Annotated in this window: 165 protein-coding genes, 4 tRNA genes, 2 pseudogenes and 2 riboswitches (1 of these 173 running past the window's edge); of the genes and pseudogenes, 92 read left to right on the plus strand and 79 right to left on the minus strand. The window is 65.3% G+C overall.

Annotated features, from left to right (window positions below):
* Both J1M86_RS18520 and J1M86_RS18525 read right to left on the minus strand, forming a co-directional pair.
* Window positions 1-538: the 5' portion of a uroporphyrinogen-III synthase gene (locus tag J1M86_RS18520; RefSeq protein ID WP_075837330.1), read on the minus strand. It extends 284 nt beyond the left edge of the window; only the first 538 of its 822 coding nucleotides appear in the window; its start codon is at window positions 536-538; its stop codon lies off the left edge, out of view.
* A 35-nt stretch (window positions 539-573) separates the two neighbouring features.
* Entirely contained in the window at window positions 574-1,422 is an 849-nt protein-coding gene (locus J1M86_RS18525; protein ID WP_206510900.1) for an aldo/keto reductase, read from the minus strand.
* A gap of 59 nt (window positions 1,423-1,481) precedes the next feature.
* On the opposite strand from J1M86_RS18525, the gene J1M86_RS18530 reads away from it, so the two are divergent.
* On the plus strand, window positions 1,482-3,116 hold the full coding sequence (locus J1M86_RS18530; protein WP_206510901.1) for an ABC-F family ATP-binding cassette domain-containing protein: 1,635 nt from the start codon (window positions 1,482-1,484) through the stop codon (window positions 3,114-3,116).
* Window positions 3,117-3,190: 74 nt separating this feature from the next.
* Here J1M86_RS18530 and J1M86_RS18535 read toward each other — a convergent pair whose 3' ends face one another.
* A complete protein-coding gene (locus J1M86_RS18535) occupies window positions 3,191-4,021 on the minus strand; it encodes an alpha/beta hydrolase (protein ID WP_206510902.1) in 831 nt (276 codons plus the stop codon).
* Window positions 4,022-4,102: 81 nt separating this feature from the next.
* Between J1M86_RS18535 and J1M86_RS18540 the strand changes: the two genes are divergently transcribed.
* The 9 genes from J1M86_RS18540 to J1M86_RS18580 all read left to right on the plus strand — a co-directional run bounded on the left by J1M86_RS18540 (window position 4,103) and on the right by J1M86_RS18580 (window position 12,504).
* Window positions 4,103-4,570, plus strand: coding sequence for a MarR family winged helix-turn-helix transcriptional regulator (locus J1M86_RS18540; RefSeq protein ID WP_075837332.1), 468 nt, complete (start codon window positions 4,103-4,105; stop codon window positions 4,568-4,570).
* A 63-nt stretch (window positions 4,571-4,633) separates the two neighbouring features.
* A complete protein-coding gene (locus J1M86_RS18545; protein WP_075837333.1) occupies window positions 4,634-4,906 on the plus strand; it encodes a helix-turn-helix transcriptional regulator in 273 nt (90 codons plus the stop codon).
* Entirely contained in the window at window positions 4,903-5,451 is a 549-nt protein-coding gene (locus tag J1M86_RS18550; RefSeq protein WP_206510903.1) for a hypothetical protein, read from the plus strand. Before J1M86_RS18545 ends, J1M86_RS18550 begins: the two co-directional genes overlap by 4 nt.
* The gene (locus tag J1M86_RS18555) at window positions 5,448-5,981 is read left to right on the plus strand and encodes a hypothetical protein (RefSeq protein WP_206510904.1); all 534 of its coding nucleotides are present in this window, start codon (window positions 5,448-5,450) and stop codon (window positions 5,979-5,981) included. Before J1M86_RS18550 ends, J1M86_RS18555 begins: the two co-directional genes overlap by 4 nt.
* Before the next feature lie 37 nt (window positions 5,982-6,018).
* A complete protein-coding gene (locus J1M86_RS18560) occupies window positions 6,019-6,912 on the plus strand; it encodes an ABC transporter ATP-binding protein (RefSeq protein ID WP_206510905.1) in 894 nt (297 codons plus the stop codon).
* A complete protein-coding gene (locus J1M86_RS18565) occupies window positions 6,909-8,102 on the plus strand; it encodes an ABC transporter permease (RefSeq protein WP_206510906.1) in 1,194 nt (397 codons plus the stop codon). Before J1M86_RS18560 ends, J1M86_RS18565 begins: the two co-directional genes overlap by 4 nt.
* Window positions 8,103-8,111: 9 nt before the next feature.
* Complete coding sequence (locus J1M86_RS18570) at window positions 8,112-9,617, plus strand: carboxyl transferase domain-containing protein (RefSeq protein WP_206510907.1); 1,506 nt, start codon at window positions 8,112-8,114, stop codon at window positions 9,615-9,617.
* Between the two features lie 51 nt (window positions 9,618-9,668).
* Complete coding sequence (locus J1M86_RS18575) at window positions 9,669-11,528, plus strand: propionyl-CoA synthetase (protein ID WP_075837338.1); 1,860 nt, start codon at window positions 9,669-9,671, stop codon at window positions 11,526-11,528.
* A gap of 73 nt (window positions 11,529-11,601) precedes the next feature.
* On the plus strand, window positions 11,602-12,504 hold the full coding sequence (locus tag J1M86_RS18580) for a DMT family transporter (protein WP_075837339.1): 903 nt from the start codon (window positions 11,602-11,604) through the stop codon (window positions 12,502-12,504).
* On the opposite strand, the gene J1M86_RS18585 is transcribed toward J1M86_RS18580, so the two are convergent.
* On the minus strand, window positions 12,501-13,832 hold the full coding sequence (locus J1M86_RS18585) for a deoxyribodipyrimidine photo-lyase (RefSeq protein ID WP_206510908.1): 1,332 nt from the start codon (window positions 13,830-13,832) through the stop codon (window positions 12,501-12,503). The two genes, J1M86_RS18580 and J1M86_RS18585, sit on opposite strands and share 4 nt — an antisense overlap.
* 84 nt (window positions 13,833-13,916) lie before the next feature.
* Here J1M86_RS18585 and J1M86_RS18590 point away from each other — a divergent pair, with 84 nt between their 5' ends.
* The 3 genes from J1M86_RS18590 to J1M86_RS18600 are packed head-to-tail and all read left to right on the plus strand — an operon-like array spanning window position 13,917 to window position 16,173.
* Window positions 13,917-14,129, plus strand: coding sequence for a hypothetical protein (locus J1M86_RS18590; protein WP_206510909.1), 213 nt, complete (start codon window positions 13,917-13,919; stop codon window positions 14,127-14,129).
* An 8-nt stretch (window positions 14,130-14,137) separates the two neighbouring features.
* A complete protein-coding gene (locus tag J1M86_RS18595) occupies window positions 14,138-14,842 on the plus strand; it encodes a response regulator transcription factor (protein WP_206510910.1) in 705 nt (234 codons plus the stop codon).
* Between the two features lie 32 nt (window positions 14,843-14,874).
* Window positions 14,875-16,173 carry a sensor histidine kinase KdpD gene (locus tag J1M86_RS18600; protein WP_206511122.1) on the plus strand — a complete coding sequence of 433 codons (1,299 nt, stop codon included), beginning with the start codon at window positions 14,875-14,877 and terminating at the stop codon, window positions 16,171-16,173.
* Here the strand turns inward: J1M86_RS18600 and J1M86_RS18605 are convergent.
* Together J1M86_RS18605 and J1M86_RS18610 are read right to left on the minus strand one after the other, a co-directional pair.
* Window positions 16,146-16,511 (minus strand): hypothetical protein, encoded by a 366-nt coding sequence (locus J1M86_RS18605; protein WP_206510911.1) that lies wholly within the window; start codon window positions 16,509-16,511, stop codon window positions 16,146-16,148. The genes J1M86_RS18600 and J1M86_RS18605 overlap by 28 nt on opposite strands.
* 28 nt (window positions 16,512-16,539) lie before the next feature.
* Complete coding sequence (locus tag J1M86_RS18610; protein WP_075837390.1) at window positions 16,540-16,899, minus strand: FKBP-type peptidyl-prolyl cis-trans isomerase; 360 nt, start codon at window positions 16,897-16,899, stop codon at window positions 16,540-16,542.
* Between the two features lie 121 nt (window positions 16,900-17,020).
* Between J1M86_RS18610 and J1M86_RS18615 the strand changes: the two genes are divergently transcribed.
* Entirely contained in the window at window positions 17,021-17,845 is an 825-nt protein-coding gene (locus J1M86_RS18615) for a carbon-nitrogen hydrolase family protein (RefSeq protein ID WP_230557394.1), read from the plus strand.
* Between the two features lie 145 nt (window positions 17,846-17,990).
* Here the strand turns inward: J1M86_RS18615 and J1M86_RS18620 are convergent, their stop codons facing one another.
* From J1M86_RS18620 to pdxH, 4 genes are read right to left on the minus strand one after another with little or no spacing between them, the layout of a single operon-like run.
* A complete protein-coding gene (locus tag J1M86_RS18620) occupies window positions 17,991-19,289 on the minus strand; it encodes a citrate synthase (RefSeq protein ID WP_206510912.1) in 1,299 nt (432 codons plus the stop codon).
* 54 nt (window positions 19,290-19,343) lie between these two features.
* Window positions 19,344-20,282, minus strand: coding sequence for a carbohydrate kinase (locus tag J1M86_RS18625; RefSeq protein WP_206510913.1), 939 nt, complete (start codon window positions 20,280-20,282; stop codon window positions 19,344-19,346).
* A complete protein-coding gene (locus tag J1M86_RS18630; RefSeq protein ID WP_206510914.1) occupies window positions 20,279-21,211 on the minus strand; it encodes an aldose 1-epimerase family protein in 933 nt (310 codons plus the stop codon). The genes J1M86_RS18625 and J1M86_RS18630 overlap by 4 nt, the downstream gene beginning before the upstream one ends.
* 26 nt (window positions 21,212-21,237) lie before the next feature.
* On the minus strand, window positions 21,238-21,885 hold the full coding sequence (pdxH, locus tag J1M86_RS18635) for a pyridoxamine 5'-phosphate oxidase (RefSeq protein ID WP_294637363.1): 648 nt from the start codon (window positions 21,883-21,885) through the stop codon (window positions 21,238-21,240).
* Window positions 21,886-22,007: 122 nt separating this feature from the next.
* Here pdxH and J1M86_RS18640 point away from each other — a divergent pair, with 122 nt between their 5' ends.
* From J1M86_RS18640 to J1M86_RS18660, 5 genes are all read left to right on the plus strand, one after another.
* Window positions 22,008-23,126, plus strand: a complete 1,119-nt coding sequence (locus J1M86_RS18640) for a citrate synthase 2 (protein ID WP_206510915.1) — start codon at window positions 22,008-22,010, stop codon at window positions 23,124-23,126.
* A 250-nt stretch (window positions 23,127-23,376) separates the two neighbouring features.
* On the plus strand, window positions 23,377-24,339 hold the full coding sequence (locus J1M86_RS18645; RefSeq protein WP_206510916.1) for a hypothetical protein: 963 nt from the start codon (window positions 23,377-23,379) through the stop codon (window positions 24,337-24,339).
* Window positions 24,340-24,530: 191 nt separating this feature from the next.
* Complete coding sequence (gene serC / locus J1M86_RS18650; RefSeq protein ID WP_075837348.1) at window positions 24,531-25,652, plus strand: phosphoserine transaminase; 1,122 nt, start codon at window positions 24,531-24,533, stop codon at window positions 25,650-25,652.
* Window positions 25,653-25,904: 252 nt separating this feature from the next.
* Entirely contained in the window at window positions 25,905-26,828 is a 924-nt protein-coding gene (sepH, locus tag J1M86_RS18655) for a septation protein SepH (protein WP_206510917.1), read from the plus strand.
* Between the two features lie 39 nt (window positions 26,829-26,867).
* A complete protein-coding gene (locus J1M86_RS18660; protein WP_206510918.1) occupies window positions 26,868-27,620 on the plus strand; it encodes a hypothetical protein in 753 nt (250 codons plus the stop codon).
* Here the strand turns inward: J1M86_RS18660 and J1M86_RS18665 are convergent.
* Window positions 27,577-27,849 carry a DUF2537 domain-containing protein gene (locus J1M86_RS18665; RefSeq protein WP_307786675.1) on the minus strand — a complete coding sequence of 91 codons (273 nt, stop codon included), beginning with the start codon at window positions 27,847-27,849 and terminating at the stop codon, window positions 27,577-27,579. The two genes, J1M86_RS18660 and J1M86_RS18665, sit on opposite strands and share 44 nt — an antisense overlap.
* 68 nt (window positions 27,850-27,917) lie before the next feature.
* Window positions 27,918-28,739 carry an RNA methyltransferase gene (locus J1M86_RS18670; RefSeq protein WP_206510920.1) on the minus strand — a complete coding sequence of 274 codons (822 nt, stop codon included), beginning with the start codon at window positions 28,737-28,739 and terminating at the stop codon, window positions 27,918-27,920.
* A gap of 55 nt (window positions 28,740-28,794) precedes the next feature.
* Here J1M86_RS18670 and J1M86_RS18675 point away from each other — a divergent pair, with 55 nt between their 5' ends.
* The 6 genes from J1M86_RS18675 (at window position 28,795) to J1M86_RS18700 (ending at window position 33,806) form a co-directional block, all read left to right on the plus strand.
* The gene (locus J1M86_RS18675) at window positions 28,795-29,994 is read left to right on the plus strand and encodes a GNAT family N-acetyltransferase (RefSeq protein ID WP_206510921.1); all 1,200 of its coding nucleotides are present in this window, start codon (window positions 28,795-28,797) and stop codon (window positions 29,992-29,994) included.
* A gap of 103 nt (window positions 29,995-30,097) precedes the next feature.
* On the plus strand, window positions 30,098-30,322 hold the full coding sequence (locus J1M86_RS18680) for a hypothetical protein (RefSeq protein WP_083667173.1): 225 nt from the start codon (window positions 30,098-30,100) through the stop codon (window positions 30,320-30,322).
* Window positions 30,319-31,272, plus strand: coding sequence for an ABC transporter ATP-binding protein (locus J1M86_RS18685; protein WP_206510922.1), 954 nt, complete (start codon window positions 30,319-30,321; stop codon window positions 31,270-31,272). The genes J1M86_RS18680 and J1M86_RS18685 overlap by 4 nt, the downstream gene beginning before the upstream one ends.
* Window positions 31,269-32,039: an ABC transporter permease gene (locus tag J1M86_RS18690; RefSeq protein ID WP_206510923.1), complete on the plus strand. Its 771-nt coding sequence runs from the start codon at window positions 31,269-31,271 to the stop codon at window positions 32,037-32,039. The genes J1M86_RS18685 and J1M86_RS18690 overlap by 4 nt, the downstream gene beginning before the upstream one ends.
* A 49-nt stretch (window positions 32,040-32,088) precedes the next feature.
* Entirely contained in the window at window positions 32,089-33,204 is a 1,116-nt protein-coding gene (locus J1M86_RS18695) for a sensor histidine kinase (RefSeq protein ID WP_206510924.1), read from the plus strand.
* Window positions 33,201-33,806, plus strand: a complete 606-nt coding sequence (locus J1M86_RS18700) for a response regulator transcription factor (RefSeq protein ID WP_206510925.1) — start codon at window positions 33,201-33,203, stop codon at window positions 33,804-33,806. The genes J1M86_RS18695 and J1M86_RS18700 overlap by 4 nt, the downstream gene beginning before the upstream one ends.
* Here J1M86_RS18700 and J1M86_RS18705 read toward each other — a convergent pair.
* Genes J1M86_RS18705 through J1M86_RS18715 form a run of 3 tightly spaced genes read right to left on the minus strand, consistent with a single transcriptional unit; the run spans window position 33,791 to window position 37,031 of the window.
* Window positions 33,791-35,056, minus strand: a complete 1,266-nt coding sequence (locus J1M86_RS18705; protein ID WP_206511125.1) for an MFS transporter — start codon at window positions 35,054-35,056, stop codon at window positions 33,791-33,793. The genes J1M86_RS18700 and J1M86_RS18705 overlap by 16 nt on opposite strands.
* 39 nt (window positions 35,057-35,095) lie before the next feature.
* The gene (locus J1M86_RS18710) at window positions 35,096-35,542 is read right to left on the minus strand and encodes a MarR family winged helix-turn-helix transcriptional regulator (protein WP_206510926.1); all 447 of its coding nucleotides are present in this window, start codon (window positions 35,540-35,542) and stop codon (window positions 35,096-35,098) included.
* A gap of 34 nt (window positions 35,543-35,576) precedes the next feature.
* Window positions 35,577-37,031, minus strand: a complete 1,455-nt coding sequence (locus J1M86_RS18715) for an NCS2 family permease (protein ID WP_206510927.1) — start codon at window positions 37,029-37,031, stop codon at window positions 35,577-35,579.
* Between the two features lie 17 nt (window positions 37,032-37,048).
* Here J1M86_RS18715 and J1M86_RS18720 point away from each other — a divergent pair, with 17 nt between their 5' ends.
* Entirely contained in the window at window positions 37,049-37,297 is a 249-nt protein-coding gene (locus J1M86_RS18720; RefSeq protein WP_075837355.1) for a DUF2530 domain-containing protein, read from the plus strand.
* Window positions 37,298-37,547: 250 nt separating this feature from the next.
* Here the strand turns inward: J1M86_RS18720 and J1M86_RS18725 are convergent, their stop codons facing one another.
* Genes J1M86_RS18725 through J1M86_RS18735 form a run of 3 tightly spaced genes read right to left on the minus strand, consistent with a single transcriptional unit; the run spans window position 37,548 to window position 41,728 of the window.
* Window positions 37,548-38,126, minus strand: coding sequence for a phosphatase PAP2 family protein (locus tag J1M86_RS18725; protein ID WP_206510928.1), 579 nt, complete (start codon window positions 38,124-38,126; stop codon window positions 37,548-37,550).
* Entirely contained in the window at window positions 38,127-40,880 is a 2,754-nt protein-coding gene (locus tag J1M86_RS18730) for a sacsin N-terminal ATP-binding-like domain-containing protein (protein WP_206511126.1), read from the minus strand. It abuts the gene before it with no gap.
* Complete coding sequence (locus J1M86_RS18735) at window positions 40,877-41,728, minus strand: DUF3027 domain-containing protein (RefSeq protein WP_083667175.1); 852 nt, start codon at window positions 41,726-41,728, stop codon at window positions 40,877-40,879. The genes J1M86_RS18730 and J1M86_RS18735 overlap by 4 nt, the downstream gene beginning before the upstream one ends.
* Window positions 41,729-41,768: 40 nt before the next feature.
* On the opposite strand from J1M86_RS18735, the gene J1M86_RS18740 reads away from it, so the two are divergent.
* From J1M86_RS18740 to J1M86_RS18750, 3 genes are read left to right on the plus strand one after another with little or no spacing between them, the layout of a single operon-like run.
* Window positions 41,769-42,650 (plus strand): glutaminyl-peptide cyclotransferase, encoded by an 882-nt coding sequence (locus J1M86_RS18740; RefSeq protein WP_206510929.1) that lies wholly within the window; start codon window positions 41,769-41,771, stop codon window positions 42,648-42,650.
* Between the two features lie 48 nt (window positions 42,651-42,698).
* The gene (locus J1M86_RS18745; RefSeq protein WP_206510930.1) at window positions 42,699-44,354 is read left to right on the plus strand and encodes an MFS transporter; all 1,656 of its coding nucleotides are present in this window, start codon (window positions 42,699-42,701) and stop codon (window positions 44,352-44,354) included.
* Window positions 44,355-44,882, plus strand: a complete 528-nt coding sequence (locus J1M86_RS18750; protein WP_206510931.1) for a DUF2771 family protein — start codon at window positions 44,355-44,357, stop codon at window positions 44,880-44,882. It abuts the gene before it with no gap.
* On the opposite strand, the gene J1M86_RS26720 is transcribed toward J1M86_RS18750, so the two are convergent.
* Window positions 44,883-45,296, minus strand: a complete 414-nt coding sequence (locus J1M86_RS26720) for a cold-shock protein (protein WP_075837394.1) — start codon at window positions 45,294-45,296, stop codon at window positions 44,883-44,885. It lies immediately after the preceding gene.
* Between the two features lie 145 nt (window positions 45,297-45,441).
* Here J1M86_RS26720 and J1M86_RS18760 point away from each other — a divergent pair, with 145 nt between their 5' ends.
* From J1M86_RS18760 to J1M86_RS18790, 7 genes are all read left to right on the plus strand, one after another.
* Window positions 45,442-45,660: a hypothetical protein gene (locus J1M86_RS18760; protein ID WP_206510932.1), complete on the plus strand. Its 219-nt coding sequence runs from the start codon at window positions 45,442-45,444 to the stop codon at window positions 45,658-45,660.
* 15 nt (window positions 45,661-45,675) lie between these two features.
* A complete protein-coding gene (locus J1M86_RS18765; RefSeq protein WP_206510933.1) occupies window positions 45,676-46,047 on the plus strand; it encodes a YccF domain-containing protein in 372 nt (123 codons plus the stop codon).
* 207 nt (window positions 46,048-46,254) lie between these two features.
* Entirely contained in the window at window positions 46,255-48,177 is a 1,923-nt protein-coding gene (locus J1M86_RS18770) for an Hsp70 family protein (RefSeq protein ID WP_206510934.1), read from the plus strand.
* Between the two features lie 230 nt (window positions 48,178-48,407).
* Window positions 48,408-49,376 (plus strand): VCBS repeat-containing protein, encoded by a 969-nt coding sequence (locus J1M86_RS18775; RefSeq protein ID WP_241260204.1) that lies wholly within the window; start codon window positions 48,408-48,410, stop codon window positions 49,374-49,376.
* Between the two features lie 34 nt (window positions 49,377-49,410).
* Window positions 49,411-50,325 carry a C39 family peptidase gene (locus J1M86_RS18780; protein WP_206510935.1) on the plus strand — a complete coding sequence of 305 codons (915 nt, stop codon included), beginning with the start codon at window positions 49,411-49,413 and terminating at the stop codon, window positions 50,323-50,325.
* Window positions 50,326-50,411: 86 nt separating this feature from the next.
* Complete coding sequence (locus tag J1M86_RS18785; RefSeq protein ID WP_206510936.1) at window positions 50,412-50,807, plus strand: hypothetical protein; 396 nt, start codon at window positions 50,412-50,414, stop codon at window positions 50,805-50,807.
* Between the two features lie 148 nt (window positions 50,808-50,955).
* Window positions 50,956-51,504 (plus strand): RNA polymerase sigma factor, encoded by a 549-nt coding sequence (locus J1M86_RS18790; protein WP_075841069.1) that lies wholly within the window; start codon window positions 50,956-50,958, stop codon window positions 51,502-51,504.
* Window positions 51,505-51,612: 108 nt separating this feature from the next.
* Here the strand turns inward: J1M86_RS18790 and J1M86_RS18795 are convergent, their stop codons facing one another.
* Complete coding sequence (locus J1M86_RS18795) at window positions 51,613-52,893, minus strand: hypothetical protein (RefSeq protein WP_206510937.1); 1,281 nt, start codon at window positions 52,891-52,893, stop codon at window positions 51,613-51,615.
* 258 nt (window positions 52,894-53,151) lie between these two features.
* On the opposite strand from J1M86_RS18795, the gene J1M86_RS18800 reads away from it, so the two are divergent.
* The 3 genes from J1M86_RS18800 to J1M86_RS18810 all read left to right on the plus strand — a co-directional run bounded on the left by J1M86_RS18800 (window position 53,152) and on the right by J1M86_RS18810 (window position 57,528).
* The gene (locus tag J1M86_RS18800) at window positions 53,152-54,978 is read left to right on the plus strand and encodes a dynamin family protein (RefSeq protein ID WP_307786676.1); all 1,827 of its coding nucleotides are present in this window, start codon (window positions 53,152-53,154) and stop codon (window positions 54,976-54,978) included.
* Window positions 54,975-56,393, plus strand: coding sequence for a GTPase (locus tag J1M86_RS18805; RefSeq protein WP_206510938.1), 1,419 nt, complete (start codon window positions 54,975-54,977; stop codon window positions 56,391-56,393). Before J1M86_RS18800 ends, J1M86_RS18805 begins: the two co-directional genes overlap by 4 nt.
* A 283-nt stretch (window positions 56,394-56,676) precedes the next feature.
* Window positions 56,677-56,897: riboswitch (cyclic di-AMP (ydaO/yuaA leader) on the plus strand.
* A gap of 7 nt (window positions 56,898-56,904) precedes the next feature.
* Entirely contained in the window at window positions 56,905-57,528 is a 624-nt protein-coding gene (locus J1M86_RS18810) for a transglycosylase family protein (protein ID WP_075841068.1), read from the plus strand.
* Window positions 57,529-57,595: 67 nt separating this feature from the next.
* On the opposite strand, the gene J1M86_RS18815 is transcribed toward J1M86_RS18810, so the two are convergent.
* Entirely contained in the window at window positions 57,596-57,784 is a 189-nt protein-coding gene (locus J1M86_RS18815) for a hypothetical protein (RefSeq protein WP_206510939.1), read from the minus strand.
* Between the two features lie 61 nt (window positions 57,785-57,845).
* Here J1M86_RS18815 and J1M86_RS18820 point away from each other — a divergent pair, with 61 nt between their 5' ends.
* The 3 genes from J1M86_RS18820 (at window position 57,846) to J1M86_RS18830 (ending at window position 62,618) form a co-directional block, all read left to right on the plus strand.
* Window positions 57,846-60,113, plus strand: a complete 2,268-nt coding sequence (locus J1M86_RS18820; RefSeq protein WP_206510940.1) for a helicase-associated domain-containing protein — start codon at window positions 57,846-57,848, stop codon at window positions 60,111-60,113.
* A 136-nt stretch (window positions 60,114-60,249) separates the two neighbouring features.
* Window positions 60,250-61,905 (plus strand): DNA repair helicase XPB, encoded by a 1,656-nt coding sequence (locus tag J1M86_RS18825; RefSeq protein WP_075841067.1) that lies wholly within the window; start codon window positions 60,250-60,252, stop codon window positions 61,903-61,905.
* 44 nt (window positions 61,906-61,949) lie between these two features.
* Window positions 61,950-62,618: a DUF3239 domain-containing protein gene (locus J1M86_RS18830; protein ID WP_206510941.1), complete on the plus strand. Its 669-nt coding sequence runs from the start codon at window positions 61,950-61,952 to the stop codon at window positions 62,616-62,618.
* 1 nt (window position 62,619) lies between these two features.
* On the opposite strand, the gene J1M86_RS18835 is transcribed toward J1M86_RS18830, so the two are convergent.
* Entirely contained in the window at window positions 62,620-63,606 is a 987-nt protein-coding gene (locus tag J1M86_RS18835) for an LLM class F420-dependent oxidoreductase (RefSeq protein WP_206510942.1), read from the minus strand.
* A gap of 50 nt (window positions 63,607-63,656) precedes the next feature.
* On the opposite strand from J1M86_RS18835, the gene J1M86_RS18840 reads away from it, so the two are divergent.
* Window positions 63,657-64,595 carry a sigma-70 family RNA polymerase sigma factor gene (locus tag J1M86_RS18840; protein ID WP_206510943.1) on the plus strand — a complete coding sequence of 313 codons (939 nt, stop codon included), beginning with the start codon at window positions 63,657-63,659 and terminating at the stop codon, window positions 64,593-64,595.
* Here the strand turns inward: J1M86_RS18840 and J1M86_RS18845 are convergent.
* Entirely contained in the window at window positions 64,555-65,124 is a 570-nt protein-coding gene (locus J1M86_RS18845) for a carboxymuconolactone decarboxylase family protein (protein WP_075841065.1), read from the minus strand. The genes J1M86_RS18840 and J1M86_RS18845 overlap by 41 nt on opposite strands.
* Before the next feature lie 84 nt (window positions 65,125-65,208).
* Between J1M86_RS18845 and J1M86_RS18850 the strand changes: the two genes are divergently transcribed.
* On the plus strand, window positions 65,209-66,411 hold the full coding sequence (locus tag J1M86_RS18850) for a pyridoxal phosphate-dependent aminotransferase (RefSeq protein ID WP_206510944.1): 1,203 nt from the start codon (window positions 65,209-65,211) through the stop codon (window positions 66,409-66,411).
* A 7-nt stretch (window positions 66,412-66,418) separates the two neighbouring features.
* Complete coding sequence (locus J1M86_RS18855; RefSeq protein ID WP_206510945.1) at window positions 66,419-67,435, plus strand: AraC family transcriptional regulator; 1,017 nt, start codon at window positions 66,419-66,421, stop codon at window positions 67,433-67,435.
* Here J1M86_RS18855 and J1M86_RS18860 read toward each other — a convergent pair.
* Window positions 67,432-67,857, minus strand: a complete 426-nt coding sequence (locus tag J1M86_RS18860; protein ID WP_075841064.1) for a VOC family protein — start codon at window positions 67,855-67,857, stop codon at window positions 67,432-67,434. The two genes, J1M86_RS18855 and J1M86_RS18860, sit on opposite strands and share 4 nt — an antisense overlap.
* Before the next feature lie 79 nt (window positions 67,858-67,936).
* Between J1M86_RS18860 and J1M86_RS18865 the strand changes: the two genes are divergently transcribed.
* Window positions 67,937-68,560, plus strand: a complete 624-nt coding sequence (locus J1M86_RS18865) for an alpha-ketoglutarate-dependent dioxygenase AlkB (RefSeq protein WP_206510946.1) — start codon at window positions 67,937-67,939, stop codon at window positions 68,558-68,560.
* Here the strand turns inward: J1M86_RS18865 and J1M86_RS18870 are convergent.
* A complete protein-coding gene (locus J1M86_RS18870) occupies window positions 68,557-69,651 on the minus strand; it encodes a 3-deoxy-7-phosphoheptulonate synthase (RefSeq protein WP_206510947.1) in 1,095 nt (364 codons plus the stop codon). The two genes, J1M86_RS18865 and J1M86_RS18870, sit on opposite strands and share 4 nt — an antisense overlap.
* A 292-nt stretch (window positions 69,652-69,943) precedes the next feature.
* Here J1M86_RS18870 and J1M86_RS18875 point away from each other — a divergent pair, with 292 nt between their 5' ends.
* The 5 genes from J1M86_RS18875 to J1M86_RS18895 all read left to right on the plus strand — a co-directional run bounded on the left by J1M86_RS18875 (window position 69,944) and on the right by J1M86_RS18895 (window position 73,945).
* Window positions 69,944-70,981 carry an iron-siderophore ABC transporter substrate-binding protein gene (locus J1M86_RS18875; RefSeq protein WP_307786677.1) on the plus strand — a complete coding sequence of 346 codons (1,038 nt, stop codon included), beginning with the start codon at window positions 69,944-69,946 and terminating at the stop codon, window positions 70,979-70,981.
* 58 nt (window positions 70,982-71,039) lie between these two features.
* Window positions 71,040-71,516, plus strand: coding sequence for a MarR family winged helix-turn-helix transcriptional regulator (locus J1M86_RS18880; RefSeq protein ID WP_206510948.1), 477 nt, complete (start codon window positions 71,040-71,042; stop codon window positions 71,514-71,516).
* On the plus strand, window positions 71,513-71,935 hold the full coding sequence (locus J1M86_RS18885) for an organic hydroperoxide resistance protein (RefSeq protein ID WP_206510949.1): 423 nt from the start codon (window positions 71,513-71,515) through the stop codon (window positions 71,933-71,935). Before J1M86_RS18880 ends, J1M86_RS18885 begins: the two co-directional genes overlap by 4 nt.
* A 13-nt stretch (window positions 71,936-71,948) precedes the next feature.
* On the plus strand, window positions 71,949-72,944 hold the full coding sequence (locus J1M86_RS18890) for an NADP-dependent oxidoreductase (RefSeq protein ID WP_206510950.1): 996 nt from the start codon (window positions 71,949-71,951) through the stop codon (window positions 72,942-72,944).
* A 92-nt stretch (window positions 72,945-73,036) separates the two neighbouring features.
* Complete coding sequence (locus J1M86_RS18895) at window positions 73,037-73,945, plus strand: pseudouridine synthase (protein WP_241260205.1); 909 nt, start codon at window positions 73,037-73,039, stop codon at window positions 73,943-73,945.
* On the opposite strand, the gene J1M86_RS18900 is transcribed toward J1M86_RS18895, so the two are convergent.
* Complete coding sequence (locus tag J1M86_RS18900) at window positions 73,932-75,035, minus strand: hypothetical protein (protein WP_206510951.1); 1,104 nt, start codon at window positions 75,033-75,035, stop codon at window positions 73,932-73,934. The two genes, J1M86_RS18895 and J1M86_RS18900, sit on opposite strands and share 14 nt — an antisense overlap.
* Window positions 75,036-75,168: 133 nt before the next feature.
* On the opposite strand from J1M86_RS18900, the gene J1M86_RS18905 reads away from it, so the two are divergent.
* Together J1M86_RS18905 and J1M86_RS18910 are read left to right on the plus strand one after the other, a co-directional pair.
* Complete coding sequence (locus J1M86_RS18905; RefSeq protein ID WP_206510952.1) at window positions 75,169-75,756, plus strand: helix-turn-helix domain-containing protein; 588 nt, start codon at window positions 75,169-75,171, stop codon at window positions 75,754-75,756.
* A gap of 105 nt (window positions 75,757-75,861) precedes the next feature.
* Window positions 75,862-76,173 (plus strand): ANTAR domain-containing protein, encoded by a 312-nt coding sequence (locus J1M86_RS18910; RefSeq protein WP_206510953.1) that lies wholly within the window; start codon window positions 75,862-75,864, stop codon window positions 76,171-76,173.
* Here the strand turns inward: J1M86_RS18910 and J1M86_RS18915 are convergent.
* The 6 genes from J1M86_RS18915 to J1M86_RS18940 form a co-directional block, all read right to left on the minus strand.
* A complete protein-coding gene (locus tag J1M86_RS18915; RefSeq protein ID WP_206510954.1) occupies window positions 76,144-76,515 on the minus strand; it encodes a hypothetical protein in 372 nt (123 codons plus the stop codon). The two genes, J1M86_RS18910 and J1M86_RS18915, sit on opposite strands and share 30 nt — an antisense overlap.
* A gap of 5 nt (window positions 76,516-76,520) precedes the next feature.
* Window positions 76,521-77,075 (minus strand): DUF6584 family protein, encoded by a 555-nt coding sequence (locus J1M86_RS18920; protein ID WP_206510955.1) that lies wholly within the window; start codon window positions 77,073-77,075, stop codon window positions 76,521-76,523.
* A 73-nt stretch (window positions 77,076-77,148) separates the two neighbouring features.
* Window positions 77,149-77,225, minus strand: a tRNA-Phe gene (locus tag J1M86_RS18925).
* Between the two features lie 86 nt (window positions 77,226-77,311).
* Window positions 77,312-77,385, minus strand: a tRNA-Asp gene (locus tag J1M86_RS18930).
* A gap of 133 nt (window positions 77,386-77,518) precedes the next feature.
* A tRNA-Glu gene (locus J1M86_RS18935) sits at window positions 77,519-77,591 on the minus strand.
* A 79-nt stretch (window positions 77,592-77,670) separates the two neighbouring features.
* Window positions 77,671-78,339 carry a TetR/AcrR family transcriptional regulator gene (locus tag J1M86_RS18940; protein ID WP_075841105.1) on the minus strand — a complete coding sequence of 223 codons (669 nt, stop codon included), beginning with the start codon at window positions 78,337-78,339 and terminating at the stop codon, window positions 77,671-77,673.
* Between the two features lie 718 nt (window positions 78,340-79,057).
* Between J1M86_RS18940 and J1M86_RS18945 the strand changes: the two genes are divergently transcribed.
* From J1M86_RS18945 to phoU, 6 genes are all read left to right on the plus strand, one after another.
* On the plus strand, window positions 79,058-80,347 hold the full coding sequence (locus tag J1M86_RS18945; protein WP_075841055.1) for a lipase family protein: 1,290 nt from the start codon (window positions 79,058-79,060) through the stop codon (window positions 80,345-80,347).
* Between the two features lie 78 nt (window positions 80,348-80,425).
* Window positions 80,426-80,501: transfer RNA gene (locus J1M86_RS18950), tRNA-Lys, on the plus strand.
* A gap of 243 nt (window positions 80,502-80,744) precedes the next feature.
* Window positions 80,745-81,701 (plus strand): acyl-ACP desaturase, encoded by a 957-nt coding sequence (locus J1M86_RS18955; RefSeq protein ID WP_075841054.1) that lies wholly within the window; start codon window positions 80,745-80,747, stop codon window positions 81,699-81,701.
* A gap of 103 nt (window positions 81,702-81,804) precedes the next feature.
* Complete coding sequence (dusB, locus tag J1M86_RS18960; protein ID WP_206510956.1) at window positions 81,805-82,962, plus strand: tRNA dihydrouridine synthase DusB; 1,158 nt, start codon at window positions 81,805-81,807, stop codon at window positions 82,960-82,962.
* A 147-nt stretch (window positions 82,963-83,109) separates the two neighbouring features.
* Window positions 83,110-84,864, plus strand: a complete 1,755-nt coding sequence (locus J1M86_RS18965; protein ID WP_206511131.1) for an LCP family protein — start codon at window positions 83,110-83,112, stop codon at window positions 84,862-84,864.
* 72 nt (window positions 84,865-84,936) lie between these two features.
* On the plus strand, window positions 84,937-85,611 hold the full coding sequence (phoU, locus tag J1M86_RS18970; RefSeq protein ID WP_206510957.1) for a phosphate signaling complex protein PhoU: 675 nt from the start codon (window positions 84,937-84,939) through the stop codon (window positions 85,609-85,611).
* 97 nt (window positions 85,612-85,708) lie between these two features.
* On the opposite strand, the gene mshD is transcribed toward phoU, so the two are convergent.
* Window positions 85,709-86,623: a mycothiol synthase gene (gene mshD, locus J1M86_RS18975; protein ID WP_206510958.1), complete on the minus strand. Its 915-nt coding sequence runs from the start codon at window positions 86,621-86,623 to the stop codon at window positions 85,709-85,711.
* A 4-nt stretch (window positions 86,624-86,627) separates the two neighbouring features.
* Window positions 86,628-87,410: a response regulator transcription factor gene (locus J1M86_RS18980; protein ID WP_075841052.1), complete on the minus strand. Its 783-nt coding sequence runs from the start codon at window positions 87,408-87,410 to the stop codon at window positions 86,628-86,630.
* Window positions 87,411-87,594: 184 nt separating this feature from the next.
* On the opposite strand from J1M86_RS18980, the gene J1M86_RS18985 reads away from it, so the two are divergent.
* The 5 genes from J1M86_RS18985 (at window position 87,595) to J1M86_RS19005 (ending at window position 90,755) form a co-directional block, all read left to right on the plus strand.
* Window positions 87,595-88,377, plus strand: a complete 783-nt coding sequence (locus J1M86_RS18985; protein WP_075841104.1) for an LmeA family phospholipid-binding protein — start codon at window positions 87,595-87,597, stop codon at window positions 88,375-88,377.
* Window positions 88,374-88,787 carry a thioredoxin family protein gene (locus J1M86_RS18990; RefSeq protein ID WP_206510959.1) on the plus strand — a complete coding sequence of 138 codons (414 nt, stop codon included), beginning with the start codon at window positions 88,374-88,376 and terminating at the stop codon, window positions 88,785-88,787. Before J1M86_RS18985 ends, J1M86_RS18990 begins: the two co-directional genes overlap by 4 nt.
* A 261-nt stretch (window positions 88,788-89,048) precedes the next feature.
* Entirely contained in the window at window positions 89,049-89,561 is a 513-nt protein-coding gene (locus J1M86_RS18995; protein WP_206510960.1) for a DUF4395 domain-containing protein, read from the plus strand.
* 50 nt (window positions 89,562-89,611) lie between these two features.
* Window positions 89,612-90,448, plus strand: a complete 837-nt coding sequence (locus J1M86_RS19000; protein WP_206510961.1) for a sulfurtransferase — start codon at window positions 89,612-89,614, stop codon at window positions 90,446-90,448.
* Window position 90,449: 1 nt separating this feature from the next.
* Window positions 90,450-90,755, plus strand: a complete 306-nt coding sequence (locus tag J1M86_RS19005) for a DUF1416 domain-containing protein (protein WP_075841050.1) — start codon at window positions 90,450-90,452, stop codon at window positions 90,753-90,755.
* An 85-nt stretch (window positions 90,756-90,840) separates the two neighbouring features.
* Here the strand turns inward: J1M86_RS19005 and J1M86_RS19010 are convergent, their stop codons facing one another.
* Window positions 90,841-92,394, minus strand: a complete 1,554-nt coding sequence (locus J1M86_RS19010; RefSeq protein WP_206510962.1) for a cutinase family protein — start codon at window positions 92,392-92,394, stop codon at window positions 90,841-90,843.
* 317 nt (window positions 92,395-92,711) lie between these two features.
* On the opposite strand from J1M86_RS19010, the gene J1M86_RS19015 reads away from it, so the two are divergent.
* Complete coding sequence (locus J1M86_RS19015) at window positions 92,712-93,386, plus strand: FABP family protein (RefSeq protein WP_075841048.1); 675 nt, start codon at window positions 92,712-92,714, stop codon at window positions 93,384-93,386.
* Between the two features lie 168 nt (window positions 93,387-93,554).
* Here the strand turns inward: J1M86_RS19015 and cydC are convergent, their stop codons facing one another.
* From cydC to J1M86_RS19040, 5 genes are all read right to left on the minus strand, one after another.
* Complete coding sequence (gene cydC / locus J1M86_RS19020) at window positions 93,555-95,228, minus strand: thiol reductant ABC exporter subunit CydC (RefSeq protein WP_206510963.1); 1,674 nt, start codon at window positions 95,226-95,228, stop codon at window positions 93,555-93,557.
* Window positions 95,218-96,891: a thiol reductant ABC exporter subunit CydD gene (gene cydD, locus J1M86_RS19025; RefSeq protein WP_307786678.1), complete on the minus strand. Its 1,674-nt coding sequence runs from the start codon at window positions 96,889-96,891 to the stop codon at window positions 95,218-95,220. The genes cydC and cydD overlap by 11 nt, the downstream gene beginning before the upstream one ends.
* Window positions 96,888-97,931: a cytochrome d ubiquinol oxidase subunit II gene (cydB, locus tag J1M86_RS19030; protein WP_075841047.1), complete on the minus strand. Its 1,044-nt coding sequence runs from the start codon at window positions 97,929-97,931 to the stop codon at window positions 96,888-96,890. Before cydB ends, cydD begins: the two co-directional genes overlap by 4 nt.
* Window positions 97,932-97,943: 12 nt before the next feature.
* The gene (locus tag J1M86_RS19035; RefSeq protein WP_206510964.1) at window positions 97,944-99,410 is read right to left on the minus strand and encodes a cytochrome ubiquinol oxidase subunit I; all 1,467 of its coding nucleotides are present in this window, start codon (window positions 99,408-99,410) and stop codon (window positions 97,944-97,946) included.
* 103 nt (window positions 99,411-99,513) lie between these two features.
* Window positions 99,514-100,392, minus strand: coding sequence for an aminodeoxychorismate lyase (locus J1M86_RS19040; RefSeq protein ID WP_206510965.1), 879 nt, complete (start codon window positions 100,390-100,392; stop codon window positions 99,514-99,516).
* Window positions 100,393-100,451: 59 nt separating this feature from the next.
* Between J1M86_RS19040 and J1M86_RS19045 the strand changes: the two genes are divergently transcribed.
* The 3 genes from J1M86_RS19045 (at window position 100,452) to J1M86_RS19055 (ending at window position 102,656) form a co-directional block, all read left to right on the plus strand.
* The gene (locus tag J1M86_RS19045) at window positions 100,452-101,597 is read left to right on the plus strand and encodes a folate-binding protein YgfZ (protein WP_206510966.1); all 1,146 of its coding nucleotides are present in this window, start codon (window positions 100,452-100,454) and stop codon (window positions 101,595-101,597) included.
* Window positions 101,594-102,238 carry an MOSC domain-containing protein gene (locus J1M86_RS19050; RefSeq protein WP_206510967.1) on the plus strand — a complete coding sequence of 215 codons (645 nt, stop codon included), beginning with the start codon at window positions 101,594-101,596 and terminating at the stop codon, window positions 102,236-102,238. The genes J1M86_RS19045 and J1M86_RS19050 overlap by 4 nt, the downstream gene beginning before the upstream one ends.
* 202 nt (window positions 102,239-102,440) lie before the next feature.
* A complete protein-coding gene (locus J1M86_RS19055; RefSeq protein ID WP_075841045.1) occupies window positions 102,441-102,656 on the plus strand; it encodes a DUF3073 domain-containing protein in 216 nt (71 codons plus the stop codon).
* A gap of 62 nt (window positions 102,657-102,718) precedes the next feature.
* On the opposite strand, the gene purM is transcribed toward J1M86_RS19055, so the two are convergent.
* The 7 genes from purM to J1M86_RS19090 all read right to left on the minus strand — a co-directional run bounded on the left by purM (window position 102,719) and on the right by J1M86_RS19090 (window position 112,131).
* Complete coding sequence (gene purM, locus J1M86_RS19060) at window positions 102,719-103,819, minus strand: phosphoribosylformylglycinamidine cyclo-ligase (protein ID WP_206510968.1); 1,101 nt, start codon at window positions 103,817-103,819, stop codon at window positions 102,719-102,721.
* Between the two features lie 165 nt (window positions 103,820-103,984).
* Complete coding sequence (purF, locus tag J1M86_RS19065) at window positions 103,985-105,550, minus strand: amidophosphoribosyltransferase (RefSeq protein ID WP_307786679.1); 1,566 nt, start codon at window positions 105,548-105,550, stop codon at window positions 103,985-103,987.
* A 123-nt stretch (window positions 105,551-105,673) separates the two neighbouring features.
* Window positions 105,674-106,060, minus strand: a complete 387-nt coding sequence (locus J1M86_RS19070; RefSeq protein WP_206510970.1) for a sterol carrier family protein — start codon at window positions 106,058-106,060, stop codon at window positions 105,674-105,676.
* Between the two features lie 10 nt (window positions 106,061-106,070).
* The gene (locus tag J1M86_RS19075; RefSeq protein ID WP_206510971.1) at window positions 106,071-106,667 is read right to left on the minus strand and encodes a CPBP family intramembrane glutamic endopeptidase; all 597 of its coding nucleotides are present in this window, start codon (window positions 106,665-106,667) and stop codon (window positions 106,071-106,073) included.
* Window positions 106,664-108,340 (minus strand): alpha/beta-hydrolase family protein, encoded by a 1,677-nt coding sequence (locus tag J1M86_RS19080; RefSeq protein WP_206511133.1) that lies wholly within the window; start codon window positions 108,338-108,340, stop codon window positions 106,664-106,666. The genes J1M86_RS19075 and J1M86_RS19080 overlap by 4 nt, the downstream gene beginning before the upstream one ends.
* 118 nt (window positions 108,341-108,458) lie before the next feature.
* On the minus strand, window positions 108,459-110,750 hold the full coding sequence (purL, locus tag J1M86_RS19085; RefSeq protein WP_206510972.1) for a phosphoribosylformylglycinamidine synthase subunit PurL: 2,292 nt from the start codon (window positions 110,748-110,750) through the stop codon (window positions 108,459-108,461).
* 76 nt (window positions 110,751-110,826) lie between these two features.
* Window positions 110,827-112,131 carry a M18 family aminopeptidase gene (locus tag J1M86_RS19090; protein ID WP_206510973.1) on the minus strand — a complete coding sequence of 435 codons (1,305 nt, stop codon included), beginning with the start codon at window positions 112,129-112,131 and terminating at the stop codon, window positions 110,827-110,829.
* Window positions 112,132-112,199: 68 nt separating this feature from the next.
* Between J1M86_RS19090 and J1M86_RS19095 the strand changes: the two genes are divergently transcribed.
* On the plus strand, window positions 112,200-113,090 hold the full coding sequence (locus J1M86_RS19095; RefSeq protein WP_075841044.1) for a hypothetical protein: 891 nt from the start codon (window positions 112,200-112,202) through the stop codon (window positions 113,088-113,090).
* A 4-nt stretch (window positions 113,091-113,094) separates the two neighbouring features.
* Here J1M86_RS19095 and J1M86_RS19100 read toward each other — a convergent pair whose 3' ends face one another.
* The 3 genes from J1M86_RS19100 to purS are packed head-to-tail and all read right to left on the minus strand — an operon-like array spanning window position 113,095 to window position 114,411.
* Window positions 113,095-113,445, minus strand: coding sequence for a VOC family protein (locus J1M86_RS19100; protein ID WP_075841043.1), 351 nt, complete (start codon window positions 113,443-113,445; stop codon window positions 113,095-113,097).
* 40 nt (window positions 113,446-113,485) lie between these two features.
* A complete protein-coding gene (purQ, locus tag J1M86_RS19105) occupies window positions 113,486-114,178 on the minus strand; it encodes a phosphoribosylformylglycinamidine synthase subunit PurQ (protein ID WP_206510974.1) in 693 nt (230 codons plus the stop codon).
* Window positions 114,175-114,411, minus strand: coding sequence for a phosphoribosylformylglycinamidine synthase subunit PurS (gene purS / locus J1M86_RS19110; protein WP_068370576.1), 237 nt, complete (start codon window positions 114,409-114,411; stop codon window positions 114,175-114,177). The genes purQ and purS overlap by 4 nt, the downstream gene beginning before the upstream one ends.
* 89 nt (window positions 114,412-114,500) lie before the next feature.
* Between purS and J1M86_RS19115 the strand changes: the two genes are divergently transcribed.
* The gene (locus J1M86_RS19115) at window positions 114,501-115,145 is read left to right on the plus strand and encodes an MBL fold metallo-hydrolase (protein WP_075841042.1); all 645 of its coding nucleotides are present in this window, start codon (window positions 114,501-114,503) and stop codon (window positions 115,143-115,145) included.
* Between the two features lie 398 nt (window positions 115,146-115,543).
* On the opposite strand, the gene J1M86_RS19120 is transcribed toward J1M86_RS19115, so the two are convergent.
* The 3 genes from J1M86_RS19120 to J1M86_RS19130 form a co-directional block, all read right to left on the minus strand.
* On the minus strand, window positions 115,544-116,242 hold the full coding sequence (locus J1M86_RS19120; RefSeq protein ID WP_206510975.1) for a DUF2334 domain-containing protein: 699 nt from the start codon (window positions 116,240-116,242) through the stop codon (window positions 115,544-115,546).
* A 55-nt stretch (window positions 116,243-116,297) separates the two neighbouring features.
* Window positions 116,298-116,807, minus strand: coding sequence for a glutathione peroxidase (locus J1M86_RS19125; RefSeq protein ID WP_269417429.1), 510 nt, complete (start codon window positions 116,805-116,807; stop codon window positions 116,298-116,300).
* Window positions 116,808-116,945: 138 nt separating this feature from the next.
* Window positions 116,946-118,364 (minus strand): cation:dicarboxylase symporter family transporter, encoded by a 1,419-nt coding sequence (locus J1M86_RS19130; protein WP_206510976.1) that lies wholly within the window; start codon window positions 118,362-118,364, stop codon window positions 116,946-116,948.
* A gap of 195 nt (window positions 118,365-118,559) precedes the next feature.
* Between J1M86_RS19130 and J1M86_RS19135 the strand changes: the two genes are divergently transcribed.
* Together J1M86_RS19135 and J1M86_RS19140 are read left to right on the plus strand one after the other, a co-directional pair.
* The gene (locus tag J1M86_RS19135; RefSeq protein ID WP_241260373.1) at window positions 118,560-120,059 is read left to right on the plus strand and encodes a sensor histidine kinase; all 1,500 of its coding nucleotides are present in this window, start codon (window positions 118,560-118,562) and stop codon (window positions 120,057-120,059) included.
* The gene (locus J1M86_RS19140) at window positions 120,056-120,736 is read left to right on the plus strand and encodes a response regulator (RefSeq protein WP_075841039.1); all 681 of its coding nucleotides are present in this window, start codon (window positions 120,056-120,058) and stop codon (window positions 120,734-120,736) included. Before J1M86_RS19135 ends, J1M86_RS19140 begins: the two co-directional genes overlap by 4 nt.
* A 60-nt stretch (window positions 120,737-120,796) precedes the next feature.
* Here the strand turns inward: J1M86_RS19140 and J1M86_RS19145 are convergent, their stop codons facing one another.
* The gene (locus J1M86_RS19145; protein WP_206510978.1) at window positions 120,797-122,923 is read right to left on the minus strand and encodes a S9 family peptidase; all 2,127 of its coding nucleotides are present in this window, start codon (window positions 122,921-122,923) and stop codon (window positions 120,797-120,799) included.
* On the minus strand, window positions 122,920-123,804 hold the full coding sequence (locus J1M86_RS19150) for a phosphoribosylaminoimidazolesuccinocarboxamide synthase (protein WP_206510979.1): 885 nt from the start codon (window positions 123,802-123,804) through the stop codon (window positions 122,920-122,922). Before J1M86_RS19150 ends, J1M86_RS19145 begins: the two co-directional genes overlap by 4 nt.
* Window positions 123,805-123,867: 63 nt before the next feature.
* On the opposite strand from J1M86_RS19150, the pseudogene J1M86_RS19155 reads away from it, so the two are divergent.
* Window positions 123,868-125,294 (plus strand): annotated as a pseudogene (locus J1M86_RS19155) (MDR family MFS transporter).
* Window positions 125,295-125,339: 45 nt separating this feature from the next.
* On the opposite strand, the gene J1M86_RS19160 reads toward J1M86_RS19155, so the two are convergent.
* The 10 genes from J1M86_RS19160 to J1M86_RS19205 all read right to left on the minus strand — a co-directional run bounded on the left by J1M86_RS19160 (window position 125,340) and on the right by J1M86_RS19205 (window position 149,039).
* A complete protein-coding gene (locus tag J1M86_RS19160; protein ID WP_206510980.1) occupies window positions 125,340-126,230 on the minus strand; it encodes a siderophore-interacting protein in 891 nt (296 codons plus the stop codon).
* An 85-nt stretch (window positions 126,231-126,315) separates the two neighbouring features.
* Window positions 126,316-128,139: a siderophore-interacting protein gene (locus tag J1M86_RS19165; RefSeq protein WP_206510981.1), complete on the minus strand. Its 1,824-nt coding sequence runs from the start codon at window positions 128,137-128,139 to the stop codon at window positions 126,316-126,318.
* 27 nt (window positions 128,140-128,166) lie between these two features.
* Window positions 128,167-128,394 carry a phosphopantetheine-binding protein gene (locus J1M86_RS26725; protein WP_075841035.1) on the minus strand — a complete coding sequence of 76 codons (228 nt, stop codon included), beginning with the start codon at window positions 128,392-128,394 and terminating at the stop codon, window positions 128,167-128,169.
* A 38-nt stretch (window positions 128,395-128,432) separates the two neighbouring features.
* Window positions 128,433-129,449, minus strand: a complete 1,017-nt coding sequence (locus tag J1M86_RS19175; protein WP_307786680.1) for an ABC transporter substrate-binding protein — start codon at window positions 129,447-129,449, stop codon at window positions 128,433-128,435.
* A 97-nt stretch (window positions 129,450-129,546) separates the two neighbouring features.
* Entirely contained in the window at window positions 129,547-141,966 is a 12,420-nt protein-coding gene (locus J1M86_RS19180; protein WP_206510983.1) for a non-ribosomal peptide synthetase, read from the minus strand.
* On the minus strand, window positions 141,963-143,579 hold the full coding sequence (locus tag J1M86_RS19185) for a (2,3-dihydroxybenzoyl)adenylate synthase (RefSeq protein ID WP_206510984.1): 1,617 nt from the start codon (window positions 143,577-143,579) through the stop codon (window positions 141,963-141,965). Before J1M86_RS19185 ends, J1M86_RS19180 begins: the two co-directional genes overlap by 4 nt.
* Window positions 143,576-144,238, minus strand: a complete 663-nt coding sequence (locus tag J1M86_RS19190; protein WP_075841026.1) for an isochorismatase family protein — start codon at window positions 144,236-144,238, stop codon at window positions 143,576-143,578. Before J1M86_RS19190 ends, J1M86_RS19185 begins: the two co-directional genes overlap by 4 nt.
* A 75-nt stretch (window positions 144,239-144,313) precedes the next feature.
* Window positions 144,314-146,068: an ABC transporter ATP-binding protein gene (locus J1M86_RS19195; RefSeq protein ID WP_206510985.1), complete on the minus strand. Its 1,755-nt coding sequence runs from the start codon at window positions 146,066-146,068 to the stop codon at window positions 144,314-144,316.
* On the minus strand, window positions 146,065-147,720 hold the full coding sequence (locus J1M86_RS19200) for an ABC transporter ATP-binding protein (protein ID WP_206510986.1): 1,656 nt from the start codon (window positions 147,718-147,720) through the stop codon (window positions 146,065-146,067). The genes J1M86_RS19195 and J1M86_RS19200 overlap by 4 nt, the downstream gene beginning before the upstream one ends.
* 2 nt (window positions 147,721-147,722) lie before the next feature.
* The gene (locus J1M86_RS19205; RefSeq protein WP_075841024.1) at window positions 147,723-149,039 is read right to left on the minus strand and encodes a lysine N(6)-hydroxylase/L-ornithine N(5)-oxygenase family protein; all 1,317 of its coding nucleotides are present in this window, start codon (window positions 149,037-149,039) and stop codon (window positions 147,723-147,725) included.
* A gap of 118 nt (window positions 149,040-149,157) precedes the next feature.
* Here J1M86_RS19205 and J1M86_RS19210 point away from each other — a divergent pair, with 118 nt between their 5' ends.
* Both J1M86_RS19210 and J1M86_RS19215 read left to right on the plus strand, forming a co-directional pair.
* Entirely contained in the window at window positions 149,158-150,297 is a 1,140-nt protein-coding gene (locus J1M86_RS19210; RefSeq protein WP_206510987.1) for an isochorismate synthase MenF, read from the plus strand.
* Complete coding sequence (locus J1M86_RS19215; RefSeq protein ID WP_075841023.1) at window positions 150,294-151,055, plus strand: 2,3-dihydro-2,3-dihydroxybenzoate dehydrogenase; 762 nt, start codon at window positions 150,294-150,296, stop codon at window positions 151,053-151,055. Before J1M86_RS19210 ends, J1M86_RS19215 begins: the two co-directional genes overlap by 4 nt.
* Here the strand turns inward: J1M86_RS19215 and J1M86_RS19220 are convergent.
* On the minus strand, window positions 151,044-151,478 hold the full coding sequence (locus tag J1M86_RS19220) for an HIT family protein (RefSeq protein WP_075841022.1): 435 nt from the start codon (window positions 151,476-151,478) through the stop codon (window positions 151,044-151,046). The genes J1M86_RS19215 and J1M86_RS19220 overlap by 12 nt on opposite strands.
* A gap of 57 nt (window positions 151,479-151,535) precedes the next feature.
* Between J1M86_RS19220 and J1M86_RS19225 the strand changes: the two genes are divergently transcribed.
* Window positions 151,536-152,336 carry an HAD-IIA family hydrolase gene (locus J1M86_RS19225; protein ID WP_075841021.1) on the plus strand — a complete coding sequence of 267 codons (801 nt, stop codon included), beginning with the start codon at window positions 151,536-151,538 and terminating at the stop codon, window positions 152,334-152,336.
* On the opposite strand, the gene purB is transcribed toward J1M86_RS19225, so the two are convergent.
* Together purB and J1M86_RS19235 are read right to left on the minus strand one after the other, a co-directional pair.
* Complete coding sequence (gene purB / locus J1M86_RS19230; protein WP_075841020.1) at window positions 152,322-153,740, minus strand: adenylosuccinate lyase; 1,419 nt, start codon at window positions 153,738-153,740, stop codon at window positions 152,322-152,324. The genes J1M86_RS19225 and purB overlap by 15 nt on opposite strands.
* 11 nt (window positions 153,741-153,751) lie before the next feature.
* Window positions 153,752-154,399: a TetR/AcrR family transcriptional regulator gene (locus J1M86_RS19235; RefSeq protein ID WP_075841019.1), complete on the minus strand. Its 648-nt coding sequence runs from the start codon at window positions 154,397-154,399 to the stop codon at window positions 153,752-153,754.
* A 74-nt stretch (window positions 154,400-154,473) separates the two neighbouring features.
* Here J1M86_RS19235 and J1M86_RS19240 point away from each other — a divergent pair, with 74 nt between their 5' ends.
* Window positions 154,474-155,466, plus strand: a complete 993-nt coding sequence (locus J1M86_RS19240) for a low specificity L-threonine aldolase (protein WP_206510988.1) — start codon at window positions 154,474-154,476, stop codon at window positions 155,464-155,466.
* Here J1M86_RS19240 and J1M86_RS19245 read toward each other — a convergent pair.
* Window positions 155,463-156,620 (minus strand): pyridoxal phosphate-dependent aminotransferase, encoded by a 1,158-nt coding sequence (locus tag J1M86_RS19245; protein ID WP_139318342.1) that lies wholly within the window; start codon window positions 156,618-156,620, stop codon window positions 155,463-155,465. The two genes, J1M86_RS19240 and J1M86_RS19245, sit on opposite strands and share 4 nt — an antisense overlap.
* A gap of 36 nt (window positions 156,621-156,656) precedes the next feature.
* Between J1M86_RS19245 and thiM the strand changes: the two genes are divergently transcribed.
* Window positions 156,657-157,499 carry a hydroxyethylthiazole kinase gene (gene thiM, locus J1M86_RS19250; RefSeq protein ID WP_206510989.1) on the plus strand — a complete coding sequence of 281 codons (843 nt, stop codon included), beginning with the start codon at window positions 156,657-156,659 and terminating at the stop codon, window positions 157,497-157,499.
* Window positions 157,500-157,584: 85 nt separating this feature from the next.
* Entirely contained in the window at window positions 157,585-158,421 is an 837-nt protein-coding gene (locus tag J1M86_RS19255) for a type IV toxin-antitoxin system AbiEi family antitoxin domain-containing protein (protein ID WP_206510990.1), read from the plus strand.
* Window positions 158,422-158,491: 70 nt separating this feature from the next.
* Here the strand turns inward: J1M86_RS19255 and purD are convergent, their stop codons facing one another.
* Together purD and J1M86_RS19265 are read right to left on the minus strand one after the other, a co-directional pair.
* Complete coding sequence (gene purD, locus J1M86_RS19260) at window positions 158,492-159,742, minus strand: phosphoribosylamine--glycine ligase (protein WP_206510991.1); 1,251 nt, start codon at window positions 159,740-159,742, stop codon at window positions 158,492-158,494.
* Between the two features lie 106 nt (window positions 159,743-159,848).
* Window positions 159,849-160,472, minus strand: a complete 624-nt coding sequence (locus J1M86_RS19265) for an FMN-dependent NADH-azoreductase (RefSeq protein ID WP_206510992.1) — start codon at window positions 160,470-160,472, stop codon at window positions 159,849-159,851.
* A 174-nt stretch (window positions 160,473-160,646) separates the two neighbouring features.
* Between J1M86_RS19265 and J1M86_RS19270 the strand changes: the two genes are divergently transcribed.
* Complete coding sequence (locus J1M86_RS19270) at window positions 160,647-161,081, plus strand: helix-turn-helix domain-containing protein (RefSeq protein ID WP_206511134.1); 435 nt, start codon at window positions 160,647-160,649, stop codon at window positions 161,079-161,081.
* Here the strand turns inward: J1M86_RS19270 and J1M86_RS19275 are convergent, their stop codons facing one another.
* Window positions 161,082-163,115, minus strand: a complete 2,034-nt coding sequence (locus J1M86_RS19275; RefSeq protein ID WP_206510993.1) for a glycosyltransferase family 39 protein — start codon at window positions 163,113-163,115, stop codon at window positions 161,082-161,084.
* The gene (locus J1M86_RS19280; protein WP_206510994.1) at window positions 163,112-164,323 is read right to left on the minus strand and encodes a bifunctional glycosyltransferase family 2/GtrA family protein; all 1,212 of its coding nucleotides are present in this window, start codon (window positions 164,321-164,323) and stop codon (window positions 163,112-163,114) included. The genes J1M86_RS19275 and J1M86_RS19280 overlap by 4 nt, the downstream gene beginning before the upstream one ends.
* A 97-nt stretch (window positions 164,324-164,420) precedes the next feature.
* Between J1M86_RS19280 and J1M86_RS19285 the strand changes: the two genes are divergently transcribed.
* Window positions 164,421-164,846, plus strand: coding sequence for an HIT family protein (locus J1M86_RS19285; protein ID WP_206510995.1), 426 nt, complete (start codon window positions 164,421-164,423; stop codon window positions 164,844-164,846).
* Window positions 164,847-164,876: 30 nt separating this feature from the next.
* Window positions 164,877-166,280: an MFS transporter gene (locus tag J1M86_RS19290; protein WP_206510996.1), complete on the plus strand. Its 1,404-nt coding sequence runs from the start codon at window positions 164,877-164,879 to the stop codon at window positions 166,278-166,280.
* Here J1M86_RS19290 and J1M86_RS19295 read toward each other — a convergent pair.
* Together J1M86_RS19295 and J1M86_RS19300 are read right to left on the minus strand one after the other, a co-directional pair.
* Window positions 166,246-167,616 (minus strand): cell wall metabolism sensor histidine kinase WalK, encoded by a 1,371-nt coding sequence (locus tag J1M86_RS19295; protein ID WP_206511135.1) that lies wholly within the window; start codon window positions 167,614-167,616, stop codon window positions 166,246-166,248. The two genes, J1M86_RS19290 and J1M86_RS19295, sit on opposite strands and share 35 nt — an antisense overlap.
* A 35-nt stretch (window positions 167,617-167,651) precedes the next feature.
* On the minus strand, window positions 167,652-168,356 hold the full coding sequence (locus J1M86_RS19300; RefSeq protein WP_206511136.1) for a response regulator transcription factor: 705 nt from the start codon (window positions 168,354-168,356) through the stop codon (window positions 167,652-167,654).
* Between the two features lie 84 nt (window positions 168,357-168,440).
* On the opposite strand from J1M86_RS19300, the gene J1M86_RS19305 reads away from it, so the two are divergent.
* The 4 genes from J1M86_RS19305 to J1M86_RS19320 all read left to right on the plus strand — a co-directional run bounded on the left by J1M86_RS19305 (window position 168,441) and on the right by J1M86_RS19320 (window position 171,397).
* The gene (locus tag J1M86_RS19305) at window positions 168,441-169,442 is read left to right on the plus strand and encodes a permease (protein ID WP_206511137.1); all 1,002 of its coding nucleotides are present in this window, start codon (window positions 168,441-168,443) and stop codon (window positions 169,440-169,442) included.
* Window positions 169,439-170,131, plus strand: coding sequence for a TIGR03943 family protein (locus tag J1M86_RS19310; RefSeq protein WP_206510997.1), 693 nt, complete (start codon window positions 169,439-169,441; stop codon window positions 170,129-170,131). The genes J1M86_RS19305 and J1M86_RS19310 overlap by 4 nt, the downstream gene beginning before the upstream one ends.
* A gap of 13 nt (window positions 170,132-170,144) precedes the next feature.
* A riboswitch (guanidine-III (ykkC-III) riboswitch) is annotated at window positions 170,145-170,215 on the plus strand.
* A 12-nt stretch (window positions 170,216-170,227) separates the two neighbouring features.
* Complete coding sequence (locus J1M86_RS19315) at window positions 170,228-170,542, plus strand: multidrug efflux SMR transporter (protein ID WP_083668176.1); 315 nt, start codon at window positions 170,228-170,230, stop codon at window positions 170,540-170,542.
* Window positions 170,543-170,596: 54 nt separating this feature from the next.
* The gene (locus tag J1M86_RS19320; protein WP_206510998.1) at window positions 170,597-171,397 is read left to right on the plus strand and encodes an ABC transporter; all 801 of its coding nucleotides are present in this window, start codon (window positions 170,597-170,599) and stop codon (window positions 171,395-171,397) included.
* On the opposite strand, the gene J1M86_RS19325 is transcribed toward J1M86_RS19320, so the two are convergent.
* Together J1M86_RS19325 and J1M86_RS19330 are read right to left on the minus strand one after the other, a co-directional pair.
* Window positions 171,398-172,090 carry a dienelactone hydrolase family protein gene (locus J1M86_RS19325; protein WP_075841013.1) on the minus strand — a complete coding sequence of 231 codons (693 nt, stop codon included), beginning with the start codon at window positions 172,088-172,090 and terminating at the stop codon, window positions 171,398-171,400.
* A complete protein-coding gene (locus tag J1M86_RS19330; protein ID WP_206510999.1) occupies window positions 172,087-173,226 on the minus strand; it encodes an acyl-CoA dehydrogenase family protein in 1,140 nt (379 codons plus the stop codon). Before J1M86_RS19330 ends, J1M86_RS19325 begins: the two co-directional genes overlap by 4 nt.
* A gap of 62 nt (window positions 173,227-173,288) precedes the next feature.
* Between J1M86_RS19330 and J1M86_RS19335 the strand changes: the two genes are divergently transcribed.
* On the plus strand, window positions 173,289-173,927 hold the full coding sequence (locus J1M86_RS19335) for a TetR/AcrR family transcriptional regulator (RefSeq protein WP_206511000.1): 639 nt from the start codon (window positions 173,289-173,291) through the stop codon (window positions 173,925-173,927).
* Here the strand turns inward: J1M86_RS19335 and J1M86_RS19340 are convergent.
* Window positions 173,869-175,464: a helix-turn-helix domain-containing protein gene (locus tag J1M86_RS19340; protein ID WP_307786681.1), complete on the minus strand. Its 1,596-nt coding sequence runs from the start codon at window positions 175,462-175,464 to the stop codon at window positions 173,869-173,871. The genes J1M86_RS19335 and J1M86_RS19340 overlap by 59 nt on opposite strands.
* Window positions 175,465-175,564: 100 nt before the next feature.
* Here J1M86_RS19340 and pruA point away from each other — a divergent pair, with 100 nt between their 5' ends.
* The 5 genes and pseudogenes from pruA (at window position 175,565) to J1M86_RS19365 (ending at window position 181,759) form a co-directional block, all read left to right on the plus strand.
* Window positions 175,565-177,205, plus strand: a complete 1,641-nt coding sequence (gene pruA / locus J1M86_RS19345; RefSeq protein ID WP_206511001.1) for an L-glutamate gamma-semialdehyde dehydrogenase — start codon at window positions 175,565-175,567, stop codon at window positions 177,203-177,205.
* On the plus strand, window positions 177,202-178,146 hold the full coding sequence (locus tag J1M86_RS19350; protein WP_075841011.1) for a proline dehydrogenase family protein: 945 nt from the start codon (window positions 177,202-177,204) through the stop codon (window positions 178,144-178,146). Before pruA ends, J1M86_RS19350 begins: the two co-directional genes overlap by 4 nt.
* A 90-nt stretch (window positions 178,147-178,236) precedes the next feature.
* Window positions 178,237-179,481 (plus strand): annotated as a pseudogene (locus tag J1M86_RS19355) (alanine/glycine:cation symporter family protein); the annotation flags it as partial.
* 254 nt (window positions 179,482-179,735) lie between these two features.
* The gene (locus J1M86_RS19360; RefSeq protein ID WP_206511002.1) at window positions 179,736-180,176 is read left to right on the plus strand and encodes an SRPBCC family protein; all 441 of its coding nucleotides are present in this window, start codon (window positions 179,736-179,738) and stop codon (window positions 180,174-180,176) included.
* The gene (locus J1M86_RS19365; protein WP_206511003.1) at window positions 180,173-181,759 is read left to right on the plus strand and encodes an NAD(P)/FAD-dependent oxidoreductase; all 1,587 of its coding nucleotides are present in this window, start codon (window positions 180,173-180,175) and stop codon (window positions 181,757-181,759) included. The genes J1M86_RS19360 and J1M86_RS19365 overlap by 4 nt, the downstream gene beginning before the upstream one ends.
* Window positions 181,760-181,785: 26 nt before the next feature.
* Here J1M86_RS19365 and J1M86_RS19370 read toward each other — a convergent pair whose 3' ends face one another.
* Window positions 181,786-182,223: an STAS domain-containing protein gene (locus tag J1M86_RS19370; RefSeq protein WP_241260209.1), complete on the minus strand. Its 438-nt coding sequence runs from the start codon at window positions 182,221-182,223 to the stop codon at window positions 181,786-181,788.
* Window positions 182,224-182,380: the final 157 nt, after the last annotated feature.

The raw sequence follows: 182,380 nt of genomic DNA on the forward strand, positions 1-182,380 counted from the left end.
ACGGACGGATCCATCGGTACACAGGGATTTCCCGGACGTCGGCGCCGAGGTGGGCCAGCGATTGTGCCAGGTGGATCGTCGGCTCCCACTCGGTGATGGTGCCGTGCAGCTGCACGGCCACGTCTACGCCCACGATTCCCTCGGCTTCGAGATGATCGGCGACTTCCTGGGACGCTTCGGTGGCGGGGGACCACACTTCTCGTAGCCCCGATCCACGGATCGCTCCCCGCGCCTTGGGGCCCCGCGCAATGATGCGCGAGGCCCCGAGGGCAGCGAGGAGTTCCGTTCGGTTGCCCCACCCTTCTGCGGCGTCGAGCCAGCCCCGGAAGCCGACGCCGGTGCTGATCACCACCAGCTCCGGGGGCTCGTCGATGATGCCGGCGGTCTTTTCCTGCAACACCGAATCATCGAGCAGCGGTAGGACGTGAATGGCGGGCACGTGAATCGTCTCGGCGCCGCGGCGCTCGAGCAGCGTCGCGAACTCCTCCGCACGTCGCTCGGCGGTCAGCGCTATCGTCTTGCCCGTCAGCGGTCCCATGCGGCTCAGACTAGTGCTAGTGGGACTTTTCGGGCCTAGCTGCTGAACTTGTCCGGATCCGGGCCGGTTCGGCCGTCCGGGGTGTCCAGTGCGTTGATCTGCTGGATCTCGTCATTGCTGAGCGCGAAGCCGAAGACATCGAAGTTGCTCGCGATGCGCTCAGGCGTGACGGACTTCGGGATCACGACGTTGCCGAGTTGAATGTGCCACCGCAGAATCACCTGAGCAGGCGTCACACCGTGGGCCTCGGCGATCGGCGCGAAAGCCGGATCGTCGAGCACGGTGCCGGAACCGAGTGGGCTCCACGCCTCGGTGGCGATCGCGTGCGCGGTGTGAAAGGCCCGCAGTTCCTCCTGGATGAGGCGCGGATGCAGCTCGATCTGATTCACCGCGGGGGTCTCACCGACCGCATCGATCAGCTTCTCGAGCGTCGGGATGGTGAAGTTGGAGACGCCGATGGAGCCGATGCGGCCGTCGGACTTCAGCTTCTGGAACGCCTTGAATGTGTCGATGTACTTGCCGCGGTCGAGCTGCTGCCAGTGGATGAGGTACAGATCGAGGTAGTCGAGGCCGAGTCGTTCCATGCTGGCGTCGAACGCCTTCAAGGTCGAGTCGTAGCCCTGGTCGTCATTCCATAGCTTGGTGGTGATGAACAGCTCGTCGCGCGCGATGCCCGACTCGGCGATCGCCTTGCCGGTGCCGGTCTCGTTCTCGTACACCTTCGCGGTGTCGATGCTGCGGTAGCCGACTTTGAGCGCCTCGGACACTGCGGCCTGGGCGCCGTCGTCGGGAACCTGCCACACACCGAATCCGAGCTGGGGAATCGCGTGCCCGTCGTTGAGCACGATTGTCGGAACAGTACTGGTCTCGGCTGAAAACGTCATACACATTGCAACTGCCGGGCGGGCGGCTGTGTTCCCGACCTGTCTTGGATACTTCAGAGGTGACTGCGACGCTCCGAATCGACGACCTTGCTGCATTTCACGGCGATCGCACCCTGTTCTCCGGGCTCGACCTCACTGTCACGGAAGGTGACGTGATCGGTCTCGTCGGCGCCAACGGCGCGGGAAAATCGACGCTGCTGACGCTGCTGGCCGGAGTGGGGACTGCAGATTGGGAGGGTGAGATCCGCACCAGCCCACCCGACGCCACCGTCGGCTATCTCGCGCAGGAACCCGAGCGGCTGGCCGGGGAATCGGTTCTCGCGTTCGTCGGCCGACGAACCGGAGTCACCGCCGCGGAACAGGCGATGAACGAGGCGGCCGAGGCACTGGGCGGCGAGGACGGTGAGGACCGCTACACCCCTGCCCTCGAACGCTGGCTCGCACTCGGCGGGGCCGATCTTCAGGAGCGGACCGCGAAAGTGCTGGCCGAGCTGGGCTTGGATGTCGACGGCAGTGCTTTGATGTCGACGCTGTCCGGAGGACAGGCCGCGCGCGCAGGCTTGGCGGCCATTTTGCTCGCCCGGTACGACATCCTGCTGCTCGACGAGCCCACCAACGATCTCGATCTCGCGGGCCTGGAGCAGCTGGAACGGTTCGTCGTCGATACCCGTGCCGCCATCGTGGTGGTGAGCCACGACCGCGAGTTCCTGGCTCGGACGGTCACCGGCATCGTCGAGTTGGATCGCGCACAGCATCGGATCGACGTGTACGACGGCAGCTACGAGTCGTACCTCGCCGAGCGTGAGATCGCTCGCGAGCATGCCCGCGAGAAATACGACGAGTTCGCCGATACCAAGGCCTCGCTGGAATCGCGTGCGCAGATGCAGCGAAACTGGATGGAATCCGGTGTCCGCAATGCTCGCCGCAAGGCGACCGACAACGACAAGATCGCCCGCAAGACCCGCGCCGAATCGACCGAGAAGCAGGCCGCGAAGGCCCGTCAGACCCAGCGCCGGATCGAACGCCTCGAGGTGGTCGAGGAGCCGCGCAAGGAGTGGGAGCTGCGGATGGAGATCGCTGCCGCGCCGCGCAGTGGAACGGTCGTCGCGACGGCGAGCGGCGCCGTGGTTCGGCGCGAGGGCTTCACCTTCGGCCCCGTCACCACGGCGATCGAGTGGGGCGATCGCATTCTGATCACCGGTCCGAACGGATCCGGCAAGACGACGTTGCTCTCGGTATTGCTGGGCAGGCTCAGCCCGGACGAGGGATCGGCCTCACTGGGATCCGGGGTCTCCGTCGGTGAAATCGACCAGGCCCGCGGGCTCTTCGTGGGCTCGGACACCGTATCGGAGGCGCTCGGTGCCGCGGTGCCCGAGTGGCCCGACGCCGAGGTGCGCACGCTGCTCGCGAAGTTCGGGTTGCGCGGGGACGATGCGCTGCGCCCCGCGTCGTCCCTCTCACCCGGCGAGCGGACCCGCGCAGCGCTGGCATTGCTTCAGGCTCGCGGCGTGAACCTCCTCGTACTGGACGAGCCGACCAACCACCTCGATCTGCCCGCGATCGAGCAACTCGAGCGGGCGATGGAGAACTTCGAGGGCACCCTGTTGCTGGTGACGCACGATCGCCGAATGCTCGACACGGTCCGAAGCACGAGGCACTGGACGATGGCGGATGGGCAACTGAGCGAGCTGTGAGACGCAGTGAAATCGGGTGCAGCCAGCCGCGCCAGGCGCGGTCAGCTGCACCCGATTCGCTTCGAATTCTTGGTTCAGCCCAGCAGAATCTCGTCTACCTCAGCGGAAGGGTGCATCGGTAGTCCGTGATGCGTGGCGTCGTCGAGGATCACCGTTCTCGCTGTCGGCAGAACGGTGCGCACTGCCGACGCGATGCGAGCGGCGTTGTGCACCTTGCCCTTACCTGCCAGCACCACTGTGGTTTCGACACCGAAGTTCTCGAATACAGCGGGCTTGGGCCGCGCGGGAACGACGGTCTTCGCCGTCGGGACATCTGCGGCTCCGAGCGCGAGCACGTCGAGCCAGTCGGGATCCAATGCCAGGCCACCGGTCTCCCACCGTACGAATCGTCGTTGCCGTTTGTCGTTGGGAAAGAGCAGAACCGGGATGGCGTGCAGCAGGTACCGCGGACTCATGGAGCCGAAGCAAGCATTGGGATCGAGCAGCGTGAGCGCGTCGACGCGACCTGGATTGCGAAGCGCGTAGGCCAGGGCGATCATCGCGCCGTAGGAATGCCCGCACAGCGCCGCCGTGAACACATGCAACCCATCCAGCACGGCCGTCACCCAGTTCAGCAACTCGTCCAGGGAGTCGATGGACCGCACACCGGGAACGCTGCGTCCGACGTCGCCCATCGGATCGACCGCGTACACCCGATAGCGCTGTGAGAGCGCGGCCACGTTGGCGAACCACACGGTGGACGTCGCACCGGCCCCCGGCAGTAGCACCAGCGCGGGGGCATCGACGGGTCCACAGGCGTTGATCCGGGTGGTCCCGTGCACCGTGTTCACGTCGATGGCCTCGACATCTGCCGGCCACTTCTGCAGCACTCGGTCGTAGGCAGAGAAGAACTCGTCGAGCGTCATCGCATCCCCCAATTCTCTCGATGATCGAGATAGTAGACAATAGAGAGACCGTACGTCCAGCATCGCCCGAGGAATCGACACATGACCGAACCTGACTCCACCGAACTCGTCGCTGTGCATCGATTGCGCGCACTGACCGTCGAGCTCGATCTGCTCGGCGCAGACTTCGCCCAGAAGCACTCGCTTCACCCGACAGACATTCGCGCGCTGATCTGCCTACTGGACGCCGACCGAGCTGGAAAGCGCGCCACGCCGGGCTGGCTCGGCGGACAGCTGGGTCTGGAATCCGCGTCGGTCACGGCACTGATAGATCGCATGACCAAGCGAGACTTGGTATCACGCGAACACGACCCAACCGATCGCCGACGAGTACTCCTACGCGTCACCGCACATGCAGCCGAACTCGGTACCACATTCTTCGGCCCCGTCATCGACCGCGCCGTCAACGAACTCGCGCGTTTCACACCCGAGCAGCGCGCCACGATCGACGAATTCCTGACGGCCATGCATGCAGTGGTCGCGGCGACTCGCGAACAACAGAACCCCTAGACGCATCGACAATTCTGTTACTACCGGTTGACACATCGTTGGGTTTATACAACACTTCGTTCCATGAGCCCCGTCAAGCGTGGCAACACGCTCCCGATCTACAACCGGGTGGGAGTTCTGCGAGCCGAACGAAAAATGAGCCGCGCGCAACTGGCCGAACTGATCGAGGTGAACCCACAGACAGTGGGCGCACTGGAACGAGGCGACCACTACCCCAGCCTCGACCTTGCGATGCGAATCTGCGACGTCTTCGACCTCCCCGTCGAGGCAGTGTTCTCGCGACAAGAACTCGGACCACTCTCCGCCGAACTCTTCCGAAGGGAGAAGAACGCATGAACACCTCCGACTCGAACGTTCTCACCCGATACCAGGCCTACCGAACCCGGCGCTTCATCGAGAACGACGCGAAAACCCGCCACTGGCTTCCGAAATGGCGTACGCAGCGCCGAAGACGCGCACTCGCGCTGGGCCTCGTCACCCTGTTCGCGATTTCCATCGTGGCTGCAGTGGCAGCACAGTGGTCCGAGGCGGCGGTCATCACCTGGGTGGCCACACTGCTGCTGTTCATCCCCCTGTGGACGATGGTGCAAATCGTGTCCAATCGCGGAGCCGACGCCCCGGTCGACGTCCTCGACGAATGGGAAATCAAGCGCCGCAACGAGGCTCGATCGGTCGGCTTGACGATAACCCAGGCATTGGGAATCGCCGCGGCCTTCTACCTGCTCTTCGGATCCAACATCTTCGACGGCAGTGACTTCGCATTCTCGGGCGGAGCACTCGTGTTCACGTTCGTGATGCTCGGTGGGTGTAGTCCCGCCATGACCCTCGCGTGGACCACACCCGACCCCGACGCCGATGACCTGACGGAGATCGCATCATGACCACCTCCGACTCGAACGTTCTCACCCGATACCAGGCCTACCGAACCCGGCGCTTCATCGAGAACGACGCGAAAACCCGCCACTGGCTTCCGAAATGGCGTACGCAGCGCCGAAGACGCATGCTTGCTATCGCAGTGGCGGCCACCCTGATCATCCTGTTGATCATTTCGATCTGTTCCTTGTTTCTCGAATGGGTACCGATTGCTTGGCTTCCGGCCACCGCACTGTTTCTTGTTCTGTGGACGATGCTGCAGACGGTGTCCGGGCGACACAGCGATGCTCCGACGGGAGCCCTGGACGAGTGGGAAGTGCAGCAGCGCAACGAGGCTCGATCCATCGGGCTCACCATCACACAGGGAACGGTGCTGGCCGCGATTGTCCCGTTGATCTTTCTGTCGACGACGATCGACAACGAGAACCTCGCCTATGCGGGAGCGTCCTGGACTCTCACGGCGCTGCTGGCCGGAATCTGCTCACCCGCAATAATTCTCGCTTGGATCACCCCCGACCCCGATCCCGAAGACCTCTGACGCTCGAAGAACTCTGACACTCGAAGAGAAGGGCACCATGAGCACTCTCACGATCGACAACATCTCCAAGAGATACGGCGACACCATCGCCCTCGACTCGCTCAGTTTCGATGTACGGCCCGGTGAACTGTTCGGCTTCGTCGGCAGCAACGGAGCCGGCAAGACCACCACCATGCGCATCACCCTCGGAGTGCTGTCGGCCGACTCGGGCCAGGTACTGCTCGGCGGCAAACCCGTCGACCTCGATGTGCGCCGCACCATCGGCTACATGCCGGAGGAACGCGGCCTCTACCCCAAGATGAAGGTCGGACCCCAGCTGGAATACCTGGCGCAGTTGCACGGCCTGTCCAAGTCCGACTCCGAATCCGCGGTACAGCGATGGACCGAAAGGCTCGGCATCTCCGCCAGACTGAACGACACCGTCGACGCATTGAGCCTGGGCAATCAGCAGCGTGTGCAGCTTGCGGCAGCACTCGTGCACGACCCGGCCGTGCTGGTGCTCGACGAACCCTTCTCCGGCCTCGACCCGGTCGCCGTCGACGTGATGAGCGAGGTGCTGCGCGAGAAGGCCGCCTCCGGTGTCCCCGTCATCTTCTCGAGCCACCAACTGGATCTGGTGCAGCGACTGTGCGACCGCGTCGGCATCATCGCCGCCGGTTCGATGAAGGCAGTCGGAACCGTCGACGAACTGCGCGGCAGCGGGAATGCGCAGCTCGAAGTACACGCGCCGGCTGCCACACCGGGATGGGCCGACGGTATCCCCGGAGTCGAGACGGTCGACCACTCACACGGCACAACCCTCCTCAGCATCAAGCCGGGCACCGACGACCAGGCCATTCTCCACGCCGCTCTGGCAACCGGACCGGTCCACGAATTCTCGACGCACAAACCATCCTTGAGCGATCTGTTCCGAGAGGCGGTCGAAGCATGAACCACAACGTCAGCTCCAGCAGAGCCATCGGATTGATCGCCCGACGCGAGTTCACCGTGCAGGTGATGAAGAAGAGCTTCGTCATCAGCAACATCATCATCCTGGCCGCCATCATCGGCGGAATCGTCGCCTACTCCATCTTCTCCGGCGGCGGCGAGGACCGCGACGCCATCGGAGTCGTGGGCGATCAGTCCATCGCCGCCGTACTGCAGGCGAACGGAGACGCCATCGGCTATCCCGTGGAGGTCCGCGAGATCGCGGACGCGGCGGCCGCACGCGCGGACGTCGAATCCGGTGATCTCGCAGTAGCTCTCGTACCAGGTGGTTCAGGCGCCTACACCGCCATCACCGACTCCGAACTGATCGGAGCCCTGCGGGCCGTTGTCGAGGGCAGTGTGCAAACGCAGGCCACCGACGGCGCACTCGCCGCCCAAGACGTCGACCAGGCAGCTCTGGCGGCGGCAACGGCGAACGCGACAGTCACCGTCACCGCGATCGATCCGCCGGATCCGGAGGCCGGCCAGCGCGTTGCACTGTCCCTGGCCGCGGTGTTCATTCTCTACGCCCAGATCATCGGCTTCGGCATGTATGTCGCCATGGGTGTCGTGGAGGAGAAGTCCTCGCGCGTCGTCGAACTGCTGCTCTCGACGGTTCGGCCGCTGCAACTGCTATGGGGCAAGATTCTCGGCATCGGGGCGGTCGGCATCCTGCAACTCGCACTGTACGGCGTGGCCGGTGTCGGGGCCGGCTTGGCGACCGGAGTCCTGACCGTCACCGGTACTGCCATCAGCGTGTTCGTCGGCACCCTCGGTTGGTTCGTGCTCGGCTTCGCATTCTTCGCGGTGCTCTACGCCGCCGGCGGGTCGATGGTTTCCCGCCAGGAGGACGTCAACTCGACGACGATGCCGCTGCTTGTGTTGATCATGGCGATGTTCTTCGCGGCGTTCTACTCGGTCGGCGATCCGGAGAGCACCCTGAGCAACGTGCTCAGCTGGATACCCCCGTTCTCCGCCGTCATGATGCCGTTGCGCATCGCAGCGGGAGTGGCACCGCTCTACCAGATCGTGGGGACCGTCCTGATCATGGCCGCGACCACCGCAGCGCTCGCCGTCGTCGCAGCGAAGATCTACCAACGCTCCATCCTGAGGATCGGTAAGACCGTCACGTGGAAGGAAGCGTTTGCTCGCTAAGCTCTCCCCATGAACACACGGACATCCGCCGCCGAGATCCTCGATGCGATTCTCGACGGCGGATCGTTCGTCTCCTGGGACAGCACGCCGATCGACGTCGCGCCCAACGCCTCGTACGCTGCAGACCTGACCAAGGCGCGGGAGAAGAGCGGCGTCGACGAGGCCGTCCTCACCGGGCAGGGCCTGATCGACGGCCGGGTCGTGGCCGTCATCGCATGCGAGTTCTCCTTCCTCGCCGGCTCGATCGGAGTGGCTGCCGCGGAACGGATCGCCTCGGCCGTCGAGCGGGCCACCGCCGAGAAGTTACCGCTGATCGCCTCCCCCACCTCCGGCGGAACTCGGATGCAGGAAGGCACACTCGCCTTCGTGCAGATGGTGAAGATCGCCGGCGCGGTCACTCTGCACAAACAGGCCGGTCTGCCATATCTGGTTTACCTGCGCAATCCCACGACGGGTGGCGTGTTCGCATCCTGGGGATCGCTGGCGCACGTGACATTCGCCGAGCCCTTTGCACTCATCGGATTCCTCGGCCCACGCGTCTATCAGGCGCTGTACGACAAGCCATTTCCCGAGGGCGTCCAGACTGCCGAGAATCTCTACCACCACGGTGTCATCGACGGTGTGGTGCCCGTCCCGAACCTTCGGCACCTGCTGGTCCGGGCCCTCCGCGTGGTCAGCGGGGACACCGACCTCCCGCACGAACTCGCGCCCGCACCTGCCGTCGCCGATATCCCGGAACACTCGGCCTGGCATTCGGTCATGTCATCGCGAAACCCCGACCGCCCAGGGGTGCGGCAGTTGCTCGAACACGCCGCCACCGAGCAGGTACCGCTCAGCGGCACCGGCCAGGGTGAATCCGACACCACTATCCTGCTGTCGCTGTGCCGTTTTCGTGGGATCTCGTGTGTGGTGTTCGGCAACGACCGCAGCGGTCACAGCGTCACCGCCACCATGAGCCCAGGAGCTCTACGCGAAGCGCGCCGCGGGATGAAGCTGGCCGAGGAACTCGGCATCCCACTCGTCCTCGTCATCGACACCTTCGGGGCCGCACTGTCCAAGGAGGCGGAGGAGGGCGGGTTGGCACCGGAAATCGCCCGCTGCATCAGCGATCTCGTCACCGTCGACACCCCGACCGTGTCGGTGCTGCTGGGCCAGGGCACCGGCGGCGGGGCGTTGGCGTTGCTTCCGGCCGACCGGACGCTGTGCGCTCAAAATGCCTGGCTGGCCCCGCTGCCGCCGGAGGGCGCGAGCGCAATCGTGCACCGAGACACCGCACACGCCGCAGAGATGGCGGAATCACAGGGAATACGGTCGGTGGATCTGCTTCGCGACGGCATCGTCGACGCGATCGTTCCCGAGCACCCGGACGCCGCCGAGGAGCCCGTCGAGTTCTCGTTGCGCGTTGCCGGCGCCATCGCACGCGAACTCCGAGTCATCGCCCAAGCCGACTCCGACAGCCGCCTCGAGATGCGTATGTCGCGATACCGCAGGCTGGGGGTTCGTAACCTCGGGTGAGTCGGGCCTGGTTCCGAACCTGGCTGCACGGTTCGCCACTAGGCTGCATCCATGAGTGGTGAATACCGGACCGCATTCGACCGCAGCGTCTCCGACCGCGAAGGGTTCTGGCTCGACGCTGCCCGCGACATCGACTGGGAGAGCCCTCCCACCACTGCCTACGGCGAGGGCCGGTGGTTCCCCGACGGCCGACTCAACACGTGCGTCAACGCCCTCGACCGCCACGTCGACGCAGGTCATGGCGACCGAACGGCGTTGATCTACGACTCTGCGATGATCGGGGTCCAGCGCAGCTACACCTACTCCGAACTCCTCGACCACGTCGCGCGGTTCGCCGGAGTCCTCGCAGCGAACGGCGTCACCACCGGCGATCGCGTGGTGCTGTACCTGCCGATGATTCCGGAGGCGGTCATCGCGATGCTCGCCTGTGCGCGCATCGGCGCAGTGCATTCGGTCGTGTTCGGCGGCTTCGCGGCCAAGGAACTCGCGGCCCGCATCGACGACGCCGAACCCGTACTCCTCGTCACCGCAAGTGGCGGTTTCGAGCCGGGCAGGGTCGTCGAATACCTGCCGATCGTGGAGAAAGCGCTGGCCATGGCCACTGGCACGCCTCCGCAGGTCATCGTCAAGTCACGCGAGGGCATCGCAGGCGAACACTCCTGGCTCGATTGGGACGAACAGTTCTCCGACGCAACCGCAGCCGACCCGGTCACGGTGCAGGCAACCGATCCGCTCTACATCCTGTACACCTCCGGAACCACCGGAAAGCCCAAGGGCGTGGTGCGCGACAACGGAGGCCACGCCGTTGCACTGACGTGGTCCATGCGCAACATCTACGACGTCGGCGCCGGTCAGGTCATGTGGACGGCATCCGACGTCGGCTGGGTGGTGGGCCACTCCTACATCGTCTACGGCCCGCTGTTCGCCGGCGCCACAACCGTCCTGTACGAGGGCAAACCCGTGGGGACTCCCGACGCCGGTGCGTTCTGGCGCGTCATCTCCGATCACGGCGTCCGCGCGCTCTTCACCGCACCCACTGCGCTCCGGGCGATCCGCAAGGTGGACCCGCATGCCGCCGAACTCGAGAAATACGACATCAGCACTCTGGCAACACTCTTCGTTGCCGGTGAGCGCCTCGATCCCGACACGTACGAGTGGAGTTCACGCACCCTGGACCGGCCCGTCGTCGACCACTGGTGGCAAACCGAAACGGGCTGGGCGATCTGCGCCAACCTGCGCGGCCTGGAACCGCTTCCGATCAAATCAGGCTCGCCGACGGTGGCCGTGCCCGGATTCCGCGTCGCCATCCTCGACGCTTCGGGCAACGCGGTGGACGCCGGCGCCGAGGGCAACATCGTCATCGAACTGCCGTTGCCGCCGGGCACACTCGTCGGATTGTGGAACGACGAGAACCGGTACCAGCGTTCCTATCTCGACACCTTCCCCGGCTACTACCTGACCGGCGATTCCGGCTACATCGACGCCGACGGCTATGTCTATGTCCTCGGCCGCAGCGACGACGTGATCAACGTTGCCGGACATCGACTTTCGACAGGTTCGATGGAGGCCGTGGTGGCGGGCCACCCCGCCGTCGCCGAATGCGCCGTCATCGGAATTCACGACGATCTCAAGGGCCAGCGTCCGAGCGGATACGTGGTGCTCAAATCCGGAGAGACCATCACCGAGGATCAGTTGCGTGACGAGCTCGTCGCGATGGTTCGCGATCAGATCGGCGCGCTCGCAACCTTCCGTGACGTCACGATCGTCGGTGCGTTGCCCAAGACGCGATCCGGAAAGATTCTCCGCAAGACGATGCGGCAGATCGTCGCCGGTGAGGAATACGGCGTGCCGTCGACCATCGAGGATCCGGCGGTACTCGATGCGTTGGAGAAGCTGCTGCGACACCAGTAACGGCAGTAATCCACGCAACGTTGTCCGAAATCCGCGCGCGCACAACCACGAGCCCGCAGTAGCGTCGTATCCCATGACAGACCTCGATACCGAACCGAAAACGGATTGGCTCGCCCTCGGCGCCGTCGCTGTGACGGTGTTGTCCTGGGCATCGGCGTTCGTCGCCATCCGAGGCATCGGGGAGTCGTTCGGCGCGGGCCCGCTCGCGCTCGGCCGGCTGCTGATCGGCAGCCTCGTCCTGGGCGCACTCGTGCTCTCGCGGGGCCGATGGGTCAAACCCAACCGTGCGCAGTGGATTCAGATCTTCAGCGTCGGGGTGTTCTGGTTCGCGATCTACAACGTCGCGCTCAACGCCGCCGAACAGCGCGTCGACGCGGGGACGACGTCGATGCTCATCCAGATCGGCCCCATACTCGTCGCTGTCTTCGCCGGAATTCTGCTCGGTGAGGGCTTTCCACGCTGGTTGCTGATCGGCGCTGCCATAGCTTTCGCGGGGGCTGTGATGGTCGGTGTCGTCAGTGCCGTCACCACCACCGACACCACTCGCACCGATCCGGGCTTCCTCGGTATCGCACTATGCCTGGTAGCTGCGGCCACCTATGCCATCGGAGTGCTCAGTCAGAAGCCCGTGCTCAGATCCATTCCGGGGCTGCAGGTCACGTGGATGGCCTGCGCGATCGGCGCAGTGTGCACGCTTCCGTTCGCGCCGGGTTTGATCGACGACCTTCGAGATGCGTCACCGGCCGCCACCGGCGGTCTGATCTATCTGGGACTCGTCCCGACCGCGATCGCATTCAGCACCTGGGCCTACGCGTTGACGCGAATGGATGCCGGCCGGCTCGGCATCACCACCTATGTCATCCCACCGCTGACCATCCTGCTCGGCTGGGTTCTGCTCGGCGAGATCCCGCACTACCTGGCGGTCGTCGGCGGAATGATCTGCCTGGTGGGCGTCGGATTGTCCCGCAAACGCTAGAGGGACTTGAAACGCGCAATCGCCACTTCCCGCTCGTGTTTGTGGTCCACGATCGGCTCCGGATAGCCCTTGGGGCGACCGAACTTCAAGGTGTGCACCGATTTTCCCTCCTCGCCGCGCAGTTCCGGCACCCAGCGTCGCACGTAATCGCCGGTGGGGTCGAACTTCTCGCCCTGCGTGATGGGGTTGAACACCCGAAAGTACGGGGACGCGTCGGTACCCGTCCCGGCGGTCCACTGCCAGCCGTGCTGATTGTTCGCCAGGTCACCGTCGACGAGTTGCGCCATGAAGTAGCGCGCCCCCCACCACCACGGCAGATGCAGATCCTTGACGAGGAATGACGCGACGATCATGCGGACACGGTTGTGCATCCACTTCTCGGAGTCGAGCTGGCGCATTCCGGCGTCCACGATCGGGAATCCGGTCCGGCCCTCTTTCCAGATGTCGAAGAGCTCGTAGGCGTGTTCGCTGGTGTCGAGTTCGATCTTGTCGAATTTCTTGTCGTAGTTCTCCCTGGCACTGTCGGGTCGCTGAAACAATATGTCCGCGTAGAAATCTCGCCAGGCGAGCTGCTTTCGATAGCCCGCAGCCCCCTCGCCGCGGAGCTTACCCAGGTCCGCGAGCATCGTGCGCGGGTGAATGTTCCCGTACTTGAGGTACACCGACATTCGGCTGGTCGAGTCGAGATCCGGACGGTTGCGTTCATCCTCGTACGCCGAAACACGCTCGAGAAACTCCTTCCAGTTCGCCAACGCTGCAGTCTCCCCGGCCTCCACCGTCGACCCGTCCTTTTCCTCGGGGATCGCGGCACGGCGCGGCAACCCCGAGACCTGCGATGGATCGAGCCACTCCACGGTGTCCGCCGACGTCGCGGCGGGCCCTCGCCAGCCATGCTCCATCCACTGGCGGAAGTACGGGGTGAACACCTTGTACGGATCACCGTCGTTCTTGGTCACCCGTCCAGGCGCGATGGCGAACGGCGACCCCGTTGCGACGAGGTCGACGTGCTTGCCGACGCGTTCGTCGCGATCACGTCCGTACGGCCCGTAATCGGCACTGACATGCACCTCGGCGGTATCGAGCGCCTGAGCGACTTTCGGAACGACCTCCTCCGGATCACCCTTGACCACCAGAAGTCGACCACCGAGCTGATCGTCGAGTGCCTGCAGGCTCCGATACAGGAAATCGCGTCGCGGCCCGCCCGAGGTTTTCAGCAGTTTCTCGTCGAGCACGAACAATCCGAGAACGGGACCGGCGCCGTCCGCGGCAGCGGTCAGGGTCGGGAGATCACCTGTTCGCAGGTCACGTCGAAACCACACAACAGTCATGCATCCAGTCTTACCGGAGGAATCTCATAGATCTCCCATACTTGCCTCACTCGCTGCCCAAAATTGGGTTCTACCTTGGGAAACATGACAAACACAGCAACCCCGATCTTCCCCGGAGCGGCGTCGCTGGTGAACAGCACCTGCACGTTCGACGCGTTCTACGCCAAGCTCTACGCCAACGCGCCCGCAGTAGCGTGGACGCTCGACGCCGATCGCGACCGCCGCACCGCACTCGATGAGTTCTTCGCCAAAACGCCCGAGGAGCGAGCCATAGCCATCGACAGTTGGGCTGCATAATTGCGGGTGTGCCCGACACTGCCACCGTCCTCATCGTCGACGACGACGCGGACGTGCTCTCTTCCCTCCAGCGTGGACTGCGCCTGTCCGGATTCACCGTCATCACTGCCGTGGACGGTGCCCAGGCGCTGAGCGTGGTCAGCCAGCGCGCACCCGATGTGGTGGTTCTCGACATCAACATGCCCGTCCTCGACGGGGCCAGCGTCGTCAAGGCGCTACGCGCCATGGGCAACGACGTCCCCATCTGTGTGCTGAGCGCGCGCAGTTCGGTGGACGACCGCATCTCGGGCCTCGAATCCGGCGCCGACGACTACCTCACCAAACCATTCGTCCTCGCCGAACTGGTCGCCCGCATCCGCGCGATGCTGCGCCGCCGCGCAGCAGCCCCGGCTGCAACCCCGGACGCCGACTCGGCCGTGGTGATCGGCGACCTCCGCGTCGACATTCCCGGATACCGAGCTCATGTGAAGGATCGAGAGCTCGACCTGACGAAACGCGAGTTCGAACTCCTCGCCGTGCTCGCCCGCAACTCCGGTGTGGTCCTCACCCGCGAAAGACTGCTCGAGCTCGTGTGGGGATACGACTTCGTCGCCGATACCAACGTCGTCGACGTCTTCGTCGGATATCTACGACGCAAGATCGAGGTCGACGGTCAATCGCGCGTGCTGCACACCGTCCGCGGCGTCGGCTTCGTCCTGCGCGCAGCATCGTGAACAGATCGAGTGGGTTCTCGCTGCGTGCCCGAGTGGCAGCTGCGACGGCACTCGGCGCAACCATCGTCGTCGCAACGCTCGGAGTGGTCACCTCCGTCGCCATCTCCCGAAACAACGTCAACAATCTCGACGACCGCCTCACGACGGCCTCGCAAGTGCTGATTCCGAGTGCGGCCAGCCTCGAGCTGTTCCTGGACCAGCTCGCCAGCACCGGCGCGTTCGCCGTCACCATCAGAACCGGCGGATTGGTGGTCGCCTCGACGCCGACGCAGCTGCCCGATCTCGATGAGGGCTCCCAGACGGTCGACGTCGACGGCGACCGGTTCCGCGTCTACACCTCGCGTGCGGTCTCTGCCACCGACATCGTCATCTCCATCGGTGTGCCGGCGATCGAGGCCCAGCGCGTCACCGACGACCAGCAACGCTGGGTGATCCTCGGCGGCCTCGCTGCCATCGCCGCATCCACCGGACTCGGCTGGGTGTTCGGTGGCCGCGCGGTGAAACCGCTGGTGACCCTGACCGAACAGGTCAGTGCGCGGCCGCCCCAACCACCCCAGACCCGAACAGGCGTCCGCGAGGCCGACGAGTTGGCCATCGCCATCGCCGACATGCTGCAGCGACTCAACGACGCGCAGGCCCGCACCAACGACGCACTCGGCACCGCCCGCGACTTCGCGGCTGTGTCCGCACACGAGCTTCGGACGCCGTTGACGGCCATGCGGACAGACATCGAGGTCCTACGCACCCTCGAACTCGAACCGCCGCAACGCTCGGAGATACTCGACGACCTCCAACGCACCCAGGGGCGCGTAGAAGCCACCCTCTCTGCGTTGGAAAGACTCGCATCGGGTGAACTGTCCAGCGAGAACGACCGCGTGAACGTCGACGTCGTGGAGATCTGCGATGTCGCAGCGCAGGACGCCATGCGGCAGAACCCGGAACTAGATGTGCGGATCGAATCCGACACGACCGAGTACATGCGTGCACTGCCGGCCGGTCTGCGGCTCGCGCTCGACAACGCGATCATCAACGCGGTCCGACACGGCGGCGCCACACAGGTGAGGATCACCGTTGCTCGCGAGGACGCCTGCGTCAGCATCACCATCGATGACAACGGAAGCGGAATCCCGGCGTCGGAGCGCACGTCGGTGTTCGAGCGGTTCTACCGCGGAGCGTCCGCAACGAAGGGCGGCTCAGGCCTCGGTTTGGCCCTCGTCGAGCAACAGGCCGAAATACACGGCGGCCGGGCGTACTTCGCCGACAGTCCACTCGGCGGGGCCCGGCTGGTGTTGGAACTTGCCGATCACGAGGTTCCCAGCGACACTGCCTGACTGCCGGCAAAGGCCGCGACCTCGATGGCCACCGCGGCGACGAGCAACGACATCGCGAAGCCCGGCAGCACTGAGGCGACGAGACCGATTGCGGCCGCCGCAACAATGTTGGCCGACATCACCGTCCACAGCATGGGCCGAAGAGCGAACCGCCTCGACCCGAACCACAGAAACGCTGCCCAGGCCGCGACCACGGACGCCACGGCAACCAACGCGATGGGGCTTACTTCGAGAATCGGGGCGAGCAGCGGAGTGAACCCCGCGACCAGCACTGCCGTCGCCGCGCAATACACCGCGTCCAAGCGGAGCGATACCGAGCCGATACGTCGACCGTCCACGAGTCCCCCTAAGCGTCGGCAGCAGCGGCTACTTGACGTCGAGCAGGTCGATCACGAACACGAGCGTCTTGCCCGACAGCTGGTGACCGTGACCGGCAGGTCCGTATGCCAGCTCCGGCGGAATGGTGAGCTGACGACGCCCACCGACCTTCATACCGGGAATGCCGTCCTGCCACCCTTGAATCAGGCCCTGCAGGGGGAACTTGATCGACTCGCCGCGGTTCCACGAGGAGTCGAATTCCTCGCCCGACTCGAACTCGACGCCGACGTAATGGACCTCGACGTTGCAGCCGGCAACCGCTTCTGCGCCGTCGCCTTCGACCAGATCCACCACCACTAGGTCGGTGGGCGGAGGGCCGGCTTGAAACTCGATAATTGGCTTCGTCACGACGTCCACCCTACGGCGCGGCCGTCAGACTTTCGGAGCAGGTGCAGATAACGACGGCTTTCCCCAGCTAGAGGTGCTGACGGATGCTCCGGCGGTCAGCGAAGCCATAGGCTGAAAGTCTATGGCCGAAGAAACGAACCAGGAGGATCAGATGGGCACCACCCTCCGCATCAGCCTCGCGCAGGTCACGAGTGGCACCGAGCCGTCCGACAACCTGAAGATCATCGACAGTCACGCGCACGCAGCCAAGGAGGCCGGGTCATCCCTGGTCGTCTTTCCGGAGGCGATGATGCGGTGCTTCGGCGGACCGATCCGCGGCGTCGCCGAGCCCATCGACGGCCCTTGGGCGGATGCGGTTCGCGAGATCGCGCAACGTATCGGCATCACCGTCGTCGCCGGAATGTTCACGCCCGCCGACGAGGGACGGGTGAGCAACACCCTGCTCGTCACCGGGCCGGGCACAGACGCCCACTACGACAAGATTCACCTGTTCGACGCGTTCGGATTCGCCGAATCCGACACCGTCGCACCGGGTTCGGAGCCACTGACCATCGACATCGGCGGGGTCACGATCGGCTTCGCGACCTGCTACGACATCCGCTTCCCCGCGTTGTTCCAGAAGCTCGGCGACCTCGGCGCCGAACTGATCGTCGTCCCAGCCTCCTGGGGCAGCGGTCCCGGCAAGGTCGAGCAGTGGTCGCTGTTGGCGCGCGCCCGCGCATTGGACTGCACCGCATTCGTCGCCGCCTGCGATCAGGCCGAACCTGCCGACGCCGAGGGGGCCGCGCCGCGGGGCGTCGGACACAGCATCGTCAGCTCACCCGTCGGCGAGATTCTGGGCGAACTCGACGCGACGCCGGGCCTGCTGACGGTCGACATCGACACCGGGCTCGTCGAGTCGGTTCGCAAGACACTGCCGGTCCTGGGCAATCGCCGACAGTTCTGAGCCGTACTCCCCTGACCCCCCGCCGAAATCGAGGTTGTGTACCGAAAACCGCCGAAATGCGTACACAACCTCGATCTCGGCGGGAGGGGTGGGGACGACAAAGCCGCCGGCCCCAAATGGGACCGGCGGCTTCACGTACAGGTACTCAGCGCGAGCTGACGTCCTTGTAGTCGCGCTCGGTGTAACCGGTGTAGATCTGACGGGGACGGCCGATCTTGCCGCTGGCGTCCTCGTGCATCTCGCGCCAGTGCGCAATCCAACCCGGCAGACGGCCCATGGCGAAAAGAACCGTGAACATACGCGGCGGGAAGCCCATCGCGCGGTAGATCAGGCCGGTGTAGAAGTCGACGTTCGGGTACAGCTTGCGCTCGACGAAGTAGTCGTCGGTGAGCGCGGTCTCCTCGAGCTTGAGTGCGATCTCGAGGAGCTCGTCACCCTTGCCCAGCTTGTCGAGGATGGTGTGCGCGGTCTCCTTGACGAGCGTGGCGCGCGGATCGAAGTTCTTGTAGACGCGGTGTCCGAAGCCCATGAGCTTGACGCCGTCTTCTTTGTTCTTCACCCGGCGCAGGAATGCGGAAGCATCACCGCCGTCGGCCTTGATCTGGTCGAGCATCTCGAGTACGGCCTGGTTGGCGCCGCCGTGCAGCGGGCCCCACAGTGCGTTGATACCGCCGGAGATGGACGTGAACAGGTTGGCGTTGGACGAACCGACCAGCCGAACCGTCGAGGTCGAACAATTCTGCTCGTGATCGGCATGCAGGATGAGCAGCATGTCGAGGGCCTTGACGATCTCGGGATCGATCTCGTACGGCTCCGCCGGGAACCCGAAAGTCATCCGCAGGAAGTTCTCGACGAGGCTCTTCGAGTTGTCCGGGTACAGGAACGGCTGACCGACCGACTTCTTGTACGCGTAGGCCGCGATGGTCGGCAGCTTCGCGAGGAGCCGGATGGTCGAGAGCTCGACCTGCTCGGGATCGTTGGGGTCCAGAGAATCCTGGTAGTACGCAGACAGCGCATTGACTGCACTGGACAGCACCGGCATCGGGTGAGCGTTGCGCGGAAAGCCGTCGAAGAACCGCTTGAGGTCCTCGTGCAGCAGCGTGTGTCGACGAATCTTGTCGGTGAACCTGTCGAGCTGGTCCTCGCTGGGGAGCTCACCGTAGATCAGCAGAAAGCTGACCTCGATGAACGAGGACTTACCGGCAAGTTGTTCGATCGGGTACCCGCGGTAGCGCAGGATGCCTTCGGCGCCGTCGATGTAGGTGATCGCAGACTTCGTCGACGCGGTGTTGACGAACCCACCGTCGAGAGTCGTGTAGCCGGTCTCGGCCAGCAACTTCCCCAGCTCGATACCGTCGTTGCCGTCGGTAGCCTTGGCAATGGACATGATGTGTTCGCCACCGGGGTAGGTGAGGGTGGCTTTTGCGTCATTCTCAGCGGGCACGAATGGTCCCTCTCGAACTCATGTAACGGACAATTTCTTATCTCGATAGTGAAACTAGTCTCTCGGCGCCTCGGACGCCCACGGAGGGTCTGCACCCGGACGCGAAACCGTGACGGCTGCGGCCCGTGCGGCGAACCTCAATGCTCGTTCCCAATCTTCCCTGTCCATCTCACCCAGCGTGCCGGATGTGACAATGCTCTCTCTGACGAGAAAACTGAGCAGGGCGCCGTGCACGGTGTCACCTGCACCGATGGTGTCGACGACGTCGACGGGGACACCGGGGACCGAGTACTCGCCGGTGGCCGTGAAGACCGAGATACCGTCGCCGCCACGTGTCATGACGACAGCCGTCACCCCTTGCTCGAGCCAGTCGTCGACCGTCGTACCTTCTTCACCCAATCCCAGCCAGTGAGAATCGTCCTCCGACACCTTCAGAATGTCGACGGCCGGCAGCCACGTTCTGAAACGAAGCCGGAATCCGTCGGCGGTGATGTCGCCACTGGTGCTGTCGATCGCCGCCGGACGAATGTTCGGATCGACCATCGTCAACTTGCCCGCCGCGTGGGCGCGGTGAAGCAGCGCCGCATACATCGAAACACCGGGCTCGTACAGCAACGACAACGTCCCGAAGGACAGCACGTCGATCTCGTCGGGCAGAGCCCCGGGATCACGCACGAGACGATCCGCGGTGCCGTCGGCGTAGAACGAGTATTGGGCGCTGCCGTCCTCGGCGAGCGTGGTCATCGCCAGCGTCGTCGGTTCCTTGCCGCGTTGGATCCACGACGTGTCGACGCCCGCATCCTGCAGACTCGCGAGAATCTGCTCGCCGAACGGGTCGGTTGACACTCGCGACAGGAACGCCACCGACGACCCCAGTCGCCCGAGCGATACGGCGACGTTGAACGGCCCGCCGCCGAGCTTCGGAGCGAGCAGCGGCCCGTCGTGCACAGGCACTAGATCCACCAGGGCCTCGCCGCACACCAGAATCGTCATGCTGCGCGGTACTCCATTCCCCACGTGCCGGTCCAGGACTTGCCCGGCCCGAGGACCAACAGATCGATCTCCGAATTGAATGCGTCCGGCGGACACGTCATCGGCTCGATCGCCAACGCTCGGCCGCGATCGGGATAGGCCTGATCGTTCTTCGGGTCAGCAGTGAAGATCTGGACCCAGTCGAACTCGCGATCGGTCCACAGAGCAGTCGCGGTGCCGTCCGGGCCACGCAGTACGTGGTAAGCGCGGCCGGTCTCGTCGGGCAACTCTGCACTGAAGGGAGTGTCGAGCCAGACGCCCTCGAGCAGCTTCGGCGCCCGGAAGTCGAAGTCGGAGTCCGCGATGGCCACCGAGGGCGGGATCGGCAGGCTGCGCTTCGGATCGATCGGCATGCGCGTGCCCGCCGAAAATTCGAGCGTGCACTCGTCCAGGGGAACGTCCCCGACCCGGACGAAGGAGTGAAATCCCATTCCGTAGGGCGCATCGACGTCGCCGGTGTTGGTCGCGGACGCGGTCACGACGAGTCCGCCGGCGGTGAGCTCGTGCACCACGTTCACCGTTATCTCGAACGGCCAGCCCTGATGGACACCGATACCCACCGACTGTTCGACGCGGGAAGCCCCGTGATCGACCAGGGTCCAGTCCACGCGCCGCACGAATCCGTGGCTGGCGTTGTTCTTGGCGGGTTCGGTGATCTCGAGCTGATACTCGGCGCGGTCGAAGGTGAATTTCCCGTCGGCGACCCGGTTCGGCCACGGCGCCAGCACGAGACCAGCCGAAAGTGGCGGCTTGGTGCCCGCCTCCCACGTCTCGGTCAACGGCGAGCCGTCGTACTCGAGTTTGCGCAGGCCAGCGCCTGTCGACACCACGTCGGCCCGATACTTGCCGTGCGTCAACTCATAGGTCTGTGCGTCCGCCATGGCTGCCATTGTCCACCCCCGGGACAAGAAACCGGTCAAGGCTGAAGACGCGTCACCGTCGAGGTTGCCACCGTGAAACGGATCCGGTTGTGCAGGCGATTGCTGCGGCCCTGCCAGAATTCGACAGTCTCCGGTCGCACGACGTACCCACCCCAGTTCGGCGGCACCGGCACCACCTGGTCGGCGAACCGAGCCGTGACATCGGCCAGGGCGGCTTCGAGGTCCGCTCGGGAGTCGATCGGACGTGATTGGTTCGACGCCCATGCCCCCAACTGCGATCCGCGCGGCCGGGTGGCGAAGTACTCCGCGGTCGTCTCCGCGGAGACCTTCTCAGCGATACCCCGAATCGTCAGCTGATGCGCGATACCGATCCACGGGAACGTCACCGACGCGTACGGGGTACGCGAGAGATGCGTGCCCTTGTCGGAGCCGTAGTTGGTGAAGAAGACGACGCCTTCCGCACCGAGCTCCTTGCACAGGACGGTTCGTGTCGCAGGACGGCCGTCGGCATCGACCGTCGCCAGTACCAGCGCGTTCGGTTCGGGAATCTGCGCGGCGACGGCGTCGGCGAGCCACTCCTGGGCAAGTGGCAGCCAGCCGTCGCGGAGCCGGTCGACGTCGAGATCGGCGTCTTCTCCGTAATCGACGCGCATGTCGGCGAGATGTCGTTTTTCGTTCCGCACGAACCCAGACGCTACTCCCGAGTACGACCGGCTAAAGTTCTGGTCGGACAAGCCCGGACGGTCCCGCGCGCGTGCATCACGGCTGGGTCGGGCAGCACGGCTACGAGGAGAGTCCCCACGCAATGGCTGGTCAACAGGTACCCGAAGATTTCGTCAGCGGCCTCGAAGGCGTCGTAGCTTTCACCACCGACATCGCCGAACCCGACAAGGACGGCGGCGCACTGCGCTACCGCGGCGTCGACATCGAAGATCTCGTCGCCAAGAAGGTCACCTTCGGCAATGTGTGGGCGCTGCTCGTCGACGGCCGCTTCGGCCCCGGGCTGCCGCCCGCCGAGCCGTTCCCCCTCCCGATCCACACCGGTGACGTCCGCGTCGACGTTCAGGCCGGTCTGGCGATGCTTGCTCCGATCTGGGGATACCAGCCGCTGCTCGACATCGACGACGCCACGGCCCGCGATCAGCTCGCCCGTGCCTCGGTGATGGCGCTGTCCTACGTCGCGCAGTCCGCTCGCGGGATCTATCAGCCCGCGGTGCCGCAGAAGAAAATCGATCAGTGCGAGACCGTCACCGCACGCTTCATGACGCGATGGAAGGGCGACCCCGACCCCGCGCACACCGAGGCCATCGACGCGTACTGGGTCTCCGCCGCCGAGCACGGCATGAATGCCTCCACCTTCACCGCACGCGTCATCGCCTCCACCGGCGCCGACGTCGCCGCGTCGCTGTCCGGGGCCATCGGCGCGATGTCCGGTCCACTGCACGGCGGTGCACCGGCACGCGTACTTCCGATGATCGAAGAGGTCGAGAAGACCGATGACCCCCGCGGACTCGTCAAGGGCATCCTCGACCGCAAAGAAAAGCTCATGGGCTTCGGGCACCGCGTCTACCGCGCCGAGGACCCGCGTGCCCGCGTGCTGCGTGCGACGGCGAAGCGACTGAATGCGCCTCGCTACGAGGTCGCCGCTGCGCTCGAGCAATCCGCGCTGGCCGAACTGCGCGAGCGTCGCCCCGATCGCGCCATCGAGACCAACGTCGAATTCTGGGCCGCGGTCATCCTCGACTTCGCCGAGGTTCCCACCCGGATGATGCCCGCGATGTTCACCTGCGGCCGCACCGCCGGATGGTGTGCGCACATCCTCGAGCAGAAGCGACTCGGCAAGCTCGTCCGCCCGGCCGCGATCTACACCGGACCGGCCCCGCGCAAGCCCGAGTCCGTCGACGGGTGGGGCCAGATCATCTGATCCCCTCCCTCCCGACCGCCGCTACCGTCCAACGGTGGCGGCGGTGTGCGTTTGGGGGTTGTATTCGCGGACGCTTGATTCGCGCACCTTGCAGCCAACCGCGCACGCTGCAACCCGCGCGAACAACCGTAAAGCGCGCGAATGATGCACGCCGGCTGAGGAATCGCGGCATCGTACCGGAAATTCACTTATCCACAGCTTCGTTATCCACAGCTATCGCAGCGGCCCGTCGAGCTTCAGCATTGTCGGCATGAACCTCGACGACGATCCGTTACTACTGCGTAGCCAGCTCGTACGTTCCGGATCGACCGACGGTGACATTCGATCCGCTACGAACAGCGGCTCCATCGAACGCCTACGCCGAGGTGCCTTCGCTCCGACCGCCCAGCTGAACTCCATGAGTCCTGACGACCGCCACCGACTGCACATTCGCGCACACGCCGCAGCCGCCCGCAGCGAGTTGGTGGTGAGCCACCAGTCGGCCGCCCTCTTGCATGGAATCCCGTTGTGGTCGCCGGACTTGCAGCGCGTTCACTTCACGGTGGACCGGCCGGGCGGTGGCCGCAAATCAGCTTCACGTCATCTCCACCCGGCGTTTCTGAGTTCCAAGGATGTCGTGAGCATTCAGGGAATTGCGGTGACCTCACCAGAACGGACAGTTGCAGATCTGTGCAAGACGTTGTCGTTCGAAGCTGCCGTGTGTGCGGCAGATGCAGCGCTCAATCGACGCCTGCTCACCGTCATCGGTGTAGCCGAAGCGTTGGGTCGCAGCGGAAAGAAGAGTGTGGTCAAGGCTCGCCGTGTACTCGATTTCTGCAGCGACCTCAGCGAAAGTGTCGGTGAATCACGCAGCCGAGTGCGCATGCACTACGCGGGGCTTCCCCGTCCAGCGATGCAAGTGAACCTGTACAGCGAGTCCGGCCTCTTCATCGCCAGGGTCGACTTCTTGTTCACCGACCTCGGCGTGATCGGCGAGTTCGACGGGAGGGTCAAGTACTCGAAGTACTTGCGACCAGGACAGTCTGCAAGTGATGCCGTGGTGGCAGAGAAGAAGCGCGAGGATGCTTTGCGCTCACACGGGTGGATCGTCGTGCGCTGGACCTGGGCAGATCTCGAACACCCCGAACGGCTCGTGGAGAAGCTGAAGCGCGCCATCGAACTCGCCGCGACCCTTCCGACGCCGCGCACCACCTTCGGACCGCCCGAGGCTTGATTCGCGCACCTTGCAGCCAACCGCGCACGTTGCAACCCGCGCGAACAACCGCAAAGCGCGCGAATGATGGGCGGGCGGCCCACGCGCGCGACGCGACCGCCACCATCCGCCGAAACCTGCGCGAAACTTGTCAACCAGCAGCGACTACCCTGTAGGGGCCATATTCCCTCGACGCTAGGATGCGCTGTTCAATGGCCGATACGCCGATCATTCCCGCTGATCTTCTGCCCGCCGACGGACGCTTCGGCTGCGGACCGTCCAAGGTCCGCCCCGAGCAGTTGCAGTCCCTGGTCGACGTGGGTGCATCCGTGTTCGGTACCAGCCATCGCCAGAAGCCGGTCAAGGACGTCGTCGCTCGGGTGCGCGGTGGCCTGCGAGACCTGTTCTCCCTCCCGGACGGATACGAGGTCGTGCTCGGCAACGGCGGCACCACGGCGTTCTGGGATGCTGCGGCATTCGGTTTGATTCGCGAGAAGTCGCTGCACCTGACCAACGGTGAGTTCAGCTCGAAGTTCGCCTCGGTTGCCAAGAACAATCCGTTCATCGGCGATCCCATCGTCGTCAAGGCCGATCCGGGCAGCGCGCCCGAGCCCACGTCGGATCCGTCGGTGGACCTCATCGGGTGGGCACACAACGAGACCTCGACGGGTGTGGCCATTCCGGTCAGCCGCCCGGCCGGTTCGGAGAATGCTCTCATCGCGATCGATGCGACTTCGGGTGCCGGTGGTCTTCCGGTGAACATCGCCGATTCCGATGTGTACTACTTCGCACCGCAGAAGTGCTTCGCCGCCGACGGCGGGCTGTGGGTTGCGTTGATGAGCCCAGCGGCACTCGAGCGCGTCAGCGAGATCGCGTCCACGGGCCGGTGGGTTCCGGACTTCCTGTCGCTGCCGATTGCCATCGACAACAGCAGCAAGGACCAGACATACAACACTCCGGCGGTGGCGACGCTGCTGATGTTCGCCGATCAGATCGAGTGGCTGAACCGCAACGGCGGCTTGGACTGGGCCACCTCGCGCACGGCCGAGTCCTCGTCGCGCCTGTACGACTGGGCCACCGCGAGCGAGTTCGCCACCCCGTTCGTCACGAACCCGGCGCATCGCAGCCAGGTCGTGGGCACCATCGACATCGACGACAAGATCGACGCCGCGCAGGTCGCGAAGATCCTGCGGGCCAATGGCATCGTCGACACCGAGCCGTACCGCAAGCTGGGACGCAATCAGCTTCGCGTAGGTATGTTCCCGGCCATCGAGCCGGACGACATCACCGCGCTCACCAAGAGCATCGATTGGGTCGTCTCCAACCTCGGTTGATCCGAGCGAACGACACGCGCCCCCGTTCGCTGAGCGCACCAATTGGTGCGCTCAGCGGGCGGGGGCGTCTGCGTTCGGTAAGCCTTTGGAGCGCAACGAAGTTGAGAGGGACAGCAGCGATCGTGTGCAACGGGCGAGAACGATGACTAGTGTTCGACTGGGCAGGATGCGTGTCGGACACGCGGCACAGATCACAGGTGGATTACTGTCGAGCAGGACGATATCGCGAGCCGGCGCGATGAGGAGGTCAAGGTGCGAGATCTACGCGTGATCGGTCTCGAACCGGACGGGCAATACGTGATCTGTACAGATCCCAAGACCGGCGACAAATTCCGGCTTCCGGCCGACGACAAGCTCCGCGCGGCCTCACGCGGCGACATCGCTCGACTAGGACAGATTGAGATCGAAATGGACAGTTTGCTCAGGCCCAAAGAGATACAGGCTCGAATCCGTGCAGGCGCCACCGTCGAACAGGTTGCGGCCGATTCCGGGATGGCATTGAGCCGAGTCGAGGTCTTCGCGCATCCGGTTCTGCTCGAACGGTCACAGGCCGCATCGATGGCTCAGGCCGGCCATCCGCTGCGCTCCGACGGCCCGGCGGTGCAGACTCTCGCAGAGATCGTCGCCCTTGCCTTCCGTGGCCGCGGCCACCACCTCGACGACGCCACGTGGGACGCCTGGCGCGACGAGGACAACAAGTGGGTCGCGCAGCTGAAGTGGCAGGCCGGACGCACCACGAACAAAGCGCACTGGCAGTTCCTGCCGGACGGTCACGGCGGCACCATCACCCCGCTCGACGACGCCGCCTCGGAACTGGTCGACCCCGACTTCGGTCGTCAGCTTCGCGGACTCGCACCGGTTCGCGCACTCGAAGTTGCACCGGGGGACTCCGCTTCGGGACAGGAAGACTCGCAGCAGCAGTCCTTCGACGAGTACTACGGGACCACGGCGGACAGCGAGATCGACGGCGAGCTCGAGTCCCACAGCAGTGAGTCCCACAGCAGTGAGTCCAGCAGCAGTGACTCCCCCAGCAACGAGTCTCCGAGTGCCGAATCCGCCCGCTCCGAACCCCGGCACGAGAGCGCTCCGGCGCCGAAACGCGACAAGAAGGGCAAGCCCGCGATGCCGTCGTGGGAAGATGTGCTGCTGGGTGTCCGCAGCAGCGGCCACAGCTGAACATGGTCGATTGCACGTCGATCAAGAAGGGTGCCGGGAGTGGGGGTCAAAGCATCAACCATCTGGTATGTCGACGCACCTGATTCGATGTCGCTGCTGCGGCATGTGACGTCATCCGACCAGGGGGCCGCGAGGGCGCTCGTCGAGAGTCTCTTCCCGGAATACACAGTGGTTCCGTCGAGTGAGACGTCGATCGTGGATGCCACCCATGCATCCCCCGACGCGGTCTTCGTCGGGTGCTATCCGGGCGTGACCGTGGTGTGCGGGCCGAATTTGTCCCTGGCCAAACCGTCGTCGTTGCCCGATCCGTGGACGCGACCCTTGGCCTCGGACCGTACGTATCTCGTATCCACCGACCCGGAGACGGCCTGGGGGGCGTTCGCATACTGGGAGCGCGGGGCGTTGCGCCGCTCGTTCAGCGCCACACCCATCTACATCTACGAGGACACCGGGCTCCCGCTGGTGTGGGAGCGTCCGTTCTGGGCAGGTGAGCATCCGCTGATGTACCCACCGGGTGTCATGCCGGACCCGCAGTCACTGCCGTTCCATCCGCAGGAGTTCGCGGAAGCGGCCAACGCCGAGTGGCTCGGTTTCCGCTACACCGAAGCGCCCCGCGGCGAGGAACTCGACCCTCATTCGCTGCCGGTGAGCGGGTTCACCCTGTATGCGCCCGGGCAGTTGCCGCCGAATCAGCAGCCACCGTCGGTGACCGATTCGACGCCGCCGAAGCAGCCCCGACCTCGGTCCATCACACGGTGGTGGCGACGGAAATCCCCAGAGCCACGAAGCTGATCACGGCCCCGACGCAGACGCCGTAGACCGGCCATCGCCACACCGGGATCTTTCGCCATCGGAGCACGGTCGGCGCGCCGCCGCCGACGACGATCAAGTTGATCCCGATCGCGAGCAGGACGTTGATGTCGGCGAGTGCGCTTCCAAAGGCGGTGAGCGCGATGGCGGCGAGAATCGCCACCAGCACCGAGATGGGGACACCGGTGAAATAGACGTCCCGGCCAGTCACGGGAGTGGAGCCTGCAGGAACGACCCGGCCAGTCACGGGAGTGGAGCCTGCAGGAACGACCCGGCCAGTCATGCGAGTGATCCAGGTGCCTGTACGCGCACTCGTTCGTAGAATGCCATCGCGGCGGCGGTGGCGACGTTGAGCGAGTCCGTTCCCGGTGCCATCGGGATGCGTGCTCGCACGTCGGTGGCGCGCATCGCGTGTTCGGTCAGCCCAGGTCCCTCGGCGCCGAGTAACAACGCGACCTTGTCACCGGTCATTGCCTCCGCGAGGGTCACTGCTGTCGGATTCGGCGTCAGCGAGATCGTCTGAAAGCCGCGTTCGCGCAGGATGGACAGTCCGCGCGGCCAGTCGGGTACGCGCGCGAACGGCACCCTGAGCACATGTCCCATCGAGACGCGGACCGCGCGGCGATACAGCGGATCGGCGCAGGCGGCGCCGAACAGTACGGCGTCCGCGCCGAGTCCGGCAGCGTTGCGGAACATCGAACCGAGATTCTCGTGGTCGTTGACGCCTTCGAGCACTACGACGGTGCGCGCGTTGTCGAGTACGTCGGTGAGCTCGAGTTCCGGTGGCCGGTGTGCGGCGGCCAGTACGCCCCGGTTGAGGTGGAATCCGATGGCTGCGGCCATGACCTCTGCGCTGGCCCGGTAGAACGGCACGTCGACCCTGTCGAGTCGTTCCCCGAGTTCCTGCAATCGACGATCGACACCGAGGAGGCTGATCGGCGTGAATCTGGAATCGAGCAGACGCTCCGCGACGAGCACCCCTTCTGCGATCACCAAACCTTTCCCTTCGGGTAGATCGGGCCGCCGGTCGGAGGAGTTCAGATCGCGAAAGTCGTCGAGCCGTGGATCGGCTGGATCGTCGATGTCGATTACGTGTGCCACAGGTACATCTTGGCATTGGTGAGAATTGCGGCTTGTTGTGTAAAGCTGGATGGCGATGACTACCGACGAAACGATCACGATCAGAACCGCCACCGACGACGACTGGGATGCGGTCCGGCTGCTCGACGCCCATGCCTTCGGTGAGCACCAGAACTCCGAGGACCTGGCGGAGACGCAGATCCTCACGAGTTCGAAGCACGTGGTGATGGCCTGGGACGGGGACACCCCGGTCGGTGTCGCGATGCACTTCCCCATGTCGGTGACCGTTCCCGGCGGTGCCCAGGTCGAGGTGTCAGGCGTGTCGTGGGTGTCGGTTGCGCCGACGCACCGCAGGCGCGGGATTCTGCGTCGGATGTTCACCGAGCAGCACCGCAAGCTCGACGCCGCGGGCGCGCCGCTGTCGTTGCTGACGGCCAGCGAGGCAACCATTTACGGACGCTTCGGATACGGCCCCGCCACCGAGGAGCACACCGTCGTGCTCGATCGCCGTTTTTCGCAGTTCCACGCGGAGGTCCCTCCCGTCACCGGGGTCCGCCTCATCGAATCCGCCGAGGCGTCGAGGCTGCTTCCGGAGATCTACCATCGCTGGCAGCGAGTGACCCCGGGCGCACAGCCCAAGCCGCCGATTCGCTGGGAACGGTTCTTCGCGGACAGGGAGAACCGCCGGCAGGGGTTGACCGAGCTGTTCTTCATCGCCCACGCCGACGGTTACGTGGCCTATCGCCGCAGCGCCACCGAGAGCAAGATCGTCGTGCAGGAATTCATCGCTGTCACCGATCAGGCGTACGCCGAGTTGTGGCAGGTCCTGGCCGGGGTCGACCTCGTCGACACGATCGAGGTCAATCAGGCGCCCGACGAGGCGTTGCCGTTTCTGCTGACCAGTAATCGGTTGCCCAAGATCACCGGCCACTTCGACGCCCTGTGGTGCCGAATCATGGACGTCAAGACCGCCCTCGAGGCCCGCACGTACGGCGTCGACGCGCAGTTCGTCATCGAGGTGGAGGACCCGTTCCTCGACGCCGGTGGCAACTTCGACGTCACCATCTCCGGCGGTCGGGCGACGGTGACGCCCACCGAGGCGGCTCCGGACGCGAGGATGAAGCTCGACGTGCTCTCGGCCATGTACTTCGGCACGCACCGCGCAACCAGATTTGCTGCGGCCTCGCGCCTGTGGAGCAGGACGCCGGAAGCGTTGCACACCGTGGACATCGCATTCGCGACGGACCGTGCCGCGGTGCTGGGTTGGGCTTTCTAGGGAGCTCACCTGACATTTGTCATGGGCGCACCATGACTCCGTCATCGGAGTCGATGATGCCGTGCACTACTGGGAGAGCAGGGTTGTCGGCAAACTTCGAGGTATGAAACAACCGGACGAAGGAAACCTGTTCACCGATCTCGTGGAGTTCGGACCGGCGCCGACGATGGCGCGTGAGATCGTCGTCATCGTCATCTCCCTGGCTGTGCTGGGAGCCTTGTTCGCGATCGTGGGACCGACGCCACTCGTGTGGGCCATCTTCGGCGTCTCGCTCGTGCTGTTGGCCGGACGATTCGCAGTGGGTCTGCGCGGCTGGAGCAAGTCATGAGCACCCGCGGCGACGGAATCATCGAGGTCACCGGTATGACGCGGCGATACGGCAGCGGCCGAGGCGCTTTCGAGGCCGTGAGTGATCTGAGTCTGTCCGTCGAGGAGGGCGAGCTGTTCGGGCTGCTCGGCACCAACGGCGCCGGCAAGACCTCGACGCTCGAAGTGATCCAGGGGCTTTCACGTCCCAGCCAGGGCACGGTCTCCATCGTGGGTATGGATCCGATCGCGCAGCGCCGCGAGGTGCGGCCGACTCTCGGGATCATGCTGCAGAAGGGCGGTCTGCCGTCCGACCTGACCACACTCGAAAGTGTGGAGATGTGGGCGGGAACCTGCAGCAATCCACTGCCTGCGCGCGATGTGCTTGCCCGCGTGGATCTGGCCGATCGTGCCGACACTCGGGTGAAATTTCTCTCCGGGGGCGAGCAGCGTCGCCTGGATCTGGCCTGCGCCATCATCGGTCAGCCCCGCGTGCTGTTCCTCGACGAGCCGACGACAGGACTCGATCCCGAAAGCCGCCGCAACACCTGGAGGTTGATCGAGGAACTCCGCGCCTCCGGAGTGACGATCATGTTGACCACCCACTACCTCGACGAGGCCGAACGGCTCTGCGATCGACTCGCCATCATGCACCGGGGACGAGTTGTCCGCAGCGGCACCGTCGCCGATGTGGTGGCCGGTCACCCGGCACGGATCCGACTCGATCTTCCCGACGTACGGCTACCCGAGCTGGCCGGCGCGAGCGTGGACATCGAGGACGGACGTCTCGTCATCGACACATCCTCCTTGCAGGACACGCTCACCGAGCTTCTGCTGTGGGCGCAGCGCAGCGGGGTACGCATCGACGGTCTGGACGCGCGCGCCGCCTCGCTCGAAACCGTGTTCCTGTCCATTGCCGACGAATTCGACGGACGCAACCAGTTCGAAAACAGCAAGGAGGTCGCAGCATGAGTACCTCGACCACTCTCGCTCGCGCGGAATTCACTCTGCTCGTTCGCAATCGGGTACTGCTGTTCAATGCACTGGTCATGCCACTGTTGTTCCCGGTGGCCTTCCTGTTCATCGGACGCGAGGACGGCAGCCTGCCCGACGCCACCGTGTCCTCGGCTCTCGAGGTTTTCGCGCTGTTCCTGCTCGTGTTCCTGGTCTACTACAACCTGCTCTCGGCGTACGCGACGAGGCGGGACGAGTTGGTACTCAAGCGACTTCGGACCGGTGAGGCGACCGACAATGAGATTCTCCTGGGCCCTGCGATACCGTCGTTCGCGCTCACCACGGTGCTCACCATCGTCGTCGCCGCATTCGTCATCGCCCTCGGCGGTAGCCTGCCGGTGAACCCGCTACTGCTCGTCGCGGCCTTGGGTGGGGGCGCAGCGATGTTCGCGGCACTGGCCTTGATCACCTCCACGTTCACCAGAAACGCTGAAGCTGCTCAGATCACGAGTATGCCCATCATCCTGCTTGCGATGGCCGGCACGTCGTTCATGCGGAGCATTGCACCCGATTCGCTAGGCACCGTGATCGAGCTGACTCCGTTTGCGGCCGTGCTCGATCTCGTCGATCTCGGGTGGATCGGCAGGACGGACCCGGCAGCAACTCCCCTCTCCTTCGCCGAGACTTTCTCCGAATCCACCACGCCGTTGCTCGTCATGACCGCCTGGATCGTCGGTTCGATCGTCATCGCGAAGACTCACTTTCGCTGGGAGCCGCGTGCGTAGGACACGGTCGAGGGATTGAAAGACGGTGGAATCTGGAATGGTGGACCGTATGCAGCTGCGGCAGTACCTCGACCCCCGCCTCGCTTGGAAGGGCAGCTCCGAGGTGGACAAGGTGCGCCTGTACACGCGTCAATCGTTCGTCGGAATCTGTGTGCTCATCGCGATCGCCGCGGTAACCGACTCGATCGGCACGAATGCGTGGATCGTCGCGGCGGCGCTGACGGTGTGTTGCGCGGCAGCGGTCGTAGTACTGCTGCGACTGCCGCGAATCGGCGGCACTGCTGGTGGAGGAATCCGGTGGCCGTTGGCAGCGTGTGTCGCGGGGGCGCTGGTCGCTGCATTCGCCGGGCCCTCGCAGGTGGCGCTGTGGGCCCTGCTGATCGCCTCGGTTCCGGTGACGGCGGTGATCTCCTTGCGGTGGTCGTTCGTCCTCGCAGTCGTGGTCGCAGCGGGGGCGTTCTTCACCGGTTACGGCCCCGTCGGCGCCGGTGCGACGTTCTTCATCGTGGTGCTGATGGCCTTCACCGTGCAAATATCGATGTGGCAGCTGCACATCGTCACCGAGCTCGACTCATCGCGTGACGCAGCAGCTGCCCTGTCCGTTGCGGAGGAGCGCCTGCGATTCTCGCGGGACCTGCACGATGTCGTCGGACGTTCGCTGTCCGCCATCGCCGTCAAAAGCGAATTGGCGGCTGCACTTTCACGGCGCGGCGACGACCGCGCCGCGGACCAGATGGACGAGGTCCGCGATTTGGCGCAGCAATCGATGACCGAGGCCAGGCAGCTGGTGCGCGGATACCGGTCGATAGATCTTCGGGCCGAGATCGAGGGGGCGTCCTCGCTGCTGACCGCGGCCGGAATCGATACCGAGGTGATCGGCAGCCCCGATGCGGTGCAGGCGGAGTTTGCCGAGGCCGCAGCGTGGATCGTGCGCGAAGGTGCGACGAACATCCTGCGCCACTCCGATGCAACGCACTGCCGAATCGAGGTGACGGCCCACTCGGTACGCATCGTCAACGACAGGCCGCGTATCCGCTCGAGCAGCGACGGATCGGGCATCGCAGGTCTGCGTGAGCGACTCGCTACCGTGGGAGGGTCCGTCGAGTCCGTCCGCGATGACGATCGCTTCACGCTGATCGCCACATTCGGAAATGAGGCCGGATGATTCGCGTGCTCCTGGCCGACGACGAAAACCTCATTCGCACTGCGCTGGCGACGATACTCGCGCTCGAGGACGACATCGAAATCGTCGCGCAAGCGGAGTCGGGCGAGGCAGCGGTCGTTGCCGCCGAGAAGTTCGGGCCTGACATCGCCGTGCTCGACCTCCAGATGGGCGGCATCGACGGCATCGAGACGGCCGCCCTCATCTCCCGTTCGGTACCGACCTGCGCGGCGATCATCGTCACCAGCCACGGCCGACCGGGTTATCTCAAGAAGGCCCTCGCTGCAGGTGTCCGCGGATTTCTCCCCAAGACGACCTCGGCCGCGACGCTCGCCGAGGTAGTTCGCACCGTCCACTCGGGCGGACGCTACGTCGACCCGACGCTTGCTGCCGAGGCGATCGGTGCGGGCGACTCACCTTTGACGCCGCGGGAAGCCGATGTCCTCGAGTTCGCGGCCGATGGTGCGTCCGTCGCCGAGATCGCCGCACGTGCGCACCTGACACAGGGCACCACGCGCAACTACCTGTCCTCGGCCGCCGCAAAGCTGGGGGCGGCCAACCGGCACGAGGCAGCCGCGGTGGCGCGCCGTCACGGTTGGATCTGAAGCACGTCCAGTACGGGAATGCGGTGTCCCGCCGCAGGCCTGCTGAGCGAGAGTCTCAGGTTGTTGTGCCGAAGCAGATACACCGCAGCGAACAGACCAGTGGCAAGCGAGACGACCCCACCGATCAGCAGTGGCGCGCGCGGGTCGAGCACGTCGGCCAGCAACCCCAGGACCGGACTCCCGAGTGGCGCGCCACCGAGGAAGCAGAGCATGTAGATGCCCATGACGCGGCCACGCATGTCCGAGGGCACCGACATCTGCAGGATGTTCATCGCCGATGTGGTGAACGTCAGCGTCAGAGCGCCGGTCGGGACGAGCAGGATCGCGACGAGAACATAGTTCGGCATGAGGCCGACGAGTATTTCGAACACACCGAACACGATGACCGCGCCGAGGAACAGCCGCAGCCGAGGCGCCTTCGCCCGCCTCGCGGCGAGCGTCGCACCGGCGAGAGTGCCCACCGCGAGGGCGGTCGAGAGCAGCCCGTATGTGGCGGCGCCGCTCCCGAAGGTGTTGCGCACGAGCACCGCCAGGGCAAGGGGAAAGTTCAGCCCGAATGTGGCGACCATGAAGACCGTCGCGAGCAGCACCCGTAGATCGGGCCTGGACAGCACATAGGCGAACCCCGCGCGCACCTGTCCCTTTGCGCGCGGGGCCCTTTCGACCTCGAAGAGGTCCCTCACGCGCATCGCCAGCAACGCCGCGAACACTGCGGTGAAGGAGGCTGCGTTGATGAGAAAGACCCAGCCGGTACCGATCACGGTGATGAGCACACCCGAGATGGCCGGTCCGATGACGCGCGCCATGTTGAACGTCATCGAGTTCAGCGCGATCGCGTTGGACAGCTTCTCCTGGCCGACCATCTCGATGGTGAACGACTGGCGGACCGGGGCATCGATGGCCGAGGAACAACCGAGGATGAATGCGATGACGTAGACGTGCCACAGTTCGACGACATTGCCGACGTCGAGAAGGCCGAGAGCCAGCCCGCAGACGGCGGCAAACGCCTGGGTGACCATCAACAGCGTGCGTTTGTCGTATCTGTCGGCGAGCACTCCACCCCACACCGACAGCACCAGAGTGGGCCCGAATTGCAGAGCCATGACGATGCCCACTGCCAGACCGTTACCCCCGGACAGGGTCAGTACGAGCCAGTCCTGCGCGACACGCTGCATCCAGGTGCCGACGAGCGAGACGATCTGCCCGGACGCCCACAACCGGTAGTTGCGCGTGCGAAGCGCGGCGAAGATCGGCGAAGCAGCCACTCTGTAGATAATAAACCTAGGTAACTACTCCGAGTCACTCACCAGTGCTCCGATGATGTCCACCGCATCACGGAGCACGGCCAACTGAGTCTCGTCGAGCCCGGCCAGCTGAGCCGTCATCCAGGCTTCGCGGGCGCTGGCCTCGTCGGCGATCAGTGCGTGCCCCGCCGGCGACAACGAGACGATCACCTGACGGCCATCGGTGGGGTGCGCGGTGCGCTCGACCAGCCCCAATTCGGCCAGTGAGGCGATGACCCTGGTCATCGACGGTGGCTGGACGCGCTCACGGGCGGCCAACGCACCCGGAGTCATATCGCCCTCACGACTGAGAGTTGCCAGTGCTGACAGCTGAGTCAGCGACACCTGCGAGTCGACCCTCCGACCCCTGAGATAGCGAGTCAATCTCACCACCGCGAGCGACAGATCGCTCGCCAATTCACGGTTGTCCTTGACACTGTGTCCCGACGTCACAGCGCAGAGACTACGCCTACCTGCACCGATCAGCTCAGGTAACGGCGTCCGTGATGGGTCCTACGACGAAATAAGCGACAAACAACAGCGCAACGATCCATAGCAGGGGATGAACCGACTTCGCTTTGCCTCCGCCGACCGCGAGTACGACCCAGGCGATGAACCCGACTCCGATCCCGTTCGCGATCGAGAACGTGAACGGCATCACGACGATGGTGAGGAACGCAGGCAGGGCGATCTCGAACCGGCTGAAGTCGATGTCGCGAACCTGCCCCATCATCAACGCACCCACGATGACCAGCGCCGGAGCCGCAGCCTCGATCGGCACGATCGCCGTCAGCGGCGTCAGGAACATCGCTGCGAGGAACAGCACTCCGGTGACGACGTTGGCCAAACCGGTGCGGGCGCCCTCGGCGATGCCGGATGCCGATTCGACGAACACCGTGTTCGACGATGCCGAGGCGCCGCCGCCGGCGATCGCGCCGGTCCCCTCGATGACGAGTGCCTTGCCGATCTTCGGCAGCGTGCCCTTGGAGTCGACGAGTTTCGCTTCCTTGCCGAGGCCCGTCATGGTGCCCATGGCATCGAAGAAGTTGGCGAGCACGAGAGTGAACACCAGCAGGCTCGCGGCCAGCACACCGATCCGAGTGAACGCACCGAGCAGATCCACCTCGCCGACGAGGGCGAGATCCGGAACCTGAAAGAGTTGCTCGGGCAACAGCGGAACGCTCAGATTCCAACCCTTGGGGTCGACGCCGTTCGACGGCCCCACGTCGGTGACGGCCTCGACGATGGCCGCGACGACGGTGGTCACGACGATGCCGATGAGCAAGCCACCGCGGATTCTCCGCACCACCAGAACGCCCATCAGCAACAGGCCGAAGACGAAGACCGCCGTCGGCCAGGATGCGATGGAACCGTCGATACCGAGACCGACGGGAACCGTCGTGCCGGCTGCGTCGGGGACGCGCCGGACGAAACCGGAGTCGACCAGTCCGATGAAGGCGATGAAGGCGCCGATGCCCGCGGCGATGGCGGCTTTGAGTTCCATCGGGATCGCGTTGAACACTGCGGTGCGAAAGCCGGTGACGGCGAGCAGCACGATGATGATGCCGTCGATCACGACCAGCCCCATGGCTTCCGGCCACGTCACCTGCGGTGCGATGCTCACCGCCAGCAGCGTGTTGATACCGAGACCCGCAGCGATGCCGAACGGATAGTTGGCGACGATGCCGAACAGAATGCTCATGAATCCGGCGACGAGCGCGGTGACCGCCGCGACCTGAGCCACCGGCAGGATGTTGCCCAGCACATCGGTCTTCGCGGCTGCGTCGTCGGCGGAGAAGCTACCGAGGATGAGCGGATTGAGGACCACGATGTAGGCCATCGCGACGAAGGTGACGACCCCGCCGCGCACCTCTGATCCGACGGTGGATCCACGCTCGGTGATCTTGAAGTAGTTGTCCAGGAGCCTGGGCGACAGTGCCATGGGGTAACCTACATTTCGTGGAGCGTGAGCCAGAACCGCAGGTGCTGAGCCCTCGCATGACCAACCCCACACCGGTGATCGCCGCTGGCATCGGCCTGTGGATCGCAGCCACCGTGGTGGTACTGCTCGCCGGCGACCGTTGGGCGTACGCGCTCCATACCTGCTGGGCCGGAATAGGCGTCGGGACCGCCGGTTTCGTGGTTTTTCTCGTGCAGCGTGCTGCGTCGCGGCGCGGGGACAAGACCGCCCAACGCGGCCTCGACTAGCGGCGGCTCGAGAGTTACCGCCGTCACCCGCGCCATCGCATCGTCGTATGGGTCACTGCTGTAGCGCTCTGACGTGCGGAAACTCACTACTTGATCGGTTGAGTTACACAGAGTTAACGTGGACCATGGGTTATGTCAGTTGATAACCACACGATCTACGAAAGCCATGCCATGAAGCTCGTTTCTCAGTTCCGCACCCGCCGCAACCACACTCGCTCGCTCCGTGCTCTCTACGCACGCGCGCACTCCGTCAGCAGCCCGTCGATGCGCGACGAGCTGCTCGTGATCGCCCAGCGAAGCGATTACGCACGCTGAACCTGCTGAAGACGGAGATCCACAGCAGCCCCCAGAGGGCGCCGAGGATCCATCCCGCCAGCACATCCGTCGTCCAATGCGCACCCAGGTAGATCCGGGACAAACCGATCACCAGGGTCGCCGCGATCGGGACGGCGAGCAAGGTGAAGTTGTGCAGCCACCACGTCCGCGATCGCAGCATGACTGCGATCGCGAGCGTGGCCAGCAGCGCCGACATCATCGCGTGCCCGGACGGAAACGCGTGCGACGCAACGTCGACCAGCCGTTCGGGCTCCGGTGGGCGCTCGCGCCCCACGATCAGTTTGATCGCGTTCATCACGCCCCACCCCGTCAGCATCGAGCCGGCAACCAGGACGGCGTCCGCGCGACGCCCGGATGTCAGTAGCGCCGCACAGCCGGCGCTCGCCCAGACGAACATCCACACCGTGTTCCCCGCAGTCGTGACGATCAGGAAGACCGCCGTCAGCCATGCAGCGCGGTGCTCGACCATCCACTGCAGTATCCCGATATCCATCTAGGCCCGACCGTCCACGGGTCGGTGCCAGCTGTCGGCGCAGTGCGTCGTTCCATCCTCGGTGACCCACCAGCTCACCGATCGCTCACCGCTGACCGCGCCGCGCAATCGCACCGCGAGTTCGCGGTGCACGACGACCTGCCCGACGGGAAGCTCCAAACCCATCGCGGCGCAGGCCAACACAGCTCCCGGCTCTCGATCCCACGAACTGACCCGTCCGACTCCCAGGACGTCGGCCTCGATCGACTCCGATGCGGTGCGCACGTCCAGCACCGAGGCCAGCACCGAAGCGGTCGCCATCGAGGACAGCACAGCCACGTTCGACGGGACGACACCGGCGAACCACGGCCGATCCACGATCACCGCGTCGTCCGGGTCGACGACAGCACCGGATATCGTTCGCACCCGCGTGGGTAGATCGAGGTCGTCGAGATCGACTCTCCCGGATGCCACTGCCTCGGCAACCGATCTGTGAGCTCTGACGATCACCGCCGGAGTAGGTGATCTGGCGGGATCGGCGAGTCGCTCGAGAATCACCCGAGTGAACCACGCACCCTCACACGTGGCCGGTGCCAACGCGGCCGCCAGTTCGTCCGCATGCGGGTGCTCGAAGGGGTCCAGCAGACCCGCGAAACTCTCGTCCGACGGCGCCCGAAAAGTTCCCAGCGGCGCGCCGTCGACGCGTGCGTGCGTGCGCAGCCACCACGCGGTGTATCCGTCCGCAGCCGCCGCCGCGGCGTGCGTGCTGGGGTTCGACGCCAACTGTGTCAACGCTTGCGGCCACAGCCGCGAGTCTACCAGATCCAGATCGCGCACGGCGACAAGCTCCGCAAGATCCTCCGGCAGCGAGGCCCACCACGTTTCCTCGTCGTCGAGATCGTGATCCGGCCCGGTAGGAAGATCGTCGGTGACGATGCCGAAATCCCACCCCACCCCGACCGCGCGCAGCGCGTCGGCGCCGTACCGGTCCACTGTCGAGCTGGCCACCAGCCCGAACGGTGAGTCCTCGGCGAGAAGCCGAGCGAGCGGCGCGTCGGGCAGCAGTAGCTCGTCAGCTGCCCGCACCTCCCCGTGCGAATCCGTCAGCGGAAGCGCACCGAGCCACGACGGGAGTTCCCTCGCATCCCGGGCGAGCGTGAGCACCGTCTCGGCGAGGCCGTCGACGGCGTCCTCGTCGTCCCAGTCGAGGTCCTCCAGCAACGCCTCGAGGGCGGGATCGGACAGCAGATCGGTCGGAGTCGCGTCCGTGGCACCGAGCTGCGCGAGGAGACGGCGCGCCGCGTCCGGATGCACGAGCCTGGCCCAATGCAGCCCCTCGAATGCGGTGGCGCCCGAACCGATCTCAGCTCCGAGCACGGTGGTGCGCGGGCCGGTGACCATTCTTCCGTCCGCCAGTGGAACGGGCAGTGCCGCAAGCTCTTCGACCTGGGTGCCGTCGGCGACGAGCGGCAGCAGGGCGTCGTAAAGCGCCCCCCACCACGACGGCTCGCGCTCGACATTCGCCAGCATCTCGGCCAGCTCCGCCAGACCGATCCGCTGCACACCGAGCGCAGCCAGAGCAGCCGCGTGCCGCGGACCGGACAGCGACGCGTCGACGAGGTTGCCGAATACCTCCACCAGCAACGCGAGAAGTTCCGCAGTGGATCCGGGCAGTAGTAACGCCCGCGACGGGACCAGATCTGCACCCGCGGCGCCGGGCAACCAGGCCGTCGCCGAGGACTCACGCAGAATCCGTTCTCGCAGCACACCGTCGACCTCGCTGCGGGCGAACCCGGGGACCGGCACGAAGCGCGGCCGAGCAGCGGGCGGAAGCGCTGCGAGCAGGTCGCCGTAGCCGTCCGCGAGCCCGTCGATGTTCGCTCCGGGCAGCACGCGGCGACGGTCGGGCTGCATGGGCACGTCGGCGACGATCAGCGCCGGCAGCGAGAGTTCCTCATCCGAACGTGTCGGCGCTCGAAGAACATCCGGTCCCGACGGCGTGGGCGTACCGTCGACGATCGGGATCAGCCAGCGCGCGTGCTGGGCCCGGAACTGCCACCACCGGCGATCGCCGACGGAAACCGATTCGAGGCCGTTACCCAGCTCGGCCACGGTTCGATCGATGCGTGTACCTGCGATATCGATGGACTCGAGCGACTGCAACTCCACCAGCAGATCGGTTGCCTCCGTGCGCATCTCGCGGAGCAGGTCATCGCCGTCATCATCGCGCAGCGTCAGCACGATCTCCGACGCATACCCCTCGCGGGGCGGCTCGTTCGAAGGCCAGACGAGCCGCAGAACCGGCATCTCATCACTCGACAGGTGAAGTCCGCCAGCGTCGAGTTCCTGTCGCGTCGACGCTGCGCTGAACCGCAATCCACCTGAGAGAGAACGAAACTCGATCTCATCGGCGACGGCCCGCACGGCGGTGAATCCGACGCCGAAGCGGCCCACATCGGCGGAATTCGACGATACAGCCTTCTCCGACACACGCAGCGCAGTGAGCGCATGCACCCCGCCGATGTCGAGTGGAGCCCCGGTGTTGGCGACGTGCAGTTCCCGGCCGGTGAGCCACACTCGAACTCGCCCGGGCTCGCCGCCGCGTGATGCGGCATCGGCGGCGTTCTGCGCGAGCTCGGTCAGCAGTCGATCGCGGTAACCGCCGCGCACCAGGTCGGCTTCGGTGGCCGCGTCCTCACGCAATCGAGTGGGCGAGGACGTCCACGCGGACAGCGTGGCTGCGCGCAGCCCCGCGGTACCGAACGGATCGCTCAGTCGGTCGATTGCGTGTCCAGCGGGGTCTCGTCGGTCGGGTGCGGCTGGGGTGTCGCCTCTGCCGGGGCGCTCGCCGCCTCTGCCGGAGCGGTCACCTCGACGGCTGCGTCGTCATATGGATCGAACTGCGGAGAACCTGCGCCGGTGGGCAGTTCGGTGTCCGAGTGCGCACCGCAGCCGTACTCCGCATGCACCACTCGTCCGTCGGCAGCGTACTCGTTGCCACACACGCCGAAAGCCGCCGACAGTGATCCGGCTATGGGGAGGAAGAAGCCGCACAGCCCGCACGTCGACGGCGCCGCCTTGGCCATCTCGCTGTCCGGGCCGAACTCGCCCTCGTGCCAACGCTCGGCTGCGTCGAGCCGGCCCTCACGACTGATGACCTGGGTACGTCCGAGACCCAGCTCGAAAGCGACATCGTCGATTGCCGGGTCGCCCGTCGCGACATAACCGGGGACCAGACGCGGATCCTGCTGCCGCGGGGGAAGCAGATCACCCGGTCCGAGATCTCCGGGGCGGATGCGCTCGTCCCAGGGCAACCAACCCGGAGCCACCAACGCATCAGGACCGGGCAGCAATACCGTTTCGCTGATGGTTGCGGTGTCCGCACCGTCGGGAGCTGCCACCACCACGGCCCACTGCCAGCCGCGATAGCCGGGCAGATCCGCGATGAAGCGATGGGTCGCGGCCGTATCGTCCTCGGCAGTGACACCGAGATACTCGCCGACGCCGCCCTCCACCGAATCGATCAGTGCGCGGCGCGCCAAGTCTGCTGCCTCGGCTAGGACAGGACGAATCTGGTCGAGCTCTGGAGAAGATGTGAAACTCACACATTCATTTTGCCGCATCCCTTGGAAACCGCCCAGTTCGGGCTGCCATGATGGAGTGATGACGGCCTCGCGACGCCAGTTTTCGGGCCGCACAACCGCGGTAGCCGGTATCACCACGGTGGCCCCTATCGCCACTGTGGCCGCTATCACCGCGGTGGCCCTGGTGTTCGCTGCGTGCTCCCCGGCGAGTAGCGAGGACACCTCACCGAACACCGCGGCGTCGAACACTGCGGCGTCGAACATGACCGTCGCCGTGACACGCACACTCCCCCACGATCCCACTGCGTTCACCCAGGGTCTGGAGGTCTCTGGCAACGAGCTGTTCGAAAGCACCGGCCGCAACGGCACGTCCTACGTCCGGGTGAGCGATCTCGAGTCGGGCGCAGTGCTGCGGCAGGCCGACCTGTCCGAGGAGTACTTCGGCGAAGGGTTCACCGTCGCCGGTGACATCGCGTGGCAGATCACCTGGCGTGACGGCGTCGCGTTCGCTCGAGATCCGGGCACACTCGCCGAGGTACGCCGTGTCGACTACGACGGCGAGGGCTGGGGTTTGTGTCACAGCGAGGACTCCGGTCTGGTGATGAGCGACGGATCGTCCACCCTCACCTTTCGCGATGCGGATTCGTTCGATGTCATCGAGGAGAAGGAGGTGACGTTGGGTGGTCGACCGCTGTCGAATCTGAACGAACTCGAATGCGCGTCCGACGGCTACGTCTACGCGAACGTCTGGCAGAGTTTCGACATCGCCCGAATCGACCCGCAGTCCGGCGCCGTCACCGCGATGATCAACGCGTCACCGCTATGGGAATCACTGACCGGGGCCGAGCGCGCCGTCGCCGACGTCCTGAACGGAATCGCGCAGATTCCGGGCACGGACAGGTTTCTCGTGACGGGGAAGCTGTGGCCGAACATGTACGAGGTGGAGTTCCAACAGCTGTGAGTGAGTCGATGTACTCACCGACCGACGTTTTAGGACAGAATTGATCTCGTGACCGATCCCCGCGACTCCGACGCCCCAGCGGGTGAGGACCACCCCGGGTTCCACAACTACCGACCCGCCGGCAGCAACGACAACCGACCCGCCGGTAGTGACCCAGCCGTGCCCCGCCGGGACACCGACTCGCCGACCACCCGCGTGACCGGTCGCCGGACACCCTTGCCACCGCTGCATCCGGTGACGCCCCCGCCGGGGAGCACGAAGCGGCACCCCAAGGCGCCGCGGATGCCCCGAAAGCTCACGGTCACTCGGGTCGCTGCGATGCGCAGTCGCGAACTCACCGGCAAGGGCATCGCCTCGTTTCAGCGCGCCGCGAAAGCTGACGGAGCCGACAAGTCCGGTCTGACCGCGTTGACGTACGCGACCATGGCCAACTTCGCCTCCGATGCCGCCCTCGCCGTCGCGCTCGCGAACACGTTGTTCTTCTCGGCAGCCGCCGGGGAGGACAAGATCAAGGTCGCGCTGTATCTGCTCATCACGATCGCGCCCTTCGCCGTGATCGCTCCGCTGATCGGACCGATGCTCGACCGGTTCCAGCACGGCCGCCGAGTGGCGCTCGCGACATCGTTCCTGCTGCGGACGGTGCTGGCGGTGGTACTGGTGTTCAATTTCGACAGTTGGGTGCTCTATCCGGCAGCCCTTGGCATGCTGGTGCTGAGCAAGTCCTTTGCCGTACTCAAGAGCGCGGTGACACCGCGTGTTCTGCCACCTGAGATCGACCTCGTCCGCGTCAATTCACGGTTGACGGTCTTCGGTCTGCTCGGCGGGACCATCGTCGCAGGTGGCATCGCTGCACTGATCGCGTTCGTCGCCGACTCACCCGGCGCGCTGTGGTTCGTGGCCATCATCACGGTGTTCGGGGCGTACCTGAGCATGCGCATTCCGTCGTGGGTCGAGGTCACCGAGGGCGAGGTGCCCGCCACCCTGAGCTACCACGGCGAGGACACCGCGGTCACCGTCGTCGCACGCGAGATTCGCGCGACGGCTCCGCCGAAGAACCGACGCCAACCGCTCGGCAAGGCCGTCATCACTGCACTGTGGGGCAACGGAACCATCCGGGTGCTCACCGGTTTTCTGACGCTCTACGTCGCTTTCGTCGCCAAAGCACAAACCGATCACGAGCCCGTCAAGCAGGCCGCGATGCTCGGTCTGGTCGGAGCCGCCGCCGCGATCGGCAACTTCGCCGGCAATGCGACCGGTGCGCGGCTCGAGCTGGGCAAACCTGCCATCGTCATCCTCCGGTGCACCGCCGCCGCGACTGCCGTCACCATCGTCGCCGCCCTCACCGACAGTCTGCTGACAGCGGCTCTGGTAGCGCTGGTGGCCTCGTGCGCGAGCGCGCTGGCCAAGGTCTCGCTCGACGCGTCGTTGCAGTCCGACCTACCACCGGAGTCGATCGCCTCGGGATTCGGACGATCGGAAACTGTGTTGCAACTCTGCTGGGTTCTCGGCGGAACAGCGGGCGTACTGCTCCCCACCGAGTTCTGGCTCGGCTTCACCGTCGTGTCGGTGGTGCTGACCCTCGGACTCGTCCAGACGTTCCTGACCTACCGCGGCAAGACCCTGCTACCCGGGTTCGGCGGCAATCGACCCGAGCACGCCGACCAAGAAATTACCGATAGCTACCACAGACAGAACGTGAGTTGAGTGAACTTCGCACCGAAGACCAAGAAGCTACTGGCCATCGGAACTGCCGGACTCGTCGTCCTGGCCGTTGCGTTCGTCGCGGGATTGACGATGTTGATCCGGCAGGCCCCGGCGCATCTACCGACGATCACGGCATTCGCCAACGGGAAGGCCGTCAGCGTCGAGCCGTTTCTGTACTGCCCGGTCGACGCCCCGCTGTGCGAAAGCGAGGGCGTCACCACGGTGCTGCCGGTGAGTGAGCACAGCGTGCTGCAGCTGTCTCTGCCGTCGGAGATCACGTCGGCCCCGTGGATCGCGGCAGCGGTGTACGCGGGCGAGGGCAGCGACATCGTCGAGACCGACACCTTCTACCTACCCGGTGCGAAACTGCACCTGACCGTGCCTCCGGTGGACGGCGACGGACGCGAACTACTGGGTGTCGAGATTCGACTGCCCTCGGGAATCATCGACTCCGACACCCAGCAGGAGGAGATCATCTCGCACGCGATCTGGTCGATAGCGACCATCGAGCCGATCGCTATCGAATAGTCAGCTGTCGAGTTCGCGCGCGACGGCGCGCACCACCTCGGAGATCTTCTGAGCTGTCTTGCGATCCGGGTACTTGCCCTTGCGCAGCTCAGGCTGCACGGTCGCTTCGAGCAGCGTGATCATGTCCTCGACCATGCCGTGCAGCTGGTCGGGGGTGTGTTTGCGCTCGACGTGTTCGCGACGATTGGCAGTGTTCTGTCGCACGGTGGGTGCGGGAGCGAGAACCTCGAGTGTCAACGCCTGCGGACCTCGACGGCCCGCAGCCACACCGAACTCGACGCGTTGGCCCGCCTTGAGGCTTTCGACGCCTGCAGGCAGCGCAGAGGAGCGGACGTAGACGTCCTCCCCTTCTTCCTGCGAGAGAAAGCCGAATCCCTTGTCGACGTCGTACCACTTCACCTTGCCGGTAGGCACTGCGCTCACCCGTCCATTTGTCTCGTATGGTCTTGCTGGCATAAAATTTCGCGCCCCGCACAACAAGCAGGACGCGAATACACCAGTCTAGCGCGAAGGGTAGGTGCCGGGCACCTCGGTTTTCTTCGCAGCTACCGTTGCTCCCGTGACAGAACGACGACGCAGCGCGAACTCCGCACTCCTGCGAATAGCACTGACTCTGTTCGCAGCGGGACTCCTCGCCATCGCAGCGATATTCTTGGTGCCTGCGGTCGGCGGGAACGAGCCGCCGCTTTGGCTTTACCTGACTGCAATGCTTGCGGCGCCGACTGGATTCGTTCTCGCGATAGTCTTTGCGTTGTTGTCCGGCAGGCGTGCAAAATAGGTTGGGGAAGAAATCGTGCGAGTGATCCTTAACATCATCTGGTTGATCTTCGGTGGGCTATGGCTCGCGCTCGGCTACTTCCTGGCAGGCATCATCTGCTGCATTCTCATCGTGACCATTCCGTTCGGCATCGCCTCGTTCCGGATCGGCGTCTACGCACTGTGGCCGTTCGGCAAGACCGTGGTGGACAAGCCCACATCCGGAGTCGCCTCGGTGGTCGGGAACGTCATCTGGTTGATCGTGGCGGGTGTGTGGTTGGCCATCGGGCACATCGTGTCTGCCTTCGCAATGGCGATCACCATCATCGGCATCCCCCTCGCCATCGCGAATCTGAAGATGATCCCGATCTCGCTCATGCCTCTCGGCAAGGACATCGTCGACGCCTGAAGTCAGGGCACGGTCCCGTTGTGGAACGGCACGGGAACCTTTCGCAGGGTCGCAGCATCCAACTTCAGGTGGAGGTAAATTCCTTCCCGGTCGTGGCGCCTCGATGCCCGGCCGATGCGAGAAGGGCGGATGGACTGTGTACAGGTGCACTGTGACGGCGCGATGCCGTGGATGCATGCTCGACTCTCGTCGCGAGGTTCGGCAGTGATGGCTGTACGTGACTGGGCACTCGCGATCGATTTCGGTACCTCGAATACCGCTGCAGCGCACACGAGCCCGATCAGTGGTGCGGTGGAGGCGCTGACTCTGTCGCACAATCGCACGACGATGTCGTCGTCGGTCTTCGTCGAAGCGCCGGACCGAATCGCAGTCGGAGACGTAGCGACCGACCGCGCCGAGTCGAACCCTGCCGCGTTCATCCCGGCCCCGAAACGCGCAATCGGGCTGGGGGTGGTGACGGTCGACGGGTACACGGTCCCCGCGGCTGTACCGGTGGCTGCTGTTCTCGACTCTGTGATCGCACGTGCCAGGGCTGCTCACGGCGGTACCGCGCCGTCGAAGCTGGTGCTGACACATCCCGAAGCCTGGTCGAGACGTGAGATTCAGGTGTTGCTCGATGCCGCCGCCCAGCTCGGTCACGATCCGTCTCAGGTGACCACGGTGTCCGAGCCTCGCGCGGCCGCGCACTATTACACCCGCGCGCACACGGTGACGCCGGGAACGAAAATCGCGGTCTTCGACTTCGGCGGAGGCACCCTCGACGTCGCGGTTCTCGAAGCGAACGCCCGCGGGAGCTTCGACGTCGTAGCCGCCCGCGGTGACAACGGGTTGGGCGGAAAGAACCTGGACGCGCATATGCGCCGCTGGGTGGACCAGCAACTCGATGTCCGCGACCCCGATCTGCTCGACTTCGTCCGCACACGAGCCGCTCTGGACGTGCGGTATGCACTCGAAGATTCGATCCGTCGGGCGAAGGAACTGCTGTCGGAGGCTCCGTCTGCAACGATCACGGTCACGGGCGACGGGCGCACCGAACGTTTCCAGATCACCCGGGACGAGTTCGAAGAGCTGATCTCCCCGGTGTTGGACAAGGCAGTCGAGCTGGCCAGGGCGACGCTGCTCGACGCCCGCATCACCGCGCCCGGCCAACTCGAAGCGCTGTACCTCACCGGCGGGTCGTCGAGGATCCCGGCAGTGCACGACCGCCTGCGCCCCCTCGGACCGATCGCGACGCTGGACGATCCGAAAACCGTGGTGGCGCAAGGAGCGTTGGCAGCCGCCGCACCGATCGTCCGCAGCCCGCAGGGCTCGATTCACAGCCCGCAGGGCTCGACTCACAGCCCGCAGGGCTCGATCCACAGCCCGCAGGGCTCGACTCGCACTCCGGGACCACAACCGACATGGCCGGCTCCAGCGGTACCCACTCCGCCTACTACTGCGTTCGCCGAGTGGCCGAGCCCGTCGACCGGAGCACCCGCGCACCCCGATCCCGCTACGGGTGGGCACAAGAAGTTGGCGATGGCAGGTGCCGCAGTCGCGGTCGCGGCGATCGCAGCCCTGGCAGGATTCTTCGTCCTCGATCGAAGCAGCGGCGATTCGGACACACCGACCGCAGACGGGCCGAGCTCGAGTGTGGCACAGGACGTCGATCCGGCTGCCGCGTCGGGAGGCGGAAACGGGGACACGCCGCCGACGACGAAAGAGGCTGTCGTCGCGGCCCTTCCATCGGCGCTGCGCTCGGAGCTCTCGGACTGCAAACAGACCGGAGAGACCGACAACGGCGGTGCGCAGCTGCAATGCCAGATCGCGGCGGACAGTTTTTTGACGAGCGGAATAGTCGAGGAGAACAGTGGGGCGTCCTACATCACGGTCTCGGTGGACATCCGCGATGCAAAGAAGCAGGTCCTGCGGCTCCGGCAAGGGAATCAGAACGACACCGCGGCCGCCGACAATCAGATCGTGGAAAACGTCGCTCGCACTGCTGCGGCACACCTGTCCGCTCCAGAGATCACCGGTGCCTATTCCATCGCCTACGCCAACGGCGCGACCGGTGTGATGGTGGGTTATTACGACGCGGTCGGGGCCGACGGCGCGAAGACCTTCCTCAGCCGCGCAGGACTGATCAACTAGCAAGCCGAAGAGACTCGGCCACAACACTTTCCACAGCAGGGGCTGCCAGGACCAATCCGGTCTTGGCAGCCCCTCCTGCCGCTTCTGAAGCGCTGTAGGACGATGACCGATCCTCGAGTCGGGACATTCTTTTTCGGTACCCGGGAACCTTTCGCGGGCCCGAGTGCATCCAACTATCGACCGCAACAACGACAGCAACTCCAAAAGACACGCCAGAAAGAGGACATGCCATGCAGAACGACGACAAGGCCGTCTACGACAGCACCGACTCCGCCGAGTACGAAGCCAAGCTCGACGCGATCGCCGGCGATCCGACCCTGAGTGTCGAGGAGAAAGCCGACGCCATCACCAACGCCATGGAGGAAGAAATGAACGAAATCTCTGCTGCCACTTCTACATCCGACGACGTCGACACGACACCGGTACCGGCAGCATCGTCGGCAGCATCGTCGCCAGAGGTGACCGCCGACCCGTCGACCGCCACCTACGGCGACACCGCGGCCAACGCATCGGAATCGGTGCCCCCTGCCGAGGCACCGGCTGCCTCGACGGTCAACGAGACGATCGGGGTCAACGGTCAGGTCGACTACGTCTCGCCACGCGATGTGGACGGCGACGGTCTCGTCGATCTGACTCATTCGCGAGTCGACGGAATCGACACCACCACCCACTATGAGGAAGACGGCACGATCACCCTGATAGAGCAGGACACCGACTCGAACGGCACCTACGAGACCGCAGTAGCGCAGCAGTCCGACGGCAGCATCCGCATCGCCGAGGATCTCGACGACGACGGCACGGTCGATCTGGCAACGTTCCACGACCCCGTCAGCGGTGCGCCGGTCCGCCAGGACACCATCGAGGGCAATGCGATCACCGAAACACTGCTGGACGTGAACGGCGACGGTGACGCGGACGTCCTGCTGATCGACTCGAACGGCGACGGCCGGTTCGACACCGCGATGCTCGACTCCGATGCCGACGGCCGCGTCAACGCCACCCTCGTCGACACCGACGGTGACGGCCGATTCGATCTTGGTCAGCTCGACAGCAACGGTGACGGTGATTACGACACCGTGGCCACCAGCGCCGACACGGATCTCGGAAGCATCGAGAGCCTGGAATCCACCATTCCCGCCGACGACAACTACCACGCGCAGGCCGGCACGTATCCGGCCGAATCGCACAGCGACCTCTGACCGAGCATTCTTCGAAGACAAAGGGGGCCGACCGATGCACGAGCTCGATACGACCGCGATGTGGCCGTCCGATGCGACAGATGATCTCGCCGACAGGTTTGTCGCAGAGCAGGTCACCACGGACTACTCCGAGGACAGCATGGCAGTCGCCGCGCTGATCGGTGCACCGGCCGGCCCCCACCGTGAAGACCAGCACGAACCTGTCGACACACGACCCGAGTCGGGTGCACCCTCCGCGGCCGACTCCCTGGCAACGGGAAACCCTGCACTCGACATCGACCTCTCCGACGTCGATGTTCCGACGTCACCGAGCGATGCCGATGCAGTGCACGGAAACCCTGCGCAATGGACGATCAACTGGTTCTACCAACAGTTCGACGGATACTGTGGCCCCGCGGTCGTCGGACAACTCGTCGCCGAATACACAGAGGCCGACATCAGCGACCCCCGACACCTCGTCGACCGCGCAGTCGAGTTGGGGCTGATGGCCGGTGATGATCCTGCCGGCGGAATGACACTGCCCGCCATCGAGATCCTTCTCGAAGATCAGGGCGTGCCCGCCTCCATCAGCTCTGGGTCTCTCGACGATCTCCGCTCGGCCCTCGACAACGGGCACGGCGTCGTCGCGATGGTCGACTCCGGAGAAATCTGGAAACCCGAGCACGAAGGCATCGAAGACAACCGCCCCGATCATGTCCTGGTCGTCGCCGGAATCGACGACGCACGCGGCGTCGTCATCCTCTCCGACCCCGGAGTACCGTACGGCAATCAACTCGAGGTTCCGATCGAGCAGTTCGAGCAAGCCTGGGCCGACTCCGGGCATCAGATGCTCGTAGCCGACGATTCGGATCCCGATTTGATGCCGGCCGGCACCGACTCGACCACCACGGCACCGCCCGTATCCGACACGCGGACGCCCAGAACGACGGTCATCTCGCTTCGCTCGTGAACCAACAGGCACAATGAACACACCGGACCTCGAGGCGCGCCATCACAGCCCGCAGCCGAGTCGATCGAACAGTAGCGAGGTGAACGATGACCGACGACCACATGGCCTTGCTGCGTGAGCTCGCCGGCGACCTGCCACCGCTTCCCGACGAGGTCTGGAACCGCACCCTCGACGCCGCATTCGCCCCCGACGCAGCCGTCGATTCCGACCTCGTTCCCGAGATGGACGATCGTCCCATCGTCCCCGACGACGAGGACCTCGTGCTCGACGACGAGGACCTCAGCCCCGACGACACTGCGCTCGACGGCATCGTGCTCGACGACGAAGCACCTCATCTCGCCGACGGTGACAGCGAGAGCGACCTTCTCCTGGCCGACGACCTGGGAATCGACACCGACGACGCAGGACCGGGTGACGACCTCGGTCACCACCTCGATATCGACCTCGGGCATCCCGACCAGCCGGGCGACGACCTGCTTTGACGCGACCTACCGCCGGGCCCTGCAACGCTCCGTGGAAGCTCGATGCTGCCGCGGGCACGCTCACGTCCGCCTGGGTTCGTACCCGTGGGTACTATCTCTCCGCCGGGGTGGACACGGCGAAGATTCGCAGCATCGATCGGGGGGTGGAATGAGCGAGTCAGAGCTGATCGCTGCATGCCGCCTCGGTGATCACCGTGCATTCGCCGACCTCGTCGGCCGATACCGCACCAATGCCTGGCACGTCTGCCTACAGATCACCGGCAACACCCACGATGCCGAAGACGCCTTCCAGGACACCATCACTGCCGCTTGGCAGAATTTGCACAGGTTCCGCGGCGAGGCACGCTTCAGCACCTGGCTGCACCGCATCGCGGTCAATGCCGCCCTCGCTGTCGTGCGCCGCCGCAAACCGACCTCGAGCCTCGACGACGACACCACCGACGAGCCGGGCATCGACCTCGGCCACGACCAGCCTCGAATCGACGACCGGGTCGCCACCGCATCCGTCGTCCACCAAGCCTTGAACGAGCTACCCGAGGACTTTCGCGTCGCGATCGTGCTCGCCGAATTCGCCGACCTGCCCTACGCCGACATCGCCGAACATCAAGGTGTGTCGGTGGCGACGGTCAAGACCCGCATCCACCGTGCACGTAAACAGCTCGCCCTCCTGCTCGGTCCCCGTACCGACGTCCACTGACAATCGGGTTGCAGGCACGAAGAGAGACATCGAACGCGGCAAAAGCCGTCCGGCACATCCCATTCGCTGGGGTGTGCCGGACGGCTCCGAGTTCGATCCGGCCGCGCTCTACGCTGCGTTCTGGTCGGCCTGTTCGAGGATCAGGTACTGGGCGCTGATCTGTTGGTCGACGTCCTTCTTGTCGTCCGTTCCGTACGCTTCGCCGACATAGCGCCCGTTGACAACCAAGCAATAGTCGGTCGTCCCGTCCGTGGTGTCCTTGCTCAGGCACACTGCGTCGGGAAGCCCCTGCGGCGACGGCGCTTCCACGTATCCCTGCGAGGTGAGGTCATTGCGGAATTCCTCGACGATCATCTGCGCACCGGCGTCGTCGGACGCCCGGTAGACGTTGGTCTTGTACACCGCGTTGTGGTCGGAACCGGCTTCGGTGAGAACGCGGTAGGTCAACGGCGGGTTCGTCGAGCGGTGTGACATTCCACGGGGGCCGTAAGAAGCCATGTCGTTACCGGAATCCGCCTGCTCGTCTTCCTCGGGAATGGCGTAGAGGAGGATCTTGTCCTGGTCGATCATGGGCAATTCGGCAGGCTCGCCCCCGTTCTGCGCCAGAGTCGGTTGCGCCGGGAACTGGTCGATGAGCGGACCTTGCAGATCGAGCGCGCGAGCCACGGCCTGAGCGGTCCACTCTTTCTCGTCGGCAGGTGCTTTGGCCCAGGTGTAGAGCAGGTAATTGTTGTGCGCGGTGAACGCGTTGACGGACACCTCAGGACCAGCACTGTAGGTGTATTCCGACGTCGAGACCAGAGTATTGGGCAGGATTCCGATCGTCTCCGGGGTCTCGACGCCGGTGCCGTCGGAATCGACGGTGGTCAACCCGGCGTGCATCTCCTGGGCTGCGGCGGCAGCGTCGTCGGAGGTCTCGAAGCGCAGGACCATCTGCACGAGCGAGCGGGACGGGTCGGTGACGGCCGTGGTCGAAGTTGCGGCCGTGGAGACGTACCCGTAGAGCATGCCGTGGGTTTCGGCGACGTCGGCAGCATTCCCGCTGAGTACTGCATTGAGGTTCTCGTGGCTGCGGATGACCATCGTGGGCATCTTCACTGTGACCAAGTTCGGGTCCACCTCGAAGGGCACCACGACGAACTCGGCCAATCGCTGGGTTTCCACGTCCAGGATGTTGTCCTTGGTGGCACGACCGAACTCCGGAGCCGGGCTCGTGGGATAGCTTCCGGTATCGAGTGCCGCCGGGTCGACCGCACTGCTCTCCGGGCTCGCATCTCCGCCGGATTTCGCGACGGCCAGGCCGTCTGTGGTGTCGGTGCCGCATCCGGCCAGTACCGCACCGGCACAGGCAATCGCCCCTGCACGCCTCAGCCATGTTCTCGTACGCACGCGAAGATCCTCTCGGTTGAAAGCCCGGTCGCATATGACTGTGCCGGGCTCGTTGTCGGTGTCACTGACTGTTGGATGCATCCGGCACCGCACAAGGTTCCCGCACCGAGGGCACCAGTTCCTCTCGACCGATCCACGACGGTGCCGATCGGGCACCGTCCCGCGCCCGACGGTGGCCGGGGTTAGAGTCGACACCCGCGCAGATCATGCGCACGGGGGTCGACAATCGAGGGCGAACGAAGCGGAGGGGCAGCGAACGTGAGTGATGCAGCAGCGCCTCCTGCCCCGGCCACAGATCGCGCCGCGGCATTGCTCGAGACGATCACCACCAAGATTCTGCGCCCGTTCCAGTTCGACGCGGTCGCCGACCTCGCCGCTCGCCGCGCCGCGCAGGACCTTGCCCGCACTGTCGTGGTGGTCGGAGAAGTCAAGCGCGGCAAGAGTTTCCTCGTCAATGCTCTCATCGGTGCCCGGGACGCCTCCCCCGTCGGTGTCGACGTGACCACCTCGACGACCTTGTCGTTCACCGACACCGATGCAGGTGCACCGGGCGGGGGCGCGGAGTTGATCTATCCCGACCGCACCGAGGCGATCACCCACGCCGACCTGGAGGACTGGGTCTCCTGCGAAGGCGCACGCGTCCGCGATGCCCGAGCGGTGGAGCTGCCGACCCGTGCAGTCGTCGCCGTGCCAGGCAACCGGATGGGGACCACGACGGTCATCGACACTCCCGGTGTCGGCGGCCTCGATCCCTCGTACGCCGCTCTCGCGGCCTACACCGCAGCGCGAGCATGCGTGGTGGTGATCGTCTGCGACGCGTCCACCCCGCTCACCGCACCGGAGATGGAGTTCATCTCCGGCGCCGGCGCTGGCGTCGAGGCGCTGATCGTGGTGGTGACCAAGACCGACAAGAACGTGCGTCGGTGGAGGCCGATCGTCGAGCAGAACACTGCCCTGCTGCGGGAACATCTGGGTCGCGAAATTCCGGTGCTCGGGGTCTCGAGCCTACGGGCCGTCGCCGCCGCCGAGATGCCACCAGGAGCTTCCCGCGACGCTGCCGAGCATCGTTCCGGGATCACGGCGCTACGCGCATTGATCGAGACGAAACTTGCTGTCGCCGGTCAGCTTCCGGCAGCCAGCGGGCTACGGACCGCGGTAGGCGGACTGAGCAGCCTCGCCGACGACCTCGCCGTTCAGATCGCAGCGATCGACGATGCTGCTCGGGTGGTCCCAGACCTGACCGCGCAGCTCGACGAACTGAAAGAGCTCAAAGATCACTCCCAGCAGTGGGAGCAGTATCTCCAACGCGATCTGACGCTGATCCGGCAGAACGCCACCGACGAACTCGACCGACGCCTGGACGGCATCCGCGAGAAGTGGACGAGCAGGATCAACAAGAACGGGATGGAGGTGCTGCGGAAGAATCCGCAGCACTTCACCGCCGAAATGGAGAGGGACTTCCAGTCGGCGATGGCCGAGTCGATGACGGTGTTCCTCGAGCAGCTCTACACCACCATCGTGAAACCGCGATTCGATTCCGATGTGGTGTGGGAGGAGATCTACGAGCAGGTCGTAGCCACCCTGTCCGGCCGCACGCTCGACACGCACTCCGTCGCCGGCAAACGTCATGGCCTGCTCGATCCGTCGATGCTGACCATGGGGGTGATGGGATCGTCGATGCTCGGCGGCATCGTCGGACTCTCCACTGTCGTGGGCGTCGGAGCCGTGGTGGGGATCGCGTGGGTGGGATTCAACCTGGGGTTTCGGGCCATGCGTGCCGGTAAGACGAATTTGCTTGCCTGGATGCGAGAAACGACTGCGGCGACCAAGACAGCGACAGCCCGGACGTTCGAATCGACCATCGCCCTGGCCCGCCCGGAGATCGTGATCCGCTATCGCGAGCATCTCAAGACCTCGATCGCACAGTTGCAGACGCAGATCACGGACGCCGAAGAGAGTGCGCGGTCGGATACTGCCGTGCGGGAGAAGAAACGTGACCGCCTGGAAAACAATCTGAAGGTGGTGAAGGGCAACATCGCCCGCGCCGAAGCACTCATTGCCGAACTCACCGGAGCGGGGCGATGACTGCGTCCGAAATGCCGCTCGATCCGGTCCGTGCAGGACTCGATCGCGCCCTGCATGCCCTCGCGGCACTCGGCCCGGATTTGGCCGGCCACGCCAACCGCATCGGCGCCATCCTGTGGTCGCCGCCGCGGATCGTCATCGTCGGCCGACTCAAAGCCGGAAAATCGACGTTGGTGAACGCCCTGATCGGTGCGAAGATCGCCGACACCGCCGCGCTCGAAGCCACCAGTGTCGTCTCGGTGTACCAAGAGGGTGCACCAGCCCGCATCGAGGCAGTGCTCCTCGACGGCACCCGGGCACCGGTACCCACCGAACGGGGCCGGATCCACGGCCTCGATATCGCGCCGCACGACATCGCCTACCTGCACCGGTGGTTGCCCTCTGCCGCGATCCGCGACTACACCCTCGTCGACACCCCGGGTCTGGCGACGTTGACGGCCGAGAACGAAGCTCGAACCCGGCGGGTCCTCATCGACGGATACGACCAGACCCGCACCGCGTCCGTCGATGCCGACGCCGCAGTGTTCTTGTTCGACGGGGCTCCCCGGGCGGACGAGATCGATTTCCTCCGCCAACTCGGATTCACCCCGTTGACCACCCTGGGAGTGCTCTCGCGCGCGGACGGCTTCGGTGAAGGCGCCCTCGGAGCCCGCGATCCGCTCGCACATGCGGGTGAACACGCGACACGGTTGTCGGCCCAGCTCGCCGATACCGTGATGACCGTCGTTCCGATCGCAGGTCTGCTCGCCGAGACCTCGCACACCGGAGCTCTCACCGAAGCCGACGCCCGCGCCCTGCACGCCATGCACGGCATCGACCCGTTCGATCTGATCGACCTGCTCGACTCCGACGACGACGCGCTCGTCCCTCCGCACATGCGCGGCAGGTTGGTCGACCTGCTCGGCGAATACGGCACGATCCACGGCCGCAGCGTCGCCGCACAGGGCGCTGCAGCGCTCAACGACTGGCTCGTCACGCATTCCGGTGTGCCGAGACTGCAGAATATCCTTGCCTCTCATCTGGGCGTGTTCGCGGCGGTCAAACGGGCCCACCGCATCCTCGGCGAACTCGACCGCCTCGCCTACAGTCGCCCCGAACGCGAGCGCATTCGCGACATCGTAGATCGCCTGCGGTCGGACCCGGCTCTACACACCGTCGTGCTGTTCGGACACCTCGAAGCGATGCTCGGCGCCGATCCGGCGTCCCCGGTCACCCACGAACTACGTCGACTCGTCGAGCACTCCTCGCCAGCGATGAAGCTGGGTCTTTCCCCCACCGCCGGGCCCGACCACGTCCGGGCAGCCGCGCAGGACAAGCTCGCCTGGGCGCACGCCCAAGCCCTCGTCACGCTGACCGCTGCCGAAGATGCCGCGCTCGTCGCCCTGATCCACACGTACGGAAACCTGAGCCGTTGACGATCCTCCGCGTGCTTCACGGACCGGAGGACACTCCGTCACTTTCGTCACTTCAGCCCCACTCGGACTGATGTGACGTTTGTCACATAACAAGTGGGTAACGGATGAGCAACAGGCGGGCGTCGGTGACACTCCGGCGCCACTGCCTGCAGGTTCGTCCGTAACCGAAAACACGGTCCGATACCGACTGCGAACGCCTCCACAACACAACAGTTATCGAATGGTGACATTGGAGGCCCTGTCCATTACGGTCATCAGCGGCTGAGAAACTTCGGTCACACCGGCTCCCGCAGCGCCAAACCTCGTCCCGCGGGAAACGGCCCCCCAACGAACACCCAGGGGACGAGGACGGGGGACCCACACGTCCTCTCGGATAACCGAAAGACCCGCTCCGGCAGGACTTTCTTGGGGTGAAGCCCAATCACTCCCTACGGAGAATTGGGCCGGGCTACCTCTCAGCCCGAACCCGACAGCTGACCTCGCAGGCGCCTGTGGAGAGGATTTCAATCGTATGAGCGGACGTCATCGTAAGCCGACCACCACCGGTCGCACCGTGGCCAAGGTCGCCGTCACCGGCGCGATCATGAGCACCGCGGGCATCGCCTTCACCGGCACCGCGACTGCAGCCCCCGATTCCGATTGGGACCGTCTCGCACAGTGCGAAGCAGGCGGCAACTGGGCAATCAACACGGGCAACGGATACCAGGGCGGCCTTCAGTTCTCCCCGAGCACCTGGAACTCGCACGGCGGCCAGCAGTACGCGGCCACCGCCAACCAGGCCTCACGTGAAGAGCAGATCGCAGTCGCCGAGAAGGTACTCGCCTCGCAGGGCTGGGGCGCATGGCCCTCCTGCTCGTCGAGCCTCGGCCTGAGCAGCTCGCCCACCGAGCGCAGCGTGACGCCTTCGCCGCAGTCCGCTCCAGCAGCTCCGGAAGCACCGCAGCTTCCCGACCTCACCAGCATTCCGACGGTCGACGGCACCGCCGAGGTCGTCGACGGCATCACCAGCGCCGTGCAGACCATCACCAACAACCAGGAGATCGTCACCCTGGTCCAGAATGCGACCGAGGGCATCCAACTCGACCCGCAGATCATCGACTTCTACCAGGCGAACAAGGCATTCCTGCCTCAGTAGAGTTCACCCAGGTACCAGAAAGGCCCCCGATTGCTCGGGGGCCTTTCTCGTTGTCCGGGGCCAGCCGTCAGCGGTTGATGACGGTCACAGGGTGTGCGTAGGGCAGTTGGTCCAGCGGAAGCGGGAACTCGATCTCCTCGCCGTAGGGCGACAAACCTCCCGCCCGTGAGGACGCCAGTTCGGACACCGCATGATCACCGCGCGCGGTTTCCGGCCAGCCTGGATCGACATAGGGCTTCTTCGACTTGTTCACCATGCGCCCATTTTGACACCTGCGCTGCGTCGTACACCAGTCCAGGTCACTAATCTGATGTGCGATGACCGAAACAGCAGCGCCACCGGACCTCGCCACGTGGCTTACGTCCCGTACCGACACAGAACTCGTGGGCCTGCTCACGCTGCGACCGGACCTGACCGTCCCGCCTCCCTCGACCATCGAGGTACTGGCCGGCCGAGCCGAACAACGCGCGTCCATCCTCCGCAGTGCCGACTCCCTCGACACGCTTGCCCTGACCATTCTCGAGCTGCTCTCGATCGAGGGCGCACACGAGATTCCGGTGACACGTGCGCAGCTCGACTCGGGCGTATCGGGCCGCGCGAGCGTCAAGGCCGTGGACGCGGCACTGACCGCGCTCCGCGACCGCGCGCTCGTCTGGGGCCAGCGCACGCTTCGGATGACCCCGGCAGCCCGCGACGCCGTCCCGTGGCGTATCGGCCGCATCCTCGACTCCGCCGACCAGCTGGCACCGGACGCCGTCACAGCGGCGCTCGCGACCCTCGACGACAAGGAACGCGGACTACTGGACACCCTCGCCCGGTCGTCACCGGTGGGTCGAACCAGAGACGCAGCACCGGGAACCTCGGCGGACAAGCCCGTCCAGAAGCTGCTGCACGCAGGATTGCTGACCTGGCTCGACGAGCAAACCGTCGAACTTCCCCATCAGGTGGGGCAGGCTCTGCGCGGGGAACCGATGTCGGATCCGACCTCCCTGAAGGCACCCAAACCGCAGACGAGCAAGCACCCGCTGTCCGATGTCAACGCAGCCGCGGCCGGCGAGACACTGGAACTGGTTCGGCACTGTGCGGCCGTCATCGACTCCCTGTCGGTTGCGCCCGCGCCCGCTCTCAAAGCCGGTGGACTCGGGATCCGAGAACTCAAGCGCATCACCAAGGTGACCGGGCTCGACGAGAAGCAGGTCGGTCTGCTCGTCGAACTGCTGGCAGCGGCATCGTTGATCTCGAGTGGAACGCCGGATCCTCTCCCGTCGAACGACTCGGGTGAGGACTACTGGGCACCGACCTCCGCGGTCGAAGGGTGGATCGTGGCCACCCCCTCGGCCCGCTGGCACGCGATCGCGTCGAGCTGGCTCGACCTGCAGCGCGCGCCTTGGCTCATCGGCATGCGTGACCCCAACGACAAGCCCGTCGCTGCCCTGTCCGAGGAGGTTCGATCGCCGGCCGCACCGCGCGACCGGCGCGCGATCCTCGACTACCTCGCCGGGCTGGGACCGGGAACCGCGACGACGCCGACAGAGGTCTCCCGAGGTCTCGCATGGCAGAGGCCACGCGCGGCCGCTCGGTTCTCGCCGCGCCCCGTTCAGCGAATGCTCGACGAGGCGACCACGCTCGGAATCGTGGCCCGCGGGGCACTGTCGAGCCCCGGCCGCGCGCTGTTGCACGGCGGGGATGCCGAGGCCGCAATGCGCCAGGCACTGCCCACCCCCGTCGACCACATCCTGTTGCAGGCCGATCTGACGCTCGTGGCGCCCGGTCCTCTCGAACCCGATCTGCACGATCGGATTCAACTCGTTGCCGACGTCGAATCGGCGGGAGCAGCGACGATGTACCGCATCACCGAGCACAGCCTCCGCCGCGCGCTCGACGTCGGGATGAGCGCCGCCGAACTGCACTCGCTGTTCTCGGTGCATTCACGTACGCCAGTGCCGCAGGGACTCAGCTATCTCATCGACGACGTCGCACGGCGACACGGACGGCTCCGAGCGGGGGTCGCCTCCTCGTTCGTGCGCTGCGAGGACCCGGCCCTGCTCGCCGAGGTGCTCACCTCGGCCGCAGCCGAGCAGCTGGGACTGCGTGCGCTCGCGCCGACCGTCGCCATCTCGCAGGCCTCGCTGGTGGAGGTCATGAACGTGCTCGGTACCGCGGGATTCGCCCCGGCCGGCGAGGACGCCAACGGCGCCATCGTCGATTTGCGTAGCCGCGGCGCCCGCGTCCCGCTCCGGCGCACCCGGGCGAACTTCCGCAACCCCGCCGTCCCCACCGACGATCAGCTCGGGCGTCTGGTCACCGAACTGCGGGCCGGCGACCGCGCCTCGAAGACCAGCGGGCAGCAGGTCCGCTCGGACGGAACACGAGCGACCGGCACCGCGACGTTGGCGCTGCTGCAGACAGCTGTCAAGGTCAAGCGCAGTGTCACCATCGGGTACGTCGATGCGCAGGGCACGGCGTCGCAACGCGTCGTCGACCCCGTCGGAATAGGCGGCGGCCAGCTCGACGCCTTCGATCCCGCCACCGGCGAGATCCGCAGATTCACACTGCACCGCATCACGTCGGTGGCACTCGTCTGACGCGGCTCCGCCGCATGTGCGTGGAAGTACATAGCGGGTCCCGTATTTCCACGCACATGCGCCGGAGGCGCCAGGTGTGGACAATGGAGAAGTTGCGCACTTTCGTCCGTGACGGGAAGTTCTGTAGGAGGAACCAGTGACCGACGGACCGTTGATCGTCCAGTCCGACAAGACGCTGTTGCTCGAGATCGATCACCCCCTGGCCGGTGAAGCGCGTGGTGCTATCGCCCCGTTCGCGGAGCTCGAACGAGCACCAGAGCACGTCCACACGTACCGGATCACGCCGCTGGCGCTGTGGAACGCTCGAGCTGCCGGACATGACGCGGAACAGGTCGTCGACGCGCTGGTGAACTACTCGCGATATGCGGTACCGCAGCCGTTGTTGGTGGACATCGTCGACACCATGGCCCGCTACGGCAGGCTTCAGTTGGTGAAGAGTCCGATCCACGGCCTCGCCCTCATCAGCCTCGATCGAGCAGTGCTCACCGAGGTCATGCGGCACAAGAAGATCGCACCCATGCTCGGCGCGATGGTCGACGAGGACACAGTCATCGTGCATGCGAGCGAGCGCGGGCACCTCAAGCAGATGCTGCTCAAGATCGGCTGGCCCGCCGAGGACCTCGCCGGCTACGTCGACGGCGAAGCACACCCGATCGAGCTGGACACCGAAGGCGGCAACTGGCACCTCCGCGACTACCAGGAGATGGCGGCCGATTCTTTCTGGGCCGGCGGCTCCGGCGTCGTGGTGCTTCCCTGCGGCGCGGGCAAGACGATGGTCGGCGCCGCTGCCATGGCCAAGGCCAAGGCAACGACCCTCATCCTGGTCACCAACACCGTCGCCGGTCGGCAATGGAAGCGCGAGCTGATCGCGCGGACCTCGCTCACGGAGGAGGAGATCGGCGAGTATTCGGGCGAACGCAAAGAGATCCGACCTGTGACAATCGCCACGTACCAGGTGATCACGCGTCGGACCAAGGGCGAATACAAGCACCTCGAACTCTTCGACTCGCGCGACTGGGGCCTGGTGATCTACGACGAGGTCCACCTGCTGCCCGCTCCGGTGTTCCGGATGACGGCAGATCTGCAGTCACGCCGCAGGCTCGGGCTCACCGCCACGCTGGTGCGCGAGGACGGCCGGGAGGGGGACGTCTTCTCTCTCATCGGACCCAAGCGCTACGACGCACCGTGGAAGGACATCGAGGCGCAGGGTTGGATCGCGCCCGCCGAGTGCATCGAGGTTCGGGTCACTCTCACCGATGCCGAACGGATGGCGTACGCCATCTCCGAACCCGAGGAGCGCTACAAGCTCTGCTCGACGGCGCACACCAAGGTCGCCGTCGTGAAGTCCATCCTCGACAAGCACGTAGGCGCACCGACCTTGGTCATCGGTGCGTACCTCGATCAATTGAACGAGCTCGGTGAAGCCTTGAACGCCCCCGTCATCCAGGGGTCCACCAAGAACAAGGAGCGCGAGGTGCTGTTCGACGCGTTCCGCCGAGGCGAGATTGCGACGCTGGTGGTGAGCAAGGTCGCCAACTTCTCCATCGACCTTCCCGAGGCGTCGGTGGCGGTGCAGGTGTCGGGGACCTTCGGCTCTCGCCAGGAGGAAGCGCAGCGGCTGGGACGGCTGCTGCGTCCGAAGCAGGACGGCGGGCAAGCGCACTTCTATTCCGTCGTCTCACGGGACACCCTCGACGCCGAATACGCCGCGCACCGCCAGCGTTTCCTCGCCGAGCAGGGGTACGCCTACCGGATCACCGATGCAGACGACCTGCTCGGTCCCGCAATCTGAGCGCGGCAGGCCGTGCTCGGGCCGCTCGTGCTAGTAATGGGCTTGTGCGCCGATTCCAGTTTCCTGTCGATGTAGCCCACGCCAAGTCCGTGAACGAGACGATCGCCGAGGTGCGGCGGCTCCGCGTTTCGGCGATCGTGACCGCCGTGATTCTGGCGGCAGCGGGTGTGTGGCTGCTCTGGTTGGCCCATACGTGGTCGCTCGTTCTGGGTGCGCTTCTCCTCGTCGCGGCCGCGGCTTCGCTGTGGGTGACGGTGTGGGCGCCGCGCAAGGTCGGGACGGTCGAGCAGTTGTACGCGGACGGCCCCCTGGTTCCCGCGATCATCGCCGAGACGAAGGCCCGGGGCGTGACGCTGCTGGCCTTGGTCGACATCGCGAAGCCCGACGCTGGGTCCCGTCACTACGCGCTCGTGACGCGCAGTGTTCGTGCACTGCCGGGCCACGAGTTGGTCGAGGGCGAGTTGGTTCCCTCGGTATCGGTGCTCGCCGACCGCACTCGCAACCATGCGGGCGAGACCTGGCAGATGGTCTCCCCCATGCCGATCGCGTGGGGCACAGCCGACACCACGGTGATAGAGCGCGCCACCGAAGCGATCACCGAAGCCGAGTGGGCGCTGCTCGTAGCCAACATCGGGATGTCCGAGAAGGTGCGCGGCACAGAGAATCAGCAACTTCTGGTCGACCCGCAGGACATTCCCGAGGATCTGCGGTAGCTCACGAGAGCGCCGGAATGACCTCACGCTCGAACAGTTCGATACCCGACCGATCGTAGGCCGCTTCGGGGAAGTAGAAGATGCCGTAGCCGAGGCCTTCGTTCTTCAGTTTCGTCAGGTTGTCGATGATCTGCTCGGGCGTTCCCACCCCGGGCAGGCCGCGGAAGGCATCGAGCGCTCCCGCTGCCTTCTCGGCGCCGACATACCCGGACAGACGATCCTCGAGTTGCTTCAATCGATCCGCCACCTCGGCCTCCGAGCTGCCGATGGCAACGTTGTAGTTGGCCGAGCGCACGATGGTCTCGAAATCGCGGCCGACGCTCTCGCAGTGACCTTTCAGCAGCTCCGACTTGCGAGTGAAGCCGTCGAGGGTGCCGTCGAAATTGGTGTAGTCGGCGTACCGGGCCGCGATCTTCAGCGTCACCTTCTCGCCGCCGCCGGCGATCCAGATGGGGATACCGCCCTCCTGCAGTGGCTTGGGCCAAACGCGTGCGCCGTCCACCGAAAAGTACTTGCCGTCGAGCGTCGCCGACCCCGTCTCCCAAGCCTGCTTGAAGATCTGCACTCCCTCTGAGAGCGCACCGAGGCGCTCCCCACCCGAGGGGAACCCGTACCCATACGCCCGCCACTCGTGCTCGTACCAGCCTGCACCTATCCCCATCTCCACGCGTCCGCCCGAGATGAGATCGATGGTGGCAGCCACCTTCGCCAGATACGCCGGATTGCGGTAACCCATCGCCGTACACATCTGACCGAGACGGATGCGCGACGTCGACGCCGCGAACGCCGACATCAGCGTCCACGCCTCGTGGGTCGCTTCCTCGGTGGGCTCGGGGACAGTGTGGAAATGGTCGTAAACCCACACCGATTCCCACGGCCCCGCGTCGGCAGCCGTCGCGAGATCTCGCATGACGTTCCACTGCGCAGCTGGGTCGATACCGACCAGATCGAGCCGCCAACCTTGAGGAATGAAGAGTCCGAATCGCATAGGACAACACTACCGACGGTGACCGACACCGGGCCTACACTTCACCCATCATGAGCGCGCTCGCCGAACGATTCGACTCACACCGAAATCACCTGCTGTCCGTGGGTTACCGCATCACCGGAAGCGTCGCCGACGCCGAGGACGCGGTACAGGAGAGCTGGCTGCGGCTGCGCGGCACCGACCACGAATCCATCGACGACCTGCGCGGCTGGCTCACCACGGTGGTAGGACGCATCTGTCTCGACCGACTGAAGTCGGCCGCGGTTCGACGCGAAAGCTATGTTGGGCAATGGCTTCCGGAACCCGTGGTGGGAGCGTGGAACGCAGGGAGCGGCGCTGCGCCCGATCCCCTGGACTCCGTCGTCCGCAGCGAGGATGCGCGCTTGGCCGCGATGGTCGTCCTCGACACCCTGACGCCGCCCCAACGCGTCGCCTTCGTGCTGCACGACGGATTCTCCGTCCCGTTCGGCGACATCGCGTCCATTCTCGGCGTGACACCCGCATCCGCCCGGCAACTCGCCTCTCGTGCACGCCGGCAGTTCGGTGATGCCCCGGACCCTGTCCCGGACACCGAGCACGACAATGCCGTCACCAGGCTCATGGCGGCCATGGCAAGCGGCGACCTCGATCGCGTCGTCGATGCCCTGCACCCGGACTGCCGCTTGATCGGCGACAGCGGCGGCACGACGCGCACCGCCCGCCGGATCGTGCTCGGCCCCGACAAATGTGCGCGCTTCTACCTCGGGCTCATCTCGAAACACGGGCCGCAGACACTCACCTCGATGCAACTGGCATCGGTCAACGGACAACTCGGTTATTTCACGGCCGGGCTGGGCGGCGATACTGGCTTCCCAGCCCGCGCGGGGGGCTTCACCGTCCGCGACGGCGTGGTCTGGGCGTTCTACGACTTCGCGAACCCTGAAAAGCTCCACGGCGTCGATTCGGCACTCACCGCTCCCACGGCACCCGGCACGACTCCCCCGAGCTGAACCCCTGTTCGGCAACGCCGAGAGCAGAATTGACTCGAGCTCGCATGTTCTCCAGTCCGATCTGATAGCTCAACTCCACCACACCTGCACGGCCGAACCTGCGCTCCAGATCGGCAACCTGCGCATCCGTCACCTCCACCGGAGTGGCAGTCATCGCGTCCGCGTAAGCGATGGCCGCACGCTCGTCCTCGCTGTATCGGGGCGAGGTCTCGTAGCTGCCGATCTCCCGCAGACGATCGACGTCGAGTCCGTCCAGGCGCTGCAGCATCGTCCCGAAATCGACGCACCACTGGCAGCCCAGCACCCACGCAACTCGATACACGGCAAGTTCACGCACGTTCGCGGGCAGCGAGGTCGACGCCTTCTCCACCGCCAGTTCGTGAGTGAGCGAAACGAAGAACAATCGGGAATGGTGGGCCGTCACCGCAAACGGTTCCGGCACCGCTCCGAGCCTCCTGGCAGCGGCCCGATATGCCATCCGAACCAGGAACGATGCATCCTGCGGGGCGACTGAAGGTATACGCGACATGGTGTTCTCCTCGGCTGTGGGCAGTAGCGGATACCACTCGGACGAGGCGGGCGCCCAGAATGTGACACCAGCTACGCTGCAATAATGTCCGCGGAGCTGCCCAACCGAACCGTCGAACGTCTCCGTCCCTTCGGATCGACCGTTTTCGCCGAGATGACCGCACTGGCCGTCGCAACGGGTGCAGTCAACCTCGGACAGGGGTTCCCCGACACCGACGGGCCCGCGTCCATGCTCGCCGCGGCGCAGGACGCTATCGCAGCAGGCCTCAATCAGTACGCGCCCGGAGCCGGCATGCCGGTGCTGCGCGATGCCATAGCCGCCGACCGCGCCCGTCGATCGAACATCCAGTACGACCCCGCAACCGAAATTCTGGTCACCGTGGGCGCAACCGAAGGCATCGCGGCCGCGATACTCGGGCTCGTCGAGGCAGGTGACGAAGTACTGCTGATCGAACCGTATTACGACTCGTACGCGGCAGCGATCGCACTCGCCGGTGCCCGACGCAGGACAGTCCCCCTCGTGGCGGACGGATCGGGTTACGCCGTCGATCTCGATGCACTCGAACGCGCCATCGGCCCTGACACCACACTGCTGATCGTCAACTCACCACACAACCCGACAGGAACCGTCTTCACCCGCGCCGAACTCACCCGTATCGCCGAAATCGCTTGCAAACACAACCTTCTGGTACTCACCGACGAGGTGTACGAACGCTTGATCTTCGACGGGCCATCCTCTGGTCATTCCGCAGGCTCCACTCCTGAACATGTACCGCTCGCGACGCTCCCCGGCATGTTCGAGCGCACCGTCACCGTCTCCAGCGCGGCGAAAACATTCAACGCAACCGGCTGGAAGACCGGATGGGCTCTGGGCCCGGCGAATCTCATCGACGCGGTGCGCTCGGCAAAGCAGTTCATGACGTTCGTCGGCGGCACCCCGTTTCAACCCGCAGTCGCGCACGCCCTCGAGCACGAGGATCAATGGGTCGCCGAGCTCCGCCGCGGGCTACAACGCAAACGGGACCGCCTCTCGACCTCGCTCACGAAGGCCGGTTTGACGGTGAAGGCAAGCGCGGGAACCTATTTCGTATGCGCCGACGTGGCCCCACTCGGCGAGACCGACGCCGTCGCCTTCTGCCGGTCGCTTCCCGCTCGCATCGGTGTCGCAGCTGTGCCCGTTACTGCCTTCGTGGACCAGCCCGAGCCATGGAAGACGCTGGTGCGCTTCGCGTTCTGCAAAAAGGACGATGTGCTCGACGAAGCAGCCGAGCGGCTGCTCGAACTTTGAGCCGACGATGACCCCACGGACCATTCCCGCCGACTTCGTCGTCAAAGCTGTCTCGCTTGCCGCGAGCGGTGGCGTCGACCTGTCCTATCCACTGTCGGTCGCCGGAATCGGCCCGCGCACATTGCGGGACCCCCATTCTCGGCTCACCGCAGAACAAGTGACGTTGTTCACCCAGGCTACGTGGCAGCTCACCGACGACGAACTCTTCGGCCTGGCGTCGACACCCATGCGTCGCGGCAGCTTTCGAGTGATCTGCCTGACGCTGATCCACTCGCCCGACCTGGCAGCGGCAATGGAACGGATGTCGGAGACCACGCGAGTTCTCTCGGGTATGCCGCCGATGCTGATCACCCGCGGTGAGACCGCGACACGGCTGACGATCCCGCCCGCCGACAACAGCCACCTCCCCGAGAGTGCCCGCGTCATCGCCGGACAACTGCTCACCGACTTCCGCATGGTCCTGGTGCACCGTTTTGCTGCTTGGCTGATCGGCGGACGGGTGAAGCTCCACTCTGTGGAGCTCCCCTACGACATGGCCGACCCGGCAACCGGAAAGCTGTACGACCGAATGTTCGGCGCACACGTCACGTTCGGCGCTCCCGCTGCGGTGCTCGAATTCGACAATTCCGCGATGCGCGCCCCGATCGTGCAGACCGAGGAGTCCCTCGCGGACTACCTCCGCGAGTCACCCAACCTCCTCTTCACCGCCCGCGACTACGACAGCACAGCCTCCTCGCAGGTTCGGCGGGCACTCGAACTCGGGCTACAGGGCCGAAACCCGGCGACCGACGACATCGCCGACATGCTCTCGGTGAGCGCGGCGCACCTGCGCAGACTTCTTCGCCAGGAAGGCACCTCGGTCAATCAGATTCGCGAGGAGGTGCTGCGCGATGCAGCGATCTCGGGCCTGAGCCGCGGCGACTCGGTCGACGACATCTCCAGCAGGCTCGGCTTCTCGGAACCGTCCTCGTTCAGACGAGCGTTCAAGCGATGGACCGGGCAAACCCCCGGTGCGTATCGCTAGCCCACGCAGAACTCGTTGCCCTCCGGGTCTGCCATGGTGATCCAGACGCTGGGCCCCAGTTGCCCACGGTGGAGGATCGAAGCCCCTGCCCCGACGAGATTCTGAGCCACCGACTCGCGGTCTTCACCGGCCCGAATGTCGAAGTGCATACGATTCTTGACGGATTTCTCCTCGGGCACCGACTGAAAGAGAACACGCGGACTGTCGGGTTTGTCCGGGTCGATGATTGCGGCGCCGATCCTCCACACCAGTTGCCCATCGAACATCAATGTGTCCTCCTCGCGGGCATGGCCGGCAGCAACAAGGCCGGCAATGAACTCGCCGTCGGACGGCTCGACTTGCCATCCGAGGGCGGCAGCCCACCATTTGGCCTGCTCATGAGGGTTTCTGCTGTCGACTACCACCTGCACCTGAAGTCCCATGCACCCACGATAGGGCAGGGCTACGACAGCAAGTCGATAAGGCTGGAACGTATGTTCGAATAGCGCTACTGTGGTCCGCATGAGCGTGGAACTGCAGGGATCGCTGTTCACCGATGCAGAGGCACCCTTCGGACAACTCGGGTCCTCGGTCACTCGGCGCATGCTGAGCCGCGGCGCATGGGTCGACGTGCGACCGGGCTGGGCGAGCCAAGTCGACCTCTTCGACCGACTCGTCGACGGTGTCGACTGGCGCGCAGAACGGCGCCAGATGTACGACCGCGTCGTCGACGTTCCGCGCCTGGTCCGCTTCTACTCGAGTAGCGAACGGTGGCCCGACCCGGCCCTCGTCGACGCGAAAGGCGCGCTCGATGCGCACTATCGACCCGAACTCGGCGAGGAGTTCGCCACAGCCGGCCTGTGCTACTACCGCGACGGATCGGACAGCGTGGCATGGCACGGCGACAACATCGGCCGCAGCGCCGTCGAGGACACGATGGTCGCAATTCTCTCGCTCGGCGCCACCCGGCAACTGATGCTCAGACCACGCGGCGGCGGAGCATCACTCAAATTCACCCTCGGACACGGCGACCTCATCGTCATGGGTGGCTCGTGCCAACGAACGTGGGAACACGCCGTCCCCAAGAGCACCCGCGCGACCGGCCCACGCGTGAGCGTTCAGTTCCGGCCGCGCGGCGTGCGTTAACCCTGCCGCTGCTCGCGGCGGCGAGCGACGGCGTCGGCGAGAGTGTCCAGCTGGGTCGCCGTGGTCTCCCAGTCGAGGCACGCATCGGTGATCGACTGACCGTACGTCAGCTCGTCCTTGTGGCCGAGGGTCAGATCCTGACGCCCCGCCTCGATGAAGCTCTCCAACATGACGCCGCTGATACCCGCCTCACCCTCGGCGAGACGACGCGCGACATCGGTCACGACGTCGACCTGCTTGTTGTGATCCTTGCGGCTGTTGCCGTGGCTCGCATCGATCACGAGGCGCTCGGGCAGATTGCTCTTGCGCAGGCGCGCAACGGTATCGGCCACCGACGCGGCGTCGTAGTTCGGTCCGTCGGTGCCGCCGCGGAGGATGACGTGACAGTCGGGGTTTCCGGTGGTGCGGATCAACGCGGCCTGGCCGTCGAGATCGGTTCCCGGGAAAACGTGGCTCGACGCTGCCGCCCGCGTTCCGTCGACCGCTACCTGGACATCGCCCTCGGTCGAGTTCTTGATACCGACGGGCATCGACAGTGCGCTGCAGAGTTGACGGTGCACCTGACTGGCCGCGGTACGTGCACCGATGGCGCCGTAGCTGACGAGGTCGGCGATGTACTGCGGAGTGATCGGATCGAGGAACTCGCATCCCACCGGCAGGCCCAGCGCAGAGATGTCGACCAGAAGCTGGCGCCCCACGCGCAGTCCCGAGTTGATATCGAACGAGCCGTCGAGATGCGGGTCGTTGATCAGACCCTTCCAGCCCAGCGTCGTGCGCGGCTTCTCGAAGTAGACGCGCATGACGATGTGCAGCCGGTCACCTAGTTCGGTCGCCTTCACCGCGAGCTTGCGGGCGTAGTCCATCGCGGCAGCAGTGTCGTGCACCGAGCACGGCCCGACGATGACGATCAGTCGGTCGTCGCGCCCGTCGAGGATGTCGACGACTCCGTCGCGGCCGCGCCGCACGGTCGCCGACACGGCGTCGTCCGCGGCGTGCTCGCGGCGCAGCAGAGACGGGGCGACGAGGGGGCTGATGCTGATGGTGCGCTGGTCGTCCAGTGCGGTATCGGTCGGGTTGATCTCGATTGTCATGGGATCTTCTACTTTCCCAGACCGGCTCTCGGTGAGCTCCACGCGCGCTTCGAGCCGGTCTGCATCCGGCTCGTGGGGTGGGGGCTTCAGCGCATGGCGTCGCTGGCTGACCCACCCGGGGCCGGCCTGCTAAACCAAAAATATCCGCGCTGCATGGGCAGAAGGCTAACACCGGCCCATTCGGCGTCGGTGCGCGGGTGGTTCCGCCGCCCTACCTCGCGACGCTGAAATTCACCAGACGAGTCAAATCAGGATAGCGTTACCTCACTCCAACACCATCAGAAGAGGACCTGTGAAACGACTACCACTCGTACTGTCCATCACCATGGCGGTAGCCCTCGTCGGCGCCTGCGGATCCGGTGACATCGAGACCACCGAACCGGTAACCACAACAGCGAGCGCGAGCGTGCCGACCACGGACGCACCCGGCCCGTCGGGCATGCCCGACGGCATGGGCTCGCCCGGTGTCGACGACGGCGTATTCCCGCGCACAGTAGGTCATTTCGGTGGATCCACCGACATCCCGGCCGAGCCTGAGCGCGTCGTCGTGATCGCAACCGGCCAACTCGATGCGGCGCTCACCCTGGGCGTCGTGCCTGTCGGCGTCGCCTATGGAGACGGCGCGGGCCTCGTTCCGGAGTATCTCGAGCGCGAGTTTCCGGAATACGTCGACCGCATGGTCGATTTCGTCGATGTCGGAGTTCGCCAGTCGCCCAACCTCGAGGCAATCGCAGCGCTCGAGCCGGATCTGATCCTCGCCAACGAGGCGGGATCGGAGGAGCTTTACCCGACGCTGTCGGCGATCGCCCCCACAGTGCTCACCGAGGGCACCGGCGTGAACTGGAAGCAAGACTTCTTGCTCCTGGCAGATGCCGTCGGACGAAGCACGCAAGCGCAGACTTTCCTCGACGAATTTGCCTCGCGAGCAACCGATCTCGGTGAAGAACTGAGCGCCGATGCGCCGACCGTCTCGTTCGTGCGCTTCAACGCGGACCGCGCCCGGGTATTCGGCACGGCATCCTTCGCCGGGTTCATCGCCTGGGACGCACGCCTGGCCCGCCCAGCGAGTCAGCAGTTCGACAAGACCAGCCAGGACTTCAGCGAGGAGCAGATCCAGCTCGCCGATGCCGACTGGGTCTTCGTCGGCAGCCAGGACACCGGCCCAGGCTCCAAGGCCCAGGCGTTCACCTCCAATCCGCTCTGGACCGGAATGAGCGCGTCGACAGCGGAGCACGTCGTCTCGGTCGAGGACGACCCGTGGTATCTCAACGCAGGTCCCACCGCAGCCACCATCGTGCTCGAAAGACTCACCGAAACCCTGACGCGCTGAGGCGCTGGCATCCACATAAAGGTTGCGCACAACTTAACCGTGCACTACCGTAGTTGGCGTGACCAACGAACTCGCGCTCGATCGCCAGGTGTGCTTCGCGCTGTACTCCGCATCGCGGGCTACCACCGCGGTGTATCGCCCGATGCTCGAACGCCTCGGCATCACGTACCCGCAGTACCTGGTTCTGCTGGTCCTGTGGGAGAAGGACGGCCGCGGTGTCCGCGAGATCGGTGCCGCACTCGATCTCGACACCGGCACGCTCTCGCCTCTGCTCAAACGACTCGAGCGACTGGGCTTCATCGAGCGGCGACGCCTCGTCACCGACGAGCGCCGCGTCGAGATTCACCTGACCGACGCCGGAAGCGCGTTGCGTCAGCAGGCGCTGGACATTCCCAGGCAGCTGGCCGGCAAGACCGGCATGGCTGTCGCAGATCTGGAAAAACTCCGCGACGCGTTGGTCGCGCTGACCACCGCGCTTCACAGCACCGCAGTTCACACAACCGACCCCGGTACAACGGAAGGCAACCCCTCATGAAGACTGTGTACACAGCCGAAGCTCTGGCAACCGGCGAAGGCCGCAACGGAAGAACACGCAGTTCGGACGGCCGGCTCGACTTCGATCTCGCCATCCCCGAGGCGATGGGCGGCAGCGGGCAGGGCACCAACCCCGAGCAACTGTTCGCTGCCGGCTACGCTGCCTGCTTCCACTCGGCGTTGCAGATGGTCGCCCGCCAGAACAAGGCCGACATCACCGATTCCTCCGTCGGCGCCCGAGTCGGCATCGGCCCCAACGACGCGGGCGGATTCGCGCTCGAAGTGACACTCGAGGTGACGCTCCCCAAGCTCGGACACGACGAAGCCCAGGCCCTCGCGGACAAGGCCCACCAGGTCTGCCCGTACTCCAATGCGACGCGCGGAAACATCGACGTCACAGTAACCGTCACAGACGACTGAAATGGGAATGAACATGAAAGCCACAGAAATTCACCTTGCCTCCCGTCCCACCGGTGAACCCGTTTCGGACAACTTCCGTACCGTCGTCACCGAGCTCCCGCCGCTCGAGGACGGTCAAATCCTCGTTCGCAACACCGTCATGTCCGTCGATCCGTACATGCGCGGAAGGATGAACGACGTCAAGTCGTATGTTCCTCCGTTCGCACTCGACGCACCGCTCGATGGCGGCGCGGTCGGCGAGGTCGTCGAATCACGTTCGGACGCATTTGCCGTCGGCGACGCAGTGTCACACGGTAAGGGTTGGCGGGATCTCGCGATCCTGCCCGCCAAGTCGGCACGAAAAGTCGACCTGAGCAAGGCCAAGGCCTCCGCTTACCTTGGCGCTCTCGGAATGACCGGCCTCACAGCCTATGCCGGACTGACTTCCGTCGCGCAGTTCAAGGAGGGTGACACCGTCTTCGTCTCCGGCGCCGCCGGTGCGGTGGGCTCACTCGTCGGCCAGATCGCCAAGGCGCTCGGCGCTTCTCGCGTCATCGGCAGCGCCGGTTCGCCGGCGAAGGTGAAGCGGTTGCGCGAACTCGGATTCGACGCTGCGTTCGACTATCACGACGGACCGGTACGCAAGCAGTTGGCAGAAGCCGCACCGGACGGCATCGATGTGTACTTCGACAACGTCGGCGGCGAACACCTCGAAGCTGCGATCGGGAGCGCCAACAAGTATGCGCGATTCGCCCTGTGCGGTGCGATCTCTCAGTACAACGCCACCGAACCGACACCGGGCCCGCGCAACCTGGCCCTGGCCATCGGCCAGGAGCTCACGTTGAAGGGCTTCATCGTCGGGTCCTACAACCACCTCGCCGGAGAGTTCGGCGAAAAGATGGCCCAATGGCTCGCCGACGGTGTCGTCGAGTGGGACGAGACCGTCGTCGACGGTCTGGAGAATGCTCCGAAGGCGTTCATCGGGCTGCTCCGCGGTGAGAACACCGGGAAGATGATCGTCTCGATCTGACGACGCTCCGCGACATGTGTGGATGGTTGTCGCCTACGGCAACCATCCACACTTTTCGCGCGTCCATGCACGAGGCCGATACAGTTCAGGTCATGGCCCGACGCGTCCCCCTCCCCGTGCGCGATGGCCTCGGTCCGACCCGTATCCGAATGCCCGAGGACTCGCCGTTCGGCACGGTGCTCGAGTACCTCGTCGCCAGATTCCCGCAGGACGAGTCGCGCCTGAGATACAAGCTGAATGCGCGAGAGGTCGTCGACGCCGATGGGCAAGCCCTGACGGAGAATTCGCCGTTGGTGCCGCGCAGCGACATCTATCTCTACCGCGATCCGCCCGTCGAGCCGGTGGTGCCGTTTCCGATAGAGATCGTGCACCACGACGAGAACATACTGGTGATCGACAAGCCACATTTCCTCGCGACGATGCCGCGCGGGGCCTATATCGCCCGCTCGGCGCTGGTCCTGTTGCGCCGGCGGTTCGATCTGCCCGAGCTCAGTCCCGCGCACCGACTCGATCGACTGACTGCCGGGGTGCTCATCTTCACCGTCCGTCCCGACGTCCGACGGGCCTATCAGGAGCTTTTCGCCGAGCGGGCTGTCACCAAGATCTACGACGCCGTCGCACGCTACGACCCCGATCTCGAATTGCCTCGAACGGTCCGCAGCCGGATGATCAAGGAACGCGGCGTCCTTCGGGCCGAGGAAGTTCCGGGCGAACCGAACGCGGAGACCTTCCTGGAGCTGTCCGAGCACGACGGCCGACACGGCATGTACACGTTGCACCCGAAAACCGGACGCACGCATCAACTTCGTCTGCACATGAATTCTCTGGGGATACCCATCCTGGGAGACAACTTCTACCCAGACTTCTACGACGTTGCCGGCGACGACTACTCGAATCCGCTTCGCCTGCTCGCGCGGTCGATTTCGTTCCGAGATCCGTTCACCGGCCGCGAGCGCACGTTCGTCAGCAACCGCAAGCTCGAACTACCTACTCGGGCATAGACAGAACGTCACCGCGGGCGGCGCTGTCCTCCGCGATCTCGCTGGTACGCACCGCAATACGGTGCGAGAGCACCGCCATGGCGAACAATCCGAGTGCGACACCGATCAACGCGTAAAAGCCTTCCTGCGCAAAATCGACCAGCGCGCCCAGCATGGTGTAGATCAGCGCAGCGATGCGAAGCGTGCGCAGCGGCCACAGCTTCCCGTTCCGCAAACGAAGGGCCGCCGGAAACGCCAACACGAACGTCAGCGTCGAGGTCAAGAACATGATTCCGCTCGCGATACCCATCTCGTCCACGTCGATCGTCGTATCCGTCGACTCCAGATGCAGGTCGCCCAAGACCAACTCGACCACGCCGAACACGACACCGACGAACGCCGCCACCGTCAGCGCCCAGGCAACCACAGGAATCCACCGGGGGCTCTTGAAGAACCCGGGGATCAGCCTCGGCGCAAACTGCCGGGCGTCGTAAAGCCGCGATCTACCTGGCTTGCAGTTCCCGAGCAGCAACCGCAGACCGGCAACGGTCTCGGGCTCGGCGCCCTCGGCCTCGGCGCGGTCCACCATGCGCAAAGCCCAGGCGCGACGATGTTCGGGCAGACCACGCGTGATGCCCTGCGCCGCGATGGCAGCTGCGTTGGCCAGCGTCTCCTCGTGCGATGGCCGTCGCACATCGCGGACGACACGGTTGGCGACCAGAACGATCACCACCAGGACGTACATGATCTCCGAGGACGGACCGTAGAAATAGTCGTTGTCCTTGGTGACGAACTTGCCCACTTCGTCGAGAAACAATCCGAATCCGATGCCACCGAGCACCACAGCAACGGCGCGCACTCCGAATCCGAGAAACATCCATCCCAGGAGGAGTGCAAGCATCATCAACGCGCCGCCGTAGAGCGCGTGGGCGATGTGCAGAGTCTCGCCGCCCACCTGCGGGAAGTGAGTTATTTCGAGATAGGTGCGGGTGACCAGAATTGTCACGACGGCAATGATCATAAATGCCTCGGCACTGGTACTGCCGTAGACATCTCGAAGGACACGCGAGTGACGGACACGTACGCGCGTGGATGCGGTCTTGCTGGTCACCGGTCTTTCCTGGTCACGGTACGAGTATGGGTGCCGGCAAGGCGCTGGTATCGGATTTCGTCCAAAACACGACGGACAGGATCGGGCGGCCACACAACTTGACAAACTACGTTGCCAAAACTGCAATAGGTACATGACGAAGCCCGGCGAGAACATCGACGAGGTGGTCGCCGCGGTCGGCACGAGGCTGCGCGCGCTGCGCACCGAACGCGGAACAACTCTCGCCGCTCTTGCCGATACCACCGGCATTTCCGTCTCGACGTTGTCTCGGCTCGAGTCCGGCGACCGTAAACCGAGTCTCGAACTGCTACTGCCCATCGCACGTGCACATCAGATCCCATTGGACGAACTCGTCAGCGCGCCTGCCGTCGAGGATCCCAGGGTCAAATCCACCCCGGTTCGCCGAGAACACGTCACGATCCTTCCGCTGACGCGCCGACCGGGTGGAATGCAGGCGTACAAGATGATCGTCGATCCGGGCCGGCGGGAGCCGAAACCGCGCGTGCACGAGGGTTACGAGTGGCTCTACGTCCTCAACGGCACATTGCGCCTGGTACTGGGCGAACACGATATCGTCATGAAACCAGGCGAAGCCGCCGAGTTCGACACCCGTGTACCGCACTGGTTCGGCGCCATGGACGATCGGCCCGTCGAAGTCCTCAGCCTTTTCGGCCCCCAGGGCGAACGGATGCACGTTCGCGCGCGACCCACCGATTCGTAGTCCCTGCGCAACCTTTCGGTCGTGACCGTGTGGCAGAGTGGGCGCTCCCGCGCCTGATGTCCGGCTCGGTACTGTCACCGCCCACACGAGCCGACGAGGTAGTTCATGACAGACAGAAGCGCCGATACGACGGTGGCTCGCGGAACCGCATCACGCACCGACGTCGATATCGCTACCGGCGTTCTGGTCGGACGGTGCGGCACCAGCGTGACGGAGGCGGTGAACCAGTTGTTCGCCACTGCGCGTGACAATCGCATCAGCCTGTTCGAGCTTTCCCGCACCGTGATCACCCTCGCCGAAGGCAAGGACGGCCGAGACCCGTTCACCCGCCGGATCGCACTCGAACAGTGGGGCGCTGCGCTCGGCCCGCAACAGCTCGGGACCACGTCAGTCTCGGAAAACCCTGTCTCCGCGTAATTCCGGAAAGCGCTCGGTCATGCGGTCGATCTGTCGGTACATCTCGTAGAGCTCCGAGCGGAGAGCCGCAGCTTCCCCCTCCAGTTCCCGTGCGCGCGCCGTCGCCTTGTCCGCTCGCGCACGGAACGCCCGAGTCTGAGCGCGCTCGATGGAGGTCGAGCACTTCTCGATATGTTCTGCGAGACCAGCAGCGAACAGTCGCGCCTGTGCGAGATTCACGGCGTAGTTGGCGTCGCGGAAGCTGTCGTCACGTCGGGTGGAATCGATGATGGTGCCCTTGCCACTGAGTGCGGATGGTCGCTCGACAACGTTACGCCCGTCGTGATCGGTCGTCGCAAGCACCGGCCCTAGGAAAACACCAGTGCCAGCACTACCGAGGCCGAGGTGGCGACGATCGCCAGGATGATCAGCGAGGCCACCACCCGCTGCTGCAGCGGCCGTCCGCCTCGCCGCTCGTCGGGGCTCGGGAAGTCGTCGTCGACGAAGTCGTCGGCATCGACGCCGACGTCGTCGAAGTAGACGGTGTCGCGCGGCGGCACCCAGTCCTGGCCGTTTGCGCGCACTGCCGTCGTCAACCGCTCCAATCGCGCGCGGGCGCGGTGTGGGTAGTACTCGGACGGTGCGTTGATCGGCAGAGCACGCGCGAGTGCGATCGGGGACCGATGTGTCGCTTCCAGCGCTTGGAACGCGGCTGAGGCCGTCGGGTCGTCGTCGGCCTTGGCAGTGAGAAACCAGGCCGCACCGGCAGAGGCGCGGTCCCCCATGAGCAGGTAGGTGTAGGCGAGCAGATCGAGTACGGGTTGGGACGCAGGATTCGTCCGAAGTGCGGCAAGCAACCGGTCCCGGGCTCGTGTCAGGTTTCCACCGGCCAGGTCTTGCTGGGCCTCATCGATCACGTCCACCAGGACAGCCTAGCGATCGGATGGATGAACCGGGGTGCCGCATCTGTGAGGGCGCACACCGCGAGAAACAAAATGGTGGCCAGGGCCGGGATCGAACCGGCGACCTTCCGCTTTTCAGGCGGACGCTCGTACCAACTGAGCTACCTGGCCGGGCGGCACCGGTGACAATGCCGACTGTCAATTTTGAATACTGTGAAATTTGAAGATTGTGCGCTCGTCGGCTGAAACCGATGTTGCGACCCTGACGGGACTCGAACCCGCGACCTCCGCCGTGACAGGGCGGCGCGCTAACCAACTGCGCCACAGGGCCTTGCTGTGTAACTTTTCCCGGAGGAAAGTGCCGCCGCGAACTCTAGCAGGACTTCGTCCCGCATCGAACCGCGCCAGCCTGCAAGAGACTGCTGTACTGCCAGCCGGATTGTCAATTCCGACCGTGTCCTACGTACCCCCTACGGGATTCGAACCCGCGCTACCGCCTTGAAAGGGCGGCGTCCTAGGCCGCTAGACGAAGGGGGCCCGCCGAATCGCTCCGGCGTTACCCTCAACGGCATTCCGTTGGGAGCTCGCATAGCTTAGGACACTTTTCTGGAAAAACTCAAACCGGCAGGTCAGATGCACTTTCGGCGATCTCGGAGTCGCTTTTCTCCCACCCGGTGACCTTCCACTCTTCGAGCCACCGCTCACTAGCCATCGCATACAGCACGACCTCGAGGGACTCCTCGAACATGACCCGCAGATCACGACTGTCCGAAACGAGGTCCGCCATGTAGCGCTGACCCGCCAGTGAGGCCGCCAGCACCCTGATGAACTTCGCGGCTCCGAACTCGGGCCGCAGGTCGCCCATCTCCTCTGCACGCCGGGCGAGCTCGTAGCCTGCCGAACCCCACACGCGACCACCACCGGACTGAACCTCGCTGTAGAACTCCGGTTCGACGATGAGCCGAAACTCGGCCCGCACGATCACATTGTTCTGGAATCCGCCAGCGATGTCGCTGATGATGCCTCGGATCACAGCGAACGGATGCAGCGTCGATGCATTCCATCGTTCTGTGATCACGACATACTCGTCGAGGGCAGCACTGAGCACCGCTCGGGCCAGATCCTCTTTCGACTGGAAATGGAAGTACATCGCCCCCTTTGTGGCGTTGGACCCCTCGAGGATGGTGTTCACCGATGCGGCCGCATATCCGCGGCGCGAGAATTCCGCCGCTGCGGCCTCCACGATTGCTGCTCGGGTTCGCCGAGCGCGCTCTTGTTGTGCCATTGCTTTGATGCCTCCGAACCCAGCTACCTGCATCTATCAGCAGGCAGTATCGCTATTCGAGCGTACGTCACCACACCACAGAAAGACCGACCACTTCCTTGGAATTTGCAGTGAAAACGGTTACCGGTACAAGTTCCGCGGACTGGAACAAACAATCCGAGTGGTATGATCCAACCGGCTCGAGTGCGCTGCAGGGGGTGCGCACTCGAGCCACAAACATGTTTCGGGTCGCCCCCTTCCCGCGCGACCTCCAGACCGTGAAACAGGCAAAACTTGGTTTACAAATCGAATCGACTGTAAATCGCTAAAGGAACGGTCGTGCCGTTTCGAGATGAAAGACACATCACACCCCGCACGCCAGACGGCTCGATGCGCCCGCGCAGCGCGTTGCCACACCCCACTGCAGACCCTCCATCGCACACCCAACTCGCGACACTCCAACCCGCCGCGAACGGCCTCGGTCGCGCACAGGCGGCCACCCCCTGCGTAGCTGCGCCACAACGCTTTTGCCACTCGATACCGGGCAAAAGGATTGTTCCGCATCAGGGAGTTCGAATCCCTCAGCAGCACAGTCGATTACAAATCACATTCGGTGGATCACGGTGCCCCGAACTAATTCTCGGACAGGGTTCGTATAACGGTTGCGGCTCGACATGCAACGGATCACGTCACGCGGACAGCGAGGATCTAAAGTGACTTAGATCACAGGCGTGCGTTCATGACTACGAATTCAGGTGTGAGCATGGCCCTACGGAGACTCGCCGTTCGTTCGGTGGCGATCATTCTGGCAACCGTCGTAGCGTCAACTGTGACGCTGTTCCACTCGGGCGCTGCCCTTGCCGACCCGCTCGGCGACTTCCTCGACCCCAGCCAGGATCCGGCACTCGCCGCCGCCACCCCACTGGGCGAGCCCTGGTTCGATCCGCCGCCCGGTTACGAGTCACTGCCTCCGGGAACTGTTCTGAACACCAGAAACGTGACCGTCGGACCGCTGATCACCCCGGTGCACTCGACCCAAATCCTGTATCGAACCACCGATTCCAAAAACCGACCGGTCGCCGCTGCCACCACCGTCATCGTTCCGACAGCACCGTGGGCGGGAGCGGGAAGCCGCCCGGTCGTCGCCTACAACATGGCCATCAACTCACTCGGCCACACGTGCGCACCGTCCTGGACGCTGCCGCGCGGCCTCGCCAAGGAAATCCCCGCAGTACAACTGTTTCTCGCCAAGAACTACGCCGTCGTCGTCACCGATCACGAGGGCCCCCGCCAGGCGTACGCGGCCGGCAGGATGGCCGGCCATGCAGTACTGGACGCGCTGCGGGCCATGGTCCGACTTCCAGAGCTCGGACTACCCGCACAATCGCCGATCGCGATGACCGGGTACTCGGGCGGCGCCATCGCGTCCGGGTGGGCAGCCCAGTTGGCACCCACCTACGCGCCGGACGTCAACATAGTCGGCACCGCGATCGGTGGTCCCCCCGTGGACTATCGCATTCTGCTCAGTTCCATGAACGGCACGAATGGGGCGTCGACGCTGTTCCTGGCCGCCGTGACGGGAGTTGCTCGCGAATACCCAGAAATATTTCAACTGATGAATGCCAATGGGCTACGGCTCGCCCAGCTCGCCAAGGACATGTGCGTGACCCTCCTGGCCCCCGGCGGCGTCGTCGCCCCGATACCGGTTCAGGCCCTCTCCGACGTCCCGAACGTGGACAGAACGCCCATCGCCGAGGAAGTCATCCGGCACACCCGAATGGGCGGGGATCTCGCGCCCACGACCCCCGTCTTCATCTACCAGGGCCAGCACGAGTTCTGGATTCCCCGAGAAGGCGCCGAACGCCTGTACGACGAATGGTGCGCGAACGGGGCCGAGGTAAGGCTCGAGCTGTACGCGGGCGAACACGTGATCGTCGCCCTGTCGGGCGTGCCCGGGTCGCACCGATGGATCGACGACAGGCTCGCAGGAATACCGGCACCCGAGGGCTGCAGCAGCTTCGGACGGTGAGCCGATCCGACTGGTACGCGCGCGTACCGACGGGGGTGTGCCCGTCGCGCGGGCGCACCCACTACACTTTCGATCCGCGCCCCTATAGCTCAGTTGGTAGAGCTACGGACTTTTAATCCGCAGGTCGTAGGTTCGAGTCCTACTGGGGGCACCATCGCCACGAGATACACAGCAGATCGACAGCTGTACCCGGGCCACCCTGGAGGTGTCCGGTCGTACACTCGGTAACGGTTGGGCAGTGGAGAACGAACTGCCACGGGGGAACGAAACCGAACCCGAATCGAAACCCACACAGAGCCCGGCTGGCGGCTGTGACTCGCGTAACTCACCTCGTGTTCGAGCGGGTTACGGTGCCGTAGGCTGGGCAACGATATCCGCAATTCTTGGAGGCTATGCAATGGCGAGGGACCTGACACAGCTGGAGCTGCTAGAGGAGCTCGTTCCGGTTGCGGAGGACAACGTGAACCGGCACATGTCCATGGCCAAGGAGTGGCACCCCCACGATTATGTGCCGTGGGACGAGGGCCGCAACTTCGCCGAGCTGGGTGGGGTGGACTACGACCCGGCTCAGAGCAAGCTCTCCGACGTCGCCAAAGCCGCGATGGTCACCAACCTGCTCACCGAGGACAATCTGCCCTCCTACCACCGTGAGATCGCGGAGAACTTCTCGCGGGACGGTGCGTGGGGCACCTGGGTGGGACGGTGGACGGCGGAGGAGAACCGCCACGGCATCGTGATGCGCGACTACCTCGTCGTCACCCGCGGCGTCGACCCCGTCGCGCTCGAGCAGGCCCGCATGATCCATATGACCAACGGGTTCGCCTCGCCCGCCGGATCCGAGACCGGGTTGCTGCATTCGGTGTCGTACGTGACGTTCCAGGAATTGGCGACGCGCGTCTCGCACCGCAACACCGGCAAGGTGTGCGACGACCCGATCGCGGACCGGATGCTCCAGCGCATCGCTGCCGACGAGAACCTGCACATGATCTTCTACCGCAACATCAGCGCGGCAGCGCTCGATATCGCACCGGATCAGACGCTCGAGGCCCTCTCCGACATCGTCATGAACTTCCAGATGCCCGGTGCCGGTATGCCGAACTTCCGTCGCAACGGTGTACTCATGGCCAAGCACGGCATCTACGATCTGCGTCAGCACCTCGAGGACGTCGTCTGGCCGGTCCTGCGCAAGTGGCGCATCTTCGAGCGTGAGGACTTCACCGGCCGCGGTGAGAGCAAGCGCGAGGAACTCGCTGTCTTCCTCGAAGACCTCGAGCGCCAAGCAACCAAGTTCGAGGAGATGCGCGACCGCTCCCTCGCCCGCGAAGCGGCCAAGGCAGCCAAGCAGGCTTCCTGAGTCGATCCGCACGATCGATCCGTGCCCGGCACCGTACTCGGTGTCGGGCGCGACTCGTAGGCGCACGCCTGCGAACCCGAGAACGAACGAGGCACCACCTGTCATGACTGCGACCGATCCCATTGCACTACGAATCGGCTCCCTCGAGCTGAGAAGTCCGGTGGTGCTCGCACCCATGGCGGGCGTGACCAACGTCGCGTTCCGCACGCTGTGCCGTGAACAGGAGATCGCGCGCGCGGGCAGCACATCCGGGCTGTACGTCTGCGAGATGGTGACCGCTCGCGCACTCGTCGAGCGCCAGCCCGCGACGATGCACATGACCACCTTCGGGCCGACCGAATCGCCGCGCTCGCTGCAGCTCTACACGGTCGATCCCGACACCACCTACGCCGCCGCCAAGATGATCGTCGATGACAATCTCGCCGACCACATCGACATGAACTTCGGCTGCCCGGTGCCCAAGGTCACTCGCAAGGGCGGCGGAGCGGCCCTGCCATACAAGCGGAACCTGTTCGGACGGATCGTCGCCGCCGCTGTCAAGGCCACCGAGGGCACCGACATTCCGGTGACCGTCAAGTTCCGCGTCGGAATCGACGACGAGCACCACACACACCTCGACGCCGGACGGATCGCGGCCGGAGAAGGGGCCGCAGCTGTGGCGTTGCACGCCAGAACCGCATCGCAGCGCTACTCCGGGACCGCGGACTGGACTCAGATCGCACGGCTCAAGGAACATGTCACCGACGTTCCGGTACTCGGCAACGGCGACATCTTCTCCGCCTCCGACGCCGTCCGGATGATGGCCGAAACCGGATGCGACGGCGTCGTAGTCGGTCGGGGATGCCTCGGACGGCCGTGGCTGTTCGCCGAGCTCAGCGCTCGCTTCGCCGGCCGAGAGGAGCCGACACCGCCGACCCTGGGAGAGGTTGCCACGATCATTCGGCGTCACGCCGAGCTGCTGGCCGATCACCACGGTGAGGACAAAGGCCTGCGCGAGCTGCGCAAACACGTGGCCTGGTACCTGCGCGGGTTCCCGGCCGGGTCGGACATTCGTGTCTCCATGGCGTTGGTCAAGACGCTCGCCGAACTGGACGGGCTCCTCGGGCAACTCGATCCGACCATTCCGTTCCCCAAAGATGCCGAAGGCCCCCGAGGCAGGCAAGGCTCCCCCGGCGCAGTCTCACTTCCCGACGGCTGGCTGGACGACCCCGAGGACATATCCGTCCCCGCCGGCGCAGATCTGATGCACTCGGGCGGCTGAGCTGCCTGTACGGGCGATAGACCGTGAGCGAAGTGGACCGCAGCGGATTCGCCAGTATCATTGCGAGATCGCCGGGTCTCGGCGTCGGTGAGCGCGAGGAAGGCAAGGTTCGAATCCGTGAGTGACGATCGAGATTCGAACTCCCCTGTGCCCGAAAGCCGTGCACCCTGGGAACGCCCGATCTCGAGAATCCACCGACCGGACTCTTCCCCGACCGCGAAGCCCCAACGGTGGTCACGGCCCGAGGACGTCCGGGCGCCGGGCAGCCGCCCGGCGCCGGAAGTCGAGGCTCCCACCGAAAAGATCGCTCCGATCACTGCGAGCACACCACGCCCGGTGACCGCGCGACCCCAGCCCGTCGGTGTCGCCGTCGAGGATCGGCCGGCTCTCACGCGCCTGGCAATGAGCAAAGTGCGTCGGCGAAACCGGATCCGCACCATCGCGCGCGGTTGTGTCTCGATAGTCGCCATCCTCGCGGTGGCGCTCACCGGGGTTGTCTGGGGTTATCTGCGCAACACCGATCGCGGGTTCGCACAGGTGGCCGCACTGGACCCGAACTCGGCCGACGTCATCGACGCCGATGGACAGTACGGTGACGAAACCTTCCTGATCGTCGGCACGGACACTCGAGCAGGAGCCAGCGGGGAGATCGGCGCCGGCTCCGTCGAAGATGCCGAAGGCGCCCGATCCGACACCGTCATGCTCATCAACATCCCTGCCGATCGCAGCCGCGTCGTCGCAGTCTCGTTCCCGCGAGATCTCGACGTCGAGCGACCCGAGTGCGAGGGCTTCGACAACAACACCAACACCTACACCGGCGAGATGTACCCCTCCGCAGAGGGCGACAAGCTCAACGCAACCTACGCGCTCGGCGGCCCCAAGTGTCTGGTCAAAACGATCCAGAAGATCTCCGGCCTCAAAATCGGACACTTCGTCGGCATGGACTTCGCCGGTTTCGAGACGATGGTCGACGAGATCGGCGGCGTGGAGGTCTGCACCGTCGAGCCCCTCGTGGACTACCAACTCGGTACTGTTCTGCCCACTGCCGGGGAACAACTGATCGACGGCAGGACGGCGCTGAACTACGTACGCGCGCGTTACGTCGAGTCCGAGGGCAACGGCGACTACGGGCGGATCAAGCGTCAGCAGCTTTTCCTGTCCTCCCTGCTACGTTCGGCGCTGTCGAACAACGTGCTCCTCGATCCCGGCAAGCTCAACGGCTTCGTCAACGCGTTCACCCGCGACACGTTCGTCGAGAATGTCGGCACTCAGGACTTGATCACGCTCGGACGCTCGCTGCAGAACGTCGACGCCGGCGAGGTGACATTCCTGACGCTTCCGACCGACGGCACGAACGACTGGGGCAACGAGATTCCCGTCGACAGCGCCATCAAGGCGTTGTTCACCGCGGTAATCCAGGATCTGCCGCTGCCGGGCGAGGAACGCAAAGCCCCGACACCGGCGTCCGAACCAGCGCCCGCACCGCTCGTGCCCACGGTCGCAGTCGACCCGGCGACGGTATCGATACAGGTGTCCAACGCATCCGAGATGCCCGGAGTGGCCGCGACGACATCCGAGGAGCTGGCGAACTACGGATTCCAGATCCTCAACGTAGGTAACTTCGTCGGTACAGCCGCGCAAACGGTCGTCCGCTACACGGGCGGGCAGGAATCCGAAGCCGCCACCGTGGCCTCGGCCATTCCCGGAGCGATCGTCGAACAGGCGGTGGGCCTCGACGATGTCATCGAGGTCGTCCTGGGCGCCGACTACCCCGGGTACACGACGCTGCCAGCCGCGATCGGCCAGCCGGTCGAGGTGGTGCAAGGACAGGGAATCACCCAGGCTCCCGCACTTCCGGAGAATCTCGCCTACACCAACGCTGCCGACGACACCTGCGCCTGAGCGCATCCATTCACGCCCCGTTCACCCACGCGACCACGAACTGGTCGTACCGAGGCACTAAACTTCGCTCTCATGCGCGTCGCCTACAACGAACAGATGAACGAGTTGGCCAATCTCCTCGGTGAGATGGCCGCTCTGGCCGGATCCGCGATGGACACGGCTACCCAGTCACTCCTCCAAGCAGACTTGGTTCTCGCTGAGCAAGTCATCTCCGACCACGACAAGATCACCGATCTCAGTGCAGTCTGCGAGGAGAAGGCCTTCACTCTCCTGGCGCTGCAGGCCCCCGTGGCCGGAGACCTTCGGTCCGTTGTCTCCGGTATCCAGATCGTCGCCGACATCGACCGGATGGGCGCCCTGGCACTGCACGTCGCCAAGATCACCCGTCGTCGCCACCCCAACCACGCCCTCCCCGAGGAAGTCAACGGCTACTTCGCCGAGATGGGCCGCATCGCCGTGCAGCTGGGTGCCTCCGCACGCGAGGTGCTCGAGACGCGCGACCCCGAGCGCGCAGCAAAGCTTCGTGAAGAGGACGAGGCCATGGACGACCTACATCGTCACCTGTTCACAGTTCTCATGGACCGCGAATGGAAGCATGGCGTCGCAGCGGCAGTCGACGTCACCTTGCTCGGCCGCTTCTACGAGCGCTTTGCCGACCACGCGGTGGAGGTCGGCCGTCGGGTGATCTTCCTCGCTACCGGTGAACTCCCCGTCGAGTTGAACACCAACCAGCTCCCCACGAACTGATCCTGTCCGGGTCCCGGCGGCTGTAGGTCGAAAGCTGCTGGGCCCCGGCAGAGTCCATCGTCACCGATAGACGTGCCCGAGCCCGCTGGTGTTCGACTCAGCGAGAGTAAGCCGCGTCGACGTGGAACCGGGTGAAACCAAGCTGCTGGTAGGTGTGCACAGCGGCAGAGTTGTCCGATTCCACGTAGAGCAAGACCTCGCCGAGCCGACGTCCGCGCAGGTAGTGCAGGCCGGCAAGCGTCAACGCTCGGCCGAGGCCGCGTCCTTGCGCTGCCGGATCGATGCCGACGACGTAGACCTCACCGATCTCGTCCTCACCGGCCTCCGCCGGATGCACTTTGGTCCAGTGAAATCCCAGCAGAGTGTCCGAGCCCTCCTCGAAGGCCAGGAAGACACCCGCCGGATCGAACCAGGATTCGTCGCGTCGTCCGGCAATGTCCTTGCCGGTCCAACCTCCCTGCTCGGGGTGCCACGAGAAGGCCGCATTGTTCACCCGGAGCAGTTCCGCGTCGTCCTGATGCCCCCGGTAGGTGCGCAGGGACACACCGCCCGGCACCGTCACCTCGGGTAGATCCGTCCCGGCCAGCGGACGTCGCATCTGCAGGAGCTCGCGCACGATTTTCAGGCCGAGCACCGCAGCGACCGCCTGGGCGGGCGCGGAGTTGCCGTGCGCCCAGATGCGAGCGCCGTCACCGCCCTCGTCCAACGCCCGCTCCACGAGTCGGCGGCCGATCCCACGCCCACGAAACTCCGGATCGACCACGGCTTCGGCCATCGCCGGACCTGTGGTCGAGCTGGGTTCGATCCCCGCATAGCCGACGATTCGGTCCTCGACGGTGGCGACGAGATGTACCGCATCTCCTTCAGCAGAGACAGCTCGGACGGCCTGTTCCGACAGCGGAGCAGTGCCGTCCTGTTCTGCTGCGCGAGTGAAGATCGCGCGCAGGTCCTCGGCGAGGGGCGTGGTGATCGCCGCCGAATCGAGCAAAGTGATGGACGACGAAACAGTCATGTGGTCAGTTGATGCTTCCATGTCCGGCGCTTCTCAGCGTATTGAATTCGGCGCTGTCGCCGTCGGTGCCGTCGAGATCGTCGTCGCCGTCTGCCAGGGCGGTTGCGCCCTTGGCATTGCGACTGGGCCGAACGGCCTTGTAACCGACGTTGCGTACGGTGCCGATGAGCGACTCGTACTCGGTGCCCAGCTTGGCGCGCAACCGGCGAACGTGGACGTCGACGGTGCGGGTGCCACCGAAGAAGTCGTAGCCCCAGACCTCCTGCAGCAGCTGCGCCCTGGTGAACACGCGTCCGGCGTGCTGCGCCAGATACTTGAGAAGTTCGAACTCCTTGTACGTCAGATCGAGTGGGCGGCCCCGCAGCCGCGCGGTGTACGTGCCCTCGTCGATGACGAGTTCGCCCAGCGTGATCTTTCCGGACGCCTCGGGACTGGCGACGCCACCCGAGCGGCCCACCAGCAAGCGCAGTCGGGCGTCGAGTTCGGCAGGTCCGGTTCCCGGCAGCAGAATGTCGTCCAGGCCCCACTCCGAATTGACCGCGACGAGGCCGCCCTCTGTCAGTACGGCAACGACGGGAATGGCCGATCCGGTGCTACCGAGAAGCCTGCACAGACCGCGGGCGGCAGCGAGGTCGGTGCGCGCGTCCACGAGTGCAATATCGGCCGCTCCCGCTTCGAGCAGCGACGAGACCTCGGTGGGTGCGGGCCGGACGTGGTGCGCGAGGAGCGCAAGGGACGGTAGAACAGCCTCCGGATTGGGATCGGAGGTCAGAAGCAGGAGCTCCACACGGCCTCCATTCTTACCGCTGTCACGTCGACCTCGTGTCGAGTCGTATCCAAGAGCAGCCGACCGAAAAAAATCCGACTGCATGTCAAGTATCCAAGACTAGCGCCTCACGGTCGATGGCTGCGCAGCGCCGTGCCGGATTCGCGAAGTGGATCCGCCCGGCTCATCAGTCACAATGGTCGCCATGCGCAAACTGATCATCGTGCTCGTGAGTTTTCTGGCGTTGGCCGTCATCGTCGACTTCGGGGCCGCTGCCTACTCCGAGTACCGCGTCTCGCGCGCAATCCGCGAAGGCGGGAGCTTGACGTCCGATCCGCAGGTGATCATCCATGGCTTCCCCTTCGTCACCCAGGCAGCGGACGGAAAGTATCAGAACGTGGAGATCCGCGCACAGGACGTGCCCACCGACTACGTCGAGTCCACGACTATCGAGGCGAACTTGCGCGGAGTGACGGTGCCGCTGTCCGATCTGATCGACGGCTCCGTCAACACCGTGCCGGTGGACGAGCTCGAAGGGCGTGTGCGTATCGACGCGAAGGATCTCGGCCAGTTCCTCGGCATCGTCGACCTGCGGGTTTCCGCACCGCCAGCCGATCCTTCCGACGGCACCGGCGGATCTGGTGGATCAGGTCCCACCACCACCGGTGGTGGGGTCGTTCTCACCGGGACGGTCCCGGTAGGACCTATCGACACCGAGGTCAGCGTGCAGGCCGATCTCGTGCTCGACGGCGAACGCGTGGAAATCGTCGCGAGCGACTTCTACTTCGGCCCGGACGGCAACGCCGACTTCACGATCCCCGACTTCGCCAAGCCGACCGTGCTGGGCTTGTTCACCAAGACCATCGACCGTCAGACCCTTCCGTTCGGCATCCTCCCCACAGATGTCTACGCAGAGGGCTCCCAGATCGTCATCGAGGGCGGCGCCCAGAATGTGACGATCGACCTGGATCAGATCGAAGCGCCATGACCGGAATCACAATTCTGCTGATCGTTCTGGTGGCCGCAACTGTCTTCGGACTGCTGTATCGGGCTCGGTACGGCGCTGTACGCAAATCGGAGAGTGTCGCTGTGCCCAGGACGCGCGGCCTCCTGCTCGATGCGGGCGCGGCACCGGGCACCGCCACCGTCCTGCATTTCTCCGCGGACTGGTGCGGGCCGTGTGCCGCCGTACGTCGCGTCGTCCAGCAGGTTTTGAGCAACATCGACGGTCCCGTCGAACTGGAAGTAGATATCGACGCGCATCCCGAACTGGCCCGCGCAATGGGCGTGCTGTCGCTTCCGACGACATTCGTACTCGACGAGGACCTCACCGAGATCGCACGGATCGCTGGGGTTCCGAAGGCAGACGATCTTCGATCCGTCCTGCTCGATCGATAGCGCTCGCGGACCACTAGTTCTGCCCGTCACAGTTCTCCGGTAGGATGCTCTCTTGTGTTGACCCGCCTCGAGCTGTTGCTCACCAGTCGCCGCACAGTGGACCTGTGCCGACTGGGCGGTTGTTGCTGTCGCTGCTGCTGAATTTCTGCCGACGCCCCTCGAAGCGTTTCCGGCCATCGAAACAGAAGATGCCGTCACTTGGTGATGGTCATCGCTTCCAGCCGCCTGTTCACTCATCGAACGCAGGAGCACTTTCACCTCATGTCTTCCGACACCCAGCCCACCGTTGTCAAAACCACAGCCACCGGTCCCTCAGCTACCCGGCCCACCGTCGACCAGGTCGACGTCCGGGGCCCGCGCTTCGCTGCGTGGATCACCACCGCAGTGCTCGCCCTCGTCCTCGTCCTGTCCAACGTGCAGACCACTGCCGCTGCCGTGGTGCTGGCGATTCAGGCCGTGGTCTTCGCCGTCGGCGCTGTCTCCGGGCCACGTCGCAGTCCCTACGGCGCATTGTTCGCCAACTTCGTCGCGCCGCGTCTGGGGCCGACCACCGAACGCGAACCGACCGCACCCCTGAAGTTCGCTCAACTGGTCGGCTTCGCTTTCGCAGCCGTCGGTGTGCTCGCCTTCGCTCTGGGTGCGCCCGTCGTCGCCGCTGTGGCCACCGGTTTCGCGCTGTTCGCGGCCTTCCTGAACGCAGCATTCGCGTTCTGCCTCGGATGCCAGATCTACCCCCTCGTGGCGCGACTGCGGACACAATCCGCTCGCGCCTGACCAGCACCATCCTCCACCGACCGAAGAACAGTTAGATCGAAAGGAAACCCATGGCTCGCTCCGACGTCCTGGTCTCTGCCGACTGGGCCGAGCAGAACCTGAACGCCCCGAAGACCGTTTTCGTCGAGGTCGACGAAGACGCAAGCGCCTACGACGGCGGTCACATCGAAGGCGCGGTGAAGCTCGACTGGCGCAAGGACCTCCAGGATCCGGTTCGCCGCGACTTCCTCAATCAGGGTCAGTTCTCCGATCTTCTCTCTGCCAAGGGCATCGCCAACGATGACACCGTCGTCCTGTATGGCGGAAACAACAACTGGTTCGCCGCCTACGCGTACTGGTACTTCAAGCTGTACGGCCACCAGGACGTCAAGCTGATCGACGGTGGCCGCAAGAAGTGGGAACTCGATGGCCGCGCGCTGTCGAAGGACGTTGTCACCCGCGAGGCGACGAAGTACCAGGCTGCGGCACCCGATCTGTCCATTCGCGCGTTCCGCGACGAGGTCATCGACGCGATCGGCAGCAAGAATCTCGTCGACGTACGCTCGCCCGACGAGTTCTCGGGCAAGATCCTCGCTCCCGCGCACCTTCCGCAGGAGCAGGCACAGCAACGCGGCCACGTCCCCGGAGCCATCAACATTCCGTGGAGCACCACGGCCAACGAAGACGGCACCTTCAAGGACGACGACGCACTCGAAGCTCTGTACAAGGAAAAGGGCTACGACGAGAACAAGGCGACCATCGCCTACTGCCGAATCGGTGAGCGTTCGAGCCACACCTGGTTCGTGCTCAAGGAATTGCTCGGCAAGTCGGACGTGAAGAACTACGACGGTAGCTGGGTCGAGTACGGCTCCCTCGTCGGAGCACCCATCGAGTTGGAGGTTCACTGATATGTGTGGCGCACCCGTTCAAGGTCAAACAATTCCCGCCGGAGTAGACGTCGAGAAGGAAACGGTCATCACCGGCCGCGTCCTCGGCGCCGACGGTGAGCCCGTGGGCGGCGCGTTCGTGCGCCTGCTCGACGGCACCGGAGAATTCACCGCCGAGGTCGTGGCCTCGGGCACCGGTGACTTCCGGTTCTTCGCGGCTCCCGGTACCTGGACGTTGCGCGCGCTGTCTGCGTCCGGCAACGGCCAGGCCGAAATCTCCCCCGAGGGCGCAGGCGTCCACTCGGCGAACGTGACCGTCGGAGCCTGATACCGGCGCATCAGCAAGAGAACCCCGCACCCATTCGAATGGGTGCGGGGTTCTTCTGCTTTCACGACCATCACGGCGGGTGGACTCAGCGCTGGGACGTCTCCGGGACGACGTCGGTCGACGGTTCCTCGATCGGCCCGGGCACGGCACTGTACTGCGGCTCGAAGACCCCCGGCGGCACCAATCCGTGCGACTCCAGGAAAGCGCCGAGATCGCTGTCCCGGGTCACGGTTCCGGGCGTCGGCAGGGGCTGAGACTCCGGTTCACCCGCACCCTCCGGAAGACCCTCTGCAGGGGTCCCTGGGGACACCGGGGTCTCTGGAGTCTCTGGGGACTCAGCTGCTTTTCGTTCACGCTCGGCCGCAGCCAGATCGGTCACCCAGGCGACGATTTTTTCGCTCTCCCATTCGCGAGCGTCACCGGGGCTTCTGTCCCAGTAGGTGAGGTGCTGCAGGAAGCCGATGAAGATGTACGGCTCGACGAACACGTCGACGACACCTTTGTTGTTCTCGACGAGACCTTCGCCCTCGGCCCGGATCTTCTCGCGAACCGTGGCCGCACCTGGCCCCATCGCCCAATTCAGGTCAGCGAGCAGCTGATCAGGGGTCAACTGTTGCCATGCCCGCTCCTCGTCGACCTCATACAACTGGTCGGACACTTTGAGCAGTACCTCGAGCAGAGTTTCGTCGGATTCGAGCCAGGTCTCGTTGTTGACGATATCGATGATGGCCCGCGTTGCCACCGAGCTGACGGTGTGCGCGAAATCAGCTACCGATTGCACGGGGTTGATCAGCGTCAACCGCATCTGGCCGAGGATTCCGAGTGCCAACTGCAGGGCGAGGATGTCGTCGGGTGCATCGCACGCGAGATCGTAGGGTCGGCACGACCATGTCATCTTCTCGTTCAGGGTGCCGTAGTCCTTCGGGGCCGAGGACTGGAAGCCGCCTCGCGAAGGTCCGGGTTCGTCGAAGTTGGGGACGCCCGCGGGTCGGTACGGGTCACCGATCGCTACCACGCCGGCCACATCGTCACCGGTGACGAGAGCCTCGGGGTCGCGATGGCCGATGTCCATCGCTACACGCTCGACGATCTCGGCGCCGACGCTGTAGCCGAGCAGGACGAACTTCGTGTCCTCGCCACACTTCGTCTTGTACTCGTCGAGCAACCGGTTCGTCGAGTGGATTCCATCTGCGACCGCCGGCTGGTACGGCGTCACGTCCTCGAAGAATTCGAAACCGTAGGTCGAGACCCACGGCACGTACAGCCAGCCGACCGTCCCGGGATTGCCCGCGTTGGCCTCACCCATCGGAATCGTGACGTTTCCGACCCAGTTGGAAATGGGCGATCGCAGTTCCTCGTTGAGCGGATCTCGGTCCGACTCCGAGTCCGTCGCACCGGAGACCGCGAGCATCAGCACGTCGGGGCAGTCCTGCGCGTAATTGTTCGAGTCGATGTTCGGCCCGTCCGAGGATCCCGTACCAGCAGAACCGGTGTCGGCCGAACCGCTGTCGGCCGAACCAGAATCAGCCGAACCGGTGTCCGGCGCCGCGGATGCGGCCGCCGGCACCACCAGAAGCAGCGCCGCTGCAATCGCTACAGATGTGGACATCAAGGTGCCGGCACGAAAACGGCGCTGCATCGACAGAATCCTTCCCCCAGACAAACCGAAAACCTCGAGCAAAAAGACAGCGCGAAGTTTTCGTTCCCCCCGACGCCTGCAAGGGAACGTACCGTGTTTCTCGCGATCTTCGACACACCTCGAGAAAAGTTTCGTGCACGAACGAGGAATCTGATCGAGGTAGGCACCCGCGGTGCGGGGCCGCGGTTCGATCTTCGATGCGCGTGGGTCTAAACTACTGCCGTGGTCATCTTCTTCGAGGTTCTGCTGGTACTTGCAGCTGTCGCCATCATCGCGTTCTCGCTCTATGTCGTCTACCGCCTGGTGACCGACGAATCGTGAGCGATCGCGCCGCCGACGAACCGGACGGCACTCGGTCGGCCAACGAGGCCATAGCCGAGGCTGCCGACAAGTTCGCTTCCGCGTCGACGCGCAACATCCCTGGGCTGCCGGATATCCCGCACCCCGAGGACACTGCCAATCTGCGACTCGGCCCCGACCTGAACCCCGCAATGCTCGCATTGCTGCCGTTGGTCGGAGTGTGGCGCGGCGAGGGTGAGGGACGTGACCCTGAGTCCACCGAGGAGTATCGCTTCGGGCAGCAGATCGTCGTCTCTCACGACGGCGGCTCCTACCTCGCGTGGGAATCGCGCTCCTGGCGCCTCGACTCCGACGGCAACTACGCTCACCCGGATCTCCGCGAAGTCGGTTTCTGGCGCATCAGCGGTGGTGAAGGTGAAAAGGGCAGCGAAAACGAGGAAGTCATCGAGCTGCTGCTGACGCACAGCACCGGCGTGGTGGAGTTGTTCTACGGCCACGCGCTCAACCAGTCTTCGTGGGAGCTGGCCACCGATGTCGTCATCCGCTCCACCTCGGGCGCTCTCGTCGGTGGCGCGAAGCGTCTGTACGGCATCGTCGAAGGCGCCGATCTCGCCTACGTCGAAGAACGTGTCGGCGCAGACGGAGAGCTCGCACCCAGGCTGTCGGCTCGCCTTTCTCGCTACATCGGCTGAAGCGGACGACCGCTGAAGCGGACGACCCCCGAGCCGTACCTGAGTTGTCAGGTCTCGGCCGGACGGGCCGAGGGCTCGGGGGTCGGGTAACTGCCTGGGATTCGCTCGCCGCTCGCGCGGAGTGAATCCGTCAGCGGTAGCGGCTAGCGGGCAGCCACCTCACGCGTCCTAGAGTTCATCAACTTCAGACCACCTCCTCTCTCGTGTACTCGTCAAAGTACGCCCGGAAATCGAGCTTCGCAAAGGATTTTTGCGCGATTTCTCCGGCGGCGAAACACCGAGGTCTATCACCAGGTCAGCCCGCGTATCCGGGGGCAGTTGGTGGGTGACGAGAACAACGATTCGAGCGCGGTCGATCAGGTCGTCCTCGCGATCGAGGAGTCGACGAACCAGCTCGCTACCACTCGCGTCGTCGAGGTGCTCGGTCGGCTCGTCGAGCAGCAACGCCGGCGCCGCCGACAGCAATGCCCGTGCGAGAAGAAGCCGTCGGCGCTGCCCCCCGGAGACCGCCCGCGCACCACCCACCAGGGTCGTGTCCACGCCATCCGGCAATTCGGCGATCCACTCCCCGAGCCCCACCTTCGTCAACATCTCGACGGCCTCGCTCGGGTCGATATCTCCACGTGCAACCCGCAGGTTCTCGAGAATCGATGTCTCGAACAGGTGCGCGTCCTCGGCGAAGAAACGTGCACCCTCGATCACCCCGATGGGTGCGGGGATCAACCCGCCGAGCTGCATGAGCAGCGTCGTCTTACCAACCCCACTCGGTCCTACAACCGCCACCCGGCTTCCCGATTCCACCGTCGCGAGGCTGACCGCATCCTCGCGACCGAGGGTTGCTGGGGGTTGGCGATCGTCCCACTGGGGTCGTTCCGCCGCGTCCAGCAACGCCACGATCCTCGACGCCGACACGCGCGCGCGGGTCAAGGCGACGGCAGCGGCCGGCAGTACGGAGGTCGCCTCGAAGGCTGCCAGCGGGACGAGCACGATGACCGCCAACGCCATCGGCGTCATTCCACCCTCGGTTCCTCCGGTAGGGCCGTATAGTGCCATTCCCACCAGCAACGAGCCGAGCACCGACGCACCGATGGCGAGCGGCAGCGCCGCATCCGCGAATGCCCCCGGAATCGCCGCTCGGTCGCGTGCGCGGACCGACTCCCGGTTGGCCGACCTCGCAGCCTCGACAGTCTCATCGAGCCGACCCGCCACCCGCAGCTCCGGCCCGTGATCGAGCGCCCGCACAGCGATCTCGGCGAACTCGGCCCTGGCGTTCGCTCCCTCGGTTTCTGCGAGAGCCGCTGCCCTGGCCGCCAGCACGGGCGCCAGCACGCCGGCGATCAGCAGCGCAACGAACAGTATTGCGGCCGCACCCGTGGAGATGAAGGCCAACAGAGCCACCGCGGCAACCATCATGATCACCGATACACAGATCGGGACGACGGCTCGTATGACGACGTCACCGAGCACGTCCACATCCGAGCCTGCGCGCGCCATCAGGTCTCCGCGCCGCAAGGTCACGGCCGCGGCGCGGTTTCCGCTGGCCAGACGCTCGTAGAGCCGGGTCCGAGCCGACGTCATTCCCCGCAGTGCGGTGTCATGCGTCGAAAGTCGTTCCAGGTAGCGGAACACCCCACGCGAAATGCCGAGTGCGCGGACCGCGACCACGGCGACGGTGAGGTCGAGCACGGGTGGCATCTGCCAGGCCCGAGTGATCAGCCAAGCGGAGACCGCAGCCAGGGCCAGCGCGCTTCCCAGTGTCGCAACACCTGCTGCCACGGCCACGGCCACGCGGTTGGGCTGCAGTTCCAGCAGGGCGAGCGCGCGGCGCAGGTCACCGAACATGGTGTGCCTCCACTGTCACCACGGCATCGGCGGCGGCGAGAACTGCGGGCCGGTGCCCCACCACCACGATCGTCCGTCCCTCGTCAGCGAGTGCGCGAAGTGTGCCGAGCACGCGACGTTCGGCAGCGGTGTCCAGATGCGCTGTCGGCTCGTCGAGCAGCATGACAGGCGCCGAGGACGTGAGCACCCGGGTCAGCGCGAGACGTTGCAGCTGCCCGAGCGAGAGCCCCACACCCCCCGCGCCGATAAGCGTGTTCCAGCCGAGTGGTAATTCGCGCAGAACCTCGTCGAAGCCTGTTGCGGCACAAATCCTGTCGAGCGCTGCGGGATCAGGTCGGGTTCCGGTCAGCACGAGATTGTTCTCGAGGGTTCCCGGCAGGAGCACCGGACGCTGAGGCAGCCAGGCCACCTGACGCCACCACGACGCTCGGTCGACGTCGGCGAGATCCGTCCCGTCGACGGTCGCTGCTCCCTCGGCCGGAGAGGTCAGACCGAGCAGAACGTCGAGGGATGTCGACTTGCCCGAGCCGTTGGCACCGGCCAGGACCGTCACCGATCCCGGTTCGAGTACGGCGTCGAGTCGGTAGGGTGCGAATCCGTTTCGCGCCGGGGCCGAGACCGACGACAGGACGATGCGCGCGCCGGTTGCCCGCACCACCGTCGAACCCCCGGTGACGGGCGGGCGGCGGTCCAGGACATCGAAGGCGGAGTCGGCGGCCGCGACGCCGTCCTCGGCCGCGTGGAACTGGGTTCCGACGCGGCGCAGCGGCACGTAGACCTCCGGGGCGAGTACCAGCGCGATGATGCCTGCTTCGAGCGCCATATCACCGAACACCAGTCGTAATCCGATGCTGACGGCGACGAGGGCCACGCACAGGGTGGCGAGCAGTTCGAGCACCATCGACGACAGAAAGGCGATCTTCAGTGCCCGCATCGTTGCGCGCCGATGCGCGTCCCCGAGAGCACGTACACGCGCCGCCGGCCCATTCTCGCGCCCGAGGGCACGAAGCGTCGGCAATCCCGCCAGCAGATCCAGCAGCTGGGCGGACAAACGTGTCATCGCCTCGAGCGTCGCCGCTGCTCTGCCTTTGGTCAGCAATCCGATCAGGATCATGAAGATCGGAATGAGCGGCAGTGTGAACAAGACGATCAACGCCGACGTCATGTCCTGCGTGGCGATCACGACGAGTGTCAGCGGCGTCAGGGTCGCGGCGAGCACCAGTGATGGGAGGTAGCCGGTGAGATAGGGCGCCAACCCGCCCAGCGCCCGCGTGACGACGGTGGCTGCGGATTCGCGTTCGGCGTCGAGATCTCGTGGGTTCATTGCCGACGCTGCGGCGAGCACCTCGTTTTCGAGTTCCTCGACAACTCTCGATGCTGCTCGGTGGCCGTACCGCGATTGCAGCCAAGCCGTCGCAGTGCGGACCACGATGGCACCGAACAAGATCCACAGCTGCGGAGACCATTCTCCGATAGTGCGAACATCGGAGGTGATGACCCCGGCGAGGACGGTGCCGAGCATGACCGCGGAGACGATGATCGCGGCGGTGTCCACCAGCGCCAGTACCACGGTCAGGACGAGATACGCTCTCGCCGACCGCGAGTACCGCCACAAGCGCGGATCGACGGGGCCTTTCGACGACCGCTCGACGACTGCAGTCACCTCGATCGACCGAGCGACAATCCTATCGAGTCAGGGATCGATGTGGACGAGATACGTTGCCGGAAAACCCAGTACGTCCAGGCTTGGTAGCCGATGACGATCGGCGTCATGAACGCAGCGGCCCAGGTCATGATCTTCAACGTGTACGGGCTCGACGACGCGTTTTCGATGGTCAGGCTGAAGGCCGGATCCGTGGTCGAGGGCATGACCTCAGGGTAGAGCGATCCGAACAGCAGCACGACCACCGCGGCCACCGCGATCGTGGTGCAGACGAACGCCCAGCCCTCGCGGACACGGGCGGTGAGTGCGACGACGGCGACGAGCGCTACCGCTGCGATACCGACCATGGCCCACGTCCAGGTGGTGCCGTAGGCGAGCTGCGTCCACACCGCGAAGGCGCCGCCGACGAGGACCGCCGGAATCGAAAGCCGCGCAGCCAGTTTCACGGCGTCCTCGTGGACGTCGCCCGACGTCTTGAGCGCGATGAACACGGCCCCGTGCAACGCGAACACCAGCGCGAGCGTGGCGCCACCGAGCAGCGCATATGGGTTCAGCAGATCGAAGAATCCGGCCGTCACCTTTTTGTTTTCGTCGATAGCGACGCCGCGCACGATGTTGGCGAAGGCCACTCCCCACAGCACGGCAGGAACCCACGAGCCGATACCGATGCCGAGGTCACACCGTCGGCGCCATACCGGATCGTCGATCTTGCCGCGGTATTCGATTGCGCAGATCCGCAGAATGAGCGCGACGAGAATGAGCAACAGCGGTATGTAGAAGCCGGAGAACAAGGTTGCGTACCACTCGGGGAAGGCGGCGAACAGTGCGCCGCCGGCGGTGATGAGCCATACCTCGTTGCCGTCCCACACCGGTCCGATGGTGTTGAGGACGGTTCGGCGCCGCCGCTCCCCCGTCTCGGGATCCTTGTGACGCCCGAGGATCGGCATGAGCATGCCGACACCGAAGTCGAATCCTTCGAGCACGAAGTAGCCGAGGAAGAGAACGGCGATCGCGATGAACCAGAATTCCTGAAGTCCCATGATCGTCTTCCCTCAGTAGGCGAACGAAAGTTGTTTCGGCGCATCGTCGTCATCCGGTTCGTCGGATGTGTCGTCACCGGGCGGGTGGGCGTCGTGTTCTTGTGGACCCTCGATGACGTAGCGGCGGAGCAGGAAGAACCACACGCCGCCGAGCGCGGCGTAGATGAGGGTGAACGTCACGAGCGAGGCCACCACGAGCCCCACCGGATGATCGGACACACCCTGGTCGACGGTGAGCCTGATCTGATCGACGCCGGCCAGGTTGGGGGCGACCACCCAGGGTTGACGGCCCATCTCGGTGAAGATCCACCCCGCGCTGTTGGCCAGGAACGGAGTCGGGATCGCGGCGAGGCTGAGCCACGAGAACCACCGTTGGTGCGGTACTCGTCCGCCCCTCGTGACCCACAGACCGACGATTGCGAGCAATGCCGATCCGGCGGCGAGTCCGATCATCATGCGGAAGGACCAGTAGGTGACGAACAGGTTGGGTTTGTAGTTACCGGGGCCGAATTGTTGCTCGTACTGCTCCTGCAGCTCATTGACACCTTGGACCGTGGCGCCGAAATCGTTCTCGGCGAGGAATGAGGTCACTCCGGGAAGCGAGAGCAGGTGGACCACCGACTCGCAGTTGTTGTGCGTCCCGACGGTCAACAGCGAGAACGCTGCCCCGGTTTCTGTATCGCACAAAGACTCTGCCGAGGCCATCTTCATCGGTTGCTGCTCGAACATGAGCTTGCCCTGAATATCGCCCGTGACAGTGAGTGCGACGCCTGCGATGATCATGACCACGAAGGACATGCGTGCGGCCGGCCGGAACATACTGCGCGAGTCCGCATCGCGACCCTTTCGAGCCTCGCGCACCATCCACCACCCCGAGACTCCGGCGACGAACGTGCCCGCGGTGAGGAAAGCACCGGCCACTGCGTGGGGGAATGCGGCCAGCGCCGTGTTGTTGGTCATCAACTCCCAGATGCTCGTCAGTTCCGCTCGGCCGGTCTCAGGGTTGAACCGCGCCCCGACAGGGTGCTGCATCCACGAGTTGGCGGCGATGATGAAGTACGCGGAGGCGTTGACGCCGATGGCCACCAGCCAGATCGTGGCAAGGTGGACGAGTTTGGGTAGTCTGCCCCAACCGAAGATCCAGAGCCCGAGGAACGTCGACTCCAGGAAGAAGGCGACGAGTCCTTCCAAGGCGAGCGGTGCTCCGAAGACGTCACCGACGAAACGCGAGTATTCGCTCCAGTTCATGCCGAACTGGAATTCCTGGACGATTCCGGTAGCGACGCCGAGGGCGAAGTTGATGAGGAACAACTTGCCGAAGAACTTGGTGAGTCGGTACCAGGAATCCTTCTTGGTGATGACCCACATGGTCTGCATCGCGGCGACGATCGGCGCAAGGCCGATCGTCAGAGGAACGAAAATGAAGTGATAGACGGTAGTGATACCGAACTGCCACCGTGAGATGTCCAGGGTATCCATGACTTCTCCGCCCTCTTCGGCCCCCAGGGTGGTAACGGCACGTCACCGCTGCACGGAGCCCTCCCGCAGCGAGTCCGACACTACTACTACCTGCAGTAGTACATCAAGCCTCGGGAACCTCGTCACCGATCGTCTCGACCGCGATATCGACCATCGATCGCATCTCGTCGGCACGGCTTGCCCCACCCAATGCGAGCCCGTCGAGCGAGACCACGCGGGCGGCGAGCGTGATACTCGATACCAACCAAACGCTCTCTGCGACAATAAGATCCGCTGGAAACAGGGGCGCGCGCTCGCATGTGTAGCCCCGAGCTTCGGCGACATCGAACAAAGCCCCGACGGTGGTGCCGGCAAGGATGCCCTGCTCCGGCGGGGGTGTGACAAGCGTCTTACCGCGCAAGAGCACCACCGTCGACCGTGGCCCCTCGAGCACCCTGCGCTCACTGCTGACGTAGATCACCTCATCGGCGCCCTGCCGCGCGGCGTACCTCAGCGCAGCCATATTCGTGGCATAAGACAGCGTCTTGGCACCCAACAGCTGCCACGGCGCGCGCGCCGCGAGATCCACCGAATACCCCCGGTCCAGCGTGATCGCAGATACGCCCTCCGCCCGCGCCCGCGCGACCCGCTCGTGCACCGGACCGACAGTGGCATACGCCGTCGGCGCACCACCGCCCTCGCGACCCCGACCGAGCACCAACCTCAGCACACCTTCCCCTGCCGAGACACGCGTCCACTCGTCCACAGCAAGCCCGATGACCAGACGCCACTGGTCGGCGTCGGGAACCGGAAGGTCCATCGCCGCGGCCGACACCGCCAACCGAGCGAGATGAAGCTCGACCCCACAGGGCGCTCCACCGCGCACCAGAAGGGTTTCGAAGGCCCCGTCACCGCGAACAGCAGCAAGATCATCGGCGCACAGAAGCGGCTGATCGGGGTCGTGAACCTTCCCGTCGAGGGTCACTACTACGCACGCTGACATGGAAGACAACCCTATCCAGGCCCCTCCGCAGGCTCCGCTCAGGTCTCGATGCTTCTAGGATGGGGTTTGTGTCCGCTTCCGTCGACAGCAATTCGAGTCCCCTTCTCACCCTTCCCGGCGCGGTACCCTCACCCGAGGAATCACCCGATAGCGGCGTGGCCTGGCATTACGGCAACCCCTTCGGAGAGCAACGCGGGGCCGTCGCACAAGCCGCTGTCATCGACAGATCGAATCGCTTCGTCTTCGCGATCTCCGGCGAAGAACGACTCACCTGGCTCGACACCATCTCCAGTCAACGCGTGAAAGACCTTCCCGACGGCACATCCGCGGAGAATTTGTCGCTCGATATCAACGGACGCGTCGAACATCACTTCGTGCAGACCGATATCGGCGGTGTCACGTGGATCGACACCGAGGCCGCATCCGGCCCCGCCTTGTTGGCGTTCCTCCAGAAGATGGTGTTCTGGTCCAAAGCCGAACCGCGTGAGCGAGCCGACTTCGCCGTGATCAGCCTGCTCGGAGCCGAATCGTCGGCGATCCTGCAGGCCGTGGGCGCCCCCGCACCAGAGAAGTTCTACGACGCCGCGTCCCTGGCCGACACGGGGTCGATCGACGCTGGTTTCGTCCGCCGGATGCCGTGGCCGGGTGCGCACGCCTTCGATCTGCTGGTTCCCCGGGCCGCGCTCGTCGACTGGTTCACCAGGCTCCGTGACGCCGGTGCAGTACCCGCGGGTACATGGACGTACGAGGCGCTGCGCGTGGAGTCGATCCGACCGCGTGTCGGCGTCGACACCGACGTCAAGACCATCCCGCACGAGGTCCGTTGGATCGGCGGCGTCTCGGAGTCGGGTGCCGTGCACCTGGAAAAGGGCTGCTACCGCGGGCAGGAGACCGTAGCGCGGGTGCACAACCTGGGCCGTCCGCCGCGCCACCTCGTACTGCTGCATCTCGACGGCTCCGCAGATGGCCGTCCCGAGACGGGCGAGACGGTGACCGCCGGGGGGCGAACCGTCGGCCGCCTCGGCACCGTCGTCGATCACTTCGAACTGGGCCCCATTGCCCTGGCTCTTCTCAAGCGCACCATCCCGGTCGACACCGAGCTCGTCGCGGGCCCCTGCGCCGCGTCGATCGATCCGGACTCGGTACCCGACTACGACGACGTCCAGGCCGGTCGCGCCGCCATCGACCGACTCAAAGGGCGATGACAGACAGCGGACGCGTGGAGGCCGTATGCGTCGTCCACACCATCGTCCCCCTCGGACGCCGGGGTGTCGTCGACAGCGCGATCGACAAGCGCCCCGTGGACGGACCCGTCGATGTCGGTGAACTCGGCTTGGCGGGCGATCACAGCTCGGACACCACGTTCCACGGTGGCAGCGACCAGGCCGTGTATGCCTACGACGACGCCGAGGCCGTGCGGTGGGCGTCGGAGCTGGGTCACGACATCTCCGACGGATGGTTCGGCGAGAATCTCCGAACGACGGGCGTCGCGGTCACGGACGCCGTGATCGGATCACGGTGGCGAGTCGGGTCGGCGGTACTCGAGGTCACGATCCCTCGGCGGCCCTGCCGGACCTTCGCCAAGTGGGTCGACGAACCTCGGTGGGTCAAGCGGTTCGCCGAGCGCGGCGATGTGGGCGCCTACCTCCGAGTGGTCGAGCCCGGAACGCTGAGGCGGGGCGATCGCATCGTGGTGGAAGGTATCCCCTCCCACGGCGCCACCGTCCGAGACCTCTTCCACGGACGAAACCACGCCGGCCTCGCGCAACTCCTCTCGCTCCCCGATCTGCCGAAGAAGGTCACACGCGAGGCCGAGGCGGCCCTACGCGTCAGCGTCGCAAAGTAGATCATTACCCGGACTCAGAACATTTGCGCAGGTCGCGCCCCTCGACTGGCGGCTCGAGACCAAGCAAACAGTCGCCACACGGAGTCCGTATGCGCATCGAAGCGATTCGCGCGCTAGAGTGTGGTCCAGGAAGAAATACCAAATCTAACGGGGCGCCCAAATTTCCCCAGGCCGCCCCGCAAGTCCGCGAGGGGGCAACGCCATGGGCCGAGGCAGGGCTAAGGCAAAGCAGACAAAGGTCGCTCGTGAGCTCAAATACAGCTCGCCGTCAACGGACTTGGAGTCTCTGCAGAGAGAGCTCTCCGGTGGTTCGTCCAACTCCCACCGTGGCGGTATCACCTCGGGCGGCATCTCCTCTTCGGATGCGGACGGCTACACCCGCGTCGAGGAAGACGAATACGAGGACTGGCGACGCTGACCATCGTTATACACAAGTGAGGGGGAGCCGCGACGCGGCTCCCCCTCACTTGTTCGTATACCTCAGAAGCGCGGGTGATTTCCCAGCAGCACGGCGCGCTCGACGTTCGCGGCCTTATCGGTCGACTTCTTCACCGTTCCCAGGGTCCAGCAGTCGATGTGGCGTGCCGTCAGCACTGCCAGCGCGCGGTCCACGTCCTCGGGCGCAACGATGGCGACCATGCCGACACCCATGTTGAACGTCTGCTCCATCTCCGCTCGCTCCACGCGGCCACGCTGAGCGATGAGCGAGAAGACCGGTGCCGGGCTCCACGTAGCGCGATCGAGTTCCGCGACGAGGCCAGCAGGCATCACGCGGCCCAGGTTGTTGGCCAGTCCACCACCGGTTACGTGGCAGAAGGTCCGCACGTCCGTTTCGGCGGCGAGCGCGAGGCAGTCCTTGGCGTAGATCTTGGTCGGTTCGAGCAGCTCCTCGCCGAGGGTGCGTCCGAACTCTTCCACGTGCCCACCGAGGTCCATGTGGTTGATCTCGAGCAACACCTTGCGAGCCAGCGAGTAGCCGTTGGAATGCAGGCCCGACGATCCCATGCCGATGACGACATCGCCGGGGCGCACCCGGTCCGGACCGAGAACCGCATCGGCTTCGACGACGCCGACGCCGGTGGCGGAGAGGTCGTAGTCACCGTCGGCCATCAGTCCGGGATGCTCTGCCGTTTCACCGCCGAGCAGCGCACAGCCGGCGATGACGCAGCCGTCGGCGATGCCCTTGACGAGCTCGGCGACCATCTCGGGCACCACGCGGCCAACTGCGATGTAGTCCTGCAGGAACAGTGGTTCTGCGCCGCACACGACGAGGTCGTCGACGACCATCGCGACGAGATCGAGTCCGAGCGTGTCGTGTTTGCCGAGTGCCTGCGCGACGGCGACCTTGGTGCCCACGCCGTCGGTGGACGCGGCGAGAATCGGTTCGCGGTAGTCGCCCTTGAGGGCGAAGAGGCCTGCGAATCCGCCGAGACCGCCCATCACCTCGGGTCGACTGGCCTTCTTCGCAAGCGGGGCGAACAATTCGACTGCCCGGTCACCTGCGGCGATGTCGACGCCCGCCGAGGCGTAGGAAGCACCACCCGAGGATGTTGCGCTCGTTGCTCGGGATTCCTCGGTCATGCGGCTCCAGCCTTGTACTCGTATCGACGCTGCGTGGCAATGCACGCAATTGCGCTCTAACGGTACCGGAGCGCTCCAGCCCTGGGCACACACCGTAGGCGCTTCGCGCATGTGAGTGAAAATACGTGACCTGCTATGTATTTCCGCTCACATGCGCGTCAGCGCCTACGGGCGACTGAGCGCACTCACGTTGGCGTTGATCGAATCGGTCGTCTGACCCGCAGCCGTCGCCAGCATGCCCTCGAGTACGTGCTTGCCCAACGCGTTGTCGGCAGGCAGATCGATCGGGTACTTGCCGGTGAAACATGCTGTGCACAGCCGGGTTTCGGGCTGCTCTGAGGCGGCGATCATGCCCTCGGTGGAGATGTACCCGAGCGAGTCGGCACCGATTGCTTGACGCACACCTTCGAGGATGCCGTCCTCCGAGTCGACGCCGTTGGCGATCAACTCCGCGGGCGAGGCGAAGTCGATACCGTAGAAGCACGGCCACCGGACCGGCGGCGACGCGATACGTACGTGGATCTCGAGCGCTCCGGCTTCACGCAGCATCCGAATGAGCGCACGCTGTGTGTTGCCGCGCACGATCGAATCGTCCACCACGATCAGCCGTTTGCCGCGAATGACCTCTTTGAGAGGGTTGAGCTTGAGACGAATACCGAGCTGACGGATGGTCTGCGAGGGTTGAATGAACGTGCGCCCGACGTACGCGTTCTTCATCAGGCCCTGGCCGTACGGAATGCCGGATCCCTGGGCGTAGCCGACGGCCGCCGGCGTTCCCGACTCGGGGACAGGAATCACCAGGTCGCCTTCGGCGGGGTGCTCCAGCGCGAGACGGCGACCGATCTCCACTCGCGTGGAGTGGACCGAACGGCCCCCGATGACACTGTCCGGTCGGGCGAGGTAGACGTACTCGAACACGCAACCCTTCGGCTCGGGCGCAGCGAAACGCGAGGAACGGACCCCGTCGGCGTCGATGGCCAACAGCTCCCCCGGCTCGATGTCCCGCACGAACGCGGCGCCGACGATATCCAGCGCGGCGGTCTCACTGGCCACCACCCAGCCACGATCGAGACGGCCGAGCGAAAGCGGACGGATGCCGTGCGGATCCCGCGCCGCGTACAGCGTGTGTTCGTCCATGAATGTCAGACAGAACGCGCCCTTCAACGTGGGCAGCAGCTCCATCGCGGCCTGCTCGATGGTCCGGTCGGCGGCCTTGTGCGCCATGAGCGCGGTGATCACGTCAGAATCCGACGTGCCGTTGCCCTGCAGCCGATCGCTGATGAGCCCCTCTTCACGGGCCCGGGTGGCAAGCTCGGCGAAGTTGACGAGATTGCCGTTGTGACCGAGCGCGATACCGGTACCCGCAGTGGTCGTCCGGAAGATCGGCTGGGCGTTCTCCCAGATGACCGACCCGCTGGTCGAGTATCGGCAGTGTCCGATGGCGACGTGGCCCGGCATCGCGCCGAGAGTCTGCTCGTCGAACACCTGGCTGACCAGACCGAGGTCCTTGAACACCAGCACCTGCGAACCGTCCGAGACGGCGATGCCCGCAGCTTCCTGCCCCCTGTGTTGCAGCGCATAGAGGCCGTAGTAAGAGAGCTTGGCTACATCTTCTCCCGGCGCCCACACGCCGAAGACTCCGCACTCCTCCCGAGGTTCGTTTTCGGGTACATCGAGCTCTTTGCCTACCGGAGAATTTGGACTATCGACCGACGACTCGGCAGAGGTCACAGCACTGCTCCCTTGAGGGACGGATTGAGGGGCGTGGCCCAGTCTACGGGCCAACGCTTGCAGAGCACGCATCGCAGGAAAGTTGCCACCCCTGTGCCGTCCATTCTCCGTTCACCTACAGGCTCACGTTCCGACGATCGGCAGCCAATGAGCCACTTCGCTCGCCCGGCTTCCCGAGGCGGTGATGGAACCGTCGGCAAGGGCGTCCTCGAACTGCCGAAGACCGGTGGCAACCTCGAGCCAGGTCCGGGCGTCGGTCTCCACGACGTTCGGCGGCGTCCCGCGTGTGTGACGTGGGCCGGTGATGCACTGGACCGCGACGAACGGAGGGATACGCACCTCGACGGACGATCCCGGCGCCACCTGGGCAAGCGTGCGGGCGGTGGCGCGGACCGCATCGGCGAGCGCGGCCCGCGGGGGCTTGTCGACGGAGCCGTCGCGCACCCAGTCGACGACGGCCAGCACGGCGGTCCTGACCTGCTCGGGGGTCACAGTCTTACTCGGGGCCATGCCGCCCAGACTAGAACGTCCGCGACGCGCGAGCGGCGAGCATCGCACCTGATGCGTTGAGAGCGAAATGCGCGAGCGCAGGTGCCAGCACACTGCCACTGCGGCGCCGCAGCCACGAGAACACCATTCCTGCGGCGGCGGTACCGATGACAGTGCCGACGACCGAATCCCCGGCCGCGCGTGCCGAGCGGATGTGCCAGAGACCGAAGAAGAGCGGCGAAAGTCCCGGCGCGAGAGCGTCGAACAAACCGCGGAAGCTCAGCTCCTCGGTGATCACCGTGCCGACCGGAATGTGGAAGAGCACCCATTCGGCCGGAGCCGCGTCCGACGGACGCACCCGCTCGGACAGGGCGGGAACGGCAGCGACGAACACCGCTCCCATGATCGGGACCGCGGCCGCGCCGGCTCCCCAGCGAAGTCCGCTGCCCCACCTCGTCAACCCGAGTTGCTCGAGACTCTGACCCGACGCGCCGAACCCGCTCACGCTCACCACACCGATCCCGAGGGCAGCGTTCAGCAGGGCTCGTCGACGCGGCGGCAAGTCCAGAGCGGGGACGATTGCAGTGCTCCACGCCGTGGTGATCGCACCCAGCACGAGTGGCTTCATTTCTCGGGACCGTCCCTGCCCGCGTACTGCTCCATCACCCCGCGCGCCCGTGCGGTGTCCTCCTCGGTCCATCCCTCGGGGGCGGCGATCGCGACCCAACCATCGAGTACGAGCGTTCCGTAGTTGTGGCCGTGGCCGTCCGGGACGCCCGCAGCATTGGTCAGATCGGCTGCGACCTGCCAGAACGTGACGATCGGGAACCAACGCATGTCCGGCAGACGATCCGGTCCCGGCGGCTCGGACAACCAGTCCGGCCTCTCGAACAGCAGGTCGGGCGACAACCACACCACCGGATCGGACGCGTGCTGGACGTACAGCACACGCGGGTAGAGCCACGGCTGGTCCGCTGGTGGGATCATGCTGGCGTTGTCGGCGAATCGAACGACCAACCCGTCCGCGTAGACCGGTCGCACCTCGGGCGTGCCGGGATCGCGGCGCGTCACGAACTGCGACCACAGCCGGTTTGCATTCGGTGGGCCCACCCAGAGGACACCGTCGACACTCTCGCGTATCTCGGCAAGCCCGTCGAACGCGCCCTCACCCGCCTGCACTCCAAGGCTCTCTCCGTAGATGTAGAGCTTGGGCCGGGTCTGCTCCGGTTCCTGCAGCCACCGCTCCCGTACCCGGTCGATGAGTGCCTTTCCCGCTACCGCTGCCTTCTCGCGCTCGGCGAGAAAAGAAATCCAACTCGGTAGATAGGAGTACTGGGTGGCCACGGTGGCGACATCGCCCGCGAACAGCAACTCCTCGGCCGTGATCGCGGTGGGGTTGACCCAACCCGTCCCGGTGGTCGGGACCACCACGAGTGCCGCCCGCTCGAACGCGCCGGTACGTTCGAGTTCCGCGACAACGATGTCGAGGCGCCCGTCCTGCGTCGCTGCGGTCTCGAGACCTGCGTACGCGCGGATCGGTTCGAGCGCGGGCCTGTCGAGTCCCTCGGAGATCTCCTCGGCGCTCAGCCCACCCGCGACGAAATTGCGTCCCTCGAACCCGAGGGTGTCCCACGGCGCCAACGACTCCGGGCTGCCCGACCGCTCCGGGATCAGAGGTTGCTCGACTCGCACCCGAGTCTCGTTGTTCTGCAAGCTGAATGCCGAGTTGACGACATTGGACAATCCGCGCAACAGCACGCCCTGCACCAGCGCGATCACGAGCACCACCACGATGATCACGCCGATGACGTTGGCGACCTCGCGCGGCATCTTGACGATGCGGTTGACCTGCCGCGCCACCAGACGCACCAGGTCACGAAGAACACGCCAGGTGGAGATCAGAAGTGCGCCGACGGCGATGCTGAGCGCCCCGGTCCGGAAGTACCCGGTCGTGGTCGTTCCCTCCGCGTCCATCAGCGCGGCCAACTCGCGCTGCCACCCCGCCGACAGATACAGCATGTACAGCACAGTCAGACCCGCGATCACCGGGACGGCGATCTTGACCACTATTTCGACGCGACGCGGGGGCGGCCACCACGGCTTTCCTGCGAGGAACAACCGGTAGACGACCCAGTACACCGCGACGCCGACGCCGTATCCGATGGCGGCGTTGATGCCCCCGATCAACCCTTGGAAGAGCCAGTCGCGGGGAAGCAGCGACGGAGTCAACGACCAGCAGAAGAACAGCGCCCCGAACACGATGCCGGTGAAGTCCAGCCGAAGCAGCCCCCACATCCACATGACGAAGGGATGCTTGTCCGGGGAAGGCACCGAAAACTCGACCGGAAGCCGATAGTGCGTGTGCTCGCGTTCGACTCTGCTCTGTGGCGCCTCCGATAGCTCTCCCCTGGACACTGCCCTACCCGAAAAGCCTGGGAAGAGTGGCCTCGAAGGTCTCACGAAGCTCGGCCAGCGAGACCGAGAACTGTCCCTGAATCTCGATGTCGTCTGCGCCTTCGTCGACCACGCCGATCCGCGTCCACGGCAGTCCACGTGCCGTGCACATGCTGGTGAAGCGGGTCTCCTCGGTGCGCGGCACCGCGACCAGCACTCGCGCCGACGATTCGGAGAACAGGGCGACGAACGGATCGGCACCCTCGGGAAGCAGGATGCGGCATCCTGTTTCGCCGGCCAGTGCCGCCTCGACGACAGCCTGCGCGAGTCCACCCTCCGACAGGTCGTGCGCAGCACTGACCAGCCCGTCACGCGAACCCGCGAGCAGAATATCGGCGAGCAGCTGTTCGCGAGCGAGGTCGACCTCCGGCGGGACACCGCCGAGGTGGTCGTGCTCGACCTGAGCCCAGATGGAACCGTCCAACTCGTCGCGGGTCTCGCCGAGCAGGATCAGCGTCTCGCCGGGCTCGAGCCCGAGGCCCGTCGGGATGCGGCGGTGCACATCGTCGATGACGCCCAGAACGCCGACGACCGGCGTCGGCAGGATCGGTTCGGAGCCGGTCTGGTTGTAGAAGCTGACGTTGCCACCGGTGACCGGAATGCCGAGGGTGACGCAGCCGTCGGCGAGACCGCGAACGGCCTGCTGGAACTGCCACATCACGCCCGGGTCCTCGGGAGAACCGAAGTTGAGGCAGTTGGTTACCGCTTTCGGCGTTGCGCCGGTGACTGCAACGTTGCGGAAAGCCTCCGCGAGCGCGAGCTGAGCGCCCCGGTACGGATCGAGCGCGGTGTAGCGACCGGACGCATCGGTAGCGAGCGCGATACCGCGTCCCGTCTGCTCGTCGATGCGAATTACTCCGGCGTCGGCGTTCTCGGCCAGGACCGTGTTGCCGCGGACGTAGCGGTCGTACTGCTCTGTGATGAATCGGCGGCTGCACAGCTGCGGCGAGCCGATCATCTTCAGCAGCGTCGCCTTCAGTTCGTCGGCGGTCTCCGGACGCTTCAGCGAGGCGGTGGTGTTCGCGACCAACGCGTCCTGGGTGGCCGGACGCTGCACCGGGCGCGAGTAGACCGGCCCGTCGTGCGCGACGGTCTTCGGCGGCACGTCGACCACTGTCTCGCCGTGCCAGGTGATCTCGAGATTGTCGCCGTCGGTGACCTCACCGATCACGGTGGCGAGGACATCCCACTTCTTGCACACGGCCATGAACGCCTCGACGTTCTCGGGAGTCACGACGGCGCACATGCGCTCCTGCGATTCGCTCGAGAGCACCTCGGCCGGCGTCATCCCGGTGGCGCGCATCGGGACCTGCTCCAGCGCGATATGCATGCCGCCGCTACCGGCTGATGCGAGTTCGGATGTAGCGCAGGACAATCCGGCACCACCAAGATCCTGGATGCCGACGACCAACTTGGCCGCATACAGCTCGAGGCAAGCTTCGATGAGTACCTTCTCCGCGAACGGGTCGCCAACCTGCACCGCCGGAAGCTTCTTCCTGCCACCACCGGTCTCGTCACCGTCGAACGTCTCCGAAGCCAACACCGACACACCGCCGATGCCGTCGAGACCGGTACGCGCTCCGAACAGGATGATCTTGTTTCCCACGCCCGAGGCGAACGCCAGGTGCATGTCCTCGACACGCATGACCCCGGCACAAAGGGCGTTGAGGAGCGGGTTGCCCGCGTACGAGGCGTCGAACACCGTTTCGCCGCCGACATTGGGGAGGCCCAGGGAGTTTCCGTAGCCACCGACGCCCGCGACTATGCCGCTCAGAACTCGGCGTGTATCGGGTGCGTCCGCGGCGCCGAAACGCAGCTGGTCCATGACGGCAATGGGGCGTGCGCCCATCGCCATGATGTCGCGGACGATGCCGCCGACGCCTGTGGCGGCACCCTGATACGGCTCGACATAGGACGGGTGGTTGTGGCTCTCGACCTTGAACGTGACCGCCCAGCCGTCGCCGACGTCCACGACGCCGGCGTTCTCGCCGATGCCCGCGAGCATGGAGGAGCGCATCTCATCCGTGGTGGTCTCACCGAAGTACTTCAGGTGCACCTTGGAGGACTTGTAGGAGCAGTGTTCGCTCCACATGACCGAGTACATCGCGAGCTCGGCGTCGGTGGGCCGACGGCCGAGGATCTCCTTGATGCGGGCGTACTCGTCGTCCTTGAGTCCGAGTTCTTTGTACGGCTGCGTCACATCCGGAGTGGAGGCTGCGGCTGAAACTGTATCGGTGTGGACAGAGTGAGCGGACACGAGGAGTGGGGTCCCTTCCTGGAGCGAAATGCCAGTGAGAGTCTATCGTGCGCTTTCTCCACTCCGCGCCGTGCGCCTACATCGACACCGGCCCGGAGGGCATCAGGAAGGCCGCCAGCGCGTCGGCGTAGGCCTCGATATCCGAGGCGCCCATGAGCTCGCGGGAGGAGTGCATAGCGAGCTGAGCGGCCCCGACGTCGACCGTCGACAAGCCCGTCCGCGACGCCGTGATGGGACCGATGGTCGATCCGCAGGGCAGATCGGCTCGATGGACGTAGCGCTGCAGCGGTACACCGGCCTGCTCGCACGCCACCGCGAACGCCCCGGCACCGACCGAGTCGGTCGCGTAACGCAGATTCTGGTTGACCTTGAGCACCGGCCCTCCGCCGAGTTCGATGCGATGCGCAGGCTCGTGCCGGTCGGGGTAGTTGGGATGCGTCGCATGGGCCATGTCGCCCGAGGCGCAGATGGAACCGGCCATGGTCCGCAGGAAGTCTTCACGCCCACCGCCTCGTCCGAGCACGATGCGTTCGAGCACGGTGCTCAGCAGATCCGAGAAAGCTCCCCGGTCGGACATGCTGCCGACCTCCTCGTGGTCGAACAGCGCGAGAACAGGAGTGAAGTCCGTCGGATTCTGCACTGCCGCAATCAATGCCTGGGTTCCGGCGTAACAGGTGCCCTGGTTGTCCAAGCGCGGCGCACTGATCAGTTCCGACTCCACCCCGACCACTGCACTGGGAGCCAAATCGTGTGTCATCAGCTCCCATCCGAGCACCGCCGTAGGGTCGACGCCTTCCCGCTCGGCCACGAACGAGATGAACGATCGCGGCGAATTACCCACACCCCACACAGCATTGACGTGACGCTGCGGATCGAGGGTGACGCCCTTGCGGTCCTCGGACAGGTGGATAGCAAGTTGAGGAACCCGCAGAATCGGTTCGTCGACTTTGACGAGAACCTCACCAATTGTGTTGCCGTCCTTGACACTCAGCCTGCCGGAAACGCCGAGGTCGCGGTCGAGCCACGAGTTGAGCCACGCACCGCCGTAGGGTTCGAGCCCGACCATCTGCCACCCTGCGGACTCGAGATCGGGATGTTGCTTGACGCGAAGGTTGGGACTGTCGGTATGACCGCCGACGATGCGGAACGGGCCCTCGCTCTCGGTGCTCCACGCGACGAGAGATCCGCCGCGAATGAGGTAGTAGCGCCCGGCCTCGGTCGGCCACGCATCCCGCTCGTCGACACGCACGAAGCCGACTTCCTCGAGCTGTACCGACACTGTCCGGCACACATGAAATGGCGACGGCGAGACATCGATGAAGTTGCACAGACCGGCGGCAGACGCATTGGACACAGAAGCACTGAGAGACATGGGAACCATTTTGTCAGCTCTCGCGTCGAACAGACCAAGAAGCGCTTCGGGGAGCACGGACAGCTACGGGGGAAGTCATGAGATTCGAATCGACAGCGGCAGATCAGGCGGCGCGAGCAACGAGTATTGCCATCATCAGGATGAAGGTCATCGAAGCCTTTCGCAGGCACGGCCTCGAGGTGAGACGGATCGACGCGACGACGCTGGGAGCGGATTCCGGTGTGCGCTTTCCGTTGGAGAACCTGCTGGCGGAGTGCCACGAGATGGGGCGCCCACTGTGGGACGAGGTGATCGATGTCCACACGCGATACATGGTGGAGGCGACCCGCGAAACGGATCCGTCCGAGCTGTCGGACGAGGAGTTCCTCGCCAAGGTGCGCGAACGAGTCGTCGCACCGTCCCTGCTGGCCGCGCTGGACGAGTACGCGTACTCACGACCGCTCATCGACGGGATCGCCGACGCGCCGCGACGTGCACTGGGCCTGTCCTATCCGGGCCGCACGTTGTTGCTGGCCGATCGACATCTCGCCGACCGCGACCTCGACACCGCGTGGCTCAGAGGTAGGAACAACACGGCTGCAGTGCCTTTCGATCGATACGAGGAGATGGTCAAGGACGACATCCGCATCGAGGTTCGGCGTGGCGACTCGATATTCCTCGCATCCAAGGTGGCCGACATGCCGCGACTGATCGCCGACCATCTCGGCGAAGCGCCGAACGGCGTACTGTTCGCGATCCCACACAGCCGCGAAATCGACTACTACCGGCCACGCGAAGCCGAGGCCACCGTCCGCGCCGCCGAACTACTCGCCGGCCTCGCACACATGCTGGGCCGCGATTCGCCGGCGCCGGTGTCACCGCGTGTCTTCTTCTGGAAGGACGGAGAGTTCTCGCAGGTGGCCGACGGGTACGACATCGCCCCGACCGGGCCGTTCGCGCAGACGTTGGCCGAACTCGTCGGTTGGTGAGAAGTCAGTGCCCCTCCGCTACACAGAAGACGTTGCCGTCGGGGTCCGCCATCGTCACCCAGCGGAAATCGCCCATGGAGTGCTGCGCGACCTCCGTCGCACCTGCCTCGAGCAGCTTCGCCACGTCATTATCCAATTCCTCGGTCGTCACGTCGAGGTGAAGCCGATTCTTGCCGGGAGTCGGATCCTCGACCTTCTGGAAGGCCAGCCGATAGGGCGCGGAGTCGAATACGACGACGTAGTACCAGCCGTCGTTCTCCTCCTCGATGGTGCCGCCCGCCTGCGCGGCCCACCAGCGCGCGAGCGGACCCGGATCGGTCGAATCGAACGTGATCATCGCGAGATTCAGTGTCATGTGGGCACACTAGCGCCGGCCACCGACACATTCGCTGCTGTCAGGCCGAGACGATCGCGTCCAGTGCCGAGTAGAAGATGCCGAGTCCGTCGTCGCTCGGTCCGGTGAGCGCTTCGGTGGCGTGCTCGGGGTGCGGCATGAGCCCGACGACACGTCCGTTGGGCGAGGAGATGCCGGCGATCTCGCGCTGGGAACCGTTGGGGTTGGATCCGCTGTAGCGGAACACCACGCGGCCCTCGCCCTCGAGTTCGTCGAGCACCTTCTCCGAAGCCTGGAAACGGCCCTCGGCATTCTTGACAGGGATGAGGATCTCGGCGCCGGCCTCGTACCGCGAGGACCACGCGGTCTCGGTGTTCTCCACCTTCAGCCACTGGTCACGGCACACGAAATGCAGGGCCTCGTTGCGCGTCAACGCACCGGGAAGCAGACCGACCTCGCACAGCACCTGGAATCCGTTGCAGATACCGAGCACGGGCATGCCGCCCTCAGCTGCTTTCACCACCGATTCCATCACCGGAGCGAACCGGGCGATGGCGCCGGCGCGGAGGTAGTCGCCGTACGAGAACCCGCCGGGCACGACGATGGCGTCGACGCCGCGAAGGTCGGCGTCGGCGTGCCACAGGCTGACGGCCTCACCGCCGGCGAGGGTGATGGCGCGGGAGGCGTCGACGTCGTCGAGGGTGCCGGGGAACGTGATGACGCCGACGCGGGCAGTCGAGCTGGGCGCACTCATGAGAGTCGGGTTACCTTCCAGTCCTCGATCACCGTATTGGCGAGCAGGGACTCGGCGATCTTTTCGAGTTCGGCGTCGTCGACACTGTCGTCGACCTCGAGCTCGAATCGCTTGCCCTGGCGGACATCGGACACTCCGGCCACGCCGAGACGTCCGAGCGCACCTGCGATGGCCTGACCCTGCGGGTCGAGAATTTCGGCCTTGGGCATGACGTCGACAACAACACGGGCCACGTGGGAGCTCCTCGAGATATAGGTACCGGCAGGTGGAGAGTCTACGCAGTACCTCGTGCAGGCGCGAAACTGCGCTTACTGTGGGAAATATGCGCCTGACCCACTTCGGACACTCCTGTGTACTCGTCGAGCTGAACGGCACCACGGTGCTCCTCGATCCGGGCAATTTCTCGCACGGCTTCGAGGGCATCACCGGACTCGACGCCATCCTGATCACGCACCAGCACCCGGATCACGTCGATCTCGAACGTCTGCCTGCGCTGCTGCAGGCAAACCCGAGCGCGCAGCTCTATGCCGATCCGATGACGGCCTCGCAGCTCGGCGAGCGCTGGACCACGACGAACGCGGGCGACGTCTTCACAGTCGGCGGGATTCAGGTGACAGGTGTGGGCGGAACGCATGCGGTGATCCATCCCGAGCTACCCACGATCGACAACACCGGCTACCTGCTCGGTACTCCGGAGAATCCTGCGCAGTTGTTCCACCCCGGCGACTCCCTGTTCGTCCCCGAGCAGAAGGTGGACGTGCTCGCGATCCCCGCTGCAGCGCCCTGGTCGAAGATTTCCGAAACGGTCGATTTCCTGCGCGCGGTGGCGCCGCGTGCCGCCTTCCCCATCCATCAGGCAATCGTCGCCGAGCAGGCCCGCGGGATCTTCTACGGACGGCTCACCGAGATGGCCGACGACGCCACCGAGTTCAGGACCTTCGCCGAGGAAACCAGCGTCGAGATCTAGCGGCTTCGCCGCATGTGAGCGAAAATGCATAGCCTGACACGTATTTCCGCTCACCTACGGCGGAGCCGTCCAAGCCGCCATTGCCCTCTCATGCAGACTCGCCGATGTCATGTGGGCGGGGATGAGCCCTACGATCGACGACAGGGGAAAGAGTTGACTCAACCAGTGAAAGCTCAGCGCATACTTTCACCGATCTTCGCAGCACTTGTTGTTGCGGGCATCCTGGTGGCCGTACTACTAGATCAGCCTTGGGCAGGGATTGTCGGCTGGGCGCTGACTGCAGTTTCCGCAACAGCCTGGTTGATCACGGTGCTGTGGCTGCAGCGAAGTTCGATACACAAGTAGACGCGCCTTCCCTTGCGCGAGAGCCTCAACCGCTCACACCGCGGCGAAGCCGTCTACGCCGCGCGGTGCACCGGACGAACGTGCTCGTACACGGCAGGCGTTGCACCGTTGTAGAGCGCGAGGTCGACCGCGTCGAGCATCGCCATGCGCGGTCCGCTGCGACCGAGCTGCTTGGCGCTGACGGCCAGGCGAACAAGCCCGTCTCGCCGGGCCGTGCGACCCGCGCCGATCACCAGCGCTCGACACCACCAGGGTTCGGCCTTGACGCCCTCGCCGATTCCGAGAACGCGGCCGCGCACCACGGTTCCGTTTTCCAGATCATGTATTGCGTTGATACCGGCTGTCATTCGAAACCCAGCATCCTGCAGAGCGGACATGGCTCCAGGCGAGGCCAGCCACCGCGGGGCCGCGAACACCCGTGTGCGCAAACCAGTCTGCTCCATCACGCGATCGGCCGCCATGAGCCGAAGCCGCGCCTCATGACGCGGAAGAGTGGCGAACTCGGCGCGGCGGCGCTTGGTGGCCGCCTGGTCGTAACCGTGCAACACGATAGCGTCTCCCCCGTCACGGCGGGCGCGCAACCACTCCTGCGTACCGGAATCGGTCACAAGCCGATACTTGTCCTTCAATCTAGGCGCGACGAGCAGAGAAACCGCCACCGACCGAGAGTCGAGCTCGCGGGCGAACTCTGCCGCGTGTTCGCAGGTCTCGTCCCTGATTCCGCTAATCGACACGATCAGTCGTCCAGACATGACTCGAGCCTCGCACACCGTGGTGAACGAGGCTCGACGTCGACATGGATGCCGGTTAAACGGCCATCGTTTCCTTGGGGAGAATCCTGTCGATTGCCGCCAGCACCTCGGGTGCATCGGGCTCGGTGCGTGGGCGGAAACGGTTGGTGACGACACCGTCGGGCGAGATCAGGAACTTCTCGAAGTTCCACGTAATGTCACCGGCCTGGCCGTCGGCGTCCTCGGTTTTCGTCAGCTCGGCGTAGAGCGGGTGCCGGTTCTCGCCGTTGACCTCGATCTTCTCCATCATCGGGAAGGTGACGCCATACGTGGTGGAGCAGAAAGTTTCGATCTCCTCGGCGTTTCCGGGCTCCTGGCCGCCGAACTGGTTGCACGGGATGCCGATGACCGACAGGCCCTGCGCGGAGTACTCGGTGGCCAACTTCTCGAGGCTGGCGTACTGAGGCGTCAGGCCACATTTCGAGGCGACATTGACAACTAGGACCGCCCTGCCTGCGTACTCGTCGAGAGAAGTGGGCGCACCGCCCAGCGTGTTGATGCCGATATTCTGGACTTCAGTCATCACACGAACTTACCTGTGAGTACCCAACTACGGGGAATCGACCAGGCGAGAACACACCAGGAGCGGCCACCTACCTGCGGTGGCCGCTCCTGGTGCTTCACCGAACCGGGCGCCGGTGGGATGCGCGGCGCCCGGCAGATTTCACGCCTTGGCGTGCTCTTCCACGACCAGGCGCTTGTCGGTCGGCCTGTCGTCCCCACCCGCGGCGTGGCGATCGTCCTCGGGGAGATGATCGTCGACCATGGTTTCCTCGTCGAACGGGAGGTTTCCGTCGAGGACGGTCTTGACGCGGGAGGCGTCCACGGTCTTGGTCCAGGTGCCGACCAGCAGGGTGGCGACGGCGTTGCCGGAGAAGTTGGTGAGCGCACGCGCCTCGGACATGAACCGGTCGATGCCGACGATGAGGCCGACTCCGTCGAGCAATTCCGGACGGTGGCTCTGCAGGCCACCGGCCAGCGTCGCCAAGCCGGCGCCGGAGACGCCTGCTGCGCCCTTGCTGGCGATGATCATGAACAGCAGCAACGAGAACTGCTCGGGGATCGAGAGCGGCATGTTCATCGCGTCGGCGATGAAGATCGAGGCCATCGTCAGGTAGATCGCGGTGCCGTCGAGGTTGAACGAGTAGCCGGTCGGAACCACGATGCCGACGGTGGTGCGCTCGACGCCGACGTGCTCCATCTTGGCGATCAGTCGCGGCAGGGCCGACTCGGAGGAACTGGTGGCAACGATGAGCAGGTATTCACGGGCCAGGTACCTGACCAGCTTGAAGATGGACACTCCGGACACGAAGCGCAGGATCGTGCCGAGGAAGAAGAACACGAAGATGAAGCAGGTGATGTAGAACGCCAGCATCAGGGTGCCGAGCTGGATGACCGCGTCGAACCCGGTCTTGCCGACGACGCCTGCGATGGCACCGAATGCGCCGATCGGAGCGAGCCACAGGATCATGGTCAGAATGCGGAACACGAGCTTCTGCACCGATGCGATGCCCTTGAGGATGCCTTCACCTTGCTTGCCCATCGCCTGCAGGGCGAAGCCGACGAGGATGGCGACGAACAGAGTTTGCAGCACACTTCCGGCGGTCAGCGAGGACACCAGTGTCTCGGGAATGATGCCGGCAATGAAGTCCATGGTGCCGCCTGCGCCCTCGGCTGCGGCTGCATACTGGGAGCCCCCACCGGACGGGATGTCGAGGCCGCTACCGGGCTGAATGAGGTTGCCGACGACCATGCCGATGCCGAGGGCGATGGTCGACATGCCGATGAAGTAGGCGAGCGCCAGGCCACCGACCTTGCCGACACTGGCTGCCGCTCGTACCGAACCGATGCCGAGCACGATGGTGCAGAAGATGACCGGGCTGATCATCATCTTGATAAGACTGACGAACAGCGTTCCGAGCACTGCCAATTCGGTGGCGAAGTCCTTGGCGGTCAACCCGACGATCACGCCGGCGACGACGGCGATGATCACCGCGATGTACAGCCAATGGGTCTTGTCGCGCTTTTTCTTGGGCGTGGGATCCGGTGTGCGGTTCGCGTCGCCGTCGATGGTGATAGTCATGGGTACGTCCTTCGTGACTTCGGTGGAGTGAGGTGAATCACGCCTTGCTGAGGGACGATGTTTGTTGAGATCGTGACGCCAGTCACCTATACGTTCATTCTGTTCACAGGTTCGACCGAAAGAATCGAGGCACACCAGGTGTCGAAGCGCCCGACGAGCGTTGCGGGGCAGGTGCTCGTCCTGCAGTTGGTCGTCATGGCCGTGGTCGTGATGGCGGGCGCGGCCCTCACCATCGCGAACGAAAGATCCAACAGCGACGATGCCGCGAGACGCGAGGTCGTGGCGGTCGCCGCCAGCATCGCGAACGAGCCCTCCACCGCGCTTGCCGTCACCTCGGCGGATCCGACGACTCCGCTTCAACCCGAGACCGAACGGATCCGCGCGATCACCGGCGTCGATTTCATCGTCGTGATGGCACCGGACCGCACCCGTTTCACTCACACGACGCCCGAGTTGATCGGAAAGCCGTTCAGCGGGAACATAGATCGCGCTCTGGCCGGTGAAACGTTCACCGAGACTTACGTGGGCTCACTCGGGCCGTCGATCCGGTCGGTCACCCCGATCACGGACACCGACGGCAACATCGTGGGACTGGTGTCGGCAGGTGTCACCCGCGCGAGGATCAGCGACCAGTTCTTCGACGGTCTCCCGGTCATCATCGGGGTCGTCCTTGCCGCATTCATCGTGGCCGCCGTCGGATCGGTGCTGCTCAGCAGGCGTCTTCGGCGTCAGACGCTCGGGATGGCACCGGACGAGCTACGCACGATGTACGAGCATCACGACGCGGTGCTCCATTCCATCGGTGAAGGTCTGGTCGTGTTCGGCCGCGACGGCAATGCAGAGCTCGTCAACGACGAAGCCCGGCGACTGCTGGACCTCCCCGACGGACCGGTACGACGCAGCGATCTCCCGGAGTCACTGCAACACATGGAGTCCGGCACTGTCGACGGAGAACTGCATCTCACCGACACTCGGATCCTCGTCGTCAGCCAGGACCCGGTGATCTGGGACGACCGCCGACTGGGAGATGTGCTGACCATCCGCGATCGGACCGAACTGCAGGGCGTGATGGGCGAACTCGACTCCGTGCGCAGCTTCGCCGAGTCGTTGCGTTCGCAGGCTCACGAATCGGCCAACAGGCTGCACACCGTCATCACGATGGTCGAGCTCGGACGACACTCGGAAGCAGTCGATTTCGCAACCGCCGACCTCGAGCTGTCGCAGCACCTGATCGACCGGTTGATGGGTTCGGTCAACGAGCCGGCCCTGGCAGCGCTCCTGCTCGGCAAGGTCAGTCAGGCGGCCGAGCAGGGCGTCGAACTGACGATCACGGACGACACCGGACTAGATCACGCGGGCAGGGTCACCGCACGCGAACTGGTCACGCTGGTGGGCAATCTGATAGACAATGCAATCGATGCCTCGAAGAAATCGGACCAACCATGGGTCGAAGTGACCGTGCGTGATTCGGCGACCGAGCTCGTGGTACGAGTCTCCGACAGCGGACCGGGCATGTCCGCCGACGTCCTGCAGAGCGCACTGACCCGCGGGTACTCCACCAAAGCCGACTCCCGCGGCCTCGGCCTGGCGCTGGTTTCCCAGGTGGTCAACCGCTATCGCGGAACGTTGACCTCGGAGATCACCTACGGTTCGGTACTGACCGCGACGATCCCCACCACCCGGAGCGAATCGTGATCAGAGTATTGATCGTCGAGGATGAGCCGCTCATCGCCGAGGCGCATCGAACGTACGTCGAGCGGGTGCCGGGCTTCACCGTGGTCGGCACCGCGCACACCGGTTCGGCCGCCATGCGCGCAGCCAGCGAAGCCGTCGATCCGGTCGATCTGGTGCTGCTGGACATCGGCCTGCCCGACGCCAACGGGATCGACGTCGCGGCTGCGCTTGGTGGTCTGCGCCCGAGTCCCGACGTCATCGCCATCACCTCGGAGCGCGACCTGGCCGTGGTGCGCTCGGCCGTCGCGCACGGGGTGGTGCTGTATCTGCTCAAACCGTTCACGTTCGCTGCGTTCCGCGACAAGCTCGAGCGCTACCGCGAGTTCCACGACGCCCTGCCTGCGGGTGCCAATGCTGCCAGCCAGCGTGAGATCGACCGAGCGATGTCACACCTGCGTACCGCCGACGAACGCGCTTCCACTCCCAAAGGCATTGCCCCGCAGACGATGGACGGGGTTACCGCCATCGTCCGCGAGGCACCGGACGGCCTCAATGCCTCCGAGGCAGCCAAGCTCGTCGGGGTCTCCCGCGTCACTGCCTGGCGGTATCTCGAGCGGCTCGCCGACGACGGACTCGTCGTGCGGCACACCGAGTACGGCAAGGCCGGGCGCCCGCAGGTCCGCTACGTCTGGCGCTGACGCGCATGTGAGTGGAAATACGTGTCCTGCTATGTATTTCCACGCACATGCGGGAAGCGCCTAGGCGCCGGTCTGCTGCACGATCCAGGCGTACTCGAACGCCACTTCCTTCCACTTCTCGTAGCGCCCGCTGACGCCGCCGTGCCCGGCGTTCATCTCGGTCTTGAGCAGTAGATCGGAATCACCGGTCTTGGTAGCACGCAGAGCCGCAACCCATTTGGCCGGTTCGACGTAGAGCACGCGGGTGTCGTTGATGGATGTGATCGCGAGGATCGCCGGGTAGTCCTTGGCTTCGACGTTCTCGTAGGGGCTGTAGGACTTCATGTAGTCGTACACCGCCTTGTCCGCCAGTGGATTGCCCCACTCGTCCCACTCGATCACCGTCAGTGGCAGCGACGGGTCGAGAATGGAGGTCAAGGGATCCACGAACGGAACGTTCGCGAGAATGCCGTTGAAGAGCTCGGGTGCGAGGTTTGCGACCGCACCCATCAGCAACCCGCCTGCGCTGCCGCCGTCGGCGACGAGATGCTTCGGCGACGTGCGGCCCGAGTCGATCAGATGACGTGCTGCGGCGACGAAGTCGGTGAAGGTGTTCTTCTTCGTCAGCGTCTTGCCGCTGTCGTACCAGTGCCGGCCCATTTCGCCGCCGCCGCGCACGTGCGCAACCACGAAGACGATTCCACGGTCCAGCAGCGACAGCCGGGCCACCGAGAAAGCCGGGTCCATCGATGCCTCGTACGAGCCATAGCCGTACAGCAGGGTCGGGGCCGGTCCGTCGGGCACATCCTTGCGGGCGATGATCGAGAGCGGGATCCGCGTTCCGTCCTCCGCCGTGGCCCAATCACGATGCTGCACATAGTTGCCCGCGTCGAAATCGCCGAGCACCGGCTGCGACTTTCGCAGCAGCAGCTCACCCGACTTCAGGTCGTAGTCGTACACTTTCGCCGGAGTGACGAACGAGGTGTAGACCATACGTAGCAGTGGCTGATCCCACTCGGGGTTCGCCCCGGCGCCGACGGCGAAGAGTTCCTCGTCGAACTCCATTTCGTGGTATTCGCCGTAGCCGTTGTCATCGAGCGGCCAGATCGCCAGCCGCATCAACGCCTCTCGGCGATAGTTGAGCACGAGGTGATCAGCGAAAGCGTCGACATCCTCGAGGCGTACGTCCTCGCGGTGCGCGACGATGATCGTCTGGTCCGCCGGATCGTCGACGGGAGCCTCTGCGAGCAGGAAGTTCTCCGCCTTCGCGCCGTCGGTGCCCCAGCCGTCGACGGATCCGTTGTGCTGGATGAGGAATCGATCCTCGCCCTTTACCACCGCATGTTCGACGCTGTACTCCACCCCGTCCACGCGCGGCAGGACGACCCGAAATTCACCCTTCGGGTTCTCGGATTCGAGAACGAGGCATTCGGAGGTGACCTTCGACCCGACGTAGATCAGCAGGTACTTCTCACTGCGAGTGGAGCCGAACCCGACCCAGTAGCTCTCGTCGGGTTCGTGGAAGACCTGCACGTCCGTCTCGTTGGGCGTCCCCAGTTCGTGACGCCACACGCTGTCCGGACGCCAAGACTCGTCGACGGTCTGATAGAACACGTGAGTGTGATCGTAGGACCAGGTCGCCCCGGCCGAGATTCGTTCGATCTCGTCGGCCAGCATTTCACCGGTCCGTAGGTCCTTGAAGCGCAGTGTGTACCGCTCGTCGCCCTCGGTGTCGGTGGAGTAGGCAAGCAAATTGCCGTCCCGGCTGATGGAGAAGGCCCCGATCGAGAAGAAGTCGTGCCCCTCCGCCTCGAGGTTGGCGTCGAGCAGAATCTGCTCACCGGAGATGTCGGTATCGCTGGAGAGCGTCGGCGGTGTCCAGTCGTCGGGAGAGTCGACGGGGCAACGGCATTGCAGACCATACGATTTGCCCTCGATGGTCCGTGAGTAGTACCACCATTCGCCCATGCGTGTCGGCACGGACAGGTCGGTCTCCTGCGTGCGGGACTTGATCTCGTCGAAGATCTTTCCTCGCAACGGCTCGAGTCCCGCGGTCTGCTGCTCGGTGTGGGCGTTCTCCGCTTCGAGGTATGCAATGACCTCGGGGTCTTCCTTCGCCCGCAGCCATTCGTAGTTGTCGACGAAGGTGTCTCCGTGGTGGGTGCGCTCGTGCGGGACTTTCTTGGCAACAGGCGGAGTGATCGTCATGGCTTGACCCAATCGTCGAAGTTCAGACCCGAAATTCGTTCGTAGGCCTCGATGTATCGCAGACGCGTCGATGCGACGACGTCGTCCGGGAGCGCGGGAGGCGGGGTGTCGCCGCGGCGATCCCAGCCCGACTCCTCGGTCAACCAGTCGCGGACGTACTGCTTGTCGAAACTCGGTTGTACCTTGCCCTCGGCATAGCCCTCGGCCGGCCAGTACCGCGAGGAGTCCGGTGTGAGTACCTCGTCGGCAAGAACGAGTTGCCCGTCGGGATCGAGTCCGAACTCGAACTTCGTGTCCGCCAGTATGATTCCGCGGTCGAGCGCGAAGCTCGCAGCCTGGTCGTAGATCTCGAGGGTCTTCTCCCGCAGTTCGGTGGCCAGCTTCTCACCGACCTTGTCGACCACGGCGTCGAAGTCCACGTTCTCGTCGTGCTCACCCATCGCAGCCTTGGCAGCCGGGGTGAAGATGGGGGCGTCGAGTTTGCTCGACTCGACGAGGCCCGCCGGCAGCGCGACGCCGCAGACGGCTCCGGTTCGGCGGTAATCGGCGAGACCGGACCCGGTGAGGTACCCGCGGGCGACGCATTCGATGGGCACCATCTCGAGCCTGCGCACGAGAAGAGCACGGCCGATCAGTTCCTGCGGAATGCGCTCGTCGAGCGGGTCGCCGGCGAGGTGGTTCACCCCACCGAGTTCGGCGAAGAAGAACACGCTCATCGCGGTCAGGACCCGCCCCTTGTCGGGGATCGGGGTGTCGAGTACGTGGTCGTATGCGGAGATTCGATCGCTCGCGACGAGAAGCAGATGGTCGTCGTCGACGACATAGAGGTCGCGAACCTTGCCGCCGGCCACATGCTGGTAGCTACTGAGAGTTGGGCGCACGAAATCAACCCTATCTTCCCCTGGTGGCGACCCGTCTCGCTGCCAGGACAACAATGGTTGGTAATGACAACGAACAGTGGGATCTCGAACAGCGAGGGCATCGGATTCAGGTCCGAGCGTGGGCCTGTGCTCATCGCGATCATGCTCAGCACCTCACTCGTCGCGCTGGACTCGACGATCATCGCCACTGCCGTGTTGACCATCGTCGGCGATTTGGGCGGTTTCAACCAGTTTCCCTGGCTGTTCTCGATCTATCTGCTGGCGCAGGCGGTATCCGTTCCGGTCTACGGCAAGCTCGCCGATCTGTTCGGTCGCAAGAAGATCATGCTGTTCGGGATCGGCGTCTTCCTGCTCGGCTCGATTCTGTGCGGGTTGGCGTGGAGCATGCCAGCGCTCATCGCGTTCCGCGCGATCCAGGGTCTCGGCGCCGGGGCTGTGCAGCCGATGTCCATCACCATCGCCGGCGACATCTACACCTCGCCGAACGCGCCAAGGTGCAGGGGTATCTGGCAAGCGTGTGGGCGATGTCCGCGGTACTGGGCCCAGCGCTCGGTGGCATCTTTTCGGAGTATCTCTCGTGGCGGTGGATCTTCTTCGTCAACATCCCGCTGTGCATCTTGGCTGCCTGGATGCTGATCCGACGCTTCCACGAGGGTGAGATGAGCCGTCGACGGCCCAAGATCGACTACCTCGGTGCCGGCCTTCTCACGATCGGGGCTGCGGCGGTGCTGCTCGGGTTGCTCGAAGGTGGCCAGGCCTGGAGCTGGACATCAGGCGCTTCCGTCGCGATCTTCACCGTCGGCATTGCCTCTCTGGCACTGTTCGCCTGGCAGCAGAGCCGCGCCCCGGAGCCGATACTGCCGCTGTGGGTGTTCACTCGTCGGGTGCTGGTCGTCAGCAGTCTGATCTCTCTGCTCGTCGGCGCCCTCGTGCTCGGATTGACGTCGTACATCCCCACCTTCGTGCAGGGAGTACTCGGCACCGGTGCGATCGTGGCGGGTTTTTCGCTGGCGACGTTGACGATCGGGTGGCCGATCGCGGCCTCGCAGTCCGGCAGGTTCTATCTGCGGTTCGGTTTCCGTGCGACGGCGTTGACGGGCGGGACGATCGCCGTCATCGGGTCCATCCTCGGGTCGCTGATCACGGAGAACTCACAGATCTGGCAGATCGCGACGGTGTGCTTCGTCATCGGTCTCGGCCTGGGGCTGATCGCGAGCCCGACGCTGATCGCCGCTCAGTCGAGCGTGGAGTGGTCCGAGCGGGGCGTCGCCACCTCGACGAACATGTTCGCGCGCTCCATCGGAAGCGCCGTGGGCGTCGCGATCTTCGGTGCGATCGTCAACTCCCGCATCTCCGGTCCCGGCGAACCCGACCCGGGCCAGCTGTCCGACGCCATCCACCTGGTATTTCTGGGCGTCGCCGCGGCGGCGGTGCTCATGCTCGCGGCGGCGACTCTGATGCCCAAGGCGCCCAAAGGCACAGGTGCGTGAAAATACATAGCAGGACACGTATTTCCACGCACATGCGCGGAGCGCCTAGAGACCGACGCGCTCGAGCATCGCGTCGAATTCGTCGCTCGCCTCGGCCTGGGTGCGCCCCGCTGCGAGGGCGCCGTTGTACACCGCGAGGGCTTCTTCCTGGTACGCCTTGTACTTCTCGAGCCACTGCTCGGAGTTGACCCGCCAGTAGCCGATGATCTCGAACTGCCGTACCGGAAATCCCAACACCTTGCGGACGTACTTTCGCACCGCACGTGAGGTCGAGGCCTCACCGGCGAACCAGACGTAGCCTTCACCGTCCGGGAGCTCGAAGTTCTCGACCGCGTTCTCGAGCACGCTCGCGCAGTCACCGTTGCCGGAGCCGACGCGCCAGTCGTAGGTCACCTCGCCTGCGGTCTCGAAAGTCTGGATGTCCCCGCGTTCGAGCACCTCGACGATGACGTGCGCGCGGGCTCCGGCCGGAAGCTGCTCGACGGCTCGTCCCAGGGCGGGTAGCCCTGTCATGTCGGCGACGAGCAACTGCCACCGCGCGGTCTCGGGAACGTTGTACCAGCGGCGCGGCCGAGTGAGCAGAATGGTCTGCCCTGCGGTGGCGCTGAGCGCCCAGGCGGATGCGACGCCGCCCTCGTGGGCGACGAAGTCGATCACCAAGCGTCCCGAAGCCGGGTCGAATCGGCGAACCGTGTAGTTACGGCCCTCCGGGATCGGATCGATGCCGTGGAACCACCACACGCCGTCGATCGCGGTCATGGCAGGTGGGCGGTCCTCGCCGTCGCGGGGGAAGAAGACGGTTACACATTCGTCGGGCGAACCGTTGGAGACGTACTGTGCGATGTCCTCGCCCCCGAACGTCACGCGCACCATGTGCGGTGTCAGCTGCGCGGCGTCGACGACCTCCGCGAACCAGCAGCCTGCTTTCTCCGTCATTCACCGTCCTCGTTCCAGCGCTCGTACGTGTCGGTGGCCCCTCTGCTCGGGTGCTTTCGAGTCTCGCACACCGGCACATCCGCGCTCACGTGTGCGAGGCCGCCGAGAATTCGACGACGGTCGATCCCCAGCCCAGTGGGCCGAACCGCGGCACGCCGCCGTTCGCCTCGGACACGAGCGCAGCCAGTTCGGCCTCGGTGCGCAGTCCTGATCCGTACAGGCACAGCCTGCGCAGGTCGTCCTCGGTGTCGTGGTCGTCGGTGGTCGAGGGATCGAGCAGGTCGGTCACCAGGACGACGCGTTGTGCGGAGCCGACCAGAGTGCGCACGAGCAGAGCGGCATCGGCGTCGGGGAGCATGTCGACGACACCGACAGCCACAGCCAGGTCCACCGGCACTGCGAGAGGAGTGAACTCGCTGGCATCGATGCGCTGAATGCGGTCGCGGCGTGCACCGGCGACGTCGGCGAGGTTTCTCTCCCCCAGCGCAGGAAGTCCGACGAGGAAGATCTCGAGATCCGACAGTAACCGTGCCAACGTATCGGCGTACACGCCTGCGCCCTCGCCGTAGACGGCGATGCTGCGCACGTCGGTCAGGTCGATTGCGTCGGGAAGCGCTGGTGCGCGGTACACCGCCTCGAACGAGGCCTCCTCGTGATACCAAGTCGCGAAACCCGGTTCGAGTGCCTTGTCGACGAAACCGTGACCGGTTGCGGGAGAGCCTGTGCGCACCGCGTCGAGCAGCCCGAGAAATGCCATGTCCATCCGGGTGTGAATACTGTCGAATTTCAGTGACTGAGCGACGAACGCATCCTCGTCGGCGAGAAGCGATCCCATCTCGGTCAGGCCGTACCCTGCATCGGATGCCGTGAGCAGACCCATGAGCGCGAGGTGGCGCAGCAGTTTCTCCGTGGCCGATGGGTGCGATTGGCACTGCGCAGCAATGGCTTCCACCGTATCTGCTCCACCGTCGATCGCGGAGAACATCCCCAACGTCACAGCTGTTCTGATTGCCAACGGTGGCAACAACTCCGAGAGCTCGTGCAGTTTCTCGGCTGCGCCGTCCTCGCCGGTCGCGGCCGGGTCGCTGTCCGGCGCGGCCTCACGCCGCTTCCAGTAGCCGGCGATTTCGATGAACTGCTTGCCGAGCAGCTTGTCCTGCTTGGCCCAGCGTCGCAGCGGCTTGATGGTCGTCGCCTCCCCTGCCACCCACAGGTACGGCTGACCGGGTCGCCACCGAGCAGCCTGGACGGTCTCGACCAAGCGAGATTCCCCCTCGCTCTCGGACCGGTACAGCCACGTGATGTCCACGTCGGCATCGGATTTCAGGTCCTGGCGATGTGCGGGTTCGGCAACCTCTATCACCACGGTGGCGGGTAGCTCTGGGGGCAGCTTTTCGAGGCAGTGCGCGATGGCGGGCAGGGCCGTCTCGTCGCCTGCGACGAGCATCCAGTCCACACCGCGCGGAAGGGAGGACGAGTGCTTCGGTCCAGCAACGAGGATCTTCTCTCCGGGCTGCACTCGCGCGGCCCACTCAGCGGCGAGCCCGCCCTCGTGCACGACGAAGTCGATATCCATCTCACGTGCGTGCGCGTCGAATCTACGCACCGTGTACGTCCGGCTGTACTGGAACGAACCCGAGGGCCAGTCGACAGTCCCGTCCGAGGAGTTCTTGGGCACCTCGAACGGGAGCGTGCCCGTCGCCGGATCGACCGGCAACAATTTGATGTCGTCGTCGAAACCGTTGGTACACACCGGAGGCAGGTCGACACCGTCGCGGACGTGCCGATCCATCGACGGTCCGCCGATCGTTACCCGCCGCATACCCGGCGTGACGTCCTCGACCCGCAGTACATCCATCTCACGCATGCGGATCGGAAAGACCTCGACCTCGCGGACGGTTCCCGCCATCGAAAAAACTCCTCTTGTTCGTGTTGTTCAGTACTCGCCCAGCGCAACGGCCACCCAGGCCGACACGGTCGGATCGGCTGCGAGCGTAGGAAAGTCGACATCCGGTGCACCCGCAGACCGCCATCGCTCCACCAACCCCATGATTCGGATGGAATCCAAACCCTCGTCGAGCAGATTCATCTCGTCACTGATCGACGAGCGCGGCTGATCGAGGGCGGTGGCGATATCACCGATGACGGTCTCGCGGGTGAGCACAGTTCCTTCTCTTTTCTGATACTGGGCAAACACTTCTGCTACTGCGCGAACGTTTCCTCGACCAGGTCGAGGGTTCCCATGACGCCGTCGTAGTCGGGGCGGTAGCTCGTTGCGGGGAGCTCGTAGACCTGGTTCTCCGCGAATGCGGGCAGCGAGGTGTACAGCGGATCCTGCTGCAGCTGCTCGAGGGAGCGACCGGCGACCGGAACGACGAACATCACCGGGGCATCGCCCACCTGCGTGAGTAGTTCGTTGCTGATGATGAACGAGTCACCCGAGCCGTAGAGCTCCGGGTTGTTCGCCTTGGTCATCACGTCGTCCGCCTCGAAGCCGACGCTGGCGAGCAGCTCCGGCAGCGCCGCGGTCGGCGGGATGAACGCCGGCTCGTCGGTGGCGAGGGACAGGAAGTAGGCAACCGGAGCCCCCGGAACGGTGATGGACTCCTTCACCTCGGCCACCTTGTCCTCGTAGGCCTCCAAGAGGCCGTCGACCTTGTCGCTCTCGCCGGCGGCGTCGGCCACGGCTTCGAGCTCGCCCTGCCACGTATTGACCGAGGACGGGATCAGCACCGTGGGCGCGATGGCTGCGAGCTGGTCGTAGGCCTCCTCTGCCAGCACGGCGGAAAAGCCCTGCCCACCTCCGATGATCAGGTCGGGCTCGGCCAGCGCGATGGCCTCGATGTTGAGGGTCTCGCCGGCGGGCAACTCCTCGGTGCCCTGCGCCTCGGCCTTCTCTGCCCACTGGGGAGGGAAGCCGCCATCGAGATTGGTGACACCGAGCAAGCGTGTGTCGGTGATCGCGATCGGAGCGTCGAGCGTGAAAAGGTACCCGGCGAGCCCGGCCGAGAGCACCGCGATGCGCTGCGGTTCCGCTGGAACGGTGATCTCGCCGCGGCTGGTCTCGACGGTCCGAGTGTCACTGCTGTTCGCCTCGCCGGTGGCGGTATCGGGGGTGTCGTCGCTGCCGCACGCGGCGAGTCCGAGGGTGACGGCAGCAACTGCGGCCACCGCGACGATCCTGCGCAAGCCGCGTCCGCGGGACTGTGAATCTGACACTGTAGATCCTTTCGAGATCATCGTTCTAATCCCCGGTCGGCGTTCTACCGACTCAGCAGGAAGGAAGCTTAGGCGAACCTATCCCAGAATGGGGGTGCTACGTTTTCACACCCGATCGGTCGATGAGCTCCGCAACCGCCGCGACAGTCTGTCTGCTCAGCAGTTCGCCGACATCCACACGTACCGACAGTTCGCGTTGCAGCCGCGAAATCAGACGCATCGCGGCGAGTGAATCTCCACCGCAGTCGGCGAACCCGTCGTCGCTGCCGATCTCGTCCAGGCCCAGCACCTCGCGGTAGATCGCCGCTACCAACCGCTGGGAGGGCGTCGACAGACTCGCGCCGCCGGCGCGGACAGGCGGTTCGGGAAGCGCAGCGCGGTCAAGCTTGCCGTTGACCGTGAGCGGGATGTGGTCGACGGTGACGATCTGGGCAGGTACCAGGTGCGCGGGGACTCTGCTACGCAACTCGGCCCGCAGGTCTCGGGTCACCGGCGGGTCGCCGTCCACCACGTACCCGATGAGCCGGGCGACGGGCCCGTCCGACAACACGTTGGCGGCAGCGCGGGCCACTCCGGGAAGTGCCTCGAGCGCCGACTCGACCTCCCCCAGCTCGATGCGGATGCCCCTGATCTTGACCTGCCGGTCGACGCGGCCGAGGTACTCGACACGGCCGCCCGCGAGGTAGCGCACGAGGTCGCCGGTGCGGTACATCCGCTCGCCGGTGCCATATGGATCCGCCACGAACACCGAGGCAGTCTGTCCGGATCTCCCTCGGTAGCCGTGCGCTGCGCCATCGCCGGACATGTAGAGCTCGCCTGCAGCACCGACGGCCACCGGCCGGAGTCCGGTGTCGAGTACCCGCGCGCAGGCGTTCCGGACCGGCCGGCCCAGGCAGGGTGTGTCGCTCTCCGCCACAGCCGAGCCCATCGCATTGATGGTGAACTCCGTCGGACCGTAGAGGTCGTAGCCGTCGACGCCGTCCTGCTCGCGTAGCCGGGTCCACAGTTCCTGTGGGACGGCCTCGCCGCCGAGCATCACCAAGACCGGCACATGCGCGCCCGACGCCACATCACCGTCCAGCAGTCCACCCGCGATGAGTTCTCGTGCGTACGACGGTGTCACGTTCACGACGTCGATTCCCACCTCGCGGTAGTGCTGGACCAGGCTGATCGGGTCTGCCCGCGCTGCCTCGTCGATGACGTGCAGGTGGTGGCCCGCCAGCATCCAGAACAATTCCTCCCACGACATGTCGAAGGAGAACGAGACCGTGTGCGCGATGCGGAGTTGCCGCCCACCGACTTTTCGTTCCGTCCGCTCGAAGATCTCGGTCCGATGGTTGTGGAACATCGTGGTCAGACCGCGGTGCCCCACCTGGACGCCCTTGGGCTTGCCGGTCGACCCCGAGGTGTAGATCACGTAGGCCGCTTGATCGGCGTGCCGCGGTCCCTCGACTCGACATGCCGGAACCTGCGGTGCGGGATTGTTGCCCGCGAGAATCGCGCTGACCTCCGGCGACCACAGGTCGACGACGTTCAGTGCGGAAACACCGGCGGTGACCTCGAAAACCCGATCGGTCTCGGCGCCCGCGACGATCACGGTGCGCGCCCCGCTGTCCTCCACGATCTCCTGCAGACGCGCGGACGGGTGCCCGAGATCGAGCGGGAGATATGCTGCCCCGGTACGCATCACGGCGAAAATCGCCGCGACATGATCGGCGATACGCGGCAACAGCAGCGCAACCACGTCGCCGGCACCGACACCCGACGCCACCAGACACCGACCGAGAGCGGTGACGCGTCGGTCGAGTTCGCCGGCGGTCCACGTCTCACTGCCGCACGTGATCGCCGGGGCATCGGGCGTCGCTGTCGCGCGTTCGGTCAGTAGCGTGTCGATGCTGCCCTCCGGCTCACCCGGCCCCGGCACCCGCATTCGGGATGCGGTGAGCGGCGTGGCCTCGAGGTCATCCAGCCCGCGACCGGTGTCGGCGATCGTTTCCACCTCGCACAGTGCACCGAGCATCTCCAGCATCGTCTCCAGCACCCGTTGTGCAGTTTCGTCGTCGACGAGGTCCGGACGGTTCTCGACGGTGACTTCCATTGCCCCGCTACGGCTTCGCGGGTCGACGTCGAGGGTGATCGCGTAGTGCGTGGCGTCCGTGGCCTCGGCCGCGGTGATGCCGGCGCGGCTGAGAACATCGAACCGTTCCGCGTCGCCTCCGACGTTGCGGAATACCAGGAGCGTGTCGAAGAGCGAGGCGAACCCTGCGGCCCGGGAGATTTCCCCGAGCCCCATGTGCTGGTGCGGGATCAGGGCGCCCTGCGCGGTGAACACCTCACGGAGCAACGCCCTGGGCGAGGTGGACGGCCGCGCCTGCACCCGCACCGGCACGGTGTTGAGCGTCAATCCGACCATGCGGTCGACGCCGGGAACCATCGGGTCACGCCCGGCCACTGTGGATCCGAAGACCACGTCCTCGCGTCCGGTGATCCGGCGAAGCGTCAGTCCCCAGGCCACGGACACCACCGTCGAGACGGTGACGCCATTCTCGGCGGCCAACCTCGAAATTGCGTCGCGGGTAGCGTCGTCGAGTGCTCGCGTGTGCAGATTCGGCAGCGTCATCGTCCCCGGTTGCGCTTCGGCGGCGATCGACGTCGGTTCGGCCAAATCGGCGAGATAGTCGGACCACTCCTGCGCACCTGCCACGTCGTCGTGGGTGGTGAGTTGCCGCAGGTGATCGGTGAAGTCGGCGGGCGCATCGAGTACCCGCTGCACGACGGCCACCAGCTCGTCCTCGCTCGTTCCCGCAGTCACCAGCATCTTGGCAACGCCGAACATCACGAACAGCTCCGAGAACATCACGCCCTGCGACCATGCGTCGGTGAGCAAGTGGTGCTGGGTGACGATCAGGTTTTCGGTGCCGACCGCATCCTTCGCAATCACCATGCGCAGCAGTGGGCCTCGACCGAGATCGAACGGCCGAGCGAACTCCTGCGCCGCGAGCTCGTCGACATCACTGGACGGCACCGACGCAATATCGACCGCTACCGGTGCGATGATCGCGATGGGGTCGTCGAGCACCGAATGCGTGAACGCCGCAGCGAGATTGGGGTACCGCTGCAGCAGCGCAGCCGTCGCGACTGCGAGGGCAGACCGGTCGATGGTCCCATCGAAGGTGAACCGATGCTGAACGTGATAGTTGTCCCCGCCGTCGCCGGGCCCGGTCGCGGACTGGAAGTACATGCCCCGCTGCAACGGTGTCAGCGGAAGCACCTGCTGCCAACCCGGGTGGTCACGATCGAGGAGCGCACGCGCGTCCTCGTCCAGTTCGACCAACTCCGCCTGCGACGCGGGCTTCGGAGCCGATTGCTCGGCACGGCCGACGAGTTCGGCAAGCGTGGCCGCATCGAACACGTCGGCAACGGAGAGGTGCACTCCCCTGGCTGCGGCCGCAGATACGAAGCGCACGGCCGCGATGCTGTCTCCGCCGGCCGCGAAGAAGCTGGTCTGCGGGTCCACGACGGTGCCGAGCACCTCGGTGGCCGCAGCGAGAAGTGCACTCGATTCCGAGACCTCCACGGGCGAGCTGGGCGTGGGTACAGGGAGGGAGTTGCGATCGAGCTTGCCGTTCAATGTGCGTGGCAATGTCTCTACGACGGTGATCGACTGTGGCACGAACTGATCCGGCAGGGTATCGGCCAGCTGGGCCCGCATCGCTGCCGTGTCGACTCTCGACGGATCCACTCTCGACGGATCGACGACTACGTACCCGAACAGCCGCGCCGAGCCGTCGGCGATCTCGGCCACCTTCGCCGCTGCGTCGCGGACACCGCCCAGCGCTCGCAGGGCGGTCTCCACCTCACCGAGTTCGATGCGGAATCCGCGCACCTTCACCTGATCGTCGGTGCGGCGGAGGTATTCGAGACGATCGCCGCGGCGACGAACAGCGTCGCCTGTGCGGTACAGCCGCCGACCGGGCCGATGCGGGTCGGCGATGAACCGCGTCGCCGTCTGCGCCGGCCGGTTCAGGTAGCCACGCGCGATCTGCGAGCCGCCGAGGTACAGCTCCCCCTGCGCGCCCTCGGGGACCTCGCGAAGCAGCTCGTCCAGCACCCGTGCGTGGACGTCGGTCCAGGGCGACCCGATGGTGACCGGCTCGTCGTGCTGCATGCGGTCCGCCGTCGCCCACACCGTTGCCTCGGTGGGGCCGTATACGTTCCACACTTCCTCGCTGATCGAGGTGAGCTGATTCGCCAGCTCGGCGGGCACAGCTTCGCCGCCGATCAATGCGCGGACTCCGCCGCTGTAGGGCGTCGCCAGCAGCAACCGCCACAGCGACGGGGTCGCCTGCACGACGGTGGCCCGATAGTCGAGGATGGACTGCGCGAGCAACGCCGGGTCGACGACAGTGGCCCGCGGGACCACCACGACGCTCGCCCCGACCGTCAGCGGGCACAGCAATTCGAGCACCGCGATGTCGAAGGACACCGTGGTGACCGCCAGTAGCCGGTCACCCTGTCGAAGCCACCCGAGCGCCGTCGCCGCGTCTGCGAACGCGGCGAGATTCGCGGTGGTGACCATGACGCCCTTGGGTGTTCCGGTCGTCCCCGATGTATGGATGACGTAGGCAAGGTCATCCCCGGCGGACGGAACAGGCGGCAGAGCGGCTGCGGAAACACAGGTGGTGTCGACCGTCAGCATCGGCACGCTCATCCACTCGATGCGGTCGGCGACGCTCGTGGTGGTGAGCACGCAGACCGGTCGTGCGTCGTCGAGCATGTACTGCAGGCGCTCACGCGGATAGTCGACGTCCAGCGGAAGATACGCTGCCCCGCATCGCAGTACCGCCAGCAGCGCGATCGGCAAGTGACGGCCGCGTTCGACGGCGACCCCGACAACCGAGCTCGCGCCCACTCCGCGCGAGGTGAGTTCGCGTGCAAGCGATTCGACCTCGGCACCGGCCTCGGCGTACGTAACCTCGTGACCGTGGGCCACAATTGCAATCTCGCTCGTACGTTCCTGCACCTGAGTCAGGAACCGGTGGATCACCGACTGCGGTGGCTGCTCGCGGGTCGGTGAATTCTCGTGAGCACTACCCAACTGCGTGATCGGGCCGTCGGGCTCGCGCACGACGTGCGCAAGCGCCGCGGAGATCTCGCCGAGCAGCGTCCGAGCGGTGGCCTCGTCGAACAGGTCGGCTGCGGCTCCCAGTGCGAGCTCGACGCCCGACTCGGACTCGCGAAGCCACACCGACACATCCATGCGCGCCGGTGGATCCATCGGTTCCATCGGAGTGGCGAGGACGTCACCCAGCATGACGGGCGGTCCGAGGACCTCGTAGCCGACCATCGTCTGGAAAAGCGGATGCCGCCCGGCACTGCGTTCGGGCGCCAGCGCGTCGACCACCCGATCGAACGGAACATGCTGGTGCGTCAGGGCATCGAGACCGGTTGCGCGAATCCTGTCGAGCAGTTCGGTCGACGTCGGATTGCCCGAGACGTCGATACGATGGACGACGGTGTTCACCAGATACCCGACGGTGTCGCGGAAGCGACCGTCAGCGATGACATCTCGGTCCGACACCGTGGTGCCGAGGGGGATGTCGATGCCGCTGCCGAATCGGTGCCATGTTGCGGCCACGGCGGCTTCCAACACCATCAGCGGGCTGACGCCGTGCCGAATCGAGGCCGTTCGGATGTCGGTGGTCAATGCGTCTTCGAGTCGACGGGACACTCCGACCGACCGATATGTCGGGCGGCGAGGTCGAGAACGATCCGTCGGGAGTTCGAGCTCCGCCGGAAGACCGTCGAGTTGCTCCGTCCAGTACTGCAGCGATTTCTGGACCTCACCGGACTCCGCCCGCGCGCGGTCCACGGACGCGAACTCGGCGAACGTGGGTGCGGTGCTGTTCTGGTCGGGTCGACGCCCTTCCCGGCGGTCGGTGTAGGCCACGGACAGCGCATCGAGCAGCACGGGCACCGAGGCCCCGTCGATAGCAATGTGGTGGACCACGATCACGAGCGCCGACCATCCCGGGCCGCGCAGGTGCGTCGCGCGTGCCGGTACCGCTCGCTCGATGTCGAACGCAGCGGCAGAGTCGTTCCCAGCGGCTAGGTCGAGCTCTCGGCGCACCTCCTCGGCGACCGGGCCATCGCATTCGCGAGACTGCAGCTCGGGAATGGCATCGGTGGGCAGCACGAGCACTGTCGGATCTCCGGTCTCCGACGCCGGGTAGCACGTGCGCAGGATCTCGAACTGCGACAGCAGGTCTCGCCACGCCGCCCGCAGCGCATCCGGGTCGACATCACCGTCGAGCTCGAGCACGATCGGAACGTCCTGCGCGTGCGACTCGACGTCGAGGCGCTGCAGAATCCACAGCCGCTCCTGCGCCGAGGACAGCACCGGCTCGGTGGTCACGGCGATGTCGGACAGAGGTCCAGCTGATGTTTCTCGCGATACCGCCGCCAAGGAACGTGGCGTCCGAGCTGCGAAGATGTCGGCGACGGTGACGGTGATACCGCGTCGGCGTAGACCACTGACCACCCGCATCGCCGCGAGCGAATGCCCGCCTCGCTCGAAGAAGTCGTCGTCCGGTTGCACGGGCATCTCGAGCACCTCGGTCAACACCTCGGCAACTGTTTCTACCGTGCGTAGATCCGCATGCCCGCCCTGGGTCTTCGGGATGAGACGAACCGGCGCATCCGGTAGCGCTGCCACCGACTGCGGCGCATACTCCGCTGCTGGGCGGCCGAGGTCGGCGAGCATGGAGCCGAGAATCTCGGGAAGCGCCTGCGCGACGGCTGCTGCAGTGACATTTTCGACCACCGACGGGTCGTGATCGAGAACGAGTCTGAATGCATCACCGGGAGGGGCCAGCAGCGACAGTGGGTACTGCGTGAGGCTCAGATTTCCGAGCCCGGTGATGCGTGTTTCACCGTCGTCCTCCAGGTCGCTGTCGAGAACCCCGGGGTAGTTCTCGAACACCACGAGCGTGTCGAACAGGCTGGTTCCGCCGGGCGCGTCACTGCATGCCTCGATCTCGGACAGCGACAGCTGCTGTGCGTCGCCCAGGTCGTACTGGTCGGTCTGGCTCTCGTGCAGCACCTCTCGCATCGGGCGATGGTCCATTCGAACACGCACGGGCACGGTATTGCTGAACAGGCCGATCATCTTTTCGACGCCGCTCAGGTCGGACGGTCGTCCGGACACGGTGGTTCCGAACACCACGTCCTCGCGGCCGACCAGCGCCTGCAGTACCGCGCTCCAGGCGCCCTGGACGATGGTGTTGACGGTCAGTCCGTTCTCGCGCGCGAGGTCGGTCAGCTCGGTCCCCAGGTTCGGCGAGACCGACACCTCGGTGGTCACCACCTGTGTGCCGGTGCTCTCACCGCGCGCCACCACGCTCGGCTGGGTCAGCCCCTCGAGTCGGTGCCTCCACGCGGCCTTCAGTTCGCTGCGATCGAGTCGGGTGAGCCATTGGAGGTAGTCGGCGTAGTCGGCCGGTGCGGCCAGGCCTGCGCTGCCCTGGTTGTAGTGATGCACCAACTCACGCAACATGATCGGCGTCGACCATCCGTCGGTCACCAGGTGGTGCGCGTTGAGCACCACCTGCGTCCTTCGGCCGGGAAGACGAAGCACGTGCCCGGCGAGAAGTGGTCCGCGTCGTACGTCGAACACTCGGGTAGCGGCGGAGCGGTGTACCTGCGCAGCCGCAGCATCTGCTGCGGCCACAGACAGTGCGCGTAGATCGGTCACCGCCCACGGGATGTCGATCGACCGCGGAATCGTCTGCACCGCTGCGCCTACGCCCTCGAAGTGAAAGCCCGCCGCGAGATTGCTGTGCCGCGCGACGACCTCGGAGAACGCGGTACGGAGTCGGTCGCCGTCGAGGTCGCCGGCCAGATCGACGATCGCAGTGAGTGTGTAGACGTCCTCGTCGGCGTAGCGAGCAGCATGCGCGAGCAGCCCCTCCTGCAGCGGCGACAGTGGGAGCACGCGCAGCAGTGGCCCGGTGATCGATTCGAGATAGTCGATCTCGTCCTGCGTCACCTCGACCAGTTCGCAGTCCGACGCGCTCAGCCCACCGGGGTACAGCGCAGCGTGCGCGGCCATCGCCTCGAGGGCGTCGGAGAAGTAGCGCTGAAGGTCTCGGACGGTGCCCTCGTCCAGGAGTTCTCCCGCTGCAGTCCACTCCACTGCCAGCGAAGGCCCGTCTGCACTGTCGTGCACGAACGCGTTGATCCCCAGCACTTCGGTGAGCGTACGAGTATGGGGCTCGATGACCCCGAAGGCGTCACCGCCGAGTGCGCGCCAGCCGTTCCCCGACAGGCCGGCAGGCTTGCCGAGATAGTTCAACACCACCTGCGGTGCAGGGCGCTCGGCGAGGGCAGACCCTGCATCGTCGAGGTAGCGAAGTACGCCGTAACCGGCGCCGTCGTCCCGGCCGATACGCCTGCGCTTCTTGACCTCGTGGATCATTTCGGCGAGGACCACTCCGCCGCCGAATGCCTCGGCGAGGCGGGCATCGCTACCGAGGAAAGACACGGGCGCGGAGATCGGATATTCGGTGGTGAACCAACCGACGGTGCCGGCGCTGAATTCGTCTCGGCCGTGCCCTTCCATCGTGACGGCACAGTCCAGGGCGTGCGGGCCGCGTAGTGCGCGCAGCGCGATCGTCACTGCAACGAGCAGTACCTCGTCGGGTCGGGCGGTGTACTTCGTGCACAAATCGTCCAGAACGGCCGCTGTCACCGGGGCCGGTGCGGCAGTGCGAGTGACCGCCGCGGTCGCGTGGGTGTCGACTCCGCCGCGTGGAGGCTGGGAACAGATCGCCTCGGAGTCCGGGCCGAGGACGGAGTTCCAGTGATCGGACTCGTCGAGGTAGCGGTGCCGCGAAGCGTGTTCGGCGAGTTCGATGGCGCGATGCCGCCACGACCGGCCCGTCACCGGTGGCATAGGTCGCCCGTTGATCGCGTCCACGAGATCGGTCAGCAGCACCGGCCACGAGATAGCGTCCACGGCGAAGTGGTGCACGACGGTCAGCACTCGGTCGGGGCCCCCGGTCATCCGGACCACAGCCATCCGCAGCAGATCTCCCTCACGCGGCGACAGTTCCGCTGCGCAGGTGCGAGCGTAGGAATCGGCAAGAGCGTCGAATTCGCCCGAGTCGACGGGACCGTACGCTGTGATCACTGCTGTCCGGCCGTGGTCGGGAATCTCCACCGCCTCGGCATCGCGAACGATCATCCGCAGCGCCGGGTGTCGTTGCAGCAGCATCGAAGCCGCATCTGCGAGGGCAGCCTCATCGATCGAGGCGCCCACCTCGATCGCCGTCCACTGTGCATACGACGCCACCGCGTCGGGCGAGTCCACCCGCAGGACCCCGCGCATGATGGGGGTGCTCGGGGCAACGCCGGTCGCGATGTCCTCGACTGCGGCGTGCTGGTCCGATTCGAGCTCACGGCTCGCCGCGGCAAGTCCCGCGAGATCGCGGCCCGTCAGGAGTTCCTTGGGTGTCAGGACCCATCCGCGGCTGCGCAGGCGGCTGCTGATGCTGATCGCACCGATGCTGTCGCCGCCGAGCGTGAAGAGGTCCGCGTCGAGTGGGACGGACTCGTGCCCGAGCACATCGGCGACGACGGCGCACAGTGCGTGTTCCGCTGCGGTACTCGGATGGCTGTCTCGGGAGGTTCCGGAGGTGGGCGCGGGCAACCGAGCCCGATCGACCTTCCCGTTGACGGTCACCGGCATCTCACCCAGCACCATCACGATCGAGGGCACCAGGTGATCGGGTACCCGGGTCAGCATCTCACGTCGGATGTCGTCACCGGTGCGCTCCGTGGTGGCGCTCACGTAGCCCACAAGTTTGGCTGCGGGGCCGGTTCCCGTACACACGACGACGGCCGAGGACACCGAATCGCATTGTGCAAGTGCGGCTTCGACCTCACGTAGTTCGACGCGGTGGCCGCGGATCTTCACCTGATCATCGGCACGGCCTCGGTACTGGTAGCCGGACTCGGGATTCCAGCGGGCAAGGTCGCCGGTGCGGTACATGCAGGTGCCGCTCACGAACGGATTCGCGACGAACCGCTCGGCCGTCGACCCCGGCCGGTCCAGGTAGCCACGAGCAAGCTGGGGGCCCGCGAGATACAGCTCTCCCGTCTCGCCGTCGAGGACCGGGTGGAGCGCCGAGTCGAGAAGGTAGGCCGCGGTGCCGTCGAGCGGACGCCCGATGTGCACGTCGGCGCCGGTGACGTCGGCGGAAATCGCGTCGACGGTGGCCTCGGTCGGGCCGTACATGTTGTACACCCGGGCGCTGCTGCGAGCGAGTTGTTCCGCGACGGAAGTCGGAAGCGCCTCCCCGCCGACCACGATCGTCGACACCAGTCCTGCTTCGATCAACCCCGCCTCGATCAGGAACGTCGCCATCGACGGAGTGGTGTCGACGACGTCGATTCGGTCCGTCCGAAACCTCTGCACCTGCAGCTCGGCGTCGCGCTGAACTTCGCTGTCGTACAGATGAATACGGTGGCCGTCGAGGATCCACAGCAGCGGGTCCAGTGAGGCGTCGAAGGCGAAGGACGTGGTATGAGCGATGTTCAACCGGCGTTCGCCGGCCCGGGACGCAGCGTCGGCATACAGGGAGGCGCGTTGACGCGCGGCGAGATGAGCCAGTCCCCCCGAGCGCACCACCACACCTTTGGGTGTTCCGGTCGAGCCGGAGGTGAACAGCACGTACGCCATGTCCTCGGCCCGGCGGGGACCGGCGAGTTCGTCCGCACTCAAGCGGGTCGTACCGTAGGCAAGCAGATCCGACAGCTCGTCAGCACGCAGCACCAACGACGGGCGCGCGAGTTCGACGAGACGGTCGAGCCGCTCACGCGGATAGGCGGGGTCGAGTACGACGTAGCCGGCGCCCGCCTCCCAGACCGCGAAGATGCAGGCGACCATGTCGACCGAACGCGGAAGTGACAGCGCAACGATGTTTTCGGGGCCGATGCCTCGATCGCGAAGCAATCGCGCAATGCGATAGGTGCGCGCGGCGAGTTCACCGGCCGTCCACACCGTGTCCGAGTCGCTGATCACGATCCGATCGGGATCCTGGTGGACCATGTCCGCGAACACATCGGCAATGGTCGGGGTTGGGCCGATTTCGAGCGAGGGCGGCGTCCACCCCGCATCGAGGCGACCGATACCGATGCATCCCAGGCGTGGACGTTCCGGGGTGCACAGCGCACCGATCAGATCTGCGAACCCGTTGATTCGGGCAGCGGCTAAGGCCGCCGAGACCGTGCGGGCGTCGACCTCGAAACCCAGCATCATCGCTCCGCCGTCGATCGGCGTCGCAGTCAGCCCGAGTTCTTCCGGCGGCCCGCCGGCCACGTTTCTCAAGGTGCCGACCGCGCCGGCGAAGTCCAGGTCGAAGTCGAATGCCTTGAGGTTGATGCCAACCCCGTGCAACACGGCACCGGCACCCGGCGCTGCAAGGTCGCGGACGAGATCCTCGCCGCGATAACGCTGGTGGGCGCGGAGATCATCGAGCGCCGAGGCCACCGCGGAGGCCAACTTCGCGATGTCGTCAGCGAGCGAGACCGACACTCGCAGCGGGAGAACATTGACCGCCATCGACGGCGTGGTCAGGGCGACGCGGGTGGTGCGCACCATCACGGGCAGCGCGAGAACGACGTCACCGGTGTGGTGCAGCCGGGCGACGAATCCGACGTAGGCGCCGATGAGTACGTCGGCCCACGTGCAGCCGGTCTCGTCGGCGACATGCTTCAGATGGGCCATCTCCTCGGCGTCGAGGACGGCGCGGGCGGAATGCGTGCTCGTCCGGTCCTGTTGGGCCGAGTCCAGATCGGCAGTTCCGCGTCCGTGCAGCTCGGGGAAAGGTTCGAGGCGCGCGCGCCAGTACTCGCGATCGGCGGCGGCATCCTGGGAGGTCCGGTACACCTGGTCCTCGTTCACGACGTCGGTGAACGAGCCGAACGGGTTGGGGCGCAGTCTCCGTCCGGTGATGGCGGCGGTGTATCGGGCAGCCAGTCGCCTCGAGATCATCGCCGCGGAGTATCCGTCGACGATGAGGTGGTGGTAGAGCTGCACGCACCACACCTGTGTCGGTGACAGCACGATCAGGGTGTACGAGAAGAGCTGCCGTTCGACCATCTCGCGAGCCTCGGCTGCGGCGTCGAATCGGATCTGCGTCACCAATTGCTCGGCAGCCGAACGGGGGTCGGCCTCGTCCTGCACATCGAGAATCGGCACCTCGAAGGACTCGATCGGCTCGATCCACTGTCTCGGTCCGGCCTCGGTCAGCGCGAAGCGCAGCCGCATCGTTTCGGCCTCGTCGACGGTTTCCGAGATGGCGTCCAGGAGAACACCGGTGTCGATTTTGTCGTCGCCGGCGGAACCGTCGATCTCGAGCACTTCGCCGACGAGGTAGTACGGCGAGTCCGGTTCGAGTCGTTGCGCGTTCCAGATTCCGAGCTGTGCGCCGGTAAGCGGTAGATCGAGTGTCATTTACCCTGACTCTTCTTGTCTATCTTGCCCACCGATGTCGTGGGGAATTCGGTGACGAACTCGAACGTGTCCGGAATGGTGTAGGCCGCCACCTGACGTTCGGTTCGCAGGAACGCACGCAGCTGCGCCGCGCTCGGGGTCTGTGCCTCGGGGTCACGCCGGATGACGAACGCGCAGATCCGCTCGCCGAGTGCATCATCCGGGATCCCGACCACGGACACGTCGTGAATGGCGTCGTGGGCCAGTAGATGGTTTTCGACCATGGCTGGTGCGACTTTCTCACCGCCCCGATTTATCTGGTCCTTGCTACGGCCTACCACCTGCAGGTATCCGCGACTGTCTCGAATCACGATATCGCCGGTGATGTAGAACCTGTCGTGTGTGAACGAGCGTCGATTGTGTTCCGGCGCAGCGAAGTATCCGCGAATGGTGTACGGACCCCGTGTCTGCAAATGTCCCGGCTCGCCGTCCGGCACCGGCGTGCCGTTGTCGTCGACCACTCGGATCTCGTCGTCCGGTGAGATCGGCCGGCCCTGGGTGGTGAACACCGTTCGGTCGTCGTCGCCGACCCGGGTGTAGTTGACCAACCCCTCTGCCATCCCGAATACCTGGGTCAGCGAGCAACCGAGTTCCGGGGTGACCCGCCGTGCGACCTCTGCGGGCAGCTTGGCGCCGCCGACCCAAAGGGACACCAGCGACGATATATCTGCAGTGTGTCGTACCGAGGAGTTCAACCACGCCATCAGCACCGGCGGGACCAGGGCGGCATGGGTGACCGAGTGCTGTTCGACGAGGCGCAGGCACGTATCGGGGCTCGGATCCGGTGCCATGATCACGCTGCCACCGACAGCGATCATGCCGAGCAGGCCCGGGGAGCTCATCGTGAAGTTGTGCGAGATCGGCAGCGCGGCAAGCATCACCGACCTCTCGTCGACCGCGCAGATGCGGGCACTCTCGCGCACCGAGTAGAGGTAGTCGTCGTGGGTGCGCGGAATCAGCTTCGGGGTTCCGGTGGTTCCCCCGGAAAGCTGCAGAAACGCGACGTCGGACGGCAACGCGCGGGCGCGGCGCGGCAGCGGTACTGCGGTGGTCCAGCTCTCGTCACCGGCCGGAACGAGAACGGTGGCCACGGAGGGGATTTCGCGCGCGATATCGGCCGCGATATCGCGGTAGGACGTGAGTCCGACACGGTCGACGGTGACATACGCACGCGCCGAGGTGCCCGCACAGAACTGGCGGATCTCGGCGAGGCGATGTGCGGCCAGCGCGAACACCGGTAGGGCGCCGAGCTCGAACAACCCGAATACGACCTCGACGAACTCCACGGTGTTCGGCAGATGAACCACCACTCGGTCCCCGCGCCCGATTCCCCGCGAAGACAGTTCCCCGGCGACGAGTTGTACGCGCTCGTCGAGCTGGGCGTAGGTGAGGGTTCGCACGGAGTCGACAACGGCGACGCGATCGGCATGGTCCGAGACGGTTTTCGCAAGGAGGTCCGAATGTGTCTGTCCGATCCAATAACCCCGCTCGCGGTACTGTGCGGCAACGTCCTCGGGATACGCGATGACGCCGTCGAGCTGCAGCGGGACGAGCTCCTTCGCGGGTGCACTCATCGGGCAGCGCCTGCGGCGACAGCCTTGCGCTCGAGGGCGAGCGCTACCTCATCGGTGGTGACGACGGCGCCGCATCGCTTGGCTGCGTAGGTGGCGGCCAGGATGTGCTCCTCGCGCGAGAAGTCGGCGGTGGCGTCGAGCACCAGGAACGGATGCACGTCGGACATGAATGCCTCTGCTGCGCTGAGCATGCAGCCCATGTGGGCGTAGACGCCGGTGACGATCAGTTGGTCGCGGCCGTGGTGACCGAGCAGTTCGCGCAGGTCTGTGCGTTGGAATGCCGAGTAGCGCCACTTGGTGACCTCGATATCGCCGGGGCGCGGGGCGAGGGCATCGATGATCTGGGTGTCGCGTCCGGTTCCGAGGCCCGGTCCCCAGAAGTCCGCGAGAATGCCGCGACGCGAGGGGTGTTGGTCACCGGGCTGCATCGTGTACACCACCGGTATGCCCAGCTCTGTTGCACGGTCGCGTAGCGAGCCGATGTTGTCGATGACGGACGAGATCATCTCGGGTGCATCGATGTAGGCGTCGATGAAGTAGTTCTGCATGTCGTGCACCAGTAGTGCCGCACGGGTGGGATCGAGCTGCCAATCCACTCTGTTGTCGGGGATCTCGCTGCGCACGGGCATGGTGTAGCTGGAAATTCTCGGTATCGCCATCGCGGTCTCCTTGTCGTCCAGACTCGCCAGAAAGTGTAGTGAGGTTAGCCTAGCCTCTATGTCTGTCTGGTGGGGTCACCGGTTGGCACTCCACGCAGTCCACAGCTGCGCGTATCGACCGCCGCGCGCGACCAAATCCTCGTGCGAGCCCTCCTCCACTATCAGTCCGTTGTCCATCAACAGGATTCGATCGGCACGTCGCGCCTGGCCGAGCCGGTGCGCAACGATCAACGCCGAACGATCCGCAAAGGCCGCCTCGGCTGCAGACTCGAGAAGCGACGCGCCCGCGCTGCCCGCGTCGGCGGTGGCCTCGTCGAGAATCACCACCGGTGGGTCGATGAGAACAACCCGCGCAAGGGCAACCTGTTGGGCCTGCATGGGCGTGAGCTGATGGCCGCCGTCGCCGACCACAGTGTCGAGCCCGTCGGGCAGCAGCTCGAACCAGTCGGCGGCGAGCACAGCGCGCAGTGCCGCCTTCATATCGTCGTCACTCGCACCGGGAGCAGCCATCGCGAGATCCTCGCGAAGCGTCCCGGCGAATACGTGCACTTCCTGCGTTACCAGCGTGATGCGTTGCGCACGAGTCGAATCGTCGACGCCAGTGAGGTCGACCGACCCGAACTGCACCCGGCCCACGTCCGGGGACCGGACACCTGCGAGCACGGCCGCCAACGTTGTCTTGCCTGCACCCGAACTGCCGACCAGAGCGACCGACTCACCGGGCTCGACAGTGATGTCGACACCCCGCAACACCGGTCGATCCGGGGTATATCCGAAGGTGATATCGCGGGCTACGAGCGCGCCACGGGCGGGCAACTCCACCCGAACCTCCGCTGCAGGCTCGGCTTGGATCACCCCGACGATGCGGGCGAGTGAGGCCAACGCCGACTGCAGTTCGTCGATGACCAGCAGCAGATCCTCGATCGGTGCGAAGAGCCGCAGGAAGAACAGCATCGCGGTGGTGGTCGCACCGACGGTCAACGCCTCGGCTCCGACGAGGAAGTAACCGATGACGAGCAGGCTCGCCATGCCGAGGAACTGCGCGGAGTTCAGCCGACCGTAGAAGCGGTTCTGCACGATGCGCGCTCGCATCGTCCACCGCACGACCTCCCACGAATGCTGCCCGACGCGTGCCGCGAGCAGCGGTGACATGTCGTAGGCGTGCACGGTGCGCAGTCCGCGAACAGCACCGAGAACGTGTTGGGCGCGTTGGCCCATTGCCGCTCGCTCGGCCGCATAGATACCCGGAGCGTTGCGCAGATACCAGCGCACAGCCAGCGCGTACACCGGCACGATCAGCACCAGCGCCCCGAGGAACCTCCAGTCGAGCGCGGTGAGGCCCACTGCGGTGAGCACCACCGTGAACAGCGACGTCGACAGAGCTGGCACCGCAGTGTTGATCGCAGTGGAGACTTCTTCTACGTCGTCGGTCGCCCGGGAGACCAGATCTCCGGTGCCCGATACCTCGACGCGTTCGAGCGGGAGAGCCAGACTGGCGCGGAACATGCGCTCGCGCAGCCGAGCCAGAACGGTCTCGAACAGTCTCGACGAGAGCACCACACCGAGCGCGGTGAACCCGGCGAACCCCAGTGCAGCGACACCCATCACTGCCCCGAGCTGCCAGATCTCGCCCACGTCGGCGCCGTCTATGACGGCGTCCACCATGCGCCCGAGCACCCACGGTGCGACTAGTCCCAGTGCGGCGCCGAGAATCATCGTCGCCACCACTGCGACGAGCCGAGTGCCCTGGCCGACCAGAGCGCCCCTGATCTCCCGCACCACCGAACGTGAGTCGGCAATCGGCATCCTCGTGACAGCCGGTGCGGTCATCGGACGGCCTCCAATTCGGTGTCCAGCGACAGCACAGACGTCGCGACCGCCGTCAATGCCGGCGCAGATGTGAACACGATGGTCGTCTTTCCCTTTCGTGCTGTCGCAATGCGTTCGGCCACGGTTGCCTCCGTCACGGAATCGACTGCGGTGGTGGGGTCGAGCAGCACGAGCACGTCGGGATCGGTTGCGAGCGCCCGAGCCAGCGCGACTCGCTGTCGTTGCCCGCCGGACAGCAGCCGGCCTGCCTCGCCGACGCTCGTCTCGAGACCGTCGGGAAGCGCCTCGATCACGTCCTCGCACGCGGCGGCGAGGATTGCACGCGTCACTGCGGTGTCGGACACCTCGCCCACCGCGATGTTCTCCGCGATGGTCCCCTCGAACAGATCGCTCTCGTGTGGGGCAACGAGCAGTGTCCTCTTGCGTCGGGCTGGGTCGAGGTCGCGTACATCGCTGCCGCCGACCGTCGCCACCCCTGGGTCTGCGAGCCCGCGCAGTGCGTCAGCCAGCGACGCTGTTTTCGCGGCATCTGCTTCCACGACGAGAAATTCGCCCTCCCGGACGAGAACACCGTCGACGATGACCTCGAAACCATCAGGCGTTCGGTCCTTTCCAGCGAGCTCTCGCGACGGCGGCGCCTGCAGGATCGTCAGCACCCGTTCCGCCGACGCCAATGCCTGTGCCCAGATGGCGCCGAAATTGGCGGCGAACGCCTGCAGCGGGCCCATCACGAACTGGGTGACGGCGACGACTGTGATGAGCTGACCGATCGTCATCGCCCCACCGATGGCCATCAGGCCCGCGGCAACGGCAACGCCCGCGATGAACAGCCCGGACACCGTTTCCATCGCACCGAGGTAGCCGGCTCGTGCGCGGTTCGCGTCCAATGTCTTTCGCAGTGCATGCTCGCTGGCAGTGGTGTATCGGCGACCGGCCTCGGGTTCGGCGCCGAGCCCCTTGACGATTCGGAAGCCACCGACGAGATCCGCCGCAGTGCCCGAGGCCTCGCCCGCCGCCTGCTGCTCGTGCATGCTTCGCCGACGCAACGGCGACCCGGCGATATCCATCAACCACAGCATCAGCGGCGCTGCCACTGCAATCGCAAGACCGAGGGGCCACGAGATGTACAGCAGAATCAGGGCCGAGAACACGACGGCGGCGAATTCGCCGAGCGGATACACCACGATGGCGACGGACATCGCCAGTTGCCTCGCGTCGGAGGTGGCGATGTTGAGCATCATCCCGGGTTGACGCGCGGGCCCGCCCATTCCTTCGGCGTCGAGAATGCGGTCGGTGATCTTGGTCCGCACCTGGTGCTGGATCGACTGCATTCCGAGAAAGCCGATACGCGAACCGAACCGGAACGTGGTCGACACCAGGGCGTAGACGACTGCGAGGACACCGATCCACAGCACCAGCTGGCCGGTGTCGCCAGGGGCGATCGCGCGGTCGATCGCGAGGCCCATCACGACGGGCACGAGGGCGGCGCAGAGTTGATGAAGTATCAGCAGAGCGCCGGCTGGGACCGTGTACTTCTTTGCGGCGAACATGGTGGTCCAGGTCAGTTCGCGGGCGGTGGTCGACTCCGTGATGGGAATCGCCCTGGTTCGAATGGGCGTTGCGGGGGCTTCGAAAAAGATCGGCAGGCGCATGATCAGTGGGTCAACACCGCTGTGAGCGGGGGGTTGTCGGCGAGACGGGTGTGCGCGGCGAGTGAGAAGACGAGTTCACCCGAGCGCACCGCAATGTTCGACAGCAGTGACGAGGTGAGGCCGTGCGAATGCTCGGTGCCGCCCTGCAGGTATATCCCTCCCGACACAGACGGGTCGGTGCGTAGCCGATAGTCCCTCTCCACCTCGGGTGTCCCGTCGGCGGCGAACCGGCACTCCTCGGCGAGCGAGCCGAGGATTCCGTGGAGATCGAGCGGGCGGAATCCGGTGGCGAACACCACTGCATCACAGCGCATTCGAGACTCGCTGGCGGTCGGGCGATGCCGAATGGTCACCTCTACGGCGTCGCCGGACTCGGTGAGCGAGGACAGCCCGGATGCGCCGTGCACGAACAATCGTCGCCGCCCGGTGACGCGCTCGGTGTACTCGCGCTCGTACAGGTCCTCGATCAGCGGAAGGTCGACAGCGGAGTAGTTGGTGCTTCGGTGATACGCCATGAGTTCGTCGCGTAATTGTGGTGACGCCGAATAGAAGTCGTCCACCGCCTCCGGATCGAAGACGCGGTTGGCGTAGGGGCTGTCGTCGGCCGGGCTGTAGCCGTACTTGCTCATCACGCCGTGGACCTCGGCGGAGGGGTAGCGCTGATGCAGGTGCGCCATCACCTCGGCCGCGCTCTGACCGGCGCCGACGACGACGAAGCGCTCCTGATTCACACTGGGCAGCGCGTCGAGACGATCCAGGACACGGTGATTGTGGAAAACGCGGTCGGTGGCGTCGACATCGTCCGGTAGCTTCGGCGTCAGCCCACCGGCAAGAACGATGTTGCGGGCACGCAAGGTTCGTGTACCAGCAGCGGAACGGGTGGAGACCTCGAAGTGGCGACCGTTCCACGCCACGGCCGTGGCGGAGGTTCCGTAGTGCACATCGGCGCGGACTTTGTCCGCGGCCCACGACAGATAGTCGTGAAACTCGATCCGCGAGGGAAAGAACGTCTGCAGATTGATGAAGTGCGTGAGGCGGCCTCGTTGTTCGAGGTAGTTCAGGAACGTGAACTCGCTTCGCGTGTTGCGCTGCGTCGCCAAGTCCTTGAGAAAGGAGATCTGCATGGTGGCACCGGGGAGCAGCATTCCTGTGTGCCACTTGAACTCTGATTGCCGCTCCACGAAGACCGAGGTGAGCCTCTCGCGCGCAGGAACAACCGCGTTGTGTTCCAGCAGGGCTATCGCAAGGCCCAGGTTGGAGGGTCCGTAGCCGACCCCGAGAATGTCCACTACGTCGGGCAGATTGCTCTCCACTGGCACAGGTTGTCCTTGTCACTCGGGGATAAAGTTACCCTAACCTATCTTCAATGAATGAGTTTAGGCTAACCATCACTGAGCGACGAGCGCCCACCGACCCACCCCGACGAAACGAGGGACGATGACTCGAACCCAAGCCGCGGCACCCCGTGCCCCTATCGCGACACATCGCAGGGCGGGATTCGTGCTGTCACGTCCGCACGGAACCGCGCAGGCACACGGATCGAGAACGACATTCGACACAGCCTCCTCTGCAGCCGCGGCGCTGCGCTCCGGCAACGCAGCCGCCGTCGTCGGGGCACTCCCGTTCTCACGGGACGCGCCGTGCGCCCTGTTCGAACCCGAACATCTCGACCGAACCGAGAGCACGTGGACTGCACCGTCCGGCCTCCCACCCCTGCCCGCCTTCACCGTCACGGGGTCGAGTGAGAGCGAGCACATCGATCGGGTCCGAACAGCGGTGAACGTACTGCGTCACGACGGGTCGCCTTTGCAGAAAGTGGTGCTCGCGCGCAGCCTGACGCTCACCGCGGACACCGACGTCGATCCGAACGCGCTTCTTGCCGCGCTCGTCGAGGGCAACCCGTCGGGCAACGGCTACCTCGTCGATCTCGGCGCGGCCGGCGGATCGTGGACGGGGCGAACGCTGGTGGGATCGAGCCCGGAGGTGCTCATTCGCAAGCAGGGCAACATTGTCACGTGCCATCCGCTCGCCGGATCCGCCCCCAGACATCCCGACCCCCTACAGGACCAGGCCAACGGCGCAGCCCTCACCGAATCGGTCAAGGACCTCCGCGAACACGCATTCGTCGTCGATGCTCTGCGCGAATCTCTCGCACCGTTCTGCCGGGATCTCGACATACCGACGTCGCCGACGCTGACCTGCACTCCGCAACTGTGGCACCTCGGCACTCCCATTCGGGGTGAGGTGCACGGCGCCGACACCAGCGCTCTGGATCTGGCCATCGCACTGCACCCCACCCCCGCCGTCTGCGGGACCCCCACCGATCTGGCCTATCGAACGATCGAAGAACTCGAGGGCGACCGCGGCTTCTATGCGGGCGCAGTGGGATGGTGTGTCTCCGACGGGGACGGCGAATGGATGGTCGCCATTCGATGTGCGGAGCTCGCACCAGATCTCAGACGCGTGACGGCCTACGCCGGCGGGGGCATCGTGGCCGAATCCGATCCCGCGGACGAGGTGCGCGAGACCGTCACCAAGTTCGGCACCGTCATGAGTGCTCTGGGGGCGCAGCTGTGACCACGGTGATAGTCGGCGCAGGCAACGGCATCGGCCGCGCGGTCGCGGTGCAACTCGCGGCGTCCGGACGGACGGTTGCACTCCTGGACAGAGATTCGGCGGCGCTCGCGGAAACCGCGGCTCGGATCGAGGGACATGCATTGACGTACACCGTCGATGTGCGCGAGGCCGAGGAGGTCGACGCCGTGATCACCGCAGTCGAAACTCAGGCAGGCCCGGTCACCGCGCTGGCCCACGTCGCGGGCATTCTGAACACGGGTTCGGTACTCGACTCCGAAATATCGGAGTGGCGAGAGATGTTCGACGTCAATGTCTTCGGAGTACTCAATGTGGTTCGATCGGTAGGTCGCGTCATGCGCGAGCGAAGATCCGGGGCCATCGTGGTGGTCGGATCCAACGCGGCCGGAATCCCACGAATGTCCATGGGCGCCTACGGTTCTTCCAAAGCCGCCTCGACCATGCTGACACGGGTACTGGGTCTGGAACTGGCCGAATACGGCATTCGAGCCAACATCGTCGCACCCGGCTCGACCGACACCGACATGCAGCGGTCCCTGTGGGCCGACCCGTCGGACGACCGCTACGCCCAGCCCGTCGTCACCGGCGACTTGGCAACCTACAAGACCGGGATACCCCTGGGACGCATCGCATCTGCCGAGGACATCGCCGACGCCGTCGAGTTCCTGCTCTCGGACCGCGCCCGCCACATCACCATGCAATCGCTCTACATCGACGGCGGAGCCACCCTACGAGCCTGAAACCCCACCGAGTGCCCGCGCGATCTCGGCGGCTTTCGCGTCCAACTCGTCCCGCTGCGGCGACGTCGGCCGCGCCCGCAAACCGAAACCGTCACCGACCGTCCGGGGGATGACGTGGAGATGGACGTGGAAGATCTCCTGGCCCGCCACTTCGCCGTCAGCGAGCATGAAGTTGACTCCCGCGCACCGGGGATCGGATGCCCGTAGTGCCGCCGCCACCTTCTGGCCGACCCGAAACAGGTGCGCACCCACCTCGGGGTCGAGCTCGGCGAGGCTACGGGCCTGCTGCCTCGGTACCACAAGCACATGCCCGCGGGTGAGCGGCCGAATATCCATGAACGCGACGGCCACATCGTCGGTGTACACCATGCTGGCTTCGGCTTTGCCAGCAATGATGTCGGCGAAAATAGTGAAGGGATTCATATCCGACCAGTCTAGGGCCGTACTGCGTCGCTCGGGCCGCGCGACTAAGGTCTGGCCATGGGTTCAACTGGAGGCGTTCTCTTCGACATCGACGGTGTGCTGGTAACGGCGTGGAAGCCCGTGCCGGGTGCCGCGGAAACGCTGGAGTACCTCGACAGCAAGGACATCGCCCGGGCGTTCCTGACCAACACCACATCCAAGACCCGAGGGCAGATCGCCGAGCTACTGACCGCGGCCGGGATGCCCGTGCACGCCGACGAGATCGTCACCGCCGCGAGCCTCACCGCGGACCACCTGCGCGAAACGTACCCAGGCGCCCGAACCGTGCTGATCAACAACGGTGACATCGCGGGAGACATGCCCGGCATCGAGTTCGTGGAGGAATCCGGCGAGGACCCGGACGTGGTCGTCGTCGGGGGCGCCGGGCCGGAGTTCACCCACGAACGGCTCAGCCGGGTCTACGACTGGCTGTGTCGCGGAATCCCGGTCGTGGCCATGCACCGCAGCCTGATGTGGACCACCGGGGCGGGTCTGCGCATCGATACCGGCATGTACCTCGCCGGGATGGAGAAGGCGTCCGGGCACACCGCGAAGGCCGTCGGCAAGCCTGCGCCGCTGGGTTTCCAGACCGCCGCCGAACGTATGGGGCTCGACCCGGAGGACGTGGTGATGGTCGGCGACGACCTGGACAACGATGTGCTCGCAGCCCAGGTCGTCGGTATGACCGGCGTGCTGGTGCGGACCGGGAAATTCCAACAGGACGTGCTCGATCGGCGCGCGCAGGAGGAGTTCGGCCTGCAGCCCAACTACGTCATCGACTCGGTGGCCGATCTCCCGGGTGTACTACAGAATCGGTGACGGCGAGTAGCTCGCGCCCTTCGGGAAGCGAGCGAGAAGAGTCTCTACATCCCCGATGACAGCGGCTACTTGGGCTTCAGCAGCACCGACGAACGCCGAGGGGTCGGCGAGAGCTGCGTCGAGGCCGGCGCGGTCGAGCGGGATGCGATCGTCGGCGGCGAGGCGGTCCAGCAGATCCGGATCCTGCCCCTGCTCCCGCATTGCCAGCGCGACAGCCACCGCGTTCTCCTTGATCGCCTCGTGCGCGGTTTCGCGGCCGACACCGGCACGCACCGACGCCATGAGCACCTTCGTCGTCGCGAGGAACGGCAGGTAACGCTGCAGTTCCTTGTCGATGACGGCGGGGTAGGCACCGAACTCGTCGAGGACGGTGAGGAAGGTCTCGATCATGCCGTCGATCGCGAAGAATGCATCCGGCAGTGCGACGCGGCGCACCACCGAGCAGAACACGTCGCCCTCGTTCCACTGCGCGCCCGCGAGCTCGGCGGCCATGGAACCGTAGCCACGCAGGATGACCTGGAGTCCGTTGACGCGCTCGCAGGAGCGGGTGTTCATCTTGTGCGGCATGGCCGAGGAACCGACCTGGCCCGGCTGGAACCCCTCGGTCACCAGCTCGTGACCTGCCATCAGACGCACGGTGTGCGCGAAGGAGGACGGCGCCGCGCCCAGCTGCACCAGCGCGGACACGACCTCGTGATCGAGCGAACGCGGATACACCTGACCGACGCTGGTCAGCACGTGCCGGAAGCCGAGGTGGTCGGCGACGATCCGCTCGAGCGCAGTGAGCTTGGCGGAGTCACCACCGAACAGATCGAGCATGTCCTGCGCCGTGCCCATCGGACCCTTGATGCCGCGGAGCGGGTAGCGATTGATGAGTTCCTGCAGGCGGGCGAGGGCGATCAGCAACTCGTCCGCGGCGGAGGCGAACCTCTTGCCGAGCGTGGTGGCCTGCGCGGCGACGTTGTGGCTGCGGCCGGCCATCACCAGCGTCGAGTACTCCGCCGCGCGCTCGGCCAACCGAGCAGCGACGGCGACACCGTGGGCGTGCACGTGCTGTAGCGAACGCAGGATCTGCAGTTGCTCGACATTCTCGGTGAGGTCGCGACTGGTCAGGCCTTTGTGGATGTGCTCGTGGCCGGCGAGGGCATTGAATTCCTCGATGCGTGCCTTGACGTCGTGGCGGGTGACCCGCTCACGCTCCGCGATGGACGCCAGATCCACCTGGTCGAGGACACGCTCGTAATCGGCGATGGCAGAAGACGGTACGGACACGCCGAGACCGGCCTGCGCCTTGAGGACGGCGATCCACAGCTGACGCTCGAGGATGATCTTGTGCTCCGGAGACCACAGGTCCACCAGCTGGGGGCTCGCATAACGGGTGGCCAGGACATTCGGAATAGTCACGAGAGCCCAGTTTACGGTCTCGTTTGCTCCGCGGGCGCGACGACCTCCAACACTTCCATCAGCATGCTTCTCGCCATTGTTCGCGGTTCGGGTTCGACCTCTCCGAGGGCTCCGACGACGGCTCCGTCGACCACCGCTACCAGCCGTCGTAGCTGCTGTTCCTCGACGATCCGACCGGATCTTCGCAGCACGTCGGTCAGCAGATCGTCGATCTGTGCACGCAGGCGCGATTGCACTTCCCGCAGCTGTGGGTGCCGCGCGGAGGCGATGAACCGTTCGTAGCGGGCGATGAGCCGTTCCCGGCCGTCGTCGACGTCGTCCTCCGGGCCGATCAGTAGATCGACGATCAGGTCGACAGTCGGCTCGACGTCGTGGGCGAGGTCGCCGAGTTCGTCGATGCGTCCGCGCATGACTTCGAGTTCACGGTTGCCCAGCAGCTCGACAGCGCACGCGATCAGGTCGTCGAGCGACTCGAAGTAGTAGGTAGTAGAGGCCAGCGGCAACCCTGCCCGCGTTGCGACTGCGCGGTGGCGCACGGCATCGAATCCGCCCTCGACCAGCAGATCTGCTGCCGCGCAGGCGAGCGCGTGTCGGCGGCGTTCCCCCTTCGGGGTAGCACCCGACACCTTGTGCGGCGTATCGGCGGCACCTGTCGACATTCGGACATCGTGCCAGCCCGCGCGGCTCGGCCTGAGGGAAACGGGCCAACAGAACGTATGCAATCGTGATGGGTATGGCTCCACGAACGATCGATCTGCGCTCCGATACCGTCACCCGTCCGGATGCGGCGATGCGTGCGGCGATGGCGGAGGCGGAGGTCGGCGACGATGTCCTCGATCACGATCCCACCATGGCTGCCCTCGAGGAACGCGTCGCGGCGATGCTCGGGTACGAGGCGGGCCTCTGGGTTCCGAGCGGAACGATGGGCAACACCATCGCGCTGATGATGCACCTGCGACGCGGCGACTCGTTCCTCGCTCCCGAACATGCGCACGTGCTCGGGTCGGAACTCGGAACGGCCGCCTGGCTCGCCCAGGGCATGCCCCAGGTGCTCCCCCACGACGCCGGCCCGGGACGCCCGACGCCCGCTGCCGTCGCCGCCGCCTCCGGTGCCGGTCCGTACTACACGCTGCATCCGCGGCTGCTGTGCCTGGAGAACTCGCACAACTTCGCCGGCGGGTCGGTGTTCGACGCCGAAGAATGGAATGCGCTCCTGAAAGCCGGCCGGGACGCAGGGTTGCTGGTGCACCTCGACGGCGCACGGGTCTGGAACGCAGCGGTCGCTCTGGGGGTCCCGGTGTCGGAGCTGACCCGCGGCGCCGACACCGTCCAGGTATGTCTGAGCAAAGGACTCGGCGCACCCGTCGGCTCGATGCTCGTCTCCGACACCGCACGCATCGGTGAGGCCAGGAGAATCCGCAAGATGCTCGGCGGAGGTGTCCGGCAGGGCGGTATCCTCGCCGCCGCCGGACTGGTTGCGCTCGACAACATCGACTCGCTCTCGGGCGATCACGCCAACGCGCGGCTGCTGGCCGACGGCCTACGCGAGCGGGGCTGGACCGTAGAACAGCCGGAAACCAACATCGTCCTGGCCCGGTCTGGCGTATCGGTGGCCGACCTCGCCGAACGCGGCATCGCGGCCGTCACCGTCACCGGGAAGACCCGCTTCGTCACACACCGGGATGTTTCCCGAGCCGATATCGAGGAAGCGCTGGCGCGCCTCTAACCCCGAAGCAGCGGCTGCAGGCGAACGAGAGCCTCCTCGATGTCCGCCGTCGCGCCCGCGAACGAGAACCTGATCGTGTGGTGGCCGTGAACGGTATCGAAATCGACACCTGGTGCCACTGCCACACCCGTCCGCGCTAGAGCCTCCTCGCACCAGGCCAGTGAATCATCGGTCAGGTGGGCGATGTCCGCGTACGCGTAGAACGCTCCGTCCGCGGGCGCGAGATCGGTCACCCCTGCCGCCGTCAGCCCGTCGAGCAGGATCCGCCGGTTCACCGCGTACCGCCGAACGTGCCCGTCGAGCTCGGCCCGCGAAGCCTCGGTGAACGCCGCGATCGCCGCCACCTGAGAAATCGCCGGTGGACACACCGTCATGTTCGACGCCAGCCGCTCCACTGCGCGGCGCAGGTACGTCGGCAGCAGCATCCATCCGAGCCGCCACCCCGTCATCGAGAAGTACTTCGACACGGACCCGACGACGACCGCATCCCGCGAGGTCTCCCACGCACTCGATGTCTCCACGTCGCCGAAGGAGATGCCGTGGTAGATCTCGTCGGAAATCAGCAGTGTGCCGTGTGCCTGACACCAGCGCGCGATTGCGGCGAGTTCGTTGGGGTCGATGATCGTGCCCGTCGGGTTCGCCGGGCTGGCGATGATCAGTCCCTTGGGCGGTTCCGGTAGGGACTCGAGCATCGCGACCGTCGGCTGAAACCGCGATTGCGGACCGCAGTCGAGCTCGACGACGCGGCAGCCGAGCGCGGCCAGGGTGTTGCGGTACGCGGGATAGCCGGGGCGGGCCATGACGACGGTGTCGCCGATATCGAAGGCCGCCAGGAACAGCAACGTGAACGCGCCCGAGGATCCGGTGGTGACGACGACGTCATCCGCGTCCACGGGCACTCCTGCCTCGGCGGCGTGGTACCGAGCGATGGCCTCGCGCAGGGGAAGGATCCCGAGGGTTTCGGTGTACCCCAGCAGGTGTCCGTCGAGGGCGTCACGAGTCGCCTGCAACACCGGCCCCGGTGCCGAAGTCGACGGCTGCCCCGCCGCGAGCGAGAGAACGTCGCCGTGGGTGCGCGTGCGCAGTGCTGCTGCCTTGAACACGTCCATCACATGGAACGGCTCGATGTTGCTTCTGCTCGACTCGGTGACCACGATTGCCGAGGCTATCGGTCGTGGAAGACTTGCCTGATGCCGGAACCGAGATCTCACCCGACTGCGGGCGATGTCGCCGAGGCCCTGGAGACTTTGCGGTCGTCGACTCCGCTGGTGCAGTCGCTGACCAACGTCGTCTCGGCGAACTTCGTCACCAATGTTCTGCTGGCGGCGGGGGCGAGCAACGCGCACATCGACAACGTGCACGAGGCTGCAGGATTCGCCGCGGTAGCCGGTGGTGTTCTGATCAATCTCGGCACTCCCGACGACGGCACCGCGGCAGCGTTCACCCTCGCCGCCGGCGCTGCCCGCGCAGCCGGCACACCGTGGGTGCTCGACCCGGTCGGTGTCGGCGGACTCCCCTGGCGAACAGAACTGGCTGCCGGGTTGCTCGCACTCGGACCCACTGCGATCAGGGGTAATGCCTCGGAGATCATCGCGCTCGCCGGCAGTTCAAGTCCCGGCAGTTCAGGTCGAGGGGTCGACAGCACCTCCGAAGCCGACGCCGCCGTACCCGCAGCACTGTCGCTGCTCGACTCCGCGCAGGTGGTCTCGGCCTCGGGACCGATCGACTACATCGTGGGGCGGGGGCCGTCGGGGCCGCTCGGAGTTCGAGTGAGCGGCGGAAACGCACTGCTCACCAAGGTCACCGCAACAGGGTGCTCACTCGCGGCACTGGTGGCCGCCTACCTTGCGGTGTCACCGAATCCGTTGATCGGCATCACCGCTGCGCACGTACACGTCGCGGTCGCTGCGGAGGCTGCCGCGCGGGGCGCATCGGGTCCGGGGTCCTTCGCTGTCGCCTACATCGACGCTCTCGCATCGGTCACCCCGGACGGTCTTCGCACGAGTGCGCGGATCGAACCTCTCGACGTGTGAGGGCGTTCATCCACAGGCAGGCCCGTTATCCACAGATTCGATATCGGGCCCCATTTTGCGGTCGTTTTCGAGCAGAGTTCTCGCCATGGGGGTCTACACGAGGGAGCAGCTGCTCGATTCGGGAATCGGTCGGTCGCGGATAGATCGGCGGGTCCGCAGCGGAACACTGGTTCGTCTGTTGCCGTGCGTCTACGCCGATCGTGATCCGTCGTATTACGAACTGTGTGTTGCGGTGACGGTGTGGCGGGGGGACGCGGTGCTCAGTCACCTCAGCGCTGCCTGGTTATGGGGGATGCTCGACACCACGCCCACGCAGGTGCACGCGACCCTGCCCAGGAACACCCGAGTGAGCGGCCCCGACTGGTTGACGTTGCACCGCCGCAGCGTTGACACGGCCGAGGCACGCGGTCTGCCGGTCGTGCCCGCCGCACAGTGCTTCGTGGATGCGGCGGCGACGATGAGCGGCACCCCACTCGAGCAGATCGTCGACCGCAGCGTCGGAACAGTGGTGAGCTGGCGCGAGGCAGTCGATCACTGTGAGCGATCGGCAGGGATGACGGGAGTTCGCGAGGTTCGTCGCCAGCTCCGACAGTGTTGCCCGGGCACTCTGTCCGAGCCGGAACGCATGGTTGCCCGCGCCCTCACCGCTCGCGGAATCCGGATGGAGATCAATGCTTGGGTCGGCCGGTACCTGTGCGATCTGGTCGACAACTGTGCCAGGGTGATCGTCGAGATCGACGGGCGTGAGTTCCACAGTGACTCGCGCACTTTCGACAACGACCGGACTCGACAGAACTCACTGGTGCTGGACGACTGGTTGGTACTCAGGTTCTCTGCCGCCACTGTCTATCGCGATATCGAACGGGTGGCGGATCAGATCGCGGCCGTGGTGCGGCGACGTAGAAAGAGCAGGGGTGTCTGACGCTCCTCTATCTGCACATTCTGACGGGATCCCGTCGGATACTGAAGATCGTGGAGCACCAGACACGGCCCTACAAGTTGATGCGACCCTCCGCCGCGGCCAAACCGATGTCGGTACGGAAGTGGCTGCCCGGGAGCCGGATTGCGTCGATCTTCGCGTAGGCGTCGATGCGTGCGGCATCCAAGTCGGCCCCGGTTCCGACGACGCTGAGCACTCGCCCACCTGCCGAGACCACGACACCGTCCTTTTTCGCTGTCCCCGCGTGCAGTACGCCCTCGGCCTCGGCACCGGTGATCGCATCGCCGGTTCGGGGCCGGCCCGGGTAGTTCTCGGCCGCGAGCACCACCGTCACCGCCGAACCGCTCTTCCACTGCAGCGGCTCGAGCGAACCCAGCGTGCCGGTCGCCGTCGCATTGAGGGCCGCACCGAGCGGAGATTCGAGCAGAGCGAGCACCGCCTGGGTCTCGGGATCGCCGAATCGGCAGTTGAACTCGACGACCGCCGGGCCTGCAGCGCCGATAGCGAGGCCTGCATAGAGCAGACCGGAAAACGGGCAGCCGCGCTCGACCATCTCGGCTGCAACAGGTTCGACCACCTCTCGGACGATCTGAGCGGTCATCTCCTCGGGCAGCCACGGAAGCGGGGTGTATGCGCCCATTCCGCCGGTGTTGGGGCCGAGGTCACCGTCACCGACACGCTTGTGGTCCTGCGCCGGCAGCAGCGGAACGACGGTCGCACCGTCGACGAGGCAGAACAGTGACACCTCGGGGCCGTCGAGGAAGGACTCGAGCAGCACCGGATGGCCGGTTTCGAGAAGCTCCGCGGCATGGTCCCGTGCTGCGAGCCGATCGGTGGTGACGACCACGCCTTTGCCCGCAGCCAGACCGTCGTCCTTGACCACCCAGTTCGGCCCGAACCGGTCGAGGGCCTCGTCGAGCAACGCGGGCGAGTCGACAATTTCGCTGTGCGCGGTTCGAACGCCCGCTGCTGCCATGACGTCCTTCGCGAACGCCTTGGAGCCTTCGATTCGTGCCGCAGCAGCAGACGGGCCGAACGTCGCGATACCGGCCTCACGCAGGGCGTCGGCGACACCCAGGACCAGTGGCACCTCCGGTCCGATGACGACGAGGTCGGCGCGCACCTTGCGCGCCAGCTCCGTCACCGCTTCACCGGAGGCGACGTCCACGTGATGCTGCTCGGCCAACGCGGCTGTGCCGGCGTTCCCAGGAGCGATCAACAGGGTGTCGACGTTCGGATCCTTGCTCAGAGCAAGGAGGAGGGCGTGCTCACGAGCACCGGAACCTATGACGAGTACGCGCACAGTGCATCAGACTATCGGGTCACTCGTGCCGAAACCCGAGACACCCGAGCAGCGACGACTCGACATCCCTACCGGGGGCAATTCATGCAGGTCACAGGACGATGGGTCAGAAGTCGACAGCGGCCTTGCGGGCGAGTTCGATGTGCTGAGCCAGGTCCTCTTCCGGGGTGGCGGTGAGAACGGTCGGCGCGAAGCGGAGTGTCTGTGTGTCCGCGATCCCGACGAAACGCAGCCAGTCGTCGAAGAACGTCGAGGCGAAATCCGCCCCGAATTCGATGGGGACACCCGGTGCGTAGACGCCGCTGGTGTAGACGACGAAGGCGCGTTTGCCTGCCATCAGGCCCGAGTACCCCTCGGCCGGGTCGAAGCCGAATGCCCAGCCCGGCTGGGTGACGATGTCGATCCACTGCTTGAGGATGTACGGCACTCCGGCGTTCCACATCGGGATGTTGAACACGTATGCGTCGGCCGCCGCGAACCGATCGAACACAGCACGCGCTGCGTCCCAGGCAGCAACCTGCTCTGCAGTCTGATCCTGGCCTCCGAACACAGCCATCTTCGCTTCCGCTGCGACGGAACCGAACTGGGGAAGCGGCTCGGCGAACAGATTCCACTTGTCGACCTCGAGGTCGGCATCGCGCTCTCGCAGAGCATCGAGGAAGTTCTCCGCGATCGCAAGTGACTGCGACCCCGGTCGCGCGGATGCGTTCACATGCAGAAACGTGGTCATGTTTTCTCTCCTGACATAAGCAATCGCGACGCGATAAGGTCGCTACACAAAACTTGCTCCACCCGGCGGCCAGTGACAAGAAGGCACTTTCAAGTGCCCAGGGCACCTGGACGTGCCTGACAGTCGGCGGCCTGTACGGATTTTCGACACGACCGAGAGGCGCGCACAGTGACAATGACGGCGGAGCAATCTCGCGAGCAGGCCAAAAAGCAGTACAGCGTGTACCTGGAGAATTGCCCTGCGCATCAACTCCTCGAAACACTGTCCAACAAGTGGGTCGCCCTGGTTCTGTGTGCACTCGGCGAGGGGGCCCACCGCCACAGCGAGTTGCGCAGGGTCATCGCAGGCGTCAGCCAGAAGATGCTCACCGCCACGCTGCGCTCGCTCGAACGCGACGGAATCATCGTCCGCGATGTGATTCCCGGCTTCCCCCGACATGTCGAGTACCGTCTGACACCGCTCGGGGCGAGTCTGCTTCCCGTGGTGTACGGCATGAAGGAGTGGGCCGAGAACCACATGTCGGAGGTCCTCGCTCATCGCGAGTCTCTTGCCAGCCCTGTAGCTGCCAGCCCTGTAGCTGCCAGCCCTGTAGTTGCCAGCACTGTGTGATTACTCGCTCAGGTCGTACAGCGTCACTCCGTCGACGGTGGTGGAAGTGTAGTTCGCGGCAACCCATTCCGAGATCTGCGTCGAGGTGCCTGCCTCGCCACCGTCCATTCCGAAGCCCATGCCCCCGCCTGCGATGAAGTAGTGGATCTCGCCGTCTGCGACGTACTGCACAAACTCCTCGAGTGTCGGCGACGGGTCTGTGCCGTTGAAGCCGCCGATCGCCATGACGGGTTCCTCGGTGGCGAGCTGGTACCCGGAAGCACTGTTGGAGCCGATCGCGGCCGCAACCCAGGTGTAGGAGTCGGCGTCGGCTTCGAGCATCCCGGTGATGTCGGCTGACGGCGCGCTGCCGTTCAGCAGCCCACCGGCAGGCATCTGACCGGCTTCGAGCTGACCGAAGGGCATCTGACCGGCAGGCATCTGACCGGTAGGAGGTGCCTGCCCCGCGAAGCCGGCCCCGCCATCGGGCCCGTCCATCCCGCGTCCAGCGTCCATACCCGGCCGGCCCATACCCGTACCTGGTCCGCCCATACCCCCCGTTGCCGGACCGGCGCTGACGATCGACCCGGTGTGTGGGGTCCCGATCGTGTCCACTGCGTAGGCAGTGGGTCCGGCGAGTCCTGCGAACATGACCGCGAGAATCGTTGCGACAGAGATTCTGCCGCGTGTCGCCGCAGGAATCAGCAGTGCGATTGCCCCGATGATCCCTACCCCGAGCACCACCCACCGCAGCCATGGCAAGAATTCGGCACTGCGCCCCAACAGAACCCACGCGGTGGCGACGGCAGCGAGCGTGGAGGCGGAGAGTGCCAGACGCACCGGGTAGCGGTGACGGTGACGCCAGGCCAGCACGCTTCCCGCACCTATCAGAGCAGCGATCGCCGGTGCCAGCGCAACGGTGTAGTACGAGTGGAAGATTCCTGCCATGAAGCTGAATGTCAGACCGGTGACCAGCAACCACAGTCCCCACACGAGGAGCGCTGCGCGCTGCGGATCATCCCGGCGGACACGACCGCGCAATACGAGACCCGTCGCGAACAGGATCAGGGCCGAGGGAATCAGCCAGGCGATCTGGCCGCCCTGCGAGGCGTCGAACATGCGGGTGATACCGGTTTCACCCCACATTCCGCCGCCCGGTCCGCCACCTGGCATATCGCCACCACCGGGCATGTCCCCGCCACCGGGGGTGACGCTGCCGGTCTCGTCACCGTTGAGTCGCCCCAGACCGTTGTAGCCGAGGGTCAGCTCGAGAATGGAGTTGTTCTGCGATCCGCCGATCCACGGACGCGAGGATGCGGGCCACAGTTCGACTGCGAGCAGCCACCAGCCGGCCGATACGATCGCGGCTCCGAGCGCCGCGAAGAGTTGCAGCAGGCGCTTACCGAACTTCGGTGGGCCGGCGAGCAAGTACATCGCGGCGATGGGCGGAACCACGAGCATGACCTGGAGTTGCTTGGTGAGGAACCCGAATCCCACGAACACTCCGGTGAGCACGAGCCATCGGGTGCGCCCGTCCTCGACTGCGCGCATCGCCGCCCAGACTGCTGCGATCATGAGCAGCACGAGAAGAGCGTCCGGATTGTTGAACCGGAACATCAAGGCGGCCACCGGTGTGACGGCGAGTGTGAGTCCGGCGAGCAGGCCTGCCGCGGCACCGAATTGCCGGCGGATGGTTGCCCACAGCAACGCCACCGAACCGACACCGAGGAGCGCCTGCGGAACCAGCATCGCCCACGAGCTGAGTCCGAAAATGCGGACCGACAAAGACATCAGCCACAACGACATCGGCGGCTTGTCGACGGTGATCGCGTTGGCCGCGTCGGAAGAACCGAAGAAGAATGCCTTCCACGACACCGATCCTGCTTGGACGGCAGCGGAGTAGAAGGAGTTGGCCCAGCCCGATGCGCCGAGGCCCCAGATGTAGGCGACGGCCGTGCCGATCAGCAGCACTGCGAGCCCGATCCACTCCCATCGCCTATCCCTGACAGGCACCGGTGCAGGCACCTTCGGTGCGCTTTCGGTCAAGGTCGTCATTTCTGCACTCCTTTGTTGTTACGGAAAACCCAGCGGAGGGCAACGAAACGGCACACCGTCGCAACGAGATTCGCGACGACGAGTACGGAAAGCTCGACGAGCCGGGACGCCCCGGGCGCCCATGCGTGCAGCATCGCGAGTGACCCGCTGGTGATGAGCAGCGCGAACCCGAAAACGAGCAGACCTTGCACCTGGTGCTTGCCCGCGTCTGCGAGTCCACGGACGCCGAAGGTGAAGGCCCGGTTCGCGGCGGTGTTCAGGACGGCCGTGATCAGTAGGCCGAGGAAGTTCGCGGCCTGCGCCCCGACGATCGGGTGCAGTACCAGGTAGAGCAGTGCGTATGCGATGGTGCTCGCGACGCCGACGATGCCGAACCGCACCATCTGCCCGACCATTCCGTGCGGCACGCCGGCCACCAGCGGTTCACGTCCCAGACTGCGTCGTAGTTCTGCAACGGGCAACGCCCCCGAGGCGAGCGCCCGGCCGACGCGCCAGCACCCCTTCAGATCCTTCACGGCGGTGTCGATCACGTCGACGCTGCTGTCGGGGTCGTCGACCCAGTCGACGGGGACCTCGTGGATACGCAGGCCCGCCCTCTCGGCGATCACGAGCAGTTCGGTGTCGAAGAACCAGCCGGTGTCCTGTACGAGCGGAAGCAGCTCGCGCGCCACCTCTGTACGCATCGCTTTGAAGCCGCACTGGGCGTCGGAGAAGCGCGCGCGCAGCGAGGCCCGCAGAATGAGGTTGTAGCTACGCGAGATGAATTCGCGCTTCGCACCGCGCACCACCCGCGAGGACCGGTTCAGTCTCGAACCGATCGCGAGATCGGAGTGGCCCGACAGCAGCGGTGCGATCAGCGGCATCAACGCGTTGAGGTCGGTGGAGAGGTCGACGTCCATGTAGGCGACGACGTCGGCGGTGGATTCGATCCACACGGCCTTCAGCGCTCGCCCCCGTCCTTTTTCGTCGAGGTGGTGGACCCGGACCCCGGCGATCTCCCTCGCCAACTTGTCGGCGACGGCAAGAGTGCCGTCGGTGCTCGCGTTGTCGGCGATGGTGATCTGCGAGGAGAACGGGATGGTGTCCTCGAGGTGGGCGTGGAGTCGGCGGATGCACTGTTCGAGGTCGGCTTCCTCGTTGTAGACGGGAATGACCACCTCGAGCGTGGCTGTGGAAACCGAGCTCGTCACCAGCAGGTTCGATGTCATGATGTCGAGGTTCGCTCCCGCAGCTGCCACCACCCTGGGTTCGAGCTGGCAATGCGCTGTGTGCGGCTTCGCGTGCACAGCCGCATACCATGGGTGCATGGCATCGGTGTTCAGCAAGATAATCAGCGGCGACATTCCGGGACGGTTCGTATGGGAGGACGACAACGTCGTCGCGTTCCTGACGATTGCCCCGGTGACGCAGGGGCACACGTTGATCGTGCCGCGCGAGGAGATCGATCAGTGGCAGGACGTCGACGGGGCCGTTTTCGCCGAGTTGACGGGCGTTGCGCAGAAGGTCGGCCAGGCCGTCCGGAAGGGCTTCGACGCACCGCGCGCCGGGTTCCTGATCGCCGGTCTCGAGGTTCCGCACTTGCACCTGCACGTATTCCCGGCCTACGACATGGGCAATTTCGATATCTCGGGCGCCGACCCGAACCCGTCGCCGCAATCGCTCGACGAGGCAGCGGCGAAGATCAAGGCGGCGCTGCGCGAGCTCGGTCATGCCGCGAACGTTCCCGCCTGATCGGGCACTGGGAGCGTTCGTAGGATCTTGATGCACAGCACAGATCCGGCCGTCGTGGCGCGTCGGTCGCTGACCGTCGCCGCGATCGGCACCCTGTTGACGTTGGTCGCCTTCACCGCTCCACTGGCGACGATCAATCCGACAGCGCTGACGCTCGGCAGCGACCCCGCGGGGCGGACCTGGATTCTCAGCTCCATGAGCATCGGGTTGGGCGCAGCGCTGCTCACGACCGGAACGATTGCCGACGATGTGGGACGTCGACGCACGTTCGTCATCGGCAACGTCGTGCTCGCCGCTGGATCGGTGATCTGTGCGGTCGCGCCCGGCACGCTTGTGTTCGTCCTGGCCCGGATCCTGCAGGGGCTCGGAGGTGCCGCGGTGATGGCGTCGAGCCTCGGGATCATCGCGCACACGCACGCGCCCGGACCGGTGCGCGCCCGAGCGAGTGGGATCTGGGGTGCGAGCGTCGGTGCCGGCATCGCCCTCGGCCCGCTCGTGGTTGCAGGTCTCGACCGCCTCGCGTCGTGGCGCTTCGCCTACTGGCTGATGGCGGTGGGTGCCGTCGCCCTCGCGTTCGTGGCGCAACGGCTGCTGGTCGAATCACGCACGGACGCGCCCCGAGGTCTGGACCCGCTCGGCGCACTCCTGCTCGGTCTCGGTATGAGCGCGCTCCTCGCAGCTCTGGTCGAGGGCCGACAGGGATGGTCGCAGCCACTTCCCATCGTGTTGTTCGCGGCGTCCGCCCTCGTGCTGACGGTGTTCGTCTACGTGGAGTACCGCAACCGGAATTCGATGTTGGACCTGTCGCTGTTCACGCAACCGGCATTCGTCGCGGCCACGGTGGCGGCGTTGATGACCGGGGCCGGAATCATCGCGCTCATGTCGTTCTTGTCGGGTTTCCTCGGCAACGCGTACGGCATCGACGCTCTCGGGGCGGCGTTCCTGCTGTTCGCGTGGTCGGCCACCTCCGTAGCTACGGCGCTCCTCGCGCGCCGTATCCCCGCCCGCGTCTCGGGTACCACTCAGCTGGCCATCGGCCTGACGGGCGTGGCAATCGGCCAGGTTCTGCTCCTGGGTCTGTCGGAATCGTCGACGTGGGTCAGATTGCTACCCGGTCTGTTGGTTGCGGGTGTGTCGAGTGGAGTACTCAACGCCGCGCTCGGCCGCGAGGCGGTGTCCAGCGTGCCCGCGGGACGTGCAGCAATGGGCAGCGGGGCGAACAACACTGCGCGCTACGTCGGCTCTGCCCTCGGCGTGACCGTCGTCGCCGTCCTGGCCGTGCCGGTCGGAACTCCCACTGCGGCAGGCCTCGTCGAGGGGTGGAACAGTGCGGTGCTGTTCACAGCTGCGGCGTCGGTCGTCGGCGCCCTCGTGGTGGTGGTGTGCAGCACCCGAATAGTCACACCACCCGCGGCAACTCCACCCGGAAGGTAGCGCCTACCCCTGGCGCGCTGTCGACGGTGACGGTGCCGCCGTGCGCGGCGACGAGGGCCGCGACGATGGACAGTCCCAGTCCGCTGCCGCCACTTTCGCGGGTGCGCGAGGAGTCCGCCCGGTAGAACCGTTCGAACACGTGCTGGGCTTCTTCCTCGGACAGGCCGGGGCCGGTATCGCGCACCTCGAGCAGCACCGAGGTGTCGGTGGTACCGACACAGATCTCGATGCTCGCGTCCTGAGGGGTGTGCCGGATCGCGTTGCCCACCAGATTCCCCAGTACCTGCCGAAGCCGGGCATCGTCGCCGACTACCTCCGGTATCCCAGGACCGGGAAGCAACCTCAGCGTGATATCACGCTCCGGTGCAACGGCTTCGGCGTCGTGAACGGCATCGGCCGCGACGGAGAGCACGTCCACCGGTTTCGTCTCCAGCGGGCGCTGGGCGTCGAGACGCGCGAGCATCAGCAGATCCTCCACGAGCAGACCCATGCGAGCGGATTCGCCCTCGATGCGGTTCATCAACAGGGTGATGTCACTCATCGCGCCCTGCCGGTAGAGCTCGGCGAATCCGCGGATGGTTGTCAGCGGGGTGCGAAGCTCGTGGCTGGCGTCGGCGACGAACCTTCGCATCTTCTCCTCCGAAGCGCGAGCCGCTTCCTCCGATGCTTCGCTGGCCGCGAAGGCGCGCTGAATCTGAGACAGCATGCCGTTGAGCGCAATCGACAGTTTGCCGACCTCGGTGCGCTCGTCGCGCTCGGGGACACGCTCGTGTAGATCACCGGCCGCGATGGCGGCGGCGGTTTCCTCGACTTCGACGAGTGGCCGCAGACTGCGACGGACGATGAAGTAGGTCAGCACCGCGAGGATCGCGAGAACCACTGCACCGATGATCGATTGGAGGCCGACGAGCTGCTCGACCGTGAGTTCGACGGGCGTCAGGCTCTGCGCCACCGTCGTCGTGCCCTGCGAGTTCGACACGGTCAGCACGCGCCACCGAGTGTCTGCGCCGTCGATCGATCCGATTGTGACGGGGCTCGGCGCGTCGAGACCGTCGATATCGGGAATGTCGGATCCGGCGGTCTCCTCGAAAATCACCCCACCGTCGGGGTCGACGGACTTGACGTAGAAGTCGGTGGGCGGGCGTCGCACATCCGGCGGCGGCGGGAGATAGCGGTTCCTCGGCTCGGCCCAGCCGCGCGAGGCGTCGAGCAGGCTCTTGTCCACGCGGTCGACCAGTGATCGTTCGAGCGAGGACGTCACCGCGATTCCCGACGCCACCAGACCGGCGGCGACGAGCAGAACCAGGGCCACGACCAGCGACAGACGCAACGGCACATTGCGGGGCCGAATGCTCTTCGAGGACAGGGTCTTCACCGGGGCTGCCGCATGACGTATCCGACGCCGCGCAGGGTGTGAATGAGCCGCGTGTCTCCGGTGTCGATCTTGCGTCGCAGGTAGGACACGTAGGACTCCACCACGCCGACCTCGCCGCCGAAATCGTAGTGCCAGACGTGATCGAGGATGCGGGGCTTGCTGAGCACGGTCCCGGCGTTGACCATGAAGTAGCGGAGCAGCGTGAACTCCGTCGGCGAGAGTGACACCGCCTCGCCTGCCTTCCACACCTCATGTGTGTCGTCGTCGAGCTCTATGTCGGCGAAGGAAATGCGCGACGGGGCGGTCTCCTCGGTCCTGCCGGATCTGCGCAGGATGACGCGGAGTCGGGCGACCACTTCCTCGAGGCTGAACGGTTTGGTGACGTAGTCGTCAGCACCGAGCGTGAGTCCGGTGACCTTGTCCTCCACCGAGTCGCGGGCGGTGAGGAACAGCGCCGGTGCGTCGACGCCGTCCGCGCGCAGTCGTCGAAGCAGACCGAAACCGTCCATGCCGGGCATCATCACGTCCAGGATCACCGCTTCGGGACGGAAGGTTCTGGCTTTGTCGAGAGCCTCGGGTCCGGAGGCCGCGGTTCGCACGTCGAATCCTTGGAATCGGAGGCTGACCGACAGCAATTCCAGGATGGTCGGTTCGTCGTCGACTATCAGCACGCGCGCCTGAGGTGTTTCGCTCACTCCCACATCATGGACCGATCTTCTGCGCACTCGCTGCACTCTCGCTGTGAGGTTCCTGTGAACGGTGGACAACGTGCATGATGGTCGATGATGTTGGAGACCGAGCGGCCCGAGCGCAGCCGCGTGTCCATCAACTCCATGCACGTATTCGCATTTCTTCTCGTATCGGCGATCGTGTTCCGCGAGCAGATCGTCGGAGCAGTCGGCGCGATTCCCGAACTGCAGGCAGGCGCCACCATCTTCCTGGGCGTATTCGTCCAGGCCACGCCGTTCCTGGTGCTGGGTGTGCTGGTCAGCGGCGGCATTGCCGCGTTCGTGTCGCCGGCGATGCTGAAACGGCTGCTGCCGAACAACGAAAAAGCCGCGGTGGGAGTGTCCGGGCTGGCGGGGATGGCGCTCCCCGGATGCGAGTGCGGCGCCGTCCCCGTGTCCCGACGGTTGATGGACCAGGGTGTGCCGACGTCCGCGGCGCTGGCATTTCTGCTGTCGGCCCCCGCCATCAACCCGGTCGTGCTGGTGTCGACGGCCGTGGCCTTCCCCGGTGAGCCGCGGATGGTTCTCGCGAGGTTTCTCGGATCGTTGGCGACGGCACTCATCATGGGTTGGCTGTGGGCACGGATCGGCAAGACCGAATGGATCACGGCGAGGGTGAGTGCCCGCCATCAGGACACCGGTCGCTCCAAGTGGGAGTTGTTCTCCGAGGCGGCCCGGCACGATCTGATGCAGGCAGGAGCATTCCTGGTGTTCGGCGCCGGGCTGGCGGCCGTGCTGCACATCATCGTGCCGGACTGGGTGCTCGAACACCTGGCAGGTCAGATGCTGCTGGCGATCGGTGTGATGGCAATCCTCGCCGTCGTTCTCGCACTGTGCTCGGAGGCCGACGCATTCGTCGCGGCCAGCATGTCGATGCTTCCGTTGCTGCCCCGGTTGGTCTTCCTCGTCGTCGGTCCGGCCGTGGATGTGAAGTTGATGGCGATGCAGGCCGGTAGCTTCGGTCGCGGTTTCGTCCTTCGATTCGCGCCGGTCACCTTCGTCGTGGCCGTCGTGTGCGCGAGCATCATCGGGTACGTCGTCCTGGGCGGCGCCCGGTGAAACGCGAGACGCAGAACGTACTGCTCATGCTGGTCGGTGGCGCGGTGGTGAAGATTGCGCTCGACGGCAGTTTCGTTCGCTACGTCAAGCCGAGCATGCATCCGTATCTGCTGGTGAGCGGGGTCTTCATGATTGTGCTTGCTGTCGCCGCGATGGTCCGCGACATCCAGCGCGGCGGCCCCGAAGACCACGAGGAGCACGGCCACAGCAGCCGCCCGTACTGGATGTTGTTGATTCCCGCGGCGCTCATTCTGTTCGTGGCACCCCCGGCCCTGGGAGTGTCCTCGGTATCGGAGCGGGTCGTCACCGCGGGCCCGCTCGAACGCACGGCCTTCCCGCCGCTTCCGGGCGGCGCCAGCCCCGAGGTTCCGATGCTCGACGTAGTTCAGCGCGCGGCCCGGGACAACACCGGCAGCCTGAAGGATCGGGAGATCACCGTGACCGGTTTCGTGGTGGAGAACTCCGACGGCAGCGTCGATCTGGCGCGCATCCTCATCGTCTGTTGCGCGGCGGATGCACGGTCGATCCGGATTCATCTCGACACCGGTTCGAGTGCATGGGCCGAGGGTGATTGGTTGCGAGTTCGCGGGACCGTCGGGCAGTCGTCTCCGGAGACCGGGAACGTGCCGACGATGTCCGTGACCGGGGTCGAGCAGATTCCGGCGCCGGAGAACACGTACGCCTACTGATCGAAAAAAACTGGTACCGTCGTACTGGTCTCGATGACATCCGGACGAGCGCACCGTACCCGGCCAGCGACAAGACGGTGCAGGAGAGTGTTTGTCGTGGCGTGGATCATCCTGGTGGTCTCGGGTGTATTCGAAGCGATCTGGGCGACAGCCCTCGGCAAGTCCGACGGCTTCACGCGAACAGGTCCCTCGGTCGTCTTCGGTGTCGCTCTGGTGATCAGCATGGCCGGCCTGGCCTACGCGATGCGGACGCTACCGACCGGCACCGCCTACGCGGTCTGGGTCGGAATCGGCGCCTCGCTCACCGTCGCATACGCCATGGTGACCGGAGACGAGCCCGCTTCCTGGATCAGAATCGCGCTGCTCCTCGGACTGGTCGGCTGCATCGTCGGGCTCAAACTCCTGCACTGAAGCCCTGCACCGATGCGACACCGGAGAATGTGTGCGAGCGGTTACAGTAAAACCATGAACTGGGTGTCCGCGATCACACTGCCTGTACGCGCCGGGATCGCCGTCGCAGAAACGGCCCTGGAGGTTTCGAGCGCAATTCTCTCGACCACCCGTTTCGCAATGGAGGCGGGTGTCGCGACGCCGATGAATCTCGCGAACGCCACCAACCCCAAGGGTGGGACGATGCAGCTGATCACAGCACTGGGGCAGCTCACCTCCGATGACCGCGCACTCGGCAACGCCCTGCGCGAGGGCGGACCACTCGACCGCCTGCTCGCTCACGGCGGCGTCGTCGACCGACTCACCTCCGAGGAGGGAACGCTCGAAAGGCTCCTCGCGCAGGGCGGTCCAGTGGACCGCATCACCGCCACCGGAGGCCCACTGGATCGCTTGCTCGCCGAGGACGGGCCGCTGGAGCGACTCCTCGCCGAGGGCGGGTTGCTGGATCGAATAACAGCGGTCGACGGCCCGCTGGAGCGTCTCACCGCCGAGAACGGGCCGCTGGAGTTGTTGACGCGCGAGGGCGGCATCATCGAACGCGCCATCGAAGAGGACGGGATACTCGAGCAGTTGCTGGCCGAGGAAGGAGCCATCGAGCGTCTCACCGCCAAGGGTGGCACTCTCGATCAGCTGGTGACGCTCACGGATACCCTCGCCTCACTTGCCCCCAACATCGAGCGCATGGGGGTCAGCATCACCATCCTGCAGGACTCCGTCGAGATTCTCTCGCAGGCTGTCAATCCGCTCGGCGAACTGGTCGGTCGACTGCCGAACCGCTGGCTCAAGGGCAAACAGACGGTCCAGGAACTGCAGTAGCTATTTCAGGTGCGTGCCGAAGAAGTCGAACACTCGGCCGAACGCATCCTCCGCCTGTTCACCCCGCCAGCCCATGCCGGTGACTCGCGCGACTGCGGCCATCGGGCCCTTCGGTAGCGCGTTCGCAAAGCTGTGCGAGGCACCGGGATAGGTCTTGACGTCGTGGTCGATACCCTTGGCCGCCAGGATCTTCTCCACCTTCTTCCCCGCGCCGATGAGCGAAGGATCGTTCTTTCCATACGAGGCGACGATGGGGCATGCACCGTCGAGAACCTCCTCGAGATGCCTGGGGGTGACCCCGTAGAACGGGGCACTGGCGCCGAACCCCTTGGGCGAGAGCAGCAATGCGAAGCCGCCGCCCATGCAGAAGCCGACGATGCCGACCTTGCCGGTGACGTCCTCGCGTGCCTGCAGGAAGTCTCGGGCCGCGAGCAGGTCGTCGATCGCAACTCCGCTCTGTCCGAGCAGTGCCCGGAACACTCCGGTCACGCATTTTCTGACGCCGCCGCGGCTGTACAGGTCGGGTGCCAACGCCACGTAACCCTGGTCTGCGAAACGTCGGGCGATGTTTCTGGTGTCCTCGGTAAGCCCGAAGGCATCGTGCACGATGACGACTCCCGGACCACCACCCGCAGGGGCCTCGAGTACTGCGCTGATCGGTCCGGCTGGCGTCTCTACGGAGATCTCGGTCACGTACGCAGGCTACGCGCAATCACCAGACGTTGGATCTGGTTGGTGCCCTCGAATATCTGGGTGATCTTCGCGTCGCGCATGTATCGCTCGACGCGGAAGTCGCGGGTGTAGCCGTAGCCGCCGAACACCTGGACGGCGTCGGTGGTCACCTTCATCGCCGCGTCGGTGGCGACGAGCTTCGCGACGGATGCACCTCTCGAGTAGTCGAGTCCGGCGTCGCGACGCCGGGCCGCATCGAGATACGTCGCGCGCGCGGAGTCGACGGCGGCGGCCATATCAGCGAGAAGAAAGCCCAGACCCTGATGGTCGACGATTCTCTTGCCGAACGTGGTGCGTTCGTTGGCGTAGGCGACGGCGTCGTCGAGGGCGGCCTGCGCGATGCCGACTGCCACGGCAGCGATTCCGAGTCGGCCCGAATCGAGTGCGCTGAACGCGATCTGCAGTCCCTGCCCCTCTGTTCCGAGCCGGCGCTCGGCCGGGAGGACGGCATTGTCGTAGTGGGCCGACGTGGTGGGGACGGCGTGCAGGCCCATCTTCTCCTCGGGCTTGCCGAACGAGAGTCCCTGCTGATCCTTGGGGACCAGGAAGCAGGAGATGCCCTTGGATCCCTCGCCGGTGCGGGCGAACAGGTTGTAGAAATCGGCGATGCCGCCGTGGGTGATCCACGCCTTGGCTCCGTTGACTACGTATCCGTCCTCGGTCGGGGTCGCCTTGCAGGTCAGTGCGGCGGCATCGGATCCGGCCTGTGGTTCGGACAGGCTGTAGGCGCCGATTTGGTTGCCGCCGAGCATGTCCGGTAGCCATCGCTTCTTCTGCTCCTCGCTGCCGAATGCGAGCAGCGGCGAGCAGGCGAGGCTGTGCACGCTCACCGCGACGGCGACGGCCGCCCAGCGCGCCGCCAGTTCCTCGAGCACCTGCAGGTACACCTCGTAGGGTTGGCCACCGCCGCCCCACTCCTCGGGGAACGGCAAGCTCAGCAGTCCTGCCTCGCCGAGGGTGCCGAACACGCCCTCGGGGTAGGTCTCGTTCTTCTCGTGCTCGTCGACGAGGGGCCCTAAGACCTTGTCTGCGACGTCGCGGGTGAGCGCGATGAGATCGCGCGCTTCTGGGGTGGGCAGCAGACGGTCGACGGCCATGAGAAGACTCCTTGCAGTACTGTAGGTCCCCCGACAGTACTGCACGAGTATCGTCTACGACTATGACCGCTGCACACGCGACAGCTCGCCGCGCCGAACTCTTCGATCAGCTGGTCGCGCTCCTGCTGTCCGAGGGCTTCGCACACCTCACACTCGACGAGATCGCTGCGCGCCTGCGCTGCAGCAAGTCCACGCTCTACACTCTCGCCGGCAGCAAGGAACAGCTCGTACGCGCGGCAACCGTGCACTTCTTCCGTGGCGCCACCGAGCGAGTCGAGGCGTCGCTGACGTCCGTACGTGGCACCACCGAGCGGCTCACCGCGTACCTGTCGGCGGTCGGCGTAGCACTCGAGCCTGCATCGAGGCAGTTCATGGAGGACCTCGCGGCCTTCCCACCCGCCCGTGAGGTCTACGAACAGAACACCGCGTTCGCTGCGAAGCGAGTTCAGGAACTCATCGACGACGGCGCCTCGGCCGGTGACGTGCGCAGCGTCCATGCCGCTTTCGTCGCAGATGTCGCAGCGTCGACGATGGCTCGGATCCAGACACGCGAGGTCTCCGAACGTACCGGCCTCGACGACTCACAGGCCTACGCCGAACTCGCGGCCCTGCTCACCACGGGCATCACTGGAACCACGGGAGTTACGGGGCCGCCACGCGCAGCTGCAGCTCGATCAGCACCCGCTCGTCCGCGTTCCTGAGATCCGCACCGAGTATCTCTTCGACCCGTTTGATTCTGTACCGCAACGTGTTCGGGTGCACCCGCAGTTGCTCGGCGGCACTCCTGACGTCGCCGAAATGCGCCAGATAGACCCGAAGACTCTCCGTCATGGTCGAACCGTTCCGCACGTCGTACTCGGCGAGTTTCCCGATTCGAGGATCGAGCAGATGCTCGTGATTGGCGACGAGCTCGACGATTTCCCCCAGCAACACCGAAGTGCGGGACTCCTCGAGTGTCGTGACGCGATCGTTCCCCGTCGTCCGATCGAGCACCCGGTCCACCTCCACGCGCGCCGCTGCCACATCGGACAGCGTCGCGACCGAGGTCACGAGTGCCGCCCGGGTTGCCGTACCCGTTCGCATCTCGATGCGAGCGATGGTCTCGCGCGTCCAGGATTCGAGCGAGCGGGCCGCGACCTCCCCTGGGAACAGCACGTAGATGCGCTCGCCCATCGCGGTGGCCAGTGAGGACCGGTGAAACGCGCTGGCGTGCAACCGTAATGCACCGGATAGGTGCACGGTCGCTTGATCACCCACACCGGCGAAGCCCACCACCGCGGCCGGCATCGTCGGTGAGATCGACAGCGAGGCAGCAAGAGAGGGCACATCGACTCCGCCGCCGCGCGCTCCGAGCAGACGTTGGATCTGCACGGCCTCGTTGGTCGGCGCGTCGACGATGCGTTTGATCAATCGGGCCGCGACCGCCGCGGCCCCGCGCAGCACTGCGTCGGCGTCGGGCGCGACCGGGCGCCCACCCTCCTGTACCCAGATCGCGCCGAGGGTGGTGACAGCGCCCGAGGCGTCGGGAATGGACCGGATGCCCACAACGAGGCGGCGCCGGATACCGAGGTGCTCGTCGGCGGGAACCTCCACCACCTCGTCGCTGGCTCGGATGCGGTCGAAGACGCCCCATTCGCGCAACTTCCGCAGATAGTCCGCGGGCCCCTCGCGGCCGAGGATGGACAGGGTCCGCAGTTCGTCGGCCGCGTCGTCGGCGGCCGAGTAGGCGAGCACGTGCGAACGCTCGTCCTCGATACTCACCATGCCTTTGGTCAGTGCGGCCACCGTGTGCGCGAGTCCGTAGAGATCGGTATCCTCGCCGATCGGATCGGATTCGACGCGGTGCACGGAATGATCGAGCACGCCGCGGACCATCGAAAGCAGTCTCTCCCAACGCGTTTGCGCATGAACCGAGATCAGGGCAGTGCCAGCCTGACGGGCGGCATGTGCCATCGCGATCGAAGCGCCCTTGACCATCACTGCATGCGGCCGTAGGGGTGCGGTACGCAGCGCGAGCTCGTCGAGCCAGGCCACCACGAGGGGCTCGGGTACCCCGACGAGGAGGCACAGGTCGGCCCCTGCAGCTGGGTCTGCGACATCATCGGCATCGAGCAACGTGACCGAGCCGATCGCCACCTCGGTGCCCATGGGAGCCACCACCAACTCGGCGAATGCGCCGTGTATCGCTCGCAGCAGTGCCTTCAGGCTCACCCCGCTCAGTGCCGAATCTTCGTCCACCTGGACAAGTCAACCACAGAATTCTTGGCCGATCGGAAGAATACTTGCGCTCGGAAGCCGACTTCAATGACAGGCACACCCGCACAAGAAGGAGGCCACCGTGGACGCCGTCACTTCGGTACCGACCCCGACCAACGAGCCTGTGGGCTCGTACGCCCCCGGCAGCGCAGAACGTAGCCGCCTGCGTATCCAACTGGACGCACTGCAAGCGAATCCGGTCGATATTCACCAGGTCATCGGTGGGGTCCACCGCACAGCAACCGGGACACGCGAGAATGTGGTGCAGCCGCACCGGCACTCGTCCGTCATCGGAAGTTTCACCAATGCAACGCACGAGGACGTGCGCGAGGCCATCGATGCTGCCGCGGCCGCTGCACCCGGGTGGCGCGAGCTCTCGTTCGACGATCGCGCCGCGGTGTTCCTCCGCGCCGCCGATCTGCTCGCCGGGCCCTGGCGCGAGAAGATCGCTGCCGCCACCATGCTCGGGCAGTCCAAGTCCGCGTACCAGGCCGAGATCGACGCCCCCTGCGAGCTCATCGACTTCTGGCGCTTCAACGTCGCGTTCGCCCGTCAGATCCTCGCCGACCAGCCGGTGTCCTCACCCGGCGTCTGGAATCGCGTCGAGTACCGGCCGCTGGAAGGGTTCGTCTACGCGATCACCCCCTTCAACTTCACCGCCATCGCCGGGAACCTACCGACAGCGCCCGCCCTGATGGGCAACACCGTGCTGTGGAAGCCGTCACCGACACAGTCCGTCGCCGCGTACCTGACGCTGCAGCTTCTCGAGGCAGCAGGCCTCCCGCCCGGCGTCATCAACCTGGTCCTCGGCGACGGCCCGCTCGTCTCCGAGGTAGCTCTGAACGATCCACGCCTGGCCGGAATCCACTTCACCGGATCCACCGCGACCTTCCAGCGTCTGTGGCGCGAGGTGGGCAACAACATCTCGAACTACAACTCGTATCCCCGGCTCGTCGGTGAAACCGGCGGCAAGGACTTCGTTCTCGCCCATTCCTCGGCTGATCCCGAGGTCCTGACGACCGCTCTCGTTCGCGGCGCTTTCGATTACCAGGGCCAGAAATGCTCGGCCGCGTCGAGGGCCTTCGTACCGAAGTCGGTGTGGGCAGCAATGGGCGAGAGGTTCATCGATCAGGTATCCGAACTGAAGTACGGAGACGTCACCGATCTGTCCAACTACGGCGGAGCTGTCATCGATCGACGCGCCTTCGACCGAAACGCCGCCGCACTCGAACGCGCCAAGTCCGCGCCGGGCCTGACCGTTGCGGCCGGCGGCACCTGCGACGATTCCGAGGGTTACTTCGTCTCGCCGACAGTGCTTCTCGGTGACGACCCGACAGACGAGGCCTTCTCCACGGAATACTTCGGGCCTATCCTCGCGGTGCACGTGTACGAGGACGCCAAGTACTCCGAGATTCTGAAGCTCGTCGACACCGGTTCGAAGTACGCACTCACCGGTGCGGTCATCGCAAACGACCGCATGGCCGTCGACGACGCACACAAGGCGCTGCGGTTCGCAGCCGGCAACTTCTATATCAACGACAAGCCGACGGGCGCCGTGGTCGGCCAGCAACCGTTCGGCGGCGCACGTGCATCGGGCACCAACGACAAGGCCGGATCACCACAGAATCTGCTTCGCTGGGCGTCGGCACGCACTGTCAAGGAGACCTTCGTACCCGCGACCACCCACCGATACCCACATCAGGACGGCGAGGGAACGACATGACGACCGTGCTGAACAACCCGCTTCGGCCGGCGCTGCTCGCGGCTGCGCGGTCACCGAAGCTCGAATCGGCGATGAGCAAGATGCGCATCACTCGGCAGCTGGTGGACCGATTCGTGGCCGGCGAGTCCGAGCCGGAGGTGGTCGCGGCGGTCGCATCGCTGCTCGAATCAGGCAGGACCGTCTCCGTCGACTACCTCGGGGAGGACACCACCGATGCCGCACGGGCCAGCGCGACGGTCGAGGCCTATCTGTCTCTGTTGCAGGCATATTCGACGATCGATGCGAGCCCACGTTCGTTGGAGGTGTCACTGAAACTGTCGGCATTGGGACAGGGCATCGACAGATCTCTCGCCCTCAGGGGCGCTCGAACCATCTGCGCGGCAGCGGAAGCTGCAGGCGTGTGGGTGACGGTCGATGCCGAGGACCACACGACAACCGACTCGACGTTGTCGATCGTGCGCGAGCTGAGGCAGGACTACCCCGATCTGGGCACCGTGCTGCAGGCGTACCTCGAACGCACGGAGGACGATTGCCGGGAGCTCTCGGGCCCGCGCTCGCGAATCCGGTTGTGCAAGGGCGCCTACAACGAACCGGCTTCGGTCGCATTTCAGAAGCCGGCGGACGTATCAGCGTCGTATCTGCGATGTTTGCGGGTGCTCATGAACGGCGACGGGTACCCGATGGTGGCATCGCACGATCCCGAAATGATCGACGCGGCAGATCGTTTCGCGCGTGAGTCCTCGCGGGGAACCGAAAGCTACGAGTACCAGATGCTGTACGGAATCCGGGAACTCGAACAGCAACGGCTCGTAGCCGAGGGTAATCGCGTTCGTGTGTACGTCCCCTACGGCGACCAGTGGTACGGGTACTTCATGCGTCGTCTCGCGGAGCGTCCCGCGAACCTGATGTTCTTCTTCCGGTCGTTGGTGTCGAAGAACTGAACGGTACCGGTCAACACCACGTAAACAATTGTGTCGATCGTTCGTCAACCGGGGCCATCGCGGCGCCAATAGCACTAACTCAGCCACTTCCGAGCCTTGACCGCGGCAGTGTCAGGAACCGTCGGCCTCGGCAACATCGCAGGCGTCGCGGTCGCAGTCACGCTCGGTGGCCCAGGAGCCACCCTGTGGATGATCCTTGCCGGCTTCCTCGGTATGGCGTCGAAATTCGTCGAATGCACCCTCGGCGTCAAGTACCGCGATATCAACGAGGACGGCACCGTCTCCGGTGGGCCGATGAAGTACCTCACCAAGGGCCTCGCCGAACGCGGGCTGGTGAAGCTCGGCAAAGTCATGGCCGTCTTCTACGCCATCGTCATCACGTTCTTCGCCATCAGCGGCGGCAACATGTTTCAGGCCAACCAGACGTTCGCACAGGTGCGTGCGGTCACCGGCGGCGAGGAGGGCATCCTCGGTTCCGACGGCGCCAAGACCATCTTCGGGATCGGTATCGCCCTGATCATCGGCTTCGTCATCATCGGCGGCATGAAGTCGATCTCCGCGGTGACCTCGAAACTGGTGCCGTCGATGGCGATCGTCTACATCCTCGCCTGCGCCGTGGTCATCGGCGTCAACATCACTTCGGTCCCGTCGGCGTTCGTGGCGATCTTCGAAGGCGCGTTCTCCCCCGAGGGCGTCGCCGGCGGCATCCTCGGTGTGATGATCATCGGCTTCCAGCGCGCCGCCTTCTCGAACGAGGCCGGCCTCGGATCCGCCGCGATCGCGCACTCTGCAGTCAAGACACGGCATCCCGTCACCGAGGGATTCGTCGCCATGCTCGAGCCGTTCATCGACACCGTCATCATCTGTACCGCCACGGCACTGACGATCGTCATCGCCAACACTCAAACCTGGCAGGACCAGCGGGAAGTAGTCGCCGAGACCGGGGAGCTCCCCGCCGGCGGCGTCACGCTCACCTCCGACGCATTCGAGACGGTGCTGCCTTGGTTCCCGTACGTGCTCACCGTGGCTGTCGCGTTGTTCGCGTTGTCCACTGCCATCACCTGGGCGTACTACGGCCTGCAGGCATGGACCTCACTGTTCGGGCGCAGCCGCCTCTCGCGGAACTTCTTCAACACCATGTTCTGCGTGTTCACCGTCATCGGCACCGTGCTCTCCCTCGGCTCGGTCCTCGACTTCGCCGACGCCACGCTGTTCCTGCTGGCACTGGTGAACATCACGGGGCTCTACTTTCTCCTCCCCGTCGTCAAGCGCGAGCTCGCCGGATACCTGGCCATGCGACGCGGGGAGCGCGACGAGGAATCGGTCGACGCATAGCCCGCCCGCTGACATGACCAGCTCGGAACGGTGAAGTTCTGCTTGTTGCGTGGTTCGACCGTGGAGCGATCCCGCAGGCTGTGTTTTCAACCCACGGGATCTGATGCTGAATCTCGTCCGGACGAGACACTGCACCGGAACTGGGCATGCCCTGCGGATGCAACACCGAAACCAGGGGTTTCCGCACACCGCCGTCAGGGCATGCACGAGGAAGCACGAACAGTGCGGGGAGCAAAAGCAATTCGGAGGCCACGATGTCGACCACAACGGAGACGACCGCCACAACCGATCAGGTCTGGAGCGTCCTGGCGGACGGCTGGTCCTACGCGACCTGGGTGGTGGGGGCGTCGCGCATCAGAGCTGTCGACTCGAACTGGCCGGCCGTCGGCAGCCGTATCCACCACTCGGTCGGCCTGTGGCCTTTGGTCCTGAACGATCACACCGAATCGACGAGCATGCACGAAGGACGTGAGCTCGTGATGTCGGCGCGTGCTCTGCCGTTCGGTGCGGCGAGTATCACCCTGCGTTTGCATCCGCTGCCGACCGGATGTCGTATAGAGATGATCGAGCACGCGCAGACTGCGCCGTTCACCGCCATCCCGAAGTCCGTCCAACATGCGCTCGCTCATCCTCGCAACCACGAGGCGGTTCGACGCCTGGCTCTTCTCGCGGAAAGGTCGACCACTCCGTCATGACCGTCACTACCGCCGACGCCGTAGTCATCGGGGCCGGGCCCAACGGCCTCGCCGCTGCAGCGACTCTCACTGATGCAGGGTGGGATGTCGTGATACTCGAGGCGGGACACGAGCCCGGTGGCGCTGTGCGCAGCGCCGAACTGGTGCCCGGATACACCAGCGATCTGTTCAGCGCGTTCTATCCTCTCGGTGCCTCGTCACCTGCGATGACCGCCCTCGAACTCGAGCGTCACGGCCTCGAGTGGCGCCGCTCTCCCGCGGTCTACGGCCACGCCAGGTCGGCGGATGACGAGAACGCCCCGGTGGTCCACAACGACGTCGCCGACACCGCTGCCGCGCTCGCTGAACACGATCGACGTGACGGCGACGCCTGGCTGTCGCTGTACGAGGAGTTCACCCGGATCAAGAAGCCGCTTCTCGACGCGTTCTTCACCCCCTTCCCACCCGTCGGAGCGGCGGCATCGCTGGTGCGCACGCTGGGTCCGGCCGGAATGCTTCGATTCACGCGTTTCATGGCTCTGCCCGCGCGGGCCATGGCACACGAGACGTTCCGCGATTCCGCGGCGCGATGCCTGCTGCTGGGCAACGCGATGCACGGCGACGCGCCCGTCGACGCCCCGGTGAGCGGAGCGATGGGTTATCTGTTGACGATGCTGGCTCAGGACGTGGGTTTTCCCGTCCCGAAGGGCGGGGCGAGCGCGTTGACCGCGGCGATGGTCCGGCGCACCGGGGCGGCGGAACTGCGATGCAACAGCGTGGTCACTCGGATCGGTGTCGAGAACGGTCGTGCACGGTCGGTGCACACGGCCTCGGGTGAGACGGTGCGGGTGCGCCGTGCCGTCATCGCCGACGTTTCTGCGCCTGCGCTGTATCAGGATCTGCTACCCGCCGAGGCGATCCCGCGCCGTATGCGTGAGGACCTCGAGAAGTTCGAGTGGGATACACCTGTGGTGAAGATCAACTACGCGCTCGATCAGCCGATTCCATGGCGGTCGAAGAGTTTGTCCGACGCTGGGACCGTGCATCTCGGGGCCGACGACGACGGACTGCTGCGTTGGACCACCGACATGTCCACCGGCGTCCTGCCGAAGCGCCCGTTCATGTTGTTCGGTCAGATGACGACGGCCGATTCGACGCGATCACCCGCCGGGACCGAGAGCGCGTGGGCGTACACGCACCTGCCGCGGGGGATCATCGACGACGCCTCGGCCGACACGATCGCCGATCGCGTCCTGGCGGTGCTCGAGGACCACGCGCCGGGATTCGAATCGGCGCTCGTCGGACAGGTGGTGCAGCGTCCCTCCGACCTGTTCGCCTCGAACGCAAATCTGCACGGCGGCGCTGTCAACGGCGGTACCGCGCAGATTCAGCAGCAGTTGATCTTCCGGCCGACGCCGGGTCTCGGACGAGCGGAGACCCCCGTCGAAGGGTTGTTCCTTGGGAGTTCGTCGGCGCATCCCGGTGGCGGTGTTCACGGCGCGGCAGGTACCAACGCTGCACGGGCCGCTCTGGGGCAGCACGGGCTTCTCGGACCCCTACGCAAAAAGGTGACCAGCTCCCTATTGGAGCTGGTCACCCGGTGATCGCGTGATCGAGGCGCAAGGCTGGATCAGCGGCCGGCGAGACCCTCGTCGACCGACTTGAACCGCTGGACGGTCGGCACAACAGACGCCGCCTCGAGTAGGCGGTAAACCGGATGCCCCTCGACGAGGCACCAGCTCGACCCTGCCGCCTGGACAGCCTCGTCCAGGGCCGTGAATACGTTCAACCCGGCGATCCCGAAGAACCCGACAACGGACAGATCGAGCACCAGACGCACATCGCTTCCGACGCGTGCGCACACGTAGTCGGACAGGATCGGTGCGCTGCGCGTGTCGATGTCACCGTGAACCTTGACGACCAGCTGGCCGTAGCCGGCCGGTGTCGCGCTGAAGATAACTCCGGTCGACGCAACCGACACCGATGTTTCGCAGGCGAGTCGAACGCTTCCCGCGCTCGTGTCTTTCAAGCTGTTCTTGTCGTTCAAGCCGTGTGGAGTAACAGTCATGGCCATTCCCATCGTCGAAGTGGGAGGAAAGCGCATACAGGTGCTCGGCAGTCCGTCAACCGGATGAGCTGCTCACGTTGCGTCTTCCCCAACAACGGCTGTTATCTCAACCGTCTTCGACTCTACGGCACCGATCGCGTCCCGTACACCCTCCCAC

Origin of the sequence: Rhodococcus sp. KRD197, from assembly GCF_017168235.1 — a bacterium.
Lineage (GTDB): Bacteria > Actinomycetota > Actinomycetes > Mycobacteriales > Mycobacteriaceae > Rhodococcoides.

What these genes read in the sequence shown, in the direction of transcription:
- J1M86_RS18525 (WP_206510900.1), bottom strand. Translation starts at nt 1,422, where the DNA reads ATGACGTTTTCAGCCGAGACCAGTACTGTTCCGACAATCGTGCTCAAC.
- J1M86_RS18535 (WP_206510902.1), bottom strand. Translation starts at nt 4,021, where the DNA reads ATGACGCTCGACGAGTTCTTCTCTGCCTACGACCGAGTGCTGCAGAAG.
- J1M86_RS18540 (WP_075837332.1), top strand. Translation starts at nt 4,103, where the DNA reads ATGACCGAACCTGACTCCACCGAACTCGTCGCTGTGCATCGATTGCGC.
- J1M86_RS18545 (WP_075837333.1), top strand. Translation starts at nt 4,634, where the DNA reads ATGAGCCCCGTCAAGCGTGGCAACACGCTCCCGATCTACAACCGGGTG.
- J1M86_RS18550 (WP_206510903.1), top strand. Translation starts at nt 4,903, where the DNA reads ATGAACACCTCCGACTCGAACGTTCTCACCCGATACCAGGCCTACCGA.
- J1M86_RS18555 (WP_206510904.1), top strand. Translation starts at nt 5,448, where the DNA reads ATGACCACCTCCGACTCGAACGTTCTCACCCGATACCAGGCCTACCGA.
- J1M86_RS18560 (WP_206510905.1), top strand. Translation starts at nt 6,019, where the DNA reads ATGAGCACTCTCACGATCGACAACATCTCCAAGAGATACGGCGACACC.
- J1M86_RS18565 (WP_206510906.1), top strand. Translation starts at nt 6,909, where the DNA reads ATGAACCACAACGTCAGCTCCAGCAGAGCCATCGGATTGATCGCCCGA.
- J1M86_RS18570 (WP_206510907.1), top strand. Translation starts at nt 8,112, where the DNA reads ATGAACACACGGACATCCGCCGCCGAGATCCTCGATGCGATTCTCGAC.
- J1M86_RS18575 (WP_075837338.1), top strand. Translation starts at nt 9,669, where the DNA reads ATGAGTGGTGAATACCGGACCGCATTCGACCGCAGCGTCTCCGACCGC.
- J1M86_RS18580 (WP_075837339.1), top strand. Translation starts at nt 11,602, where the DNA reads ATGACAGACCTCGATACCGAACCGAAAACGGATTGGCTCGCCCTCGGC.
- J1M86_RS18585 (WP_206510908.1), bottom strand. Translation starts at nt 13,832, where the DNA reads ATGACTGTTGTGTGGTTTCGACGTGACCTGCGAACAGGTGATCTCCCG.
- J1M86_RS18590 (WP_206510909.1), top strand. Translation starts at nt 13,917, where the DNA reads ATGACAAACACAGCAACCCCGATCTTCCCCGGAGCGGCGTCGCTGGTG.
- J1M86_RS18615 (WP_230557394.1), top strand. Translation starts at nt 17,021, where the DNA reads ATGGCCGAAGAAACGAACCAGGAGGATCAGATGGGCACCACCCTCCGC.
- J1M86_RS18625 (WP_206510913.1), bottom strand. Translation starts at nt 20,282, where the DNA reads ATGACGATTCTGGTGTGCGGCGAGGCCCTGGTGGATCTAGTGCCTGTG.
- J1M86_RS18630 (WP_206510914.1), bottom strand. Translation starts at nt 21,211, where the DNA reads ATGGCAGCCATGGCGGACGCACAGACCTATGAGTTGACGCACGGCAAG.
- J1M86_RS18640 (WP_206510915.1), top strand. Translation starts at nt 22,008, where the DNA reads ATGGCTGGTCAACAGGTACCCGAAGATTTCGTCAGCGGCCTCGAAGGC.
- J1M86_RS18645 (WP_206510916.1), top strand. Translation starts at nt 23,377, where the DNA reads ATGAACCTCGACGACGATCCGTTACTACTGCGTAGCCAGCTCGTACGT.
- serC (WP_075837348.1), top strand. Translation starts at nt 24,531, where the DNA reads ATGGCCGATACGCCGATCATTCCCGCTGATCTTCTGCCCGCCGACGGA.
- J1M86_RS18675 (WP_206510921.1), top strand. Translation starts at nt 28,795, where the DNA reads ATGACTACCGACGAAACGATCACGATCAGAACCGCCACCGACGACGAC.
- J1M86_RS18680 (WP_083667173.1), top strand. Translation starts at nt 30,098, where the DNA reads ATGAAACAACCGGACGAAGGAAACCTGTTCACCGATCTCGTGGAGTTC.
- J1M86_RS18685 (WP_206510922.1), top strand. Translation starts at nt 30,319, where the DNA reads ATGAGCACCCGCGGCGACGGAATCATCGAGGTCACCGGTATGACGCGG.
- J1M86_RS18690 (WP_206510923.1), top strand. Translation starts at nt 31,269, where the DNA reads ATGAGTACCTCGACCACTCTCGCTCGCGCGGAATTCACTCTGCTCGTT.
- J1M86_RS18695 (WP_206510924.1), top strand. Translation starts at nt 32,089, where the DNA reads ATGCAGCTGCGGCAGTACCTCGACCCCCGCCTCGCTTGGAAGGGCAGC.
- J1M86_RS18700 (WP_206510925.1), top strand. Translation starts at nt 33,201, where the DNA reads ATGATTCGCGTGCTCCTGGCCGACGACGAAAACCTCATTCGCACTGCG.
- J1M86_RS18715 (WP_206510927.1), bottom strand. Translation starts at nt 37,031, where the DNA reads ATGGCACTGTCGCCCAGGCTCCTGGACAACTACTTCAAGATCACCGAG.
- J1M86_RS18725 (WP_206510928.1), bottom strand. Translation starts at nt 38,126, where the DNA reads ATGGATATCGGGATACTGCAGTGGATGGTCGAGCACCGCGCTGCATGG.
- J1M86_RS18735 (WP_083667175.1), bottom strand. Translation starts at nt 41,728, where the DNA reads ATGCGGCAAAATGAATGTGTGAGTTTCACATCTTCTCCAGAGCTCGAC.
- J1M86_RS18740 (WP_206510929.1), top strand. Translation starts at nt 41,769, where the DNA reads ATGACGGCCTCGCGACGCCAGTTTTCGGGCCGCACAACCGCGGTAGCC.
- J1M86_RS18770 (WP_206510934.1), top strand. Translation starts at nt 46,255, where the DNA reads ATGGCTGTACGTGACTGGGCACTCGCGATCGATTTCGGTACCTCGAAT.
- J1M86_RS18775 (WP_241260204.1), top strand. Translation starts at nt 48,408, where the DNA reads ATGCAGAACGACGACAAGGCCGTCTACGACAGCACCGACTCCGCCGAG.
- J1M86_RS18780 (WP_206510935.1), top strand. Translation starts at nt 49,411, where the DNA reads ATGCACGAGCTCGATACGACCGCGATGTGGCCGTCCGATGCGACAGAT.
- J1M86_RS18785 (WP_206510936.1), top strand. Translation starts at nt 50,412, where the DNA reads ATGACCGACGACCACATGGCCTTGCTGCGTGAGCTCGCCGGCGACCTG.
- J1M86_RS18790 (WP_075841069.1), top strand. Translation starts at nt 50,956, where the DNA reads ATGAGCGAGTCAGAGCTGATCGCTGCATGCCGCCTCGGTGATCACCGT.
- J1M86_RS18805 (WP_206510938.1), top strand. Translation starts at nt 54,975, where the DNA reads ATGACTGCGTCCGAAATGCCGCTCGATCCGGTCCGTGCAGGACTCGAT.
- J1M86_RS18810 (WP_075841068.1), top strand. Translation starts at nt 56,905, where the DNA reads ATGAGCGGACGTCATCGTAAGCCGACCACCACCGGTCGCACCGTGGCC.
- J1M86_RS18815 (WP_206510939.1), bottom strand. Translation starts at nt 57,784, where the DNA reads ATGGTGAACAAGTCGAAGAAGCCCTATGTCGATCCAGGCTGGCCGGAA.
- J1M86_RS18820 (WP_206510940.1), top strand. Translation starts at nt 57,846, where the DNA reads ATGACCGAAACAGCAGCGCCACCGGACCTCGCCACGTGGCTTACGTCC.
- J1M86_RS18835 (WP_206510942.1), bottom strand. Translation starts at nt 63,606, where the DNA reads ATGCGATTCGGACTCTTCATTCCTCAAGGTTGGCGGCTCGATCTGGTC.
- J1M86_RS18840 (WP_206510943.1), top strand. Translation starts at nt 63,657, where the DNA reads ATGAGCGCGCTCGCCGAACGATTCGACTCACACCGAAATCACCTGCTG.
- J1M86_RS18845 (WP_075841065.1), bottom strand. Translation starts at nt 65,124, where the DNA reads ATGTCGCGTATACCTTCAGTCGCCCCGCAGGATGCATCGTTCCTGGTT.
- J1M86_RS18850 (WP_206510944.1), top strand. Translation starts at nt 65,209, where the DNA reads ATGTCCGCGGAGCTGCCCAACCGAACCGTCGAACGTCTCCGTCCCTTC.
- J1M86_RS18855 (WP_206510945.1), top strand. Translation starts at nt 66,419, where the DNA reads ATGACCCCACGGACCATTCCCGCCGACTTCGTCGTCAAAGCTGTCTCG.
- J1M86_RS18860 (WP_075841064.1), bottom strand. Translation starts at nt 67,857, where the DNA reads ATGGGACTTCAGGTGCAGGTGGTAGTCGACAGCAGAAACCCTCATGAG.
- J1M86_RS18865 (WP_206510946.1), top strand. Translation starts at nt 67,937, where the DNA reads ATGAGCGTGGAACTGCAGGGATCGCTGTTCACCGATGCAGAGGCACCC.
- J1M86_RS18870 (WP_206510947.1), bottom strand. Translation starts at nt 69,651, where the DNA reads ATGACAATCGAGATCAACCCGACCGATACCGCACTGGACGACCAGCGC.
- J1M86_RS18885 (WP_206510949.1), top strand. Translation starts at nt 71,513, where the DNA reads ATGAAGACTGTGTACACAGCCGAAGCTCTGGCAACCGGCGAAGGCCGC.
- J1M86_RS18890 (WP_206510950.1), top strand. Translation starts at nt 71,949, where the DNA reads ATGAAAGCCACAGAAATTCACCTTGCCTCCCGTCCCACCGGTGAACCC.
- J1M86_RS18895 (WP_241260205.1), top strand. Translation starts at nt 73,037, where the DNA reads ATGGCCCGACGCGTCCCCCTCCCCGTGCGCGATGGCCTCGGTCCGACC.
- J1M86_RS18905 (WP_206510952.1), top strand. Translation starts at nt 75,169, where the DNA reads ATGACGAAGCCCGGCGAGAACATCGACGAGGTGGTCGCCGCGGTCGGC.
- J1M86_RS18910 (WP_206510953.1), top strand. Translation starts at nt 75,862, where the DNA reads ATGACAGACAGAAGCGCCGATACGACGGTGGCTCGCGGAACCGCATCA.
- J1M86_RS18940 (WP_075841105.1), bottom strand. Translation starts at nt 78,339, where the DNA reads ATGGCACAACAAGAGCGCGCTCGGCGAACCCGAGCAGCAATCGTGGAG.
- J1M86_RS18945 (WP_075841055.1), top strand. Translation starts at nt 79,058, where the DNA reads ATGACTACGAATTCAGGTGTGAGCATGGCCCTACGGAGACTCGCCGTT.
- J1M86_RS18955 (WP_075841054.1), top strand. Translation starts at nt 80,745, where the DNA reads ATGGCGAGGGACCTGACACAGCTGGAGCTGCTAGAGGAGCTCGTTCCG.
- dusB (WP_206510956.1), top strand. Translation starts at nt 81,805, where the DNA reads ATGACTGCGACCGATCCCATTGCACTACGAATCGGCTCCCTCGAGCTG.
- phoU (WP_206510957.1), top strand. Translation starts at nt 84,937, where the DNA reads ATGCGCGTCGCCTACAACGAACAGATGAACGAGTTGGCCAATCTCCTC.
- mshD (WP_206510958.1), bottom strand. Translation starts at nt 86,623, where the DNA reads ATGACTGTTTCGTCGTCCATCACTTTGCTCGATTCGGCGGCGATCACC.
- J1M86_RS18985 (WP_075841104.1), top strand. Translation starts at nt 87,595, where the DNA reads ATGCGCAAACTGATCATCGTGCTCGTGAGTTTTCTGGCGTTGGCCGTC.
- J1M86_RS18990 (WP_206510959.1), top strand. Translation starts at nt 88,374, where the DNA reads ATGACCGGAATCACAATTCTGCTGATCGTTCTGGTGGCCGCAACTGTC.
- J1M86_RS18995 (WP_206510960.1), top strand. Translation starts at nt 89,049, where the DNA reads ATGTCTTCCGACACCCAGCCCACCGTTGTCAAAACCACAGCCACCGGT.
- J1M86_RS19000 (WP_206510961.1), top strand. Translation starts at nt 89,612, where the DNA reads ATGGCTCGCTCCGACGTCCTGGTCTCTGCCGACTGGGCCGAGCAGAAC.
- J1M86_RS19005 (WP_075841050.1), top strand. Translation starts at nt 90,450, where the DNA reads ATGTGTGGCGCACCCGTTCAAGGTCAAACAATTCCCGCCGGAGTAGAC.
- J1M86_RS19010 (WP_206510962.1), bottom strand. Translation starts at nt 92,394, where the DNA reads ATGCAGCGCCGTTTTCGTGCCGGCACCTTGATGTCCACATCTGTAGCG.
- cydC (WP_206510963.1), bottom strand. Translation starts at nt 95,228, where the DNA reads ATGTTCGGTGACCTGCGCCGCGCGCTCGCCCTGCTGGAACTGCAGCCC.
- cydB (WP_075841047.1), bottom strand. Translation starts at nt 97,931, where the DNA reads ATGGGACTTCAGGAATTCTGGTTCATCGCGATCGCCGTTCTCTTCCTC.
- J1M86_RS19035 (WP_206510964.1), bottom strand. Translation starts at nt 99,410, where the DNA reads ATGGATACCCTGGACATCTCACGGTGGCAGTTCGGTATCACTACCGTC.
- J1M86_RS19040 (WP_206510965.1), bottom strand. Translation starts at nt 100,392, where the DNA reads ATGTCAGCGTGCGTAGTAGTGACCCTCGACGGGAAGGTTCACGACCCC.
- J1M86_RS19045 (WP_206510966.1), top strand. Translation starts at nt 100,452, where the DNA reads ATGGGGTTTGTGTCCGCTTCCGTCGACAGCAATTCGAGTCCCCTTCTC.
- J1M86_RS19050 (WP_206510967.1), top strand. Translation starts at nt 101,594, where the DNA reads ATGACAGACAGCGGACGCGTGGAGGCCGTATGCGTCGTCCACACCATC.
- J1M86_RS19055 (WP_075841045.1), top strand. Translation starts at nt 102,441, where the DNA reads ATGGGCCGAGGCAGGGCTAAGGCAAAGCAGACAAAGGTCGCTCGTGAG.
- purM (WP_206510968.1), bottom strand. Translation starts at nt 103,819, where the DNA reads ATGACCGAGGAATCCCGAGCAACGAGCGCAACATCCTCGGGTGGTGCT.
- J1M86_RS19070 (WP_206510970.1), bottom strand. Translation starts at nt 106,060, where the DNA reads ATGGCCCCGAGTAAGACTGTGACCCCCGAGCAGGTCAGGACCGCCGTG.
- J1M86_RS19075 (WP_206510971.1), bottom strand. Translation starts at nt 106,667, where the DNA reads ATGAAGCCACTCGTGCTGGGTGCGATCACCACGGCGTGGAGCACTGCA.
- J1M86_RS19080 (WP_206511133.1), bottom strand. Translation starts at nt 108,340, where the DNA reads ATGTGGATGTGGGGGCTGCTTCGGCTGGACTTCACCGGCATCGTGTTC.
- J1M86_RS19090 (WP_206510973.1), bottom strand. Translation starts at nt 112,131, where the DNA reads ATGGTTCCCATGTCTCTCAGTGCTTCTGTGTCCAATGCGTCTGCCGCC.
- J1M86_RS19095 (WP_075841044.1), top strand. Translation starts at nt 112,200, where the DNA reads ATGAGATTCGAATCGACAGCGGCAGATCAGGCGGCGCGAGCAACGAGT.
- J1M86_RS19100 (WP_075841043.1), bottom strand. Translation starts at nt 113,445, where the DNA reads ATGACACTGAATCTCGCGATGATCACGTTCGATTCGACCGATCCGGGT.
- purQ (WP_206510974.1), bottom strand. Translation starts at nt 114,178, where the DNA reads ATGAGTGCGCCCAGCTCGACTGCCCGCGTCGGCGTCATCACGTTCCCC.
- J1M86_RS19115 (WP_075841042.1), top strand. Translation starts at nt 114,501, where the DNA reads ATGCGCCTGACCCACTTCGGACACTCCTGTGTACTCGTCGAGCTGAAC.
- J1M86_RS19120 (WP_206510975.1), bottom strand. Translation starts at nt 116,242, where the DNA reads ATGTCTGGACGACTGATCGTGTCGATTAGCGGAATCAGGGACGAGACC.
- J1M86_RS19130 (WP_206510976.1), bottom strand. Translation starts at nt 118,364, where the DNA reads ATGACTATCACCATCGACGGCGACGCGAACCGCACACCGGATCCCACG.
- J1M86_RS19135 (WP_241260373.1), top strand. Translation starts at nt 118,560, where the DNA reads ATGGCCGTGGTCGTGATGGCGGGCGCGGCCCTCACCATCGCGAACGAA.
- J1M86_RS19145 (WP_206510978.1), bottom strand. Translation starts at nt 122,923, where the DNA reads ATGACGATCACTCCGCCTGTTGCCAAGAAAGTCCCGCACGAGCGCACC.
- J1M86_RS19160 (WP_206510980.1), bottom strand. Translation starts at nt 126,230, where the DNA reads ATGACGGAGAAAGCAGGCTGCTGGTTCGCGGAGGTCGTCGACGCCGCG.
- J1M86_RS19165 (WP_206510981.1), bottom strand. Translation starts at nt 128,139, where the DNA reads ATGGCGGGAACCGTCCGCGAGGTCGAGGTCTTTCCGATCCGCATGCGT.
- J1M86_RS19180 (WP_206510983.1), bottom strand. Translation starts at nt 141,966, where the DNA reads ATGACACTCGATCTACCGCTTACCGGCGCACAGCTCGGAATCTGGAAC.
- J1M86_RS19185 (WP_206510984.1), bottom strand. Translation starts at nt 143,579, where the DNA reads ATGAGTGCACCCGCGAAGGAGCTCGTCCCGCTGCAGCTCGACGGCGTC.
- J1M86_RS19190 (WP_075841026.1), bottom strand. Translation starts at nt 144,238, where the DNA reads ATGGCGATACCGAGAATTTCCAGCTACACCATGCCCGTGCGCAGCGAG.
- J1M86_RS19195 (WP_206510985.1), bottom strand. Translation starts at nt 146,068, where the DNA reads ATGACCGCACCGGCTGTCACGAGGATGCCGATTGCCGACTCACGTTCG.
- J1M86_RS19200 (WP_206510986.1), bottom strand. Translation starts at nt 147,720, where the DNA reads ATGCGCCTGCCGATCTTTTTCGAAGCCCCCGCAACGCCCATTCGAACC.
- J1M86_RS19210 (WP_206510987.1), top strand. Translation starts at nt 149,158, where the DNA reads ATGACTCGAACCCAAGCCGCGGCACCCCGTGCCCCTATCGCGACACAT.
- J1M86_RS19220 (WP_075841022.1), bottom strand. Translation starts at nt 151,478, where the DNA reads ATGAATCCCTTCACTATTTTCGCCGACATCATTGCTGGCAAAGCCGAA.
- J1M86_RS19225 (WP_075841021.1), top strand. Translation starts at nt 151,536, where the DNA reads ATGGGTTCAACTGGAGGCGTTCTCTTCGACATCGACGGTGTGCTGGTA.
- J1M86_RS19235 (WP_075841019.1), bottom strand. Translation starts at nt 154,399, where the DNA reads ATGTCGACAGGTGCCGCCGATACGCCGCACAAGGTGTCGGGTGCTACC.
- J1M86_RS19240 (WP_206510988.1), top strand. Translation starts at nt 154,474, where the DNA reads ATGGCTCCACGAACGATCGATCTGCGCTCCGATACCGTCACCCGTCCG.
- thiM (WP_206510989.1), top strand. Translation starts at nt 156,657, where the DNA reads ATGCCGGAACCGAGATCTCACCCGACTGCGGGCGATGTCGCCGAGGCC.
- J1M86_RS19255 (WP_206510990.1), top strand. Translation starts at nt 157,585, where the DNA reads ATGGGGGTCTACACGAGGGAGCAGCTGCTCGATTCGGGAATCGGTCGG.
- J1M86_RS19265 (WP_206510992.1), bottom strand. Translation starts at nt 160,472, where the DNA reads ATGACCACGTTTCTGCATGTGAACGCATCCGCGCGACCGGGGTCGCAG.
- J1M86_RS19270 (WP_206511134.1), top strand. Translation starts at nt 160,647, where the DNA reads ATGACGGCGGAGCAATCTCGCGAGCAGGCCAAAAAGCAGTACAGCGTG.
- J1M86_RS19275 (WP_206510993.1), bottom strand. Translation starts at nt 163,115, where the DNA reads ATGACGACCTTGACCGAAAGCGCACCGAAGGTGCCTGCACCGGTGCCT.
- J1M86_RS19280 (WP_206510994.1), bottom strand. Translation starts at nt 164,323, where the DNA reads ATGACATCGAACCTGCTGGTGACGAGCTCGGTTTCCACAGCCACGCTC.
- J1M86_RS19285 (WP_206510995.1), top strand. Translation starts at nt 164,421, where the DNA reads ATGGCATCGGTGTTCAGCAAGATAATCAGCGGCGACATTCCGGGACGG.
- J1M86_RS19290 (WP_206510996.1), top strand. Translation starts at nt 164,877, where the DNA reads ATGCACAGCACAGATCCGGCCGTCGTGGCGCGTCGGTCGCTGACCGTC.
- J1M86_RS19305 (WP_206511137.1), top strand. Translation starts at nt 168,441, where the DNA reads ATGTTGGAGACCGAGCGGCCCGAGCGCAGCCGCGTGTCCATCAACTCC.
- J1M86_RS19320 (WP_206510998.1), top strand. Translation starts at nt 170,597, where the DNA reads ATGAACTGGGTGTCCGCGATCACACTGCCTGTACGCGCCGGGATCGCC.
- J1M86_RS19330 (WP_206510999.1), bottom strand. Translation starts at nt 173,226, where the DNA reads ATGGCCGTCGACCGTCTGCTGCCCACCCCAGAAGCGCGCGATCTCATC.
- J1M86_RS19335 (WP_206511000.1), top strand. Translation starts at nt 173,289, where the DNA reads ATGACCGCTGCACACGCGACAGCTCGCCGCGCCGAACTCTTCGATCAG.
- J1M86_RS19350 (WP_075841011.1), top strand. Translation starts at nt 177,202, where the DNA reads ATGACGACCGTGCTGAACAACCCGCTTCGGCCGGCGCTGCTCGCGGCT.
- J1M86_RS19360 (WP_206511002.1), top strand. Translation starts at nt 179,736, where the DNA reads ATGTCGACCACAACGGAGACGACCGCCACAACCGATCAGGTCTGGAGC.
- J1M86_RS19365 (WP_206511003.1), top strand. Translation starts at nt 180,173, where the DNA reads ATGACCGTCACTACCGCCGACGCCGTAGTCATCGGGGCCGGGCCCAAC.
- J1M86_RS19370 (WP_241260209.1), bottom strand. Translation starts at nt 182,223, where the DNA reads ATGACTGTTACTCCACACGGCTTGAACGACAAGAACAGCTTGAAAGAC.